This window comes from Enterobacter cloacae (assembly GCF_013375935.1).
Classification (GTDB): domain Bacteria; phylum Pseudomonadota; class Gammaproteobacteria; order Enterobacterales; family Enterobacteriaceae; genus Enterobacter; species Enterobacter pasteurii.
Genome location: NZ_CP056117.1, coordinates 2120880 through 2351565 on the forward strand (window position 1 = coordinate 2120880; position 230686 = coordinate 2351565).

Here is a 230686-nt window from a genome sequence, read left to right on the forward strand (position 1 = left end):
ATGACCGGCGACAACCAGAAGCTCTACCGCTGGCGCTGCCGCGCGGCCACCTACGCCAACTGGCCAACCCTGCGCTACATGCTGCGCGGCAACACCGTCTCTGACGCGCCGCTGATTATCGGCAGCCTCGACCCGTGCTACTCCTGCACCGACCGCATGACCGTGGTGGACGTGCGCAAGAAGAAAAGCCAGGTGGTGCCGTACAAAGAGCTTGAGCGCTACAGCATCGAGCGTAAGAACTCGCCGCTGAAATAGTTGATGTTGTGCGGTCTGTAACCCCTCACCCCGGCCCTCTCCCCAGAGGGGCGAGGGGGCGAACGGTTCCCTCTCCCTTTCAGGGAGAGGGCTAGGGTGAGGGTGAGAAAACCGCACGAAAGCAGGAGTAAAAATGTTTACCTTTATCAAAAAAGCTATCAAAACCGGCACGCCCACCAGCCGCTATCCGCTGGAGCCGATGCCGGTGGATAAAAACTTTCGCGGCAAGCCGGAGCACAACCCGCAGCAGTGCATCGGCTGCGCGGCCTGCGTCAACGCCTGCCCGTCGAATGCCTTAACGGTGGAAACGGATCTGAAAACCGGCGAGCTGGCCTGGCAGTTTAACCTCGGGCGCTGCATCTTCTGCGGCCGCTGCGAAGAGGTCTGCCCGACCGTCGCCATTCGTCTTTCTCAGGAGTACGAGCTGGCGGTGTGGAGGAAAGAGGACTTTTTACAGCAGTCGCGCTTTGACCTGTGCAGCTGCCGCGTCTGCAACCGCCCGTTCGCCGTTCAAAAGGAGATCGACTACGCCATTGCCCTGCTGCAGCACAACGGCGACGCCCGCGCGGAGCACCATCGTGAAAGCTTTGAAACCTGCCCGGAGTGCAAGCGGCAGAAATGCCTGCTGCCGTCTGACCGCATCGATTTAACCCGCCATATGAGAGAGGCCAGCTGATGGAAAACTTACTCGGCCCGCGCGACGATAACGGCATCCCGGTGCCGATGACGGTGGAAGAGTCCATCGCCAGCATGAAGGCGTCGCTGCTGAAAAAAATCAAACGCTCGGCCTACGTTTACCGCGTGGACTGCGGCGGCTGCAACGGCTGCGAGATCGAGATCTTCGCCACGCTGTCGCCGCTGTTTGACGCCGAACGCTTCGGCATCAAGGTGGTGCCGTCCCCGCGCCATGCGGACATCCTGCTGTTTACCGGCGCCGTTACCCGCGCTATGCGATCGCCCGCGCTGCGCGCCTGGCAGTCCGCGCCGGATCCGAAAATTTGCATCTCCTACGGAGCCTGCGGCAACAGCGGCGGTATCTTCCACGACCTCTACTGCGTCTGGGGCGGTACCGACAAAATCGTGCCGGTGGACGTCTACATTCCGGGCTGCCCGCCGACGCCTGCCGCCACGCTGTACGGCTTTGCGATGGCGCTTGGCCTGCTGGAGCAGAAAATCCATGCCCGCGAACCGGGTGAGCTCGACAACCAGCCTGCGATGCTCCTGCACCCGGACATGGTGCAGCCGCTGCGGGTGAAGGTCGACCGCACGGCGCGGAAGCTGGCGGGCTATCGCTATGGCCGCCAGATTGCCGACGATTATCTGCGCCTGCTGAGCCAGGGCGAGCATCAGGTGGCGCGCTGGCTGGAGGCGGAGAACGATCCGCGCCTCAATGAGATTGTGGCGAACCTGAACAGCGTAGTGGATGAGGCGCGTATCCGATGAGTGAAACGGTGGTGTTCAGCCAGCTGAGCCGTAAATTTATTGATGAGAACGACGCCACGCCGGTTGCGGCGCAGCAGGTGGTCTATTACAGCCTGGCGATTGGGCACCACCTCGGGGTGATCGACTGCCTTGAAACGGCGTTAAGCTGCCCGTGGCCCGAGTACCTGGCGTGGATCGCCACGCTGGAGGAGGGCAGTGCGGCGCGGCGTAAAATGGAGGGCGTGCCGAAATATGGCGAGATCGTTATCGACGCTAACCACATCACGATGCTCGCCAACGCTTTTGACGCGGCGCTGAGCGTGCAAACCCCGGCGCAGCAGGCGTGGAGCAAAATGCTGCTCGGCATGCTGCACGATATTCATCAGGAGAGCGCCATCTACCTGATGGTGAGGAGATTACGTGACTGACGTTTTACTGTGTGTCGGCAACAGCATGATGGGCGACGACGGCGCGGGTCCGCTGCTGGCGGAGATGTGCGCGGCCAGCCCGCAGGGGAGCTGGGTCGTGATCGACGGCGGCAGCGCGCCGGAAAACGACGTGGTTGCCATTCGCGAGCTTCGCCCGGACAGGCTGTTAATCGTCGACGCTACCGATATGGGGCTGAACCCGGGGGAAATCCGCCTGATCGATCCGGACGACATCGCGGAAATGTTCATGATGACCACCCACAACATGCCGCTTAACTATCTGGTGGATCAGATTAAAGACGACGTGGGCGAGGTGCTGTTTTTGGGCATCCAGCCGGACATCGTCGGGTTTTATTACCCGATGACGCCCCCGGTGAAAGCGGCGGTGGAGGTGGTCTATTCGCGGCTTGCGGGATGGGTTGGAAAGGGTGGGTTTGAACCCCTCACCCTAACCCTCTCCCCTATGGGGAGAGGGCCGGGGTGAGGGGGAGCGCAGGCTACGCCAGATCCGCCCCGTTACTCGCAATCACCTTCTTGTACCACCAGAACGATTTCTTGCGCTTTCTGTCCAGCGTGCCGTTACCGGCGTCGTCGCGGTCAACGTAGACAAACCCGTAGCGCTTGCTCATCTCCCCGGTTGAGGCCGATACCAGGTCAATGCAGCCCCAGGTGGTGTAACCCATCAGCGGCACGCCGTCCTCGATGGCGTCGCCCATCGCGCGGATGTGCTCGCGGAGATAGCTGATGCGGTAGTCGTCGTTAATCTCGCCGTTTTCATCAATGACGTCCTTTGCGCCGAGGCCGTTTTCCACCAGGAACAGCGGCTTCTGGTAGCGGTCGTACATCATGTTCATGGTGATGCGCAGGCCGAGCGGGTCAATGCCCCAGCCCCACTCGCTCACCTGAATGTGCGGGTTGCGTAAAGACTTCACGATGTTCGCCGCGCTGGTGTTGCCCGCGTTCATGTCCGCCGACGCGCAGCGCGAGGCGTAATAGCTGAACGAGACAAAGTCGACGGTGTTTTTCAGCAGTTCGTCGTCGCCAGGGTCTTTTACAATCACCACCCCTTTTTCGCGGAACACGCGGGCGGAGTAGGCCGGATAGCTGCCGCGCGCCTGCACGTCGATGAAGAACAGGTTCTCGCGGTCCTTCTCCAGCGCCATCCACACGTCTTCCGGCTTGCAGGAGTAGGGGTAAAAATTCCCGCCCGCCAGCATGCAGCCGACCTGGTTTTCCGGGTTCACCTCGTGGGCGATTTTGGTCGCCAGCGCGCTCGCCACCAGCTCGTGGTGCGCGGCCTGGTATTTCACCTGGTCCTCGTTTTCACCGTCCTCAAACACCAGCCCCGCGCCGGAGAACGGGCTGTGCAGCATGATGTTGATTTCGTTAAAGGTCAGCCAGTATTTCACCAGCCCGTTAAATTCTTCAAAGCAGGTGCGGGCGTAGCGGGCGAAGAAATCCACCATCTTACGGTTGCGCCACGAGCCGTATTCCGTCACCAGATGCATCGGCACGTCGAAGTGGCAGAGCGTGACCAGCGGCTCGATGTTGTACTTTTTGCACTCCTCGAACACCGCGCGGTAGAAGGCGATGCCCTCTTTATTCGGCAGCGGCTCGTCCCCGTTCGGATAGAGGCGGCTCCAGGCAATCGAGGTGCGGAACACCGTAAAGCCCATCTCCGCCATCAGGGCGATGTCTTCCTTGTAGCGATGGTAAAAATCAATCGCCTCGTGGCTCGGGTAAAATTCGTCGTCACGCAACGAAAACCGTTTTTCCTTGCCGACCTTTACCGCCAGACGGTGTGCGCCGTGGGGGATCATATCGACCGTTGTCAGCCCTTTACCGCCTTCACGGTAAGCTCCTTCACTCTGGTTGGCGGCAAGCGCGCCGCCCCATAAAAATCCTTGTGGAAAAACAGACATTCTTACCTCGCTTTCAATTTATGCTTCTGCTGCTTTGTTCTGAACCGGTGCGGTTTGCAGGGCGCGCGCTTTTTCGGCTTCGTCTTCTACCGGAATATCCTCAAACCCTAAGAGCAGGGTCAGAACAAACGACAGCACTACCGCCAGCCCCATCACGCCGAACACCCAGACGATGGTCATCGGGTTAGCCGGGTCGAAGAACTGCACGCTGGTGAACAGCCCCGGTGCCGCCATCGAGTGGCTGGCAAGACCGGCCATGCCGGCCACCGCGCCGCAGATAAAGCCGCTGATCAGGCTCGCAATCAGCGGACGCTTCAGGCGTACAGCCACGCCGTAGAGGGCCGGTTCAGAGATCCCCGCCATGATGGCGGAGGCCGCCGCCGCCAGCGCCGTCTGGCGCAGCTCCGGGTTTTTGGTTTTCCACGCCACCGCCAGCGACGAGCCGCCGAGGGACAGGTTAGCGCCGATTTCCGACGGCATCACCATCCCTTCTTTACCCGTTTCGGCAATGGTCTGGATGATGGTTGGGGTAAAGACGCGGTGCATCCCGGTCATTACCAGCAGCGGCCAGAGCGCGCCCATAATGGCAACGGAGAGCCAGCCCAGATAGCCGTGAATGGTATAGACCAGCGCGGAGATGGCGCTGCCGATCCAGATCCCCAGCGGGCCAATCAGCACGATGGCGAGCGGGGCGGCAATCAGCACGATCAGCATCGGCTTCAGGAAGTTTTTGGTTACCGCCGGGGTAATACGATCCACCCAGCGCTCGATATACGACAGGCACCAGGTCATGACCAGCGCCGGGATCACCGTGTAGGTGTACTTCACCGCCGTCACCGGAATCAGCGCGAACTCAACGTGCTCGCCCTGCGCGGCCTTCGCCATCAGCTCGATAAAGCTCGGGTGAACCAGCACGCCCGCGATGGCAATGGCCAGCGACATGTTGGTTTTGAACTTCACCGCCGCGGACGCCGCCACCATCAGCGGCAGGAAGAAGAACGCGCCGTCGCCGATAACGGTCAGGATCGTCAGCGTCGGATCGCCTTTGCCCAGCACGCCGGTCATCTCGAGGATCATCGCCAGCAGCTTGACCATCGACCCGCCGATGATCGCCGGGATCAGCGGGGACATGGTGCCGATCAGCGCATCGAGGATCCCGGCGCCAATCCGCCGCAGGGTCAGCTTCTGTGGACCTTTCGGTACGGCTGGCTGCAGGTTAGCCGGCAGCAGGTTGACCACTTCGCGGTACGCCTGGGAGACGGTGTTGCCAATAATCACCTGGCACTGGTTGTCGTTGCGCACCACGCCGAGCACGCCGCTGATGCTTTTCAGGCCCGGGGCGTCGGTGAGGCTTTCGTCCTTCAGAACGAAGCGCAGGCGCGTCATGCAGTGGGTGACGGCGACGATGTTGTCTTTGCCGCCAAGCGCGCTAACCACCTCGTTCGCCAGCGCAGCGTAATTTTTTGCCATCGGATGTGATCCTGTTATCGTTGTGAGAAATGTAGGAAACCGGTTTCACATAATCATCATTAGTTTCTATGAATGAAACAAGATCGCTTTTTGTACATTTTTTTGTTTCGTGATGCAGATCGCAATGGAGTGTCGGAAGCGTGACAACGCCGCTGCGACAATTTTTCCGCGGTGCAGTACACTGCGGCTCATCAGTTTTACATGGAATAACAATATGACCACGATGCTGGAAGTGGCGAAGCGGGCAGGCGTTTCGAAAGCGACGGTCTCCCGGGTGTTGTCGGGTAACGGCTACGTTAGCCAGGAGACCAAAGACCGGGTATTTCAGGCAATCGAAGAGAGCGGCTATCGCCCTAATTTGCTGGCGCGAAACCTGGCGACCAAACGTACCCGGACCCTGGGGCTGGTGGTGACGAACACCCTTTATCACGGCGTTTACTTTAGCGAGCTGCTGTTCCACGCCGCGCGCATGACGGAGGAAAAGGGCCGCCAGCTGATACTGGCCGATGGCAAACACAGCGCCGAAGAGGAGCGCGAGGCGATCCAGTATCTGCTGGATATGCGCTGTGATGCGGTGATTATCTACCCGCGTTTTCTGAGCGTGGATGAGCTGGACGAAATCGTCGACAAATGCGAGCAGCCGATCGTGGTGCTCAACCGCCGTTTACGTAAAAACAGCAGCCACAGCGTCTGGTCCGATCATAAAGCCTCGTGTCAGGAAGCGGTATCGAAGCTGATTGCGCAAGGGCACCGGGAGATTGCGTTTATCACCGGTTCACTGGATTCCCCCACCGGGGTTGAGCGTCTTTCCGGCTATAAGGACGCGCTGGCGCAGCACGGCATTGCCCTGCGTGACGAGCTGATCGCCGAAGGAAAGTGGAATCCGGCCAGCGGCGCGGTGGCGGTCACGGAGTTGCTTACCCGCGGCGAACCGTTTACCGCGCTGGTGGCGAGCAACGACGATATGGCGATTGGCGCCATCAGCCAGCTGCACAAGAGCGGCGTCGCCACGCCGGGCGCGGTGTCCGTCATCGGCTTTGACGACGTGGCCATCGCGCCCTATATCGTGCCGTCCCTCTCCAGCGTGCGTATTCCGGTGACGGAGATGATTCAGGAGACCATCAGCCGCCTGATTTTCATGCTCGACGGCGGTGAGTTTAAATATCAGCAAACCTTCTCCGGCGAGCTTATCCTGCGCGACTCCGTTATTGCCGGCCCGCACCGCTGACGTCGACATCTGTCATCGTCACTAATGACGATGACAGCACGCCTTGCTTTTCTTCTGCTTTAAAATCAATGCATTAAAAACTGGCACGCTTTATGAATAACTCCGCGCATAACCGTTATGCCGGAGAAGCAGATGAACCGTTTTATTATGGCCGATGCCAGTAAATGCATTGGTTGCCGCACCTGTGAGGTTGCGTGCGTGGTGTCCCATCAGGCAGAGCAGGACTGCGCCGCTCTGACCCCCGACACGTTCCTGCCGCGTATTCACGTTATTAAGGGCGTGAATATTTCAACCGCCGCCATTTGCCGTCAGTGTGAAGATGCGCCCTGCGCCAACGTCTGTCCGAACGGGGCAATTAAGCGTGAAAAAGGCTTTGTGCACGTGATGCAGGAGCGCTGCATCGGGTGCAAAACCTGCGTGGTGGCGTGTCCGTATGGCGCGATGGAGGTGGTGGTCTGCCCGGTGGTGCGCAACAGCGGTATCGGGCTGAGCGTGCGCGCGGAGAAAGCCGAAGCCAATAAATGTGACCTGTGCTATCACCGCGACGCCGGTCCGGCATGTATGGAAGCCTGCCCGACGCACGCGCTGGTGTGCGTGGATCGCGACAAGCTCGAACAGATGAGTGCCGAAAAACGCCGCCGCGCGGCCTTCGACACTTCATCATCGCTGCTGTTTTAAGCCGCAATGAGCGTTAACGGCGTTCAGCTTCGGGTGCGCGGCAAAGTGCAGGGCGTGGGGTTTCGCCCCTTCGTCTGGCAGCTGGCGCACCGGCTGAAGCTGGCAGGCGACGTGTGCAACGACGGAGAGGGTGTCCTGGTGCGTCTCGCGGGTAGTGGGGGTGACTTTACCGCGAGGCTGCGCCAGGACTGCCCACCGCTGGCCCGCATCGATTGCATCGACGTGCAGCCGTTCATCTGGGCAGCGGAGCCGGTTTCGTTCGTCATTCGCCACAGCGAGGGCGGGACGATGGACACGCAAATCGTCCCGGATGCCGCTACCTGTCCCGCCTGCCTGGCGGAGATGCGCGACCGCCGCGAGCGACGCTATCGCTACCCGTTTATCAACTGCACCCACTGCGGCCCGCGTTACACCATCATTCGCGCGATGCCCTATGACCGTCCGGCGACCGCGATGGCGGGCTTTCCGCTGTGTGCGCCGTGTGAAGCGGAGTACCGCAGCCCGGCCGATCGCCGCTTTCACGCCCAGCCGGTGGCCTGCCCGGACTGTGGGCCGCAGCTGGAGTGGCGAGCCGGTGACGCTATTGCCACCCGCGAACCGGCGTTAAGCGCGGCGGTGGAGAGGCTGAAAAACGGCGGCATCGTGGCGGTCAAAGGGCTGGGTGGGTTTCACCTGGCCTGCGACGCGCTTAACCCCAGGGCGATAATGACCTTGCGGGCACGCAAGCAGCGCCCGGCGAAGCCGCTGGCGGTGATGATCCCCGATGCGGATGGCCTGCCGGAGGCGATACGAACGCTGTTACGCTCGGCCGCTGCGCCGATCGTGTTGACGCCAAAAGCCTGCCTTCCCGCGTTTCCGGAGGAGATTGCGCCGGGGCTGGATACGATCGGCGTGATGCTGCCCGCTAACCCGCTTCAGCATTTGCTGATGATGGACTGCGGGCGCCCGCTGGTGATGACCTCCGCTAACCTCAGCGGCCGTCCGCCCGCCATCACCAACCGCCAGGCGCTGGAGGCGCTCGGCGACATTGCCGACGGCGTTCTGCTGCACAACCGCGACATTCTGCAGCGGATGGATGATTCGGTGATGGATCGGGAGGGCGCAGTCCTGCGCCGCGCGCGCGGGTTTGTGCCGGATGCCATCACGCTTCCCGCCGGGTTCAGCGAGAGCCCTGCCATGCTATGCACCGGTGCGGACATGAAAAATACCTTCTGCCTGGTGCGCGGGGATCGCGCGGTGCTGAGCCAGCATTTTGGCAACCTCAGCGACGACGGCGTCGACGCCCAGTGGCGCACGGCGCTGTCGCTGATGCAGAAAATCTACGCTTTTCAGCCGGAGCGCGTGGTGTGCGATGCGCACCCGGGGTATCGCGCCCGCCGGTGGGCGCAGGAGCAGGCGCTGCCCGTTGAAACCGTGCTGCATCATCACGCCCACGCCGCGGCGTGCATGGCGGAAAATAACTGGCCGCTCGACGGCGGGGACGTTATCGCCCTGACGCTGGACGGGATCGGCATGGGAGAGAGCGGCGCGCTGTGGGGCGGCGAGTGCCTGCGGGTGAGCTATCTCGACTGCGAACGGCTCGGCGGCCTGCCCGCCGTCGCGCTGCCGGGCGGCGATCTGGCAGCGAAACAGCCGTGGCGCAATTTACTCGCCCACTGCCTGGCGTTCGTGCCCGACTGGCAGCAGTACCCGGAAACCGGTGCCGTACAGCGTGAGAACTGGCCGCTGCTGGCAGCGGCCGTGACGCGCGGTATCAACGCGCCGCTGGCGTCGTCCTGCGGTCGCCTGTTTGACGCGGTCGCCTGCGCGCTGGGCATAAACGCACAGCGCTATGAAGGTGAAGCGGCATGCAGGCTGGAGGCGCTGGCCGCCCGGTGCGCGGGCGTCGACCATCCGGTAACGCTGGAAGCGGATAACCTTGCCGGTTTCTGGCAGCAGTGGCTGGCCTGGCGGGCAGAACCCTGCGAGCGCGCGTGGGCCTTTCACGACGCGCTGGCAAAAGGGCTGAGCAAGCTGGCGGCAACGCATGCCCGCCGTCTCTCCCTCTCAGCGGTGTGCTTCAGCGGGGGCGTCCTGCACAACCGTCTGCTTCGCGCGCGCTTTCGCTATTACCTTTCTGATTTCACGCTTCTGTTTCCTTCGCGCCTGCCCGCAGGTGACGGCGCGATTGCCTTCGGGCAGGCGGTGGTTGCTGCCGCCCGGTCATGTTCACAAAGGACTTAAAATGTTACGACTTCTACGCAATGAACCGCGCGCGGCGTGCCTGCTGCTGGCTCTGGTAATGGCTAATCTGCTGGCATGGGGGCTGGCGTGGCGCACCTTTAGCGGCAGTACGGCGCTGATGGCCGCCAGCCTGCTGGCCTGGTGTTACGGGCTGCGCCATGCGGTGGATGCTGACCACATTGCCGCCATTGATACCGTGACGCGTAAGATGATGCAGCAGGGCAAACGCCCGTCCGGGGTGGGCGCGTGGTTTTCCCTCGGACATTCCACCATCGTGGTGCTGGCGTCCATCGCTATTGCCGCCACCGCCACGGCGTTTCAGAAGAATATGGCCTGGCTTCACGAAACCGGCAGCCTGATTGGCACCGCCGTATCCGCCACCTTCCTGCTGGCGATGGCGCTGGTGAATATGGTGATCCTGCGCGGCGTGTGGCGCAGTTTCCGGGCGCTGAAAAACGGCAGGCCGGTGCGGGGGGGATGTCACGCTTCCTGCTCAGGGTGGCGTGATGAACTGGCTGTTTGGTAAAACCTTCCGCCTCGTCAATAAAAGCTGGCAGATGTATCTGGTCGGCTTCCTGTTTGGCCTCGGATTTGACACCGCCACCGAGATTGGCGTGCTGGGGATCTCCGCCGCCAGCGCCTCCAGCGGTATGTCGGTATGGTCAATCATGATTTTCCCGGCGCTCTTCGCAAGCGGCATGGCGCTGGTGGATACGCTCGATAACCTGCTGATGGTTGGCGCGTACGGCTGGGCGTTCAACAAGCCGCAGCGCAAGCTGTACTACAACATGACTATCACCGGCACCTCGGTAGTGGTGGCGCTGTTTATCGGCGGGCTGGAAGCGCTGGGTCTGCTGATGGACAAGTTTGGCCTCAGCGGCGGCGCGTGGGATCTGATTGGCGCGGTGAACGACAACCTTGGCGATGCCGGATTTGTGGTGGTCGGGCTGTTTGTCGCCTGCTGGCTGATCTCTATGGCCAACTACCGCTGGCGCGGCTATGACGCGCTGGTGGTGCGTTCCTGACTCAGGCTGGTGCCATAAAAAAAGCCCCAGGACATCGGGGCTGCGGACAATATAATCCAAAGGTTAAGTAAGCGTGGCAGAGAGGGTCAGGCAGGTAACGATTTCAGCAGCGCGAAGGCCTCCTTCATTCTGTCTTCGCTGACGACAAAGGCGCGCATCTGGCCGTCAGCATCCGTACCGCGCGCCACCATGCCCTGAGGCTCAATGGCGATCTGCCAGTTCAGATCCTGACGCTGCGTTTCGCCCGCGAGATGCAGCGGTAGCTCCGGCGTTTTTACCTTCACCAGCATGGCGGGTAATTTCACCGGCGCACTGCCCCCGAGCAGGTTTTTCGCCAGGAACATGGCGCTTAGCTGAATCGGCTGCAGGAAAGGCAGCACCTGGCCGTTAATTTCCGCGCAGTCGCCCAGGGCATAAATGTCCGGCTGCGTGGTTTGCAGGTAGCTGTCTACCTTCACGCCGCGGTTTACTTCGGCCCCGGCGCGATGCGCCAGCGCGGTTTCCGGGCGCAGACCCGTCGCCGCAATAACCACATCCACCTCAACGCTGCGGTTGCGGTCAAGCGTCGCGCGAATACCGCCTTCGGTTTTGCTCAGGCTCTGCAGCTGCGATTTCAGCAGCAGATGGACGCCCATGTCGGTCAGACGATGCTGTAAGCGACTGCTTACTTCTGCCGGCATCAGCGCCGACAGAATGCTGGCCGCGTGGTCAACCAGGGTGACGGATTTACCCGCCCGACAGAAGTCCATCGCAAGCTCGGTGCCAATCAGCCCGCCGCCGACAATCATCACCCTGGCGGCATCGCGCAGCAGGGTTTCGCTGGCCTGATACTCCTGCTGGCTGTTGAGCGTGACCATCAGCTCGCGGCCCTCAACCGGCGGCACAAACGCAGATGCCCCCGTCGCCAGCACCAGCCTGTCGTACTGCCAGGTTTTATCCTTCGCCTTCACCACGCGGGCGTCGGCGTCGATATCGGTCACCCAGGTGTACGGAAACAGACGCAGGTTATACTGTTCCGCGAACTCCCCCGCCGTCTGGCGGGTGAGATCTTCGGCGCGCTGATTCTGGCTGATGACGTGGCTCAGATCGGGCTTGTTGTATTCGTCCATGCTGTCGGCGGCGATCACCGTCAGCGGCACGCTAGCGTCCTGTTTGCGGATATTTTTCACCAGCTGGCGGGCGGCAAAGCCCGAGCCGATGATGACGATACCGTTACTCATTTTGCCTCCGTTGCCAGTTCGTCAAAGACGTCTTTTCCGAGGGAACATTCAGGGCAGAGGAAGTTGTCCGGAACCTCGCTCCACGGCGTGCCCGGCGCGACATCCTGCAACGGCTCGCCCAGTTCAGGATCGTAAATCCACTGGCAGACGCTGCACTGCATGCGTGGGCCGAGATCGGCGCTGGCTGCCCCGGCACAGGCTTGCGGCTGTTCGGCGGGCTGTGCTGCAACCTCAGGAAGCGGTGCGAGCGCCCACTGGCGGGCAATGTCGCGGCCATGCTGACGGCAGACTTCCAGCGCGTCGAGATCCGGACGCCATTTCGCCTTAAGGCTCATGGACATCTCAAAACCGGCGTCCTGTAAACGGGTGGAGAGACGGTCTACCGCGCCACCGCTCCAGCCGTGAGAACCAAAGGCGCTGGCGCGTTTGTTACGGAAGCGCAGGCCGGTCATCTCTTCCACCAGGCCGGCAATTTTCGGCATCATCACGTTGTTCATGGTGGAGGTTCCCACCAGCACGCCTTTAGAGCGGAAGACGTTGGTCAGGATTTCGTTTTTATCGCTGCGCGCCACGTTGAAGATTTTCACCGCCACGTTCGGGTCAACTTCGTTAATCCCCTGGGCAATCGCGTCCGCCATCATGCGGGTGTTGTTGGACATGGTGTCGTAGAAGATTGTGATACGGTCTTCCTGGTAATCCGCGGCCCATTTCAGGTACAGCTCAACGATCTGGGTTGGGTTTTCACGCCACACCACCCCGTGGGAGGTGGCAATCATGTCCACCGGCAGGTTGAAGCCGAGGATCTCGGTGATTTTTGGCGTTACCAGGCGGCTGAACGGCGTCAGGATGTTGGCGTAGTAGCGCTGGCACTGTTCGAACAGCTCGGCCTGATCCACTTCATCGTTGAACAGGCGTTCGTCGCAGTAGTGCTGGCCGAAGGCGTCGTTGCTGAACAGCACCGCGTCGCCGGTCATGTAGGTCATCATGCTGTCCGGCCAGTGGAGCATCGGGGTTTCCACGAAGATCAGCTGTTTGCCGTTGCCGATATCCAGCGTGTCGCCGGTTTTTACGGTGTGGAAGTTCCACTCCGGATGGTGGTGGTGGCCGTTGATGGAGTCAATGGCGTTGGTGGTGCAGTAGATCGGGGTGTCCGGGATGTAAGACATCAGCTCGGTCAGCGCCCCGGCGTGATCCTCTTCCGCGTGGTTGATGATGATGTAGTCGATATCGTTCAGGTCGATTTCACTGCGCAGGTTCTGCACGAACTCGCGGCTGAATTTGTGGTCGACGGTATCGATGAGGACGTTTTTACCTTCACGGATGAGATAGCTGTTGTAGCTGCTGCCGCGCAGCGTTTTATATTCCGTACCGTGGAAATCACGTACTTCCCAGTCACGTTGACCAACCCAATGAATGTTATTTTTAACCAGAATAGACATAGCAACCTCAGCGTAATACAGCGTTTTCAAATAAGATGCTGTACCTATATCAAGTTGCGTGCCAACTTTTTAACTTGTTGATAATAATGATAATGTAAATTTATGACCCCTAATTGGTAGTCATTATGACTATCTAAAAAGCTGTCAATATGACACTATGTATTGTCAAAATGACTGTGAGGCAGACATGAGCTTTTCCGTAGACGTGCTGGCGAAGATCGCCATTGAACTGCAAACCGGTATCGGCCATCAGGACCGCTTTCAGCGGCTGATCTCTACGCTGCGCCACGTGCTGGCGTGCGATGCGTCGGCGCTGCTGCGCTATGAGGGGCGGCAGTTTATTCCGCTGGCTATCGACGGGCTGGCGCAGGACGTGCTCGGGCGACGCTTTACGCTGGAAGGCCATCCGCGTCTGGAGACCATCGCCCGCGCGGGTGACGTCGTGCGGTTTCCGGCGGACAGCGATCTGCCCGACCCGTACGACGGGCTTATTCCCGGACAGGAGAGCCTGAAGGTGCACGCCTGCATCGGCCTGCCGCTCTTCGCAGGGCAGAACCTGATTGGCGCACTCACCCTCGACGGCATGTCGCCGGACCAGTTTGATACGTTCAGCGACGAAGAGCTGCGCCTCATTGCCGCGCTGGCGGCCGGTGCGCTGAACAACGCCCTGCTGATAGAGCTGCTGGAGAGCCAGAATATCCTTCCCGGCAGCCCGACGGCGTTCGGCGAGGTGGCGCACACGGAGATGATCGGCCTTTCGCCGGGCATGGAGCAGCTCAAAAAAGAGATTGAGATAGTCGCCGCGTCCGACCTGAACGTGCTGATCTTCGGGGAAACCGGCACCGGTAAAGAGCTGGTGGCGAAAGCCATCCATGAGGCTTCGCCGCGCGCGGTGAACCCGCTGGTGTACCTCAACTGCGCGGCCCTGCCTGAAAGCGTGGCGGAGAGCGAGCTGTTCGGCCACGTCAAAGGGGCGTTTACCGGGGCGATCAGCAACCGCAGCGGCAAGTTTGAAATGGCCGATAACGGCACGCTGTTCCTGGACGAAATTGGCGAACTCTCCCTTTCGCTACAGGCCAAGCTGCTGCGGGTGTTGCAGTACGGCGACATTCAGCGCGTGGGCGATGACCGCAGCCATCGGGTGGACGTGCGCGTGCTGGCAGCGACCAACCGGGATCTGCGCGAGGAGGTGCTGGCGGGCAATTTCCGCGCTGATCTGTTCCACCGCCTGAGCGTGTTCCCACTCTCCGTGCCGCCGCTGCGCGAGCGGGGGGACGACGTGGTGCTGCTGGCGGGCTTTTTCTGCGAGCAGTGTCGGCTCAAAATGGGGCTTTCCCGGGTGGTGCTCAGCCCCGGCGCGAGGTCGCACCTGCTGAGCTACGGCTGGCCGGGCAACGTGCGCGAGCTGGAACATGCGATTCACCGTGCGGTCGTGCTGGCGCGGGCGACGCGTTCGGGGGATGAGGTGGTTATTCATGCGCGGCATTTTGCGCTGCATGAGGAAAGTGCGCCGATCGTGAAGCCGGCTGCACCTGAAAGCGCCAGCGAAAACCTGCGCGAGGCGACGGAAGCATTTCAGCGTCAGATGATTACCCGCGCGCTGGAGCAGAATAACCGCAGCTGGGCGGCGTGCGCGCGGGCGCTGGAGATGGACGTCGCCAACCTTCACCGGCTGGCGAAACGTCTTGGGCTGAAGGGTTAAATAATCCCCGCCTGGTAGAAATCCTGCAGGTTGATGGCGCCGCACAGCCTGCCGTGCTCGTCCACCACCGGGGCGGCGGTGATTTTGCGCTTCATCAGCACCTCTTTGGCTTCAATGGCGCGGCTGTCGGCATTCAGGGTCAGCCCGCCTCTGGTCATCGCCTCTGAGACCCGCGCCTCAAGACCGCCGCCGCCCACCAGCCAGCGACGCAGGTCGCCGTCGGTGAATACCCCCTTCACCAGGCTGTCGTTATCGCACACCGCAACCAGCCCCAGCCCGGTGCGGCTCAGCTCCAGCATCGCGTCCATCACGCTGGTGTCGAGTTTGACCTGCGGAATGGCATCGTCCGTGCGCATCAGGTGGTGAACCTTGTTGAGCAGGCGTGCCCCAAGCGCCCCGGCCGGATGCGAACGGGCAAAGTCTTCTTCATTAAAGCCCCGCGCCTGCATCACCGCCATCGCCAGCGCGTCGCCCATCATCAGCGTGTTGACGGTGCTGGAGGTCGGTGCCAGATGCATCGGGCAGGCCTCGCGCTCAACGGAGATATCCAGCGTGGCCTTAGCGGCCAGCGCCAGCGGCGAGCGGGATTTTCCGGTCATCGCCAGCAGCGCAACCGATTTTTCCTGCAGACGTGGAATAATGAGATCCAGCTCTTTGGCCGAGCCGGAGTAGGAGATAAACAGCATCACGTCGCGGCTTTCAATCATCCCCAGATCGCCGTGCAGCGCTTCGGCAGGGTGAACGAAGAATGCCGGGGTGCCGGTACTGGCAAGCGTCGCCGCAATCTTCTTGCCGATATGGCCGGATTTCCCGATGCCCGCCACAATCACTTTGCCTTCGCAGTGGATAATGGTGTTGGCCGCGCGGACAAAATCCTCGCCCAGACGTTCCGGCAGGCGGCTGGCCTCCTGTAGCTCCAGCATCAGCGTCTGGCGGCCCGTTTCTAACAGAAAATCACTCATCTCTCTCTCCGGTTACGATCACGTCGATGCCTTTCTCTTCCAGCGCTTTTTTAAACGCCGGGTCGATACCCGCGTCGGTAATCAGCTTGTCGACGCTTTCAAGACTACAGACAATGTTGGGGCTTTTACGGCCAAACTTCGACGAGTCCGCCATTAAAATGACCTCCCGCGCGGCGTTGCACATCGCTTTGCTGACGCTGAACACCTCGTTGAAGGTGGTCACGCCCGCGTTCAGGTCGATGCCGTCGGTGCCCATAAACAGCTTATCGAAGCTGAAGTGGTCGAAGGCGTTCTCCGCCAGCTGGCCGTGAAACGACGCCGATTTCTTACGGAAGGTGCCGCCGGGCATCAGGATGGTCTGCTCGCTGTCGAACTCCGACAGGGCGTTGACGATGTGCAGGCTGTTGGTCATCACCGTGATGTTGTTAAAGCGGCTGAGCAGCGGGATCATCTGCAGGACGGTGCTGCCCGCGTCGAGGATGATGGAATCACCGTCGTGAATGAATTTCACCGCCGCTTCGGCAATCAGCGCCTTCTGGTGGGTGTTAATCAGCGTTTTGTGATCGATAGGCGGGTCGGCTTCATCCTTATTGAGCACCACGCCGCCGTAGGTACGAATGACGGCGCCGGAGTTTTCGAGCAACACCAGATCCTTGCGTATTGTCGTGCCGGTGGTGTCAAAGTAGTGGGCCAGCTCTTCTACCGAGCACTTTCCCTGCTTTTGCAGATGCTCAAGAATGGCCGCCTGCCGCTGACGAGGTTTCATAGGCGCTTCGTTCCTTACGTTGCGAAATGATAATTTCGCAAGTCTGTAACTTTCACAACGAAATTATCCATGTTTCAGATTAAGCGCTAATGATAGTGCATTCTGACAGAGCGAATCATGGGGAAAGATCACATCAGGTTGTAATTCATGCAGCGCGATACCGTTGATTGCCTGAATTTTCGCCGGACGGGCAAACACCGTCACGCCGCGCATGATGAGGGAGTCGCACACCCGATCGTGTTCATCCAGCGCAACGGCAACCACCACGCGTGGTTTGAAGCGGCCGCCGGAGCGCCCGACGCCCACGCGGCCCTTCTGGCACAGGGCGTCAAACGCGCGGTTAAACTGATGAATTTGCCAGCCGCCGAACGCCATCTGGCAGAGCCAGGCGAGGGCGGCGACGGTGATTAATGCGGTTACCATATTAGCTCCTTATTTTTCCTCACCCCTCACCCTAACCCTCTCCCCACAGGGGAGAGGGGACAAAACACACCCTCTCCCCTGTGGGGAGAGGGCCGGGGTGAGGGGAAAACAAACCGCTCGATCAGAACATCACCTGCCCGCCGGTGACGTTAATCGACTGCCCGGTGCAGTACGAGGCCTTCGGGCTGGCGTAAAACAGCAGCATGTTCAGCACGTCCTGATAGTCGCACCCGCGCTTCAGCGGCACTTTATCGATATAGTACTGCTCCACCTCTTCCGCTTTGATGCCAAGCTTGGTGGCGTACTGCGGTAGCAGGGACTGGAACATCGGCGACTTCAGCAGGTTGCCCAGCATCAGCGAGTGAACGGTAATCCCGTATTCGGCCAGATCCAGCGCCAGGGACTGCGTCAGCCCCACGCCGCCAAACTTCGCCGCGCTGTAGCCGGAGTTATGCTTGCTGCCCACTTTCCCGGATTTCGAGTTGATCTGAATGATGCGCCCCTGAATGCCGTCGCGGATCATCAGGCGGGAAAACTCGCGGGCGCAGAGGAAATAGCCCACCAGATTCACCTGCAGCGAGCGGTCAAAGTCCCCCAGCTCGAAATCGCTGATGAACGCCGCTTTCGCTATCCCCGCGCTGTAGACCAGCAGATCGGTACGGCCAAAAATCTCGTCCACGCCGCGGGCGAGGGCCATCACGCTCTGCTCGCTGGTGGCGTCTGCGCCAAACCCGTACGCCATCCCTTCGCCATACTCGGTGTTGATGGCGTCCGCCACGCGGGCGGCTTTTTCACTCTGAATATCCACTACCGCCACGCGGTAACCCTCAGCGGCAAGCCCACGGCAGAGGAACTCGCCTAAGGTTTGTCCCCCACCAATGACAACGGCAACCTGACTCATGTGACTCTCCTTAATTACGCAACAAATTTTAACGTGCAGCCTGGGGTAACAGCCTGCGGAACCGGGCCATCAACGTGCACCGTGCCGGGATATTCCGCCTGCGGCTGGCCGTCGAAGCGCAGGGTGATGTGGCCCAGCTCGCGCAGGTTCTGCTCGGCCACGTCGCCGACGGCGGTCACGGCATAGCGCGCCTCGCCCAGTTCAAGCTGACTTCCTGCCTTCAGCTCGCCGTTCAGCTCGCCGTGGCAGTGGATAAAACAAAACTCTTCGATATCCGCCGGTGCCCCTTCGCGGAAGGTGATCAGCATCTGGTCGCTGAGCGCATCCGCTGCGCTCTGGCCGATGCGGGTAATCGTGGTCTGGTAAATAACGGTCATCGCAGGAACCTCTTATTGATAAATAAAGCCGGAGACAAACCAGGCAATCAGCACCGTCGGCGCGCCCGTCAGGAAGTGGCTGACCAGCACGGACGGCACGCCCACGCGCACGGTCTCCTGACGCGCTTCGGCCAGCGACAGCCCGACGGGGATAAAGTCGCACGCCGCCTGGGCGTTAATGGCAAACAGGGCGGGCAGGGCGAGGTGCGGGGGAATGTTGCCCAGGCCAATCTGCACGCCAATCAGCACGCCGATGACTTGGGCAATCACCGCGCCCGGGCCAAGAAACGGCGACAGCAGCGGGAAGGAGCAGATCAGTGCCAGCGTCACCAGCCCGAGCGGGTGGCTGGCGAGCGGGGCAAGGCCGTGGGCAATCCAGTCCCCCAGGCCGGACGCCATGATGATGCCGATCAGCGCCGAGACGAAGGCCATAAACGGCAGAATGGTTTTCAGCACCGTGTCGATGGTGTCGCGCCCGGACTGGAACAGCACCGCCACGGCGGACCCCATCCCCATCCCGACCTTCGCCAGCAGGCCGTCGCTCTGCTCGGTGATCTTCTTGCTGGTGTCGTACTCGCGCGGTGCCGCTTTTTGCGGCGCGGGAGTGCCATTCACCAGAGTGATGTTTTCCTCCTTCACGCCCGAGACATAAATATCTTCAAGGATGTACTGCGCCAGCGGGCCCGATTTTCCGGTGGAGTGAATATTCACCGTAGGAATGCGGCGCTTTGGGTAGATGCCGCAGCGCAGGGTGCCGCCGCAGTCGATGACCGCCACGCCGATTTCCGCTTCCGGCGGCTCGCCCTCCCTGAAGCCGTCGACCGCTTCCCAGCCGGTGAGCTCGCGCAGCCTGTCGACGATCGCCGGGCGCGTGCCCGCGGTGATGTAGACAATCTTTTTGCCTGCGGCGGCGTCGAACTCCAGCGGGCCGCCCCAGCCGCCCGTGCCTTTCTCAATGCGGATCCGGTTCATGCTGTCGCTCCTGAAAGGTGAACTTTTTGTTCAAGCTGGATGCCCATTTTTCTCTCGAAAAGGGTGGTGGTCAGGTCCGTTACCCAGCCGCGGAAGAAGTTAGTCACCAGGCCAACCAGCAGGTAGCTCACCGCCAGCGGGCCGAGCGGCAGGCCAAGGGTGGTGAGGCCGCTGGCGATCCCGAGGTAAACAAACAGCTCGCCGGGGTTAATGTGCGGAAACAGGCCGTTCATGGAATGGCAGCTGTAGGAGGCGGCGGCGTAGTAGCTCGGCTTGTACTTCTCCGGCATAAAGCGGCCAAGGCTTAAGGTCATCGGGTTGCAGAAAACAAAGGTGCCGATGAAGGGCAGTATCAGGTAGCGGGACAGCGGGTTTCCGGCACAGCGCTGGGCGAAGCGTTCAATGCGCTGCTGGCCGATAAAGTTAATCAGCGCGTTCATGATCACCAGCAGGCTGATCAGCAGGGGCAGGATCCCGGTCACCATGCCGGTGAACACTTCGCCCCCTTTCTGGAACAGCCCGATGAACCACTCGGCACCGTGGGTGATGGTTTCTATCATTCTTCTCTCCTGTAAGGCTTTTTTGTTTTGTATAACCGGGGCTAATAATAATCACTTTGAAAGGTTTTAAAGTGTTATTTAGATCTCACAATGAAAGAAAAATAGATTATTTTGAAAGTTTATTGATGCGGTGAATTGTTTTCGGCAGAAAAAAGCGCTGATTTACGTTGGGAAGGTGCGTACCGCTTCCTTGAGGAGTCGGGGATGCTTTACCATACTGGGTTCTTACCGGACTCGTTAAATGGATGCCACATGTTCAAGCGTCGTTATGCAGCGCTGTTGCCTGCGCTTATTCTCCTGTCTGCCTGTAGTAGCAAACCTAAGACCGAAGCCGCTCAGCAAACGGCGGGCGCGCCTTCTGGCGGGTTCCTGCTGGAGCCACAGCACAATATGATGCAGATGGGCGGCGACTTCGCGAATAACCCTGCGGCCGAACAGTTCATCGATAAAATGGTGAGCAAGCACGGTTTTGACCGCCAGCAGCTGCATGCCATTTTGTCCCAGGCGAAGCGTCTGGACTACGTGCTGCGCCTGATGGACCGCCAGGCACCGACGGCCCAGGTGCCGACCGGGCCAAACGGCGCGTGGCTGCGCTACCGTAAACAGTTTATTACCCCGGACAACGTGCAGAATGGCGTGGCGTTCTGGAACCAGTATGAAGATGCGCTCAACCGCGCGTGGCAGGTCTACGGCGTGCCGCCGGAAATCATTGTCGGGATCATCGGCGTGGAAACCCGCTGGGGACGCGTGATGGGCAAAACCCGCATTCTTGATGCGCTGGCGACGCTCTCCTTCAACTACCCGCGCCGCGCCGAGTATTTCTCGTCTGAACTGGAAACGTTCCTGCTGATGGCGCGAGACGAACAGGACGATCCGCTGGATCTGAAAGGCTCGTTTGCCGGTGCCATGGGCTACGGCCAGTTTATGCCGTCTTCCTATAAGCAGTACGCGGTTGATTTTAACGGCGATGGACACATTAACCTGTGGGATCCTGAGGATGCCATCGGCAGCGTGGCTAACTACTTCAAAGCACACGGCTGGACGCCGGGCGGCCAGGTGGCGGTGCAGGCGAACGGCGAGGCGTTTGGTCTGGCAAACGGATTCAAAACCAAATACAGCGTTGCGCAGCTGGCAGCGGCAGGCCTAACGCCGACGCAGCCGCTGGGTAACGTTGACCAGGTGAGCCTGCTGCGTCTGGACGTGGGGACCGGTTATCAGTACTGGTTCGGCCTGCCGAACTTTTACACCATCACCCGCTACAACCACAGCACGCACTATGCGATGGCCGTGTGGCAGCTGGGCCTGGCGGTATCGCAGGCGCGTGTGCCGGCGGCGTCACCGTTCAGTCAGTAATGGCCTTCTCCTCAGCCGGTGCGCCCGCACCGGCTATTTTCTGAAGCCCCCTCGTAAAACCTGAAGCGCGTCCCCATATCTGATAAGAAAGTGCTATCTTGTGCTGCATGTTTTCTACGGCCTGGAGCGATAATGACTGACCATGAATTGATGCAGCTTAGCGAAGTGGTAGGGCTGGCGCTGAAGCAGCGTGGCGCGACCATCACCACCGCAGAATCCTGCACCGGCGGCTGGGTGGCGAAGGCGATTACCGATATTGCCGGCAGTTCCGCCTGGTTTGAACGCGGGTTTGTAACCTACAGTAACGAGGCTAAAGCGCAGATGATCGGCGTGCGTGAAGCCACGCTTGAACAGCATGGCGCGGTCAGCGAGCCGGTGGTGATCGAGATGGCCATCGGTGCGCTCAAAGCGGCGCGGGCAGATTACGCGGTTTCCATCAGCGGCATCGCGGGGCCGGACGGCGGCAGCGACGTGAAGCCTGTCGGCACCGTCTGGTTTGGCTTTGCCACCTCTCAAGGTGAAGGGATCACCCGCCGGGAATGCTTCAGCGGCGACCGCGAAAGCGTGCGTCGTCAGGCCACCGTTTATGCTTTAAAAACGCTCTGGCAACATTTTCTACAAAATACTTGATACTGTATGACTATACAGTATAATTGCCTCAACAGAACAGAAGTCCATGGTGAAGCGCAGTTGCTTCTCCCGGCATGACAGGAGTAATAATGGCTATCGACGAAAACAAACAGAAAGCGTTGGCGGCAGCACTGGGCCAGATCGAAAAGCAATTCGGTAAAGGCTCCATCATGCGCCTGGGTGAAGACCGTTCCATGGACGTGGAAACCATCTCCACCGGTTCGCTTTCTCTTGATATCGCACTGGGCGCTGGCGGTTTGCCGATGGGCCGTATCGTAGAAATCTACGGTCCGGAATCCTCAGGTAAAACGACCCTGACGCTGCAGGTCGTTGCGGCGGCACAGCGTGAAGGTAAAACCTGTGCGTTTATCGATGCCGAGCACGCGCTGGACCCAGTCTATGCCCGTAAGCTGGGCGTTGATATTGACAACCTGCTGTGTTCTCAGCCAGACACCGGCGAGCAGGCCCTGGAAATTTGTGACGCGCTGGCGCGCTCAGGTGCGGTTGACGTGATCATCGTCGACTCCGTTGCTGCGCTGACGCCAAAAGCGGAAATCGAAGGTGAAATCGGTGACTCTCACATGGGCCTCGCGGCACGTATGATGAGCCAGGCGATGCGTAAGCTGGCGGGTAACCTGAAGCAGTCCAATACGCTGCTGATCTTCATCAACCAGATCCGTATGAAAATTGGTGTGATGTTCGGTAACCCGGAAACCACCACCGGTGGTAACGCACTGAAATTCTACGCCTCTGTCCGTCTGGATATCCGCCGTATCGGCGCGGTGAAAGAGGGCGAGAACGTGGTGGGTAGCGAAACCCGCGTGAAGGTTGTGAAGAACAAAATCGCAGCACCGTTCAAACAGGCTGAGTTCCAGATCCTCTACGGCGAAGGCATCAACTTCCTCGGCGAGCTGGTTGACCTGGGCGTGAAAGAGAAGCTGATTGAAAAAGCGGGCGCATGGTACAGCTACAACGGCGACAAGATTGGTCAGGGTAAAGCGAATGCTATCTCCTGGCTGAAAGAGAACCCGGCTGCGGCGAAAGAGATCGAGAAGAAGGTGCGTGAGCTTCTGCTGAACAATCAGGACTCTAAACCTGATTTCGTGGTTGACGGCGCGGATGCTGAAGAAACCAACGAAGACTTTTAATCCTCTCGGATAAAAATGAAGGGCTGCTGATGCGGCCCTTTTTGCATTTCTGAATCGACAGGTTTTTTATGAGTGAACCAACATCGCGCCGACCCGCCTACTCGCGCCTGCTGGACCGGGCTGTGCGTATTCTCGCCGTGCGCGACCATAGCGAGCAGGAGCTGCGGCGGAAACTGTCAGCGCCCGTCATGAGCAAAAACGGGCCGGAAGCGATTGATGCCACCGCGGAAGATTACGACCGCGTGATTGCCTGGTGCTATGAGCATCAATATCTCGATGATGGCCGTTTTGCCTCACGCTTTCTCGCCAGCCGTGGCCGCAAAGGCTACGGCCCGGCGCGTATCCGCCAGGAGCTGAACCAGAAAGGCGTTGCCCGTGAAGCCATTGAAAAAGCCATGCGTGAAAGTGACATCGACTGGTGCGAACTGGCGCGTGAGCAGGCGGTACGAAAGTACGGCGAGCCGCTGCCGCGTGAATTTTCGGAAAAGGTTAAAATCCAGCGCTTTTTGCTCTACCGGGGCTTTCTGATGGAAGATATTCAGGAGATCTGGCGTAATTTTACCGATTGAACGCATGCGGGATTTTACTTCCCACTAAAGAAAACTTATCTTATTCCCACTTTTTCCAGTAGCTGGTCCGTCCAACTGTTTTCAGATACAGATCTGCTGCGACATTTCGTTAGCTTGATTTCAGGATAATTATGAGCAAGAGCACCGCTGAGATCCGTCAGGCGTTTCTCGATTTTTTCCATAGTAAGGGACACCAGGTTGTTGCCAGCAGCTCCCTGGTACCGAACAATGACCCGACTCTGCTGTTTACCAACGCCGGGATGAACCAGTTCAAGGATGTGTTCCTTGGTCTCGACAAGCGTAATTATTCCCGCGCCACAACCTCACAGCGTTGCGTGCGTGCGGGCGGTAAACACAACGACCTGGAAAACGTCGGTTACACCGCGCGCCACCACACCTTCTTCGAAATGCTGGGTAACTTCAGCTTCGGCGACTACTTCAAACACGACGCCATTCAATACGCGTGGGAACTGCTGACCGGTGAAAACTGGTTCAACCTGCCGAAAGAGCGTCTGTGGGTAACCGTTTACGAGACCGATGACGAAGCGTTTGAAATCTGGGAAAAAGAAGTTGGTATCCCACGCGAACGTATCATTCGTATCGGTGACAACAAGGGCGCACCTTACGCGTCCGACAACTTCTGGCAGATGGGTGACACCGGTCCCTGCGGCCCGTGCACCGAGATCTTCTACGATCACGGCGACCATATCTGGGGCGGCCCTCCGGGCAGCGCGGAAGAAGACGGCGATCGCTACATTGAGATCTGGAACATCGTCTTCATGCAGTTCAACCGTCAGGCTGACGGCACCATGGAGCCGCTGCCAAAACCGTCCGTTGATACCGGCATGGGCCTGGAGCGTATCGCGGCCGTTCTGCAACACGTCAACTCCAACTATGAGATTGACCTGTTCAGCACCCTGATCAAAGCCGTTGCCGACGTGACGGGCGCAACCGATCTGAACAACAAATCTCTGCGCGTGATTGCGGACCATATTCGTTCCTGCGCGTTCCTGATTGCCGACGGCGTTATCCCGTCGAATGAAAACCGCGGCTACGTGCTGCGTCGTATCATTCGCCGCGCGATCCGTCACGGCAACATGCTGGGCGCTAAGGACACCTTCTTCTATAAGCTCGTTGGGCCACTGATTAGCGTAATGGGTTCTGCCGGCGACGAGCTGAAGCGCCAGCAGGCGCAGGTTGAGCAGATTCTGAAAACCGAAGAAGAGCAGTTTGCCCGTACGCTGGAGCGCGGACTTGCGCTGCTTGACGACGAGCTGGCAAAACTGAAGGGCGACACGCTGGACGGCGAAACCGCTTTCCGCCTGTACGACACCTACGGCTTCCCGGTTGACCTGACGGCTGACGTTTGCCGCGAGCGCAACATCAAGGTTGACGAAGCCGGATTTGAAGCCGCAATGGAAGAGCAGCGTCGCCGCGCGCGTGAATCCAGCGGTTTTGGCGCGGACTACAACGCGATGATCCGCGTGGACAGCGCGTCTGAATTTAAAGGCTACGAAGAGCTGGCGCTGACCAGCAACGTGACCGCACTGTTTGTTGACGGCAAGGCCGTAGACAGCATCAGCGCGGGTCAGGACGCCGTGGTCATTCTGGATAAAACGCCATTCTATGCGGAATCCGGTGGTCAGGTTGGCGATAAAGGTGAACTGAAAGGCAATGGCTTCAGCTTCAGCGTGAGCGACACTCAGAAATACGGTCAGGCGATCGGTCACCAGGGCAAACTGGTTTCCGGCTCTCTGAAGGTGGGTGAGGGCGTTCAGGCTAACGTTGATGAAGCCCGTCGCGCGCGCATTCGTCTGAACCACTCTGCAACCCACCTGATGCACGCAGCCCTGCGTGAAGTGCTGGGTACCCACGTTGCACAGAAAGGTTCTCTGGTTAATGACAAAATGCTGCGCTTCGACTTCTCGCATTTTGAAGCGATGAAGCCGTCTGAAATCCGCGCGGTGGAAGACCTGGTGAACGCGCAGATCCGCCGTAACCTGCCGATCGAAACCCATGTGATGGATCTCGAGGCGGCGAAGAAAGCGGGTGCGATGGCGCTGTTCGGCGAGAAATATGACGATCGCGTGCGCGTACTGAGCATGGGCGACTTCTCTACCGAGCTGTGCGGCGGTACTCACGCCTCGCGCACCGGCGATATCGGCCTGTTCCGCATCGTTTCTGAATCGGGTACTGCTGCGGGCGTTCGTCGTATCGAAGCGGTGACCGGCGAAGGCGCAATCGCCAGCCTGCACGCGCAGAGCGACCAGCTGCACGACATCGCGCAGTTGCTGAAGGGCGATAGCCAGAACCTGAGCGAAAAAGTGCGCGTTGCGCTGGATCGTACCCGTCAGCTGGAAAAAGAGCTTCAGCAGCTTAAAGAGCAGGCTGCGGCGCAGGAGAGTGCGAACCTCTCCAGCAAAGCGGTAGACATTAAGGGCGTTAAACTGCTGGTCAGCGATCTGGCGGGCGTTGAGCCTAAGATGCTGCGCACGATGGTCGACGATCTGAAGAACCAGCTTGGTTCAACGGTTATCGTGCTGGCGACGGTCGCAGAGGGTAAGGTTTCTCTGATTGCGGGGGTCTCTAAAGACGTAACTGACCGCGTTAAAGCAGGGGAACTGATTGGCATGGTTGCCCAGCAGGTGGGTGGTAAAGGTGGCGGTCGTCCGGACATGGCACAAGCCGGTGGTACGGATGCGGCGGCACTTCCCGCGGCATTAGCCAGCGTTGAAAGCTGGGTAAGCGCGAAACTGTAATAACTACAAAGCACAAGCAGACGCCATAGCGGTAACGTTATGGCGTCTTGCTCACTGCGCTATCGATAACGATAAAGTCAGGTTGAGTTTGTGTATATCGGCTAAACTTACGTTTAACAGAATGTGATGCCGTGACTGCTTACACTTTACGTGTTTGTCATCGCTTACTTTTTGGCGTTATATGATGGATAATGCCGGGATACAAGAGACCCGACTCTTTTAATCTTTCAAGGAGCAAAGAATGCTGATTCTGACTCGTCGAGTTGGTGAGACCCTCATGATTGGGGATGAGGTCACCGTGACAGTTTTAGGGGTAAAGGGTAACCAGGTACGTATTGGTGTTAACGCTCCTAAAGAAGTATCTGTCCACCGTGAAGAGATCTACCAGCGTATCCAGGCTGAAAAATCCCAGCAGTCCAGTTACTGATATTGTCGCGTCTCGCTGTCGGGCGAGACGCAACCCTCCTGCTATTTTTCCTGCATAAAGTTACCGTTCTATTTCAAACGCTTCGTTTTTAACCACTCCCATACCTTTATCTCATCTAAATCACCCGCTTCTCTCTGGAGATTTCTGTGAAGATGTCTGCAAAATCCGCTTATAAAACACTCTCTTTGCGGCTTTTACATGCGAATTGCGTGCGAATTGTGCAAACGAAAAAAGCATGTGGAAAATTGTTTGACTTATAAGTCCCAGAAAGTAATATATGCGCCACGCAGCGACGAGAAGCTCTTAACGAGTTACTCGAAGCACTCGAAAGAGGCGTTGTGTGGTGAGGTGGCCGAGAGGCTGAAGGCGCTCCCCTGCTAAGGGAGTATGCGGTCAAAAGCTGCATCCGGGGTTCGAATCCCCGCCTCACCGCCATTTTGCATCCGTAGCTCAGCTGGATAGAGTACTCGGCTACGAACCGAGCGGTCGGAGGTTCGAATCCTCCCGGATGCACCATCTATTACTTCATATTGCTTTCGAAGTGATATGAATATCGAGTAGTACAGTAGTAAATCCCGATGCATCCGTAGCTCAGCTGGATAGAGTACTCGGCTACGAACCGAGCGGTCGGAGGTTCGAATCCTCCCGGATGCACCATTTACTATTTCTGAAAGCAGTTCCCTGATGCATCCGTAGCTCAGCTGGATAGAGTGCTCGGCTACGAACCGAGCGGTCGGAGGTTCGAATCCTCCCGGATGCACCATATTCTCCGAGATAACAGCGATGCTGTTGTTTCAAGGTCTGCGAGTTAATCGCAAGCACCAGGGAGGATAACGTTGCTTTAGCAACGGCCCGAAGGGCGAGGCGCAGCCGAGTAATCCTCCCGGATGCACCATCTACTGTTTCTAAAAGCATTTCCCTGATGCATCCGTAGCTCAGCTGGATAGAGTACTCGGCTACGAACCGAGCGGTCGGAGGTTCGAATCCTCCCGGATGCACCATATTCTCCGAGATAACAGCGATGCTGTTGTTTCAAGGTCTGCGAGTTAATCGCAAGTACCAGGGAGGATAACGTTGCTTTAGCAACGGCCCGCAGGGCGAGGCGTAAGCCGAGTAATCCTCCCGGATGCACCATCTTCTCCCCTTTTGTTTATTCCTTCGACGTTCCGTCAGCAATCACACTCTCTGTCAGCGACAAAAACCACCTTTTACGATAAAGTAATGCTTTGTTAATCGTTTAGCGAGAGCACGATGTACGCACAGTATGACGGTTTGATCTTCGACATGGATGGCACTCTCCTGGATACCGAACCCACGCATCGCCAGGCCTGGACTGACGTTCTTGGCCGTTACGGAATGCGCTTCGATTTACAGGCGATGATTGCCCTCAACGGATCTCCCACCTGGCGTATCGCACAGGCCGTGATTGAGCTAAACCAGGCCGATCTCGACCCGCACCAGCTCGCGCGTGAAAAAACCGATGCGGTAAAAGCCATACTGTTAGACACCGTGCAGCCTTTACCGCTTATTGAGGTCGTTAAAGCGTGGCACGGACGTCGTCCTATGTCCGTCGGCACGGGCAGCGAGAGCGCCATTGCTGAAGCGCTGCTCAATCACCTTGGCCTGCGCCACTATTTTTCTGCCGTCGTTGCTGCCGATCATGTTAAAAATCACAAACCCGCACCGGACACCTTTCTGCTCTGCGCAGAATTAATGGGCGTCCCACCTGCAAAATGCGTTGTGTTTGAAGATGCCGACTTTGGTATTCAGGCCGCGCGTGATGCAGGCATGGCCGCGGTGGACGTTCGCTTACTGTGAGTGACGCGCTGTCACTTGCTTCATTATTCGCCAGCAGTTTTTTAAGCTCCACCCTCTTGCCGGGGAATTCGGAAGTGGTACTGGTGGCGATGCTGTTGTCCGGCGTGAGTCAGCCCTGGTTGCTGGTCTTAATAGCAACAATGGGTAATAGCCTTGGAGGGCTGACTAACGTTATTCTTGGACGTTTCTTTCCGCTACGCGAAAAATCTCGCTGGCAGGAAAAGGCGGTGGGCTGGCTAAAACGCTATGGCGCTGCCACGCTGTTATTAAGCTGGATGCCTGTAATAGGCGATTTACTGTGTCTGCTGGCGGGATGGATGCGCATCTCCTGGGGACCGGTGCTCTTTTTTTTGTGCCTTGGCAAGGCGTTACGCTATGTTTTACTGGCATGGGTAACACTACAGGGTATGACGTGGTGGCACTAATTGGTGGAATGAATTCGCGACCTTCAATCGTCAACCATTACAATTATGCTGAGTGACAATTTTTTGACAGGCGGGAGGTCAAATTGATCCCGGACGTATCACAGGCGCTGGCCTGGCTGGAAAATCACCCTCAGGCACTGAAGGGGATTCAGCGTGGGCTTGAGCGCGAAACGCTGCGCGTAAATGCGGATGGTAGCTTAGCGACAACGGGACACCCGGAGGCGTTAGGCTCGGCGCTGACACATAAATGGATCACAACCGATTTCGCCGAAGCGCTGCTGGAGTTCATTACGCCGGTAGACGGCGATATCGATCATATGCTGACGATCATGCGCGATGTGCATCGCTTCACCGCCCGCAACCTCGGCGACGAGCGCATGTGGCCGCTCAGCATGCCGTGCTATATCGAGCAGGGGCAGGACATCGAGCTGGCGCAGTACGGCACCTCGAATATTGGTCGGCTGAAAACGCTGTACCGTGAGGGCCTGAAAAATCGCTACGGCGCACTGATGCAGACCATCTCTGGCGTGCACTATAACTTCTCTCTGCCGATGGCGTTCTGGCAGGCGAAATGCGGTGAAACGGACAAAGAAGCGATCTCTGCGGGTTATTTCCGCCTGATCCGCAACTATTACCGTTTCGGCTGGGTTATTCCATATCTGTTTGGCGCGTCTCCGGCGATCTGCTCCTCGTTCCTGCAGGGCAAACCGACCACGCTGCCGTTCGAGAAAACCGAGTGCGGAATGTATTACCTGCCGTACGCGACTTCCCTGCGACTGAGCGATCTTGGCTATACCAATAAATCGCAAAGCAATCTCGGAATTACGTTTAACGATTTGCACGACTATGTGGCAGGCTTGAAGCGGGCGATTAAAACTCCGTCGGAAGAGTACGAAAAAATCGGCCTCGAAAAAGACGGCAAGCGCCTGCAAATCAACAGCAACGTATTGCAGATTGAGAACGAGCTGTATGCGCCAATTCGTCCGAAGCGCGTAACGCGCAGCGGGGAAACCCCATCGGATGCGCTGCAGCGTGGCGGTATTGAATACATTGAAGTGCGCTCGCTGGATATCAACCCGTTCTCACCGATTGGCGTTGACGAGCAGCAGGTTCGCTTCCTCGACCTGTTTATGGTCTGGTGCGTGCTGGCGGATGCGCCGGAAATGAGTGCCGACGAGCTGCTGTGTACCCGTACCAACTGGAATCGCGTGATTCTGGAAGGGCGCAAGCCGGGCCTGACGTTAGGCATTGGCTGTGAAACGGCGCAGTTCCCGCTCGCGAAGGTGGGCAAAGATCTGTTCCAGGACCTGAAGCGCGTGGCCCAGACGCTGGACAGCGTGTACGGCGGTGAAGCTTACCAGAAGGTCTGCGACGAGCTGGTCGAAAGCTTTGATAACCCGGAGCTGACGTTCTCGGCGCGTATTCTGCGTTCTATGATTGAACAGGGAATTGGTGGCACGGGGCGTTCACTCTCAGCGGAGTACCGCGAGATGCTGATGCAGGAACCGTTAGAGATCCTGAGCGAAGCAGATTTTGCGGCGGAGCGCGATGCGTCCATTGTGCGTCAGAAAGAGGTCGAAGCGGCGGATACGGAGTCGTTTGAGGCGTTTCTGGCGAAACAGGCCTGAACCAAAAGAAAAAGGCCACATCGCTGTGGCCAAAATATACATCTCTGAATTCAGGGATGATGATAACAAATGCGCGTCTTTCATATACTCAGACGCGCATTGTGTAGAAGAGTTCAGTTTATTTTAAAAAAAATCACTATCGGAGGTGACGTATGCCGTTATTAGATAGCTTTACTGTCGACCATACCCGTATGGAAGCACCTGCAGTCCGCGTGGCGAAGACCATGAACACCCCGCACGGCGACACGATCACCGTTTTCGATCTGCGCTTCTGCGTGCCAAATAAGGAAGTGATGCCGGAGAAAGGCATTCACACCCTGGAGCACCTGTTCGCCGGTTTTATGCGCGACCACCTGAACGGCAACGGCGTTGAGATCATCGATATCTCTCCGATGGGCTGCCGCACCGGTTTTTACATGAGCCTGATTGGTCAGCCAGAAGAGAAGCGCGTTGCGGATGCGTGGAAAGCTGCGATGGAAGACGTGCTGAAGGTAAAAGAGCAGAACCAGATCCCCGAGCTGAACGTGTATCAGTGCGGCACCTACCAGATGCACTCTCTGGAAGAAGCGCAGGAGATTGCCCGCCATATCATCGAACGCGACGTTCGCGTAAACAGCAACGATGAGCTGGCCCTGCCAAAAGAGAAGCTCCAGGAACTGCACATCTAGTGCACCCTTTCCCTCTCCTTCAGGGAGAGGGTAGGGTGAGGGTTGTTTAGCCCATGACCACAACCACAACCTTCTCCTTTACCCACCGCCCGCTTGTTCCGTTCGCACATGATTATGCTCACGGTGCCAGCGAGCCGTGGCATCGGCACGACTGCGCTCAGCTCCTGCATAGCCTGACGGGCGTCGTGCGCGTCGACACCGTCTCCGGCTGCTGGGTGGTGCCGCCTGGCCGCGGCGTGTGGCTACCTGCGGGTACGCAGCACGCCCTGCGCATCACCGGCAACGTTGCGGCCCGCACGCTGTTTATCGATCCGCTGGCGCGCGCCGATCTCCCGGCGACCTGTCAGATCGTGCAGATCTCCCCGCTGTTGCGCGAGCTGATCCTTACCTCACTTACGCTTCCTGAATCTTACGCCCCCGGAAGCCGCGATGAACGCGTCTATGAGCTGATCCTCGACGAAATTCGCATCATGCCGATACTGCCGTTTCACCTGCCTGAACCGCAAAGCGAGGCGCTGCGCCACCTTTGCCAGCAGATTCGACAGGCCTCAGGCGAGAGCTGGAGCAGCGCACAGGCGGCGAAGCTGTTGAGCATGAGCGAACGGACGCTGAACCGCCATTTTCAGCAGCAGACCGGGTTAAGCTACAGCGAATGGGTGAGACGGGCACGGCTGCTGGAAGCACTAGTGCGGCTTGCGCAGGGCCAGCCGGTGCTGCGCGTGGCGCTGGATCTGGGGTACGGCAGCCACAGCGCGTTCACGGCAATGTTTCGCCGGGTGATGGGTATCTCACCCAGCGATTACTTTAAGAACGACTGACCGCGTTAAGCAGCGCCTGAAGCGATGCGCGCGCCACGTCGCCGTCAATGCCCACGCCCCAGCTGCTGGTACCGTCCTGGAACAGGCAGCGGATATAGGCCACCGAGCGGCTGTCGCTGCGTTCACCCAGGGTATGTTCGTGATAATCCTTAATCACAAACGGCGCGTCGACCCAGCGGCTTAAGCCGTGAGCGGCGGCGGAGAGCAGCCCGTTTCCCTGGCCCTCCAGCTGGCGCGTTCCCCCTTGCGTGGCGACGATCGCCGTCAGCCGCAGCAGGCCCTCCTTCTGGCCGTCGCTGCTGTAGGATTGCAGGGCAAACTTCGGGGCCGCTACCAGCCCGTAGCGGGTACGAAACAGCTGCCACAGCGCATTCTGCGTCATCTCTTTTCCGTGGCGATCCGTTTCCTGCTGCACGTGCTGGCTAAAATCCTGCTGCAGCGCGCGGGGCAACTTCAGGCCGTGGTTTTGCTCGATAAGCCACGCGCTGCCGCTTTTTCCTGACTGGCTGTTCACGCGGATGACCGCTTCATAGGTACAGCCGATATCCTGCGGATCGACGGGCAGGTACGGCATCTCCCAGCGCTCGCCAGGCCGGCGGGCATCGAAGCCTTTCTTGATGGCATCCTGATGCGAGCCGGAGAAGGCGGTATAGGCCAGCCAACCCGCCCACGGATGACGCGGATGGACGGGAAGCTGGTTGCAGGTTTCAACCGTTTCTACCACCCGGTGCATATCGCTGAAGTCAAGATTCGGGCTAACGCCCTGGCTGTAGAGATTCATCGCCAGCGTCACCAGGCAGACGTTGCCCGTGCGCTCGCCGTTGCCAAACAGGCATCCCTCCACGCGATCGGCTCCGGCCATCACCGCCAGCTCCGCGCTGGCGACGCCGGTCCCGCGATCGTTATGGGGATGCACGCTGATGCAGACGTCGCTGCGGCGGCTGAAGTGGCGGCAGAAATACTCGATCTGGTCGGCATAGACGTTCGGCGTACTCACTTCCACGGTTGCCGGTAAGTTGACGATCATCGGACGCGCCCCGCACGGCTGCCAGATATCCGCCACGGCTTCACAAATCTCCAGCGCAAACTCCGGCTCGGTAAAGCAGAAGGTTTCCGGCGAATACTCATACTGCCAGCGGGTGTCGGGGTTTTCTTCGCATAATTGCCGGATAAGGCGCGTGGAGCGCGTCGCCAGTTCGACTACCTGCGCCTTCTCCATGCCGAACACCAGACGGCGGAACAGCGGGGCTGTCGCATTATAGAGGTGTACGGTGGCCTGCTTAGCGCCGCGCAGGGACGCAAAGGTGCGGATGATGAGATCTTCCCGCGCCTGGGTTAACGCCTGAATGGTGACGTCATCCGGAATGCGGTTTTCTTCAATCAGCTGGCGCACAAAATTGAAGTCCGTCTGCGAGGCGGACGGAAAAGCAACCTCGATCTCCTTAAAGCCGCAGTCCAGCAGCAGCTCCCAGAACAGCAGCTTGCGCGCGCCGTCCATCGGCTCGGCCAGAGCCTGGTTACCGTCGCGCAGGTCGGTGGAGAGCCAGCGCGGCGCGCGCGTAATGCGTTGCTCCGGCCAGCGGCGGTCGGGCAGGGAAAGCGGGGGATAAGGCCGGTATTTGTCGGCGGGGGTGTTCAGCATGATGCGCTCCTGTTGTCTTTTCACTATCGTGAATCGATTTCAGGAGCGCTGCTTTATCGGAACGGACAATCGCTGTCGCGTTTTGGACAACGCGAATTAATGCGCGCCGCCGCCGCCGCTACCGGCTCCAAACGGCGGTTTGGCAAACCACACCAGCCCCAGCAGGACGATAAAGATCCCGGTCGAAATCCAGAAAATTTCGTTCGCCGAGATAATTAACCCCTGGTTGGTGATCTGCTGGGCAAGCCAGCCGGACGCCTGCTGCTCCGTCATGCCCATCCCCTCAAGCTGGCTATACATCTGCTGCGCGTTCGGGTTGAACGGGTTTACCGCTTCGGTCAGCTGGGCATGGTGCATCGATTCCCGGTTGGTCCACAGGGTAGTGGTGATCGAGGTCCCGATGGAGCCCGCCAGCGTGCGGGTAAAGTTCGACAGGCTCGATGCCGCCGCCATGCGCTCGGGCGGCAACCCGGAAAGCGTAATGGTGGTCAGCGGCATAAAGAAGCACGCCACGGCAAAGCCCTGAATAAACTGCGGCCACGCGGAAGCGCCAAAGTCCATTCCCGGCTCGAACGTGTACGCGCGCCAGTAGAAGCACACGGCGTACATGATGAAGCTGAAGGTCACCAGCCGGCGCATATCGAGCTTATGGGCGAAGCGGCCAATAATCGGCGACAGCAGCACCGGTATTAGCCCTACCGGCGCGGACGCCAGCCCCGCCCAGGTTGCGGTATAGCCGTAAACCTCCTGCAGCAGCTGCGGCAGCAGAACGATCGCGCCGAAGTAGAGCATATAGGCGAGGCTGATACAGAGGCAGCCGATGGTGAAGTTTCGCGACTTAAACAGCGAGAGATCGACAATCGGGTTATCGTCCGTCAGCTCCCAGACAATCAGGAAGCTGATGGCAACCACGGCGACCACCGTCAGCACGATGATTTCCGTCGAGGCAAACCAGTCCAGCTCCTTACCGCGGTCGAGCATGATTTGCAGGCTGCCGATGCCGACAACCAGCAGCGCCAGCCCGATGCCGTCGATCCGCCGCTGTTCGGTCCGCGTTTCGCGGCCGCGCAGAGACTGAAGCGTCATCAGCACCACCAGCGCACCGATAGGCACGTTGATGAAGAAGATCCAGCCCCAGTGGTAGTTATCGCTGATATAGCCGCCGAGGATTGGCCCGCAAATTGGCGCGACAATCACCGTCATCGACCACAGCGCGAGCGCGATGGAGCGTTTGGCGGGCGGATAGTTATTCAGCAGTAAGCTTTGCGATAGCGGAATCAGCGGACCGGCGACAATCCCCTGAATAACGCGGAAGAAGATCAGCATCGTCAGGCTGCTGGACATGCCGCACGCCCAGGAGGCAAGCACGAACAGGATTGTCGACCAGAGGAACAGCTTCACTTCGCCGACGCGCTTCGCCAGCCAGCCGGTAATCGGAATGGAGATGGCGTTCGCCACCCCGAACGAGGTAATAACCCAGGTCCCCTGGCTCAGGGATGAGCCAAGGTTACCGGCGATGGTTGGGATCGCCACGTTTGCGATGGTGGAGTCCAGCACCTGCATGAATGTCGCCAGCGACAGCGCAATGGTCATAATGACCAGCTGCGCCCCCTCCAGCGGTTTTTGCGGCTTTTGCTGTTGCATAACGCTCACCTTCGGATTAACCGGCGTTTGCCTTCACGATGTCATCGATCAGCTTATTGACCGGATCGAGGCTAATTTCACGGGCGTTACTTTCATAAGCCGGCGTGCTGCGCACCTGGCTTGCGAGGATCTGGCCGTCGCGGTTGGCGGTATCCACCGTCACCAGCGTGGAAAGGCCAATTCGCAGCGGATGGTCTGCCAGCTGTTTAGGATCCAGCTCGATACGCACCGGCAAGCGCTGTACCACTTTGATCCAGTTCCCGGTGGCGTTCTGCGCGGGCAGCAGGCTGAACGCGCTGCCGGTGCCCATGTCCAGACCGACCACTTTCCCGGTGTACTTCACGTCATCACCGTAGATGTCGCTGACCACGGTCGCGGTCTGGCCGATACGCATATGCGCAAGCTGGGTCTCTTTGAAGTTCGCGTCCACCCACAGATTGTTCGCCGGAACGACGGCCATCAGCGGGGTGGTGGTGCCAATCTGCGCGCCAGGCTGCACCGAGCGGCGAGAGACGTAGCCGGTCATCGGGCTGACGATTTTCGTACGCTGCAGGGCAAGCCATGCGTTGCGCACCTCGGTCGCTGCCTGTTGCACCGCTGGCTGGTTTTCCAGAGAGGTGCCCAGCACCATCGCCTGGTTGGCGTTGTACTGCTGAATCGCCACGTCCAGCTGCGCCTGAGCGCTGGCAACCGCATCGCGGGCGTGCTGCAGCTCTTCGCGGCCAATCAGGTTGGCGGTGCCGAGAGGAACGCGACGCTTAAGGTCGCTCTGCGCCTGCGCCAGTGCGGTTTTCTGCACGTCGATGTTGGCCTGAAGCTGCTTGCTGTTGATCATCAGCTGGCGGGTCTGACGAACGCTGGAGGCCAGCTGCGTCTGTGCTTTTTCAAACGCCTGCTGGGCGTCGGTCGGATCGAGCGTGACCAGCACATCGCCTTTTTTCACAAAGTCGGTATTGTCGGCCCAGACTTTCGTCACGCTGCCCGACACCTGCGCCATGATTTGAACCTGGTTCCCTGCCACGTATGCATCGTCTGTCTCTTCAACATGACGCAATACTAAAAACCAATAGATCCCATATGCCACGGCAATAATAATAAAGAGCAAGGTCAGCAGAAGAAGGGCGCTCTTACGTTTGCCCTTCTTGTTGACCGGTTGCTGCGGGGGAGTGTTCTCCGCATTTGCGCTCATTGTTGTTCTCCACGATCTTTTTATTTTCACATCGGCTGAGCCGACCTGTTGTCAGAAAGGCCAGCAGTTTGACGTGCTGGCCTGTCAGTTTTTCTTTTCGAAATCTGGAATGTTGAGCGGATTGTCGCGTTAGCGCAGCGCCTCGAGAATGGTGCCATCTTCATCCATCTGGTCCAGACGGGTGAGCAGCTTGCGAGTAATGTGCTCAAGCTGGTCGCGCTCGGCGGTGCTGAGGGCAGACCAGAGCTGGTGCAGGCAGTTGTGCTGCGGCGGCAGCACTTCGCGCAGGAATTCGTGACCTTTTTCGGTCAGCTGCAGATGCAGGCAGCGGCGATCGTTATCGCTTTCACGGCGTTCGATCCAGCCGCGCTTTTCCAGCTCGTCAGCAATACGGGTTGCATTAGTACGGGATGAACCCAGCGCGCAGCTCAGTTCCGACGGCTGAATGCTATGATTTTCCTGAGACTCCAGCGTAATCAACGCCATAAACAACGTCTCGTTAATCCCTTGAGCTTTCAGCATTTTATTACGGTTTTCCAGCAGCTTACCCTGCATGTGCATGCACAGGCGCGTCAGCAGGATTTCCTGATACGGGAAGTCCTCATGACGACTCGCGCGGAACTTAAGCATTTGTTCAATGGGCGTAAACGAACTATCCATTTTGGGCATAACCTCATTAATTACAGCCGATATAGTAACGACGGTGACAAATAATGTAAATGAATTATTTGTGCGGTTATATCCGCCAAAAGTATGTCACCGTCAGAAAGCGCCGGGTAAATCCGTGACCCGGTGAGCACAGAAAGGGTGGGGTGGGTACCCGCGAAAGAGAGGACGTGAGGACAGGGGTCTGAGCTATTCATGCCGGTAGTAAATATGTCACCCACAGTAAAATTTCTGGGATAAATGATTACCGTTACATTAACAGATGCAGGCCCCCTTTACACCCCAGGAGGCCCAAAGCAATGTAAATCTTAGTGAATTGCGTCCTGACGGTGATACCCGCGCCACCATACCAGCAGGTTCACTGCCGCCACGATAGCGCCGATAGCGCATACGCCCGTCCAGCCCGCATGCTGCCACGCGGAGGCTGAAATCAGCGAGCCCGCCGCGCCGCCGATAAAGTAGCTGGTCATGTACCCGGCGGTGAGGCGGTTACGTGCGTCCGGCTTCACGCGATAAATCACGGTCTGATTGGTGATATGCACGCCCTGCACGGTGAGGTCGAGGACCAGAATACCGACAATCAGCGCCAGCACCGAGGTATGCCCGTACCAGATCGCAGCCCATGAGAGCAGGAGCAGCACCAGCCCTGCGGAGGTGGTCATGTGAGATTTGCCCTTGTCGGCCAGTCCTCCGGCCGGACGCGCGCCCAGTGCGCCCGCCGCGCCCGCCAGCCCGAACAGGCCAATGACCCCTTCCGAATAGTTAAACGGCGGGGCCGCGAGCAGAAACGCCATCGACGTCCACAAAATGCTGAAGTTGGCGAAGGTCAGGCACCCCAGAATAGCGCGCGTGCGCAGGAGCTTATCTCTGGTGAAGAGGCTGAAAACGGAAGCGAGGAGCTGCGCATAGTTCAGGTGATTCTCCTGCTTCACTTTCGGCAGGCCGCGCCACAGCGCCAGCGCCATGACAACCATCAGCACGCTCGCCACCCAGTAAACGGTGCGCCAGCCGCCGAGGCTCGCCAGCAGACCCGCAACGGTTCGCGCCAGCAGGATGCCCAGCAGCAGGCCGCTCATGATGGTGCCGACCACTTTGCCGCGTTTTTCCGGCGAGGCCAGCGTTGCGGCGAGGGGAACCAGAATTTGCGCCACCACGGAGAACAGCCCCGTCAGCGCGGTGCCGATAATCATCATCGTTAACGACTGGCTGCTGGCGGTGATCAGCATGCCGCCTGCCGCCAGAAGCGTCATGGAGACAATAAGCATCCGGCGCTCAAACATATCGCCAAGCGGCACCAGGAACAGCAGCCCTGCCGCATAGCCGAGCTGCGCGGCGGTGACGATAAAGCCGGCGGAGCTGGCAGAAAGATCGAAGGCGCGCGCGATGGTATCAAGCAGAGGCTGCGCGTAATAGTTGCTGGCGACAGCCAGACCCGTTGCCACGGACATTAAAAGGATAAGCGCGGGGCTAAGCCCCTGAGTTGTTTTTGTCATTAGTTTCAGGAATCGTTAGTTAGGTGATTATTTTTCCGGAAACATAATAACTAATGATTGTGAATGTTGGGGGATTGTTACGTGATGGATTGTGCGGTTTAGGGGATGGTGCGGTCTGGTGCCCTCACCCTAACCCTCTCCCACAGGGAGAGGGAACGCTAACACCCTCTTCCTTGGGAGAGAGCCGGGGTGAGGGGAAAAACTTACTTCTGCGCCTCAAGCGCCTCCTTCACCCAACCGTCAAATTGCTGCTGGTGGGCTTTGATCCAGCCATCCACGTGGTTTTTAATATCCGCTTCGGAGGATTTACCCGCGTGCATCATGGCGTTCTGAGCGTTGATGTCCGCCAGCGGCAGCTTCATCACGGAGAACAGCTTCGCCGCCGCCGGGTTTTTCTCGGCCCAGGCTTTGTTAGCCACAATATGCATGGTGTTCACCGGGAAGCCATAGTTCATGCCGTTCGGCAGTTTGGTGTCGATATCTTTCTGTTCGCCCGGCAGGGAGGAGAACGGTACCTGCAGCCACACCACGTCTTTGCCCGGCTTCAGCACGTCGCTCACCCAGTACGGGGTCCAGGTATAATAGATAACCGGTTTGCCCTCTTTAAAACGAGCAATGGTATCGGCCATCATCGCGGAGTAGTTACCGTGGCTCACGTCGACGGTCTTCGCCAGGTCAAAGGCCTTGTTCTGGTGGTTGATCACCGCTTCACAGCCCCAGCCCGGTGAACAGCCCATCATGTCGGCCTTGCCGTCACCGTTGGTATCGAACAGTCTGGCGATCTTCGGATCCTTCAGCTGCTCAATGTTGGTGATGTGGTACTTATCGGCGGTTTTTTTGTCGATCAGATAGCCCTGCGCTGCGCCGGTCACGAAGGTGCCTTCCCGATAGAACTTCTTGTCGCCGCCCGCGGCGGCATACATGTCGTCGTGCAGCGGCTGCCAGTTCACGGCGGTAAAGGTGGCGTCACCGGAGGCAATCGAGGTATAGCCTACGTTATAATCCACTTCGCTGGCGGTATTTACCGTATAGCCCAGCTTCTCCAGCGCGCGGCTGACGATCTGCGTCTGGAAGCTCTCTTCCGAAATGGTGCTCTGCACCGGCTGTACGGTAATGCCTTTACCCGGCAGCTCAGCCGCAAACGTGCTGGTGGAGACAAGGGTGGCAATCGCTGTAGCAAAAAGTACGCTCTGTCGCATCGTTGTTCCTTATTTTGTAAATGGACGGGTGAGTAACCCGACAGGGCCGGTGGTATACCAGTGACGGTTGCCGCGACTGCGTGAATCACGACCGACGGCCTGGGTCAGGCGGTCAAGAATAATGGCGAGGATCACAATCCCTACGCCGCCGACGGTTGCCAGCCCCATGTCGAGGCGGCCAATGCCGCGCAGCACCATCTGGCCCAGTCCGCCTACGGCAATCATCGAGGCGATAACCACCATCGACAGCGCCAGCATCAGCGTCTGGTTAACGCCTGCCATAATGGTCGGCATCGCCAGCGGAAGCTGAACCTTAAACAGCATCTGGCGCGGGCTGGCGCCGAACGAGCGCGATGCCTCAATCAGATCTGCCGGCACCTGGTTAATGCCCAGAATGGTCAGGCGAATAATCGGCGGCAGGGCGAAGATAATGGTCACCACCACGCCCGGCACGTTACCGATGCCGAAGAGCATCACGATAGGCACCAGATAAACGAACGCCGGGGTGGTCTGCATCGCATCCAGCAGCGGACGGATAATTTTCGCGGCCCGCGGGCTACGCGCCAGCCAGATCCCCATCGGTAGCCCGATGACGATGCAGAACAGCAGGGCGGTCAGCACCAGCGCGAGGGTGATCATCGCCTGCGACCACGCGCCAATCGCGCCGATAGCGATCAGGGAAATCAGCGTGGCGACCCCCATCCCCGCGCTGCCAAACTGCCACGCGATAAGCGAGAACAGGATAATGGCCACCGGTGCAGGCATGCCCAGCATCAGCTGCTGGAAGCCGTTCAGGATGTAATCCACCGGGATGCGGATCCCCTGGAATACCGGGCGGAAGTGGGTTACCACCCAGTCGATCCCCTGCGTGACCCAGCTGTCCAGCGGGATCAGCGTTTTGTGGAACGGATCCATAATGTTGAAGTGTTCTGGCGCAGGCGCGGGTGCGCTGTTCAGCCAGTCTGCCGCGCCGCCGCCATCGGCCGGCGCTGGCGTGGAGCCCCACGCATCGGCGGATTGCGCAGCGCTGTCCGCCGCTTCAGTGGTGCCCCACGGGTTAGATTGATCGGTCATTGTTTGCCCCCTCGCGATCTAAAGCCTGCAGCAACATGCGTTTTGAGATGATGCCGACGTACTGTTGTTCCTCACCCACGACCGGTACGGCGCACGGCGCCTGGCCGACGTGAGAGAGCAGCTCGCTGAGCGGCGTTTCGGCATCCACGGCAAGCGGAGCGTCAATTAACGCCGCATCGATTCCCTGGTTTTCGCCGAGTGCGGTTTTCAGAGAGTCGATGGAAACAACGCCGACAAATTTATTGCCGCGTTCAACCAGATAGCCGTATTCACGGTCTTCGTCCTGCAGCAGCTTAAGCGCGGAGCGCGGGCCAAAACCCGGCGTTTTACGGATAATGCCGTTCGGGGTTCGGCGGGCAATATCTTTGGCGCTGAATACCTGGCTAATATCCACGCCGCGGAAGAAGGTACGCACATAATCATTTGCCGGGTTATTGAGAATTTCATCCGGCGTGCCGACCTGCACCACTTCACCATTTTGCATAATGGCGATACGGTCGCCAATACGCATGGCTTCATCCAGATCGTGAGAAATAAAAACAATCGTGCGCTGATGTTTGGCCTGTAATTTTACCAGCTCATCCTGCATCTCGGTACGAATTAACGGATCGAGTGCCGAGAAGGCTTCATCCATTAATAATATATCCGGATTAATGGCTAATGCGCGGGCTAATCCTACGCGCTGACGCATACCGCCGGAAAGTTCATCCGGATACGCGTGCGCATAATTCTCCAGCCCCACCTGACGCAGCGCATCAAGGGCTTTTTCCTGACGTTCCTGAGCGGGCGTGCCGGCTAATTCCATGCCAAAGGCGGTATTATCCAGCACCGTCATATGCGGCATTAGGGCGAATGACTGAAACACCATTGCAATCTTCTTTCTGCGCACCTCGCGAAGCTCGGCGTCTGATATTCTGGCGATATCCACGCCGTCAATCAGCACCTGTCCGCGGGTGGGTTCAATCAGGCGATTGAGAAGGCGAACCATAGTGGATTTACCCGAACCGGATAATCCCATGATGACAAATATCTCGCCTTCTTCAATGGCCAGACTGGCGTCTTTAACGCCAAGCGATAGCCCGGTTTTTTCCAGAATTTGCTCTTTCGAAAGGCCCTTCTCAATATATTTGAATGCGCGCTGCGGATGCTCGCCAAATATTTTATAAAGATTTTTCACTTCTAATTTAATTGCCATGCAATAGAGAGTGTCCTGTTATTTGTTTATGTCGATATGATTACCATGGTAAATAGTTAACTGGCATTACCCTAACATACTCAGAATCTGAGACAACCCTGCACCGGCCTGAGGCCGGAATTTTGCCACAAGCGAAACGGCTGAATTTCCCATGAATAAAGGGCTGAGGGAGGTTTGAATTTTTCTGATTTTTTTGCTGCTGCATCGGGAAATTTCGCCTGAATCGGTGTGATTCAGGCGAATATGACGGGTAAATTACAGTGTAGTACCTGGTGAAATAATGGTGTGGAAATAAGGGGATTTATATTTAATTAATGAACGTTAATGCATTCATTAAAAATCCCAGTCCTCGTCTTCCGTCTCCACCGCTTTGCCCATCACGTACGACGACCCGGACCCGGAGAAGAAGTCATGGTTTTCATCGGCGTTCGGCGACAGCGCCGCCAGGATCGCCGGGTTCACCTCCGCCATTTCCGGCGGGAACAGCGCCTCGTAGCCGAGGTTCATCAGCGCTTTATTGGCGTTGTAACAGAGGAACGCCTTTACGTCCTCTTCCCAGCCGGTTCCGGCGTAGAGTTCGTCGGTATAGCGCAGCTCGTTATCGTACAGATCCATCAGCAAATCAAGGGCAAAGCCTTTGAGTTCCTCGCGTTTTTCCGGGCTGACTTTCTCCAGCCCTTTCTGGTACTTATAGCCGATATAGTATCCGTGCACCGCTTCATCCCGAATGATGAGGCGAATCAAATCGGCGGTGTTGGTGAGCTTGCCCCGGCTCGACCAGTACATTGGCAGCCAGAAGCCAGAATAGAAAAGAAACGATTCCAGGAACACGCTGGCGATCTTCTTCTTCAGCGGCTCGTCGGCCCGATAATATTCCAGCACCAGCTCCGCCTTGCGCTGCAACGACGCGCTCTCCTCGCTCCAGGCGTAGGCTGCATCAACATCTCTGGTCTGGCACAGCGTCGAGAAAATCGAGCTGTAGGATCGGGCGTGCACTGCCTCCATGAAGCTGATATTCGACATCACCGCCTCTTCGTGCGGCGTCAGCGCATCGCTCATCAGCGCGGGCGCGCCCACGGTGTTCTGAATGGTGTCCAGCAGGGTCAGGCCGGTAAAGACGCGGATCGTCAGCTGCTGCTCGGCGTGGCTGAGGGTCTGCCACGCCGGAATATCGTTGGAGAGCGGCACCTTTTCCGGCAGCCAGAAGTTGCTGGTGAGGCGGTTCCACACCTCCAGATCTTTGTCGTCCTGAATCTTGTTCCAGTTAACGGCGCTCACGCGTGACAGTTTCATCCTTTCTCCTTACAGCGCGCAGGACACGCAGCCTTCAATTTCGGTGCCTTCCAGCGCAAGCTGGCGCAGGCGAATGTAGTACAGCGTTTTGATGCCTTTCTTCCAGGCGTAAATCTGCGCCCTGTTGATATCCCGCGTGGTGGCGGTATCCGGGAAGAACAGCGTCAGCGACAGCCCCTGATCCACGTGCTTCGTCGCCTCGGCGTAGGTATCAATGATTTTTTCCGGGCCGATCTCATACGCGTCCTGATAGAGCGCCAGATTCTCGTTGTTCATAAACGGGGCAGGGTAGTAGACGCGCCCGGTTTTGCCTTCCTTACGGATTTCAATTTTCGACACGATCGGATGAATGCTCGACGTGGCGTGGTTGATGTAAGAGATTGAGCCGGTGGGCGGCACCGCCTGCAGGTTCTGGTTGTAGATGCCGTAGCGCATCACGTCGTCACGCAGCTGCAGCCACATGTCGCGCGTCGGCAGAACGATCCCCGCACGCGCGAACAGCTCGCGCACCTTTTCGGTTTTCGGCTGCCAGTCGCCTTCCAGATACTGGCTGAAATACTCCCCGCTGGCGTAGCGCGACCGCTCAAAGCCGGCGAAACGCTGGTTGCGCTCGCGCGCCAGCATCATGGACGTGTGCAGCGCGTGCCAGGTGACGGTGTAGAAATAGAAGTTGGTGAAATCGAGCCCTTCCGGGCTGCCGTAGGCGATGCCCTCCCGCGCCAGATAGCCGTGCAGGTTCATCTGCCCGAGGCCGATGGCGTGCGACGCGGCGTTGCCTGCCTCAATGGACGGCACGCTGCGGATGTGGCTCATGTCCGAGACCGCCGTCAGCCCGCGAACGGCGGTCTCCACCGTGCGGCCAAAATCGGGAGAATCCATGGTGTGGGCAATATTCAGCGACCCGAGGTTACAGGAGATATCTTTGCCGATGTCGGCGTAGTCCAGATTCTCGTCATAGGTGGAGGCGCTGTTGACCTGCAAAATCTCCGAACACAGGTTGCTCATGTTGATGCGCCCGGCAACCGGATTCGCGCGATTCACCGTGTCCTCGTACATGATGTACGGATAGCCGGATTCAAACTGAATTTCAGCCAGCGTCTGGAAGAAATCCCGGGCGTTGATGTATTTTTTGCGAATGCGATCGTCGGCGACCAGCTCGTCGTACAGCTCGCTTATCGCCACGTCGCCAAACGCTTTGCCGTAAATTCGCTCAACGTCATACGGCGAGAATAGCGCCATGTCGGCATTCTCTTTGGCGAGCGTAAAGGTGATATCCGGGATTACTACGCCAAGCGACAGGGTTTTGATGCGGATTTTTTCGTCGGCGTTTTCGCGTTTGGTATCCAGAAACCGCAGGATGTCCGGGTGGTGGGCGTGAAGATAAACGGCGCCAGCGCCCTGCCGCGCGCCAAGCTGGTTGGCATAGGAGAAGGCGTCTTCCAGCATCTTCATCACCGGGATCACGCCCGAAGACTGGTTTTCGATGCGCTTGATCGGCGCGCCCGCTTCACGCAGGTTCGAAAGCAAAAACGCCACGCCGCCGCCGCGCTTGGAAAGCTGCAGCGCCGAGTTCACCGCGCGGCCAATCGACTCCATATTGTCTTCAATACGCAGCAGGAAGCAGGAGACCAGCTCACCGCGCTGGGCTTTACCGCCGTTGAGGAAGGTGGGCGTGGCGGGCTGGAAGCGGCCGGAGAGCATCTCTTCCGTCAGCCTTTCGGCCAGCGCTTCATCGCCCTGCGCCAGCGTCAGCGCCACCATAACCACGCGATCTTCAAAGCTTTCCAGATAGCGCTTGCCGTCGAAGGTTTTCAGGGTGTAGCTGGTGTAATACTTCCACGCGCCGAGAAACGTCTGGAAGCGAAAGCCGCTGGCGTGAGCGCGCTCAAACAGCGCCACCACGAAGGGGCGGTCGTAGCGGGTTAACGTCCGCTCTTCGTAATAACCCTCTTTAACCAGATAGTCGAGACGCTCCTGCTGGCTGCCGAAGGTCACGCTGTTCGGGCGGACGTGGGCGGCGATAAAGGCGTCTACCGCCTCACGATCTTTACCAAACTGTATGCGTCCCTCACGGTCATAGAGGTTGAGCATCGCGTTCAGCGCGTGGTAATCCGGTGTCGCCTGAATCACGCGTTCTGCGGTTGTCGTTGCCAAAATTCGTTTACTCCTTTACGCACGTTCTCTACGTCCTGCTGTGTCCCCATCAGTTCAAAACGATAGAGATACGGCACGCCGCATTTTTGAGAGATGACATCCCCGGCGCGGGCAAAGGCCTCGCCGAAGTTGCGATTGCCCGCCGCGATCACGCCGCGAATCAGCCGTCGGTTATGGGGATCGTTCAGAAAGCGGATCACCTGACGGGGAACGGCTCCCGCCGTGCCGCCGCCGCCGTAGCTGGGCACCACCAGGATGTAAGGTTCGTCTACCCGAATACGCTCCCGCTCGTTCAGCGGAATGCGCACCGCAGGCAGCCCGAGGCGCTCCATAAACCGAAGCGTGTTTTCCGAGCTGCTGGAAAAGTAGACCAGCCCGCTCATGCACGCGTGGCCTGAGCGCTCAGGCGATTGATCATGTCCGGGCGAAAGCCGGACCAGCTGGTGTCACCGGCAACCACGACCGGAAGCTGACGGAAGCCCTGCGCCCGCAGGATGTCGGCCGCATCGGGCACCTGATCGAGATTGACCATCTCAAAGGCTACGCCGCGGCTCTCCATTGCACGCTTCGTGGCGTGGCACTGAACACAATCGTTACGAGTGTAAATAATAATGCTCATGATTCGTATTTCCATTTAGAATGAGAAATCGGCGCGAGTAAACGCGTCATGTCGTGTGTGTCTTGCTTAAGGAAATACTAGATGTAGTTGAGATAAGATTCAACCATACAAGATATGGGAAAATCAGATTGATGTAGCCCCAATGATGAGCACAGCGGGGAAGGGCGTGCTGCGCGGGTTTTTCAGGCTTTCAGGCAAAGAAAAGCCCCGGCGCCTGGGGCGACCGGGGCCGAAAGCTCACGCTTACTTACGCAGGCTGAGCAGGGCGCCGACAAAAATACCCACCGCCGCGACCGTGCCCAGCGTACAGAGCGGTTTCTCACGCACAAAGGTCGTGGCGCAGCTGGCCATGTCGCAGGCGGCCTGCGTGGTGCGTGAACGGCCGTTCATCCGTGCCCGCGTTTCACGCAGCAGAGACTGAGCCTTACGTTTCGCGGCATCTGCTTCATCCTTCGCATCAGAACCCCAGGATTTGAGCACCGCTTCCAGCGTGTCCGCTAATTGGCTGACATCGTTACGAATATCCTGAGTGTCGTCGTTAATATCGTTTCGGTTCGGTCTGTTAAACATACGATCCTCCATAATTTTGCGTTCCCGTTTAGTTTAGTTCAGAAATGTAATATCTGAAGCGAGTCACGGCTTATCGGGCAGTTTATGGAATATTCTGAAAGCCCTGCTAATGCTGAATACTGTAAGGTTGCCGGGCAGGAATGATAACGAGGAAGAGATATGTATTTACGACCCGATGAAGTGGCGCGCGTTCTTGAAAAAGAAGGTTTCACCATGGATGAGGTAACATCAAAAGCGTACGGATATCGCCGTGGCGAGAATTATGTTTACGTTAACCGTGAAGCACGAATGGGGCGTACCGCTCTCATTATTCACCCGACACTGAAAGACAGAAGCCTGTCATTTGCTGAGCCTGCCTCGGATATTAAAACCTGCGATCATTATCAGCAATTTCCGCTCTATTTAGGCGGCGAGACGCATGAGCATTATGGTATTCCGCACGGTTTCAGCTCGCGTATGGCGCTGGAGCGGTTCCTGAAAGGACTGTTTGGCGACGTACAGTAATTTTGCGACTGGCATGAGCCAGTCGCCTCACCTTACGCTTTCGCCTGGCTGTAGGGGCTGACCTTAAACAGGCGGCGGCAGTAGTCAAGAAAGTAGCCGTACACCGCACCCATCAGCATTGAAACCACGATATTTGAACTCACCGCGGCGGCGATTTGATGCCAGTCTGCGCCTACCGTCAGCAAAATAACCACGTACACCGGGGACTGGAACGTTACGTAAGCCAGCACGTCGGCCAGGTTTTTTATCCAGCCAGCCGGGCTAATACGCCGGGCGAAACGCATAACCGCGTCGCGATATAAACCGTACGGCCAGGCAATCATGATATTTACCGGGATGGCGACCAGGCGCGACGAGAGAGACTGCTCAAAGGACATTCCCGACAGGAAAATTTCAATCAGCATGTTCACGACGGAACAGTAGACTACCATCGCGAAAGTATCCGCTACCGCATGGCGCAGGCGAGACTGCGGTGAGAACATGTCTGAACTCCTCGAACAGAACAAAAAAGTGGCATTTTACCCGCGGCGCTTAGTGCTTTAGGTTGGTTTGTTTTGAGTGTATAGCGTATCTCTCTGGCTTTTAACTAACAAGTAGTGATTTATCTTTATTTCGTGGCGCTTTGTCCACAAAATTCTCTAAGGGTGCCTGTTTTTTGCGCGCTTCGTTATTTTCTTTCCCTTGTGCTTGTTTGTGTTTATAAAACAGATGTTTACGTTGGTTAAGGCAGCGTAAAAACCCCTATGCCACGATGGCGAACAGGCTAATTTGCAGGCGGGTTTAAACAGGGCCCGTCGGTCAGAGGGAGAACGGTATATTCCGCAATAAAACGGCAGATATTTCGGGATTATATTAACCGGATATTTAAATCCATTTACAATAATGTCAAAACGCGCGGGTGGGTAGATATCAGCGCAAAAATCAATTATTCTGTTGCCTGATTTATGTTATACACACGAAGAAAGGTTTCTCATTATTATGGCTTTAACGTTACAGAATCTTAATAATATCCGCACCCTCCGGGCGCTGGCGCGTGAATTATCCCTGGATGTTCTGGAAGAAGTGCTGGAAAAATTCCGGATTGTCACTGAAGAAAAACGCAGCGAGCAGGCTGAATTAGAGCGTCAACGCGCTGAACAGCAGGATAAAATTAATGCTCTGCTGGAACTGATGAAAGCTGACGGTATTTCTCCGAGCGATCTGCTGGGCGGTGAGCTGGCTCATGCGGGTCAACCGGCTAAAAAACGTAAAGCGCGTGCGGCGAAATATCGTTTTATTGACGCTAACGGTGAAGAGAAAACGTGGACCGGTCAGGGGGCGTACGCCGAAGCCAATTGCAAACGCGCTGGCAAACGGAAAAACGCTGGACGATTTCCTGATCTGAGTATCATCCGGGCGGTATATTCCGCCCGGCTATCGACCTAGCAGACGCCAAAGTCACCCTCTTCGGTGTACAGAACTACGTCTGCCGCTTTCAGGTTATATTTCTCGCCCTGTTCGTTGCTGGCCTGCACGGCCACAATGCTTTCGCCATTTACCTCGAGCACCTTCAGTTTCGGACCACCCTGACGCGGTTGGACATAATCGCCGACAGAAAACATAGCACCTCCTCATTGTTATAACGATCTTCACCATAGCCCACGTCCGAAGCGGGGTACAGTCTAATCTGTCGGGTACTGCTTACGAGGTTCCACGGTTCCACGGCATCACCTTCAGCAGCCGCGCCATGCCGCAAAAACCCGTTACGCCGGCGAACAGCAGCCCGGCACCCACGAAACCGCTCAGCAGGAAGAAGAGGCTGGAGACGCCATATCCCAGCACCACGCCGCAGAGGATCAGCAGCCCGGCGGCGATCTGCACCTGACGCATCAGCGGCAGCGGCTGGGTTTTGTCTTCAACGGTCAGCAGACCGGCCTGTTTCCAGCCCTGAATGCCCCCCTCAACCACGAAGGCCTGAGCGGGCGACGCCGCCTGCGCAAGCCGTGCGGCATGGTTAGCCGTTCGGGCTCCGGACTGACAGTGGAAGATTACCGTTTCACCAGGCGCGGCGTTTAGCCTGCCGGACAGGGAGTCCAGCGGTAAAGAGCGCGCAGCCGGAATATGCTCGCGGGCATATTCGTCGGCGTCGCGAATATCGATCAGCCTTGCGCCCTCAGCGATAAGCGCGTTTGCCTGCTGCGGCGAAATAAGAGGAAGAGACATATCAGCTCCTTACGGACAATAAAGGGATTTCAGGGTGCTTATCAGCTGGTGCACCGCATCGTTTTTGATGGAATACAGGATGCGCTGGGCTTCACGGGTGCTGTCGATAAGCCCCTCTTCACGCATGCGCGCCAGATGCTGAGAGGTGGCGGAGGGGCTTAGCCCCGTTGCGCGAGCCAGATCGCCCGCGCTGGTTCCGGGCGCGCCGCAGAGCGTGCACAGGATCAGCAGCCTGCGCGGGTTGCTCATGGCTTTCAGTAGCGTGGCGGCCTGTCCGGCGCTGGCCTGAAGTTGTTCGAGTTCAGTCATGGTTGTTTAGTATTTGCTTAATTAAGTAAATGCTAAACTAATGGCGTCCGTTAAGCCAGTGTCAAAAGCGTAAAAGAGGGTAAAAGGGTAATAAAGAGATGGCGATGACGGGTAAACTGGCTACGCTTAGAGAAGTGTCTTTTATAATTTTCAATTGGTTAGCTTGCACGGAGTCTTTATGGGTTTTTGGCGTGTTGTTTTTACGATTATTCTCCCGCCGCTGGGCGTTCTGCTTGGCAAGGGACTGGGCTGGGCGTTTATCCTGAACATCCTTCTGACCATTCTGGGTTACTTCCCGGGTCTTATCCACGCGTTCTGGGTTCAGACCAAAAGCTAAGTACGCCAGAGTAGATCACCGTAGATCCGGGTCAGCACGCCCTCCGGGCCAAACTGCTGTTTGATCCAGCGCGTGACCTGCCCGGTCGCCGCATGCTGTGTGGCGAGCAGCATGCGGGAATCCTGCCGCGGGTTATTAATCCGCCGCGTTACCAGCAGGCCGTCTTCCACCGCCTCACGCGTCATATACTCCGGTAAAAATCCAATCCCTTCCCCCAGGATCTGACACTGGCATTTGGTGTTGAAGTCCGGCACGAGAATTGCCTCCTGCCCGTGAAGCAGCCAGCCGACCTTCTTGTTGATGGTATGCGCGGTATCCTCAACCATGATGTTGGGATACAGGCGCAGCTGGCTTTCGGAAATCGGCTCCGGGGCGAAGGCCAGCGGATGCGTCGGGGCGATGGCAAATACCCAGCGGATCGCCCCAATCTCGGTGTAATCGATGCCGCCGCCGTCAAGCAGCGTATCCGGCGCGCCAATGGCGATATTGGCCTGATTATTAATGATCGAATCCCAGACGCCGTTATACACCTCGGTCGTCACCGTGATCTGGCAGGTGGGGAACTGTTTTTTCAGCACCTGAAGCAGCCTCGCGGTATGGCGCGGCGTATACAAAAGCTGATTAATGCAGATGCGCACTCTCGCCTCAATGCCCTGTGAAATGGTATCAATCCCGCGCTTGATGGCGTGGAAGTCATTCAGCAGGTCGGTGGCCTTACGGTAAAAGTAAAAGCCGGATTCTGTCAGCTCAATGCTGCGCGTGTTGCGTACAAATAGCACCACGTCCAGCCCGGTCTCCATGCGTTTAATGGTGTAACTGATGGCGGACGTCGTCACGCCAAGCTCGGCGGCGGCTTTGCTAAAGCTGCCAAAACGAGCCGCGGTGGTGAAGGCCAGCAGATTCTCTTCGGTAAAGATGGAATTCATATTATGGCTCCCGGTTACCATCAGTTTTGAACATATTTTAACAACGCCGTTACATCACATTTGATGCCGGTCACAGTTCTGACTTTTTGCGCAGGGCCGCGCTATGTAAGGCTTTTTTAGCCATAAGGATATTGCAGCCTGCGGCGCTAAAAAGCGGCAAACCATAAGAAAAAGGTTGCACAGACGCACGTTTTGGCCGGACTGTTGAATCTACCTCAACAATGAATTGCGTGTCGATGAATCATTTTTAAGCGGATTCTTTTATGAACAGGCTGTTGCTATTCTCAGGTCATCAGAGGTTAACATTGGGAGTCAGAATATGTCTGCAAACGCACTGGTGACGGAATTTCTGCTGGCGGCAGAAGAGGGCAATATCGACGCGCTAAAAGCCTGCCTGGATAATGGCGTGGATATTAACGCCACCAGCCGCCAGAAAAGAACCGCCATTATTATTGCCAGCCTTAAAAAGCATTACGCCTGTGTGGAGTTTTTAATTGCCGCCGGCGCGGATATTGATAAACAGGACCAGACCTGTTTTAACCCCTTCCTGATTAGCTGCCTGACCAATGATTTAACCCTGCTGCGCATTGTCCTTCCGGCGAATCCGGATCTTGACCGCCTGACGCGCTTCGGCGGCGTGGGCATTACGCCTGCCAGTGAAAAAGGGCATGTTGAAATCGTGCGTGAGCTGTTGGAAAAAACCGACATCAACGTCAACCACACCAATTTTGTGGGCTGGACGCCGCTGCTGGAGGCCATTGTGCTAAACGACGGCGGCGCGAAGCAGCAGGAGATTGTGAAGCTGCTGCTGGATCACGGCGCGAACCCGCACATGACCGATAAATACGGAAAAACCCCGCTCGAACTGGCGCGGGAAAAAGGCTTCGATGCGATAGCCGAACTGCTGCTGGCGGCGGGCGCATAACGCATTCGGCCAGCCCTTCCGGCTGGCCATTCATCACAAACGCATTTTAACCGACGTGCATTTTGCGCGACGGCGGCCCCCTTTTATCCTCAAACAGGTGAAAACAATGCCAACCAAAATCGTTATAAAAAAGAATACGTATTTCGATTCGGTTTCCTTAATGTCGGTTTCCACCAAAGCCAATAAATTGCCGGGCGTCGAGCAGGCATTTGTGGCCATGGCGACGGAAATGAACAAAGGCGTATTAAAAAATCTCGGGCTGTTAACGCCGGAATTAGCGGACGCGAAAAACGGCGACCTGATGATCGTCATTAAGGGTGAGGCGGCGAATGACGAAACGCTGGCTGAAATAGAAGCCCTGTTTACTCGCAAAGCGTCCGGCGGCTCGCATGAGGCACGCTACGCCACGGTGGCCAGCGCCAAAACCCACCGTCCTGACGCAAACCTCGCGGTCATTTCAGTGAACGGCACCTTCGCCGCCCGCGAGGCGCGCCAGGCGCTGGACAACGATCTTAACGTGATGCTGTTTTCCGATAACGTCTCGCTCGACGACGAGCTGGCGCTGAAGCAGCTGGCGCATGAGAAGGGGCTGCTGATGATGGGGCCGGACTGCGGCACCGCCATTATCAACGGGGCGGGGCTGTGCTTCGCCAACGCGGTGCGCCGCGGGCCGATTGGGATTGTCGGCGCCTCGGGCACCGGCAGCCAGGAGCTGAGCGTGCGCATTCACGAGTTCGGCGGCGGCGTATCGCAGCTGATCGGCACCGGCGGGCGCGACCTCAGCGAGAAGATCGGCGGCCTGATGATGCTCGACGCCATCGATATGCTGGAGGCGGACGAGGGCACGCGAGTGATTGCCCTGATCTCCAAGCCGCCAGCGCCTGCCGTGGCCGAAAAAGTGCTGGCCCGCGCGCGCGCCTGCCGCAAGCCTGTGGTTGTGTGCTTCCTTGGGCGCAGCGAACCGCCCGCCGACGAAGACGGCCTGCAGTTTGCGCGCGGCACCAAAGAGGCGGCCCTGAAGGCCGTGCTGCTCACCGGCATCAAAAAAGAGTCCCTTGACCTGCATCCGCTCAACTGGCCGCTGGTTGAAGAGGTGCGCGCCCGCCTGACGCCGCAGCAGAAGTACATTCGCGGCCTGTTCTGCGGCGGCACCCTGTGCGACGAAGCGATGTTCGCGGCGCTTGCGAAATTCGACGACGTCTGGAGCAACATCCAGCCCGATCCTGCCAGGCGCCTGAAGGACATCAGCGTCAGCCAGGCCCACACCTTCCTCGACTTTGGTGACGACGACTTCACCAACGGCAAACCGCACCCGATGATCGACCCGACCAACCGCATCAGCCGGCTGCTGCAGGAGGCGCGCGACCCGCAGGTGGGCGTCATCGTGATGGACTTCGTGCTCGGCTTTGGCGCACATGAGGATCCGGTGGGGGTAATGCTCGACGCCATCAAAGAGGCGCAGGCGATCGCACAGGCCGATAACCGTCCGCTGGCGATCCTCGGCTACGTCCTGGGGACCGACCAGGATCCCCAGTCTCTGGCGCAGCAGTGCCAGATGCTGACCGACGCCGGCGTGATCTGGGCCAGCAGCAGCACCAATACCGGATTACTGGCTCGTGAATTTGTCTGCAAAGGGGAGAAAGCATAATGACGACCTTATTTAACCAGCCGCTGAACGTGATTAACGTGGGTATTGCAATGTTCAGCGACGATCTCAAAAAGCAGCACGTCCCCGTCACGCAGCTCGACTGGACGCCGCCGGGGCAGGGCAACATGCAGGTCGTCGGGGCGCTCGACCAGCTGGCAGAGAAACCGCTGGCGGAAAAAATTGCCGCCGCTAACAGGGGCGCGCTTGAGCGCATCATCCAGTCTCATCCGGTGCTGGTGGGCTTCGACCAGGCGATTAACGTTGTGCCTGGGATGACCCGCACCACCATCCTGCACGCCGGTCCGCCCGTCGCCTGGGAAAACATGTGCGGCGCAATGAAGGGCGCGGTTACCGGCGCGCTGGTGTTCGAAGGGCTGGCGACGGATCTGGAGGACGCCGCAAGGCTGGCGGCTTCAGGCGACATCACCTTCTCGCCGTGCCACGAGCACGACTGCGTGGGCTCCATGGCGGGCGTCACCTCCGCGTCGATGTTTATGCACATCGTTGAGAACAAAACCTACGGCAACCGGGCGTTCACCAACCTCAGCGAGCAGATGGCGAAGATCCTGCGCATGGGCGCCAACGACCAGAGCGTTATCGACCGTCTGAACTGGATGCGCGACGTGCTCGGCCCGATGCTGCGCGACGCGATGAAGATTATCGGCGAAATCGACCTGCGCCTGATGCTGGCCCAGGCGCTGCACATGGGTGACGAATGCCACAACCGCAACAACGCGGGCACCACGCTGCTGATCCAGGCGCTGACGCCGGGGCTGATCCAGGCGGGCTATCCGGTGGCGCAGCAGCGCGAGGTGTTTGAGTTTGTCGCCAGCAGCGACTACTTCTCCGGCCCGACGTGGATGGCGATGTGTAAGGCCGCGCTGGATGCCGCCCACGGCATCGAGTACAGCACCGTCGTCACCACCATGGCGCGCAACGGCTACGAGTTCGGCCTGCGCGTTTCCGGCCTGCCGGGACAGTGGTTCACCGGCCCGGCGCAGCAGGTGATTGGGCCCATGTTCGCAGGCTACAGGCCGGAAGACTCCGGTCTGGACATCGGCGACAGCGCCATCACCGAAACCTACGGCATCGGCGGCTTCGCGATGGCGACGGCGCCGGCGATCGTTGCGCTGGTGGGCGGAACGGTGGAGGAAGCCATCGACTTCTCCCGCCAGATGCGCGAAATCACCCTCGGTGAAAACCCGAACGTCACTATTCCGCTGCTGTCGTTTATGGGCATTCCGACCGCCATCGACATCACCAGAGTGGCGGGGAGCGGCATTCTGCCGGTCATCAACACCGCCATTGCCCACAAGGACGCCGGTATCGGCATGATTGGGGCGGGCATTGTGCATCCGCCGTTTAGCTGTTTTGAAAAGGCGCTGTTGACCTTCCGCGATCGCTACTTTTTATAAGGCATGCATCCATGAAAAACATGAAGCTGGAGTGGAAAAGAGGTGACTGGGCGGCATATTTCGGGTTGATGACCAACAACCTGACCAATTTGCTGACCATGATGGGGTTGCTCATTTTTGTCGTCGGCATCCCGAAGGAGATTGTTTATGGACGCATCGCGCCGGCCTTCGGGCTGGCGGTGCTGGTGGCGAGCGTGTGCTACGCGTGGTTTGGCCTGCAGATGGCGCGCGCCACCGGACGAACGGACGTCACCGCGCTGCCGTCCGGCCCGAGCGCACCCTCGATTTTTACCGTGACCTTTCTGGTTCTGATGCCCGTCTACCAGCAAACCGGCGATGCGGATTTCGCGATTCAGATTGGACTGGTGTGGTGCTTCGTGGAGGCGATGATCCTCGCGGGCGGTTCGTTCCTGGGGGAAACCATCCGCAGGATGATCCCGCGCACGGTGCTGCTGTCGTGCCTGTCCGGGCTTGGCCTGCTGCTGCTGGCGATGAACCCGATGCTCCAGGCGTTCGAGGCGCCAACCGTATCGTTCATCGTGCTGCTGCTGATCTTCATTAACTGGTTCGGTAAAAAGCCAATCTTTGCCCGCATCCCGACCGGCCTGCTGCTGCTGATTGCCGGTACGGCATTAGCGTGGATCTCCGGCCTGCAAAGCCCGGATGCCATTAAAGCGTCCATGTCATCCTTCGGCTTTAACCCGCCGGAAGTCCACGTGGACAGCTTTATGCAGGGCCTGCCGCACGCGCTGCCGTACCTGGCGTCCGCCGTACCGCTGGGGCTGGCGAACTATATCTTTGACCTGGAAAACATTGAAAGCGCCCACGCGGCGGGAGATGAGTACCCGACCCGCAAGGTGATGCTGGCAAACGGCCTGGCTTCCATGCTCGGCTGCCTGATGGGCAACCCGTTCCCGGTCACGGTCTATGTGGGTCATCCCGGCTGGAAAGCGATGGGGGCCAGCATCGGCTACACGCTGGCCTCCGGCGTGACCATGTTCATCGTGCCGCTGTTCGGGCTGGGGGCGTTTATGCTCGCCATCATCCCGATGACCGCCATCGTGCCGATTCTGGTGTTTATCGGCGTCGTCACCGCCAACCAGGTGGTGCGGGAAACGCCCAAAGTGGAGGTTCCGGTCATCTTCATCTGCCTGTTCCCGTGGATCGCCAACTGGGCGTTGACCATGATGAACAGCGTGATGGGCGCGGCGGGCACCAGCGCGGCGAAAATCGGCACCGACGTGCTGCACAGTAAAGGGATCTACTACGAGGGGCTGGTGCATCTGGGCAGCGGCGCACCGCTCGCCAGCATGCTGTGGGGCTGCATCGCCATCTTCGCCATTATCAACAAACCGCTGCGCGGGGCCGTTGCCGCTGCCGGTGGCGCGCTGCTGGCGCTGTTTGGCGTGATCCACGCCCCGGTGGTGGGCTTTGCCGAAGGCAGTTCGCTGATGTTTGTGACGGCGTATCTGATGATGGGCGGCATGTTTGTGGTGAAGCATGTGCTGGATATCTCTGTTAATCCCCCTCTCCCTGTGGGAGAGGGCCGGGCTGAGGGCACCAGAACGCACCTTCTAAAGGAAACAAAATGAAAGAGCTTATGGTCGTCGCCATCGGCGGCAACAGCATTATCAAAGATAACGCCAGCCAGTCGGTTGAACATCAGGCGCAGGCGGTAAAGGCGGTGGCAGAGTCGGTGCTGGAGATGCTGGCCTCGGACTATGACATCGTGCTTACCCACGGCAACGGCCCCCAGGTGGGGCTGGATCTCCGCCGCGCTGAAATTGCCCACGAGCGGGAGGGACTGCCGCTCACGCCGCTGGCCAACTGCGTGGCGGATACGCAGGGCGGTATCGGCTACCTGATCCAGCAGGCGCTTAACAACCGCCTGTCTGCGCGCGGTGAGCAAAAAGCGGTCACCGTTGTCACTCAGGTGGAGGTGGATAAAAACGATCCGGGCTTTAGCCACCCGACCAAGCCCATCGGCGCGTTCTTCAGCGAAGCGCAGCGCGATGAACTGCAGCAGGCGCATCCGGACTGGCACTTTGTTGAGGATTCTGGCCGGGGCTATCGTCGCGTGGTGGCGTCGCCGCAGCCGTTACGCATTGTTGAAGCCGATGCCATCAAGACCCTGACGCAAAAAGGCTTTGTGGTAATTGGTGCGGGCGGCGGCGGTATTCCGGTGGTGCGCACTGAGCAGGGCGATTACCAGAGCGTTGACGCGGTAATTGATAAAGATCTCTCCACCGCGCTGCTGGCGCGCGAGATCCGCGCCGACGTACTGGTGATCACCACCGGGGTCGAAAAAGTGTGCATCCACTTTGGCAAGCCGAATCAGCAGGCGCTGGACACGGTGAGCGTGGCGCAGATGACGCGTTACAAAGACGAGGGCCATTTCCCGGCGGGCAGCATGCTGCCCAAAATCGTCGCCTCGCTGGAATTTTTACGCCATGGCGGCAAGCGCGTGATCATCACCTCGCCAGACTGCCTGCCCGCCGCGCTGCGCGGGGAAACCGGTACCCATATTGTTAATGAAGGAAGATAAGATGAGTGAAAATAAAAGCCGCCGCGAGTTTATCAGCCAGAGCGGCAAAATGGTCACCGCCTGTGCGCTGTTTGGCGCGACCGGTTCCGTCGCGTATGCTGCCGATTCCGCAAAACCAACCTGCGAGACGGGCAAACCGATGAACATCACCGCTAAACACTACTACCTGGACAACGTGCTGCTGGAGGCCGGATTTAACGTCGACGGCGGCGTGGCGACGAGCACCCGCACCGAGCTGAAAACGCTGGAGATCAAAGACGGGAAAATTGTCGCCCTGCGGGATAACAAAAGTCACGCGGACGCCACCCTGCCGCACTATGACGCGGGCGGCAAGCTGATGCTCCCGGCGATGCGCGATATGCACATTCACCTGGATAAAACCTTCTACGGCGGCCCGTGGCGTTCGCTCAACCGCCCGGCGGGCACAACCATTCAGGATATGATCCGCCTTGAGCAGAAGCTGCTCCCCGAACTCAAGCCTTATACCCAGGAGCGCGCCGAAAAGCTGATCGATCTGATCCAGTCGAAAGGCTCCACCCTCGCCCGCAGCCACTGCAATATTGAGCCGGTTTCCGGCCTGAAGAACCTGGAAAATTTGCAGGCGGTGCTGGCGCGCCGCAGGCCCGGGTTTGACTGCGAGATCGTGGCGTTTCCGCAGCACGGCCTGCTGCTGTCAAACTCTGAAAAGCTGATGCGCGACGCGATGCAGGCCGGAGCGCACTACGTGGGCGGGCTCGATCCGACGAACGTCGACGGCGCGATGGAGAAATCCCTCGACCTGATGTTCCAGATTGCGCTGGACTACGACAAAGGGGTGGATATTCACCTGCACGAAACCAGCCCGGCGGGCGTGGCGGCGGTAAATTACATGGTGGAAACCGTGGAGAAAACGCCGGAACTGAAGGGCAAGCTGACCATCAGCCACGCCTTCGCGCTGGCGACGCTCAACGAGCAGCAGGTGGACGAGATCGCCACCCGCATGGCGGCGCAGCAGGTGACTATCGCCTCCACCGTGCCGATTGGCACCCTGCACATGCCGCTGAAGCAGCTGCGCGATAAGGGCGTGTTTGTCATGACCGGCACCGACAGCGTGATTGACCACTGGTCGCCGTACGGCCTGGGGGACATGCTGGAGAAAGCCAATCTGTACGCCCAGCTCTACGTTCGCCCGAACGAGCAGACGCTTTCCCGCGCGCTCGGTATCGCCACCGGCGACGTCCTGCCGCTGAACGATAAAGGCGAGCGCGTATGGCCGAAAGCGCAGGACGACGCCAGCTTTGTGCTGGTGGACGCCTCCTGTTCCGCCGAGGCCGTGGCGCGCATTTCTCCGCGCACCGCGACGTTCCATAAGGGCAACCTTGTCTGGGGCGTTGTGGGTTGACGTGCATTTCTACCTCTCCCTGTGGGAGAGAGCTGGGGTGAGGGCATCAGGCCGCACTTTTGCAGGTCGGGTAAGGCGTAGCCGCCACCCGACCTACAGGTGATACCCCGACAGCCGCAGCTCCCGGTCAATCCACTCGACAAACTGCTGGATCTTCCACGCGCGTTCATGCATGTGCGGCATCACCAGATGGTGCGCGTTAATGGCGATCCCCATCTCGTCCGGCAGCACCTGCACCAGCGAACCATCCTTCAGGTGATCGGTTGCCATCATTTTGCTCTCAAGGATAAACCCCAGCCCCATGCGCGCCGCTTCAAAGCTCATATAGGAGCGGTCGAAGCTCAGGCTGAAGTTGAGCCACGGACTGTCGATATTGTGCCAGGCAAACCATTTTTCCCAGTTTACCAGTGTGCTGGTGGACGAGATGAGCGACTGCTGCAGCAGATCGGCGGGCGTACTGAGGGGATGTTTCTCCGCGTAGTCCGGCGAGGCCAGCACCACCAGCGTGTCGTTTTTAATGGTCATCACCCGGTAAGCATCCCAGTCAGGAATGCCGTGGCGGATATCAATGTCGATATTGTCTCTGGCGAACTGCAGGTTTTCATAGGAGCAGGTGAGATTGATGGTGATATCGGGATATTCGGCGCGGAACTTGCCCAGGCGGCGCAACAGCCATGACAGCCCGAAGGTGGGGGAGGAGTGCACGCGAAGCACGGCGTTATCTTTCTCTTTGACGATCCGGTCGGTGGCGCGCCCGATGGCGCTCATCGCCGCCGAGACCTCCCGCAGATATTTTTCTCCCGTCGGGGTGAGCTGAACCCCTTTGCCGCTGCGGATGAACAATTTCTTGCCCATCCACGACTCCAGCGACGCGATCTGATGGCTGACCGCAGACGGGGTGACGTTGAGCTGCTCCGCCGCCTGATGAATGCTCAATGCGTTTGCAACGGCAATGAACGCCTGCAAATTTCTGAGCGAGGGCAACGATAACGTCTGGCGATCCTGCGCGGGCATAGCCTGCTCCTGTCATGTTTAATGATAAAAAACATAACATTGAGAAGACGTGCGGGCAATTTTATGCCGATGTTATTTTTTTGAGCTGTATCGCGAATCAAATTTATCTCAGCAATAAATGAGGTTTATTGAATGGTGTTTCATTCATGAGCCGATATATTGACGTTGAACGCAAAACTAAAACGACTCACGTTGTTCGAATAATGAGGTAAGTTATGTCTCGTATAGAACAAGCTGTCCCCTACATAAATGCTAAAAAAACCAATTACCGCTTCGTTGTGCTGGCATTAATTTTTATTGTTTATGCCATTAACTATGCCGACCGAACAAATATTGGTGCGGTCCTGCCGTTTATCATTGATGAATTTCATATTAATAATTTCGAAGCCGGTGCCATCGCCAGCATGTTCTTTTTGGGATACGCCCTGAGCCAAATTCCGGCGGGCTTTTTTATCGCCAAAAAGGGTATTCGCGGCATGGTGGCGTTGTCGATATTCGGCTTCTCGGCGTTTACCTGGCTGATGGGCACGGCAACCTCGGTGCTTGGGCTGAAGTTTATTCGTCTGGGGCTGGGGTTAACGGAGGGGCCTTGCCCCGTCGGGCTGGCCTCCACCATCAATAACTGGTTTCCACCAAAGGAGAAGGCCACCGCCACCGGCGTCTACATCGCGGCCACCATGTTCGCGCCCATCCTCGTGCCGCCGCTGGCGGTGTGGATCGCCATGACCTGGGGCTGGCGCTGGGTCTTTTTCTCCTTCGCGATCCCCGGCCTGGTCATTGCCGTGGTCTGGTATCTGCTGGTGCGCACCAGGCCGTCCGAGAGCGCATTCGTATCTAAAGCGGAGCTGGAGACCATTACCGCCGGGCAGCAGACGCCGGACGCCAGACGGGAAAATATCGTGATTTCACCGAGGTTTGCGCGTCTCGATCGCCTGATTCGCGTGCGGGAATTAGCCCCGGTGAGCACGGTAAAAGGCCTGTTTACCTCGAAGAATATACTCGGCGACTGTCTGGCCTATTTCATGATGGTGAGCGTGCTGTACGGCCTGCTGACGTGGATCCCGCTCTATCTGGTAAAAGAGAAAGGCTTTACGTTTATGAGCATGGGGCTGGTCGCCAGCATGCCGTGCATCGGCGGCTTTATCGGGGCGATTTTTGGCGGTTACGTATCCGACAAACTGCTCGGTCGCCGGCGTAAGCCGACCATGATGTTTACCGCCATCAGCACCGTTTTAATGATGGTCATTATGCTGAATATTCCGCAAAGCACCGTTGCGGTTTGCGTCGGGCTATTTTTTGTGGGCCTCTGTCTGAATATCGGCTGGCCTGCTTTTACGGCCTACGGCATGGCCGTCGCGGACGGTAAAACCTATCCGATTGCCGCGTCCATTATCAATAGCGGCGGTAATCTCGGCGGATTTGTTTCCCCGATGCTGGCAGGTTATCTGCTGGATAAAACAGGCAGCTTTAATTCTGTGTTTATTTATTTCGGTATTTGCGCGGCCATTGGCTTAATTATGATTATGCTGCTGGAAGAGCCGAAATAAGCCATTAAATCCCTCTTGTCAGAATGGAGTAAATATATGCTACTGAAAGATAAAGTCGCCGTCATTACCGGCGCGGCTTCCGTACGCGGTTTGGGTTTCGCCACGGCTAAAATATATGCTGAGCAGGGCGCGAAGGTGGTGATTATTGATTTAGATGCCGAAGCCAGCCGGGCAGCGGCGGCGAATCTGGGCGATGAACATCTGGGTCTTGCGGCGAACGTCAGCAATGAATTACAGGTTAACGCCGCCATTGAGCAGGTGCTGGGCAAATACGGGCGCATCGATATTCTGGTGAATAACGCCGGCATTACTCAGCCCATCAGGCTGATGGATATTAAGCGCGAAAATTACGATGCGGTGCTGGACGTGAGCCTGCGCGGCACGCTGCTGATGTCCCAGGCGGTAATCCCCACGATGCGCGCCCAGAAGTCGGGCAGCATCGTCTGCATTTCTTCGGTGTCCGCCCAGCGCGGCGGCGGCATCTTTGGCGGCCCCCACTACAGCGCCGCGAAAGCGGGGGTGCTGGGCCTGGCGAAAGCGATGGCCCGCGAGCTGGGGCCGGATAACGTGCGCGTAAACTGCATCACGCCCGGGCTTATCCAGACGGACATCACCGCAGGCAAGCTGAGCGATGAGATGAAAACGTCCATCCTGGCGGGCATTCCGCTTAACCGCCTCGGCGACGCGCAGGATATTGCCCGCGCCGCGCTCTTCCTCGGCAGCGAACTCTCGTCTTACTCCACCGGCATCACGCTCGACGTGAACGGCGGCATGCTGATCCATTAAGGAGACACGATGATGACGGATACCACAGTTCAGCAGGTTGCCGCGGCGGCCTGGCGCATTCGCCGCTACGCGCTGCGCATGGGCGAAGTGCAGGGCCAGGGCTACATCGGGCAGGCGCTGGGCTATGCCGACGTGCTGGCCACCGCGTTTGCCCACGGTATGAACCTCAGGCCGGGCGAGCCGGAGTGGGAGGGTCGTGACCGCTTTCTGCTCTCCCATGGCCACTACGCCATTGCCTGTTATGCCGCGCTGATCGAAGCGGGAATTATTTCGGAAGAGGAACTCGAAACCTACGGTTCGGACGACAGCCGCCTGCCGATGTCCGGCATGGCAACCTACACGCCGGGCATGGAGATCTCCGGCGGTTCGCTGGGGCAGGGGCTAAGCATCGGCGTCGGCATGGCGCTGGGGCTGAAGCACAGGCAGAGCGCGGCATGGGTCGTTAACTCCATGTCGGATGGTGAGCTTGATGAAGGATCAACCTGGGAAGCGGCGATGTCGGCGGCGCACCATGGCCTGTCGAACCTGATCGTGCTGGTGGACATTAACCGCCAGCAGGCCGACGGCAATTCGCACGCGATCCTCGGCTTTGAGCCGCTGGAGGATAAGTGGACCTCGTTCGGCTGGTACGTGCAGCGGGTAAACGGCAACGACGTTCCTGCGCTGGTTGCGGCCTTCGATAACGCTAAGCGCTACCCGGAAAACCAGCCGCGCGTCATTTTGTGCGACACCCTGATGGGCAAGGGCGTGCCGTTCCTCGAACAGCGTGACAAAAACCATTTTATTCGCGTGGATGCTGACGAGTGGCAAAAGGCACTCGCCGTGCTGGATGCCAACAAACCTGAAGGAGTGCTGTAATGAGCCAGACTACGGAGAAAAAACCGCGTTTAACCACGTCGGCCATGATTGCCTCTATCGCGGAAGAAGGCCAGGAGACGCGCGCCGCGCCGTTTGGCCACGCGCTGGTAAAGCTGGCGGAACAGCGCCCGGAGGTGGTCGGCATGACGGCGGATCTGTCCAAATACACCGATCTGCATATCTTTGCCCAGGCCTACCCAAATCGATTCTTCCAGATGGGTATGGCAGAGCAGCTGCTGATGGGGGCGGCGGGCGGCATGGCGAAAGAGGGCTTTATTCCTTTTGCCACCACCTACGCCGTCTTCGCCACCCGCCGCGCCTACGACTTTATCCATCAGGTGATTGCCGAAGAGCACCTCAACGTGAAGATCTGCGCGGCGCTGCCGGGGCTGACCACCGGCTACGGCCCGAGCCATCAGGCGACGGAAGATATTGCGATTATGCGCGGTATTCCGGGGATGACGATTCTCGATCCCTGTGACGCGATAGACACCGAGCAGGCGGTGCCGGCGATGGCGGCGCACGATGGCCCGGTCTATATGCGCCTGCTGCGCGGTAAGGTGCCGGTGGTGCTGGATCGGTACGACTACCAGTTTAAAATAGGTAAAGCCGCGCTGCTGGAAGAGGGGAGCGATGCCCTGATCATCGCCTCAGGGCTGATGACCATGCGCGCGCTGGAGGCGGCGAAGCAGCTGCGTAAGGATAACGTCAGCGTGGCGGTACTGCACTCGCCCACGATTAAGCCGCTGGATGAAGAGACCATTCTGGCACAGGCCGCGAAGCCGGGACGGCTGGTGATAGTGGCGGAAAACCACAGCAGCGTTGGCGGGCTGTGTGAGGCCGTCGCGTCGCTGTTAATGCGCAACCGCGTAAACGTGGATTTCGATACCGTCGCGCTGCCGGACGCGTTCCTTGATGCGGGGGCGCTGCCAACCCTGCACGACCGCTACGGGATCTCAACCGCCGCTATGGTGGAGAAAATCCGACGCAGGCTTTGATTTATCAGACGGATGCGTTGTCAACGGGCGAGGGGGGTTTTACCCTCGCCCCAGTTGCGATAAAGGAGTCCGTCATGGCACAGAACATTTACGACAATCCGGCATTTTTCGAAGGCTACGCTCAGCTGCCGCGCTCGGTGCAGGGTCTGGACGGCGCGCCGGAGTGGCCCGCGCTGAAAAACATGCTGCCGGATTTACACGGCAAATCGGTCATCGATCTCGGCTGTGGCTACGGCTGGTTCTGCCGCGCGGCGCGTGAGCTGGGTGCTTCTGCGGTAACCGGCGTTGATATCTCCGAAAAGATGCTCGCCCGCGCTGCCGGGCTGACCCACGATGGCGGGATTGTTTATCAGCGTAGCGATCTGGAATCGCTGACGCTCAACGAAAACAGCTTCGATCTGGTCTATAGCTCTCTGGCGCTGCACTATCTGCCGGAGCTGGACACCCTCTTTGCTAAGGTTCAGGGCGCGCTCAAGCCCGGCGGCAGTCTGGTCTTCTCCATGGAGCACCCGATTTATACCTGCGCCACCCGTCAGGGCTGGCTGACCGACGACAGCGGCGAGCGCTTCTGGGGCGTGAACCACTATCAGGACGAGGGCCGGCGCGTCAGCAACTGGCTTGCAGACGGGGTTATTAAGTATCACCGCACGCTGGGCACCACGCTTAACGCGCTGATTAAGGCGGGATTAACGATAGGCGAAGTCAACGAGTGGGGGCCAACGCAGGCGCAAATTGAGGCCTGGCCCGCGCTGGCTGAAGAGGCTGAACGTCCGATGCTGGTGCTGATCTCCGCCCGTAAGGCTCAGTAACCCACCTTATACACCCGCCCGGTCTGCACCCCTTCCACGCTGCGGCGGTAGGCCTGCGCCACGCTCGCGGCGGGGATGCTTTCAAAGCCCGGGAAGAATCCGTCATACGCTTCGGCGGATTCGGTCAGCACCGTCGGGCTTATCAGGTTGATGCGGATCCCGCGCGGCAGTTCGCAGGCGGCGGCGCGCACAAACCCTTCCAGGGCAGCGTTTACCGTGGCGGCATTAACCCCCTGGGCAATCGGCTCGTCCGCCACAATCCCGCTAATCAGCGTGATCGAGCCGCCCTCGTTCAGATAATGCTGTCCGGTCAGCGCCAGGCGAACCTGCCCCAGCAGCTTATCCTGCAATCCCTGACTGAAATCGCTGTCCTTCATGGTCGCGAGCGGGCCGAAGTGCACCCCTCCGCTGGCGGAGACGATGGCGTCCACCGGGCCGATCCTGTCGAACAGCGCCTGCACGCTCTCCTGAGAGGTGATATCCACCTGATGCTCGCCCTGCGTGCGGCCCACGCGGATCGTCTCGTGGCGAAGGCTTAACGCTTCCGTTACGGCACGACCTACGGTACCGCTGGCTCCAATAATGACGATTTTCATAGCAGACTCCTTTTGGATGTGAGCCTTCATTCTTTACTAAATAAAAAGTCAGATAAACTGGGCTAAAGTTAGATGATTGCTAACCAGAGGTTTGGAATATGGATAAGCTTCGCGGCATGGAGACGTTTATCGCGGTGGTGGAAAGCGGCAGCTTCACCGGCGCGGCGGCACGGCTGGAGGTGTCGGCGGTGATGGTCGGGAAGTACATTGCGCAGCTGGAAGCGCAGCTCGGCACGCGGCTGCTGGAGCGTAATACCCGCCGCCAGAGCCTGACGGATGCCGGGCGCGTCTATTTTGAAGAGGCAAGGCGGGTGCTGGAGCAGGTCTCGGCTGCCGAAAGCGCCGTGGAGCGGCTGCGCGCCACGCCTGCCGGTACCCTGCGCGTTACGGCGCCCACGTCGTTTGGCGGCTGCGTTATCGCGCCCCTGACCGCCTCGTTTCTGCAGCGTTACCCGGCGGTGCGCATCGAGCTGGATCTCACCAACCGGATGGTGGATCTGGTGGAAGAAGGGGTCGATCTGGCCATTCGCATTGGGGACATTCGCAATGACGATCTGGTGGCGAAATACCTGTGCCCCTACAGCATGGTGATTTGCGCGTCGCCAGACTATCTGGCGCGTCACGGTACGCCGCAAACGCCTGCCGATCTGGTGGATCATCTCTGCCTTTCCCACACGGTATGGACCGCGCGCAATGAATGGCGGCTGCCGGGCGTGGAAGGGGAGGTGCGCTGGAAGCGCGATGCCGTCTTAAGGTGCAACGACGGCTACGGCTTACGCATGGCGGCGCGCGCTGGGGCGGGGCTACTGCTGCAACCGGAGGTGCTGGTGGCGGAGGAGCTGGCAAGCGGCAGGCTGGTTCGGGTGATGGAGCCGTTTACGCCCGCGCCGAGGCCGGTGCATTTACTGTGGCGTCAGGATTTGCGTCCCCTTCCGAAGCTAACGGAATTTATTGCTCATATTCTGCTAAGATTGGGCACAATATAAAAAAAGAAGGTAATCAAAGCATGTCTGCAAACAAACTCGCCAGCAGCGCGCAGGGCCTGCAATCCTCTGCCATCCGTGAATTATTAAAGCATAGCAAAATGGCGGGCGTGATTTCGCTCGGTGGCGGTATTCCCAATCCCGATCTGTTCGATCGCGAAGGGCTGAAAATCGCCGCGGATGCTGTGTTATCCCAGCATTTTGGCGAGGCGTTCCAGTATGGCCTGACGGAAGGCGTACCGGGGCTGCGCGAAGAAATTCAGCGCATCTGCGAGGGGCGCGGCATTGCCTGTAAAGCCGATGACGTGGTCATTACGTCCGGCTCACAGCAGTCCCTTGACGTGCTGGCGCGTGCGTTAATTAACCCAGGCGATACCGTTGTCGTCGAGCGTCCAACCTATCTCGCCGCGCTGCAGGTCTTTGGCCTGGCGCAGGCGAATTTTGAATCCGTTGGTACCGACGGCGACGGCATGAAGGTGGACGAGCTCGAAGCGCTGGTGGCGGGCAAAACCATCAAAGCGGTTTATATCGTACCCACCTTCGGTAACCCTGGCGGGGTGACGCTCTCCGAAGCGCGGCGCAAGCAGCTGGTTGAATTATCGAAGCGCTATGATTTTGTGATTATTGAAGACGATCCCTACAGCGAAATTAATTACACCGACAACGTGTTCCGCCCGCTGATTGCCCATGCGAAAGATATCGGCAATGAAGATAACGTGGTGTACACCTCGACCTTCTCGAAAATCCTTGCCCCGGGTACCCGCGTGGGCTGGGTGCTGGTGCCGGAGTGGCTGAAGCGCGCGGTGGTGAACCTCAAGCAAACCACCGATCTGCACACCAGCACGCTGTCGCAGCTGATGACGTACGAGTACCTGAAAACCGGTCGTCTGGCGGGACAGATTCAGACGATCCGCGAGGCCTATCGCCAGAAGTACCAGACCTTTGCCGGCGAACTGGAGGCGGAGCTGGGCGATGTGATGACGTTCCACAAGCCGAAAGGCGGCATGTTCCTGTGGGCGAAAATGAACAACGGTATGAATACGACGAAATGGCTGGAAACAACCCTGAGCAACGGGGTGGTGTTCGTGCCGGGTGAGTTCTTCTACTGCAACGAGCCGGATCGCGCGACGCTGCGTATGTCGTTTGTCACGCCAACGGATGAACAGCTGAAGGAAGCGGTTCGACGTTTGAAAAAATCGCTGTAACAGAATGCGCATAGCGGCATCTGCCGCTATGCGCGGTTCGCCTGCTGGATGAACTTATTGCGTTGCGTGGGCAAGCGCGCGGTCAGAGGGATCGCCGCCAGTCGCCCGCGTGACTTCATGAATGCTACAAATTTTCCCCTCGCGCAGTGCGGCAAACATATACACCTCTAGCTCCGCCTGGCGACCTTCTGGATACGTCACGGCTACCCTGTGCCGGTCTGCCACACATTCGTCATGGCAGCATAACGCTTCAACGGTGAATGTAATTTCGCGGATCTGCGTCCGGACATGATTCAGATGCTGTACAAAACCCTGATAATCAAGTGAGTGGCCGTCCGTAATCTGCTGGTAATCGGGCGTAAAAACCTCTGCCGGATCGATATCGCCGTTGAATAAACCGGTTAACAGGCTGGCCATTTTCTCGCGCTGCGCGGTGTTGTCTGACTGATTAAGCAGGGACGTGATGATAGTCATAGCGGCTCCTCGTGACGTTGAACCGTTATTATCCTTGACAGCGGATGACGCAGTTTCTGTAATAAGCCTAACAATAACGATTTTCGGTCAACTTCATGCTCACTACCGAGAGGCTGGTTCATCCCGGTGCATACCACACCCCGTGGCACAGCCATTTCGCCGGGCAGCTCTGGCGCATCGAAACAGGGCTGCTGGTGATTGAGACGCCGCGGGGACGTTCGGTGGTACCCGCAAAACATATCGGCTGGATCCCGCCAGGCCAGCAACATGCTGCCTTTTCACAAAGCGCGGTTGAAGGCTGCGCTATCTATATGGATCCCGCCATCTGCGCTGTGCTCCCCGAAGCGCCAGCGCTGTTTGAGTGCGACGATCTCACCAGCGCGCTTTTTTTGCGCTTATATTCGGCGGACAAGGCATACGATCCGCGCAAGCTCACGCTGCTGCTGGCGGAACTGGCCGTGGCGCCACAGGTTGCTTTTCGCCTGCCCGTGCCGGCCGATCCGCGGCTGCAAAAGGTGGTGAGGCATCTGCTGCAGGCCGTCGATGATAACCAGACGGTTGAGAGCCATGCCAGCCATGCCGGGATGAGCGTTCGTACCTTCAGCCGTCGGTTTAACGCGCAGACGGGGATGAACTTCGTTAACTGGCGGCAGCTGGCGCGCGTCATGCAGGCGATGGAGTGGCTGGCGGCGGGAAAGCCGGTTGGCTGGATTGCGCTATCGTGCGGATACAGCAGCGTCAGCGCATTTATAGAGGTTTTCAGAACGTGGACCGGTAAAACGCCGGGGCAGTGGCTGGTCAGTGATGATGCTGCACGAAGGTAATGCGCGTTACCGGCTCAGGCAACGTCCGGCTTGCCGGATTTTCGCTTTGCCATAACTTCCGCAACGGTTTTTATCCGGCTCAACTCCTCCTGCGTGCGGGAGTTAGATTGCGCTTCCCAGATATCTACGTTCAGCTGTAAGTTCAGCCAAAATTCAATAGTGGTGCCAAAGGCCTTTGCCAGCTTGATCGCCATATCGGCAGTAAGCTTGCGATTGTTATTGACCAAGGCGCTTACGGTATTGCGGTGTACATTTAGCATCTCTGCCAGATCGTTGATTTTCAGATTGAGTGGTTCAAGATACTCATACTGCAACACCTCGCCCGGCGTGGTGGGTTTGCGGAGTGCCTGCTGAAGTGTCATAGGTGATGCCTCACTTGTGTTGCGTGTACTTGTGTGGAGAGAGATAGAGATCTTCTGCTTTTCCCTCTGACCAGCGAAATACAAGCCTGTATTGTCTGTTTACCCGGATAGAGGAATATCCCTTCAACGGGGGATTCAACGCTTCGTACATATTGCCCGGTGGCGATCGTAAATCCAGGTGCGACTTAGCCGCATTGATGATATCGAGCTTTCTTGCAAGTGCTGTTTCCAGATTCAAAGGAATCACATTGCTCGATCTCCCGTAAAGAAAAAAAGTCCTCAAGCCATTGATCCCGAAAATGATTAATCATAATGCCTATAAGCTCCAGTCCATGAAGCTGAGTGAATAGTAATGCACTCCTGCACTGTGCACAAGTGCATTTTCGTTATCGACAATATTATCAGGAGGAGGATTGAAGTGAAGCGAAAGGCGCCGCTAAATGTTGTTTCTTCGAGGCAGATTCCAGAAAAGACGTAGAGTGGCCGGGGTGCGGCCTGATGCCCTCACCCCGGCCCTCTCCCACAGGGAGAGGGAGAAAAGACGCCTCTTGTTGCCGCACTTAATAATGACGCTTTATAAAATTAGGAATTTATTAAGGTCTATTTTATCTACATTACGGATGAAGTGGCGTATGGTATTTATTATTAAAAAAGGATTATGAAGGTGTGTATGGATACCGTCGAGGAACTTGGTGGAACATATTTCTATAAAGGAATTTGCAACATATCGGCTGGTGAGCTTTTTTTTTGGATTTTTTTAGATAAAATTGAAGAGCAGTTTGGTGGCATAGAGGATGCACTAACGATGAGTTGTATCATTTTAGGATTGCCGATATTAAAGACCAGAAATAAGCCCTACGGAACGACAGCAGGGACTTCTATAGCATCAAAATATTTACGTCACTATCTCAACGTTGAGTTACCGGTAAGACTACCGACGTTAACTGAAGCGAGCATCACTACTTTAAAACCTAAGTATGTGACAAATTTGGGAGCCTTTGTCGGGAGGGGACTGCCAGTGATTGGCTGGACATTAATAGCCAGCGATTTGGCTCAAATATGCTATAAAACTTTAAAAATGTATAACACAATCGCTCACAAGAAAGATCGTATATGGTGACTGACCAAGAAGTTTTGGCTTTTTTTCAGAATGAATTGCCCGTAATGGGGACATTTACCGGCAAGCTCATACCCTTACAGTTGGATGATATATTGCAAGAATATGCAGAGGATGATGATTTAGTCTTCTGTATGGATAAATACAGCGTGCGATTCAATGTTGATATAACGTTGATGAATTACAATGCCTATTACCCATGGTTTCACACCTGGTTTTTCCGAAAATGGTTTACTGACAAACCTGTAGAACAAATTTCTAAACCTTTAACGGTAAGGATGTTCGCCGAATCTGCGAAAGCGGGAAGGTGGTTATATGATTAATAAGGAGAATAATGATGGCCGTACCCGTCCATTTATGGCTAAAAGATGATGCAGGGAATCTGATTCGGGGATCATCTGATGTAGCCGATCGAGAGGGAAGTATTGAATTACGAGGTTTGACACATAATTTGAGTATCCCGGTTGATGGGACAACAGGAAGACTCACAGGAACACGTCAGCACGCTCCCTTCCTGTTTGAAAAAGAAATTGATAGTGCATCTCCCTATCTTTATCGTGCTGTTGCAACAGGGCAAACGCTCACATCTACAGAGATAAAGTGGTACCACATTAATGATGCAGGGCAGGAAGTTGAATACTTCAATATTTTACTGGAAGGTGTAAAGGTGGTCTCTATTACGCCCATTATGCACGATACGCGTAACTGTCCGGGAACAGGGCACATGGAAAGCATCCAACTGCGCTACGAGAAAATCACATGGCGTTATGTTGATGGAAATATTCAATACTCTGATGCCTGGAATGAGCGAGCAACGGTTTGAGGTGTAGCAAACTGCCTCCGCTCTGTAAATAGAAAGGAGGCATGCCCCGTTCTTCCTGCAAAAATCACCGCTCTCTCAGCGCCTCCTTCGCCCGGTTAAACGGCTTAATCAGATAGTCCAGCACCGTTTTCTCCCCGGTCTTAATATCTACCGTCGCGATCATCCCCGGCACAATCGAGAAGTGCCTGCCGGCCTTGTTCACCAGATAATCCTGGCTGGTACGAATAAACACCCGATAATAAAACACCTCCGGCTTGGCTTCGTCCTGAATGGTGTCCGGCGAAATGGTCTCCACCACCCCGTGCAGCCCGCCGTAAATGGCGTAATCGTAGGCGGTGATCTTCACCAGCGCCTCCTGATTAGGATGGATAAAGGCGATATCGCGCGGCGAAAGGCGGGTTTCAATCAGCAGGTGATCGTCCACCGGCACAATCTCCATCAGCTCGCCGTTAGGCGGGATTACGCCGCCGATGGTGGTAACTTTGATGTTTTTCACGATCCCGCGCACCGGGGATTTCACCGTCAGGCGGGTGACGGAATCCTCGCGGCCTTTCAGGATCGCCGACACCATATCCACCTCGGCGTTGGCCTTCGACAGCGCTTCCCGGGCCTGCACGTAATACTGGGAACGCACGTCGGTGAGCTTCAGCTCCAGGTCGCTTTTCTGGCGCTGCAGGCGCAGCACTTCCACGTGGCTGGCAGCCCCGGTTTTCACCAGCCGCTGGGTGATTGCCAGTTCCTTATTGGCGAGCGCCAGGGCGGAGCGCAACTCACGCTGCGTGTCCTCCAGCTGCGCGCGCCGCGAGTTGTAGAGCCGCGTTTCGGCGGCGGTCAGGTCGGTCCATTTCTCCAGCGAAGGCGGGAACTTCAGCGGCAGATCGTTCACCTCAGCGTACAGACGGGCGCTGGAGGCCAGCGACGCGCGGTAGCGCGCCGCGCTTTCGCCAACGTTGGATTCCGAGCGGGTTGGATCAAGCCGCGCCAGCACCTGTCCGGCCTGCACCTGATCGCCTTCGTGCACGTTCAGCTCGGTGAGGATCCCCCCGTCCAGGGACTGCAGCACCTGCTCGCGCGAGCTGGGGATCACTTTACCGGTCCCGGTTGAGACTTCGTCCAGCACCCCGAACCACGCCCAGACGCCCAGCACCACAAACATCAGCAGGGAGAAAAAAACAATGCGCCGGGCGCCCGTATACCCGCTTTCGGAGTCGAGCGCGTTATCCAGATCGTCCACCGCGGCAACGTCACGCTGACTGATTTTCATTTTTCCACTCCCGTCCGGTTGCCTGCTGCTGTTGCTGCATTCGGCTGTTGTTCAGCGCCTGCGCTTTTGGCGCATCCATCACCAGCATCCCGTCTTTGAGCACGACCACGCGCTCTACCAGATCCAGCACCGGCACGCGGTGGGTTGCAACCACCAGCGTGCGGTTGCCGAGCCAGGCTCCGAGACGCTGAATAAACTCCCGCTCGGTGTGTTCATCCAGGGAGGCTGTCGGTTCATCCATCAGCACGATATTCGGATCGCGCAGCAGCATTCGCGCCAGCAGAATGGACTGCCGCTGCCCGCCGGACAGCCCCACGCCGTTCTCCATAATCGGGTAATCCAGCCCCTTCGGCAGCTTCTGCACAAAGCTGGCCGCGCCGCACATCTCCAGCACCTCGAAGATCTCTTCATCGGTGGCGCGCGGCATCCCGAGCGTGATGTTCTCGCGCAGGGTGCCGTAAAACAGCCGCGCGTTCTGGGTCATAAAGCCGACGTTTCGCCGCACGTCCGCCACGTCCAGATGCGGCAGGCTGAGGTTATCCAGCCGCAGCTCGCCGCCGGCCAGATCCATGCCGCCCGCCATCGCCTGGAGCAGGGTGGATTTGCCCGCGCCGTTACGCCCGAGGATCGCCACTTTCTCGCCCGGCCTGATCTCCAGGCGGTTAATGCGCAGCGCCATACGCGGATCTTCAGGGTGATAGCGGAACTGCGCCTGCTCGAAAAGATAGTGGCCGCGCAGCACGTCCTGACGGATCGGCGTCTCTTCGCGCTGGTTCTCCGTCGGCAGCTGCATAATGCTATCCAGCCCCTCTTTGGCAGCCTTGACCTGCTGCCAGCGGGCCAGCACGCCGCACAGCGTCGCCATCGGGGCGATCATTCGCGAGGCCAGCATCGAGGCGGCCACCACCGAACCGGTGGTTAAGGTCCCGTCGATGACCATCGGGGCACCTACCACGATCACCCCGGCGTAGACCAGGCTCTGAATCGTCATCCCCCAGCTGATCAGGTTCTGCGTCAGCTCGCGGGTGCGCAGGCCGGATTCCGCGGTGATCTGGATATAGCTGTTCCACTGCTGCAAAAAGCGGTTTTCCGCCTGCATCAGCTTGATGTCCTCCAGCCCCTGCACGCTCTCCACCAGCACCGCGTTGCGCAGGGTCGATTCATGCGCCGACTGCTTCGCCAGCTCCGCCAGCTTCTTCTGCAGCAGCAGGCCGGGCAGGACCATGATCACCGCCGCCACCGGGGCGATCCACGCCAGCTGCGGCGCGATGATCGCAAGCACAATCACAAACAGGATAAAGAACGGCAGATCGACGATGGTGGAAATTGTGGAGGAGGTGACCATCTCGCGGATCTGCTCCAGCTCGCGCAGCTGGGAGATAAAGCTGCCGGTGGATCGCGGAATGGCGCTGTGGCGCAGCCGTAGCGCATGGCCGAACACGCGATCCGACACGCGCAGATCCGAGCGTTTGCCCAGCAGATCCATAATGTGCCCGCGCGCGACGCGCAGCACAAAGCCGAACAGCGTGGCGATCAGCACCCCGATGGTCAGCACGTAGAGCGTCGGGTAGGACTGGGCGGGGATCACCCGGTCATACACCTGCATGGAAAACACAATTCCCGAAAGGGAAAGCACGTTGATAAACAGCGCAGCCAGCATTACCCAGCTGTAGGGACGCAGGTCGCGCATCACCAGCCGGTAGAGCCAGTCCGGGCGGTATTTTGAGATGTAGGCATCCACGCGGCTGTCCTTCAGCGCCGCCAGCGGCCGCAGGGCAATAACGTGGCGGATGGCGGGCAGCATCGCGCTCATCGACAGGCGGTTGGTGTGCATTTCGTCGTCGAAGAAGCTGACCTCAAGCGTGTCTTCGCCGTCGAAATTGTCGATCACGCCGATCTTTCCGTCGCTCAGCTCCACCACCACCGGCAGCCGCCAGCTGTTAATAGACTGCTGATCGGCCGTCAGCAGCTGAAACGTCAGCCCGGCTTCGCGGGCGAGCTGGGTCAGCGCGGGGACCATCGGTTTGCCCTTCAGCCACGGCGCGCCCGCGATCAGCGAGCCCGGCGAGCAGGCAACGCGATAGCGTGTCGCCACGTAGCCAAACGCCTGCGCCCACTGCTCCAGCGCCTCATCCGTCATGTTTTCACCCTGCGGGATATCGCGTTGCTTCATGGCTGGATCTCCACGGTCTGGATGGTGCGGTTTTCAAGATCGAACGCGTGACGCAGACGCCCGGTCTGGTAGAGGCAGTTCAGCTGAAGCTGATGCAGCTGTCCGGCGGTTTGCTGCTGGGTGAAGCGCGCCTGATAAACCTCCTGCTCGGCGTTAAGCACGTCGAGCAGGGGACGGGAGCCGAGATCGAGATACTGCTGCTGATACAGCTCGCGGGTGCGGGCGCTGAGCGCTTCCTGACGTCCCTGGATCTGTAACGTGCTCATCAGGCTCATCACCTGGCTGCGCGCCTCAAGCAGCTTTTGCCGCACGTCGAGACGCGTGCGCTGGATGGCGGATTGGGCCGATTCAACCGCGTGTCCGGCAGCGTTGCGCCGGGCGGTGAGGCCGCCGCCCTGATAGAGCGGCATCTGCACTTTTACCCACGCGGAGTACTGGGTGCGGTCCCGCGTTTCGTTGCCGGAGTAGCGGTCGTTAAGATAGTGGCGGACTTCCGGCTCCAGCGAGACGGTAGGGGTCATCTGCGCGTTGGCATAGTCGAGATTGGCCTGCGCGACGTTGGCCTGCGCCCAGGCCGCTAAAACCGAGGGCACCAGGCGATCGTCCGGCTCGGCGATATCGCAGCTGCGGGCCAGGCTTTGCGGAAATTCATTGCTGACCGCGTTCAGGCTGTCCCAGCCCAGCATGCTCATCAGCGTGGCGCGAGAGCTGTCGAGGCTGGCCTGATACTGCATCAGCTGCGCGCGCGCGCCTTCGATACGGGCATCGGTCTGCACGACGTCCGAGAGCGACGTGGCCCCTTCGTCATTGCGCAGCTTCGTCAGCGAGCCGATGGAGGTCAGGGCATCCAGCTGCTCTTTGGCGGTACCCACCATCTGCTGCCAGGTCTGAACCTGCACCATGGCGATGGCGGTATCGTGGGCGATGGTGTCGATGCTCACCAGCACGTTGGCCTGCTGCTGGGCGACGCCCGCGTTTTCGGCGCGCACCTGGCTTGCGACTTTGCCGAAGTCGTAGAGCATTTGCGAAAGGGAAAGCACCAGCGACGGGGTAAAGCCGTTGTCGTCACCGTCGTGGGTATAGCCGTTATCCATGCCGGCGTTAATCTGCGGATAGTATTTCGATTTAGCGACGTCCACGTTTTCGCTCTGTTGATAGAGTTTGCCGACGGCTTCACTGATGGCAGGATGCCAGCTCACGGCGCGGTTAACGGCGTCGTCCAGCCGTAGCGTGCCGGGGGCGGCTTTGCTGGCAACGGGCGCCACGCGGCCATTTAACGAGGGGAGTTCCTGCGTTTCGCTTAATTGTCCGGTATTAATCATCGCCGCAGGATTTGCCGCGATAGCGGGCACAGATATCAGGCAGCACGAGAGCCACCAGTAAGGCATCTTCTTTCCCATGTCTTGTCCCTAATAAAAGAGTACTGCTTTATTGTTTATGCCCGGGCGCTGCGCGCCCGGGTCATTTACTGCACGTGCTATCAGGTAATGATGTGTTGTTGGTTAACAAGCTCGTCGTAGGTGGTCTGAACGTTATCAAGCGTAACGAGCGTAGATTTAGTGTAGGCGGCTCCCGTGCCGTCACGGTCGATGGAGATCACAGTATTGCCACCGCTTTGTGAAACAGAGACATAGCTCCCAAGCGTCGACGCGCTACCGTTCCAGCCCACCAGCAGATCGCCAATGTCGATCTTGTCTCCCTGCGCCAGGGAGAAGTTCGTCCAGTGGTCGCCGCCGGCGCTGGTGATGTTGCCCCCCGTCGCGTTACCCGCCGTATTGTTCAACACCTGATAAATCAGCGTGTCGCCGTAGGCCGTGCCGCTAATCAGATCGTTATGCTCCGAACTGACAAATTTCGGCGCCATGTTGATGGTCAGCGACGCGGTATCTTTGGTGCCGTTGGCGTCGGTCAGGGTGTAGTTAAAGACCTCCTTGCTGGTGATGGACGAGAACGATACCCCCGGGTTGAGCGTGTAGGTGTAACTGCCGTCGGCAGCAATCGCCAGCGTGCCGTAGTGGCCCGTGATGTTGACCTGCGTGCTGCCGCTGTACGGATCGAGCGTTGTGGTCACGCCGTCGTAGCCGGTAATGCTCACGCGGGTATCCACCGAGTGCAGCTGGTCCATCGCGCCCGCGGAGCCGGTACCGTCAAAGATATTGCCGTCAACGGTGTGGGTGCCCGTGGCGTCGAACTGCGACAGCGAATAGCTGGTGCCGGTCACGCTTGGGGTGATGGTGATATTTCCTGCCGCCAGCGGCCCCATTTTGCCGGTGTAGTTCAGGGTATAGGTTCCCGCTTCCAGGTCGAGACCCGTCAGGTTGATGGTGGCCCTTCCGCCCAGCAGCAGCCCGCCGTTGAACGAGCTGTTTCGGATGGTGGTGGTGCCGTTGGTCAGCGTCCAGTCAACCGTTAATCCGCCAAGCGACAGCAGCGAGGCAACGTTAAACGTCAGAACCACGTTGTGCAGCGCGGTATTGGCATCCACCACGAAGGTACCGGTGCCGCTGCCCTGCGTTGAGGAGAGCAGCGCGGCGTTCCAGCTCGCCGACCCGACCGTGGTATCCGAGTACGCGGCGGTGCGGTGCACCGAGTTCACGTCCATCACCGAGCTGACATCGTTCACCGCGTCCATTGGGCGCGCGGTTGGGGTGATGTTCAGCGATGCCGTGTCTTTCGAACCGTCAGGCGCGGTGATGGTGTAGACGAAGGTATCCGGCGTGCTGATTTGGTCAGCGCCGACGCCGCTCTTCAGGGTATAGGTGTACTCCCCGGCGGCGTTGATGCTCAGCGTACCGTACTCGCCGGTGATTTGCGTCAGGCCGCTGCCGTTCACCGCCACGCCGTTAACCTGCGTGACCAGGGTGCCTGCTGGCGCAACATCATCCGACAGCACGTCCCCGGTAGTGGTCTCGCTCACGCTTGCCACGCTGTAGACATGATCCTGCAGCACGTTGAGCGTGTAGGCCGTCAGCGCGGTGATCCCCGCCGCCGTATTCAGCAGGAACAGGTACTCGCCCGCCGGCAGATTCAGCGTCAGCTGCGGTGAGGTCCCGCCCAGCAGCGGCGCGCGCAGCCAGCCCGGTTCAACGCGCATCTGCTCGAAGGTCTGCGTCGCATTGTTGAACTTATAGATGTAGAGGTCGAACACCGAGGCCAGCGCCACGCCGCCAACGGACGCCTGAACGGTCATGGTGCGGGTGGTGCCTTCCTCGACGGTGTAGATGATCGGGTTAGCCAGATCGTCCAGCAGGTTCAGCCCGAGCGTATTGCCAAGGTTGATGCCCACCAGGGTAAAGCCGCCCTGAGAAGACGCGCCGTTGTTGATGGCCTCGACGGTGGTATCGAAGGTCAGCGAGGCGGTATCGTCCACGGCCACGATGCTGCTGCTGGTGGTTCCGTCGCCCAGGGAGAGCACCAGATTTGCCGAGGCGCTGGTGCCGTTATGGGTGATGGTGTAGGTGAAGTTCTCCGTGCGGCCAATGACCGCGGCGCTGGTGTTGGTCAGGTTGTAGGTATAGCTGCCGTTCAGGTTGATGGTCAGCGTACCGTACTGCCCCTGAATCACCGTGCCGTCAGCCGTGACGCTGGTGGTGGTGCCCTGGGCGTTGGTGACCGCGGTGACGGTGGTGCCCGCCGGGGCATTGTCGCTGCCTGCGGTCGGATCCACGTCGGTGATCACGTTACCGGCAAGGCTGGTATCGCCGGACACGGTGCCCGCGCTGGTCTCCTTCACCGCCACGTCAAGGCTGGTGTAGGAGCCGGTTGCCAGCAGGTTGGTGTTATAGCTCAGAACGCGATACTGGCCGTTCGCCAGCCCGGCCAGGTTCAGCGATACGCCAGTGGCGCCGAGGGTCAGCAGGTCAGCGAACTGCGGCTGCCCGGTATCGACCACGGTGGTCCAGGTATTGTTGGCGGCGTCGAAGCGCTGCACCACCAGCTCAAGGGTATTGAGCAGGGAGAGCACGGCACCCGTGGCGTTGGCGTTCACGGCAATGTCCGCGCTGCCGCCGCTGCCAACGGTGAAACCAACCTGCGCGGTGTCGTTGCCGAGCAGCGTCAGCACGTTACCCACCGCACCCACCAGCAGGAAACCGTAGTCGCTGTACTGCGAATTGGTCACCGTGGCGGTGGTGGTGAGCGCCAGCTCTTCGACGTTGGTGCTGGCCGACAGCGGCACGACCGGCGCCAGGGCTGAGCCCGGCAGCGAGACGTTGCCTGCCGGATCGGTAGCGGTGATCTGCAGCGTCTGACCTTCCGTCTGTTTATTGAGGAAGGTGTAGCTCCAGGTACCGTTGCTGTCCGCCGTGGCGGTGACCGTTGAATTGTCCGCCAGGCGGATGGTGACGGTGCTGCCCGCTTCGGCGCTGCCGGTCAGGACGCTGCCGTCCGCGTTGAAGGTCCCGGTCGGGGCCGCTGGCGCAGTGAGATCGACAATGACGGTGGTCGGGGTTGAGATCGGGCTGGTGCCTGAACCGTTGCCCGCCGTGGCGGTGAAGGCATGCGGGCCTTCACTCAGCGCTGGCGTGGTGAAGCTCCAGCTGCCGTTGACGTCCGCGGTGACCGTACCCATCACCACCCCGTTGTTGTACAGGGTGATGGTCGCGTTCGGCTGCGCCGTGCCGCTCAGGGTTGGCGTAGTGTCGTCGGTGGTTTTGCCGTTGGTCAGGTTGCCGGTAACCGTGCCGACGTTATCGTTGATGGTGGCGATAACCGGGGCGTCCGGGATGGTCGTGATCGGCGCAATCACCGAGGTCGTTACGCCCGCGTTCCCTGCCTTATCCGTCGCATAGACAATCAGCGACTCCCCGCCGTTTTGCGGCGGATTGATGGTGGCGCTGAAGCTTCCGCTACCGTCCGCGACGGCCGTACCGAGCACCGTTCCGGTGCTGGTGGTGATGGTGACGGTACTGCCAGCTTCCGCCGTACCGGTAACCAGCGTACCGTTGGCGATCACCGCCAGACCGTCTGGCGCAGGTGGTGGCGTCAGGTCGACGTTCAGCGTAATAACCGGCGACGGCGCGCTGGTATTGCCCGCGGCGTCGGTGGCGGTCACGGTGAGGTTATGCGGTCCTTGGGCCAGTACCGTGGTCTGCGGCAGCGTCCAGCTGCCGTTGGCGTCGGCGGTCACCGTTCCAATCAGCGTCGTGCCGTCGTAAATACGCACGGTGGAATTGGCTTCCGCCGTACCGTTTAGCGTCGGACGCGCGTCGTTGGTTGGGTTGGTGCCGGTTACCGGGCCGGTGATGCTGCCCACATCATCCACAATCGAGGTGATGGCCGGTGCGACAGGGGCCGTGGCGTCCACGTTGATGGTGTACCCCCCGGTCTGCGCGCTGGCGTTGCCTACCGCGTCGGTGGCGGAGAAGGTCAGGTTATGCGGGCCGTCAGCCAGCGGCGTCGACGGCGTGAACGTCCACGCGCCGCCGGTGGCGACAGCGGTGCCAATCTGTACGCCATTGTCAAAGATGGTTATCGTCGCCCCGGCTTCCGCCGTGCCGGTCAGCGTTGGTCGGGCATCGTTGGTTAACCCGCCGCTGGCGATCGGCGTAGCGGCATTACCGACGTCATCGGTAATGCTGGTCAGCACCGGCAGCGCAGGCGGCGCGGTATCAACGGTCAGGCTGAAGCTGGCGGACGGATCGCTGGTGTTGCCCGCCTGGTCCGTTACTTCTGCGGTAAAGGTGTGTGGCCCGTCGCCCAGCGGCGCGGTGATATCGACGGTCCAGTTGCCGTTGGCATCGGCCGTACCGGTGCCTACCAGCGTGGTGCCCTCATAGATATTCACCGTTGCCAGCGGTTCGCTGGTTCCCACCAGTCGAGGCTGGGTATCGTTCGTGGCCTGCCCGGCACCGATCGCTCCCGTGACGGTACCGACATCGTCAATTGCCTGGGTAATAACAGGCGCGACGGGCGCGGCGGTATCCACAACCAGCGTGAAGCCCGGTGAGGCAGGGCTGACGTTGCCCGCGGCGTCGGTTGCCGTGGCGGTCCAGGTGTGGCTGCCGTTTGCCAGCGTGCCGGGGGTAAAGCTCCAGACGCCGTTTGCGTCCGCCACGGCGGTACCCACTTCACGACCGCTTTCATAAATGGTGATGGTCGCGTTGGCCGCCGCGGTGCCGTTCAGCGTTGGCGTGGTGTCGTCCGTGCTCTGCCCGGAGGCGACCGGGCCCAGCACGGTACCGGCATCGTCGGTGGCCGGGGTAAAGGCCGGCGCCTCGGGCACCGACGTATCCACCGTCAGGTTGAACGCTGGCGACGTTGGTCCGGTATTGCCTGCGGCATCGGTGGCGTTAAAGGTAATGGCGTGCGGCCCTTCGCCCAGTTCGGTGGTCGGCGTAAAGGTCCAGGTGCCCTGGGCGTTGACCACCGCCGTGCCGATTTCCACATCATCGACAATCACGTGTACCGTTGAGCCCACTTCGCCGGTGCCAGTGAAGGTAGGACGGGTATCGTTCGTGGAGCCGTCGGTGACGATGGTTCCGGTACCCGGCGCGGCGTCGTCAATCACCGAGGTCACGGCCGGTGCCGCCGGGCCGGTGGTATCGACCGTAAAGGCGAATACCGGCGAGTTGGCAGACACGTTTCCAACCTCATCGCTGGCGTTGACGCGCAGGCTGTAAGTCCCGTCCGGGAGGATCGGATCCGGCGTAAAGGTCCAGTTGCCGCTGCCGTCAACCGTGGCGGTACCAATCTCCACGCCGTTGTTCAGCACGTGAATGGTGGTACCCGCCTGGCCGGTACCGCTGAGGGTTGGCGTGGCGTCATTGGTGACCTGTCCGGCGGTAAGCGGGCCGGTTACGCCACCCGGGGCGTTGTCGCTGACCGTAGCGATCGTCGGCACCTGTGGCGCGGTAAGATCGATTTCAACGCTCCAGGCGTTGGACGGCTGGCTGACGTTGCCCTGCGGATCGGTCGCTCTGACGGTAAAGCTATGCGTTCCTTCGCCGAGTGCGGTTTCTGGGGTAAATGTCCAGGCCCCGGTTCCGTCCGCTGCCACGGTGCCAATCTGCGTGGTGCCGTCAAAAATGGCGACGACGCTGTTCGGCTCTGCGGTACCGGTCAGGGTTGGCGTGGCGTCGTTGGTCGGATCGCCGCTTGGGACAGGCGTTGCGGCATTGCCGGCGTTATCCGTCACGCTGGCGATCACCGGCGTGGTGGAAACGGTATCGACGACGATGGTGATGCCCGCCGACTCTGCGCTCTCGTTGCCGGCCGGATCGGTGGCCGTCACGGTGAGCGTGTGGCTGCCGTCATCCAGCGCTGGCGGCGTATAGCTCCAGGTGCCGGTCGGCCCCACGAGGACGGTGCCCAGCGGGTTGCCGTTGCTGTATACCGTAATGGTGTCCCCGGCGGTGCCCGTGCCGGTAAGGGTAGGGCGATTGTCGTTGGTGCTCTGCCCGTCGCCGACCGGACCGGTGACGGGACCGACGTCATCGGTCACCGCGCCGATGGCTGGCGCGGTTGGATCGGTGAGGTCGACGGTGACGGAGGCGACCGGCGAGCGGCCGCTGGTGGCGCCGGTGGTGAGATTCGTGGCGGTCACTTCAAAGGTGTGTGAGCCTTCCGCGAGCGGCAGCAGCGGCGTGTAGCTCCAGTTACCGTTTGCATCCGCAACAACGCTGGTCAGCGGAACCAGCACCCCATCCTGATAAATGGCGATGACGCTGCCCGGATCGGCGGTGCCGGTAAGGGTTGGCTGGGTGTCGTTAGTGGTTTTGTCCTTCACATTCCCAGTGACGGGATCGACGTCATCGTTGATCGCCGTAATCACCGGCACCGCTGGCAGAATAAGCGGGGAGTCCGGTACGTCAAAGGTGGTTGTCGGGCCTTCATTGCCTGCCGCGTCCGTGGCGGTGATCTCAAGTGTGGTCGTATCCAGCTGGGCCGGGGAGAGGGCGATGGAGAAGTTACCTCCCGTCGCGACTCCGGTCCCGATGATATTGCCGTTAGCGTCACGAACCGTCACCGTCACGCCATCTTCCGCCTCACCGGTCAGCGGCGTGCCCTGCGCGGCAATGGCGATGTTCTCTGGCGCTGCCGGAGCCTGGGTATCCACCGTCACGCTGAGATCGCCGGAGCTGGCGGAAGTATTCCCCGCCGCGTCGCTCGCGGCAACCGAGAAGGTGTGCGCCCCGTCCGCCAGCGCGGGGTCTGCGGTCCAGGACCATGTCCCGTCCGGCTGAACCACCACGACAACCGGCGACGGTGCGCCGTCCACGGAAACCGTTACGGTTGATCCCGGCTCGCCAATCCCGGTAAGGGTAGGCGTGCCGTCGCGGGTATAGAGAACGTTATTCGCCAGCAGGCTGCCCTCCACCGCGTCAATTTGCGGCACGGTCGGTGCCTGCGTATCGACCGTCACCGTAAAGAGCGGGCTGGTTGGGCTGAGGTTGCCCGCACCGTCTACCGCCGCCACGGTGATGTTCAGCGGGCCGTCGGTCTGCGCTGATAAGGTGTAAGTCCATGCACCATCAACGATCGGAACGCGCGCCACCTCCACGCCGTTGTTGTAGACGATTACCGTCTCACCGCTGGTGCCGGTGCCGCCCATGGTCGGCGTGGTGTCGCTGATGGAGCCGCCGTTCTGCGCGCCGCCGATGGCGCTGATGGTCGGGGTATCCGCCGCGACGGTATCTACCGTAATCGAAATGCCTGCCGATGGAGCCGATTCGTTACCCGCCTCATCGGTAGCGGTGGCCGTGTATTCGTGCGTCCCTTCGCCAACGTTGGCGTCAGGACGCCAGGTCCAGTTGCCGTTACCGTCTACAGTAACGCTGCCTACGGCCTGCGGCTCGCCGGTGCCCACCTGGTCATAGATGGTGATCACGTCGTTCGGCGTGCCGGTGCCGCTAAGGACCGGACGCGGATCGTTGGTGGAGCCGCCATCGGCCACCGGGCCGGTGATCTGGCTTACGCTGTCCGTCACCACCGGAACGCCCGGCGCGGCAGGCGCGTCGCTGTCAATGGTGATGGTTACCGGCGTGGACGGGGCGCTTTCGTTACCCGCGCTGTCCTGATTGGTCACCGTCAGGGAGAGATCGTAGGTGCCGTCAGGGAGCGGATCGTCCGGCGTCCAGCTCCAGTTCCCGTCGGCATCGATCTCTGTTTCACCAATTTTGGTGCCGCCATCGTAAATGTTCACCGTATCCCCCGGCGTACCCGAGCCGCTCAGGGTCGGCGTGGTGTCGCGGGTGGTTTCACCCGGGTTCAGGGCCGTGCCCGGGGTGCTGCCGTCCGGGTTAACGGTGATGTCAGGAATGCCCGGCGTTGCGGGCGCGGTGGTGTCAATCGCCAGCTCAAACGGTGGAGATATGGTGGTATTACCCGCCGCATCGGTGGCGTGGACCGTCAGCGAGTGCGGGCCGTCCGTCAGCGGCGTGGTGGGCGTAAAGCTCCAGCCGCCGCTGCCGTCAAGCACGGCCGTGCCGAGCAGGGTTGTACCGTCGTAGATAGTGATGGTGGTGCCTTCCGGCGCGGTGCCCTGCAGCTGCGGCAGGGTGTCATCGGTGGTGTCTCCGCTGTTGAGCGGAAGCTGCACGGGACCGACGTTGTCGGAGACGGCACCAATCGTGGCTGCCGGCGGCGGGGTGGTGTCAACGGTAAGGGTAAAGCCGCCGGACGATGCGCTGGCGTTGCCTGCCGCATCGCTCGCGATGACGGTGAAGGTGTGCTGACCGTCTTCTAATGGCTCGTCTGGGGTGAAGGTCCATGCCCCGGCGCTGTTAACGGAAGCGGTACCGATATCCTGTCCGTCAAGGCGGATCGTCACGGTGGTGCCCGGCTCGCCGGTTCCGCTCAGGGTTGGGAGCGTGTCGTTGGTGGTGCCATTGGTGTCCAGCGGCCCGGTGCGGTCCGGCACGTCATCAATGACCTGGGTAATTGCCGGGACGGCCGGAGCGGAGGTATCCACCGTGATGCTCCAGGTGTTTGACGTCCCGCTGAGGTTATTGTTGGCGTCAACCGCCGTCGCCGTCAGAACGTGCCCGCCGTCGGGAAGATCCGCTTCCAGCGTGATGGACCACTGGCCGTCAGGCCCAACCACCGCGGTGCCGATCTCAGCGGTGCCGCTGTAGAGGGTGATCGTGGTGCCGGGCTCGCCCGTTCCGTTGATGGTTGGGGTTTTGTCGTTGGTGAGACCGTTCTGGCTGACGGAGCCGGTGACGCCGGGCGCATCATCCACCACGCCGGTGATAACCGGGGTTTGTGCCGCGGTGATATCCGGCGCGTCAAACGGCGCGGTCGGGCCGGTGTTGCCTGCGGCGTCAGTGGCATCCGCGGTCAGCGCTTCGCCGTTGGATTTCGGCGGGATCAGCTCAACGCTGAAATTACCCTCATCGTCCGCGACCGCTTCACCGACCTTCACGCCGTTTTCACGGATGGTGACGGTGCTGCCCGGCTCGGCGGTACCGGTTACCGTCGTGCCGTCGGGAGAAATCACCACGTTTTCCGGGGCCAGCGGATCGGTGGTATCCGGCGCGTCGGCATAGCCAGACGGGCTGGTGTTGCCGCTGCCGTCGGTAGCCGTCACCTCAAGGGCTTCGCCGTTGGTCTGCGGTGGGGAAATCGGAATGGTGAAGGTGCCGTCCGGCCCCGCGGTGGCTTCGCCGATGATGGTACCGTCCGGCGCCCTGATCGTAATGGTGCTGTTTGGCTCGGCGGTGCCGCTGACGCTTCCACCGTTTTCTGCCACCACAAGGTTGCCCGGCGCGGCAGGCGCGGTGATATCCGCCGCGTTAACCACTGCCGGCTGGCTCTGGTTGCCTGCGGCATCGGACGCGACCACGGAAATAATCTCGCCGTTGGTTTGCGCAGGGTTCAGGTTGGCGACGTAGTTGCCGTTGCTGTCGGCGGTAGCTTCGCCGATTTTCAGCCCACTGTTGTTGGTGATAACGATTTTACTGCCCGGCTCGGCGGTACCGGTGATTTGCGTGCCTGCGGAATTGATCGTCGCTGCGGGCAGCGGAGGCGGCGTGAGATCGACGGTGAAGTTGATCGGCTGAGACATGCCGCTCTGGTTTCCTGCCGCATCGGTTTCGCGCAGGGTGATCGAGTGTGGCCCCTCCGCCAGCGGAGCGGCTGGCGTGATGCTCCACGTGCCGTCAGGCAGAACGGTGGTGCTGCCGATGGCAACGCCGTTATCGTAAATCGTGATGGTGCTGCCGGGTTCCCCTCTGCCCGTCAGCCGGGGCTGCGACTCGTCGGTAAACTGCCCGGCGGTAATCGCGCCTTTCAGCCCCCCGGTATCGTCGTTAACGATAAATCCTGTCGGCGCTGCCGGGGTGGTGACGTCCACCGTCACGGTAAAGGCCGGCGAAGCCGGACCGGTGTTTCCGGCCACGTCGGTGGCGCGCACGGTCAGCTGGTGGCTGCCTTCGCTCAGGTTCACCGACGGCGTAAAGCTCCAGCTTCCGTTGCTGCCGACGACAGTCGTACCAATGGCAACGCCGTTGTCATAGATGGTGATCGTAGAGCCGGCTTCTGCCGTGCCGGTAAGCTGTGGACGCGGGTCGTTGGTGGTGCTTCCGCTCCCGAGCGTGCCGGTATTGGGCGCAACATCATCGGTAATGCCGGTGATAGCCGGGGCGCCCGGCGCGACCGTATCAACCACGAAGGTCACCGCCGTGGACGGCGGGCTGATATTGCCTGCGGCATCGGTTGCGGTGGTGGTAATCGAGTGGCTGCCTTCAGACAGGTTGGTTGCTGGGGTAAAGCTCCATTTCCCGCTGGCGTCGGCCGTGACGGTGCCGATCGGTTTGCCGTTGTCGTAGAAGGTAATGACGGTACCGGCTTCACTGATGCCGCTGAACGTCGGGCGTGCATCGTCGGTACGCTGTCCGTTGCTCAGCGGGCCCGCTTCGGTACCCACGCTGTCGGTAACGGTGACGATCTCCGGCGCATCCGGTGCGGTCAGATCCGGCGCGGTCACCTGGCCGCCCTGGCTGGCGTTTCCGGACGGATCGGTGGCGATGGCGGTAATTTTTTCGCCGTTGGTGAGCGGCGTACCGAGCTCAATGGTAAATTTCCCGTCGCTGCCCGCCTTGCCTGTCCCGACCGTGTTGCCATCGGCATCCTTCAGCGTGATGGTACTGCCAGGCTCGGCGCTGCCGGTAACGGTTTTGCCGTCCGGGGAGAATTGCAGGTTGGTTGGCGCGTCCGGTGGCGTGGTGTCAGGTTCGGTAGGGTTGCCCGGGCCCGGGCCCGGATTGCCGGGGTTCGGGTTATCGTCATCGTCGTCCCCGCCGCCTCCGCCGCCGGAGCCTGCCGCAATGGCGACCCCGCCTGCGACGGCCAGGCCGCCCAGCACCCATGGCCATACGGCTGCGCCGCCCGCGTCGCTCCCGGATGCCGCCAGCAACGCGTCCGTGGAGGCGATGGATTCATAGGTGGCGGCACCGGTTGGATCCTCAATCCACCACAGCGCACCGTCGCTTTCCTGGAGCACCAGCTGGCTCACGCCCTGCGCATCCGTGACGAAAAAATTCTTCAGGGTGATCACTTCGCCCGATTGCAGGGTAATCACCAGATCGTTTCCGCTGCGGGAGTAATCTGCGATGTCGGCTCGATCCACGTTAAGCTTAACGATTGAGGAATTATCGAGTGTTATCTGTGTCCCTTCCGTGGTCGTTTCCACGCCAGTTAATTTAGATATAACAGATATTTGGCTCATACAGTTATTACTCCAGCAGAGTTATTGGTTACGGCGTGTCAATCAAGGCCATCGTTTCTGAAGGGATGAGCGCGCTCCCGGCGAAAATACTGTTAAATAAACAGGATTTACCGTTACTTTCTTTAGCGCGAACGATGCCCGCCAGTATTAAAAGTGGCAACATCAGGGCGAAGCTAATTATTTACTCAAGAAACTGTTGTTTATTTATATATTTGCGATGTGTAAGCCTTATTATTTGTGCAGGTATGGGTTTATTTCGTTATGAAAATGATATAGCTATAAATGTCTGAATAAGCAAATTAAGTAACCGTAAACCCTGCGCTGCGATTGCAGGGGGAATTAATCAATAGCATGAATATATTTCGTTAGCTAAAAGGGCGCGGCGTAAAAGGGGTTTTGCGTAAGAGGTGCAACCTTTAAAACGGTGCGGGCGTGGCGAAAATATTATGAAAAATGTGCGGTAAATATATAATTCAGGTTAGGGTTAATGAGTGCTTAATGGCGATTTAAGTTAGGGTAAAATATCTACTGTATGATATATTTTAAATGTTCTCATTTATAAAATATATTTTTATACGCAGGTAAAATTCTGCTACTCAAAAAATAAATTATTTCTTTATCACATTTAACAAATAAAAGGCCGCAGGCGTGGCCTTTATGAAGTATCAGGCCTTAACCGAAAGGGATGATGCCGATTTCAATGAGGGCGGCTAATGTCAAAAGAATAAAGAGGATAACGACTATGGGTCTGTACATTTTTTAAGGTTCCATCCTTGAGTGAAGTCCTGGCCATCGCGTCCGTTTTCATTTTCCACGGTGACGACGTGCTGTCGTTGATGCTTATCAAAGGGAGGCGGTAGATTAAGGAAAATCTGTATGCCGGGGTGCGATCCGTCCTACCGCAGAGCAGGGGGCGCGGCAGGGGCCTGTCGCCACTGGCGGATGTGCTCGATCAGCGCCCTGAGCTTGGGGGCCATATTGTGACGCTGGGGGAAATAGAGATAAAAGCCGGGAAAAGAGGGAAGGTACGCATCCAGCAGGGAAACCAGCTGTCCTGATTCGAGATACGGCGTGAAGGTGTCCTCCGTGGCAAAGGTTATGCCGCCGCCGGCCAGCGCGAGGCTGAGCATAAGGCGCAGATCGTTAGTGGCGATCTGCGGCTCAATCGCCACATCGAACGGCACGCCAGCCTCCTCAAACTCCCAGCGATAGGGAGCAACGTCCGGGGAAGGGCGCCACCCGATGCACCTGTGCGCAACCAGCTCGCGGGGGTGTTCGGGCGCGCCGCGCGTCGCCAGATAGGAGGGGGAGGCCACCACCCGTTCACGCTGCTGCCCCGTAAGGGGAACGGCAATCATGTCTTTTTCAATCACCTCGCCCAGCCTCACCCCGGCGTCGTATCCCGCCGCCACGATATCGAACTCCTCGTCCGACACGAAGATATCAAGCGAGACCTCAGGATGCGCTGCCGCAAACGATGCGAGCAGCGGGCCGGAAAGAAATGCTTCCGCAATTGAGGTGACCGCGATCCTGAGCTGACCGCGCGGCGTGCTGTCCGACACCGCATCGTCAAAGGCCGCCTCAATATTGGCGATGGGCCCCTGCAGCGCGTTACGCAGCCGTTCGCCCGCTTCGGTGAGGCTTACCGAGCGCGTGGTGCGCATCACCAGCAGGGTTTGAAGCCCGTCTTCAAGACGTCTGATTCCCTGGCTGACGGCGGAGCGGGTGATGCCCAGCCGCCCGGCGGCAGCGCTGAAGCTGCGCTCCTCGGCGACCGCCAGGAAAAGCGGTAATAAATTCAGATCGATTTTCATTGTTTAATATCGCTAACCAGTGAGTCCAGTAAAGGCAGGATACAAGAAACAATGGTGCGTATCTATTATCACTCTGAACTCAACTGAAGGAGCACACCATGAACAAAGTCATCTTAATTACCGGTGCATCAAGCGGCATCGGAGAAGGTATTGCCAGAGAGCTGGGCAAGGCGGGCGCGAAGGTTTTTCTGGGAGCGCGCAGGCTGGATCGCATTCACGCCCTGGCCGATGAAATCCGCAGCGCAGGAGGGGAGGCAGAGGCCCAGGTATTGGACGTGACCAGCCGCCAGTCGATGGTCGCCTTCGTTCAGGCAGCACGGGAAAAGTGGGGCCGGATTGACGTGCTTATTAACAACGCGGGCATTATGCCTCTTTCCCCGCTCGCGGCGGGCAAGCAGGATGAGTGGGAGCGCACCATTGACGTGAATATCAAGGGCGTGCTGTGGGGAATTGGCGCGGTTCTGCCGATTATGGAAGCCCAGAACGCGGGGCAGATTATCAATATCGGCTCGATTGGCGCCTTGTCCGTCGTGCCCACGGCCGCCGTTTACTGCGCGACCAAATTTGCGGTGCGGGCCATTTCCGATGGTTTACGCCAGGAAAGTTCGAACATCCGCGTGACCTGCGTCAACCCTGGGGTGGTGGAAAGCGAACTGGCCTCAACCATTACGCACGAGGAAACCATGGCGGCGATGGATGCGTATCGCGCGATTGCCCTTAAGCCGGCTGATATCGCCCGCGCCGTGCGTCACATCATCGAGGCGCCTGAGAGCGTCGATACAACCGAAATCACCATCAGACCTACGGCATCTGCGAACTAGCGCAGCGGGTCAGGCGCCAGCCTGACCCGCTTTACCCTCTTACCACGGCTGTTCGGTTGGCATAATAAACAGCTCCGCCACGTCCACATGTTCCGGTGCCTGCAGCACGTAAAGAATCGAGTCGGCGATATCGTCGGCCTTCAGGAACGTCATCTTCTCCTTCAGCTGTTCCATCTGCGCGCGATAGTTTTCATCGCTGATATGCTCGAACAGTTCACTTTCCACGGCACCCGGCTGGAGCGAGGTGACGCGAATGTTGAACTGGGGCGCCAGCTCCATTCGCAAAATATCCGAGAAGGCGGCAACCGCGTGCTTCGTCGCGCAGTACACGCCAAGCCCGGGAAAGGTTTTGCGCCCGGCGATCGACGAGGTATTGATGATATGCCCAGACCGCTGCGACTGCATTATCGGCAGCACGGCCGCCACGGTGTTAAACAGCCCTTTTACGTTTACGTCGACCATACGGTGCCACTCGTCAACCCGGAGGCTGGCGATATCCGAAATCGGCATCAGCCCGGCGTTATTAAAGGCGATATCAATATGGCCATAGCGCTTGTGCAGTGCCGCCACCCCTTCATTCACCGAGGCCGGGTCAGTGACGTCCATGGCCAGCGCCATGGCTTCGCCGCCGGCAGCCTCAATTTCAGACGCCAGCGCCTGAAGGCGATCCAGACGGCGGGCAGCGAGACCAACCTTGACGCCCTGTTCCGCTAATTTTTTGGCCGTGGAGGCTCCGATTCCGCTTGATGCACCGGTGATGAGCGCGACTTTACCTTTGAGTTCCATAACCGATCCTCTTGAGAGTTAATTTCAACGCTTCAGAAAGAACGTCTGAAGCACGGGTCAATAATGGCTCTTTCGGGCGGTCGCTTCGCGCGGGCTTTTGCTCAAACTGTCGGGCTTTTGCTGCGAACGGCATCGCGGCGATAGTGGGAGGGCGTCACGCCGTTATGCCTGAGGAACACGGCAGCAAAGTGGCTGGGGCTGGTGTAACCGACGTTCAGCGCAATATTGATAATGGAATCATCGCTTTCCGACAGCATGCGACGCGCCTCCTCCATGCGTAGCCGGATAAAATAGTGGGAAGGTGAAAGCCCGGTAGACTGTTTGAAGGCGCGGCTGAAGTGGTATTCGCTAAGCTCGGTCAGCGTCGCCAGCCGTGCCAGGTCAAACGGCTGGGCCAGCCCTTCGCGCATTGCCGTGAAGACCCGGTGCAGCTTAAACGCCTGCAGGCCCCCGCTGTGTCGTGTCGTACGCGTGCCGTAGGTGCGGATCAGGTGTACCGCCAGCGCCTGCGCGATGCCCTGGATAAACGGGCCGCTGGGTGGATTTTGCAGATACAGCTCCTGGCGTATCTGCTCCAGCAGGGCGGACAGCGTTTCGTCGCGCGCGCCGGAGACTTCCCGCAGCTCGTATTCCTGCATCATGGCCACTCCCATATAAACATGCATAACGACGAACGGCGCGTCTGGCCCGGCGCGCCACCGCATTTCAGTGGGAGAGGCCGCCGTCGTGAGAAAGAAATCCCCTGCGCTAACGCGGTTAGATAGCCACGGTTCACCGGGGGAACGCTCCTCCACGACGGCCTGGCCGGAGAGGATCCAGACGATAAAAGGCTCCGGCACCGCCGGAATAATGACGTTTTCCTGCTCGTGCCTGCGCGCCAGAATTTGCACGAATACGTCCCGGGAGGATTGCGCCCGATGCTCCCTGAGCAGCCTGCCGGGAAGGTATTCTTCAAACGTCTCTGCGGAAGTACGCTGCGTCATCTTTATTCGTTACCCTTTGCTATGCCAGTTGTACCAGGTTTACCGCCGGAAGAGGCCCTCCGGGGAACTGTTGAAGCGTACCGCCAACCTCCAGGCTGCCTAAATCGATGGTTGCGAAACCCAGCTGCCCGGCCAGCGCGATGACCTCCGCCTTCGCATCAGCATGGTCTCCGGAGATAAAGACGACGCGACGGCCGCCCGCCTGCGCCGGATCCTGAGCCAGCACCCCGGCAAGCAGGGTGTTGAAGGCTTTGACCACGCGCGCCCCCGGAGCCCAGCGGGTGACGACCTGACTTGAGTTTTTCCCGCCCAGCTCAGCCAGCCTGTAGCCAGGCAAAAGCACCGGGTTGGTGGCGTCAATCAGGATACGCCCCGCCCAGCTGATGCCGCTTAACGCGGCTTCGGTTTTGTCCCAGTTGGTGCTGACAAAAACGATATCGGCTTCGGCGGCCTGGCGTACGGTGCCGGCACGTGCCCCGCGGCCCAGTCTCTCAACCACGTCGGCCAGGCTTTCCGGCCCGCGGCTGTTGCTAAGAATAACGTTTATCCCCGCGTTAACCAGCTGCCCCGCAAAAGCTTGCCCGATAGCGCCAGCGCCGATAATACCCACAGTTGTTGTTTTCATGCTGAATTTCCTTCAATGAAGAGTAGTGAACGTGCAGAGAGAGTAGTAATCTTTGACCTATCTGAATAGCCTATATAATTAGATGGAATCCATCTGCCGGAGCGATACATGCTGGACGGTATGTCTGTTGATCAGCTGCGCACCTTTATTGCCGCGGCTGATGAGGGGAGTTTTTCCGCCGCCGGGCGCAGGCTGCGGCGCGCGCAGTCGGTCGTCAGCGCGACGCTGGCAAACCTTGAGGCGCAGGTCGGGTTTCCGTTATTCGATCGCTCCGGGCGTTATCCGAAGCTGACGGAGGCGGGCGTCGCCATGCTGGAAGCGGCACGCCTGGCAGCGGCCGGGATGGACGCGTTTAAGGCGAAGGCGCGTACCCTGGCAGAGGGGCTGGAGCCTGAGCTGGCGGTATCCGTCGATGTGATGTTTCCCGTTGCCCGGCTCACCGCTGCGGTGCAGGCGTTTCATCAGGCATTTCCCGACACGCCGCTGCGTTTGTACGTGGAGGCGCTGGGGGCGGTGCTCCAGCCTTTGCTGGACGGCCACTGCCGGGTGGCGATTACCGGCTCGCTGCCGCACCTCCCGGCGGGTTGCACCGCTGAATTTCTTCTCAGCGTGCCCGCGGTGGCCGTTGTCTCCGCCGGGCACCCGCTGGCTGCCGCGTCTGGCCCTATCCTGCGCTCGCTTTTACAGGAGCACGTCCAGCTGGTGCTGGCCGACCGCTCCTCTCTCACCGCGGGCCGGAGCTTTGGCGTTATGTCGTCGAAGACATGGCATTTGGCGGATATGGGGGCAAAGCACGCCTTCCTGCGCGCCGGGCTTGGCTGGGGCTATATGCCGCTGCCGATGGTTGAGGAGGATCTCGCGGCGGGAAAACTGGTCACGCTGAACGTGCAGATGCAGCCCGACGTCGGGCCCGGTTTTTCCATGCAGGCGGTGCACCTGGAAGAACGTCCGCCGGGCCCGGCCGGACGCTGGTTCGTTAACGCGCTGAAAATGCAGGCCGGCATGCCGGGGGTAAACAGCAGCGACGGTTAGCCAGCGCAGGTAAGCGGAGCCCTTCTGGTGCAGCGCGTGTTCAGCTTATTGCGCTGAAGGGCCTTCTACCTTCTCCAGGCGCAGGTTGCTCCCCACGGTTTTACCGGCGCGATCCGCAATGTCATACTCAATGGTAACGTTATGCCTGCTGCCCGGCGTGACGGCGATCTCCTTTATCCTGCTGCCCGAATCCGGGGGAAGCGTAAGGGTCGTTGTGCCTTTAGCCAGCACCCGACCATTTTGCTTCACCTGCCACTTCAGACGACACGCCTCACAGGCGGACCAGGTGTCATTGATTGCCCACAGGCGAACCGTGGCTTCGCTTCCCTCACGCCATACCGCCGTCACGGGTTCAATCGACGGCAGGATGGGCTGATAGGCTTTTTGCAGCGCGTAGTAACCCGGTTTAGGCTTACGCAGATAATCCACGACGCCCCAGTTGATGGAGGGCCAGGTTTCAACAAACATAAAGTGGAAGAGGGCGGTAACCGGCTGATAGCGCTGCCGACGATAGCTCTCCGCCGCCATTGCCACCAGCTCCGCCTGGTAACGCTGGGTGTTGGCAATCATCTCCTGAATGGTATTGCCTCGCGGAATATTGGCAAATTTGAAGGTCTGGAAGGGCTGGAAGTTATGGTATTTCCAGTGCGTCCAGCCGGGATCGTCGGCGGCGGTGCTTTTCGGCCACATCAGGCGGGCGGGGATGATGGTTTTCAGCGTAGAGAGTCGCGGTAGCGCCTGAGCGCCAAATTCCGTGACGATCGCGGTTTTGGCGGGGCCAAGGAGATCGCGCATCGTGCCAAAGTACCATCCGGCCCAGTAGTGTTCTTCCACCGCGGAAAAACGATGCACAATGCGCGAGGTGTCTTGCGCAAGCGCGTCTCCCACGCGTTTCGTCAGCGTCTGGTTCAGGGTTTTGTTCCAGTCGGGGAAGCGTTTTTCCATCCACGGTGAATTCCAGGGCGGCTCGTTATGACCACCCCAGACGATAATGGCCGGAGAGTTGCCAAACTGTTCGACCATCTCGCGGGTCTGCCGCGCGGCATTGTCCGCAAAGGCGTCGCTGTTATCGTAACCCCATTGCAGGGGAACATCCTGCCAGATCATCAGCCCCATTTCGTCAGCCACATCGTAAAGCGCCCGGCCTGCCACGTGCGCGTGAACGCGTATCGCGTTGGCGTTCATCGCCTGCACCAGCCTGAAGTCGCGGCGATATTTCTTGCGCGTCATGGTGCTGAGCCAGGGGGAGCCGATGTAATTACTTCCCTTGATAAACAGGCGCCTGTCATTGATCAGCCAGCCCCTGTTGTCTGGCTGCGCCTCCATCTTGCGCAGGCCGGTACGGGTCACCGCGGTATCCATCACCCCCTGCTCATCCACCAGGGTTGCACGCACCCGGTAGAGATTTGGCCTGCCATAGCCCACAGGCCACCAGAGCTTCGCGTCTTTCACTGGCAGCGTGACGTTGAGGGAGCGCGGCTTACCGTCCGTTTTCGCAATCTGTACCGGAAACGTCCGTTCCGTGCGAGCGCCGGAGAAATTATCAGGCGTCGCTGACAGGCGCAGGGTGACGGGACCGGCAGATAACGCCCGATAGCGGATCTCGGCGTGCAGAGCGGGTTTGCCCAGCCCCTCGCGCCAGTCCGGACGCAGGATCACCTGATCGATAGTCACGCCGCGACTCAGGTGTAGCTTCACCGGTGCCCAGATCCCACCGGAGTTGGCGTCCTGGCCATTCTCTGCCCAGGCACCGCCCGGGCGAGTGTCGTGTTGGTTAAGCACGCCTTTGAACAGCGTTTTATGCAGCGGCCAGATTTTTTTCGGATCTTCCCAGGGGCTGTCTACCCGCACGGCGAGCCTGTTGTATCGCTGTAAAGCATCGCTTATGTCTACGGAGAAGCGCTGAAAATATCCCTCGTGACGGGCAAGATGCCTGCCGTTGAGCGTGACGTCGGCAAAATAGTCCACGCCATCAAAGACCAGGGTAGCCATGGTATCGGGCGCGCGCCGGGGCAGGGTAAATTCGTGGCGGTACCAGAGGGCACCCTGATGATCGTATCCGGCGCTGTACCAGTTGGCCGGGACCCGAATTTCTCGCCAGCCGCGGTCAGGCGCACTGGCGCCGTCAAAGGTGCTGAGGCTGGCGTCATGCACGCGCCACGTTCCGGCCAGTGACCAGGTAATCGGCTGGCTGGCCTGGGCCAGCAGGGGGCTCAACGCCAGCAGCAGAAGAAGCCTAGGGATCATGTTTAACCTCCTGCGCTCTGCGGCGCAGCCAGGCCGCAGAGCGTCTGGCCTCCTCGATAAGATCGCCATGTAAAGCGTGCAGCCCGGTCTGGGTCTGCGAGAGCGCCTTACCCTCAATCTGCTGAAGCACGTCGGACAGAGCGCTGAAGCCGAGGGTGACTGCTTCGCCGCGAAGCTTGTGAGCGGCCCGCCGCAGGACCTCGCGGTCATCATGCTCAATGTTCAACGCTATGGCCGCCACCGCCTCGTCAAGGCCGCTGCCGAACAGCGCCAGCAGCTCATTGACCAGCCCGGGATCGTCCGCGCACTGTTTTAACAGGTGCGTCTCGTCCGGTAGCCCCTTTTCTTCACCGGGGATAACGCGGGCTATCTCCTCCGTAAGCGCCTCCTGACTTACCGGCTTGGCAATATAGCCGTCGAATCCCATTGCCAGACAGCGCTCCTTGTCGCCCTGCATGGCGTGGGCGGTCATCGCAATGGCGGGCTGATGGTCGCGCCCCTGCGCGCGCGAGGCTTCCCGAATCAGGCGAATGGCGGTTTCCCCATCCATTTCCGGCATTTGCAGATCGATAAGCAGCAGGTCCCAGGGTTGTTCGCGCCAGCGTTCAAGGGCCTCGCGGCCATTGTTTACCACCTCGCACCGGTGGCCGAGCCGTTCAAGCAGGCGTCTGGCGACCTTCTGATTCACCAGGTTATCCTCGGCCAGCAGGATACGCAGACCGGCCTGCGCCGTAACGGGCGCAGGAGCGGGCGCAGCGGCGGGGGACGCAGGCGGGGCAGGCGCAAGGACGCTGGCGATGGTCTGACAGAGCTCACGCTGGGCGACCGGCTTATGCAGATAGCGGGCGATACCGATGCGCTTCAGCATGCTGGCGTCGAAATGGCGGCTCATGGAGCTGAGCATAATGATGTGGCTTTGCTCGGCCTGTGGCATAACGGAAAGTTCAAGGGCCAGCGACACGCCGTCCATGTCCGGCATCTGGGCATCAAGCAGGATCAGCGGCCAGCGCCCCCCTTTTGCGGCCAGGCTTAAGGCCTCCCCGGCGTTGTCAACGCAGGTCGGCGTCAGGCCCATCTGACGAAGCATGGTGTCAAGGAGGCGCAGGTTCGTGCTGTTGTCGTCCACGACCAGGACCGCTTCGCCGTTGAAGCGTACTAAGGGCGCGCCCGCGGCTGGCGGGGCCTGCTGGCTCTCCAGGGGCAGGGTAAAGGCAAACTCGCTGCCTGCGCCCGGCTCGCTCTGCACCGTCAGCTCGCCGCCCATCAGTTTCACCAGGCGCGCGGAGATGGTCAGCCCCAGGCCGGTGCCGCCGTAGCGGCGGGTAGTGGAGCTGTCGGCCTGGCTGAAAGCCTCGAAGATGGCCTGTTGTTTCCCGGCAGGGATGCCAATGCCGCTGTCGCGAATGCGAAACCGCCACTCTTTTTCGCTTTCCGCAGGCTCTATCGCCAGCAAAACCTCGCCCTGATGGGTGAACTTAAGGGCGTTGCCCAGCAGGTTGGTGAGGATTTGACGCAGCCGGGGGCCGTCGGCTATCAGCACGTCCGGCACCGCCGGAGCGATATCGACCAGCAGCTCGATGCCCTTTTCGCTGGCGGCGGGCATGTGCGGGCGGATCAGCGACTGCACGAAGGGGCGGATCTCCAGCGGCTCGGTATCGACGGTCATCTTGCCCGACTCAATGCGGGAAAAATCGAGGATGTCGTTGATGATGTGCAGCAGCGACTGGGCTGAACTCATTACCAGCGTCAGGTATTCCCGCTGCTCGGGATTGAGCTGCGTGTCCAGACAGAGCTGAGTCATGCCGAGAATGCCGTTCATCGGGGTGCGAATTTCGTGGCTCATGTTGGCGAGGAAGGCACTTTTCGCCTCGTTGGCCTCCCGGGCCACTTTTGCCGCTTCAATGGCCAGCAGCTCGGCCTCCTTGCGGCGGGTGATGTCCTGTAGGGTGCCGATCACCCGTTCGGCCTGCTGCTGCATACTGAGCGTAACCACCTGCCCCGAGATCAGCATCCAGCGCCAGCCCTGGGTCGCGTGCTGCACGCGAATTTCACATTCGAATACCGGCATATGCTCCTGCTTAGAGGCAATCATCGCGTTGCGCAGGACGGCGCGATCCTCTTCATGGACCAGGTTAAGTAAAAAGCGCAGCGGGTAGTGCAGTTGCGTGCGCGACTGACCCACCATCGCCAGCAGCGTATCGTTAACCTCCAGGCTGTCGTGAGAGACCTGCCAGTTCCAGATGCCGATCTGAATAGACTCTGCGGTCAGTAAAAAATCATCGTGCAGCTGGTGGCGCGAGCGCTGGGCGTCGTCAAGCTCGGTAATATCGGTATGCAGGCTGAGGATGCCGCCATCGGCAAGACGCTGATGCTGCACGTAGAGCCGCCGGTTTCCCGACTGGCGCACCTCGCGATGGCTTAACTGACGGCAGTTGCGAACGATCGCTTCCCGCAGGGTCCGGCGGCGGGTGGGGTCAATGTTGTAGCCTGCATCAATAAATTTCTCCGCCAGGCTCTCAAGGGTGGCGCCGGCGCTCAGCCAGGGGGCGATCACCGGGTAAAAGCGCGTTATCTGGTCGTTCCAGGCCAGCAGACGCTCGGCGGGATCGTAAATCATCACCCCCACGGGCAGCGCGTTGAGATCGAAACGGGATGTGGCTCGCATGGTTACTCACCTCTGGCCTGATAGTGCAGCTCCGCCTGGCGGCGCAGATACTCCAGCCCGGGCGCAATCGCCATCGCCCAGGCCGTGAGGATCTCCTCATCGCAAAGGGGATCGCAGGCGCGCACGGTCCTGAGCATTGCCTCCCGCCAGAGGCCGAAAAATCGCGGCGGCAGGCGCAGCCCTTCATCGCTCTGCTCCCGCGCAAGGCGTTCCAGAAAATCTGGCACAAAGAGCGCACCGTCAACGGCAAGCATGGCGAAAAAGCTCTTGAAGATCATCTGCTGGCCATCCCGGCCCTGGCCCCCGGCAAAGTGCTGCTCCGTTTCGGGGGACATATGGATAAAAGTCTCCCAGAACGCCTCAAAAAAGTGCCGTTTATCATTCTCCGGCAGGACGCGGTTCAGGCTGGCGTCAAAGAGATCGCGATAAAATTTCATGGTGCGGCCCTCGCGCCACGTTCACCAGGCAGGCAGAGGCCGGGCGGGTTGAAGGGATCCGACGTGCGGCGGGCAAAATAGCCGTCGTTTTCCACAAGGCCGTTTTCAAACAGCGGCCCGGCGTTGTGTTTGTACAGCAGCGCTTCCAGCACCATGGCGTTGGTCGAGAGGGTGAGCGTCGGGTTGATGTCGCCGGTTGCCTCAACGCGGCCCTCAAACCAGCCCTGATTCGGGTTATTCAGGTGTCGGGTTACGGCCATCAGGGCGTCGGTGTATTCGGTCTCCCACAGCGTCCAGAGCACAAAGACCGCTTTCGTCGTCACCTGCGCCAGCCGGGGATAGCTTTTACCGTCATCGCCCAACGTATTCCAGGCGTAGCCATTCCCCCAGACGGCGTCCTCGACGCGCCAGGGCGCACGGGAGAGGTAAAAATCAGCGCGGGCGGTGAGCACGCCGTCGCGCTCCCAGCGCGTTTTCTGGCTGAGCCATACCCCTTCGGCCCGGGCGCGCAGCGTTTTTTGAATATCGGAGGCCACCCCGGGCGGCTGCCAGCCGAACTCCAGGCCCGGGAGCATGGCGGGGAGGGTAGAGAGGAGCGACGGCTGCCAGGTCGTTCTTGGATCGCGCGCGTCAACGGCGAGGCTGCGCTGGTAGAGGATGACGTTCTGAGAAGGCGGGGAAAATGCCTTACCCGATGGAAATCCCCACAGCCGAAACGCGCTGGCAGCATATTCGCTTTCACCCAGCCGCAGTTCATCGCGCACCACCGGCTGCCCGTTCTGCACCGACGCAGACCACAGCTCCCCGTCCTTATCCATCACCGGACAGAAGTTCCAGCGCAGGATGATTTTATCCAGATATTCGCGGTACTCGGGCGCCCGCTCGGCAGCGAGCCGCAGGGCCAGCATCAGCCTCGCCATATCTTTCGCCGACCATCCGCGCTGCGCCGGTTTTCCCGTGAAGTCGATGGGCGAGGCCGTTCGGCTGGAATAGAGCCTGCCGGGGGTACGGGTTTCGGTCAGCGTCAGGCGATTAAGGGTTCCGAGCAGCCGCGTCAGCCGCGCATCAAACTCGTCCGCCCGGATCAGATCCAGCTCGCGGGCAGCCAGCAGGGCGATTAGCGTATCGCCCATTTGCCACAGCGTAACGCGCGGCTGCTTATCGCTGCCGTTAACCAGCCCCGTCTGAGGCTGGGTGTTATTCTCGAAATAGCGCCAGGCGATACGCGCCCACTCCCGCTCCTGCGGGGTCAGGCTACTGATGCGCGCGGTGGTGTGCCAGCCACCTTTGGTCAGCCAGCGCCACCCTGCGCCCTCCCGGCCGAACAGGGCGAAGGCGATAATAAGCATGAGGACGGCGGCGGCCAGCCAGCGGGCTAAGGTCTTAAGCATTGTGCGGTCACCGGCGGCAGTTTCACAGGCTCGTCCGTATTACAGGTGGCGCATTGACAGGCCTGGCAGGCGGGTTTGGCGCGCAGGGTAGTCCCGGTCTGTTCACACCAGGTCTACACCGCTGGCGTACCGTTCAGGAATGGACGGTTGCGCGAGGCATTATTTGGCTCAAAGAGATCCACCAGCTTTTTTTCCCACAGGGAGGGGGCAAAGTTGCGGTCTTTGGGGTTATCGCTGTTGAACTGCAGCAGCTTGCCCTCTTTTTTGAACAGCAAGGCTTCCAGCATGATGCCGTTGTTATTGGCGGTGAACTCTTTGATGGGGCCGTCGCCGTTTTCGTATAGCCCTTCATAGTACCCTTTGTCCGCCTCGTTGGCGTTTTCAATGGCGTCCAGCAGGCGGTCGGTATAGGGCGAGTTCCAGAGCACCCACATCCCGAGCGCCGCCTTCAGCGAGACGGCGGCCGTGTTGGGAACGTATAGCCCCTTGTCGGTGATGGTGTTCCAGTTGAAGCCGTCGCTGAATACGGTGTCGTAGACGAAGCAGGGGGACTTATCGAGTTGATGCTCAGAGCGAGCGGATAAGATACCGGTGATGGCGTAGCGATTCTCCTGAGCCTGATAAACCCTGTCGGCGAAGTTTTTCATCCACGGATGGGAGTAGTCGCGCGGACTGTTTTCCCTGTCCGTCGGCTTGTCGAAACCAAATTCCAGGCCGTAAAGCACATAGGATTCGGTTACGACGTAATTATGCTGGTTGGTAAGGCGCGGATCGCGCGAGTCGTAGGGCACCATCACGCAGTAGATCTCCGCCAGCTCGTAGGGTTGAGGCTGGCTGGACTGACAGGTTCCAAAGCCCCACAGCGCAAAGCCCGCGGCACCATACTCTTCGTAGCCCAGCCGCCCCTCCTGCACGTACTTCGGCTGGCCGTTTTCCAGGTAGGCCCCGTACATCATTCCGCAGGGGTTAATAACGTTGGTGAAATTCCACCCCAGCATCACGTTATCAATGCTGTTGCCGTATTCCGGATAGCGCTCCTTAATGACCTTCAGCCAGATCAGCATCCTGCCGATGTCCAGCGCCGAGAAGCCAATCTCGCCAGGCTTGTTCTGGTAGTTAACCTTCTGGGCGGTGATGGTGTTATAGGCTTTATTGGGCAGCTCGTTGCGGAACAAATCCAGTTTGTTCAGGGTGGCGAGTAATTTCAGCATTCTGCGATCGAATTCAGCTTTATCAATAATGCCCAGCTCCCTTGCGGCCGTCATTGCGGCCATATAGGAGGCGCTGTCCCACATGGTGGTTGAGGGAAATTTATTGACCGCATTCACCAGGCCGGTAGCGGGCTGGTAGTTAGCCACGAAATATTGCCAGGCGTTTTTGGCAATGGTCATCTCCCGGGGCGTGAGGTCGCCGCTGCGCGGAGGGTAGTCCGAGGCGGGAAGCCCGGTCGCCGCCTGTGCCGCAGCGAGTGAGAGCCAGCACGCCACAAGCCCGGCCAGAAGAGGAAAAAAGAGTATTGATTTCAGCTTCATGGCTTCGCTCCTGCTGAAGAGGTTGGGGGAGTGGCGGGGCCAGGGCAGGCCAGACAAAGCATCTGACCGTGGGCAATGTACGCCAGGCTTTCGAGGACGACGGCATTGGTATCGGCGTCAACGATATCGTTGACGCTGCTGTTAAGGTTAAGCCCGCGCTGCCAGCCCTTGCCCGGTACCTGTAGCTTCTGCACCTGCTGGCGCAGCGCTTCGCTCCAGCCGTTGCGGAACAGGGCGTACCAGGCAAAGGCGGTGCGGGTCGAGGTAATCGCCGTTTGCTCCGGCGTGGCGTCAAGCAGGGCGCTGTTTTGCAGCGGCTGGCGATCCGGCAGATCGTTGACGTAATCCGGCGCGGGCTCGGCGTAATCGGTGCTGATCGGGGGCTTGCGGACCCGCAGGCTATGACGGCGCTGCTGGATCTGCATAATGCGCCACGTGATTTCTGCGCTCTGCGCATCAAAGCCCAGCTCGAGGCCCGTTAATAAATAGGGAAGGCTGATAAGCGAAGGCTGACGACCCCACGGCGTGCGCAGCCCTTCGTCGGGCACCATTATTCCGTCGATGTCGATCATCTGCTGCCCTTCTGGCGGGTTCGTTACCGCCAGTCCCGCCGCGCTGTCGATCAGCCGAAGCGTATGGCTTGCATAAAGCCGGTAGCCGAAGCTGTTTCGCGGCTCGTCCGTCGCCAGCGCCCAGTGGTGTAGCGGGACCGCGGCCTGGCTGGTGGTGCTGTTGGCAATCAGGGCGCCCGTCTTCCAGCGATCGAGCAGACTGCGCACGGCGCCAGCATGCTGAGGATAGCGCCACAGCAGCGTTTGCAGGGCGTTTAGCAGGCGGCCCATGCCGATCGCCGAGGCGTCCGGTTTGCCCAGGGCTTCCAGCGTGTCGGCATGGTAATAGGCGGCGGGCAGCCCTTGGGGATTGAGTGGAAGGCTGGCGAGGGCGGCCAGCGCGGCCGCGATGCGTTCATCGAATTCGTCGGGAGTAAGAATGTTGAGCTGCCTTGCGGCCGCAACGGCAAAAAGATAGCTGCCGGTGCTCCACAGGCTGAGCCAGGGTTCCCCGTCGTGCGCGTTGGCCAGGCCATTCGGCTGCGTGTTGTTCACATAATACTGCCAGGCCACCCGCGCCCAGATCGCTTCTTCGAATGTCAGTTCACGCGGAGCGGGCAAGGGCGGGAAATCGTTACTCAGCGACATCCCCGCGCTGCTCTCAACGCGTGTCGGCATCTGTTTTTCAACCCAGACGACAATAGCGAATCCCAGCAGAAAGCCGAGCAGGATAGTGAGGTAGCTGCGGGCTGACAAAAGCGCGTCGCGTTTTCTCATTCCCTCACCTCCTCTTCCGCCGGGGTCCACATGGCGGCGAAGATCAGCGGCAGCATGGCGGCAATATTAACTGCGCCCCAGAAGATGTTGATGACGTAGCCGGACGGATCGTCAACCTGCCCGCGTGCGACCTGAAAACCGCCCCAAATCAGCCCGGCCAGGGTGAGCACGACGATGGCGATCTGCGGTTTTACCAGATAAAGAAAGCGCCCCGTCTGCCGCTCTTTGGGGGTGACGTGGAATTTGATCTGCTCTCCACGCAGGACCGTGTCGAGGGCGCGCAGGTTCATGGAGAAGAAAGAGAGATACGATGCTCTGCCATCCCAGGCTGATATTCCCCAGGTGCCGAACATAAACGCCAGCTCCGACACAATAAAAAAGGGCAAAAAATGCAGGTAGAAGGGTTCAGACCACGCTGATACAGGCGGAATACCGGTAAACAGGTAAATAATGGGCGATATCAGGAAGATAGTGTTCCACACGCAGGCCAGATAGGACCAGAAGGTGGTGGCGTACATCAGGGTTTGCGGCAAAGAGAGCTTGAAACGGCGGCGGCTGAAAATATTGTCGTGGAACAGAATATCCAGTGAACCCGCAGCGTATTTGAAGCGCTGGATCATCCACGTCAGCATGTCCTGCGGAGAGAGCATTTTCGATTCGATCTGCGGGTGCATTACCGAGCGCCAGCGGCGGGCCGCATCGCCGTGGAGCAGGATGGAGGTATAAATATCTTCCGATACGTGAAACTTATAGGGCGTAAGTTCTGTGTCGAAGGCCACGTGAGGGCGCATGGCGTCCTGAAGGGTTTCGCGCATGACGGGATCGCGTATATCCCGCGTGTGGCGATCGATCTCTTCTTCAACCGTCCAGACGTAGCTGCGCAGCGCCGCCTGCATTACCGCTTCGCGCCTGTGGACAGAGGCCGCACCGCAGCAGAAGGCGGCGTTGGCCCAGTTTCGCCGGCGCAGGATCACGTCATAAAACATGCGCGGATCGTTAAAAAAGGGATCGCGACCAACGGTTACTGGCCCGATAAGCTTCTGGGCGAGCCATCCCAGCCCGTATCCCGTTTTGCCCGCTTTTCGCCCAAGCCAGCGCGCGAGGTTTTCCCCCTCCGGCAGGTCGAAGAACCACTGCGGCGTCTGGACCCAGGCCACGTCAGGGTCGCGAAAGTAGCCCAGCGTATGGCTGAGCAGGGTAGGGAAAACCCGGGTATCGGCATCGCAAATGATCAGGAAATCGCCGTCGGTTTGCTCAAGCCCGTTTCGCAAATTGCCGGCCTTGAAGCCAATATTGGTCTGCCGGGAGATGTAGTTGGCGCCTTCCCGATCGCAGACGGCTTTCATCTCCGGGCGTCGGCCGTCATCGAGCACGTGCACCCTGTAGTCCAGCGGGAAGGGGTAATCCATCTTCATGGCGTCCCGAATAGACAGCCTGACCAGCTCCACATCTTCTGAATAGGTTGCGATAAAGAGATCGACCTTTATCGGTCTCGCTGCTTCCGCGTCTTCGGGGCGCAGACAATCATTGATCTCAGCGGGGGGGCGGGGTTTGCGGCGGATCCTCTTCTTTCCACAGGTTTATGGTGAACAGCACGGTGCCGATCCAGGCCAGGGTTTCAGCCAGCACCAGCGGAATGGCATACCACAGCGCGTCGGTATTTAAGGAGGCTGTCCAGCGCCAGTAAAGATAATTAGCGCCTAAAATCAGCGCGGCAACCGCCAGTACCTGCCATGTGAGCATTACCCAGCGCGGTGTCTTAAGCGGTTCAGGCGGCTGGCGATGTTCAAAACGGGAAAAATAAAAATCCATAGAGAAGGATATCCTGATTCCACGATAGCGATTAATAAGAGACCCGTTGCCGACAGGGAGCGAAAAACAAAAAATAACGTCCGCTAAAACAAAAAGTAAAGTAAGTGTAGATGGTGGAAAAAATAATTCCAGAGGTGTGAAAAAAGCGATCTTTTACGCATGCTTAAATAAACGTTAACTACGCTTAATAATATCGTAAGCGTTTTCAAAAATTGCCAGATGCATTTCTTTACGCTATCTAAATAAAATACAAGAAACTTTTTAGCATGGAGAACGCGACGCCCCATGAGCCAGATTGCGCCTGTGCTTATAAAGAAAGATATCGATAAAACAACGACCTGGCGTTACGTTCTGTCGGATAAACGTGATTTACGTATTGATTTTATGCGCGGTATCGCGTTAGTGATGATGGTGGTAGCGCACACGGAGGTAATGTCGATATTTAATATATTTACCTGGGAAAGGTTTGGCCTGACAACCGGTGCCGAAGGTTTTGTCATTCTTTCCGGATTTATGCTGGGAATGTTAAACCGCGCCAGATTGCAAAAAGCGGTATTGTTGACTATATCCTGGGGGCTTTATCTGCGAGCGTGGAAAATATATCGCGTAAATATCATCATTATTCTTTCATTTTTGCTGTTAGGGTACCTGCCGTTTATTAACGTCTATGAGGTTACCCATTTTACCGATCGTTACTCGGGTACAGCCTGGTCACTGTATCCGGTGACGCCGCAAATTAAGGAAACCTGGTTTAACATTGTCCTCTACCTGCAAATTGGCCCTCATCAAACGCAAATCCTGGGTCTCTATATTTTTCTTCTGCTGTTAAGCCCGCTGTTTTTGGGAATGCTTCAGAGAGGGTACGTCTACTGGCTGCTGGGCCTGTCGTTGCTTGTCTACGGCTGCTGGCAGGTGTGGCCGGTGCGGGTGACGCCGTCTCAGTTTGAATTCGCATTTCCGCTGCTCGCCTGGCAGTTTATTTTTGTGCTGGGAATGTGCAGCGGCTGGTACAAGGAGGAGTTGATCTCCTTTGCCCGCACGCCCGCCGGTAAGGCGGTGCTCGTGGCGCTGGTGATGATTGCGCTGGTTCTTGGCTTTATTGCCCAGAACCATACCAACCCGTTTATGCCGCCCGCGCTGCTAATGCACAGCCTTTCGCCGGAGGACTTTAACGCGTTTTACCATACCTGGGCGGCAAAAAATGGCCTGGGACCCGTCAGGGTACTTAACGATATCTGCCTGATGGTGACGGTCTATCTGCTGCTGACCTGGTGCTGGCAGCCCCTGTATCGCCTCGCGGGCTGGTTTCTTATCCCGCTGGGCCAGCATTCGCTTTATACCTTTATTTTGCACGTCTACGTCGTGTTCCTGGTAAGCCAGTTCGTCACGTTCGATCTGTGGCGCCAGGCCTGGGTTGTGAACACCTTCATTCACGCGGCGACGCTGGGCGTGCTGTGGCTGATGGCGAAATATAACGTCGCCGCGCGCTGGATACCTAACTAAGGAAGGGCAGATGCGGGATAAATTGTTGCTGACCTGCGCGCTGTTGTGCGTTGCCGCTGGCGCAGAGTCGGCGCCGAAGGACGATGCGCAAGCGCTACGCGATAAAAACGACGAGCCGGTGCAGATGGGCGTGTTTACCAGCCGGTGGGGGCGCCTGTTCTCCGGGAATGAGGACGTCTTCTCTGGCGCGCTGAGCTTTAGTTCCGGCCTGAAAGAGCAGTGGATGACTATCCCTAACAGTTCCGACAGCGCAGAGCAGAAACGAAAATACAATCAGACGCTCAATCTCAGCCTGCAGTACTCACCCTACAGTTACTGGTTTGCGAACGTGACGTCGCGGTTGCCGGTGACGGACACCAGCCGCTATACGGCCGATTTTCGCTACAGCTTTGGCTATGACGACTGGCATGCCAACACGGTGAGCCTGGTTTACAGCAATTACGGGGATAACCGCTTCTGGACGTCAGGTACCCGTCGTCACACCTATTTTGAGCAGGGGGCCGTGACCCTGGCGTATAAATTTTCCCTGCCGAAGCCCGTGGAGAATACCCTCCTGATCAACAAGGGCGACTCCATCATCTGCCAGGTGGGCTACAGCTGGGTTCCGCGCTATTACGATCTGGACAGCAACGATATCCGCAAAAACAAGAACGTGGTGCTGAGCGGGTGTGGCTATACCTTTAAGCAGCACTTCTTCGTGCGCGCCACGGCGTTCTGGTTCCCGGACAGCAGCCAGCAACAGCCCTGGAACGGCGACTACAGCTATAGTTTTGGCTACGCGGGCTATACGCCAGGTTCATTCTCAGTTCAGTATGCAAACTACTCCGGCACCCGTTACCCCGGCCACCAGAGCGGCAGCGGCAAATTCCGGGAAGGCACCATCAGCGTCATCTGGTTCTTACCGCTTTAGGAGGGCGTATGGTGTCGCAGCACGTCCTGATTGTAGAAGATTCACTGGTGTATCGTCGCCTGCTTAGCCGAATGCTGACGCAGTGGGGGTATACCGTCAGCGAGGCGGAGAATGGCGTCGCCGCGCTTGAGATCCTTGAAAGCCAGCCCGTCAGCCTGGTGATTAGCGACTGGGAGATGCCGGAGATGGATGGCCTGACGCTGTGTCGGGAGATCCGTTGCCGCCAGTTCGGGCATTATGTGTACTTAATTTTGCTTACGGCCCGCGAGGAGCCGGGCGATCTGACGGTGGGGTTTGATGCCGGTGCGGATGATTTCCTCAGCAAGCCGGTTGAGCAGAGTGAGCTGCGGGCGAGACTGCACGCGGGAGCCCGCGTGCTGTCCCTGGAAGCCACTCTTGCTGCGCGCAACGCCCGTCTCAGCGAGGCCTTAAGGCAGATAGAGCAGGACCTCGAGGTGGCGGCGCGCATCCAGCAGTCGGTTCTGCCTGCGCATCAGCTGCGCTACCGGGACTACTTTGCCGACTGGATTTTTTTGCCGTCAGCCTGGGTATCGGGCGATATTTTCAATGTGTTCCCGCTGGACAACCATCTGGGATTCTACTGTGTTGATGTCTCAGGGCACGGCGTGGGGGCGGCGATGATGTCTCTTGCCGTAGCCCGACAGTTTCTGCACGGCAGGGCGGTGGAGCGTTTCCTTTTTGCGGGCGAGAGCGATGTTGCGTCTCCCGCGGAAGTGGTTCGCATCCTGAACGGTCGCTTTTGCAGCGAAGAGGCCGAGATAGTGAGCTATTTCACCATGATCTACGGCGTTATCGACCTGGCGACGGGTGAAGGTAAGCTCTGTCAGGCCGGACATCCTACCCCCTTCATTGTGAGCCCCGGCGGCGAGGTCAGGACGGTCGGTGAAGGCGGTGCGCCGGTAGGATTGATGCCGGATCTCAGCTGGACGGACGTGAGCTTCTCGCTGGCGGCGGGAGAGCGCCTCTGCCTGTTTAGCGATGGCATAACCGAGTGTGAAAATCCTGACAACGAACAGTTCGGTCAGGCTCGTTTGCAGCGTTGGCTCCAGAATGACGCCACGCTCGCGCTGGATCGGCTCTTACCGCAGTTTGCGCAGCATCTTATCCGCTGGCACAGCGGAGAATACCGTGAACAACAGGCCATGGCCGACGATGTTTCCTTATTAGTGATTGAGCGTACAGGAGTAAACGATGAACATTGATACAGACCGGCTGAGCGACGTAAACATTATAACGCCGTCGGTGCGCCGGCTGGACGCCTCGGTGGCGGCAGGGTTTAAGGAAGCCATTGCCAGGGAGATTGGGGAAGATCGTAAAGCCCTGATTGTCGATTTCAGCAAAATCGATTTTATCGACAGCAGCGGCCTTGGCGCGCTGGTTTCCCTGCTGAAGATGATGAACGGTAAAGGTGAAATGATGCTGTGCGCCCTGAACCCCGGCATACGCAACATGTTTACCCTGACCCGGATGGATAGAATATTTCGCATTTGCCCCGATCGTGCGGCGGCACTCGCGCAGCTGGGTCGGTGAGCTGACCGTGGCTAACGACATCTCGCTTCCGGCCACGTTAACGTCGGTCTCGCCGCTTGCGGCGTGGCTTGCGCACCAGATGGCGCCGCTGCCCGTCAGCGACGAATGGCGCTTTGCGTTCGATCTCGCCGCCTGTGAAACGGCAACCAACATTATTCGCCATGGGCTACGCGAGGATCCGAAACGTTGCTTCACCGTGGAGTTCATCGCTACCGCCACGGGCGCGACGCTGCGTTTTACCGACGACGGCGATGCCTTTCCCGCTGAACGCCTTGAGGCGGCACGTAACGACGCGTCGTTCGACGCCTGCCTTCTGGCTGAAAGCGGCAGAGGGCTGAAACTCATTTTGTTGTATGTGGATAATTTCACGGTGGAAAACGTTGCGGGAAGAAATATCACCGTTCTGGAGAAGGGGATGGCCGGATAATTTTTGACGTATGGGAAGGGGCGGTGCGTGGATAAACACGGTGGCGCAGCCAGGCCTGCGCCACTATCGTGATTGCGGGCATAGGCCCGGTCAGGCATCCGCCTGCCATTTTTCCAGTATCGCACCGGCCCGACGGGCCGTGGCCGGCAGGATGTCGGCATCGGCCACGTAGCCATCAGGATCGAGACAGCGGTTATACTTTCTGGCCTGGTGCAGGATCTCCTCGTCCCAGTAAAGGCGCTTCCGCTGGTCACCGCGGGTGGTGAGAATAAATTCGGCGTCGCTGCCCGTCGCGCGATAGCGACGCCAGCTGTTTGCCGGAACAGAGATCACCGAGCGCTCCGGGGCGATGACGCTCACCTCTTCGCCCGCCTCGTTCCAGATCACCTCCAGCTGGCCTTTAAAGACCATGATCACCTGAATATCCGGGCACAGGTGTCGGCCCACAACGTGATTATCGGCAAGGCGCAGCCATTCGACGGAAAAGCCGTGCGGGCTGGTGATGGCGGGAGCGGCATTCCGATCCTGTGAAATGCCGAAACCGATGACCGGCGCGATTTCGCCGCCGTGCCCGGGCAGCGCGGAGTCCAGCAGCCCGCGCGCTGACCAGCAGCGGTCATCACCGGTTACCGCCCGCTGGCGCATCTCCTCAACGCTGTAATCGCGAAGCCCGGCGACGTAGTCTGCTGACAGCGGCGTCAGCAGCGTGGCGGGTTCGGGCGGCGGGTCGCCTGCCTCCTGCGCAATCAGCATGTTATCTTTGCTCAAATACATACCGTACTCGCTGGCGGCCGCGAGCACTGAAGGGTGCCATATGATGCCGCCCGTGTTGTCCCCGCCGAGCACGGTAAACACCATTCCGCTGGTGTCTTCTTTACTGACGTTGGTGAAGCCGCGGAAGATCCAGGTCGGGATGGAGAGGATGGCAGGCGCGCTAAATTCCGCTTCATGTTCACCGCTGGCGCCCCAGCGAAAGCGCCACGTCCCTTCGTGGATCAAAAATACTTCCGCCGTAAAATGCAGATGCAGGTTATTGGTCACCCCTTTCGGCATCGCTGCCGCGCCGATGTTAAAGCCGTGCGGCTCGGGAATATTCACCACCTGCTCGCTGGACTGCGTGACGCCGGGGCCGATGAACGAATAGTTCTGCTTGAGGTGCGAACCGGGCAGCCTGCAATCAATAAACGCAAGGTTGCAGGAAACCATATCCTCGGGGGCAATTAACCGGCTTCGCGCCTGGCTCTGGGTTAGCGTAATGGTTTTCATCTTTTCTCCTGTTAATAACCGGACGCGCCGGTGGCGGGGATAGCGTTGCCGCGCGCGAGGGCAATGGCCTCACGCGAGGCGCGGCCCAGCTGCATGACGTCGTTTGCGGGCGTGACAAACCGGAACCCCTGCGCAATACGCGCCGCGGCGGCGGTGCCGGAGGTACAGAAAATCCCGGCAATTTTTTGCTGCCGGCGGCAGCGGTCAACCACCCGCTCAACGGCGGCAACCATTTCAGGGTGCCGGGATTCAGCGCTGGCGCTGCCCGTCAGCGTCAGGGAGAGATCGTTGGGGCCAATAAACACGCCGTCCAGCCCGTCGGTGTCGAGGATTGCGTCAAGGTTTGCCAGCCCCTCGCGGGTTTCGATCATCGCCAGGGTCAGGATCTCGTCGTTGGCGTGCCGGGGATAATCGCTTCCGCCGTAGAGCAGCCCTCGCGCAGGGCCAAAAGAGCGAAAGCCCAGCGGCGGATAGCGGCACGCGGCGACGAAGCGACGGGCCTCCTCCGCGCTGGAGATCATCGGGCAGATCACGCCGTAGGCCCCTGCGTCCAGCACGCGCATGATTTGCGCCGGATCGTTATCCGCAACGCGCACCAGCGGCACGGCTGGGGTGGCTGAAAGCGCCTGAAGCATCGTCAGCGCGCTGGCAAAATCGATCATACCGTGCTGCAAATCGACGGTGACGGCGTCGTAGCCCTGGTGGCCGATGATTTCCGCGCTATAGCCGGAGGGGATCGCCAGCCAGCCGTTAACGATCGGGGTATTTTCCCGTACTGCGGTCTTTAGTCTGTTGTTGCGCACTGTATGCACTCCGTTATCCACTGACGCAGCGGCGGGGCAACCTCGTCCGGGGTTTCCAGCGGTATAAAATGCCCGCCGGTCTCCACCGTGTACCACGTCGCGTCCGCGTTGCCTGCCGCCAGTAACTGGTGATGTTGGGGCGTGCAGATCGCGTCCTGCGCCCCGTTGATAAGTAGGGTGGGGCAGGAGAGGGCGTTAAACGCTGCCCTGTTATCCTGCCGGTGAATGGCTATTTCCGTCTGCTGTGCGAAGGTGGTGATGCCGCACTCCTCCGCCATCCGGCAGATAACCTCCCGCAGAGCGCGGTCGTGCAGGCGTGACGGGGCGACATAGCTTCGCCACAGGGACGACGCCAGCCACTCAGCCACGCCCTGCGACCGGGCGGCGCGTACCGCTTCCCGCCGCCGCGCGGCATTTTCCGGCGGATCGGCGAGGGGATTGGCGGACATCAATGCCAGCCCCTTTAGCCTTTCTGGCGCGTCGGCGGCAATTTGCAGCGCGACAATCGCGCCGAGAGAAAACCCGGCCAGCAGGAAGCGCGGCGGCAGCACGGTTAACAGCCGTCGTGACGCCTGCCGCGCGGACTCTGCTCCCGTCAGCGTGACGCTCAGCACCGCCGGAACGTTCAGCCGCTCAATGACGGGCTGCCAGAGGCGGGCGTTACAGAGCGTGCCGCCGAGCAGCACCAGCGGCAGGTCGGTGTTATCGAGAAGCGGAAGTGCCATCTTATCCCTCACGTTGCCGTCCAGCCGCCGTCAACCATCAGCGCGCTGCCGGTGATCAGCGCGGCGGCATCAGAGGCGAGAAAGACCACCGGGCCCATAATGTCCTCAAGCCTGCCCAGCCGGCGCAGCTTGATGTTCTCCAGCACGTAGTGGCGAAACGCCGGATCGGCCAGCGACGAACGGGAAAGGTCGGTTTCAATAAAGGTCGGGCAGAGCGTATTTACCCGGATCCCCGCCTCGCCCAGCTCCAGCGCCATGGTTCGGGTTAGCCCTTCAAGGGCGAACTTGGAGGCGCAATACACGCTGCGCCCGGGGCCGCCCACGTGCCCCATTTGCGAAGAGACGTGAACGATCGACCCGCCTTTATTGCCCGCCCGCATTCGCCCGGCGACGCGCTGGCTGATAAAAAAGGTGGCGCGCAGGTTGAGCGCTATCACCGCATCGAAATTTTCCTCGCTGACCTCAAGAAATGGCTGGTGACGCGCCAGCCCGGCGCTGTTCACCAGAATGTCGAGATCCGGCAGGTTTGCCAGCGCGCGCTCCACGTCATGGGGTTGGGTGATATCCAGCGCTACCGTCTGAAGCGTGAGCCGGTGTCCGGCGGCCAGGCCGGCGGCGCTCGCCAGCGCGTCACGATCCCGGGCGGCAATCCATACCTCTGCGCCCGCCTGCGCGAGCGCAACGGCGGCGGCAAAGCCAATTCCTCTGGAGCCGCCGGTGACCAGCGCGCGTTTGCCGTGCAGGTAAAAAGAAGGCGTTTGCGGTAGCGTCATGAATTACACCTTTTCCCGCACCGGGGCAGGCGCGGCGTAGGGCACCTCGGTCTGGCCGTAACGGCGCACGCGAATGTTGGCCTGCTCGGCATGACCGGCGAACCCTTCCAGCAGTGACAGGCGTGAGCAATAGCTGCCGATTTCGGCGGTCGCTTCGTCGCTAAGGACTTTCTGAAAGGTGCAGGTTTTCATGAATTTGCCGACCCACAGCCCCCCGGTGTAGCGCGCGGCTTTTTGCGTCGGCAGCGTGTGGTTGGTGCCGATCACCTTATCGCCATAGGCAACGTTGGTGCGCGGGCCAAGGAACAGCGCGCCGTAGTTGGTCAGGCTGGCAAGGAACCAGTCGTCCCGGTCGGTCATGACCTGAACGTGTTCGGAAGCAATACGATCCGCCTCCACCAGCATCTCGTCGTAGCTCTCGCACACGATAATTTCGCCATAGTCCCGCCACGACTGGCGGGCGATGTCGGCGGTAGGGAGTTTTTCCAGCAGCCGTTCCACTTCGCCGAGCGTCTCTTTCGCAAGCTGAAGCGAGTTCGTCAGCAGGATGGCGGGCGTGGTGACGCCGTGTTCCGCCTGGCCCAGCAGGTCCGTGGCGCACATTTCCGCATCAACGGTTTCATCGGCGATCACCAGCGTTTCCGTCGGACCGGCAAACAGATCGATACCTACCCGGCCAAACAGCTGGCGCTTGGCCTCCGCGACGAAGGCGTTGCCGGGGCCCACCAGCATGTCGACCGGCGCCAGCGAGCCGGTGCCCAGCGCCATTGCGCCAATCGCCTGAATGCCCCCCAGGGCATAAATTTCCGTTGCTCCGGCCATTTTTTGTGCCGCGACGATGGCGGGAGCAGGCTCGCCGTTAAACGGCGGAGCACAGCTGACGATCCGTGAGCATCCCGCCACGCTGGCGGTGATGATCGACATGTGGGCGGAGGCGAGCAGAGGATATTTTCCGCCGGGCACATAGCACCCTACGGCGTTAATCGGAATATTTTTATGCCCGAGAATAACGCCGGGGCGCGTTTCAATTTCCAGATCCCGCAAACACGCTTTCTGCGCGCGGGCAAAATTCGCTACCTGCTGCTGGGCGAATTCAATATCCTGAATGTCCTGGCGGCTTAGCTGCTTAATACAGCGGTCAATCTCCGCTGGCGTCAGGCGATAATCCTGACGGTCATAGCGATCGAATTTAATCGATAATTCGCGGATGGCTTTATTCCCGCGCTTTTCTATATCTGCAAGTATGTGTTCAACCGTTTCTCTTATTTGCTGGCTGGCCTGCTGGCGTTCTTCGGTAGATTTACCGCTTTTCAATTTCCACGACACGCGTAACTCCTTACCTTTTTCAGATGACAGATGCCCTCCCGGCGAGCCGGGATAGGTTATTTATATTCAGAATGCGTTATCGATCCGGTGCGGCTGCGTACGCGCCGTTTTTTAATAACCGGGACGATCTCTGTGCCTTGCGGGTATATACCCAGCGGGCGGACAGCGGGGTGACAATGGCGGCAATAACGGAAAGGGCGGCAATTAATATATAACCGGACGACAGGTTAATATGCTGCATCATGACGCCCATCATCACCGGCCCGACAAACATGCCGCAGGAATAGATGGTCTGGAATAACCCCATCCGCGTGGATTGCTCGTCGGAGGTCGTATTCACCACGCTAAGCGACATAAAGGCGGCGAAGGCCATGCCGAACGAAAAGCCTGCCAGCGCCTGCCACAGGTAAATTACGTACATATTGCTGGTGAAGGGGATGCCGAAGGTGGAGACCACCTGTAAGACGATGCCGAGCACGGCGGTTTTAACCAGACCAAGGCGCTGATAAAAAACCGAGCTGCACAGGGCGATAGCCAGCCCGTAAAACAGAAGGTGGATATTTCCGAGCACCGCGAGGATCCCCGCCCGGGCGCCGAGCTGTTCGGCGTAGACCGGCGTCAGCGTGTCGCGGGTGGCGAAGGGAACCAGAATCACGACGGTTGCCAGAATGCCGAGCAGCCAGACGGAACGGTCGGCCAGCTGCTGGCGCGCGCCGGTGATGCAGGCCTTAAGCGTGGGGGCCTGCACCGGGTCGTGCACGTCCTGGATACGGGTCGTCAGGATCAGCGCGACCAGGGCAGAAATACAGGAGACAAAGAAGGCGATATTGTTCGCAAAATAGTGAATCAGCACCGCGCCAATGCAGTTGCCGAGAAACACGCCGACGGGGCCGGCCAGCGCCAGCAGCGCGACGGCGGCAGGGGCTTCGTCGCGTTCGAAATAGCGCATAAACAGGATGTTGTACAGCACCCAGGTCGCTGCGGTGACGCCGTCGGCCGCTTTCGCTATATACAGCGTGATGGCGTTGGGCTCAAGCCAGGCAATTGGCCAGGCGATAATCGGCAGCACCAGACCAATCTGGATAAAAATCCTGCGGCTCTTTACCACGTCGGAAATAATGCCGAGCGGGAAGCGTATAAGCAGGGTTGCCAGCCCGGAGGCGCCCATGACGATCCCCATGATCTGTGGCTCTATACCCTGGTTGATCATCATGGGTGCCAGAAAGGCATCAATGCTGTGAATACAGATGAAGAACAGAATGCTGATAATGAAAAAGAGCCGGGCTTCCCGACGGCGTAACAGTGCTCGCAACATGGTTCTGAACCTCTTAAAAAGTAATGGGTTATCACCAGCCAAGTACGACGTTTACCGGTTCAGTCCTTTGGGCGACTCCTGTTCTCTCCGGTACCATGACGGTATGAAAACGCTTTGCATACGTATTCAAGAATTGAAGTTACGAGAAGGTTTCATTTTTGTAAAGTGATCTCGATCTTGTTGTGAGAATTTTAATTTTTTGTGTTGCATACGCATGCAAAGGTGGTGTAAGTATAAAAAACACCCACTCGCTGAGGCGTTTGAGCAGGCCGGAAAGGGTGGGGCGTTGATAAGGAATCAGGGGTAATGAAACGTAAGACTTTTGCAGCAGTCACATCCCAGCAGGTCGCGCAGCTGGCGGGCGTATCGCAATCCGCAGTGTCGCGAACGTTTACGCCGGGAGCCAGTATTTCGCCGGCGACGCGTGAAAAAGTGCTGAAGGCGGCGCGGGAGCTAGGGTATCGCCCGAATGCGATAGCCCGTTCGCTCAACACGGCGCGTTCGCGCATTATCGGCGTGGTGATCTCCTACTTTGACAACCCCTTTTACTCGCAGGTGCTGGAGGCGCTGGCACAAAAACTGGACACGCTGAACTATCACCTGCTGCTGTTTGTCGGCGACCGTGAAGGCAACGTCGACCGTATTTTTGACCAGATCATGCAGTACCGGGTGGATGGCATTGTGCTGGCCTCGGTGACGCTGTCGCTGGAGCTGTCCGAAGAGTGCCTGGCTGCCGGAATACCGGTGGTGCTGTTTAACCGCAGCGAAGAGAGCGGAATGGCCTCCAGCGTAAACAGCAATAACGAAGCGGCGGCGCGGCAGATTGCCGAGTTTTTGCTGGCGGGGGAGCATCAGCGTTTTGCCTATGTGGGCGGCGTGGCGGATTCCCCGGTCAATATTGCCCGCCAGCGCGGGTTTATCACCACGCTGGAAGAACACGGCATCACCGACGTGCGGGTAGTGCACGGCAATTACGATGTTCAACAAACGACCCGGGCAGCCTACGCCCTGTTTTCGGCGTCGCCTGCGCCCGATGCGGTCTTTGTTGCTAACGACCATATGGCCGTCACGGTGATGGACGTGGCGCGCTACGAGTTTGGGCTGCGCGTTCCGGAGGAGGTCTCCGTTGTCGGATATGACGACATCGGCCCTTCCGGCTGGCCCTCCTATGCGCTCACCTCGGCATCACAGCCGGTAGGCGCGATGGTGGACGCCACGGTGGACCTGTTGATGAAGCAAATTGACAGCGGAACCATCGAGCCTGAACAGATTACGGTGCCCGGCACGCTGGTGATACGCCACTCGGCGCGCCGTCCGCGCAGCGGCGTTATCGAAACCAATGGGGTTACGCTTTACCAGTCAAAGGAGCGCAAATGACCAGATTGCGGGGCTTCAGCCCACAGTTCGACACTCTCCAGCAGTTCATTTTGACGCTCACGCATGTGGTGTGGGAGCAAAAGGATATCGGACAGCTGGCGGATTTTTATGCCACCCCGGTGGTCTTTACCACCCCTGAAAAACAGCTGCACGAGCTTTCCCAGTTTATGCGCCTTACGCTTGAGGCGATGCACAGCTTCCCGCAGCGCACGGTGCTGACCGAGGATATCCTGTGCAGCCAGAATCCGGGCGAGGAGCACTACGCCGCGCAGCGCACCGTTGCCCGGATCCAGCACCAGGGCGAGGGATTTTTTGGCCCCCCGACCGGTAAAAACGTCTGGGTACGCACGTGGGCCGATCGCCTTTGCGTCGACGGGGCCGTGCGCCAGGAGTGGTTGCTCCAGGATCGCGCGGCAATCGTGGCGCAGCTGGGGCTGGATATCCGCGAGTTTGCCTTTAACCTCGCGAGCATGCGTCAGCAGCTTGGGGTGGAGTCGGTGTCTGCCGAGACGCTGGACGCCCGCTGGGCGGGCGGGCCTGACGGCGATGATGTGGAAGGGGCGCTGGCAGGCGTGGTGGAGCGCTATCTGACGATGTGGGCGGGCGGCAACAGCGGCGTGGTGCCCGGTTTATATCATCCTGCGGCGACGCTGTACGCGCCCGGCCACTGCATCTGTACCGGGGAACAGGACATTGGCGCACAGCTTTCCGGCTACCGCGCCTCATTTGCCGACAGCGAGACGCAGCTTCATCACCTGATCGTGCGTAAGGATCCCAACGAGCCTGTCCGGCTTTCCTTGCGCTGGTCGTTATTAACCTGGCATGACGGTTACGGCAAATTTGGCGCACCAACCCGTAAACCCGTTTCCGTAACCGGCATCAGCCAGCTTGAATTACGCGATGGATTAATTTTCCGGGAATATCTGGGTATTGATGAATTAGCGATTTGGTCGCAACTCTTTAATTAACAGGGGCGGCAGCGCCCTTATTCTGGCTGCCACTACTTTTCGCGTTTAATTCACCCTCACTTACGGGTGCGGGTTTTTATTGTCTGAAAACAGAGCAGGAGTTTATATGTCTTCAACTGAAGCAACAAATAAAGCACCAGCCGTACCCGAAAAAAACAGTGTGAAAGCGTTAAAAGACGAGCCGGTATTACAGGTTGAACGTCGAGATTTTGTCGACCTGGTACCGGAAAAACGCCCGCGCGTACAGTCGTTACGCGGCTTTGATGACTGCTACACCGATATTGTCGATTATATCGTTCGCTGCACCCATAAAATATGGGACGAGCGCGACGTCGGCTTAATTTATTCCCACTATACCCATAACTGCGTGCTGTATAACGCGCTGGGCACATTATATAACCGCGAGCAGGTCGTTCAGGATACGCTGCAACGCTTAATTGCCTTCCCGGAGCGGCGCGGCATGGCCACCCAGGTTATCTGGAACGGGAATGATGTGGACGGTTTTTATACCTCTCACCTGGTGACGGGAAGCGGGCGGCATACCCAGCACAGCCATTTAGGCAAGCCGACAAACCGCACCTTCGTAACCCGTACCGTGGCGGATTGTATGATCCACGAAAATAAAATTTACCGGGAGTGGGTGGTCAGCGACAACATGTCGTTGATGAAGCAGCTCGGCCTGGATACCGATCGCATCGCGTTTGATATGGCGAAAGAGCAGTTTGATAAAGGCTTCCGCGTTATGGACATCGGCGAAAATGGCCGCATGCTGGGGCAGTATCCGCCGGAGATGGAGTGTGATGTTTCGCTTGCGCATACCGATACGGAAGAGCAGTGCCTGCGCTGGCTGCACGAAATTTTTAATCGCCGCATGTTCGGCAAGATCAAAGAGGTTTACGCGCCGAACGTGCAGTGGCACGGGCCGCTGATGAAGGAGCTGTACGGCACGGCGGCGGTGACGCACCAGACGCTGGCGCTGGTGGGGATGATCCCTGACGGCGCGTGGCTGCCGCAGCATATCTGCTCTAACCCCTGCGACGAAGGCGGCGTGAAGGTGGCGGTTCGCTGGATTATCGAGGGCCATCATCTGGGCTACGGAGAGCTGGGCAGGCCTACCGGAGAACGCCTGTTCGTGATGGGCATGTCGCACTACCACATCGTTAACGGAAAAATTGTCGACGAGTGGATCGTTTATGACCACCTTGCGCTGCTGGCGCAAATCAAACTCGGCCAGATGGAGGATGCGTAAATGAGCAATCAGGTGAGCTGGATTAAGCGCCCGCAGGGGCAGGATGCACAGGCCGACCGTTCGCTGACCGATAAGGTCAGCGCCATTATCGAACGCGTCAAAACCGAGGGCGACGCGGCGCTGAGAGACTTCTCGCAGCAGTTTGATAACGTCGTGCCGGCGCAGTTTGAGGTGAGCGAGCGGGAGATCGCCGAAGCGCTGGAAGGGATGGATGACCGGACGCGTCGCGACAGCGAGTTCGCCATTAGTCAGGTGCGTCGTTTTGCACAGGCGCAGCTGGCGACCATGCAGCCGCTGGAGGTAGAGACGCTGCCCGGCGTGCATCTTGGTCATCGGATCATCCCGGTGCAGACGGTGGGCTGCTACGTGCCGGGGGGCGTTATCCGATTCTCTCCGCGCCCGTGATGTCGATTGTTCCTGCCACGGTTGCGGGCTGCGAGCAGATTATCGCCTGCCTGCCGCCGGGCGCGCATCCGGCGATGATCGCGGTCTGCCACCTGGCGGGGGCGCATCGCATTTTTAAAGTTGGCGGCGCGCAGGCTATTGCGGCGATGGCCTGGGGAACGGACAGTATTCCGTCGGTGGACAAAATTGTTGGGCCCGGCAACGCCTTCGTTAACGAAGCGAAGCGCCAGGTGTTTGGTAAAGTCGGCATTGACGCGCTCGCCGGGCCGAGCGAGATTTTCACCATCGCTGACGACAGCGCCGACCCGCGTATTCTCGCCGCCGATATGCTGGCGCAGGCGGAGCACGATATTCACACCCGCGTTGGGCTGGCGACCACCAGCAGGGATATTGCAACGCGCACCCTGGCGGAAGTTGAGCGTCAGCTCGCCAGCCTGCCAACGGCGGCAACGGCTGGCGAAGCGTGGCGCCGGCAGGGGGAGATTGTGCTTTGCGAAGATGAAGCGCAGCTGATCGCCTTTGCCGACCGGATGGCGACGGAGCATTTACAGGTTCATACCCGCGATCCGCACGCCACGGCTGCGAAGATCCGCAACTATGGCTCGTTGTTTATCGGCCAGAACGCCAGCGTGGTGTTCTCCGATAAATGTTGCGGCACCAACCATACGCTACCGACGATGGCGGCGGCACGTTATACCGGCGGGCTGTGGGTGGGGGCGTACGTCAAAATCTGTACCCATCAGTGGATTGACGAGCAGGGCATCCCGGCGATTGCGGAGCCGGCGATCCGCCAGAGCCGTACGGAAGGCATGCAGGGGCACCGACGGGCGGCAGAAATCCGCCTGCGTCCGCAGGACATCGACGCCATTACCAGCGGCATGCGGGACTAAACGATACGCCGGGCAGCTTTCTGCCCGGTTTTAGCTCGGAGAACCTGAGGCTATGAAGCGCCTGCTACCGCCAGACGACGTTCCGGAAGAGATCGCCCGCCGTCTTGAAATCATCCAGCGACACCGTGCGCTCAACGCGATCCTCGGCGTTAACCCTGACGCCATCTCTCAGGCGCAACGGTATCAGCAGCTGCGTCGGCGCGGCGTGCAGGTTGGCCCTTTGCACGGCGTTCCGCTGATCGTTAAAGATAATATCGCCTGCGCGCCGATGCCGGTTACCCTTGGCTGCCGCGCGCTGGCCTCGCTCGGTGCGACATCGGATGCGCTTGTCGTACAGCGGCTGCGCCGGGCCGGGGCGATTATCCTCGCCAGGGCCAATATGTCCGAGTTTGCCTTTGACGTGCGATCGCGAAGCTCGCTGGGTGGAGACGTAGCGAATCCGCTTTGCCCGTCGGTGACGGCCGGGGGCTCCAGCGGAGGCTGTGCCGCCGCGGTCGCGGCCGGAATGGCCGATGGCGCGCTGGGCACCGATACCGGCGGCTCCATCCGCATTCCCTGTAGCTATACCGGGCTGGTAGGTCTTCGGCCCGCATTTCGCCGGGCGCAGCTGGACGGCGTTGCGCCGCTGTCGCCGAGCAAGGACACCGTCGGGCCAATGGTACATAGCGTTGAAGATGCCGCGCTGCTGCATGCGGTCATCCACGGATTTTCTCCGGTAACCCTACCGGCGCGCCCGCTGAACGGCGCCCGGTTCGGTGTGGTTACCGCGCTACAGGGAGAGGATGAAGCACAGCTGGCGGTGTGGCAGGCGGCGCTACACGCGCTGAGCCGCGCCGGGGCGAGGCTGGTGGAGGTATCACTGCCTTTGCTGGACGACGTAAGGCAGGCGACGTGCCTGAGCCTGTATGAATTTCGCGTTGCGTTTGACCGCTGGCTCGCTAAACAGCCTGGTGCGCCATCAGGGCTCGCGGAAATTGTGGCCTCCGGCGCTTTCCTGCCTGAGTTCGCGCCGTTTCTGAAGCAGATGCTGGCCTGCGATACGCTGAAAACCCCGCTCTGGCTGGCGGGACGGCGCCTTCAGCGCCTGTTGCGCCAGAGCCTGTGCCAGGTAGCGGCGGAGCAGCGCATCGATGGCTTTTTGTATCCCACCGTACAGCGCTTACCGGACAGCATGGCGAAGATGCCGCCCGGGTGCGCGCCGGAGCTTGCCGCCATCAGCGGCCTGCCCGCAATAACGTTGCCGTGCGGCGTGAACGGTAATGGGCTGCCGGTGGGGATGGAGATTCTATCGCCGCAGGAGGACGAGACGGCGCTGATGGTGCTGGCGCTGGCGTGCGAGCGGTGCTTTAGTCGCGATAAATAAGATGAAGAGATTTTGAGGTTGGTTGCATATTGAACAGGTGTGTTTTTGGGGCAGGAAAAGTTACTCAGGCACAAAAAAGCCCGCAGGGCATGCGCCGTGCGGGCTTTCAGGACTTCATCGGATGACTCTGGTAATCACCGATGGAGAATTTTGGTGGGCTGGCGGAGTCTGAATTAGTTGTGTAACTGGTTGTTTTATAAGTTTTGATCTTCAATTCAATTTTCAAATTTGTCCCATTGTTGGTCCTAAAAGAAAATGTCAGGTTTTTCGCAGGGAAGGAGATGCTGCGGCAGGAGTCTCTTCGTCAGTGAGACTAGCATTTTGCTTTTCTTAAATCTCGCCTGTTTTCAGGTCTTTTAGCAAGTTAGTTTTTAACAAGCCAGCTTAGCGGATCGCTCACAGAATTTAAAACTTGCAATTGGGCTTAAGTTATAGCATCAGGTTTGATATGACTTGTTGAGAACCATTGAGATTATAACCTAACGTAACTATATAATTTGAATGCATGATGAATTTTGGTTCTAGATCACTCTTCTATTTTATGTTCCTTGATTATATTTTAGTTAATGGCTTAGTCTATAATTGTATATGCTGGGTTATGACTCTCATATCTCAGTACTAATTTTAAAAGGCAAATTTAAAGTTTAGGGGCGTAGATATGATTGATTTCACACAGCGACTAAAAAGAAAAGAACGAAATACAGTTATTAATCCACTCGAGATTTATGAATCTTTAGATAGGCGCAGCGTTGCTGGACCTTTAAGACCCTCACAGTTGGAAATATTAAATAAATGGTGGGGGATGTATAAGGATAAAAAAGATAATATTATAAAGTTGCATACAGGCGAAGGAAAAACTCTTATAGGGTTACTTCTTCTACAGTCAAAGTTGAATGAATATAATCAGCCCTGTGTTTATGTTTGCCCTAACATTTATCTTGCAGATCAAGTTATGGATGATGCTAGGAAATTTGGTATTCCCTATTGTTCTATTGATGAAACGAGAGCATTACCTGATGATTTTCTTTCGGGCAGAAAGATATTAATTACATATGTGCAAAAATTATTCAATGGAAGAACTGTATTCGGACTTGGTGCTAAATCCGTAGATGTTGGGTCAATCATTTTAGATGATTCTCAGGCTTGTATTGATTCAATAAAAAGCTCAATGATGATTAAGGTAAGAAAGGATCATTCGCTTTTTAAAAAAATTCTTGGGTTATTTTCTGATGAATTACGTGATCAAGGAGAAGGTTCTTTTTTAGAAATTGAAAATGGTGTTTCTCAGAGCACCATTTTAGCAGTGCCTTACTGGACTTGGATAGAAAAGAAAGATGCTGTTGCAAAAATCCTATTGGATTATGTAGATGATAAAAAAGTAAAATATGCATGGCCGCTTATTAAGGATTCATTACAGTGTTGCCAGGCTTTCTTTTCTGGTGAATATTTAGAAATATCACCATTTACATCTGTAATCGAAAAGTTTGGAAGTTTTAGTAACGCAAAATTCAGATTTTTAATGTCTGCTACAACTCAAGATGACTCGTTCTTTATCAAGGGGCTAGGTTTTGATATCGATGCTGTTAAGAACCCCATGAAAAGTGATACTCTTCTTTGGTCAGGCGAGAAAATGATTTTGATTCCGTCATTGATTAATGATGATTTTACAAGGGATCGTATTTTAAATTGGTTGTTGCAGCCCTACGATAAGAGAATTTTTGGAACTGTTTGTCTAACCCCGAGCTTTAAAAATAAAGAGCAATTTGAAAAGATTGGTGCAGTAGTCTCTACTACTGATACCATGTTTAGTAATGTCGAGAAATTAAAGAATGGGGTTTATTCTGAGGCTATTGTTTTCGCTAATAGATATGATGGAATCGATCTTCCTGATGATTCTTGTCGGATATTAATAATCGATTCAAAACCATTTTCTGAAACATTGACTGAAAGGTATGAGGAAGAAGTAAGGCCTAGTAGTGACATAATCAATATTAAGATTGCTCAAAAAGTGGAGCAAGGTCTCGGAAGGAGTGTTAGAGGGCAGAAGGACTATAGTGTTATTGTTCTTGTTGGCGGTGATTTGGTTCAATTTATTAAAAGCCCGTTAACAAAGAAATATTTTTCAGAGCAAACAAAACAACAAATTGAAATTGGGAATGAGATAGTTTCTTTTGCAAAAGAAGAGTTGGCTGGACAAAACCTGAGCTCTTCTCAAATACTTGTTGATATATTAAATAAGTGTACTACTCGTGATGACGGATGGAAGCAATTTTATGTTGAAAGAATGGGTGAGATTAAAAAAAGTGTCGATAATAAAGGGTTGTATGATCTAATTCTGCTTGAAAATAAAGCTGAAAAACTCTTTGTTAAAGGGGATGTGGATAGAGCTTGCAAGACAATACAGGATATCTGTGATCATCATGTTCAGGATCCTAGAGAAAAAGGGTGGTACCTACAACTTTTAGCTAGATATATGTATTCTTTAAGTAAGGCTGAATCTAACAAGTATCAAAAATCTGCGTTTCAAAACAACAACTCACTTCTCAAGCCAAGAGATGGTATTGAATATAAAAAAATCGGAAAAATAAACACTAGCAGAACTCAAAGAATCAAAGAATGGATGGCATCGTACGATGACTATCAGTCTTTGATGATTGATATTGATGGTGTCCTTGAAAATCTTAGTTATGGAGTCCATTCTGAGAAGTTTGAGAAGGCTTTAGATGATTTAGGCGGTATGATTGGTTTCGTATGCCAGCGTCCAGATAAAGAAATACGCAAAGGACCTGATAACCTTTGGGCTGATGTTGATAATCAGTACATTATGTTTGAATGCAAAAATGAAGTTGATGAGGATAGAAAAGAAATAAACAAAGATGAAGCTGGACAAATGAACAACCACTGTGGTTGGTTCGATGATTTCTATCCAGGGGAGAAGTGTCTTAAGTTTATGATAATTAATACTCGTCATCTTTCTTATCATGCGGACTTTACTCATGAAGTAAGAATAATAAAGAAAAATAGTTTGAGAACATTAAAAAACAATGTGAGGGGTTTTTTCAAAGAGTTTCGTGGGTTTGATATTCATCAGTTGTCTGATGAGAAAATTCATGAGCTTATTATACCGCATAAGTTAAGTGTACATGATTTTTATAACGAATACAGTGAGTCCGTAATAAAAACAACTAGATAGAAGTATAATAGGGGGCTACGGCTCCCTATTATATTTATGAAACTATTTGATAAGTCCGGTTTAGGTTATGGATAAGTGAATTTTTGGCAAATCATCCCCAAATTTATCAGCATTATAGGAATGAGGAGTACAGAGGTAATCTGCGATAATTTCAGGGTATCCCTCAGGCGATGAGATGCATAATGGCGCTGCATTCCGGATGTTCTAGCGCGTAGTCACGTAAGCGATAATAGTGCTCAGTCATTGCGTCACACTCGGTGCGACAGGCGTGGTGATTGTAAGCCATCAGACAGGCGACCATCCCTGCAGCTTCACTGGTAAGCTCTGCGCCATTGCTGTTCATGCTGTTGAACAATATCCATTTCTCATCGTGATCTGACTCGGGAGCCATAAAAGCGCCGCCGTTGCTGAGTGTCGAAAAGCGCCAGATACCACCGTGGTAATCGGCACACAGCCGATCCATCCAGGCGAAAATGCGAGGTTCAAGCGTTATCCATTGTGGGATGGAGCCAAAGTGCTGCTGCCAGAAGCCGATGCGTAACTCGTCCGGGACCACTGAGGCAGTAATTGCGGTATGCTCCTCGAACTGATGATTTTGTGTATTCATTAAACTATCTCCTTATGCCGGAACGGTTGTTTAACGCCCGAAAAATTCGAGCATGTTTTCTGCCATAACCCACAGGGCGCGATTGAGTTTCACATCGCCATCAATACCGGTAACAGCACGGGTGCGGCTGCTTTTCCCCTGAGCGGTTCGCCCTGACAATCCCCCTTTCATCAGGTTCTCCTGCACGCGCTGGTATACGGTCCACAGATCATCGCTGTAGTCCTCCCGACGACGCGGGGTCAGCAACTGCGATACCGTGACCGGCTGGTGGTCCTCACCAAATCGATACTTCATTGCGGCATTCGCCAGTGCATGACGGGCAGGGTATGGCAGCACAAGCGACTGCATCGCATCGCGCTTTTCATCCACCCGATCAAAGACCCCCAGCACTTCGTAAGCCCCTTCAATCACCTTCTCGACGACATTACCTTTATGCGGTACCCGCACTTCGCCGAATGACTGACCGCAGACCAGACCATTAGTACAGACGCCACGAAACAGCCCCGGCAGCATCTGGTAACTTGATGAACCATCATGGCTGTTGAGCAGGATGATTTCCGGTACCTGATGGCCGGTCAGTTGTCCGGCACGACGCAGGCGAAGCATGTGTTTGGTGTGCTCCCGCTTGCTCTGGTCCCGAACCTTTGTCTGGCAGGCAAAGAACGGCTCAAAGCCTTCACGCTGCAGGTTTTCGAGGATTGTGATGGTCGGGATGTAGGTGTAACGGTCTGAACGAGATTCATGCTTGTCACTCCCGAACACGCTGGGGACATGACTCATCAGCTCTTCGTGGGTCAAAGGCCGGTCACGGCGTATCTGATTTATACGGCCAAAGCGGCTGGCTAATCGCATGGATAACTCCTTATGAAGTGGGTAAAAATACAAAAGGCCACACTTCCCGAAGGAGGTGTGGCCTGACTTTGTTTATAACGATGATGCGCTGGTGATGGTTATGCAGGGAATTTGCGGATGCCATAACGAGCGATATACCTGTTCAGCCAGTAACCGGCATCCGGCTCAAAGTTCCAGGCTCGCCAGACCATGCAACGCTCATGATGGATAACCAGACGGAAATGTGTCCCCAGGTCGTCCTCTATAGCAACGTTGGAATATTGAGACGCAACCGCCTCTGCCTGCTGGCGAGTAAACGGTCCATCAGGCAATTCAGTGAGTTCAGTCATACAGGCTCCCTAAAATAAAAAGCCCCTGTGGCATTAGCGACAGGGGCTGAATCAAACAGATGGCGAATCGGCTAAGATGCCTTACCACCGACAACCGTGACTTGTACAGGTCGGTAGTACTGCGGGTCGAAAACGGAAAGTGGCAGGTCAATCTGGTAACCATTACGCTCTTCTGTTGCCTTCATGATTTCGACGGAGCTAACGTTTTCCACGCATTCGTTCTCCAGCGAGGCTTCCTGAGAGCGAGTGGCATCGCTGTCGCCAAATGCAGCCACTGCCATATTCCCCATGGCCAGCGTGTTCCCCTCCTTATCTTTCAGACGCAGGGAAAGTGTCAAAGACCCGAATCCTTCACCACTTCCGCCGTTGTCCAGGCGAAACAGCCAGACGCAGACATTGCCTGGCACCCAGACCATGTCTGTGTTGCGGATACTGATGTAACGCTGTTCTTCGGCCTGAGCCGGTGACAGCAGACAAAGGCTCAGAGCGAAAACTGAGATAACGCCTTTCAGCTTCATCATGGATTTTTCTCCTGATTCACCGGCAGATAGAGTTTCCCCATTTCCTTACCATCGTGTGAATACACCACCGATTTCTCACCCGTGTAGCTGTCGGTTTCAATCCTGAAGCTCAGGGTGATATTGTCCGCAAGGCACAGGGCTGCCATCAGTGGCTGCACCGTTTTCTGCTGCATGTCAGCAATGTAGTAATAATTGCCTGACTCACAGCCTTCCGGCGACTGGCGGGTTTTCATCACTGTGTATTGCGGTGTACCGAAGGCATCCTTCTTTACCCATTCCTGGGCAATATCGGATTTATGCGACACAACCTTGCTGAACGGTGGCGGAGTCAGGTCCTTAAACCTGGCTATCGTTTTCACACCCGCATCTTCCTTACTGTCGCAGCCAGAGACTCCCATCGCACCGATAACTGTCAGAACCGCAAGCAGAGGTGGATACAATTTCTTCATGGTGCAGATTCCTTTCAGCAGTTGCCGGTGCGTCGGCACAGCTCTACCAGACTCTGTTGGGCTACCCACTGCTGCAGTTTATGCTCTGAGGCAGAACGCTTCGCCGCCAGGGCAGCCTGCTGCTGTTTGTTGACACAGTTTTCCGGGAATGCAGCAAGTATCTGGTTGCTGTGAGGTTCGTCAGCCAGCTCCAACTGATACTGGGTGTCAATGATAGTGAAGTAACACCCTTTCCCCTGGTCTTCGCCCTGATAGACCGATGTTAGGTCGGAGTAATAACCGCTGGCAGGTTTCAGATTCAGCTTGCGCACGGTATGCGTTTTTTTATCGGCGAGAAAATAAGCGCCACCTCCCCGCTGACGCAGCAGAAATTGTTTAGTCCAGGGGTAATTGCCAATGACACTGGCCTGGTAGAGCGTATTGTTCAGCGTGTCATTGTCCATGCCATCGGCTGATTTCCAGCCATCCGCCTGCATGTACTGCCAAAATTTGACAGTACCCACGACAGTTTCGGCAGACGCCGGAAAAGCAGCACCAGCGCAGAGACTGACGGCCAGTGCCGTTGTAGTCAGTAATTTCTTCATCATGATTCCTTATGAGGTAAAAGACCGTCGCCGGTTCTGGCGAGCAGTGAGTGAAAAACGTGAAAATGGGGAAGGGCTCTGAGTAATTCCGGTTCGGCGAGAACGTTGCGAATCTGAAGGTCAGGCACGAACAGTTCCGGGTGCAAGGTAACCGCATGGATATCGTTCAGCGGAAACACCGCCACGCGATGATGATGCTCTCCAGTCAGATACCAGTTCCCGTCGCAGAGTACGAGGCGGTATGGTGCAAGCCCTGTACAGCGACAACCTTCAGCCAGCAGCGTCACACGGCGATGCTCTGATATGGCCCTGACAAGGCGTGTAAATATTCCTGGCCTGGGTGGCGACAATGACTCCGACTCTGCCCATATGAGGCACGGAGACTCACCAGGTCCACTCAGCAGTGAGCTGACCATGTGGTTATCCATATCAGGAAACAAAGCCTCCACGCCTGACTGACGAGCAAAAGTCAGTACAGCCAGTTCGCGTTGATGGCTTCCTGAGAGCAGACGACAGGTGCCATCGCGATATTCCAGGTCCAGGTACATCAGTCGCTCACGAAAGTCTCGGCGGAGAGTACGGATCGACACGCCAAACTCTGCGGCAAGAAGAGCCATATCCAGTGTTTCACCAGCAACAAGGCGACTGATAATGAGAGACAGCCGAACCGCCAGCCGTTCATGGCGACGCTCAGTCTGGGACATTAGATTTTCTCCATCCCGTTAACAGGCTGAAAATTAAGTGATTAGTGTAACGAAGGGGCGGGACAGGGTATGGACATGGAAAAGCATATTTTTTCAGTACGAGGATTACAGCTGCAATGTGCCCTTGCGCGTTAATGGTGGATTAACCGCTCATTAATTGAGCGCAGGCAGGACAGGGTGTGTCCGTCATAAGCGGTTTGTCAGAAGAAAATCCAATCCCAGACGGCACGGGCAACGGACACCACGGCTTCCCGCACGGTTCGAATCACAGCCCTTACAGGCGCTGGCAGAAAAGATGATGACTCCACATTGCCAATCATTTCATCCACGGCATGACCAAAGCGCTCGCGTGCCTGCTTTTTTACCGGCTCGGTGCAGAGCCTTCCATGCAGTTGTGTTGTCAGTGGGCTCGCGGCCCGGTCAGGCAGGCTGCGCATCATCGTCTCTACCATCGCATCCAGCCCCCAACCAGTTCGGGCCGATACAACACAGACTGGATGGTGCGGCAGGAAGATCTGTTGTACAGCGCTCCGCTTGGTCTCAATTGTCGACTGCTGGCTATGAGAGGGGGTATTGCTGGTGGTATTCCACTGATGGCAGGGTTCGGCCTTGTCGGCCTGATTCACGACAAATAGCACCCGGTGCTGATACGCCAGCATCACCTTGCGATAAAAGTGTTCATCCACTGAAAGTGCTCTGTCATCGGCCTTGATGACCCATAACACCAAATCCAGTTTGGGCAAGATCCGGCGGTATAGAGTGGTGTACTCCTCGTCACGTGCCTTGCTTTCACCCACTCCGGGTAAGTCGACCAGTAGCAGGCTGTGAGAGCCACTGCTGAGCCTGAAGCGCAGCACATCGCGTGTGCAGGCCTCCACATCACTGACAGGTGTTACCTCCCCCTGAAACAGGGCGTTACAGAGTGACGACTTCCCGACACCAGTTTTGCCCATAATGCCGATCACTGGCTCGTACTGCGTAAGGTTGCGAAGGTGCTTAAGGATGTCGTTGCGGAGGCTATGGGGTAGTAAAGCTAGTGGGTGTTCAAAGGCCTGGAGGCCATCATGTTTATTCATTCGCAGATCTCAGCGTGAAAAATAAAAGTCCCGCGATCCGGCTTGGGTGGCGGGGGATTCACGGAGATAATATCTATCTGAAATTATTTTGATTAAATGCGTAGCTGATACTGTTAGAAAAGCATTTACAATTCTTCATTTATCCACCACCTCTAGTAATTGTAATAACTAATATGCCAACATTGACGCAGACCTTAAAAATGCGTAATGCTATGATTGTATGTGAAATATGAATATGCACAGTTTGATAAATCAAACAATGGAAAGGAATATGTTCATAACTGATAACATCTTTAAAATCAATTGGTTACACGACATTATGTTGTGTGGTGAAAAATTCATCAATAATTGAATGCGGTATGTAGTACTGCTCCTGTTGAGTTAGTTCTACGTTTTGTCCTTGATTTCACGAGTTATCTGTCATTTTGTTTGCGTTTCCGTTAAGAGTCTTGCAAATCGTTAACATGACGGAACTCCTGATGAAAATATAAAAATGAAGATTGATATTCTAAGTAGTGACGGTATCCATGCCTCAGAAAAGGAAGCAATTAAGAGGATGGTAGAAGTTTTCAATGCATCTAGTTTTAGCCAAAAATGGCATGGCTATGCTGGTTTCATGATGATGGATACAACTTATAGAGATCGAGAGATTGATTTAGTTCTTCTGACGCATGATAGACTCCTTATCGTGGAGCTTAAAAAGTGGCGCGGAAAAATTGAACCAATGCATGATCATTGGTTACGTGATGGTGATGACATGGGGCGTTCACCAGTTAAAGTCCTTGCCGATAAGTGGAAAATTTTATCATCAAAGATTAAAACTCGTCTAAGTGCGCCAGCAACAGAAGTATACATTGATTACAGAGTTGTCATGTGTGGTAGTGCTGATTTTTCTGAAATTCCAGAAGATGAAAAATCATTTGTATGTACACTTGAACAGTTTTTAAAAATTGCCAAATCTGGGGGGGTACCAAGGCGAATTTGGTCCACAAAAAGCGCGTAAGCCTTGTGAATATTTGCAAGTGTTCACACCATTTTTTAGAGGTAAGGATTTCAAGCCTTCAAGTTTTTCATTCAATAATTTCCAAATTGTTGGAGAAGCAACTTTTCCTCATCCTGATGGATTGTACAAAGAATACAAATCTGTCAAAAAGGATGACCAACGACATGAAGCATTGTTAAGACGATGGGATTTCTCAGCATTATCTGGCATCGCAGATACTATTGATGAACGAGCCCGTATAGCATTGCGAGAACATAAAGTTCTAGGTTTCATTCATGAGCAAAATGAACAACTTGATAGCGTAGTTTTGCAACCTCTATCGCATCCAACTCGAGATGATATAGATGCTGACTTCTGTGAACTATATAGACTACCGTCGAGACAATTAAGACTTAATGAATTCATTCAACGCTTTGGTGAAGATCTAGATTTCTGTGAAAGGATTAACTTTGTAAAGGTGCTTTTATCCCACGCAGCCGATTTACATGACTTGGGCGTTGCTCATCGGGATATTAGCGATCATACCATTTGGTTAGAACGGCCATCTAAAATATCTATATCAGGTTTCCTGACTGCATATTTCCCTGAATTAGGAACAGTTGGTTCTCTTCGTGATCAGCTTCGTGCAAGCAAAACTATTTTACCTGAGGATTCCGAAATTGGTCAAGGTGAAGCGAGCGATCCATTCCGTAGAGATGTTTATTTATTGGCTGTAGTTATACATCATATTTTATTTTTACAAGTACCCAAGCAAGAAGACTCCTTATTTGTTTGGAATAGTCCAGCTAATTTTGAAATTGATCCACAGCTTAGCACTTGGTTTGAAACTGCTTTGGATTTAATTCCCGCAGGACGATTTTCAGATGCGCGAACGATGCTTGATTCGTTTAATATCTTACCTTTAGGATATCCGGAAAAAACAGGTATTGACTTACGTAGATTCGAGCCTTATCGAAGTGAGTTGATTCCAATGGTTATTTATCCTATTGAGGAAAATATAAAACAGGGCATAAGTCATTTATATAAGTCGACTTTTTCTGGTGAGAGTGTTTCGGTTAAAGTATGGTATGGGAGGAAACCAGATATAAAACGACCGGAAGAGGCTTTACAACTTCAGAATTTTCTTGATAAAGCTCGCCTAATAAAATCTCAGCCCTGTTCTTCTCTTGCTGAAGTTATTGATTTTGGTATTTCAGATGCAGGAACCTATTTAGTCCAAAAATGGTTGAATGGGGAATTTCTAAATGACGCTGTCAAATCATGTCATGTTGGCCGTGAATTGATATTACTATGCAAAAAAATAGTTAGGGCAGTGTTACATTTACATGCTATGCAGTTACAACATGGGGATCTGCACCCTAACAATATTTTAATAGAAGAGGGAGATGTTCGCTTCATTGATGCACTTGATATACCTTGTTCAGGTGATAATATAATATTCACTCCTGCATATGTGCCTACAGATTACGAATCTTTGCCTATGGAGGAACGTGATTGCTACGCTGTAGCCAAAGTTTGTAATGAGATTTTAGAACACGACGTTAACTGGGAAGGGATTGATCCATCAGCTTTACTAAATGAGATCAGAAGTTGTATGGGACGGGATTTTAAAATTTATTCTCTTGACCGAATAAATGATGAAATAGAGATATTAATCAACCCTCCACAAATAAATGAGGGAGTGAGGCTATCAGTATTAATGAGGCAACTGACCTCCAGCCAGGAATTAATAAATGACAATGGTGTATACCATATCAGTATTAGTGAAGAACGAGTCCGTTCGCCAAAGCAGCAGCCTCATATTATCGTAGCTTTTGCAGGAGTACGTAAACAGTTACAAGTCTATCTTAAAGCGACCCAATTAGATTTTGCATTTTTACGGACCAAAGATATAGCTCATAGCTTATTTGTACGAATGGCATCACAAGCCATTACACAACTCGAAGCTAGTATACTATTCGAACCCTCATCCGCGGATGACCCTAACAAGTTATTAGAACATGTAAAAAAAATACCTGAGGTTATCTCTGCAATATCGAGAATTCAGAATAGAATTCTCGGTGGCGATCTTCCTTCTGATGAGGAAGAAATTGAGAACTCAGAAACTCTAACTGTTTCTCAAACAAGACCACATACAGCATCACTTTGGCGTGCAATTTTAGATGCAGAAGAAGATTCCTTACCTGAAATTGAAATCACCTCATCAGTTGTCAGGGATATGGATAAGCGTCATGAGAAACTGCGAATACCTTACAGAAAAGAGGGGGAGTCTTTAGACTATGAATCAGATGCAAAAGTTGAGGCATTACAAGAAATAAACGGTGAACTGATTCGCGTAGGGAATGTTGATATAAGAGAGACTACCCAATCTACTCTCGTACTTGAAAATCCAAAGATTCGTATTCAGACTAATATTGGCGATACTTTGAAATTACGAAGTCAACAAGATCTATCATCTTTTATTCGTAGGCGTCATGCAGTTACACGTATTTTAAATGCCGAATCGGCTATCCCCTCATTAATCAATTACTTTGATCCATTAACTTGCCCTCATCCACAATATCTACAACCGGAGCCAACTGATTCTGATCTTGATGCTTATAACCGATATGATAAAGATGGAGAGCTATCTTTTTCACTCAATCGACAGCAACGAGATGCCTTTTCTAAACTTTGGTCATACGGCCCATTGAGTCTTTTGCAAGGCCCTCCAGGCACTGGTAAAACTTCATTCATCGCATCATTTATCCATTATGCTCTCTCACAAGGAGCCCAAAGTATACTTCTTGCAAGCCAGTCACATGAAGCAGTTAATAATGCTGCAGAAAAAGTAATTGAACTTTGTCAGCACAGCAATCTGCCCCTAGATGTTGTTAGGTTCGGTGCAGAAGGAATGGTATCAGAAAAACTTCATCCATATCATTCATCTTCCATTTTGCAAAATTATCGAGACTTATTCCGCTCAGAGATGCGAGTTAGAATTTCAGCAATGAACCGAAATTTAGGTCTCCCTAACAAATTTGTAGAAAGATGGTTTGATATTGAATATCAACTTAAGCGTTTGAATCGTGAAATAGAAAGATTAACCACAAAGCTAAATAAAAATGAAATACCAGAAGCTAATAATAATCCCCTGATAGCTCGAATAAATCAGCGACTTGAACGATTTAAGACAATTGCATCTGAAAAGTTTGGTTATGCGGGGGAGGGAACTCCAGAGGAAGTGATTAATCAATTAAGCCGTGAGACAATGAATCAGTTTGGTGTAACTTCTTTAGATGCAGTGTCTAGACTGGAGCAAGTAATTGCAATGTCTCAAGAGTGGGTGGATCGCTTAGGCACTCTGAGAGGTAATTTTGAAGAATTTCTTGCGAAGACTCGATCACTTGTATGTGGGACTTGTGTGGGTCTAGGACGCTCACAATTTGGTGTAGCAAAAAATCGCTATGATTGGGTGATAGTCGACGAAGCTGCTCGTGCGACACCTGGTGAATTGGCTATAGCAATTCAGTCGGGCCGCAGGGTGTTACTGGTCGGCGATCATCGTCAATTGCCACCTTTGTATCCTGAACCAGTAGTGCGAAAAATATCGATAGAACTAAATTACTCTGATCGCGCAGTACTAACACGTAGTGATTTTGAACGTGCTTTCGAATCAGATTATGGTAAACAAGTCGGAGCAACATTACGTACTCAATATAGAATGGCCCCACCAATAGGTGAAATGGTTTCAGCTTGTTTTTATCCCAAACCGTTAGAACCTGGACGTGGAAATCCAGAACCTTGGTTTAATCAATTACCTAAAAGATTAAGTTCTATTGTTACTTGGGTTGATACTTCCGATGCTGGGGGAGAATCTTATGAAAGAGCAAAACATCCTGGGTTTGACAATCCTTATGAAGCTAGAGAAATTATTGATACACTGCGTTCAATATGTACAGCAGAATCATTCATCAAATATTTAATTGATGAAACTTCAGATGAGGAAAAACCAATTGGTGTAATTTGCATGTATGCAAATCAAGAACGCCTATTGCAACGTTTACTTAGCGAACAAGATTGGGCTACTGGTTATAGACATCTTATTAAAATTGATACAGTTGATAGCTATCAAGGTAAGGAAAATCGGATCATTATCGTTGCAACGACGCGCAATAATAATCAGTGTATTCAAGGGTTCCTTAGCAGCTCGGAGCGAATAAATGTAGCGATTTCCCGTGCAATGGATAGATTAGTAATCATTGGGGCTGCTCGTATGTGGCGGGAGAGGCATCAAACTTCAGCGTTAGGCCGTGTATTAACCCACATTGAAACACATCGTGATGGGAATAACTTCAATTTGGTTCAGGCATTAGCCATTGAGGAGGGACAGAAATGATTACATTGGAAGAAAAAAAGCTAAGAGAAATATTAGCTGTTGATGAAATTACTTTTGCAATTCCTGCACAAAGTTTCGCTATCGAATGCTCAATAAGTGCTGAGGAGGCATTGCCCGTTGTTACTGAGTTCGCGCTTCGCATCGCTTATGTTTGTGGTACATTGAGTCCTGTACAAATTCAAGATTTTTTTGGATTCACAAAAAAAGAAACTGATGCAATAATTCAGACATTACTCAACGAACGCCTCATTAAATGGAATGAAGATGAGCTGTTAGAGCTAACTTCTTATGCATTAACTCGTTTTCAAGATAGCTCAGATCATTTACCTCGGTTCTTTAAAATCCAAGAATGGAGCTCTGAAGTTATTTTTGATCTAATAAGTTTTAGTCCAGCAGGACGCCCCAACAGATTGAAACGTGTAAATTCATTAGTGGAGTTAGCCGCGCGAAATATTGAGAGGCAATCTAAAACAATTCAATATGCAGAACAAGCCTTTCAAGAGCACTTTCATAGTATTTGTAAGAAGAATAAAGCAGAGATCTATAAGATTAGTGCGGTAGATGCTGGCGAGCATTTTAGCATTCCACTGCCGTGTATGTTTCATCTGGATTTGGATGGCCAAGTTAATATTCGACGTGATATAGATAATGAAGCTTTCAATAATAGACTTGAAATATCAGAGGCTATTACTGATGCTCTTTCAAAACAAGAACGTCCGCAAAACAATAGTTTTATGGATTTTATTCATTATTTTGATTATTCGTTATTTGAACGTTATGTTTCGAATGATGCTTTTGATTTGCGTCGATATGTTCAAGATGTTCATTTAACACGTATTATTGGTTATGATAATAGACGTGTCACCCCATTACTTGGAGCATTTTATCTACAACATAACGCCGATTTAATTATAACTAGGCTTGGAGATGAGATACTAAAACAGGAAGAAATGTTAGTTAATAAGGAGGTTAATTTAAAATCTGGTGAGGATGGTGAAAAAATAGATACCCTCCCTGTTTCAGAAAAAACTATCGTCCAAAGCGGGTTGTGGCTTGCCCCCCAACTATCCCTTTGGGCTAGAACTCGCGGGGCAAGAGAGTTTGCTCAGAAGATTGACCGTCTGTTAGATTCTAGGAATAAAAAAAAGAGCAATCCTGTTGGTACTTATGTATTGATCTCTGGTCGGAATAATGCAGCTAAAGATCGTGCATTTAAATATAGAGATCAGTTTCAATATTTATTTAATCTAGATATATGTCTTATGGACGGAAAATTAGAGTTGTTACTGATTCCTGGTTTAATGGTATGTGTTCTTTTTCATTTCCATTTGGAACATCAACCGGTTAGCATCCCAATAGGCTTTATCTCGTCTGAGGTGGAACATTTGAAAATAGCAAGTTCATTGATATCTGAATCAACGAGAACAAAAAAAATATTTTCATCTATGTATGATAGTGAAAACGTTCCTGTTGCCTATCAAGGATTACAAAATTTGCTTGACATAATATCTACGGAATAACTGTATTATTGGGTTAGTAATTATTTGGATTCATATCAGTTATGTTTAGTTATTATTAGAGATTGATGTCTGAGTTTACAGGGCCTGTTCTTTATGGATAAGCCCTTTTTAATAAAAATACATCCAAGCCAAGTATCGCCTCTGCTAGACGTTACATATTACCAGTTAGTGCGATTATTGAGCACCTGGATCACCCCTAAGTCTTGATTCACCTGCTTTTTCTGATCAGTAAAAGGTTACTTTCAATGTAAACCCCCGGCTACAGTGGCTACGCGTAGCCACTGTAGCCGGGGAGAAATGCCAAAATATGCACTTAGTTTCCACCTCCCTGTGTTTTTCCCGCCTGTATCTTTCTTTCTTCCTCCAGAATCTTCAAGGCTCCATGTGTCAAATTCCAGGTTTTTTTGTCAACTGAAAGAATTACATTTTTTATTTCCTCTCCCGGGCAGCGAAGATATTTTATTAAGCTCTTCAGGTCCCGTACGCACGTCAAAAGAGGGCAGTTAATCAGTATGCCGATAAGGCTATCATTCAGTTCACTTCGAGCCAAAAATTTTTTATTTTTCAGAATGAAAGCTAAATCCTGGCTGGAAGTGATTTTTTCAACAAAGATAATGTTGAGTATCTTACCCAAGATAGTGTCAACTTTATCAAGAAGCCCGTAAACAGACTCAGGATAAATACCTTCCGCCTCAAGGTCATTCCAGTCACTTATTCTCCTGACCATGTTATTATACATCCTTACCGAACGCATGATGATCAGATTGTTGGCATCTGATAAAATGGACCCAGAAAGAAGTGTGCTTTTCATAACAGAACCGTCACTGTGGGTTCCTATATAAGCCCAACTGACGGGGGTATAGTCAGTATAAATTCCCTGATTTTCAAGAATAGTTATTACAGATGATGAGAAAACACCCTTTTTAACGGTTTTTCTCTCGAACTTTATGCGTAATGCAATATGGATAACTAAAAAAGCGGATGCCAGGTATCCTACAGGTAAATCATCCAGAGAAATAATTTTGACTTTCTCATAGGCTTTCTCTGTTTCCCCTTTACTGATTAAATCTATAAGTTTCCAGAGTTCAAAATACGGTTGAACAACCTGTTTATGGGGTTCTTTTTTTAATTTTACTGCGATATCAGTTAACGGTGCTTCGGAGATAATGGTTTTATCATTGAAGTTGAAAACGATGTTTTTTAATGCGCTGATACTCTGTAAACATTCCTCGTTTATATTCAGAGAGATCGGTTTTATTGCTCTCTTATGATAATAATTCGCAATTGAGTTAATCATGGTATCATGATGGATAAAATCTTGGGGTTCTGGTTCATACAGTAATCTGCATAACATTGCTGATATATTGCCGGGTTTTATTCCATTATCTACATAGTTTCTGTAGTACCGTGAGATGATATTAATGACAGGGAGTTTTCGCTCAGTATTCAGGAGTACGGTCAGGGAGTAATGGGCCTTTTTTATATTATCAAGGTTGACTCTGATGCTGTTTAGTGTCTTATCGTCGACAATACCAGAATACGCCTCAAGGCATTCTATAATTGATGTATCCAGCGCACCTTTTTTCTGTGTGTTACCAGGGCGGATGTTTTCAATGACTTTAAAAAGAGGTGTCAGATTTTGTGTATGAGAGAATTCTAGTTCTCTTACTGAATTCTTCAGATACTGCCGAACGGCAGAAAAAGCACCTTTTTTTTCTCCTCCCAGCATGGGCAGTACTCTTTCTGCAAGAAAATGTGTATATGGTGATAAAAGCTATTTTTGTTTTCAGCATTGTAAGTTTTATAGATATCAAGTGCGATGAGCTTGGGGAGTATATACTGAGCGTAGCGGATTTGTATTTGTTTGCGACTTAGTTCAGTAAAAACAGGCCGAGTCATCAGAGCATTATAAAGTTGCTCATATTTATAAAAAATCTCCCTTCTTTGCTCCGTACTGAACACCCCCTCCTCATCAAGGTGTCTGATGATTTCATCATAGCGTTTCTCCTCCTTTATCTCTTCGTCATCATTGTTATCGAAAAAATGCTGGTGACCTGAAAAGTTAGCGGATCCACGTATGTCTGCTTGGCGAGCCCCTTTCTGGAACAGGCCGAAGGACTCGTAAACGTCGTACATCAGGTTTGCAAAAGTATGCACAGTGACTCCCTGCAGTTGGTTTCGTTTCTTTTACGGGGACACTATTCCAGATCCTGTGCAAAAGTGCGACCACAGCCAGAGACATCCAACAGGAGAATCAAAAATGTCATCTGTTTACACCAGGCAACCAGAGCCACAGCAGCGCATTCTGCGCATGAGAGAACTGACGAAGATAGTTGGTCTGTCCCGGTCAACTATCTATGAAAAGCTAAATCCCGAATCCAGGTATTACGACGAAACGTTTCCAAAACCCGTGAGACTTGGTGCTGCTTCCGTTGGATGGCGTTCCACTTCCGTTGATGAGTGGATCGCTTCCAGAAGCGTTTAATTTTTTCTCAAAAGAGACTATGCAATGAAACTTACCCATAAAAAAACTGAAAATCATCATGTTAATCTGAACACCAGAGCAATTTTGACTTTTTTTCAACAAATCATTTCTTTCATTTATGGCAAAACCAGCGCGGCTGTTGAGCTTATCTTTGCAACCCTCCAGGGGAGCATGGCTCTGGCCTGCCAGGATATGTATGATGTTGAAATTGATGATGATATTATCGTTCCTGTATCGCATTTTCACATAATACTGGCAAGGTCCGGAAGCAAAAAAACGACGGTATACAGGCTCATCATGGCGCAAATTCATCAAACTGAACGTGAGTTGGCTGAGGTGTTTTCAGTCAAGCTGAAGGAGTATGAACGGCAATACGTGCTATGGGATGAAGAATGTAAGAGCCTTAAGAAATCGCTTCAGAAAGCAGTGCGCCAGAAAGAGGGAGTGGAGACGGCCAGAAATGAACTGGATGAATGTCTCAGAAATGAACCGGTTAAGCCTGTAAGGGTGCATCTGACGGTAACGGATCCCACGCCGGAAGCCCTTCTGAAAGAGCTGGGGCAATACTCCAGCTTGGGTATCACCTCTGACGAGGGAAGTGCGCTGCATGAAAGCATCATGCGGCGTAAGATTGCAATTCCTAATACATTGTGGTGTGGTGATGATTATCGGGTCAGTCGTGCGTCAACGGGTATCACAGATATTAAAGATCCCCGGCTCGGTATGCTGTTGATGACACAGCCGGAGCCACATGACAGCACACTGAAATCACTGGGTAACACAATACGATCTACGGGAATTTATGCGCGTACGTTAACCATGGATCTTACGTTGCTCACCAAACTAATTGATATTGATGAGCTGGTTTCTGGCTATGAGTCCGACCTGGAAAAGTTTTATGCCATTCAGAAAAAACATTTACTTGCCGGGATTGAACGCAGAAAAAAAAATCAACCTCGTATCTGTATGACTTTTGCACCTGATGCAAGGAAGCGGTTACGTGATGTTGGCAGGCGCGTTAAGTATCTGATGCAGCCGGGGGAAAGCTGTACCATTATAACGACTGGGCTGCACGGTACTGCGAACATACCGCCAGGAGTGCTGCTGTGATGCAGTTGTTTATCACTCCTGACTCAACCGTTATTACGCTGGAAACACTGGAAGCTGCATTGTTAATATCGGAATGGCACCTTAATCATTTTATTGTAAAAATGGATGCTGTCCGAGGGCCTTCCCATTCTGAAAGAGTTATCAAGTGGCTTGAAAATAATCTTGTTAAAAATGGGTCTTATGATTTTTTAAGGCGAGACATGATGCAAGACATACATCGTTCACTCAGAAAAAAAGCTGATCTTGAGCCTGTTCTGGAACAGCTTGCTGATGAAGGGAAAGTCCAGTTGTGGGAAGACGCAAGCGGAAGGCATTATGTCAAATATCTTGCTTCCGAAATGACACCTTCAGAACTGGATGAAAAACATAGAGCAATGAAAGGTATACCGCATTATCTCGGGGGAGGTAGCGCTATCAGTCGCGTCCCTTTGAGAGAATAACTTCAGAGTGATTTTTATGATTTATCAGGTGGTTATGCATCTAATAACCCTTGGTGTGCTGCGGGTTTCGTTGTTGAGAGTGGGATTATTATCCGTATTGATTAGTCGGTATATGTAATATATCTATCGTTGGTAGGTGCTCTTACGTCAATACAGTAAACGTCGGTATATGCCAACATAATAATCAAACCTGTATATCAGCAGAGATAATACATCCCTGTAGGGGAACCTGTACGCTTAATTGGGTAGCAGTTTACTACCCATTATATAATGAATTTCGCTAAAAGAGATTATTATGAAGTCACCGTATGATTTAACTGAGAGAGAGTTTAAATTCTTGCAGCAGGAAGCTGAAGATAAATATGATTCCAGAATATCAAGCTATACCCTTCGTCGATCACTTGCTGTGATATCTAATTATCTGGAAAACTATAACCGGGTATTCGCTCTGCGCACTGATCTGAGGTTTGCTCAGTCCCATGTGCCAGATGAGCCAGATATGCCGACATGCTTTCAGAAAGATGATGAGAAAGCCATCACTCGGGCTATGGAATCCCTTAAAAGCCAGTTAAGGGAAGAACACAAGCGTTCTGGCAGGGCTGGTGAGTGTGCGCCACTCGGCTATATCTGGGCCAGAGAGCGTGTTACCGGGGAACAACCTCACTACCATCTGGTTCTGCTATTTGACAAAGAGGTTTATGCCTATCTGGGGAATTACACTGAATCTGATGCTGATAATATGGCGACCCGTATTCAGAAAGCCTGGTGCAGCGCCATTGGGCTTGATTATCCTGAATATGCTTATCTCCCGCATTTTTCGAAGAACCACAGCATTTGGTTCACACGACACGACGCGTTAACGTTAAGTGATGATTATTATGACTTTTTGCTACGGGTGGCCTATCTGAGCAAAGACTACAGCAAAGACTTCTATGACGGTTATCGCAACTTTGGTACAAGCCAGCTTATATGACGGATGCTGAAAGGCCGGTAGAACTTATGATGCAGACTTGCCGATAAAAGTGCAGGTCTGCAACTATTTTCTGGTCCTGTGCCCACAATCACCCGACAAGCTGGCGATAATCACATTCCATCTCATCAATAAAATCTTTACCGATTGTCGGAAACCCATAGGTTAAGAGTTCTGTCCCTTGTATTTTAAATAAATCATAGAGATAGCTGTCCTTTCGATGAGCGACGTGAACAGGCACAAAAGGCCTGTTTTTTACGATAGCTTCGTTGAGTTTACTGGCGTTGATGATGTTGTATTGATCCCCGGTGATATCAATAACGTAATCATCCACTTCCAGCCAGTAGTGAGTAATCGCGCCATTTTTACCAGTGGCTCCTGTGACACCCTTCAACTCCAGCTCGGGCCATAATTGCAGAAAGTGGAAGGAAAGTAGCATTGAGCAAAGCCTACAGCTCATGACAGGAAAGCCGCGAGGTACAAGGTAGGTTGTTGACGGATCACATTTTTCGAGTATCTTTCGAAATCTATTCGCCTCTTCACGTGCAGCTTCAATGGTAAACAATATTATCCCCCTGATTTATTATATGAGTGTTTGGAAGCGCACGTACCAATGGTAGGATGCTTCAGATTTATTCTTGGTAGTATGAGCCAATGCTCGTCCGGTCGAATCATGCGTGAAGCCTAGGGAGTAAGACCTTATATAACAAGATTGCCTCATTTCCACACATTCCTGTTTTTGCTTTTGTGGATTTAAAATTGCGCTTATCCAGTGAGCTTTAATGTTGTTAATTCAACGTCAGTGAGTCTGCCACTATCTGCCTTTTTCACGAAATCAGCCCACCACTGCATCATAGGTCGCCGTTGCTCAAGATAGTCGCTGCGGTTGTAAGCTCGACGTACCTCATTTTTGTCTACATGAGCCAGTGCTGCTTCAATGACATCAGGCGGAAATCCTTCCTCATTGAGTGCCGTACTAGCGATAGAACGTAAACCGTGTGATACGAGAACGCCTCCTAATCCAGCACGTTTAAGTGCTGCATTCACTGTCTGGCTGTTCATCGGCTGGGTTGGTTTGATGCGACTGGGAAAGATAAATTCTCGGCCACCACTGAGAGATTTCATTATTTCCAGAATAGCGAGAGCTCCATCAGATAATGGAACCGTATGGTCCCGGTTCATCTTCATTCGAGTAGCAGGAATTTTCCATTCGTTGGTATCAAAATCGATCTCATCCCATCTCGCTTCAGAGGCTTCGGCAGGGCGGGTAATGGTAAGAAGCTGCCACATGAACAAGCACCGCGTGGACAAGCTGATACTTGCCGTACGCATAGTCTGCATTAACTGCGGAAGTTGATCTGGGCGGATGCTTGGCATGTTTTTCTTTTGCGGTTTCTCGAATGCTTTTCCGATATTTACACTGGGCACTGCATCAATCAGGCCTGTGTTCTGTGCATAAATCATGACTTCGTTAATACGCTGACAAAGGCGTCGGACAGTCTCTAATGCACCTCTGGCCTGAACCGGCTGCACCGCTTTAACCAGAGTATGTGCCTTAATCTCAGTGACGCTGATATCTCCGATTGCTGGGAAAACATCTCTCTCAAGCGAGCGCCAGATATCGTCGGCATAGCCCTCTGTTACACTGGCTTTCTTCACATTCCACCAACGCTCGGCAACTAACAGGAAAGAGTTGGTTTTGGCCTCTTGAGAATTTCTCACCTGTTCTTTCTGATGTTCTTGAGGATCAATGTCTTTCGCCAACAAAACTCGAGATTCAGCTCTGAGTTTACGCGCATCAGAAAGTGAGACGGCAGGGTAGGCTCCAAAGCTCTGCTTGGTTCGCTGCTTTGTCAGAGGTCGATAGTAACGGAATTGCCAGAGCTTACTGCCGCTGGACTTGATTAACAGAGTAAGTCCGTCACCATCATACAGCTGGTAATCTGCATCTTTAGGTTTGGCGGCTTTGATCTCCGTATCGGTTAAAGGCTTGGTTTTTCTTGCCATGGGGAGTCTCCATGCGTTTAGGCCCAACGAAAACAATAGAGCTTTTCGTTGGGCCTATCAATGGGCCTAAAAGGTTCGGATTTAATTAGTTCTCTTCGGACTTCGCGGGACAAATTGAGGGCACAAAAAAGCCCGCAGGGCTTGCGCCGTGCGGGCTCTTAGGACTTCATCGGATGACTCTGGTAATCACCGATGGAGAATTTTGGTGGAGCTGGCGGGAGTTGAACCCGCGTCCGAAATTTCTACATCCTCGGTACTACATGCTTAGTTTGTCTTTACATTCGCACGCCAGCTGCGGACAAACACGCCACTAACGTACTAGCCTGATTAGTTTTAACGCTTCAACCCCAGGCAGGGCCTCCACGCGATCTCTTTTGGGTTTGACCTCTCTTTGATCCCCGTCTTAAGAGCGGAAGCTAGGGAGAGAGGGCTCAGAGCAGGTTATTAAGCTGCTAAAGCGTAGTTTTCGTCGTTTGCGACTATTTTTTTGCGGCTTTTAACGAGGCAAACCGCCCCTCGGCATGCACCTTGGGTTTCGCAAATCCCGTCGAATCCAGAATCAGCCCCAATAGTGTTGAACTCAGTATACCAGATTTCACATCCTCGATACCAGCCCGAAACGCTAACTTATTGAATAGTACAATAAGTGCGCAGAATCAACGTCCTGCATTCTTCATGATGCGCGCTTTATCCAGTTGCCACTCGCGCTCTTTCAGGTCTGTACGTTTATCGTGCTGTTTTTTACCTTTCGCGACGCCGATTTTCACTTTGCACCAGGCGTTTTTCCAGTACATAGAAAGCGCCACCACCGTGAAGCCTTCACGGTTTATGCGCCCGTAAAGGGATTCCAGTTCGCGCTTGTTCAGCAGCAGCTTACGGGTGCGCGTAGGGTCGCACACGTAATGCGACGAGGCGACGGTCAGCGGCGTAAAGTTTGCGCCAAACAGGAAGGCCTCGCCGTCTTTCAGGATCACGTAACTGTCGCCGATGTTTGCCTTCCCGGCACGCAGCGATTTTACTTCCCAGCCCTGCAGCGCAAGGCCAGCCTCGAATTCTTCTTCGATGAAATACTCGTGGCGAGCACGCTTGTTGAGCGCAATGGTCGCCGAACCAGGTTTATGTGCTTTTTTCTTCGTCATAAGTGTCGTAAAGCCGTCGGTAATCTGATTTTAAAAAGTCGCCTCATTGCGTCCCGTGAGGTCTAACGCGCTATCTTAGCACGAGATAAGCCTTAGCGTTTTTTTAACAGGTGATAAATGTTATTATTTGTCCGTTGTGTGACCATGGAAAATGCTATGCCTCAGATTAGCCGTACTGCGCTTGTTCCCTACAGCGCGGAACAAATGTATCAGTTAGTGAACGACGTCCAGTCCTATCCGCAATTTATACCGGGATGCACCGGTAGCCGGGTGCTGGAGTCCGGTCCGACGCAGATGACCGCGGCCGTGGATGTCTCCAAAGCGGGGATCAGCAAAACGTTCACCACGCGCAATACCCTGACGAGCAATCAGAGTATCTTGATGCATCTGGTGGATGGTCCGTTTAAAAAACTGATGGGAGGGTGGAAGTTTACGCCGCTCAGTGCGGACGCCTGCCGCATTGAGTTCCATCTGGATTTTGAATTTACCAATAAGCTGATCGAACTGGCGTTTGGCCGCATCTTTAAAGAGCTTGCCTCGAATATGGTTCAGGCGTTCACCACGCGCGCCAAAGAGGTTTACAGTGTCGCATAAGATTGCTGTTGAGGTGGTGTACGCGCTGCCGCAGAAGCAGTATTTGCAGCGCGTGACGCTGGAAGAAGGGGCCACCGTTGAGGAGGCTATCCGCGCGTCCGGTATCCTTGAGCTTCGCAGCGACATTGACCTGGCGAAGAACAAAGTCGGCATCTACAGCCGTCCGGTTAAGCCTGGTGATGTGCTGAAAGAGGGCGACAGGGTTGAGATCTATCGTCCACTGATTGCCGACCCGAAAGAGTTGCGTCGCCAGCGAGCGGAGAAATCGGGTAAGTAGCGTATTTTCGCTTACTTTAACCCTCTCTCTATGAGGGGCGAGGGGACTGACGGAAAACAAAAAAGGTGCTCAATGAGCACCTTTTTGTATTTCTGACACCTGATTATTTAGTCAGGGCAGGCTTGTTATCGATGTTGGTCAACACGCCAGCGCTGCTGAAGGTCAGCGTCAGGGTTTGCTGAGTCACATTCTCATGACCAGGCTGCTGGCGGAATACATAGAACCAGGTATTTGTACCGAACGGATCGGACATCATCGGGGTTCCCAGTGCATAAGCGACCTGCTGTTGTGTCATTCCCACACGGATTTTGGACACATCGTTAGGGGTAAGGTAGTTCCCCTGGTTGATGTCAGGACGGTAAACCACTTTCTCCAGAGTGGAACAGCCTGCGGTCAACATCAGAAGAACCGCTGCGGCAGCGGTCAGCGTTTTACAGCGCATAGTGATTTGATTCCTTTTCGGGCCCGAGCAGTACGCGGCTCATATGTAATATGCCGATGATAATAGACCTTGTCCCACTTTGAAACCGGTCTTGCGGCGTTTTTATTGTTCTGTATGACCCTGAGATCCCGAAAAAGTTTATGCCGCCAGCAGTTCTTTCGCATTCGCAAGCGTGTTACGGGTGACTTCACTGCCACCCAGCAGGCGTGCGAGCTCCTGCAGCCGCGAGCGTTTATCCAGCGGCTTCATGTGCGTTTCCGTCATTTCGCCATCGGTTTCTTTGCTGACGATAAAGTGATGATGGCCACATCCCGCTACCTGCGGCAGGTGGGTAACGCACATAACCTGGGTTGATTCACCCAGCTGACGCAGCAGCTTACCAACAATGGCAGCGGTCGGGCCGCTGATGCCTACATCCACCTCATCGAAAATCAGCGCCGGGGTTTCCATTTTACGGGCGGTAATCACCTGAATAGCCAGCGCGATACGCGACAGCTCGCCGCCGGACGCCACTTTTGAAATGGCCTGCAACGGCTGGCCCGGGTTGGTGGTGACCCGGAACTCAATACGATCCGCGCCTTCTGCCGTCAGGTGATGCTCCTCAAAACGAACATCGATAGTGAACACGCCATGCGGCATCGCCAGCGTGTGCATGCTCTCGGTAATGTGCTGGCTGAGCTCCAGCGCGTAGTATTGACGCACGTCGTGCAGCCGTTTCGCCGTTTCCAGCGCCTGCTGATGATGCAGATTTACCGCCAGAGACAGGGTTTCGAGGGAGTCGGCCTGATCGTCCAGCTGCTGTTGCTCTTCCAGCAGCGACTGATAGTAGTTCGGCAACTCTTCCGGCGTAACGTGGTGTTTGCGCGCCAGTGAAATCTGACGGGAGATGCGTTGCTCAAGCTCGAACAGACGATTCGGGTCCAGATCCAGGCGATCGCAGTAATGGCGCAGTTCATCTCCAGCTTCGGAAATCTGAATCGCCGCTTCTTCCAGCATATCCAGCACGCCAGATAGCTTACTGTCCATGCCGGTCAGCTCGGTAACAAGCTGACGCACGTTGTACAGCTGGCTTTGCAAATTCACGTCCTCGCCATCCGCCAGCATGTTCAGGGCAGTCTGGCTGGTGGAGAGCAGCTGACCGCTGTTGGCCAGACGCTTGTACTCCTCGTCGATTTGCTCAAATTCACCCGCCTGTGGGTTAAATTCGTTCAGCTCTTTCAGCTGATATTCCAGCAGCTCGGCGCGCGCGGTGCGCTCCTGGCTTTGCTGCTGATGCAGGGCGAGTTCGCGACAGCTCTGATGCCACTGGCGATAGTGATCCGCCATCAGCTGAGTAAGCGCGTACTCACCTGCGTAGCCGTCAAGCAAGGCTTTCTGCTGTTCGGGTTTGATTAGCTGCTGGTGCGCATGCTGGCCGTGGATCTGGATAAGAAGCTGACCCAGCTCGCGAAGCTGGGAAAGAGGCACCGCCGTGCCGTTGATGAAGCCGCGGGAACGGCCGTCGCTGCTGATGACGCGGCGAAGTAAACACTCACGTCCATCTTCAAGCTGGTTCGCTTCCAGCCAGCGGAGGGCCGCAGGGGTATCTTTTAACGAGAAGCGGGCGCAGAGGTCTGCACGGGCTGCGCCTGCGCGCACCATATCACCCTCTGCACGGCCGCCGAGGCACAAGCCGAGGGCATCAATGGCAATGGATTTACCTGCACCGGTTTCCCCGGTAATTGCCGTCATGCCGCTATGGAAGTCGATCTCAAGCTCACGAACAATGGCAAAGTTGCTGATGGTCAGTTGTGCCAGCATAATTGTTTTCCTGTATGAAAAACCATAACTGTGTTTCCATACAGTATAAACTGGTTTTATATACAGTAAAGTACTGGATGCAAAATCAGAACAATTTTTTTGACCAGCCGAGCTTCGAGCTTAATGTATTGAAATAGCTGTAATCTTTGGGATGAATGAGATTCAGGTGGTAATCGCAGCGGCGAATTAATACATCCTCACCCTCCTGAATGGGGAGCGCAATCTGGCTGTCGCAGCTGATCTCCAGGTCGCTGCGGCGATGGGAAAAACGCAGACGGATGGTGCTGTCGCCGTTGATCACCAGCGGACGCGCCGAGAGGGTGTGCGGGAACATGGGGACCAGGGTTATCGCATCCAGCGATGGCGTCAGAATGGGGCCGCCGGCTGAGAGCGAGTAGGCGGTTGAGCCTGTAGGCGTGGAGATAATCAGCCCGTCTGAGCGCTGCGAGAAGGCGAAGATTTCGTCGATATAGACTTCGAACTCAATCATGTGCGCCACTTTACCAGGGTGAAGCACCACTTCGTTAATGGCGGTGCTGATGCGCTTCTGGCAGTCCTGCTGGCACACCTGGGCTTCGAGTAAAAACCGTTTTTCACTGATATAGTGACCTTCCAGCACGTCCGCCAGCTGCTGCTGCGCATTGTCCGGGTCGAGGTCGGTCAGGAAACCCAGGTTGCCGCGGTTAATACCGATAACCTTAATATCATAGCGAGCCAGCGTGCGTGCCGCGCCCAGCATATTGCCGTCGCCGCCGACCACCACGGCGAGGTCCGCCTGCTGGCCGATTTCCGCCAGCGTGCCGGTTTTAACGCTTTTAAGCTGCAACTCCTGGGCGATTTGCTGCTCGACCATCACTTCATAGCCTTTGCCACACAGCCAGCGATACAACATTTCATGTGTCGTCAATGCGGTAGGGTGACGCGGATGGCCGACGATCCCAATACACCTGAAATGATTATTCATGTTCTGGAGGTCCTTGTGCCTGATGAATGATGACAATCTGCCTTGTTCCCTTGAATCCAGGAAACTGATCCCCATAATAAGCGAAGTTAGCGAGATGAATGCAGAAAAACGCGGAGAAATTCATGAGTAGTAAAGAACAGAAAACGCCTGAGGGGCAAGCCCCTGAAGAAATTATCACGGAACAGCACGATGAAGTTGAGGCAGTAGAGCCAGACGCGTCTGCTGAGCAGGTGGACCCGCGCGATGAAAAAATTGCCAATCTGGAAGCTCAGTTGGTAGAAGCGCAGAATCGCGAACGCGATGGCGTACTGCGTATCAAAGCGGAAATGGAAAACCTGCGCCGTCGTACCGAGCTGGACGTTGAAAAGGCGCACAAATTTGCGCTGGAGAAATTCGTCAACGAGCTGCTGCCGGTAATCGACAGCCTGGATCGCGCGCTGGAAGTGGCGGATAAAGCTAACCCGGATAACGCGGCGATGATTGAAGGCATTGAGCTGACGCTGAAATCCATGCTGGATGTGGTGCGTAAGTTCGGTGTTGAAGTGATTGCCGATACTGATGTACCGCTGGATCCAAACGTTCACCAGGCCATTGCGATGGTGGAATCAGAAGACGTTACCGCGGGTAACGTGCTGGGCGTGATGCAGAAAGGCTACACCCTGAACGGCCGTACTATTCGCGCTGCGATGGTGACCGTGGCGAAAGCGAAAGCGTAATGCGCTGCCTGTAGTGCCGGGTGGCGGCGTTCGCCTTACCCGGCACTACATTTTATTCGGCAATACTTTCCCGAAGCGGCGTAACGGGCAGGACTTTCACCTGCTTAATCATGTTGTCCTGAACGTCCAGAATATCAATATCATACTGCTCAATACGCACGCGCGTACCTGCCGCCGGGATCTCTTCCAGCGCTTCCAGAATCATGCCGTTCATCGTCCGCGCTTCATCTTCCGGCAAGTGCCAGTTAAACGCTTTATTGATTTCACGAATGTTGGCGCTGCCGTCGATAAGCACCGAGCCGTCGTTTTGCGGCGTGACTTCTTCCGCAAGGGATGGTGACATCGAGGTCGTGAAGTCCCCGACGATCTCTTCCAGAATATCTTCAACGGTCACAAGCCCCTGAATATCGCCGTATTCATCTACCACCAGGCCGACCTTCTTCTTGTTGCGCTGGAACTTCACCAGCTGCGTGCTGAGCGGGGTGCCTTCCGGTGCGTAGTAGATTTCGTCGGCGGCGCGCAGCATCACCTCTTTGGTGAACTCGTTTTTCTCGGTCATCAGACGATAGGCCTCGCGCACGCGCAGCATGCTGATAGCATCGTCGAGGGAATCACGATAAAGCACGATGCGCCCGTGCGGGGAGTGCGTCAGCTGGCGGACGATAGCCTTCCAGTCGTCGTTAATATCGATTCCGACAATTTCATTGCGCGGCACCATGATGTCGTCAACGCTGACCTTTTCCAGATCCAGCACCGACAGGAGCATGTCCTGATTGCGGCGGGAGATCTGCGAGCGGGATTCGTTCACGATGGTGCGAAGTTCATCTTTGCTGAGCGCGCTGCTGATAGTGACGTCCGCCTTTATGCCGACCATACGCATCAGCACGCGGGTCACCATATTCAGCAGCCAGACCAGCGACATCATCAGAATGAGCAGAGGTGCCAGCAGGAAGCTGCTCGGATAGGCGACTTTCTCCGGGTAGAGCGCCGCGATGGTTTTAGGCAGCACTTCGGCAAACACCAGCACCACAAACGTGAGCACCCCGGTGGCAATGGCCACGCCGGCGTTACCGTACAGACGCATCCCGACGATGGTGCCCAGCGCAGAGGCGAGAATGTTGACCAGGTTGTTACCGATAAGCACCAGGCTAATCAGGCGGTCCGGCTTACGCAGCAGCTTTTCCACACGCCGCGCGGCACGGTTACCCTGTTTCGCACGATGACGTAACCGGTAGCGGTTCAGCGTCATCATGCCGGTTTCCGAGCCAGAGAAATAGGCGGAGATGACCACCATGGCGATCAGAATGACGATCAGCGTGGTGGTAGAGATGTGTTCCAGGGGGAACTCCTTTTATGACTTAGCCAGCAAATTGCTGTATGAAGCGGCTGCCAAAATAGGCAAGCGTGAGAATGCCCGCACCCGCAACGTTGAACCAGACCACGCGGCGACCGCGCCAGCCTTCATGATAATGGCCCCATAACAGGACAATATAGACAAACCACGCGATGATGGAGAGGACCGCTTTATCGATATTCTCCACGCTGAACAGGTTTTTCATATAAAACAAGCCCGTGCACAGCGTCAGCGTCAGCAGAACCACGCCGACCTGGGTGATGTGGAACATCTTACGCTCAATCACCATCAGCGGCGGCATTTCGTGGTTGAATGCCAGTTTTTTATTTTTCAGCTGGTAGTCAATCCATGCGAGCTGCATGGCGTAGAGCGCGGCAATGATCAGCGTCGCGTAGGCAAACAGCGACAAACCAATATGCACCAGCATCCCCGGCGTCGCTTCCAGATGGGTAATAAACTCGTTGGGCATGAACGTGGCTAACGCCAGGTTGATCAGCGCGAAGGCGTAGACAATCGGCAGCAGCAGCCAGCCACGGTTTTTGGACGCGACGATGGTCATTACCGTACAGATCATCAGGCTGACCAGCGAACCGACGTTCAGCACGCTCAGATTTTGCACGCTGCCGTCGCCGGGAATGATGCGTGATTCCAGCGCAAAGGCGTGGCTTATCAGTGCGATCACCGCCGAAAGAATAGCCATGCGCCGCCAGCCGCTGTTTTTTTGCAGCAGGCCAGGAATGATCAGCGCGAGGCTGACAGAGTAGGCAACAAGGGCGATCAGTGCGAAAACAGGCATATAGGCGTCGACAGTTGTCTTAATAAGAAAGAGAAGCAGTATAACGTTACGTGACGCCTGCTCCAACCGTTGCATAACAACAAAGGCGCCTTCATGTTATACTCCGGCAAAATTCTGTGTATGTGTCGCCCAGGCGACCTAACGTTTCTACCCCAGGCGAGAGACAATGTTTGATAATTTAACCGATCGTTTGTCGCGCACGCTGCGCAACATCAGCGGCCGTGGACGCCTCACCGAAGAGAACATCAAGGAAACGCTGCGCGAAGTGCGCATGGCGCTGCTGGAAGCAGACGTTGCGTTGCCGGTCGTACGTGATTTTATCAACCGCGTGAAAGAGAAAGCGGTTGGTCATGAAGTCAACAAGAGCCTGACCCCGGGTCAGGAGTTCGTCAAAATCGTCCGCAACGAGCTGGTTTCGGCGATGGGCGAAGAGAACCAGGTGCTTAACCTGGCGGCTCAGCCTCCGGCCGTGGTGCTGATGGCGGGCCTGCAGGGTGCGGGTAAAACCACCAGCGTCGGTAAGCTGGGTAAATTCCTGCGCGAGAAGCACAAGAAAAAGGTGCTGGTCGTTTCTGCGGACGTTTATCGCCCGGCGGCGATCAAACAGCTGGAAACGCTGGCCGAGCAGGTTGGCGTGGATTTCTTCCCGTCCGACGTGGCCCAGAAGCCTGTCGACATCGTCAATGCCGCGCTGAAAGAAGCGAAGCTTAAGTTCTACGACGTGCTGCTGGTGGATACCGCCGGTCGTCTGCACGTTGACGAAGCGATGATGGACGAGATCAAGCAGGTGCATGCCTCTATCAACCCGGTAGAGACCCTGTTTGTCGTTGACGCCATGACTGGCCAGGATGCGGCGAATACCGCAAAAGCGTTTAACGAAGCGCTGCCGTTGACCGGCGTGGTGCTGACCAAGGTTGACGGTGACGCCCGCGGCGGTGCGGCGCTGTCTATTCGTCATATCACCGGTAAGCCGATCAAATTCCTCGGCGTGGGCGAGAAAACCGAAGCGCTGGAGCCGTTCCACCCGGATCGTATTGCCTCCCGTATCCTCGGCATGGGCGACGTGCTGTCGCTGATCGAAGATATCGAGAGCAAGGTCGACCGCGCGCAGGCAGAGAAACTCGCCAGCAAGCTGAAAAAAGGCGACGGTTTCGATCTGACCGACTTCCTTGAGCAGCTGCGTCAGATGAAAAACATGGGCGGTATGGCAAGCCTGATGGGGAAACTGCCGGGTATGGGGCAGATCCCGGACAACGTCAAATCGCAGATGGACGACAAAGTTCTGGTGCGTATGGAGGCGATCATCAACTCCATGACGCTCAAAGAACGTGCGAAGCCAGAAATTATCAAAGGTTCGCGTAAGCGCCGTATCGCCGCCGGCTGCGGCATGCAGGTGCAGGACGTTAACCGCCTTCTGAAACAGTTCGACGACATGCAGCGCATGATGAAGAAAATGAAGAAAGGCGGCATGGCGAAGATGATGCGCGGCATGAAAGGCATGATGCCGCCAGGATTCCCTGGCCGTTAATCGGCCTTTTACAGCAGACCGATCAACTGCTGATTGCATTTTCCCCAAAAATCAGTAAAATTTTCGGGCTTTTAATATGACACCCGGGCTCCGTTCCTCGATGGGGCCCGGTTGTTTTATTCACACAAGAGGATGTTATGGTAACTATTCGTTTAGCACGTCACGGCGCTAAAAAGCGTCCGTTCTACCAGGTTGTTGTTACTGACAGCCGTAATGCACGCAACGGTCGCTTCATCGAGCGCGTTGGTTTCTTCAACCCACTGGCCGCTGGCGCAGAAGAAGAAACTCGTCTGGATCTGGATCGTATCGCTCACTGGGTTGGCCAGGGCGCTACTGTTTCCGATCGCGTTGCTACGCTGATCAAAGCAGCAAACAAAGCAGCTTAATCTGTCACGGTGGTCATGATGAGCAATAAAGCACCTGTTGAACCGATCGTATTGGGAAAAATGGGTTCTTGCTACGGTATCCGTGGTTGGCTCAGAGTGTTTTCCTCCACTGAAGACGCTGATAGCATTTTTAATTACCAGCCCTGGTTTATCCAGAAAGCCGGTAAGTGGGCAGAGGTCGAGCTGGAAAGCTGGCGTCACCACAATCAGGACATCATCATCAAGCTGAAAGGCGTTGACGATCGTGATGCCGCGAATGCGCTGACTAATTGTGAAATTGTCGTGGATTCGTCGCAGTTGCCGCAGCTGGAAGAGGGTGACTACTACTGGAAAGACCTTATGGGTTGCCAGGTAGTGACCACCGAAGGCTACAGCCTGGGTAAAGTCATCGACATGATGGAAACCGGGTCAAATGACGTTCTCGTCATTAAGGCAAACCTGAAAGATGCATTTGGCATCAAGGAGCGGTTGGTTCCGTTCCTCGATGGACAGGTTATCAAGAAAGTCGATCTCGCTACTCAAACCATTGAAGTAGATTGGGATCCTGGTTTTTAATTCTCCGGATAAACGGTAAAAGACGGCGCTATGTGGATTGGCATAATTAGCCTGTTTCCTGAAATGTTCCGCGCGATTACCGATTACGGGGTAACTGGCCGGGCAGTAAAGAATGGCCTGCTGAGCATCCAGAGCTGGAGTCCTCGTGACTTCACGCATGACCGGCACCGTACCGTGGACGATCGTCCTTACGGCGGCGGACCGGGGATGTTGATGATGGTGCAACCCTTACGGGACGCCATTCACACAGCAAAAGCCGCGGCAGGTGAAGGCGCGAAGGTGATTTATCTGTCACCTCAGGGACGCAAGCTTGATCAAGCGGGCGTGAGCGAACTGGCGACGAATCAAAAGCTGATTCTGGTCTGTGGTCGCTACGAAGGGATAGATGAGCGCGTAATTCAAACCGAGATTGACGAAGAATGGTCTATCGGCGATTACGTTCTCAGCGGTGGTGAGTTACCGGCAATGACGCTGATTGACTCCGTAGCCCGGTTTATTCCGGGTGTACTGGGCCACGAAGCTTCGGCAACGGAAGATTCGTTTGCTGATGGATTGCTGGACTGTCCACACTATACTCGTCCTGAAGTGTTAGAAGGGATGGAAGTACCGGCAGTATTACTGTCCGGAAACCATGCCGAGATACGTCGCTGGCGTTTGAAGCAGTCGCTGGGCCGAACCTGGCTTAGAAGACCTGAACTTCTGGAAAACCTGGCTCTGACTGAAGAGCAAGCAAAGTTGCTGGCCGAGTTCAAAACGGAACACGCGCACCAGCAGCATGAACATGATGGGAATGCGTAATACGCTCCCGAATATCAGTTTACCCAGGATAAGAGATTAAATTATGAGCAACATTATTAAGCAACTTGAACAAGAGCAGATGAAGCAGGACGTACCTTCCTTCCGTCCAGGTGACACCGTGGAAGTGAAAGTATGGGTTGTTGAAGGTTCCAAAAAACGTCTGCAGGCATTCGAGGGCGTGGTTATCGCTATTCGTAACCGCGGTCTGCACTCTGCATTCACTGTTCGTAAAATTTCCAACGGCGAAGGCGTTGAGCGTGTCTTCCAGACTCACTCTCCGGTAGTTGACAGCATTGCTGTTAAACGTCGTGGTGCTGTACGTAAAGCTAAACTGTACTACCTGCGTGAGCGTACTGGTAAGTCTGCTCGTATTAAAGAGCGTCTGAACTAAGATTCGCTTAAGCGACATCCTGTTAGAAAGGGCTGGCCGAAAGGCTGGCCCTTTTTTTATTCCATCGCACCTCTCGCGTTAACCCTTACGTCATAAATCATTTACAATGATCCCCTCTTCGGTGGAGGGTAAGTGGATAACGTACTGCATCAGCATAGCTGGAAACGCGCAGCGGCAATGACCGCGCTGTTTGCGATCCTGCTGATCGTCGTGGCGCCGCTGATCTCCGTCTCGCTGCAAAAAGATCCCATGAGCGCCATGCCCGGCATGCACCATGACATGAGCATGATGTCGATGGACGAGCATCACGGTGATATGTCCCACAGTATGCCGGTCGACCACGCTGAAGCCTGCGGCTACTGCGTGCTGTTAGCCCACGTGCCGGGCGTGATGCTGGCGCTTATCGTCCTGCTCAGCGTGGTGTTGCAGCGGCTGCGGTTGAAGCCGCCTCGTCAGGCGGTCAGCCACTGGCACTTTTTCCCCTGGCTTTACCCTGATACCCGCGCGCCGCCGCCGCGGTCTGCTTTCTCCCTTTAAAAACAAAATCGATAACTTTTTGCCTTAAAAGGAAAAGTATGACTACCTGCACGCCGCGCGCGGCATGGGGAAACCTGCTGCGTCGCCTCCATTTCTATATCGGGCTGTTTGTCGGTCCGTTTATCTTCTTTGCTGCACTGACCGGCACGCTGTATGTCGCTACGCCGCAGCTGGAAAATGCGCTGTACCATCACGCACTCCACGCGGATGCCGTGGGTGAGGCGCAGCCTCTTGCTGCACAAATTGCCGTGGCAGAAAAGGTCGCAGGATCAGATCTGCGGCTGCATGCCGTTCGTCCGGGGCTGGAAAAGGGCGAAACCACTCGCGTGATGTTTGCCGACCCGGCGCTTGGCCCCTCGGAGCATCGGGCTATTTTTATCGATCCCGTCAGCCTTGAGGAACGCGGTGATATGACGGTCTATGGCACCAGCGGGATTTTGCCGCTGCGCCAGACCATCGATTATCTGCATACCTCGCTGATGCTGGGCAACCCCGGGCGACTCTATAGCGAGCTAGCCGCCTCCTGGATGTGGGTGGCAGCCCTTGGCGGCATCGCGCTGTGGTTCTTCACCCGACCGAAGCGGCGCATTAACAATCGCTTCCAGAATCGTCGTCGCCTGCATGTGATCCTGGGCTGGACGCTGTTGGGGGGTATGCTGCTGTTCTCTGCCACCGGGTTAACCTGGTCACAGTGGGCCGGGGGTAACGTCGATAAGCTGCGCGCAGAAATGAACTGGCTGACGCCGCAGGTTAATACCCAGCTTTCAGGCGCGCCGGAAACGATGGATGAACACGCTGAGCATCATGGGCATCACGCTGGCATGACGATGCCTGAAATGCCCGTTGAGCCGTCGCTGTTCGACAGCGTATTGCAGGCTGCCCGCCAGGCCGGGATTGACGCAAACAAGCTGGAAATCCGTCCGCCAGGAATGGCCGATCGGGCCTGGACGGTAACGGAAATCGATCGCGGCTGGCCGACGCAGGTTGATGCCGTTGCCGTAGATCCGCACTCTCTGAAGGTGCTGGACAGCACGCGCTTCATGGATTTCCCGCTGATGGCCAAACTCACCCGCTGGGGCGTGGATTTCCATATGGGGATCCTGTTTGGCCTGGCCAATCAGCTGCTGCTGATAGCGTTCGGTATTGCGCTGTGCGTGCTGATTATCTGGGGTTATCGGATGTGGTGGATGCGTCGTCCTGCTAAATCCAGCGCGGATCCGGTGCAAACGCTGTATCAGAGCTGGATGGCATTGCCGCTGTGGGGAAGAGGTGTGACGCTCGTTACGGGCGTCTTGCTGGGGCTGGCGCTGCCGGTGATGGGCGTCAGCCTGGCGCTGTTCATTGTGATTGACTGGCTGCGCTGGCGAGCGGCTTCAGGCGTGTCGCTCGCCGGGACATCCGTTAAATAACGTTATGGCGTGCTGATGACCACCGCCACACGGCGATTCTCAGCGCGCCCTTGCGCAGTGCTGTTGCTGCTTACAGGGTATTTTTTACCTAAACCCCGCGTGGTGAGGTTGCCGCGCGGGATATTCGCCCCCTTCGCCCAGGCATCCGCCACGACATTAGCGCGCTTCAACGAAAGCGCTTCGTTGTAGCTGTCTTCACCATAGTTGTCGGTATGGCCGTCCATCCGGGCGTGGTTCAGACCGGTTGCCGCCAGGCGCGAAGCCATGGTCCTGATTTGCGTTTCACTTTCGGGGCGCAGCCTGGCATCGTTTTTATCAAACAGGATCTTATCCGACAGGCCCAGGGACCAGTCGCCGTTCAGTTCGTTAAAGCCGTAGGACTTCATTGCCGCGATTTGCTCTGGTGTGAATTTACCGTCCGGCGTCTGGCACCCGGACATAGCCAGAGATGCCAGTAACAACGGCGCAAAGTATCGCTTTAACATATCGTCTTCCTTTCAGGATATTGTTTTCGAACGCTGGTTTTTAACCAGGTACATATTGCGGTCGGCTTGCTCCAGTAATGCCTCGACGGAGGCATTTTCCCACGCCAGAGCAAAGCCAATGCTGAGTGACATCGATGCCGTATGTCCGTTATGCAGATCGAACGGACGAATGAATTGCCGCGACAGCGCAGCACAAATGCTCTGGACCTCACGCTCTGAATGGACGCCGTACAGGATCATGGCAAACTCGTCGCCGCCAAGACGGTAAGACTGATGACGTTTTTCGCCAAACTCGACCATCCTTTTAGCGGCTTCGATCAGCACGCAGTCACCCGCGGCATGGCCCCAGGTATCGTTGATAAACTTGAAATTATCGCCGTCCAGAAAGAGCAGGGCAGAATTGGTTTTTGCAGAGGCGTCGTTCATTAATGCCGCAATATTGTTGCGAAACGCGGCGCGGTTTGCGAGCCCGGTGAGCGGGTCGTGCATGGCGGTACGCAACAGCTGAGCGTTTTTCGCCTGTAGCTTAAGCTGCCACTCCTCCATTTCATCCAGCAGGCTGTTGAAGTCTTCACCAAACTGGTGGAATTCTTCTATGCGGCCTTCCGTTACGCGGCGGGAGAAGTTGCGGTTGGTGCGTACGTCATGAACAACGTCTGTAATGTTTTGCATTTCAGTGACCATACCGTGATGCAGCGAACGGGTGATGGTCAATGCGACGGCAGAGGCAAACAGAATGCAGCCGGTGAGGACCGCAAATGACAGCCAGATAAAGTGGCCGATCAGGCTGTCTCGTGCGGTCAGGCGAATTTCGCCAATCTTAATGCCGTTGTGCATGATGGGCTGTGCGATCGGAACAGGGAACAACCAGCGGCTGACCAGCGTACCCAGCGTGTCGGTATTATTCGCCGGGTTCCATGCCCACCAGGCAAACCGTTTCTGATGCGCATTAAGCACTTCCGCCACGGAAAATTGCCCCTGTTTACCGAGGGCGGCCAGCGTTTCATTTGCCGCCACGGCATCATTGAAAACCAGAGAGGCTTCAAGGCTGTGGCTCATGGTGGCACCGGTTAATTCAAGGTTTTTTTGCGCGTATTGCTTTAATGTCACCACGGAAGCGAAACACAGCAGCAACCATATAAACGTCATTGTTATAATGACGCTTATCATGCTGATTCGCCGCAACGTTCTTTTAAACGTTGGACGCGGTATTGATGTGACATCCTTATTCATGCTTCTTATTCCGTGCGAGCATTAATACATCCGGATTGACTCTGACACCACTGCGCGTTAGGGCATCCAGATTGACGGAAAACCTGACCTGGTTGTGCTCTATAATCAGACAAAATGCGCTACCAATAACGCATTCAGGATTTTGCTCTGACATTAAGAGTAACGCCCGGCCCTGGTATTCGCTTATTAATTCCAGCTGCTTAGCTGGGGATTCAGTCCCGAAATAAAGGGCATCACACGTTGCGGAGAGGGCTTCCCGGTCACTGTGCACAATGACAGGGACATAGGGCAACGGGTTTTGCTCATCTTCACTGCTGAGCGCATGGGTATAGTGAGAAGAGGCATAGATGCAGAGTTTAGGCTGGCCGGACAGCGCGGGCCATCGGGTATAGCTCACAATTCCTGAAACAATCGAACGTACCGATTTGTCCGTTTCCGTAAACGTGCCAGCGGCGACAGGGCCCACCATAAGGAGCAGCATTAGCGCCAGCGTCAGTCGGAGCAAAGCGATCAAGAATGCATTTTTCATCAGAGTCCGCCAAACTGCTCCGGAAATAGATGTCCTTAAGAGTTGCAGGCAGAATACCATTTTTTGTCAAAGTCGTCATTATGTCAGAAATATCCCCGGGTTGACCTAAGCTAAATCTCATGCGTGCTTATATTCCGGAGAATTGAGATAGGCTCAATTCAGTCTGGTGGAACTCATGCTTTTATCCATTCCCGTTTGCCATGAATCATGCAGCCTGGCAGCATTCTCCGTGTTGGCACAGCTGGCAGGGAATGATTTTCCCGCTAATCCCCATGCGTGAATAAAGCCTTCTTCACATATTTTTTTCCGTCCGTCGGCGTAGTCTCGGAGATATTCAGCCCGATCCACCTGCGGGTCGTTAAAACTATCGGCCAGCGTCTGGTTATCTTTAACCGCAACGCCGTTCATGGCGTCTTCTTTACCTGCGCTGAACCAGTCCGGGCTGGTCCAGTGGGGCTGGAAGGTATAAGGATCGATCTGACAACCCGATAAAATCAGCAGCAGCATCAGAGCAAATGGACGCATAGCGTGTCTCCTTTTTTTGAGCATAGCCTGGCTTAACTCTCCAGGTGTGTAATTTTATATTTACGATTTTGCGCATTGTTTTTCGCAATTATTTGCTAAGTGTAAAGTAAAGTGTACGTATTTTGGATTGAAATCTTTACTTGTTATGGTATCGTTGTTCCACCTCATTGAGGACATCCACTATCGCAAACGAGTTTTACAGGATCGCAATCATGCAAAAAGACGCGCTGAACAACGTACATATCACTGACGAACAGGTTTTAATTACTCCGGATCAGCTGAAGGCAGAATTCCCGCTGAGCGTTGCGCAGGAGGCGCAGATTGAGCACTCGCGCCAAACCATCTCTGACATCATCGCGGGTCGCGATCCGCGCCTGCTGGTGGTATGCGGCCCTTGCTCGATTCACGATCCTGAAACCGCCATTGAGTACGCACGTCGATTTAAAGCATTAGCGGAGGAGGTCAGCGATAGCCTCTATCTGGTGATGCGCGTCTATTTTGAAAAGCCACGCACCACGGTTGGCTGGAAAGGGCTGATTAACGATCCGCACATGGATGGCTCGTTTGACGTGGAGGCAGGGCTGAAGATTGCGCGTCGCCTGCTGGTGGAGCTGGTGAGCATGGGGCTGCCGCTGGCAACCGAAGCGCTGGATCCGAACAGCCCGCAGTACCTCGGCGACCTGTTCAGCTGGTCTGCGATTGGTGCACGTACAACCGAATCACAAACCCACCGCGAGATGGCCTCTGGCCTGTCTATGCCGGTTGGTTTTAAAAACGGCACCGACGGTAGCCTCGCTACGGCGATTAACGCCATGCGTGCGGCCGCCATGCCGCACCGTTTTGTCGGTATTAACCAGGCGGGCCAGGTTTGCCTGCTGCAAACCCAGGGTAACCCGGACGGGCATGTGATCCTGCGCGGCGGTAAAGCGCCAAACTACAGCCCGGCAGATGTTGCGCAGTGTGAAAAAGAGATGGAACAGGCGGGACTGCGCCCGGCGCTGATGGTAGATTGCAGCCATGGCAATTCCAATAAAGATTACCGTCGCCAGCCTTCGGTTGCAGAATCTGTGATTGCACAGATTAAAGATGGCAACCGTTCAATTATCGGTTTGATGATTGAGAGTAACATTCATGAAGGTAATCAGTCATCGGAACAGCCGCGCAGCGCGATGAAGCCCGGCGTCTCCGTAACGGATGCTTGCATCAGTTGGGAAACCACCGATGCGCTGCTGCGTGAGATCCACAAAGATTTGAACGGCCAGCTGGCGACGCGTCTGGCTTAAGAGGGTAGTTATGGTTGCTGAATTGACCGCATTACGCGATCAAATAGATGAAGTGGATAAGGCACTGCTGGATCTTCTGGCACGCCGCATGGCGCTGGTAGCTGAGGTCGGCGAGGTTAAAAGCAAATACGGCCTGCCGATTTACGTCCCGGAGCGCGAGGCCTCCATGCTCGCCTCCCGTCGCAAAGAGGCGCAGGCGCTGGGCGTTTCTCCGGATTTGATTGAGGATGTCCTGCGTCGCGTTATGCGCGAGTCCTATTCCAGCGAAAACGATAAGGGCTTCAAAACCCTTTGCCCTTCGCTGCGCCCGGTTGTTATCGTCGGCGGCGGCGGTCAGATGGGCCGTCTGTTTGAAAAAATGCTGACGCTTTCTGGCTACCAGGTACGCATTCTGGAAAAAGAGGACTGGGAGCATGCCCCGGAACTCATGAAAGATGCCGGAATGGTTATCGTCAGCGTGCCGATCCACGTCACGGAGCAGATCATCGGGAAGCTTCCTCCTTTACCGGATGATTGCATTCTGGTGGATCTGGCCTCCGTTAAAAATGGTCCGCTGCAGGCAATGCTGGCTGCGCATACCGGCCCGGTGCTTGGGTTACACCCGATGTTTGGCCCGGACAGCGGCAGCCTGGCGAAGCAGGTGGTGGTTTACTGTGACGGACGGCAGCCGGAAGCCTATCAGTGGTTCCTGGAACAGATTCAGGTCTGGGGCGCTCGCTTGCACCGCATTAGCGCAGTAGAGCACGACCAGAACATGGCCTTCATTCAGGCGCTGCGCCACTTTGCGACCTTTGCCTATGGGCTGCATCTGGCGGAAGAAAATGTTCAGCTTGAACAACTGCTGGCACTTTCCTCGCCAATCTACCGCCTGGAGCTGGCGATGGTCGGGCGTCTGTTTGCGCAGGATCCGCAGCTTTATGCCGACATTATCATGTCGTCTGAAAATAATCTGGCGCTGATCAAACGCTACTATCAGCGCTTTGGCGAAGCCATCACCTTGCTGGAGCACGGCGACAAGCAGGCCTTTATCGACAGCTTCCGTAAGGTGGAGCACTGGTTCGGCGATTACGCCACGCGTTTCCAGAGCGAAAGCCGCACGCTGTTGCGCCAGGCAAATGACAGTCGCCAGTAATCCGATGATGTATATACTGAAAGCCAGCATCGCTGGCTTTTTTCATTTTGGGGAACTGTCATGGCTGAACCGCAGCTGCTGTTGAACTACACCGGGCATCTGCCCGAATGCCCGACGTGGAGCGCAGAAGAGAAGGCGCTTTACTGGGCGGATATTCTGGAAGGGGAGATCCATCGCTATCATCTGCCTACCGCAGAGCATACGGTGCTCTCATTCCATGAAGAAGTGGGGTGTTTTGCCCTGCGTGAGCGCGGCGGCTTTATCGTCGCGATGCGTAACGCTATCTGGCTGGCCGATAAACACGGCCTGCTCCAGCGTAAGGTATGTGATAACCCGTCCAACCCGCAGCTTGCGCGGTTTAACGATGGCGGAACCGATCGGCAGGGGCGCTTTTACGCGGGCACGTTCTGGGGACCGGGAGATTATAACGGCGCCATGCTGATGCGTATCGACAACGATCTGACGCCGAAGGTGATCCAGTGCGACATTCACGGGCATAACGGCTTAGCGTTTAGCCCGGACGAGCAGTGGATGTTTACCTCAGACACGCCAAACGGTGTGATCTACCGTACGCCGCTGGATGAGTCTGGCGAACCCGGTAAGCGCGAAGCGTTTCGCCGGTTTAGCGAGGGGGAGGGGATACCCGACGGTGCGGCAATGGATGTGGAAGGATGCTACTGGAGCGCGCTGTTTGACGGCTGGCGGATAGCGCGATTTTCACCGCAGGGAGAACAGCTGGAAGAGTACCGGCTGCCGGTACGCTGCCCGACGATGGTCTGCTTTGGCGGGGACGATATGAAAACGCTGTTTGTCACCACCACGCGGGAAAATATGGAGGCGGAGGAGCTGGCGAAATATCCCCTTTCCGGCGCCATCTTCACCCTGCCGGTTAATGTGGCAGGGATGAAGAAAAGCCGCTTTATCGAACGTTAAGCCGGGTCAACCGGGACCACGTTTTCGCTCGGATAGCAGCCCAGCACTTTCATCGAACGGGTGATCTCGCCCAGTTCGCGCAGGGCTTTCTGCATGGATGCAGATTCCAGATTTGCCTGCACGTCGAGATAAAACATCTCTTCCCACGGATTGCCATGAATAGGGCGCGATTCCAGCTTCGTCATGATCAGGTTGTGGTTGCGCAGTACCAGCAGCGCTTCTACCAGCGCCCCTGCCTGCTGGCCGGTCGCCATCAGCAGGGTAGTTTTAGCCGGAACCTGATCTGACACGTTGATGGCCTTGCGGGCCAGAACAATGAAACGGGTGATGTTCTGAGTCTGGTTTGCCAGATTACGCTCCAGCACCTGCAGGCCATACAGCGCGCCGCCCGCTTCGCTACCGAGTGCAGCGACGGCAGGGGAGTTTGCCTGCGCTACTTTTTCCATCGCCGCCGAGGTACTTTCGGTGTACTCAATTTTCCAGTTCGGATAGCGGTTCAGGAACTGGCTGCACTGCTGGAACGGCTGCGGATGGCTGTAAACCGTTTCGATCTGATGCAAATCGGTTGAGCCGGAAACCAGCACGCAGTGGTCGATAGGGATAGTCAACTCGCCTACCAGCGACAGGCTGGTATGCTGAAGCAGATCGTAAACATCGTTGATGGCGCCGGAACTGGTGTTCTCAATGGGCACCACGGCGTAATCGGCCTGGCCGGTTTCGACCTGATTGAAAATATCGGCAAATTTCGCGCAGCCGCTCTCAATAAACTCCTCGAAATGGCGGGCCGCGTACTGGCGCGCCGCCAGGTGCGAATAGGAGCCTTTCGGACCGAGAAAGGCAATACGAGCTGAGTGCGGGTTGGTTTTGTTCAGATGCTGCTGGAGCAGGGCCTGCTGAGTCAGAACGGAATCTTCGATGATGAGCTGGAACAGGCGAGTGATGTAGTGAGCATCCAGATGATGTGCTTTACCGAGCTGAATCAACCGTTCCAGTAAATCGCGCTCGCGATCGATATCGCGCACCGGCCGATGGGAGTCCAGCTTGGCTTTACCCACTTCAATGGCCAGTGAACGGCGTTCAGCCAGCAGGGCCAGTAATTTTTCGTCAAGCGCGCTGATTTTTACGCGTAAATCCAGTAGCGGGTTTTCCGGTGTCATAGTGTTGCCTGTCTCATTTTATCGTTATCAAAAAAAAGGCCTCCCGGTGGGGGAGGCCTTGTTGTTCGTCTTCGCATTCTTTATCACACGACGAAACGCCTCCCGGTCAGGGGAAGGTAAAAAAGAATGCGAAGAAAAACGGCGTCTGTTTCATGGGGTCATCCTGAAATTGATATCGTTAAAGTACCTGTACTGTTTTAATCCTGTCAATAAAAAACGCGCCCGGAGGCGCGTTGTCGGTACACTCAATTTAAAGGATTACTCTTCTTCAACTTCTTCCGCGAAGCTGGCGTCTTTCACCGATGTTGTGGCGCGACGGGCTTCACCTTTGTGTTGCACTTTATTGAGCTGCCGTTCCAGCTTGTTGATCAAATCGTTAATTGCGGTGTACATATCCTCGTGTTTTGCGCTGGCGACCAGATGGCCGTTTGGAGTATTGATAGTTGCATCAGCGACGAAACCCTGTGGCTCCTTGGACAGGATGATATGTGGATTAATCAAATGTGTTTGCCATTTATCCAGTTTGGCGAGACGGTCTGCGACGTGCTGGCGAATTGCCGGAGTAATTTCCATTTGTTTACTGGTAATGTTCATTGTCATAAATTTTACCTCTTGTCTTTCCGTCTTGGTGATTCCAGCATACCCGACCTAATGTCAAAATGTGTGATTTAGATCACGTTATTTTGTCGGTTTTTGTCAGGGAATCTTTTTTGTGAGGCAGGGCAGGAAGAGGCGAGATTTACCTTGTCGAACCCAGAATTTACGGTCATAGTTGACAGGATGTGTTGAGGCTAAACCGCTTCAGCTGAGGTCTGGAATGTATACAAAAACGGCAGCCATCGGGCTGCCGTTTTGCTTTGAAGCGGGATCAGGTGTTGCTGCTGTTCGCGGCGATGATTTTCGCAACTTTGTCAGCCTGAGCGGTCATCTGCATTTCACGATAGGCGTTTTCCATCAGCTTCAGGCCATCACGCGTTGCCTGCGTATCCGGATAATCACGCAGCATGCCTTCCACACGGTTAACCACGGCAACCCATGCGCCACGGCGGGTGTAGTATTCCGCTACGGAGTATTCATATTTCGCCAGGCGATTTTTCAGGAACACCAGACGCTTGGTGGCATCGGTAATGTACTGGCTGTTCGGATAGCTACGGACCAGCTTTGAGAAGTCATTGAAAGCATCACGCGCGTGCTGCGGGTCACGGTCAGAACGATCCACCCCGAAGAAGCCCTGCAGTGCGCTGTCATCCAGCGCCATGTTGGTCAGGCCGCGCATGTACATCACATAATCGATGTTAGGGTGGGTAGGGTTCAGACGCATGAAACGATCGATAGTAGCCTGAGCCAAAGGCAGATCGGCATTTTTGTAGTAGGCATAGATAAGATCTAACTGTACCTGCTGCGAATACGGACCAAATGGATAGCGATTATCCAACGCTTCCAGTTGCGTTATCGCCTGTTTCCAGTTACCGTCCTGCAACTTTTGTTGTGCAGTCGCATAGATTTCATTCGGCGGATTGTCAGGGACCTGTTCATTCGAACCGGAGCAGCCCACCAAAGCCAGGCTCAACGTGGCCGCTGCCACCAGATATTTCATGCGCGTCATGACGTTTTGACTTTCCTCAAATGTTTGTCCGGGAGAAACTCAGTTCCTGCTCCCGATTAAGACCAGCTACAATAGCACACTATATTAAACGGCAAAGCCGTAAAACCCAACGTTAAACGAAGAAGCAGTTTATGGCACAACGAGTAGAACTCACCGCAACAGTCTCCGAAAATCAGCTCGGTCAACGCTTAGATCAGGCTTTGGCCGAATTGTTCCCTGATTATTCGCGTTCACGCATAAAAGAATGGATCCTTGACCAGCGTGTGCTGGTAAACGGCAAGATCTGGGACAAACCAAAAGAGAAAGTGTTTGGTGGGGAAGCTGTCGCCATCAATGCTGAAATCGAAGAGGAAGTCCGCTTCGAGCCGCAGGATATCCCCCTGAACATCGTCTATGAAGATGACGATATTCTGGTCATCAACAAGCCGCGTGACTTTGTTGTTCACCCGGGAGCGGGTAATCCTGATGGTACGGTACTGAACGCACTCCTCCATTATTATCCGCCAATTGCGGACGTACCGCGCGCCGGTATCGTTCACCGTCTGGATAAAGACACCACCGGCCTGATGGTGGTGGCGAAAACGGTCCCGGCTCAGACTCGCCTGGTAGAATCTTTGCAGCTGCGCGAAATTACCCGCGAGTATGAAGCGGTGGCGATTGGCCATATGACCGCTGGCGGCACGGTTGAAGAGCCAATCAGCCGTCACCCTACCAAACGTACTCATATGTCCGTGCATCCGATGGGTAAACCTGCCGTCACGCATTACCGCATCATGGAGCATTTCCGCATTCATACGCGCCTGCGTCTGCGTCTGGAAACCGGACGTACTCACCAGATCCGCGTGCATATGGCGCACATTACCCATCCGCTGGTGGGTGACCCGGTGTACGGCGGTCGTCCGCGTCCGCCAAAGGGGGCGTCGGATGAATTTATCTCCGTGCTGCGCAAATTCGATCGCCAGGCCCTGCATGCAACCATGCTGCGTCTTTACCACCCAATTACCGGTATTCAGATGGAATGGCATGCGCCGATCCCGCAGGATATGGTGGAACTTATCGACGCGATGCGCGCGGATTTCGAAGAACATAAGGATCACGTGGACTGGTTATGACCAAGCTGATTGTCCCAGAGTGGCCGCTGCCTGAGGGTGTGGCTGCCTGTAGTTCAACCCGTATCGGTGGCGTGAGCCAGGGCACATGGGCGTCTCTAAACCTTGGCGCACACTGTGGCGATAACCCGGAGCACGTTGAAGAGAACCGTAAGCGCCTCTTTGCTGCCGGAAATCTGCCTTCAAAACCGGTCTGGCTTGAGCAGGTGCATGGCAAAGCGGTACTGACGCTGTCCGGGGAACCGTATGCGTCTAAACGCGCCGATGCCTCATACAGTAATATTCCGGGAACGGTTTGCGCGGTAATGACCGCCGATTGCCTGCCCGTGCTGTTTTGCAACCAGGCGGGCACGGAAGTGGCTGCGGCGCACGCCGGCTGGCGTGGCCTGTGCGAAGGCGTGCTGGAGGAGACCGTCGCCTGCTTCCAGGACAATCCCGCTAACATCATTGCCTGGCTTGGCCCGGCGATTGGACCTCGCGCGTTTGAGGTGGGGCCAGAGGTGCGCGAAGCCTTTATGGAAAAAGATGCTCAGGCGGCTAATGCGTTTGTGGCTTCCGGCGATAAATATCTGGCCGATATTTATCAGCTTGCCCGCCAACGGTTAAATAATGTCGGCGTAACGCAGATCTTTGGCGGCGATCGCTGTACCTTCAGCGAAAACGATGATTTCTTCTCCTATCGCCGCGACAAGACCACCGGTCGTATGGCAAGTTTCATTTGGCTGATATAACCTATAGAATCAAGACGATCCGGCACGCGCTGTTTTCTTTTCACATAATTCAGGTCATTAACCTTGAATAATTGAGGGATGACCTCATTTAATCTCCAGTAGCAAATTTGACCTGTTATGGGAGGAGTTATGCGTCTGGATCGTCTTACTAATAAATTCCAGCTTGCTCTCGCCGATGCCCAGTCCCTCACACTGGGGCACGACAACCAATTTATCGAACCTCTTCATTTAATGAGCGCCTTGCTGAATCAGGAAGGGGGATCGGTACGTCCTTTATTAACGTCCGCTGGCATTAATGCCGGCCAGTTACGCACCGCCATCGATCAGGGGCTGAGTCGTTTACCGCAGGTGGAAGGTACCGGCGGCGACGTGCAGCCGTCACAGGATCTGGTGCGCGTGCTGAACCTTTGCGACAAGCTGGCGCAAAAGCGTGGGGACAATTTTATTTCGTCAGAGCTGTTTGTTCTGGCGGCGCTTGAATCACGCGGTACCTTGACCGACCTGCTGAAATCTGCCGGCGCTACCACCGCCAACGTGACTCAGGCGATTGAGAAAATGCGTGGAGGTGAAAGCGTGAACGATCAGGGAGCCGAAGACCAACGTCAGGCTTTGAAGAAATTTACGGTCGATCTGACCGAACGTGCCGAGCAGGGCAAGCTTGACCCGGTGATCGGCCGTGACGAAGAAATTCGCCGTACTATTCAGGTATTGCAGCGTCGTACCAAAAATAACCCGGTGCTGATTGGTGAGCCCGGCGTTGGTAAAACCGCCATCGTTGAAGGGCTGGCGCAGCGTATCGTTAATGGTGAAGTACCGGAAGGGCTGAAGGGGCGCCGCGTGCTGGCACTGGATATGGGCGCGCTGGTGGCCGGGGCGAAGTATCGCGGCGAGTTCGAAGAGCGTCTGAAAGGCGTGCTGAACGATCTGGCAAAACAGGAAGGTAACGTCATCCTGTTTATCGACGAACTGCATACCATGGTCGGGGCCGGTAAAGCTGACGGCGCAATGGATGCCGGAAATATGCTGAAGCCTGCGCTGGCGCGTGGTGAACTTCACTGCGTTGGTGCCACCACGCTGGACGAGTATCGTCAGTACATTGAAAAAGATGCCGCGCTGGAGCGTCGTTTCCAGAAGGTGTTTGTTGCTGAGCCAAGCGTTGAAGATACCATCGCGATCCTGCGTGGTCTGAAAGAGCGTTATGAACTGCACCATCATGTGCAGATCACTGACCCGGCCATCGTTGCGGCGGCGACGCTTTCGCATCGTTATATCGCTGACCGCCAGCTGCCGGATAAAGCAATCGACCTTATTGATGAAGCCGCGTCCAGCATCCGTATGCAGATTGACTCGAAACCGGAAGAGCTGGACCGACTCGATCGCCGCATCATTCAGCTCAAGCTGGAACAGCAGGCGCTGAACAAAGAGTCTGATGAAGCGAGTAAGAAACGCCTGGATATGCTCAACGAAGAGCTGGAAGAGAAAGAGCGCCAGTATTCTGAGTTAGAAGAAGAGTGGAAAGCCGAGAAAGCGTCACTTTCTGGCACCCAGACGATCAAGGCGGAGCTGGAACAGGCGAAAATTGCCATTGAGCAGGCGCGCCGTGTAGGTGATTTGGCGCGGATGTCCGAGTTGCAGTACGGCAAAATTCCTGAACTGGAAAAACAGCTTGAGATTGCTACGCAGTCGGAAGGCAAAACCATGCGTCTGCTGCGTAATAAAGTGACGGATGCTGAGATTGCCGAAGTGCTGGCGCGCTGGACCGGTATCCCCGTTGCCCGCATGATGGAAAGCGAACGTGAGAAACTGCTGCGCATGGAGCAGGATCTGCACCAGCGAGTGATTGGTCAGAACGAGGCCGTTGAGGCGGTTTCCAACGCCATTCGTCGTAGTCGCGCTGGGCTGTCCGATCCAAACCGCCCAATCGGTTCGTTCCTGTTCCTGGGGCCAACCGGTGTCGGTAAAACCGAGCTGTGTAAAGCGCTGGCTAACTTTATGTTCGACAGCGATGACGCGATGGTGCGTATCGATATGTCCGAGTTTATGGAAAAACACTCCGTCTCGCGTCTGGTTGGCGCACCTCCAGGATATGTCGGCTATGAAGAGGGCGGTTACCTGACGGAAGCGGTGCGTCGTCGTCCTTATTCCGTCATCCTGCTGGATGAGGTGGAGAAGGCGCATCCTGACGTGTTCAACATCCTGTTGCAGGTACTGGATGATGGCCGTCTGACGGATGGGCAAGGCAGAACGGTCGACTTCCGTAATACGGTGGTGATCATGACTTCGAACCTGGGTTCCGATTTGATTCAGGAACGCTTCGGCGAGCTGGATTACAGCCATATGAAGGATCTGGTACTGGGGGTAGTCAGCCAAAACTTCCGTCCGGAGTTCATCAACCGTATTGATGAAGTCGTGGTGTTCCATCCGCTGGGTGAGAAACACATTGCGTCGATTGCACAGATCCAGCTGCAGCGTCTGTATAAACGTCTTGAAGAGCGTGGTTATGAAATCCACATCTCCGATGATGCGCTGAAGCTGCTGAGCGCGAATGGTTACGATCCTGTTTATGGCGCGCGTCCATTAAAACGTGCAATCCAGCAGCAGATCGAAAACCCGCTGGCGCAGCAAATCCTTTCCGGGGAGCTGGTTCCGGGCAAAGTTATCCGACTGGAAGCCAACGACGATCGAATTGTGGCAGTGCAGTAAGTCACAAAACGCAAAAACGAGCCGCTTGCGGCTCGTTTTTGTTTAAAAACCAGGCGAGAATTGAGGTCTGGGATGCGATTTGCCTGGAAAGTGAGCAGTTAGTAAATAATTTTCACTTTATCCTTGCAGCTTCGGAATTACTCCCTATAATGCGCCTCCACTGACACGGAACAACGGCACGCAAGCCGCCGGGTCAGCAGAGAAAAGCGAAATAATCGCTTGACTCTGAAGCGGGAAGGCGTAATATGCACACCCCGCGCCGCAGCGAAAAACGAAGCGGCACTGCTCTTTAACAATTTATCAGACAATCTGTGTGGGCACTCAAAGTGACATGGATTCTTAATGTCTTCGGACAATAAATGAATACCAAGTCTCTGAGTGAACATACGTAATTCATTACGAAGTTTAATTCACGAGCATCAAACTTAAATTGAAGAGTTTGATCATGGCTCAGATTGAACGCTGGCGGCAGGCCTAACACATGCAAGTCGAACGGTAACAGGAAGCAGCTTGCTGCTTCGCTGACGAGTGGCGGACGGGTGAGTAATGTCTGGGAAACTGCCTGATGGAGGGGGATAACTACTGGAAACGGTAGCTAATACCGCATAACGTCGCAAGACCAAAGAGGGGGACCTTCGGGCCTCTTGCCATCGGATGTGCCCAGATGGGATTAGCTAGTAGGTGGGGTAACGGCTCACCTAGGCGACGATCCCTAGCTGGTCTGAGAGGATGACCAGCCACACTGGAACTGAGACACGGTCCAGACTCCTACGGGAGGCAGCAGTGGGGAATATTGCACAATGGGCGCAAGCCTGATGCAGCCATGCCGCGTGTGTGAAGAAGGCCTTCGGGTTGTAAAGCACTTTCAGCGGGGAGGAAGGCGGTAAGGTTAATAACCTTACCGATTGACGTTACCCGCAGAAGAAGCACCGGCTAACTCCGTGCCAGCAGCCGCGGTAATACGGGGGGTGCAAGCGTTAATCGGAATTACTGGGCGTAAAGCGCACGCAGGCGGTCTGTCAAGTCGGATGTGAAATCCCCGGGCTCAACCTGGGAACTGCATTCGAAACTGGCAGGCTAGAGTCTTGTAGAGGGGGGTAGAATTCCAGGTGTAGCGGTGAAATGCGTAGAGATCTGGAGGAATACCGGTGGCGAAGGCGGTCCCCTGGACAAAGACTGACGCTCAGGTGCGAAAGCGTGGGGAGCAAACAGGATTAGATACCCTGGTAGCCCACGCCGTAAACGATGTCGACTTGGAGGTTGTGCCCTTGAGGCGTGGCTTCCGGAGCTAACGCGTTAAGTCGACCGCCTGGGGAGTACGGCCGCAAGGTTAAAACTCAAATGAATTGACGGGGGCCCGCACAAGCGGTGGAGCATGTGGTTTAATTCGATGCAACGCGAAGAACCTTACCTACTCTTGACATCCAGAGAACTTTCCAGAGATGGATTGGTGCCTTCGGGAACTCTGAGACAGGTGCTGCATGGCTGTCGTCAGCTCGTGTTGTGAAATGTTGGGTTAAGTCCCGCAACGAGCGCAACCCTTATCCTTTGTTGCCAGCGGTTAGGCCGGGAACTCAAAGGAGACTGCCAGTGATAAACTGGAGGAAGGTGGGGATGACGTCAAGTCATCATGGCCCTTACGAGTAGGGCTACACACGTGCTACAATGGCGCATACAAAGAGAAGCGACCTCGCGAGAGCAAGCGGACCTCATAAAGTGCGTCGTAGTCCGGATTGGAGTCTGCAACTCGACTCCATGAAGTCGGAATCGCTAGTAATCGTAGATCAGAATGCTACGGTGAATACGTTCCCGGGCCTTGTACACACCGCCCGTCACACCATGGGAGTGGGTTGCAAAAGAAGTAGGTAGCTTAACCTTCGGGAGGGCGCTTACCACTTTGTGATTCATGACTGGGGTGAAGTCGTAACAAGGTAACCGTAGGGGAACCTGCGGTTGGATCACCTCCTTACCTTAAAGAACCTGCCTTTGTAGTGTCCACACAGATTGTCTGATGAAAAGTAAATAGCAAGGCGTCTTGCGATTGAGACTTCAGTGTCCCCTTCGTCTAGAGGCCCAGGACACCGCCCTTTCACGGCGGTAACAGGGGTTCGAATCCCCTAGGGGACGCCACTTGCTGGTTCGTGAGTGAAAGTCACCTGCCGTCATATCTCAAAACTGACTTGCGAGTCACGTTTGAGATATTTGCTCTTTAAAAATCTGGATCAAGCTGAAAATTGAAACGACACACAGCTCATGTGTGTTCGAGTCTCTCAAATTTTCGCAAGTCGACGATGAATCGAAAGAAACATCTTCGGGTTGTGAGGTTAAGCGACTAAGCGTACACGGTGGATGCCCTGGCAGTCAGAGGCGATGAAGGACGTGCTAATCTGCGAAAAGCGCCGGCGAGGTGATATGAACCCTTGACCCGGCGATGTCCGAATGGGGAAACCCAGTGCAATTCGTTGCACTATCGTTAGCTGAATACATAGGCTAACGAGGCGAACCGGGGGAACTGAAACATCTAAGTACCCCGAGGAAAAGAAATCAACCGAGATTCCCCCAGTAGCGGCGAGCGAACGGGGAGCAGCCCGGAGTCTGAATCAGCTTGTGTGTTAGTGGAACGGTCTGGAAAGTCCGACGGTACAGGGTGATAGTCCCGTACACGAAAGCACACTTGCTGTGAACTCGAAGAGTAGGGCGGGACACGTGGTATCCTGTCTGAATATGGGGGGACCATCCTCCAAGGCTAAATACTCCTGACTGACCGATAGTGAACCAGTACCGTGAGGGAAAGGCGAAAAGAACCCCGGCGAGGGGAGTGAAAAAGAACCTGAAACCGTGTACGTACAAGCAGTGGGAGCCTCTTTATGGGGTGACTGCGTACCTTTTGTATAATGGGTCAGCGACTTATATTCTGTAGCAAGGTTAACCGTATAGGGGAGCCGAAGGGAAACCGAGTCTTAACTGGGCGTTAAGTTGCAGGGTATAGACCCGAAACCCGGTGATCTAGCCATGGGCAGGTTGAAGGTTGGGTAACACTAACTGGAGGACCGAACCGACTAATGTTGAAAAATTAGCGGATGACCTGTGGCTGGGGGTGAAAGGCCAATCAAACCGGGAGATAGCTGGTTCTCCCCGAAAGCTATTTAGGTAGCGCCTCGTGAATTCATCTTCGGGGGTAGAGCACTGTTTCGGCTAGGGGGCCATCCCGGCTTACCAACCCGATGCAAACTACGAATACCGAAGAATGTTATCACGGGAGACACACGGCGGGTGCTAACGTCCGTCGTGAAGAGGGAAACAACCCAGACCGCCAGCTAAGGTCCCAAAGTCATGGTTAAGTGGGAAACGATGTGGGAAGGCACAGACAGCCAGGATGTTGGCTTAGAAGCAGCCATCATTTAAAGAAAGCGTAATAGCTCACTGGTCGAGTCGGCCTGCGCGGAAGATGTAACGGGGCTAAACCATGCACCGAAGCTGCGGCAGCGACGCTTATGCGTTGTTGGGTAGGGGAGCGTTCTGTAAGCCGTTGAAGGTGTGCTGTGAGGCATGCTGGAGGTATCAGAAGTGCGAATGCTGACATAAGTAACGATAAAGCGGGTGAAAAGCCCGCTCGCCGGAAGACCAAGGGTTCCTGTCCAACGTTAATCGGGGCAGGGTGAGTCGACCCCTAAGGCGAGGCCGAAAGGCGTAGTCGATGGGAAACAGGTTAATATTCCTGTACTTGGTGTTACTGCGAAGGGGGGACGGAGAAGGCTATGTTAGCCGGGCGACGGTTGTCCCGGTTTAAGCATGTAGGCGGAGGTTCCAGGTAAATCCGGTACCTTTTTAACGCTGAGGTGTGATGACGAGGCACTACGGTGCTGAAGTAACAAATGCCCTGCTTCCAGGAAAAGCCTCTAAGCATCAGGTAACATCAAATCGTACCCCAAACCGACACAGGTGGTCAGGTAGAGAATACCAAGGCGCTTGAGAGAACTCGGGTGAAGGAACTAGGCAAAATGGTGCCGTAACTTCGGGAGAAGGCACGCTGATATGTAGGTGAAGCCCCTGCGGGTGGAGCTGAAATCAGTCGAAGATACCAGCTGGCTGCAACTGTTTATTAAAAACACAGCACTGTGCAAACACGAAAGTGGACGTATACGGTGTGACGCCTGCCCGGTGCCGGAAGGTTAATTGATGGGGTTAGCGGCAACGCGAAGCTCTTGATCGAAGCCCCGGTAAACGGCGGCCGTAACTATAACGGTCCTAAGGTAGCGAAATTCCTTGTCGGGTAAGTTCCGACCTGCACGAATGGCGTAATGATGGCCAGGCTGTCTCCACCCGAGACTCAGTGAAATTGAACTCGCTGTGAAGATGCAGTGTACCCGCGGCAAGACGGAAAGACCCCGTGAACCTTTACTATAGCTTGACACTGAACACTGGTCCTTGATGTGTAGGATAGGTGGGAGGCTTTGAAGCGTGGACGCCAGTCTGCGTGGAGCCAACCTTGAAATACCACCCTTTAATGGCTGGTGTTCTAACGTAGACCCGTAATCCGGGTTGCGGACAGTGTCTGGTGGGTAGTTTGACTGGGGCGGTCTCCTCCCAAAGAGTAACGGAGGAGCACGAAGGTTGGCTAATCCTGGTCGGACATCAGGAGGTTAGTGCAATGGCATAAGCCAGCTTGACTGCGAGCGTGACGGCGCGAGCAGGTGCGAAAGCAGGTCATAGTGATCCGGTGGTTCTGAATGGAAGGGCCATCGCTCAACGGATAAAAGGTACTCCGGGGATAACAGGCTGATACCGCCCAAGAGTTCATATCGACGGCGGTGTTTGGCACCTCGATGTCGGCTCATCACATCCTGGGGCTGAAGTAGGTCCCAAGGGTATGGCTGTTCGCCATTTAAAGTGGTACGCGAGCTGGGTTTAGAACGTCGTGAGACAGTTCGGTCCCTATCTGCCGTGGGCGCTGGAGAATTGAGGGGGGCTGCTCCTAGTACGAGAGGACCGGAGTGGACGCATCACTGGTGTTCGGGTTGTCATGCCAATGGCACTGCCCGGTAGCTAAATGCGGAAGAGATAAGTGCTGAAAGCATCTAAGCACGAAACTTGCCCCGAGATGAGTTCTCCCTGAGACTTTAGGTCTCCTGAAGGAACGTTGAAGACGACGACGTTGATAGGTCGGGTGTGTAAGCGCAGCGATGCGTTGAGCTAACCGATACTAATGAACCGTGAGGCTTAACCTTACAACGCCGAAGATGTTTTGGCGAAGAGACAGATTTTTCAGCTTTGATTCAGAGTCCGAAGGATTTTGCGCTGAGACAAGGCGGCAAGCGAAGGAAAGGAAGGAGCATACTGAGGTATGTGACTGACTTTACGAGAGCAGCCAACGCAGTATCAGCCCAAAAGACACAGGACAGAGCACAGGAATTTGCCTGGCGGCTTTAGCGCGGTGGTCCCACCTGACCCCATGCCGAACTCAGAAGTGAAACGCCGTAGCGCCGATGGTGGTGTGGGGTCTCCCCATGTGAGAGTAGGGAACTGCCAGGCATCAATCAAGAAGAGCCCCGTACCGTAAGGTGCGGGGTTTTTTGCTTTGTGCACGAGAAAGTGCCGGGTGGCGGCACAGCCTGACCGTGCCTACAATTGTTAAAACGATTCTTAACAATGGTGCCGCTTTGACACGTCCCTTTGATTACCAACAAGATTTTGCCGCCATTAATTTTCGCGAGCATCCCGAACTGTATCAGGTAGGTCGGGGTGAACAGGGCGTATTGATGGTCGAACCTTATAAAAGCGAAATCCTTCCGCACTGGCGCTACAAAAATGCTGAAGTCGCAGCGCGCTCGGCAAAAGCGATATATGCCCTGTTTGAAGAATACCGTCAGCAAAATGATTTTGTGGGGATGGATATGGCACGTAAGTTCATTCAGATGGGCTACACGCGCGCCCGGCGATATGCAAATCATAAAGGCGGTAAAAAGTATGATGAGAAACGCCAGGTCAAACCCCTCGACCACGATCCTGTAAAAGCTGAAGCCGCTGCGGTATTCAAAACCTGGTGGGATAAGATTCGGGCGGATGAAGATTATTTACAGCGAAAGAAGGCGCACCAGCAGGCGTGGGGCTAATTACTACGTTCGCTAATAATTCGATACCTGATCGACTTCACAAAACGCAATGAAACATATTAGAAACATTTTATTTACCTAACGATTCGTTTTAAATCCGGTTTTACTGTTTGTGGGCAATGGCCCGCAATGTGACACAGGGGATTTAAAATGACAGAAACCGTAGCCAGTGCAGATACGGATAATACAAATTTAGCAGACAAGGATACTCGCCGTCGGGTTTGGGCCATCGTTGGGGCCTCATCGGGGAACCTGGTAGAATGGTTTGATTTTTACGTCTATTCATTCTGCTCGCTCTACTTCGCGCATATCTTTTTCCCGTCCGGGAATACCACTACTCAGCTTCTGCAAACCGCTGGCGTTTTTGCTGCCGGGTTCCTGATGCGTCCTATTGGTGGGTGGCTGTTCGGCAGGATCGCGGACAGAAAAGGGCGCAAGACCTCCATGCTTATCTCTGTCTGTATGATGTGCGTCGGCTCGCTGGTAATTGCCTGCTTGCCAGGGTATGACGTTATCGGAACATGGGCACCCGCGCTGCTGCTATTGGCCCGTCTGTTCCAGGGGCTTTCAGTCGGTGGAGAATACGGCACCAGTGCGACATACATGAGTGAAGTGGCCGTAGAAGGACGAAAAGGTTTCTATGCGTCCTTCCAGTATGTGACCCTCATTGGCGGGCAGCTGCTGGCGTTACTGGTTGTGGTGATCCTTCAACAGATCCTTAGCGATGAAGATTTACGCGCCTGGGGCTGGCGTATCCCGTTTGCCATGGGGGCAGCCCTGGCGGTCGTGGCGCTATGGTTACGCCGTCAGCTTGATGAAACCTCTCAACAGGAGGTCAGGGCGCTGAAAGAAGCCGGTTCGATGAAAGGCCTCTGGCGAAACCGCAAAGCATTTTTGATGGTATTAGGTTTTACCGCCGCAGGCTCGTTGAGCTTCTATACCTTCACCACCTACATGCAAAAATATCTCGTTAACACGACGGGCATGCATGCCAACGTTGCGAGCGTCATCATGACGGTGGCGTTACTTGTCTTTATGCTGATCCAGCCGATTGTCGGTGCGCTGTCGGACAAAATAGGTCGCCGCACGTCAATGCTCATCTTTGGCGGCTTGCTTACCCTCGGCACCGTTCCGCTTCTTACCGCCCTCCAGCATACCACCTCTCCGTATGTCGCTTTTGCGCTGATCATGGTGGCACTGATTATTATCAGTTTTTACACGGCAATTAGCGGTATTTTGAAAGCAGAGATGTTTCCGGCACAGGTGAGGGCGCTAGGCGTTGGGCTCTCTTACGCAGTCGCTAACGCCCTGTTCGGCGGATCGGCTGAGTACGTCGCGCTTTCGCTTAAGTCATGGGGCAGTGAAACAACCTTCTTCTGGTATGTCACCGTAATGGGGGCGCTGGCATTCATTGTCTCGCTGATGCTGCATCGCAAAGGAAAAGGTATTCGCCTTTAATAATGCGCCATCTGCCAGACGGCGTAGCCGGTTGTTGCACCGGCTACGTCCCAGGCGAAATCTTTCCAGCTCCAGCCGCTTCCCGAGGGGCGGCTGTCCCATAGTTCTTTCGATGCCCCCAGGCTTACAGAGAACATCAGGCCAATTGCGGCACTTCGATCCCGGCTATATCCCTGATGCTGCGCATACTCATTGCCCGCTGCGGACAACATTGCAGAGGCCAGAAAGTGTTGAGCTTTATCCTGACCTGACCAGTTATCATTGGCCATATGGCTACAGCCGGTCAGGCAAAGGGGAATTAACAGGAGAGGGATACGCATAACAGGCTCCATAAAAAAGCCCCGTCGATGACAGGGCCCGTATATTACAGAATGCGGCTGATGAGGCGATCGATACGGATCCGGCGCAGACGGCGTATCAGCTTACGGACCTTAACCGGATAGTCAGCGATGCTTTGCAGATCGCGATAGTGACGAACAACGGTAGTATGGGTGCGTATAAGCTCCAGCTCACGATCGCGTTTCGCGGCCAGCGCATGCTGAGGATCGTGAATAAGAATGGCATTTTCCAGATCCAGACGCCAGGCGCGCGGGTTCAGGTTATTACCGGTCAGCAGCATCCACTCATCATCAACCCACATCCCCTTGAGGTGGTAGCTGTTGTCTTCGTCTTTCCAGAGACGTACAACCAGCTGGTCGGTGTTCACATAGTACTGCAAGCGGCTCAGGAAACGACGCAGGTTGATCTCATAAAGATAGGGTAGTGCGCCGATAATCTTGAAAGGCTGATCTTCCGGAATAAAGAAGTCATTTGCCGTTTTATCCCCAACAATGATTTCTACCTTTTTGCCATCACGCAGCAGCTGAATGATATTACGCACCAGAACGGCGGGAAGGTTGAAGTACGGCGTGCAGATAGTGAGCTTGTGCTCCGCGCACGGCATCAAATGGAAGATAGTCTTGTTCAGCAGGCTGGATTTTCCTAACCCTACCAGCGGCGTAACGGACAGCTCTTCGTTATTGGCATCACCCTGGAAGCGATAAACCGCGTCGCGCAGCTCCTGACGGAAGGAACGAACCTCATTTTTGATTTCCGGGCTTTTAGGGCGATGAGGATCGTCAAGGCGGTTAACACCGCGTCCATGCACCAGGTTTTTATCAACCCAGTTAAACATGATGTCAGCCATCTGCGGATTGCGGATCAGATGGTAGCGATCGTAACGGTATTTATCGAGCTGATGGAGGTAAACATCATTCAGGCTGGCGCCGCTGTAGAGGACGCTGTCATCAATGATAAATCCTTTGAAATGGAGTACGCCAAGCGCTTCACGGGTATTCACCGGCACGCCGTACACCGGGATATCAATACCCGGGTTTTCCTGGGCCGTGCGGCAATACCAGTCAGCGTTTGTGTTTGAAGCAGCCGCGCCAATACGGCCACGCTGCGCACGGTGCCAGTCAACCAGCACGCGAACGTCCAGTTCCGGACGCTGACGTTTCGCTTCATAGAGCGCGTTCAGGATCGCGCGCCCACCTTCATCCTGTTCAAGATAGAGCGCCACAATGCAGATGCGTCGCGTCGCGCTGGCAATCTTTTCCAGAAGCGTCTCCCGGAAGCGAGCGGGAGCATAAAAGAACTCTACATCATCAACTGACTGAGAAATCTTCGGTAGTTGAGCAAGGTGTTGTTGATGTTTGTTACGCTTAAATTTTGACAACATCACAGTGCGTTTCTTCTCTGTTCATTGAAGGGTTGTCTGTACCAGGCAAACAACATAAGCGGACAATGATACCCCAGTGCCGTGAAAAGTGGGTAACATTTCCAGCAGCTTACTTCTGTTTATCCGTGGAACTCAGGCTGAGCGAAAGGGAGACGATGCCTTCATCCAGCTGGATATCAACGTCAAAACCAAGTTTCCGCGCCAGGGTCACCATGCCCCGATTGTTTGGCATAGTAATGCCATTCAGGCGTAACAATCCGTGATCGCGCGTATAGCCAATAAGCTTTTCGAGCAGCCGCCTGCCCAACCCCAAACCTTTAAGATCGGAACGCACCAGCACGGCAAACTCCGCATCCACGTTGTCCGGGTCGGAAATGGCGCGGGTCACGCCAAGTATTTCATCTCCTTGCCCGGAACGGCGCACTGCCACGAACGCCATTTCTCGATCGTAGTCGATCTGGGTCATATTGGCTAAATCATCGTGGGTAAATTCGTTGATTTCACTGAAATAGCGATAGTACAAATCTTCCTTTGTCACCTGCGAGATAAATTCCCGCAGCAGCGGCTCATCTTCCGGAAGGATAGGGCGAAACAGCGCCTGCTCGCCATTTTTCATCTCCACCCACTCTTCAAGCTGAAGAGGATAAGGACGGATGGCGAGACGGCTTTCCCGGTCTCCGACGAATGGCGCAATATCCAGCGTCACGTCCAGGGCAGTAAATTCATTCCCGGAGGCGAGGAGCGGGTGGATATCCAGGCGCTGGATCTCGGCGCAGTCTACAATCAGGTTAGAGACCTTCACCAGAAACTGACTTAACCCGGCGATATCAAGCGGCCTCAGGGCGCTTCGTCCGCGGATCTTTTTGCTTTTGATAGCCTGAATAATCAGATAACGCGCCAGGTTCATGTTAAGCGGCGGGAGAGCGACCACCGCCTGCTCTTCTGGACGCCATTCGACACCCCCTTCACCCAGCATAATAAGCGGACCAAAAACCGGATCGTGCTCCACAACTACCCGCAGTTCCTGCGCTCCCGCACGGTTAGCCATGCTCTGCACCAGCAGACCGTGGATCCTGGCCTGGGGCCATGTCATTTTAACGCGATCGATAATGGCGTCCGCAGCCTGCTGAACTTCCGACGCGGTGCGCAGGTACAGCATCACGCCCTGAACATCTGACTTATGCGGAATATCGGGCGAGCGCAGCTTCAGCGCGACCGGATAGCCAATCTGTTCAGCGATATGCACCGCCTCAGCGCTATCGCTGGCAATCCAGGTTGGCAGGGTTTGCATTCCATAGCTGCCAAGAATGGGCTGCACCTCATGGGTATCAAGAGAAGTTGCGCCTTCTTCGATGGCCTGCTGCAACAGCCTGTGAACGTCCACGGAGTTTGCCGTCAGATTGCCCGGCAGGGCAGGCGTTTCACGCAGCTGCTTCTGGTTGCGCCGGTACTCAACCATATGCATAAACGCCGTAATGGTGCCCTCCGGGGTACGATAGGTTGGCAACCCGGCTTCACTAAACAGACGTCGCGCTTCCTGCGAGGAGAACTCGCCGCACCAGTTGGTCAGTAAGGTGACATATTTGCCGCGTGGATGGTTTCGGACGGCCTCAATCAGCGCACGCGCGCTTTCGCTGCCCGGCGCGACCGCGCTGGGTGAATGGATAATCATGAGTGCATCAAAATCCTGACTATCCAGCAAAATCGATATCGCCTTTATGTAACGGTCACTGCTGGCATCATCGCGTAAATCGAGCGGGTTACCCGGCGCAACGCTTCCCGGCAGTGCCTCACCCAGGCGCTGAAGCGTCTCTTCTCCCAGCGTTGCCAGCTTGCCGTTGCGTAGCCACAGCTCGTCCAGCGCCAGAGCGGCGGGAGCGGCACCGTTGCTGACGATCATCAGCTTCTCGCCGCGCAAGGGGCGCATGTGGCTTAATGTTTCGACGGCGGAAAAAAGCTCGTGCGTATCCTGTACCCGCAGCAGACCGGCGCGCTGGATGGCGGCATCCCAGGCGGGATCCATCCCGGAATGGGAATGCAGCAGGCGCTGGGCCGCAGGGCTACGGCCGCTTTTGATGACCAGAATCGGTTTATTACGCGATGCGCTACGGGAGGCCGACACAAAGCGGCGGGCGTCGCTCAGGTGCTCAAGATAGAGAAGAATAGCGCTGGTTTTACTGTCGCGCGCCAGGAAATCCAGCAGCTCATCGACGTCAATATCCAGGCTGTCGCCGAGGGCGATAAAGTAGGAGAAGCCCATCTCCCGCTGTTGCGCCCAGTCGAGGATCGTATTGGATACGGCCGCCGACTGCGAAATAAAGGCCAGCTTGCCTTTGCGGATCGGAACCGGGGAAAAGCTGGCATTCAGCCCTTGCCAGGGCGCAAGCAGGCCGAGGCTATTCGGGCCCAGGATGCGCATCTGGTAGCGGCTGGCGCAGGCCAGCAGCTCGGGCTGCTGTTCAGGAGGCGATGAGAGAATAATACAGGTCTTGCAGCCTTTCTGGCCGAGCGATTCCAGCAGGTCGAGGTTTCGTCTGGCATGCGTACAGAGCACCGCGAGATCGGGAACAAAAGGTAAACTTTGCACGTCCGGCCACGCCAGCACGCCCTGCACCGCTTTATAGGCAGGGGTGACGGGCATCACCGGGCCGTTAAACCCGCCTGCCAGCAGGTTACGCATCATCAGATAGCCTGCGCGATCCGGCTTCATTGAAGCGCCAATAACGGCAATGGATTTCGGACGTAGTAGCGCTTCTAACCCTCTCTGGCTCATGCAGGCCTCCCGTGAATGCAAGCGACCTGATGATTTTAAACGCTTTCTGGCTCTGTTGCTGTGATACTGCCCTTATGAACGGTTTTTCCCGCAAGATAACGTTCGCGGAAGCAGGAGAAGTGGTTACCCAGCGCGCCTGCTGCCCGGGCGTCTCCCGCCAGGTCCAGAAGTGCAATGGCCACTTCGGCGGTACAGTATTGCCCGTCAGCATGGGCCTCACGCAGGCGATAGGCTGAAACGCGCGACAGATCGACGGAAATCACCGGCAGCGCGTCGAGATACGGGCTTTTGCGAAACATCTTTCTCGCTTCCGTCCAGGTGCCGTCAAGCATGATGAACAGCGGCGGCTTACCGGATGGCGGTGCCGAAAGCACCTGGCGATGTTCGCCTGCATACGATGCGGGAAAAACGACCATTGGCTGATAGTCCGGGCTTGCCACCAGGTCGAGCAGCGCCTGAGGAGGCTCGGTGCGTGACCACTGAAACGCGGCGGTGTCTGGCAAAATATCGGCGATCAGGCGGCCCGTATTGCTGGGCTTCATCGGTTCGGTATCGAACATGACCAGACAAAACCGGCTTCTCGCCGTACTCGGTGAAAGCGTTGCGCACAGGCAAACTTTCAGCGGCAACAGGCAGCGCTGGCAGCGGCGAATACGGTTGCCGCGTGCAAGAAAGGGGCGAGTTGCGCGCGCAAGGCGTTCGGCGCGTAGTTGAAGTACAGCGTTATCAGTCATGGGCGAAAGGGCAGGGAAAACCCCATTTTCGCAGAGGAGAGAACGGGGCACAAGACGTGCCCCGTGAATGTTACAGGGATTCGTTTAACCAGCTTTCAAACGGCGCTTTTGGCACGGCACCGTTAAGCATGTCGATCACTTCACCATTTTTGAAAATCATAATGGTGGGGATGCTGCGAATGCGGAAACGGGCGCTCAGTTCGCGCTCTGCTTCGGTATTCACTTTCACAAAACGCATTTTCCCGCTGCGCTCTTCAGCCACGTCCTCAAAGACTGGCGCAAAGTTACGGCAGGGGCCACACCACGGTGCCCAGAAATCGACCACAACAGGCAGATCGTCCTTGAGGAGTTTGTCCAGCGTAGCACCCGTCGCGTTAATCACCTCGCCGTCAAACAGTTCGTGACCACAACGCCCGCATTTGGCACCGTCATCCATCCGTTCGTCCGGAATGCGGTTTAAAGCCTGACAGTTGGCACATACGGTATTCATAACTAACCTCTGATAGAGCCGTGGAACAACGGCAAAACGCCGATAATGTTTCTGATATGTTACATATTATCAGTGAGCCTGTATGAAACGACAACGCGTTTTATTCGATGGGAACAATAGTCACAGGCTTTTGTACGAAATTATGGCTATGAGCTTGCACATCGGGTAATCTGCGCGCTTCGCGCAGCGCTGGTGGAGAAAAGCATGAACGACGAAATGAAAAACAAAAGCGGCAAGGTCAAAGTGATGTATGTCCGCAGTGATGATGACTCTGATAAACGCACCCAAAATCCGCGTACCGGAAAAGGTGGCGGGCGTCCGGCGTCTTCTCGTGCAGACGGTGGCCGTCGCCCCGCCCGCGATGACAGAAATAACCGCGGCGATGACCGCAAACGTGATGACCGCAAGCGCGACGATCGCAAACGCGATGATTATGTCCGCGACGGCGCATCCCCATGGCGCACCGTTTCGCGCGCGCCGGGTGAAGAGGCTCCTGAAAAAGCCGATCACGGCGGTATCAGCGGTAAAAGCTTTATCGATCCGGAAGTGCTGCGACGTCAGCGCGCGGAAGAGACCCGCGTTTACGGCGAGAACGCCTGTCAGGCCCTGTTCCAGAGCCGCCCGGAATGTATCGTTCGCGCATGGTTTATCCAGAGCGTGACCCCGCGCTTTAAAGAAGCGCTGCGCTGGATGGCGGCGAACCGCAAAGCCTATCATGTGGTTGACGATGCCGAGCTGACAAAAGCGTCGGGTACCGAACACCACGGCGGCGTTTGCTTCCTGATCAAAAAACGTAACGGCACCACCGTTGAGCAGTGGGTCAGCCAGGCGGATGCCGATGACTGCGTGCTGGCGCTGGAGGACGTGGGCAACCCGCATAACCTGGGCGCCATGATGCGCAGCTGCGCGCACTTTGGCGTGAAAGGCGTACTGTTGCAGGATGCCGCGCTGCTGGAGTCCGGTGCGGCAATCCGTACTGCGGAAGGCGGTGCCGAGCATGTTCAGCCGATCACCGGCGACAGCGTGCTGGATGCACTTGAGCAGTTCCGTAAAGCGGGCTACACCATTGTCACCACCTCAAGCCGTGCCGCTACGCCGCTGTTCAAAGCAACGCTGCCGCGTAAAATGGTGCTGGTGTTAGGTCAGGAGCGCGATGGTCTGTCTGATGCGGCACTCTCCAGCGCGGATCTGAGCGTCTCTATCGACGGGACAGGCAACGTTGAAAGCCTGAACGTATCCGTTGCGACTGGCGTGCTGCTGGCGGAATGGTGGCGTCAGAATAAAGCATAAGCATTTGTACTTATTGAATGCCCGGTCCACCGGGCATTCAAACTCAAATTACTCACTTTCTGCCGGTAACACAGGCATCCAGTCAATTGGCTTTTCGCCACGCTTTTCCAGCCACTCATTCGTCAGAACAAAATGATTACTGCCAAAGAAACCGCGGTGTGCAGACAGCGGCGACGGGTGCGGTGCCTTCAGAACGTGATGTCGCTGACGATCGATAATCGCCCCTTTCTTCTGCGCATGCGAACCCCAGAGTAAAAATACGACGCCTTCTCGGTGCTCATTAATCAGGCTGATTACCTTATCGGTAAAGGTTTCCCATCCCAGGCTGGCGTGAGAGTGTGCCTGACCCGCCCGAACGGTTAACACGGTATTCAGCAGCAGCACGCCCTGGCGGGCCCAGCTTTCCAGGTAACCATGATTAGGGCGGGTAAAGCCGGGGATCGTTCCTTCCAGCTCTTTATACATATTCAGCAGAGAAGGGGGGATAGCCACGCCAGGACGAACGGAGAACGCCAGTCCGTGAGCCTGACCGGGGCCGTGGTAAGGATCCTGTCCCAGAATAACCACCTTCACATCGCTCAGTTCGGTGTAGCGAAAGGCGTTAAACACATCCTTCTGCGGCGGATAAATTGTCTGTCCGGCCTGCCGTTCAGCCGCAACGGTGCTGAGGGTCTGGATAAAGTAGGGCTGCTGCTTCTCTTCTGCCAGCACGTCATGCCAGGTTAAAGGTGTGGTCATCTCGCTCTCCTGCGAATTTCATTCTGTGCCTAGCTTACCTGCTAAAGCCCGGTGAGCAAAATTACGCGCTGAAAAGTGGGCTAACTCGCTAAATTTATTTTAGAAAGGATGCGGGGGAAGTTGAATTGGTAAGATGTGAAAATTGATCTGAAGCAATAAATCCTGACCACACTCTTTATGTGGTTAGTGTTTTTGTTGATTTAAATCAATAAATCACCCGGGGCTGAATGTTATATATACACACAACAAACAATGGTTTTACCAATTGGCCGCAAAAGGCCAGCATCAGTTAATGTAGCCTAAGGGAGGCAACACATGATTACAGGTATCCAGATTACTAAAGCTGCAAACGACGACCTGCTGAACTCTTTCTGGCTGCTGGACAGCGAGAAAAACGAAGCGCGCTGTGTAGTAGCGAAATCCGGTTTTGCGGAAGACGAAATCGTTCCGGTTAACAAGCTGGGCGAAATTGAATACCGTGAAATTCCAATGGAAGTGCAGCCAGAAGTGCGTGTAGAAGGCGGTCAGCACCTGAACGTTAACGTTCTGCGTCGCGAAACGCTGATGGATGCCGTTGAGCACCCTGAAAAATACCCACAGCTGACCATCCGCGTGTCTGGCTATGCGGTACGTTTCAACTCTCTGACCCCGGAACAGCAGCGCGACGTTATCGCCCGTACCTTTACTGAAAGCCTGTAAGGCTTCAGCCACGGGGGTGGAATAAAAAAGCCGGGACATGTCCCGGCTTTTTTTTACTCTTCAGTTTTTGTCTCTGGCGCAGCAGAGCTTGGCTTACGGCGCTTACCAATGTTTTTGGTATCGCGGTGGCGCTGCTTCACGCGCGGCTTCTCTTTTTCTTTCTCTTTTCTTTCTGCACGTTTCGCGAGCGCTTTCTTGGACGGTTTACCCGTCATTTTTTCACTCGGTGCACGCGTGGTCGGACGAAGCCCGTCAATGACGCGAGCTTTCAGCGGCTCATCAACGTAGCGGCCAATTTTCTGCAACAGCAGATGGTCGTGCGCTTCTACCAGAGAAATGGCAATACCTTTGCGGCCCGCACGACCGGTACGGCCAATACGGTGCAGGTAGGTATCACCGCTGCGCGGCATGTCGAAGTTGATCACGTGGCTCACGTCCGGGATGTCGATTCCGCGTGCGGCAACGTCGGTGGCAACCAGCACGTTCACGCGACCATCGGTCAGGCGCTTAATCCCTTCGGTACGCTTAACCTGCGCCATTTCACCTTCGAGATAGCAGTTGTTGATGCCAGCGTTGCGCAGCATTTCAGCCAGCTCGTGCACGCGCTCGCGTTTACGTACGAATACGATGCTACGGGTCGCGTCTTCCTGCTTGAGCAGGTGTTTAAGCAATTCAACCTTGTGTTCAAGATTGTCCGCACGGTAGTACCACTGGTGGATCTTCTTACGCTCACGCGTCGATGGCGTGGCGGACACTTCCACCGGATCTTCCAGCAGACGTTCAGCGAAATCTTTAATGGCATCCCCTTCAAGGGTTGCCGAGAACAGCATGGTCTGGTTACGCCAGCGCGTTTCACCCGCGATGTGTTCGATATCCTGCGCAAAGCCCATGTCCAGCATGCGGTCGGCTTCGTCGAGGATTAACGTTTCAACCGCGCGGCAGTCGAAGTTCTCTTCTTTGATGTATTGCAGCAGGCGGCCGGTCGTCGCAACAACAATATCCTGGTTTTCGCTGAACACTTCGGCGTGGTTCATGTACGCAACGCCGCCGGTGATGGTGGCGATATCCAGATGGGTGTTCGCCGCCAGTTCACGCGCGTGTTCTGCAACCTGCATCGCCAGTTCACGGGTCGGCGTCAGGATCAAAATACGCGGCGGGCCGGATTTTTTACGCGGAAAATCGAGCAAATGCTGCAACACAGGCAGCAAGTAGGCTGCTGTCTTCCCCGTGCCGGTTGGCGCAGAACCGAGCACATCGCGGCCCTCAAGCGCAGGCGGAATGGCCGCGGCCTGAATGGCGGTCGGGCGTGTAAAGCCTTTGCTCTCAAGTGCATTGAGCAGGCTTTCATCGAGTTCAAGTTCGGAAAAAGTCGTTACAGTCATGTTCTACCTCTGTGTGGGGCGCTGATTATAGACGTTACGGCTGTAATCTTCATCTGTTTGTATGGATATCGCTTTTCGACCACTTCGCTTTCCCCTATGCTACTCCAGTTTCACTCAGAAGGTTGCCCTGACATGTCTCAACTCAAAGCGCAGCTGCGCCGCGATGGCTTTACGTTTAAACAATTTTTTGTGGCGCACGATCGCTGTGCGATGAAGGTCGGTACAGATGGTATTTTACTGGGCGCATGGGCACCTGTCGCAGGTGTAAAGCGCATTCTGGATATTGGTACGGGCAGCGGACTGCAGGCGCTGATGCTTGCACAGCGAACCGAAGAGCACGTCACGATCGATGCCGTTGAGCTTGATCCTCAGGCGGCGGCGCAGGCAGGAGAAAATGCCGCTGAATCGCCGTGGGCTGACCGCGTCAGGGTTATCTGTGCTGATGTCCTGGCCTGGGCGCCAGAGCAGACGGCGCGTTACGATTTAATTGTCAGCAACCCGCCGTATTTCGAGCCGGGCGTGGAGTGTGGATCGCCGGAGCGCGAGCAGGCACGGTACACCGCTTCGCTCGATCACAAGGCGCTGCTGACCAGCGCGGCTGAGCTAATCTCGGAAGAGGGATTTTTCTGCGTGGTATTGCCGGAAAGCACGGGCAATACGTTTATTGAGATAGCTCGCGAGATCGGCTGGAAACTGCGGCTGCGTACCGATATTTCGGATACGGAAGGCCGCTTGCCGCATCGCGTGCTGCTGGCGCTCTCGCCAAAAGAGGGGGAGTGCTTTATCGACAGGATGGTCATTCGCGGGCCAGACCAGCGCTATTCCGAAGATTACACTGCCCTGACCCAGGCCTTTTATCTGTTTATGTGAACCTGCGGCGATAATACCGACGGGCCGGACGTTTCCAGCTGGTCGGGATAATCCAGGGTGTAATGCAGACCCCGGCTCTCTTTACGCATCATCGCGCAGCGCACAATCAGCTCGGCAACCTGCACGAGGTTGCGCAGCTCCAGCAGGTTATTTGAGACGCGGAAGTTGGCGTAATAGTCATCAATTTCCTGCTGCAGCATCATGATGCGCCGTAACGCGCGCTCCAGACGCTTCGTCGTGCGTACAATCCCAACATAATCCCACATAAAAAGCCGCAGCTCGTGCCAGTTATGCTGTATAACAACCAGTTCGTCCGGGTTTTCTACCCGGCTTTCATCCCATGCCGGCAAGTGCGTTGTCGGACGCGCATAAGGCATGCGTCTGGTAATATCTTCCGCAGCAGACCATCCATACACCAGACACTCCAGCAGCGAGTTTGATGCCATGCGGTTTGCGCCGTGCAGGCCGGTATAGCTGACCTCGCCAATCGCGTACAGACCATCCACGTCAGTCCGCCCATGATCGTCAACCATCACCCCGCCGCAGGTATAGTGGGCCGCGGGCACAATCGGTACCGGATCGCGGGTCAAATCAATGCCCAGGCCCAGCAGCTTTTCATAAATCATCGGGAAGTGCTGGCGAATAAAGTCTGCCGGCTTGTGGCTAATGTCCAGATACATACAGTCCACGCCAAGACGCTTCATCTCGTGGTCAATGGCCCGGGCCACGATATCGCGCGGTGCCAGTTCACCTCTGGCATCAAAATCCGGCATAAACCGGGTACCATCGGGGCGTTTCAGGTATGCGCCTTCGCCGCGCAGCGCCTCCGTCAGGAGGAAGTTTCGCGCCTGGGGATGGAACAGGGCAGTAGGATGGAACTGATTGAACTCCAGGTTCGCCACGCGGCAGCCCGCGCGCCAGGCCATGGCGATACCGTCTCCGGAGGCGATATCCGGGTTAGTCGTATATTGATAAACCTTCGAGGCTCCGCCGGTCGCCAGCACGACGGCTTTCGCCTGACAGGTTTCCACCTTCTCTTTATTGCGATTCCATACCCAGGCGCCGACAACCCGACGCGTACCGGGCAGGCCAATCTTGTCGGATATGATCAGGTCAACGGCGTTGCTGCGCTCCAGCACGCGAATATTAGGATGGCTGAGCGCTTTGCTGACCAGCGTCGTTTCCACCGCTTTTCCGGTTGCATCCGCTGCGTGCAAAATGCGGCGATGGCTGTGTCCGCCTTCTCGGGTCAGGTGATAGCTCGCTTCACCGTTAGGCTGAACCTGCGTATCGAACAGCACGCCCTGGTCAATGAGCCACTGCACGCAGTGGCGGGCATTGCTGGCGACGAATTCTGCGGCATGCTTATCCACGATCCCGGCACCGGCAACCAGGGTATCTTCAACGTGTGAGGCGATGCTGTCAGCCTCATCAAACACGGCTGCAATACCGCCCTGAGCATAAAAGGTGGACCCTTCGCTCATCGGCCCTTTACTCAGCACGATTACGTTCTGATGTTCCGCCAGGCGCAGCGCGAGGGAGAGGCCGGCAGCACCGCTACCGATGATCAGTACATCACAATGAAGTTCAGGCGTAGTATTCATGATGTTTGTTTAATTTACTAAACATGGTTTGGGCAGAATAGCATTGTGATGCGAGATGTCGCACGTTTTTTTTAAAGCGTGTTGCAATGACTAAACGAAAGGCATGAAGTTAAATAAGCACTAAATACCAGGAAATATTTTGCGAAGCAGGTCGTTAGCTTCAGATTTTGTGGTGAAATAAAGCCTGTGTTGCGTTACTCTTCTGACGATAAAGTTGATGATTCTTGTCAGAAAGTGGGTGCGTATCGTGAACAGACTTATAATGAGAGAAAATGAACGGTCTGCGGCGCGATGAACAAAAACAAAGGCGTAACGGAACTTATTGAAGAACATACACTCTAATTCGGTGCTTGCTCAAAGTGCAATGTTGTTAGAGTGGCGTTTCGATAACGCGTGGAATTTAGGTTTGGGGAGACATTACCTCGGATGAGCGAGCAGTTAACGGACCAGGTCCTGGTTGAACGGGTCCAGAAGGGAGATCAGAAAGCCTTTAACCTACTGGTGGTGCGCTACCAGCATAAGGTGGCGAGTCTGGTTTCCCGCTATGTACCGTCAGGCGATGTGCCTGATGTTGTACAAGAGTCTTTTATTAAGGCCTATCGCGCGCTGGATTCATTCCGGGGGGATAGTGCTTTTTACACCTGGCTGTATCGTATTGCTGTCAATACGGCTAAGAATTATTTGGTTGCTCAGGGGCGTCGTCCACCGTCAAGCGATGTCGATGCTATCGACGCTGAAAATTTCGAAAGTGGCGGCGCGCTGAAAGAAATTTCGAACCCTGAGAACTTAATGTTGTCAGAAGAACTGAGACAAATCGTTTTTCGCACGATCGAGTCGCTCCCGGAAGATTTACGCATGGCAATTACGTTACGGGAGCTGGATGGCCTAAGCTATGAAGAGATAGCCGCCATCATGGATTGTCCGGTCGGCACGGTTCGTTCACGAATTTTCCGTGCGCGAGAAGCCATTGATAATAAAGTTCAACCGCTTATCAGGCGTTGACGATAGCGGGATACTGGAAAAGGTATTAGGCATGCAGAAAGAAAAACTTTCCGCTTTAATGGATGGTGAAACGCTGGATAGTGAGCTGCTCAATGAGTTGTCTCATTCTCCCGAAATGCAACAGACCTGGGAGAGCTATCATCTTATCCGCGACACGATGCGTGGTGATACCAGCGAGGTTCTCCATTTCGATATCTCAGCACGCGTAATGGCGGCCATTGAGAACGAACCTGTTCATCAGACCACGCCGCTGATTCCTGAAGCGCAGCCTGCACCACACCAGTGGCAAAAAATGCCGTTCTGGCACAAGGTGCGTCCGTGGGCCAGCCAGCTCACCCAGATGGGTGTCGCGGCGTGCGTATCGCTTGCAGTTATCGTTGGCGTCCAGCACTATAATACTCAGTCTGAAGCCAGTCAGCAGCCTGAAGCGCCAGTGTTCAATACGCTGCCGATGATGGGTAAAGCCAGCCCGGTTAGCCTGGGCGTGCCGGCAGATGCATCCGCAAGCGGCGGTCAGCAACAGCAGGTACAGGAGCAGCGTCGTCGCATTAATGCGATGTTGCAGGATTACGAGCTGCAGCGTCGTCTGCACTCCGAGCAGCTTCAGTTTGAGCAGGCCCAAACCCAGCAGGCTGCTGTGCAGGTGCCAGGAAACCAAACTTTAGGAACGCAATCGCAGTAATGAAGCAACTTTGGTTCGCCATGTCTTTGATGGCGGGTAGCCTGTTCTTCTCTGCCAACGCCTCGGCTGATGTTTCATCCGGGGCGTTGTTGCAGCAAATGAATCTGGCCAGCCAGTCACTCAACTACGAGTTGGCATTTATCAGCATCAATAAGCAGGGTGTCGAGTCGTTACGCTATCGCCACGCCCGCCTTGATAATCAGCCGCTCGCCCAGCTTTTACAGATGGATGGCCCGCGTCGGGAAGTGGTCCAGCGTGGGAATGAAATCAGCTATTTCGAGCCGGGCCTTGAGCCGTTTACGCTCAATGGCGACTATATCGTTGACTCCCTGCCGTCGCTTATTTATACCGATTTCAAACGTCTCGCCCCTTACTATGACTTTATCTCAGTAGGGCGCACGCGCATTGCTGACAGGCTGTGCGAAGTGATCCGCGTAGTCGCGCGGGATGGAACGCGCTATAGCTATATCGTCTGGATCGATGCAGAGACAAAACTGCCGATGCGCGTCGATCTGCTCGATCGCGACGGTGAAACGCTGGAACAGTTCCGCGTGATCTCTTTCGACGTAAACACGCAGGTCGGCAACAGCATGCAGAATCTGGCCAAGGCCAGCCTGCCGCCGCTGCTTTCCGTACCTGCCGGCGATTCAGTCAATTTCAACTGGGTACCCTCCTGGATCCCGCAAGGCTTTAGCGAAGTGTCCAGCAGCCGTCGCCAGTTACCTACCATTGAAACCCCGGTTGAGTCGCGACTCTATTCCGACGGTCTGTTCAGCTTCTCGGTGAACATTAACCGCGCCACGGCCAACAGCTCCGAGCAAATGCTCCGAACCGGACGCCGGACGGTCAGTACGACGGTGCGCGACGGTGCAGAAATTACCATTGTCGGCGAGTTACCGCCGCAAACGGCAAAACGCATTTCAGACAGCATTAAGTTCAGGGCTGCGCAATGATTAAAGAGTGGGCCACGGTGGTATCCTGGCAGGATGGGATTGCGCTGGTCAGCTGTGACGTTAAAGCGTCATGCAGCAGCTGCGCGTCGCGAGCCGGTTGCGGCAGCCGCGTGCTGAATAAGCTGGGGCCGCAGACGTCGCACACTATTGCTGTGCCGAGCGAGCTGCCGCTGGTGGCAGGGCAGAAAGTGGAGCTGGGCATCGCTGAAGGCAGCCTGCTCACCTCTGCCATGCTGGTTTACCTTTCTCCGCTGATTGGCCTGTTCGTCATGGGCGGCGTTTTCCAGATGCTCTTTGGCACCGATTTGGCTGCCATGTGCGGTGCCGCTTTAGGCGGCGTGGGTGGTTTTTGGCTTGCAAAAGGCGTTTCCCCGAGGCTTGCCGCCCGGGAAGCGTGGCAGCCCGTCATCCTCAGCGTTGGGCTGGAACCCAACCAGCTTCGCGTTGAGACGCTCTCTTCTGAGGCCCGGTGATCTGCCGGGCTTTATTATTATTTACACCCCGATAAAGAAAACCTCGTCTCTACGCGCTATACCTGGCTCTAAGTGCATTTCCAGCGGACGAGGATGTAGTGTAGAATGCTGCGTTTTCGCACTGAAAAACGTCAGGCTAAGAACAGCGGCCTCCAGGAATTCGTAAGGCATAATTATTTAACTATATGAAGAACATACGTAACTTTTCGATCATTGCTCACATTGACCACGGTAAGTCGACGCTGTCTGACCGTATTATCCAGATTTGCGGTGGCCTGTCTGATCGTGAAATGGCAGCCCAGGTTCTGGACTCCATGGACCTGGAACGCGAACGCGGTATTACCATCAAAGCGCAGAGCGTCACGCTCGACTATAAGGCCTCCGATGGTGAAACCTATCAACTGAACTTTATCGACACCCCAGGGCACGTTGACTTCTCCTATGAAGTGTCACGCTCGCTGGCGGCCTGTGAAGGGGCGCTGCTGGTGGTGGATGCCGGGCAGGGCGTTGAGGCCCAGACGCTGGCAAACTGCTACACCGCCATGGAAATGGATCTCGAAGTCGTGCCGGTTCTGAATAAAATCGACCTGCCTGCCGCCGATCCAGAGCGCGTGGCGGAAGAGATTGAAGATATCGTCGGCATTGATGCCACCGATGCGGTACGCTGCTCGGCGAAAACCGGCGTGGGTGTTCCGGACGTGCTGGAGCGTCTGGTGCGTGATATTCCGGCGCCGGAAGGTGACCCGGATGCACCGCTGCAGGCGCTGATCATCGACTCCTGGTTTGATAACTACCTGGGCGTGGTCTCGCTGGTGCGTATTAAAAACGGCACCATGCGTAAAGGCGATAAAATCAAGGTAATGAGCACCGGGCAGGTCTACAACGCTGACCGTCTGGGCATCTTCACGCCAAAACAGGTTGACCGTACCGAGCTGAAATGCGGCGAGGTGGGTTGGCTGGTCTGCGCAATTAAAGACATCCTCGGCGCGCCGGTGGGCGATACCCTGACCGGCGCACGTAACCCGGCGGATAAAGCGCTGCCGGGCTTCAAAAAGGTGAAGCCGCAGGTTTATGCGGGTCTGTTCCCGGTCAGCTCTGACGATTACGAAAACTTCCGCGATGCGCTCGGTAAGCTGAGCCTCAACGACGCCTCCCTGTTCTACGAGCCAGAAAGCTCAACGGCGCTGGGCTTCGGCTTCCGCTGTGGCTTCCTCGGTCTGCTGCACATGGAGATCATTCAGGAACGTCTGGAGCGTGAATACGATCTGGATCTGATCACCACGGCACCGACGGTAGTTTACGAAGTAGAAACCACGTCGAAAGAGGTGATCTACGTCGATAGCCCGTCCAAGCTTCCGCCGCTGAATAGCATTCAGGAACTGCGTGAGCCAATCGCAGAGTGCCACATGCTGCTGCCGCAGGAGTTCCTCGGCAACGTGATCACCCTGTGTATTGAAAAGCGTGGCGTGCAGACCAACATGGTTTACCACGGTAACCAGGTGGCGTTGACCTATGAAATTCCGATGGCAGAAGTGGTGCTCGACTTCTTCGACCGCCTGAAGTCTACCTCCCGTGGCTATGCGTCGCTGGACTACAACTTCAAACGCTTCCAGGCCTCGAACATGGTCCGTGTGGACGTGCTGATTAACGGCGAGCGCGTTGACGCCCTCGCGCTGATCACCCACAACGACAACGCGCCGTACCGCGGTCGTGAACTGGTTGAGAAGATGAAAGACCTGATCCCGCGTCAGCAGTTTGACATTGCGATTCAGGCGGCCATCGGCAACCACATCATCGCCCGTTCAACCGTGAAGCAGCTGCGTAAAAACGTTCTGGCTAAGTGCTACGGCGGTGACGTCAGCCGTAAGAAAAAGCTGCTCCAGAAGCAGAAAGAAGGTAAGAAGCGTATGAAGCAGGTCGGTAACGTTGAGCTGCCGCAGGAAGCATTCCTTGCCATCCTTCACGTTGGTAAAGACGGTAACGGTAAATAACCCTAAGGAGCTGGCATGGCGAACATGTTTGCCTTGATCCTGGTCATCGCTACCCTGGTGACAGGTCTGCTGTGGTGTCTGGATAAGTTTATCTTCGCCCCAAAACGCCGTGAACGTCAGGCTGCCGCGCAGGCAGCCACTGGCGATGGTATTGACGCGAAAACCCTGAAAAAAGTGGGCCCCAAGCCGGGCTGGCTGGAAACCGGGGCATCGGTATTCCCGGTGCTGGCGATTGTTCTGGTGGTGCGTTCATTTATCTATGAACCTTTCCAGATCCCGTCAGGTTCGATGATGCCAACGCTTCTGATCGGTGATTTTATTCTGGTTGAGAAGTTTGCCTACGGCATTAAAGATCCGATCTACCAGAAAACGCTGATCGAAACGGGTCATCCTAAGCGTGGCGACATCGTGGTGTTTAAATATCCGGAAGATCCGCGTCTGGATTACATTAAACGCGCGGTGGGTCTGCCGGGCGATAAAGTAACCTACGATCCGGTAGCGAAGGAAGTGAGGATTCAGCCAGGCTGCAGCTCTGGTACAGCGTGCGAGAATGCACTGCCGGTGACCTACTCCAACGTTGAGCCTGGTGACTTTGTGCAGACCTTTGCTCGTCGTAACGGCGGTGAAGCGACCAGCGGTTTCTTCCAGGTTCCAAAAGGGGAAACCAAAGAGAACGGTATTCGTCTGGATGAGCGCAAAGAGACGCTGGGCGATGTTACTCACCGCATTCTGACCGTGCCCATCGCACAAGATCAGCTGGCAATGTACTACCAGCAGCCAGGACAGCAGCTGGCAACCTGGATTGTGCCGCCGGGACACTACTTCATGATGGGTGATAACCGCGATAATTCTGCGGACAGCCGTTACTGGGGCTTTGTGCCGGAAGCGAATCTGGTGGGTAAAGCAACTGCCATCTGGATGAGTTTCGAGAAGCAGGAAGGCGAGTGGCCGACCGGCGTTCGCCTGAATCGTATTGGCGGAATTCATTAATTCTCGTGAAAAATAACGCGTAGCGGCTTTTATTCGCCGCTACGTGAATTATTTCAGCGATAAATCTCTTTGAACTAACGACATCCCCTGTCGTTGTGTATAGAATATTCCCCCGAAGTTTAAGGTTGGCCCTGCAAGGGTGCCACGGCACACGAAACCGCGTTGGTTTTCTCAGGTCGGTTTCGTGTGCTGCATTTTTGACGCATTCATTTATTGGTATCGCATGAACCCCATCGTAATTAATCGGCTTCAACGGAAGCTGGGCTACACTTTTCATCATCAGGAGTTGTTGCAACAGGCATTAACCCACCGCAGTGCCAGCAGCAAACATAATGAGCGTCTCGAATTTCTGGGCGACTCAATTTTAAGCTTTGTGATTGCGAATGCGCTTTATCATCGTTTCCCGCGCGTGGACGAAGGTGATATGAGCCGCATGCGCGCCACGCTGGTGCGCGGCAACACCCTTGCTGAGATCGCTCGCGAGTTTGAGCTGGGTGAATGCCTGCGTCTGGGGCCTGGTGAGCTGAAGAGTGGTGGATTCCGTCGCGAATCCATTCTTGCGGATACGGTCGAGGCGTTAATCGGTGGCGTGTTCCTGGACAGCGATATCCAGACCGTAGAAAAGCTGATCCTGAACTGGTATCAGACACGTCTGGACGAAATCAGCCCGGGCGATAAACAAAAAGACCCGAAAACGCGTCTGCAGGAGTATTTGCAGGGTCGTCACCTCCCGCTGCCTTCCTATCTGGTGGTGCAGGTGCGTGGCGAAGCGCACGATCAGGAATTTACCATCCATTGCCAGGTCAGTGGCCTGAGTGAACCGGTGGTCGGCACAGGTTCAAGCCGTCGTAAGGCTGAACAGGCTGCCGCCGAACAGGCGTTAAAAATGCTGGAGCTGGAATGAGCGAAGAAAAAACCTATTGCGGATTTATTGCTATCGTCGGACGTCCGAACGTTGGCAAATCCACCCTGTTGAATAATCTGCTTGGGCAGAAGATCTCCATCACCTCGCGTAAGGCGCAGACCACGCGTCACCGCATCGTTGGTATCCATACAGAAGGCGCGTATCAGGCGATTTACGTCGATACCCCAGGCCTGCACATGGAAGAGAAGTGTGCTATCAACCGCCTGATGAACAAGGCGGCAAGCAGCTCCATTGGTGACGTTGAGCTGGTGATTTTCGTGGTTGAAGGCACCCGCTGGACGCCGGACGACGAAATGGTTCTGAACAAACTGCGCGACGGCAAAACGCCGGTGATCCTCGCGGTTAACAAAGTGGACAACGTGCAGGAAAAAGCCGATCTGCTGCCGCACCTCCAGTGGCTGGGCAGCCAGATGAACTTCCTGGACATCGTCCCGCTGTCTGCGGAAACGGGTCTGAACGTCGATACCATCGCCGGTATCGTACGCAAGCATCTGCCGGAAGCGATTCATCACTTCCCGGAAGAGTACATAACAGACCGCTCTCAGCGCTTTATGGCCTCTGAGATCATCCGTGAAAAGCTGATGCGTTTCCTGGGCGCAGAGCTGCCGTACTCGGTAACGGTGGAGATCGAACGTTTCCAGTCTAACGAGCGTGGCGGTTACGATATCAACGGCCTGATCCTCGTTGAGCGTGAAGGGCAGAAGAAGATGGTGATCGGCAACAAAGGTGCCAAAATCAAAACCATCGGTATCGAAGCCCGTAAAGACATGCAGGACATGTTTGAAGCGCCCGTTCACCTGGAGCTGTGGGTGAAAGTGAAATCTGGCTGGGCCGATGATGAGCGTGCGCTGCGCAGCCTCGGTTACGGCGAAGATCAGTAACCTAAGACGACAAGCATATGGATGGATGGCAGCGCGCCTTTGTCCTGCACAGTCGTCCCTGGAGCGAAACCAGCCTGATGCTGGACGTCTTCACGGAAGAGTCCGGTCGCGTGCGCCTTGTTGCCAAAGGCGCACGTTCAAAACGTTCTAATCTGAAAGGCGCCCTCCAGCCTTTCACGCCGCTGCTGGTCCGCTTTGGCGGGCGAGGGGAGGTCAAAACCCTGCGCAGTGCTGAAGCCGTCTCCCTGGCGCTTCCCCTTTCCGGCATCACGCTTTACAGCGGTCTGTACGTCAACGAACTCATCTCACGGGTTCTTGAACATGAGACCCGCTTCTCTGAACTTTTCTTTGATTACCTGCACTGTATTCAGTCGCTTGCGGGCGCAGCCGGCACCCCGGAGCCTGCGCTGCGTCGTTTCGAGCTGGCGCTGCTCGGGCACCTTGGATACGGCGTCGATTTTCTGCACTGTGCGGGAAGCGGGGACGAGGTAGAAGATGTCATGACCTATCGCTATCGTGAGGAAAAGGGCTTTATTGCCAGCGTTGTCGTTGATAACAGCACCTTTACCGGACGCCAGCTCAGGGCACTGTATGAACGCGAGTTCCCGGACGCCGACACCCTGCGTGCGGCAAAACGCTTTACCCGAATTGCGCTCAAGCCGTATCTTGGGGGGCAAGCCCCTGAAGAGCCGCGAATTGTTCAGGCAGTTTATGCCGAAACGTTAACGTTTTACCCCTCACCCCAGCCCTCTCCCGGAGGGTAAGGGGGAAGGGAAATGAATCAAAATACCGAGGATTGTCATGGCTGAATTACTGTTAGGCGTCAACATCGATCATATTGCCACGCTGCGTAATGCACGCGGAACGGCGTATCCCGATCCGGTTCAGGCGGCGTTTATCGCGGAGCAGGCGGGCGCGGACGGCATTACCGTTCACCTGCGCGAAGACCGCCGCCACATCACCGACCGCGACGTGCGCATCCTGCGCCAGACGCTGGACACCCGTATGAATCTGGAGATGGCGGTCACCGAAGAGATGCTGGCGATAGCCTGTGACACCAAACCGCACTTCTGCTGCCTGGTACCGGAAAAGCGTCAGGAAGTCACTACTGAAGGTGGTCTGGACGTGGCAGGACAGCTCGACAAAATGCGCGATGCCTGCAGGCGTCTGGCGGATGCCGGTATCCTGGTTTCTCTGTTTATTGACGCTGATTTCAGCCAGATCAAAGCCGCTGCCGACGCGGGCGCGCCGTATATCGAAATTCATACCGGCTGCTATGCCGATGCTAAAAACGACGTCGAGCAGGCTAAAGAGCTGGAGCGTATTGCCAAAGCGGCAACTTACGCGGCTGGTCTGGGACTGAAGGTTAACGCCGGACACGGCCTGACCTATCACAACGTGAAGGCCATCGCCGCGCTGCCGGAAATGCACGAGCTGAACATCGGCCACGCTATTATCGGCCGGGCGGTGATGAGCGGCCTGAAAGAGGCGGTTTCAGAGATGAAGCGCCTGATGCTGGAAGCGCGTCAGTAATGGCCATTCTGGGCTTAGGCACCGATATCGTTGAAATAGCCCGCATAGAAGCGGCGATCGCCCGCAGTGGCGATCGCCTTGCCCGACGGGTGCTGAGCGATAACGAATGGGCTATCTGGGAGGCGCATCAGCAGCCGGTGCGCTTTCTGGCAAAGCGCTTTGCGGTAAAAGAGGCAGCGGCGAAGGCGTTCGGCACGGGTATTCGAAACGGCCTGGCGTTTAATCAGTTCGAAGTCTTTAACGATGAGCTGGGCAAGCCGAGCCTGCGTCTGTGGGGCGAAGCGCAAAGGCTGGCGGAGAAGCTGGGCGTGAAACACATGCACGTGACGCTGGCGGATGAACGCCACTACGCCTGCGCGACGGTGATTATCGAAAGCTAGAGCTTGTCCGCATGATGCAGCAGGACAAACTTATCCCACAGCTGTTCTTCGCTCTCAGCGTGTGCCGGATCTTTTAAGATCGTATTGGGGATTGGGCACACTTTCTGGCAGGTTGGCGTGTCGTAGTGGCCGATACATTCGGTGCAGCGGTCGCTGTTAATCTCATAAATGCTGTCACCCATCGAAATGGCCTGGTTAGGACATTCCGGTTCGCACATATCGCAGTTGATGCATTTTTTGGTGATTAACAGCGCCATCAGGAAATTCTCAGAAACAACACAAACAGGGCGGGCATTATACGCCTAATCTGTGCTCAAACCAGTTTTTTTACCAGCTCTTCGCTGTGGCGTATACGCTCTGGCGCGCGCTCCAGATCCTGCTGAACCAGGGCCATAAACAGCAGGTCCGTCAGCATCATCTGCGCGCTCGTCGACGAGATTGCGGCGCTGCGCGTGGCCTGTTCCTCGGCTATAGTGTACAGGCAGCGCGTTGCCCGCTGCTGTAGCGCATTAGGGCTAAAGCCGGTAATGGCCAGAATTTTCCCCCCGACGCGCAGGGCTTCGTCGGTGGCCATAATAATTTCACGGCGCTCGCCGGAATAGGAGATGGCCAGCAGTAAATCATCAGGATCCATCGCCTGAACGGTCGCCAGCAGCGCGTGCATATCCTGCTCCACGATGGCGTTATAGCCGATCTTGGTCAGCTTCCAGCCAAAGTTACGCGCAACCAGCCCGGAGGCGCCAATCCCGGTCAACACAATGCGTCGGGCGTGACGAAGCATGGCTACGCTTTCCAGCAGCTTCTCTTCGGTGTTCACATCCAGGGTGGCATGCATTGCCGCCACGTTCTCTTTGATCAGCTTTTCCCCGACCAGACGCATCGGATCGTCGCCACGGATCTGGTTATGCACCGGCATGGACTGCGGATTAGGGTTGCTCGCCAGCGCTTCGCTGATCGCCAGCTTCAGCGCCGGAAAGCCCTTGAACCCTATCTTCTGGGCAAATTTCACCACGCTCGACTGGCTCACCCCGGCTTCGCCTGCCAGCTGCTGGGAGCTAAGGTGCCGCGCGCGATCGGGCTGAGAGAGTAAAAAGTCCGCCAGCTTCTTGTCACTCTGGGCAAAGCCTGCGTAGCGCTGACGAATGCGAATTAAACAGTTCATACGGTCTCCTGGCGAAAGTGTGATTGCCTGCGCAAATACGGATTTTGCTCGCCTGAATGAATTTTATATTCCATTATAGTGCGTTTATTATGAATTAAAAATTCCTGAGGTACTTAACATGAATCTTGGCTCACTTGTTTCTGAAACGCGTAACCCGCAAACCATGGATCTGGATGCGCTCTCTACGCTCGAGCTGGTAACTCGCTTTAATCAACAGGATACCCTCGTCGCGCTGGCAGTCAAAGAGACATTGCCCGAGGTGGCAAAAGCGGTGGACGCCGCAGCCGATGCCCTGAAAGCGGGAGGACGCATCATTTATATGGGTGCCGGAACCAGCGGGCGCCTCGGCGTGCTGGATGCCTCGGAATGTCCGCCTACCTTTGGGGTTCCGCACGGCCTGGTCGTTGGCCTGATTGCCGGCGGCCCCGGTGCGCTGCTGAAAGCGGTAGAAGGGGCGGAAGACAACAAGCAGCTCGGTGAGGACGATCTCAGGGCCCTGAACCTGACCGCGCAGGATCTGGTCGTCGGGCTGGCGGCCTCCGGCCGTACCCCTTACGTCATTGGCGGTCTGGAATACGCCAGAAAAACGGGGTGTACCACGGTCGCCATCTCCTGTAACCCTGGCTCGCCGATTGCGCAGGTGGCGGCCATTGCCATCTCTCCGGTTGTCGGGCCTGAAGCGCTGACCGGATCGACGCGTCTGAAATCGGGCACCGCGCAGAAGCTGGTGCTCAATATGATCTCCACCGGCGCGATGGTGAAATTCGGCAAGGTCTACCAAAACCTGATGGTGGATATGCAGGCCACCAATATCAAGCTGGTGGACAGGGCGTGTCGTATGGTGATGGAGGCGACGGGAGCCAGCCGTGAAGAGGCTGAAAGAGTGCTTCAGCAAACCGATCATGATGTCAAACCGGCCATCCTGATGATATTAACCGGGCTGGATGCAGCCGCGGCCAGAGCCAGACTCGATGCCCATCACGGGTTCTTACGGGCGGCGTTAGAGAACGAATAAGAGGCGTTTATGGACAAAACAGCAGCGCTCGCCAGCGACATCCTGCTTGGGATCGGTGGGGAAGGAAATATACAGCGTCTGGAAAACTGCATGACGCGCGTGCGCGTCGAGGTGCACAGCGACGAAAAGCTTGATATCGCGCGCCTTAAGCAGCTCCCCGGCGTAAGCGGGTACGTTAAGCAGGGCCAACAGCACCAGCTGATTGTCGGTCCGGGCAAAGCGGCGCAGGTGGTTGATGCCATGCGCGCCCTGATGACGGGCGGCGAAACCTCTGCACCCTTTGACGACGCCGAACGCACCAAAGCGCAGGCGAAAGCCAAATATAAAGCCCCCATGAGCGATGCGCTGCGCCAGCTGGCAAACGTCTTTATTCCCCTGATCCCGGCGTTTATCGCCTCGGGCTTAATTACCGGCATCATTAATATCCTCAAGCGTCCGGATATCGTCGGGGATTTTGCGACGCAGTACCCAAACCTGCTGGGTATCCTCGCGATATTCGGCAGCGCGGTGTTTGCCATCATGAACATCCTGGTGGGGGTGAACACCGCCAAAGTGTTTGGCGGCTCGCTGGCGATGGGCGGCGTGATGGCGGGCATCCTCTCCAGCCCGCAGCTGGCAAACATTACGCTGTTCGGCGAGGCGCTTCAGCCTGGCCGTGGCGGGGTGATTGCCGTGCTGCTGGTGGTGATTCTGATGTGCTGGATCGAGAAAAAGCTACGTGCGGTCCTGCCCGGCTCCATTGAGCTTATCCTCAACCCGCTGCTTACCACGCTGATTACCGGCAGCGTGGCGATTGTGGCGCTGCAGCCGTTAGGCGGGACGATCTCAGAAGCTATCGCCCACGGCGCGTCTCTGGCTATCGATCGCGGTGGATTACTGGTGGGGGCGGTGCTTTCCGGTACCTTCTTACCGCTGGTGCTGACAGGTTTGCATCAGGGTCTGGTGCCGATCCACGTCGAACTGGTGCAGGCGCACGGCTATAACGCGCTGCTGCCGATCCTGTCGATGGCCGGCGTGGGGCAGGTGGGCGCGGCTATCGCTGTACTGATGAAAACCCGCAACGCGCGTCTGAAAAAGGTCATTAAAGGGGCGCTGCCGGTCGGATTACTCGGCATCGGCGAGCCGCTCATTTTCGGCGTTACGCTGCCGCTCGGCAAGCCGTTCCTGGCGGCCTGTCTCGGCGGCGCGGTGGGCGGGGCGCTGATCAGCTACTGGAAAGTGGCGACCGTTATCACCTTTGGGATCTCCGGTTTACCGCTGGCATTAACCATCGTGACCGGAAAAGTGATGCTCTATCTGTTAGGCTATCTGGTAGCGGTGATCGCCGGGTTCCTGTTTACCTGGCTGTTAGGATTCAACGACCCAGAGGAGTAAGGTTTGGCAAATCACGAGCGTCGCGTTGTCTTTTTCGATCTGGATGGAACGCTGCATCAGCAGGATATGTTCGGCACCTTTATGCGCTACCTGCTGCGGCGCCAGCCCCTTAACGCGTTGCTGGTATTGCCCCTCTTACCCGTTATTGGCATCGCGCTGCTGGTGAAGGGCCGTGCAGCGCGCTGGCCCATGAGCCTGCTGCTCTGGGGATGCACGTTTGGCCATAGCGACGCGCGCCTTAAACGGCTGGAGCAGGATTTTGCGCGCTGGTTTCGCGGTCATGTGGCCGCGTTCCCTGTTGTACAGGCGCGCCTCACCAGCTACCTCGACGCAAACGACGCCGATATCTGGTTAATCACCGGCTCGCCGCAGACGCTGGTGGAGCAGGTCTACTTTGACACGCCCTGGCTACCGCGCGTGAATCTCATCGCCACGCAGATTGGCCGTGGTTACGGCGGCTGGGTGCTGACGATGCGCTGCCTGGGGCATGAAAAAGTCGTGCAGCTGGAAAAACGCATCGGTACGCCGCTGCGTCTGTACAGCGGCTACAGCGACAGCAAGCAGGACAACCCGCTGCTCTATTTTTGCCAGCACCGCTGGCGCGTTACGCCACTGGGTGAACTTCAGCAACTCGAATAGTCTTATCTATTGAGGGTGTGTATAATGCCGCCCGCTTTTCGAGTGGAGTATTAGCCCTTGTCCAACCCTGAACACAATCATGAATACTGGATGCGCCATGCGCTGGCGCTGGCTCAGCGCGCCAGGGAAGAGGGCGAAGTGCCCGTGGGTGCGGTGCTGGTTCATAACAATCAGGTGATTGGCGAAGGGTGGAACCGTCCAATTGGCCGTCACGATCCTACCGCACATGCCGAAATCATGGCGCTACGCCAGGGCGGGCTGGTGCTGCAAAACTATCGTCTGCTGGATACTACCCTGTACGTCACGCTTGAACCGTGCGTGATGTGTTCCGGCGCGATGGTGCACAGCCGAATCGGTACGCTGGTGTTTGGTGCGCGAGATGAAAAGACCGGGGCCGCCGGTTCGCTGATGGACGTGCTTGGACACCCGGGCATGAACCACCAGGTGAAAACTATCGGTGGGGTACTTGCACCGGAATGTTCGGGTCTGTTAAGTGACTTTTTTCGAATGCGTCGGCAGCAGAAAAAGCAACAAAAGGCAGAATTGAAGCCGCAGGGTGACTAAGCTCGTCCGGTGCGACTACCGGATAGCTTTCAGCCAGCTGCTGCGCTTCTGTCGCCTCTTTTTCTTTCTCCAGCAGATATCCCACCAGGCTTATCTGATACTTACGAATGTTCTCCACGTAGGCATAGGCTTCGTGCCCGCGCGCATAGCCGTACGTCAGCTTTTTGTACCACTGTTTCTGGCTGAGCAGCAGCAGACGCTGTTTCACATCAGACCAGCTGTCTGGATTGCCCTTGGTTTTTGCCGTCAGCGCTCGCGCGTCGAGCATATGCGCGTAGCCCATGTTATAGGCGGCGAGCGCAAACCAGATCCGTTCCCCTTCCGGTACCGTCTCCGGCACTTTAGCCATCATATCCTGTAAGTACTGCGCGCCGCCGCTGATGCTCTGTTCCGCATCGGTACGATCGCTGATGCCGAGACTCTGGGCGGTATTTTTAGTCAGCATCATCAAGCCGCGCACGCCCGTCGGCGAGGTGGCCTGGGCATCCCAGTGCGATTCCTGGTACGAAATGGCCGCCAGCAGCTTCCAGTCAATTTCCCGGGCGTACTTCTCAAACAGCGGTTGCAGCTCCGGCAGCACGCTATCCACCGCGCGCAGGAAGCTGCGGGTATCAACGTAGTCAAAGTCATCCCCGTGACCAAGATATTTCTCTTCCAGGCGCGCCAGGGTGCCGTCTTCATTGATGGAGTTAAAGAAATCGAGCATGGCCGCAGAGACGGTCTGATCGTCGTCCAGCTGGGTAAACCAGGTCACCGGCTGTTCATCGGTGACATCCAGCGCCACGGCGATTTCAGGGTGGACTCGCTGGAAAAGGCTGATTGCCACCGAATCAGCAATGGTATAGGCCAGCTTCTTATCTTTTACCTGCTCCAGCAGCGCATTGGTGCCCAGCTTCGGGTCTACCTTCCAGCTGAGGTTCGGGTATTTTTTCTCTTTTAATTCCCGCAGGTCGTCGATCACCACGTGACCGGGGGCGATGGTTAACTGCTGAGCGGTGACGTCGGCCAGCGAGCGCGGGCGCAGGCTACCCACACGATAAACCACCTGCTGCGAAACGGAGTAGTAGGTGGGGCCGGGCTGATAGTTTTTGCTCCGCTCGCTGTTGTAAACCAGCCCGGCGGCGAGGATATCGGCGCGGTTATGATCCAGGTCGTCAAACAGCTGGTTGATGTTCTGACGCACGGTCACGTTCAGCTTCACGCCCAGATAGTCCGCGAACAGCTGAGCCAGCTCATAGTCCAGACCAATGGTTTTGCCGTTGATGTCGCCGTAAATCAGCGGGGAGGAAAGGGTACTGACGCGCAGCTCCCCCCGCTCCTTAATGGCGGCGATACGGTTTTCGGCTTTGCCGAACCAGGGGATAGAAGGCCAGAGGGCCACTGCCAGCAGCAACGTAACAATGCCGATGAGCAGATAATTAATCTTTAATTTTTTCAATTAGTTAATTCTCTGCGACGCCGGATGCCTCAGTGTGCTGTAGTCATGTTATGAAGAAGGTTTGCCATTGATTGAGCGGCATTTTGCGCAAAGTAGCGCCAGTTGGCAACCAATTAGAGAGACAGGTCACATCTATTGTTAAACATAAAGGTTGATTTTATTTCGACGCAAACGGTTTCGTCGGCGCTCAGGATTCTCTATAATGACGCCCGTTTTCCCCCCTTGCGCACACTGTAAGCGCCCCGGCGCTTCGAAGACGAGAGACTTATGATGGAAATTCTGCGTGGTTCGCCTGCACTGTCTGCCTTCCGTATTAACAAACTGCTGGCACGTTTTCAGGCGGCCGACCTTCCGGTAAGCAATATTTACGCTGAGTATGTCCATTTTGCTGACCTGAATGCCCCCCTGAATGCAGAGGAGCGCGTACAGCTGGAACGCCTGCTCAAGTATGGCCCAAGCCTGAGCAGCCATACGCCGACCGGCAAACTGATCCTTGCCACGCCGCGTCCGGGCACCATCTCCCCCTGGTCTTCCAAAGCCACCGATATCGCGCACAACTGCGGCCTGAGCCAGATTAACCGTCTGGAGCGCGGCGTGGCGTACTATGTTGAAGCGTCCACCCTGAGCGACGCGCAGTGGCAGGCCGTGGCGGCCGGGCTGCACGATCGTATGATGGAGAGCGTGTTTGCCTCTCTGGATGATGCGCAGAAGCTGTTCGCCCACCATCAGCCTGCGCCGGTACAGAGCGTGGATCTGCTGGGGCAGGGCCGTCAGGCGCTGATCGACGCTAACCTGCGTCTAGGTCTGGCGCTCGCAGAAGATGAAATCGACTACCTTCAGGATGCGTTCGTTAAGCTGAACCGCAACCCGAACGATATTGAACTGTACATGTTCGCGCAGGCGAACTCAGAGCACTGCCGCCATAAAATCTTCAACGCCGACTGGATTATCGACGGCGAACAGCAGCCGAAATCGCTGTTTAAGATGATCAAAAACACCATGGAGCAAACCCCTGACCACGTGCTGTCTGCCTATAAAGACAACGCGGCGGTAATGGAAGGTTCCGAGGTAGGCCGCTTCTTCGCCGACCGCGAAGCAGGGCGCTATGACTTCCATCAGGAGCCTGCGCATATCCTGATGAAGGTAGAAACCCATAACCACCCGACGGCAATTTCGCCGTGGCCGGGCGCAGCGACCGGTTCCGGCGGTGAAATCCGTGATGAAGGGGCAACCGGCCGTGGCGCTAAGCCAAAAGCGGGCCTGGTCGGTTTTTCCGTTTCCAACCTGCGCATCCCGGGCTTTGAGCAGCCGTGGGAAGAAGATTTCGGCAAGCCAGAGCGCATCGTGACCGCGCTGGATATCATGACCGAAGGCCCTCTGGGCGGCGCGGCATTCAACAACGAATTTGGTCGTCCGGCGCTGAACGGTTACTTCCGTACCTATGAAGAGAAAGTGGACAGCCACAACGGCGAAGAGCTGCGCGGCTACCACAAACCGATCATGCTGGCGGGCGGGATCGGCAACATCCGCGCCGATCACGTGCAGAAAGGCGAGATCGTGGTTGGCGCGAAGCTGATCGTACTGGGCGGCCCGGCGATGAACATCGGTCTGGGCGGCGGTGCGGCGTCTTCTATGGCGTCCGGCCAGTCTGACGCGGATCTTGATTTCGCCTCCGTGCAGCGCGACAACCCGGAAATGGAGCGTCGCTGTCAGGAAGTGATCGACCGCTGCTGGCAGCTCGGCGACGCTAACCCGATCCTCTTCATCCATGACGTGGGCGCGGGCGGTCTTTCGAACGCCATGCCGGAGCTGGTGAGCGACGGCGGTCGCGGCGGCCGTTTCAACCTGCGCGACATCCTGAGCGATGAGCCAGGCATGAGCCCGCTGGAAATCTGGTGTAACGAATCTCAGGAACGCTACGTGCTGGCGGTTGCCGCCGACCAGCTGCCGCTGTTTGACGAGCTGTGCCGCCGCGAGCGCGCGCCGTATGCCGTCATCGGTGAAGCGACGGAAGAGCAGCATCTCTCCTTAAGCGACACCCACTTCGACAACCAGCCTATCGATCTGCCGCTGGACGTGCTGCTGGGCAAAACGCCGAAGATGACCCGCGACGTGCAGACCCGTAAGGCGGCGGGCAAAGCGCTGGATCGTCAGGACATCACCGTTGCCGACGCGGTAAACCGCGTACTGCATCTGCCCGCCGTGGCAGAGAAAACCTTCCTGGTGACCATCGGCGACCGTACCGTCACCGGTATGGTGTCACGCGATCAGATGGTCGGCCCGTGGCAGATCCCGGTCGCTAACTGCGCCGTGACCACCGCGAGCCTCGACAGCTACTACGGCGAAGCGATGGCGCTGGGCGAACGTACCCCGGTGGCGCTGCTGGACTTCGCCGCGTCTGCCCGTCTGGCGGTCGGTGAAGCGCTGACTAACATCGCCGCGACGCAGATTGGCGACATCAAACGCATTAAACTTTCCGCAAACTGGATGGCCGCAGCCGGACACCCTGGCGAAGATGCTGGCCTGTACGAAGCGGTGAAAGCGGTAGGTGAAGAGCTGTGTCCTGCGCTCGGCCTGACCATTCCGGTGGGTAAAGACTCTATGTCGATGAAAACCCGCTGGCAGGAAGGTAACGAGCAGCGCGAGATGACCTCTCCGCTGTCGCTGGTGATCACCGCGTTTGCGCGCGTGGAGGACGTGCGTCATACCATCACGCCGCAGCTGTCGACCGACGACAACGCCCTGCTGCTGATTGACCTGGGTCTTGGCCACAACGCGCTGGGCGCGACCGCGCTGGCGCAGGTTTACCGTCAGCTCGGCGATAAGCCAGCCGACGTGCGCGACGTGGCGCAGCTGAAAGGCTTCTACGACGCGATACAGGCGCTGGTGGCTCAGCGTAAGCTGCTGGCCTACCACGACCGTTCCGACGGCGGCCTGCTGGTTACCCTGGCGGAGATGGCCTTTACCGGCCACTGTGGCGTGGAGGCAAACATTGCCTCTCTGGGCGAAGACCGCCTGGCGGCGCTGTTTAACGAAGAGCTGGGTGCGGTTATTCAGGTGCGTGCGGCAGATCGCGATGCGGTTGAAGCCGTACTGGCGCAGCATGGCCTGGCAGACTGCGTGCACTATCTGGGTAAAGCCGTTCAGGGCGACCGCTTCGTCATTGAGGCCGACGGCCACGCGGTATTCAGCGAAAGCCGCACCACGCTGCGTATGTGGTGGGCGGAAACCACCTGGCAGATGCAGCGCCTGCGCGACAACCCGGAATGTGCCGACCAGGAGCACAACGCGAAGGCGAACGACAGCGATCCTGGCCTGAACGTGAAGCTCTCCTTCGACATCAACGAAGATGTTGCCGCGCCGTACATCGCGACCGGCGCGCGTCCGAAGGTGGCCGTGCTGCGCGAGCAGGGCGTTAACTCCCACGTTGAGATGGCGGCAGCCTTCCACCGTGCAGGCTTTGACGCCATCGACGTTCACATGAGCGACCTGCTGGCAGGGCGCACCGGCCTGGATGATTTCCAGGCGCTGGTGGCGTGCGGCGGATTCTCCTACGGCGACGTGCTGGGCGCGGGTGAGGGCTGGGCGAAGTCCATCCTGTTCAACAGCCGCGTGCGTGACGAGTTCGAAACCTTCTTCCACCGTCCGCAAACGCTGGCGCTGGGCGTGTGTAACGGCTGCCAGATGATGTCTAACCTGCGCGAGCTGATCCCGGGCAGTGAAGCGTGGCCGCGCTTTGTGCGTAACCACTCCGACCGCTTCGAGGCGCGCTTCAGCCTGGTTGAAGTGACCCAAAGCCCTTCACTGCTGCTGCAGGGCATGGTGGGGTCCCGGATGCCAATCGCCGTTTCCCACGGTGAAGGTCAGGTTGAGGTGCGCGATGCGGCGCATCTGGCCCAGCTTGAAAGCAAAGGCCTCGTGGCGCTGCGCTTTGTCGATAACTTCGGCAAGGTCACCGAAACCTACCCGGCTAACCCGAACGGTTCCGCTAACGGTATTACGGCGGTGACCAGCGAAAGCGGCCGTGCGACCATCATGATGCCGCACCCGGAGCGCGTCTTCCGCACAGTGAGCAACTCCTGGCACCCGGAAAACTGGGGCGAGGACGGCCCGTGGATGCGTATTTTCCGCAACGCGCGTAAACAGCTGGGTTAATCGGTAGTGCTCCTCCAGGCCCGGTAGGCGTTATCGCCACCGGGCTTTTTTATTTGTGTCGCAAATTCGCGACAAACCGTTAATGCCACTGTCTCCAAATGGAGACATATAACTCGTTGTTTTATATGGACAATGAGATGCCGCTGCTAAGGTGTTGTTAATTTGCGACACTTAGCCTGGAAATCATTCAGCAGACATACAACGGGCTGAATGCATAAAAGTATTGCTATTCAGTAAGTTAATATATTGTTTTGCATTGTGGCACGCCTGTTGCATAATATTAACCAGTGGCTCATTCACCTTCTTATGTCAGCCCCTTCGGGACGTGCTACATAAACTTCGAATGACGCACAAAAAGGTGCCTGCCGTCCAACTACTGATTATTGCATTGCTTTATCAGGCCAGGGCGAAACGTCGAGTTAGGCACCGCCTTATTCCACAACAAAGCCGGGTTTTTACCCGGCTTTGTTGTATCTGAAGGGCAGACTCAGTTACGCTCTCCTCAAACCCGTATGAAGAGAGTAATGTGTTGAAACGCTGGCCCGCTTTCCCTCGCTCCCTGCGACAGCTCGTTATGATGGCCTTCCTGCTGATCCTGCTGCCTTTGCTGGTCCTGGCGTGGCAGGCGTGGCAAAGCCTCAATGCGCTCAGCGCCCAGGCAGCCCTGACTAACCGCACCACGCTGATTGATGCCCGCCGTAGCGAGGCCATGACTAACGCCGCGCTGGAGATGGAGCGGAGCTATCGCCAGTACTGCGTGCTGGACGACCGTACGCTGGAAAGGGTGTACCAGAATCAGCGCAAGCGCTACAGCGAAATGCTGGACGCCCATGCGGGGGTATTGCCGGATGACAAACTCTATCAGGCGCTACGTCAGGATCTGAACGATCTGGCGCAGCTACAGTGCAAAAACAGTGGTCCCGATGCCGCCGCGGCCGCCCGGCTTGAAGCCTTCGCGAATGCCAATACGGAGATGGTTCAGTCCACCCGTACGGTTATCTTTTCCCGCGGGCAGCAGCTTCAGCAGGAAATTGCCGAGCGCGGCCAGTTCTTCGGCTGGCAGGCCCTGGTGCTGTTCATGGTCAGCCTGGGGCTGGTACTGCTCTTTACCCGTATGATCATCGGCCCCGTGAAGGGGATCCAGCGGATGATTAACCGGCTGGGGGAGGGCAAATCCCTCGGCGATACGGTTATTTTTAAAGGCCCGCGCGAGCTGCGTTCGGTAGGCCAGCGCATCATCTGGCTTTCAGAGCGCCTGGCGTGGCTGGAATCGCAGCGCCACCAGTTTCTGCGCCATATCTCCCACGAGCTGAAAACGCCGCTGGCGAGTATGCGTGAAGGCACGGAACTGCTGGCTGACGAAGTGGCGGGGGCGTTAACCCCCGAGCAAAAAGAGATCGTCGCGATTCTGGATGCCAGCAGCCGCAATTTACAAAAACTTATTGAACAACTGCTGGACTATAACCGCAAGCTGGCGGATGGTGCTGTGGTGCTTGAGCGCGTGGAGATTGAACCGATAGTGGACATGGTTATCTCCGCCCATAGCCTTCCAGCAAGAGCTAAAATGATGCATACCCAGGTGGAGCTCAACGTGTCGTCCTGCCTGGCAGAGCCGATGCTCTTTATGAGCGTGCTGGATAATCTCTATTCCAATGCAGTGCACTATGGTACTGAATCCGGTACCATTTATATCAGAAGCAATAGCAACGGTTCGCGGGTATTTATTGACGTAGCGAATACGGGAAGCCCGATTCCGGATGAAGAAAAAACGATGATATTTGAACCCTTCTTCCAGGGGAGTCATCAGCGAAAAGGTGCGGTAAAAGGAAGTGGTCTGGGGTTGAGTATTGCCCGCGACTGCATACGACGCATGCAGGGGGAGCTTAACATCGTTAGTGACGAACGCTCCGATGTCTGTTTTCGTATCGAACTGCCTCTTGAGCCGGAAAAATCAATGAAATGAATAACAACCTGGTGAGTATGTCACACGTCTTTTACCGCGCACTGCGCGCGGTGTTTTCCTGCAAAAATATGCGCCTGAGCCTGCCCTGCTTACTGCTGGCAGGGTGTGTTTCACATGCACCGCAAAGTGCGATCAGCCATAAACAAGAAGATAAGTGGCCCCAAAAGCAGCTGGCCGATTTCCTTTCAACGGGCTGCGATGATATCTGGAATTTATCGGGACACGATGTCGAATCAAACCCGCTGTTCTGGCTGCGCGGAATCGACTGCGCCCAGCGGCTGGCGCCAGCCGAAGCGCGTGCGCAGGCGGCGATGCTGGTGGACGATACCTGGCAGGACGCGTTTAAGCGCGGCATCGTCATGGCCGATGCCAGAATCACGCCCGTCGAACGGCGCGCCAACGTCACGCGGCTGGATACCTTTGTTATCAATATTCCGCCCCAGGTGCGCCCGATTTATCAGCTCTGGCGGGACGGACAAACCCTGCAGCTACAGCTGTCTGAAGAGCGTTTTCGCTACAGCAAGCTGCAGCAGTCAAGCGACAGCGAGCTTGATGCGCTTCGCCAGCAGCAGGAATCGCTGCGCGAGCAGCTTGAGACCACCACGCGCAAGCTTGAAAATCTGACCGATATTGAAAGACAGCTCTCGACGCGTAAACCGGCCGGCAGTTATCTGCCTGATGGGTCGAAAGGCAACCCTGCCACGACGCCAGACGGTGAAACGCCGAAACAAGAGGATGTGAAGCATGACGAGCCGTAAACCTGCCCATCTTTTACTGGTGGATGACGATCCCGGGCTGTTAAAGCTGCTGGGGATGCGTCTGGTCAGCGAAGGCTATAGCGTGGTCACCGCGGAAAGCGGGCAGGAGGGGCTGAAGGTGCTCAGCCGCGAGAAAATCGATCTGGTGATCAGCGACCTGCGGATGGATGAAATGGATGGCCTGCAGCTGTTCACGGAGATCCAGAAGCAGCAGCCCGGCATGCCTGTCATCATCCTCACCGCTCACGGATCGATTCCGGATGCGGTTGCCGCGACCCAGCAGGGGGTGTTCAGCTTCCTCACCAAACCGGTGGATAAAGACGCCCTTTATAAAGCGATCGACAGCGCGCTTGAGCACGCGGCGCCGTCCGGTGACGACGCCTGGCGCGAATCCATCGTCACGCGCAGCCCCGCCATGCTGCGCCTGCTGGAACAGGCGCGGATGGTGGCCCAATCAGACGTTAGCGTGCTGATTAACGGCCAGAGCGGGACCGGGAAAGAGATCCTTGCCCAGGCGATCCACAACGCCAGCCCGCGCAGTAAAAATGCCTTTATCGCGATTAACTGTGGCGCGCTGCCGGAACAGCTGCTTGAGTCTGAGCTCTTCGGGCATGCCCGCGGCGCCTTTACCGGCGCGGTGAGCAGCCGTGAAGGGCTGTTCCAGGCGGCTGAGGGCGGCACGCTGTTCCTCGATGAAATTGGCGATATGCCCGCGCCGCTGCAGGTCAAGCTGCTGCGCGTATTGCAGGAGCGAAAAGTGCGTCCGCTCGGCAGCAACCGCGATATCGATATCAACGTGCGTATTATTTCCGCCACCCACCGTGATTTACCCAAGGTGATGGCGCGCAACGAGTTTCGTGAAGATCTCTACTATCGCCTTAATGTCGTAAACCTGAAAATCCCGGCGCTGGCCGAGCGCGCGGAAGATATCCCGCTGCTGGCAAACCATCTTTTACGCCAGGCCGCAGACCGCCACAAGCCGTTTGTGCGCGCGTTCTCCACCGATGCGATGAAGCGCCTGATGACGGCGAGCTGGCCGGGCAACGTGCGCCAGCTGGTTAACGTGATTGAGCAGTGCGTGGCGCTCACCTCATCGCCGGTGATCGGCGATGCGCTGGTGGAGCAGGCGCTGGAAGGGGAGAACACGGCCTTACCGGCTTTTGCGGAAGCGCGAAACCAGTTCGAACTGAACTATCTGCGCAAGCTGCTGCAAATCACCAAAGGCAACGTGACCCACGCGGCGCGCATGGCCGGGCGTAACCGCACCGAGTTCTACAAGTTACTCTCGCGCCACGAGCTGGAAGCGAACGATTTTAAAGAGTAGTACCGCAAAATTCGCCTGAATATGATACTGTGAGCAATCGATTACGAGGCAGCTTACAGGCATGAGTTTAAGGACACACCATGAAAAAGATTGATGCGATTATTAAACCTTTCAAACTGGATGATGTACGTGAAGCGCTGGCAGAAGTGGGCATCACCGGGATGACCGTAACTGAAGTGAAAGGTTTTGGTCGTCAGAAGGGCCACACCGAGCTATACCGTGGCGCAGAGTACATGGTGGACTTCCTGCCGAAAGTGAAAATCGAGATCGTGGTGAGCGATGATATCGTCGATACCTGTGTGGACACCATTATCCGCACGGCGCAGACCGGTAAAATTGGCGACGGGAAAATCTTCGTCTTTGACGTGGCGCGCGTGATCCGCATCCGTACCGGCGAAGAAGACGACGCGGCGATTTAAGCAGCGTTTCCTGGTCGGGCGTGGCGCGCCGACGCCCGACAAAAAAAGCCCCTCGAAAGAGGGGCTTTTTGCGTTACAGCACCTTATGCGGGCCAAAACATTCGTAATGAATGTTGTCTTTATTTACGCCCAGCTCAACCAGCTGCTTCGCGGCATACTGCATAAACGCCACCGGACCGCAAACGTAGAACTGCATCTCCGGCGCGCTGAACGCCCCTTCATGCTCGCCTAAATTCATCAGGCCTTCGCTGTCAAAACGTGCCGCCGCGCGGTCAGCTTCGGTCGGCAGACGATACCAGGTATGGGCGGTAAAGTGGGTCAGACCCGCCGCCAGCGCTTTCACTTCATCCGCAAAGGCGTGAACGTCGCCGTTCTCTGCCGCGTGGAACCAGTTTACCTGCGCGCTGTGGTTTGATTTTGCCAGCGTATCCAGCATTGCCAGCATCGGGGTTTGACCAACGCCCGCGGAGATCAGCGTCACCGGGGTAGTGGCCTCAACCGCCATAAAGAAGTCGCCTGCCGGCGCGGCCAGATGGACGATATCACCCACGCGGGCGACGTTATGCAGCCAGCTTGAGACCTGGCCACCCTTCTCGCGTTTCACCGCAATGCGATAGCCTTTGCCGTTTGGCTTACGGGTCAGGGAGTACTGGCGGATCTCCTGGTGCGGGAAACCTTCCGGCTTCAGCCACACGCCCAGGTACTGGCCGGGCTGATAATCGGCAACCGGCTGTCCGTCAACCGGCTCAAGCTCAAAGCTGGTGATAAGCGCGCTGCGCGGCGTTTTTTCTACGATGCGGAACGCGCGCGTGCCTTCCCAGCCGCCGTTCTTGCTGGCGTTTTCGCTGTAGATTTGCGCTTCACGGTTGATGAAGACGTTTGCCAGCACGCCGTAGGCTTTACCCCAGGCGTCCAGCACCTCCTGACCCGGGCTGAACATTTCGTCCAGCGTGGCGAGCAGGTGGCTACCGACGATGTTGTACTGGTCTGGTTTGATCTGGAAGCTGGTGTGCTTCTGCGCGATTTTTTCCACCGCGGGCAGCAGGGCGGGCAGGTTGTCGATGTTGCTGGCATAGGCGGCAATGGCGTTGAACAGCGCTTCACGCTGATCGCCGTTACGCTGGTTGCTCATGTTGAAAATCTCTTTGAGCTCCGGGTTATGCGTAAACATGCGATCGTAAAAATGGGCGGTCAGCTTAGGACCCGTTTCAACGAGCAGGGGAATAGTGGCCTTCACGGTAGCGATGGTTTGGGCGTCGAGCATAGCAGCTTCCTTCTGATGTTACTTTAATGATGTATTTTAGATGCATCTTATAAAAATAACCCTGTAATGTAAATGGTTCTTTGCATCGTGAAAAATATGCATCACAAACCTGAAAAGAAATCCGTTCAACGCAGCGCACGCTTTATTCCTCAAACCCTTGCGTGGCGCGAAGGAAAACGTTTGCGTAAAATCGTTTGTCAAGACCTGTTATCACAGAACGATTCAGTTATACTGTTGCCCGTTGTCCAACAGGACTGCCTTTTCAGGCCAAAATTTACTTGTTAGCTGAGTCAGGAGATGCGGATGTTAAAGCGTGAAATGAACATTGCCGATTATGATGCCGAACTGTGGCAGGCTATGGAGCAGGAAAAAGTACGTCAGGAAGAGCACATCGAACTGATCGCCTCCGAAAACTACACCAGCCCGCGCGTGATGCAGGCGCAGGGTTCTCAGCTGACCAACAAATATGCTGAAGGTTATCCGGGCAAGCGCTACTACGGCGGTTGCGAATACGTTGATATCGTTGAGCAGCTGGCCATTGACCGTGCGAAAGCACTCTTTGGCGCTGACTACGCTAACGTCCAGCCGCACTCTGGCTCCCAGGCTAACTTCGCTGTATACACCGCGCTGCTGCAGCCGGGCGATACCGTTCTGGGTATGAATCTGGCACAGGGCGGCCACCTGACTCACGGCTCCCCGGTTAACTTCTCCGGCAAACTGTACAACATCATTCCTTACGGTATCGATGAGTCCGGTAAAATTGACTATGAAGACATGGCGAAGCAGGCCAAAGAGCACAAGCCGAAGATGATCATCGGCGGCTTCTCCGCATACTCCGGTATCGTTGACTGGGCTAAAATGCGTGAAATCGCAGACAGCATCGGCGCATACCTGTTTGTTGACATGGCGCACGTTGCCGGTCTGATTGCCGCGGGCGTTTACCCTAACCCGGTTCCACACGCTCACGTTGTGACCACCACCACCCACAAAACCCTGGCAGGCCCGCGCGGCGGCCTGATCCTGGCGAAAGGCGGTGACGAAGAGCTGTACAAGAAACTGAACTCCGCTGTGTTCCCAAGCGCACAGGGCGGCCCGCTGATGCACGTTATTGCTGCGAAAGCGGTAGCGCTGAAGGAAGCGATGGAGCCTGAGTTTAAGGTTTACCAGCAGCAGGTTGCCAAAAACGCCAAAGCGATGGTGGAAGTGTTCCTGAACCGTGGCTACAAGGTGGTATCCGGCGGTACTGAAAACCACCTGTTCCTGCTGGATCTGGTTGATAAGAACCTGACCGGTAAAGAAGCTGACGCCGCCCTCGGCCGCGCCAACATCACCGTGAACAAAAACAGCGTGCCAAACGATCCGAAGAGCCCGTTCGTGACCTCCGGTATCCGTATCGGTTCTCCGGCCGTGACGCGCCGCGGCTTTAAAGAAGCGGAAGTGAAAGATCTGGCGGGCTGGATGTGCGACGTCCTGGACAACATCAACGACGATGCGGTTATCGAGCGCGTTAAAGGTAAAGTTCTGGATATCTGCGCGCGCTTCCCGGTATACGCGTAATACCTCTGCTTTGCAGAAATAAAAAAAGGCCGCATCCGCGGCCTTTTTTTATGGGCTAACGTCGGTCGAGAGAGAGTGCCCCCGGACCCACGATAGCCAGCAGTATAAATGCCCCCGCTATGCTGACGTTCTTGTAGAAATTGATCATGTTCGGCACAACCGCATCCCCGGTCATATCCCAGTAATGGTGGCCAATAATCGCCGTGCCCAGCGTGTAGAACACAAACAGTACCGCGAGTGGGCGGGTAAAGAAGCCCAGCACAATCAGGAACGCGGCAGGAACCTCCATCACAACGGCAATAATGGCCGCCAGCGTGGGCATGGGGGCGCCAAGCGAGGCCATATACTGTACGGTGCCGCTAAAGCCCGTCAGCTTTGGATAACCGAAAATAATAAACAGAACAACGATGGCAATACGGGCAATCAAAAGCAGGAGAGAACGGGAGGAGCCGAAATCGAAATAACGTAAGCTGTTCATGGTAAACAACCTCTTCAGGCGATGTACTTTAAACGTAATACAGATTTACCGCTCCCGCCATACGCCGTCCGGCAAGCGATGATGTTAATTTTTCGTTAATTTATAGCGCGCTAACGGCTTGCTAAAGCGCCGGATAAACGCGAGACTATCGCCTCCATTTCGGGAGGGATTCATGGTCTTGCATTCCACGCGCTGGCTGGCGCTCAGCTATTTCACCTATTTCTTTAGCTACGGTATTTTTCTGCCTTTCTGGAGCGTCTGGCTCAAAGGAATCGGCCTTACGCCAGAAACTATCGGCATCCTGCTGGGCGCGGGGCTGGTGGCACGTTTCCTCGGTAGCCTGCTGATTGCGCCTCGCGTCAGCGATCCCTCTCTGTTGATTAAAGCCGTGCGTATTCTGGCCCTGCTGACGCTGGTCTTTGCGGCGTGTTTCTGGGTCAGCCACCAGTTTGCCTGGCTGATGGCGGTGATGGTTGGCTTTAACCTGTTCTTCTCCCCGCTGGTTCCCCTGACGGATGCGCTGGCGAACACCTGGCAAAAGCAGATCACCATGGACTATGGCCGCGTGCGCCTGTGGGGATCGATTGCCTTTGTTATCGGCTCTGCGCTGGTGGGCAAGCTGGTCAGCCTCTACGATTACCGCGCGATCCTGGCATTGCTGAGCATCGGGATCGCCTCCATGCTGCTGGGGATGCTGCTGCGCCCGTCGGTGATGCCGCAAGGGGAAAGCCGCCATCGGGACAGCGCGGGCTGGCCCGCCTGGCGAAGCCTGGTTGCGCAAAGCTGGCGTTTTCTGGCCTGCGTCTGCCTGCTTCAGGGAGCGCACGCGGCGTATTACGGCTTCAGCGCCATCTACTGGCAGGGCGCGGGGTATTCCGCTTCCGCCGTCGGCTATTTATGGTCCCTTGGCGTAGTGGCCGAAGTGATTATCTTTGCGCTCAGCAAAAAACTGTTCAGCCGTTTCGGGGCGCGGGATCTGCTGCTGCTTTCCGCCGTATGCGGCGTGGCGCGCTGGGGCATTATGGGCTGGACGACCGAATTACCGTGGCTGATTGTGGCGCAGATCCTGCACTGCGGCACCTTCACCGTGTGCCACCTGGCGGCGATGCGCTATATTGCCGCGCGAGAGGGCGGGGACGTCATCCGGTTGCAGGCTGTTTATTCAGCGGTGGCGATGGGCGGCAGCATTGCGATAATGACCGTTTTTGCTGGTTTCCTCTATCAGCATCTCGGCCACGGCGTGTTCTGGGTGATGGCGCTGGTCGCTTTACCGGCGATCGTCATCCGCCCAAAAGTAACTGCTCGTACTTGATTACGATTCAAGCATAACCCGAATATGTTCCTGCTGCTGCGCGTTCAGGGTCTCAACGGCATGAATGAGCGGCGGCGAGAACAGCGGCAGCGCGGTTGGGTAAGGCGTAATGACCAGCGCCGCCTCGCGGGGCGCGCCCTCTTTCCTGAAGGCCTCCAGGCTGAGATAGCGAATATTGAGCGGCAGCAGCGTTAACTCGCGCAGCTGCTGTTCAATCACCTCCTCACAGGATTTATCCTCCCCGGTTAATAACACCACCTGTTTTTCGTGCAGATCGGTCTCCTGCATCAGCCATGCACCAAAAATTACCGCCACGAGCGCCATCTCTTCATCGGAGAATTGCAGCTCAAACTCGGCTTCCAGCTCGGCCAGTGCCGCTTTGGTGGTGCGAAGTAGCCGGGGATAAAGGCGGTGAACCTCTTCCGGGAGGCTGTTGTCGATGCCAATTTCAAATAAGGAACGATCCAGCGCCTGGGCCAGATGGATGTAAAGCTGATCGGTCAGCCCTTGCTCATCGCTGAACTTCATGCCGGTTTGCGAGCGAAAACGGGCCACCATGCGCACAATGGCGCGGCGCAAACGCTGGTCCTGCTGGTGCTTGTCAAGCACCGGGTCCGGCGTGCGCAGCATCATAAACAGCAGCGCCAGGAACAGCTGTTCTTCGCTGTGCGTGCCCTGGGGAACGCGCCGCTTCCAGTGGCGGACAATGTCCTGCGCCGTAAAATACTCCCCTCTGGACTGCGTCCAGCTGCGCTGAGCGGGGGAGAACTGCGGCGTATTGCCCAGATGATGCTGAATCAGACAGTATTGCAGGTAGAGCTGTAAAAACTGCACGTCCCGGGGCTCAAACTGACGCTGCAGCTTGCGCGAACAGAAGCTGATAAGCGCCCGAAGATTCGCATCGTCATAAAGCGGGCGGGAAACGCCGTGCTGTTTAAGCGCGGTTTTTAAGGCCGGGGTAAACTGTTGTGAAACAAAATGCGGACACAGCCGGAGCGCCCTGCGCAGCCAGTGCAGCAGGCACAAGCGCTGGTTCAGGGCGGTACCCTCTATTCGGTAGCAGCCATCGAGGTGCGTGACGATATCAAGCCGGTGATAGCGCTGGATTTCATCGCGCGTCTCGGCTATATCTTGCCGTGCCACGACGTCATCCACGCCGTTGGCAGCGATTATGCTCTGTGCGGTGACGGCAGCGTCGGGCAGGTAAAGCATCAAAGGCACCTGGCAGCGGCGCTGCGAACTGGAAAGCACAGATGGAATTTCAAGCGTCGGCATCATCTGTCGGGTATCCAGTGTGAATGTTTGATAAGAATAGCTAAAGGATGGGCGCTGAAAAGCGCACCGGCGGGCCTTTCACTCAGGATTGCGGGCGAACATCACAGAATTTTTGACGTGAGGAATTGATGCAAATAGTTAAACAAAGCGCGGTAGCGTTATTTTTGGCGGTTTTCACTTTCACCGCCAGCGCGCACCCTCACAGCTTTATCAGCCTGAAAACGGAGCTGGTAACGGACGGAACGCAGCTCAGCGGCCTTAAAATGCGCTGGACGATGGATGAAATGACCTCCGCCGATCTGCTCTACGATGCCGGAGACGCAAAGCCCGGCGATGAGATCTGGAAAAAACTGGCGGCGGAAGTGATGGCCAACGTGCTCGGCCAACACTACTTCACCGAGTTCTGGCACAACGGGCAAAAGGTCAAATTTCTTAACCGCCCCACGGAGTACGGCATGACCCGCGACGGCCATCAGGCGGTGCTGACGTTTATCCTTCCGCTGGCGCACCCGCAGCCGCTGGCAGGGCAGAAGTATACCTTCTCCACCTTCGATCCCACGTACTACGTCGACATGAGCTACGCCGGGGATAGCGACGTTCAGCTACCGGCGGCACTGCAAAAGAACTGCAAAATTACCCTGCGCACGCCGACGCCCAGCGAAGAAACGCTGAATTTTGCCGTTTCCCTCGATAAAGAAGATGCTCCCCCTGAGGATATGGAGTTAGGTAAACAGTTTGCGCAGGAGGTGACGTTGCAATGTCAGTGATAGCTTCCCCCGTCAGAACATCACGCCGCTGGCTTCAGCTCTGGCCGCTGGCGCTCTTTTTGCTGTTAGCCGCGGGCGGCGCGCTCTGGCTATGGCAGGCCTGGCCGCAGGTGATGATGAAAAGCATCCTCTGGCAGCGCGAGGTTAACCAGCAGATGAGCGGGCTGCTGAAGGCGGTGGCGGAAAACCCGACCAAAGCGGGCGGCTCCCTGCTGGCGTTCAGCTTTATCTATGGCGTGCTGCACGCGCTGGGGCCGGGGCACGGCAAAATCGTTATCACCACCTGGCTTGCCACTCACCCGTCTAAGCTGAAATCGAGCATTGGCCTCACGCTGGCCTCTTCGCTGCTTCAGGGCGGCGTGGCGATTGCGCTGGTGGCGGTTGTGCTTTTGCTGCTACAGCTACCTGCCCGACAGCTGCACATGAGCAGCTTCTGGCTGGAGAAGGGCAGTTACGCGCTGGTGGGCGTGCTCGGGCTGCTCCTCTGCTGGCGGGCGTTGAAAAAGCTGCGCGCGCTGCTGCAAAAGCCGAAATTTAAAGCCTTTACGCCGCATCACGTTCACGATGACAGCTGCGGTTGCGGGCATCAGCATCTGCCAACGCAGGAACAGTTGCAGAGCGGTGACGACTGGCGCGCGCGCCTGGCTATCGTGCTTTCTATGGGGATGCGCCCGTGCTCGGGGGCAATCGTGGTGCTGCTGTTCAGCAAGGTGATTGGCGTATTCGGCTGGGGCATGCTCTCGGCGCTGGCGATGGCGGCAGGAACGTCCGTCACCATTTCGTCTTTGGCTTTGCTGGTGCACAGCTTCCGTCAGCTGGCGGTAAAACTCAGCGGCAGCAAAACGCCGGTGCTGTGGCGACAGATAGGGTGGGCAACGCTTGCGCTGGCGGGGGGGCGTGATTCTGCTGGGAGCGGCGGTGACGATGTGGATGAGCGCGGTGCCGTTTAACACCCTCTCCCCGTTTGGGAGAGGGCTGGGGTGAGGGACTAGCGCTTCAGCGCGTCGCTCAGTTCGTCACGCATATTGGCCAGCATGGCTTTAACAACGCGTGGGTTACCTGCAACGATGTTGCCGGTGGTCATGTAGTTGTGGCCGCCGGTAAAGTCGCACACGATGGCGCCCGCTTCACGCGCGATCAGCTCGCCCGCCGCAAAGTCCCACGGCTTCAGCGACAGCTCGAAGTAACCGTCAACGCGACCGGTCGCAACGTAGGCCAGATCCAGTGCAGCAGAGCCGGTGCGGCGGAAGTCCGCGCATTCAGTGAACAGTTTGCCCAGGATATTCATATAGGTGGTCGCGTGCTGCTTCGCCTTGAACGGGAAGCCGGTCGCCAGAATGGTGCCGTCCAGATCGCGCGCGTTGCTGCAGCGCAGACGGTAGCCGTTCAGCTGAGCGCCCTGACCGCGGGTAGCCGTGAACAGTTCGTTACGCATTGGATCGTACACAACGGCGACTTCAGTACGGCCTTTGATGCGTACGGCAATAGATACGGAGAAGTGCGGCAGGCGTTTAACGAAGTTGGTGGTGCCATCCAGTGGATCGATAACCCATTGAACATCCTGATCGGTACCTTCATGTTCACCGCTTTCTTCGGTGATGATGGTGTGCTGCGGGTAAGATTTGCGGATCGTTTCGATAATAATCGCTTCTGCGGCTTTATCGACGTTAGTCACGAAATCATTGCTGCCTTTCTGGCTGGTTTCTACGGAGTCTGGGGTTTCGTAGTGTTTGGCAATTACATTACCCGCCTTGCGCGCTGCGCGCACGGCGATGGTCAGCATCGGATGCATCGGTCTCTCTCACTGGATGTTAAAGAACAGGAAAATCGGCGCAGAGTATAGCAGCGGGATCGGATTATGTCTCTCGTTTATGATAATATGCCTGAATATTCTTCAGACACTGAATCCAGACATCTAAAAATTATGCTGCAAAACATTCGAATCGTGCTGGTCGAAACATCGCACACCGGCAACATGGGCTCCGTGGCCCGCGCTATGAAAACCATGGGCTTAACAAACCTGTGGCTGGTTAATCCTCTGGTGAAACCAGACTCTCAGGCTATTGCTCTGGCGGCCGGTGCCAGCGACGTGATCGGCAATGCGCAAATCGTGGACACCCTGGATGAAGCCCTGGCCGGTTGCAGCCTGGTGGTGGGCACCAGCGCGCGCTCCCGCACGCTGCCGTGGCCGATGCTGGATCCGCGCGAATGCGGCCTGAAAAGCGTCTCAGAAGCCGAACAGGCGCCGGTGGCGCTGGTGTTTGGTCGCGAGCGCGTTGGCCTGACCAATGACGAACTACAGAAGTGCCACTACCACGTCGCAATTGCCGCGAACCCGGAATACAGTTCGCTGAACCTGGCGATGGCGGTACAGGTCATTGCCTACGAAGTGCGTATGGCGTGGCTGGCGACGCAGGAAAAACCGGTAGAACCAAGAGAAGAGACGGCCTACCCGCTGGTGGACGATCTTGAGCGCTTCTACGGTCACCTGGAGCAGGCGCTGCTCTCTACCGGTTTTATCCGTGAAGGTCATCCGGGCCAGGTTATGAACAAGCTGCGCCGAATGTTCACCCGCGCCCGTCCGGAAAGCCAGGAGCTGAATATCCTGCGCGGGATCCTGGCGTCGATTGAGCAGAAGCATAAAGAGTAGTGCAGCGTGTTTTCTCTCTCTCCCTATGGGAGAGGGCCGGGGTGAGGGCATCAGGCCGCACCTTTGTTATGAAGGCACAGAAGGTTAAATACCTGACTAAAACAGTCAAGTAAATAGTTGACCAATTTAGTCAGGAATGTCAGACTTGGCCCTGCTATGCAATACCCCCATTTTACAATAAAAAACCCCGGGCAGGGGCGAGTTTGAGGTTAAGTAAGACATGAGACTGACATCTAAAGGGCGTTATGCCGTGACCGCGATGCTGGACGTTGCGCTCAACTCCGAAGCGGGCCCGGTTCCGTTGGCTGATATTTCTGAACGACAGGGGATCTCCCTCTCTTACCTGGAACAGCTGTTCTCCAGACTGCGTAAAAATGGACTGGTGTCCAGCGTTCGTGGCCCGGGCGGCGGTTATCTGCTGGGTAAAGACGCGGGCAGTATTGCGGTTGGCGAAGTCATTAGCGCGGTTGACGAATCCGTTGACGCGACCCGTTGCCAGGGTAAAGGCGGCTGCCAGGGCGGCGATAAATGCCTGACCCACGCGCTGTGGCGCGATCTGAGCGACCGTCTGACCGGCTTCCTGAACAACATCACTCTGGGTGAGCTGGTAAATAATCAGGAAGTTCTGGACGTCTCTGGTCGTCAGCACAGTCAGGATTCACAACGCAGCACCCGCTCGCAGGACGCCATCGACGTTAAGCTGCGCGCGTAACTAAAAAGATAAGTATTCTGAATCAGGCCGGGGTGGTCACACCCCGCGTACTCGGTCGTACATCCAGCCGGTTGCCTGATTCCTTGCATTGAAGCGATGTACGGAGTTTATAGAGCAATGAAATTACCGATTTATCTCGACTACTCCGCAACCACGCCGGTGGACCCGCGTGTTGCCGAGAAAATGATGCAGTGTCTGACCCTGGACGGAAACTTTGGTAACCCAGCTTCCCGTTCACACCGTTTTGGCTGGCATGCTGAAGAGGCGGTTGATATCGCCCGTAATCAGATTGCTGACCTGGTAGGCGCCGACCCGCGTGAAATTGTTTTCACCTCCGGTGCGACCGAATCCGACAACCTGGCGATTAAAGGTGCAGCCAACTTTTATCAGAAAAAAGGCAAGCACATCATCACCAGCAAAACCGAACACAAAGCCGTGCTGGACACCTGCCGTCAGCTGGAGCGTGAAGGGTTCGAAGTGACTTACCTGGCGCCACAGAGCAACGGTATTATTGACCTGAAAGAACTCGAAGCGGCGATGCGTGATGACACCATTCTGGTTTCCATCATGCACGTTAACAACGAAATCGGCGTGGTACAGGACATTGCGACCGTCGGCGAAATGTGCCGCGCCCGCGGTATCATCTACCACGTGGACGCGACTCAGAGCGTGGGCAAACTGCCAATCGACCTGAGCCAGCTGAAGGTGGATCTCATGTCCTTCTCCGGCCACAAAATCTATGGCCCGAAAGGCATCGGCGCGCTGTACGTTCGTCGTAAGCCGCGTATCCGCATCGAAGCACAGATGCACGGCGGCGGTCACGAGCGCGGCATGCGTTCCGGTACGCTGCCTGTTCACCAGATCGTGGGCATGGGCGAAGCGTATCGCATTGCGAAAGAAGAGATGGAAACCGAGATGGCACGCCTGCGCACGCTGCGTAACCGTCTGTGGGACGGCGTGAAGGATATGGAAGAAGTCTATCTGAACGGCGATCTCGAGCAGGGCGCACCAAACATTCTCAACGTCAGCTTCAACTATGTTGAAGGCGAATCGCTGATCATGGCGCTGAAGGACTTGGCCGTTTCTTCCGGTTCTGCCTGTACGTCCGCAAGCCTGGAGCCATCCTACGTGCTGCGCGCGCTGGGTATGACTGACGAGCTGGCACACAGCTCCATCCGTTTCTCTTTAGGTCGTTTCACTACCGAAGAAGAGATTGACTACACCATCAAGCTGGTTCGTAACTCCATCGGCCGTCTGCGCGACCTTTCTCCGCTGTGGGAAATGTTCAAGCAGGGCGTGGATCTGAACAGCATTGAATGGTCACATCACTAATCGGTACATAAGGAGAATTCAATCATGGCATACAGCGAAAAAGTTATCGATCATTACGAGAACCCGCGCAACGTTGGCTCTTTTGACAACAGAGACGAATCTGTCGGTAGCGGTATGGTTGGCGCACCGGCGTGTGGCGACGTGATGAAGTTGCAGATTAAAGTCAACAATGAAGGTATCATTGAAGACGCGCGCTTCAAGACCTACGGCTGCGGTTCCGCTATCGCCTCCAGCTCCCTGGTCACCGAATGGGTGAAGGGCAAGTCTCTGGACGAAGCACAGGCAATCAAGAACACGGATATTGCTGAAGAACTCGAACTGCCGCCGGTGAAAATTCACTGTTCTATCCTGGCAGAAGACGCGATCAAAGCCGCCATTGCGGATTACAAAAGCAAACGTGAAGCAAAATAATTGAGGTTTGAGTATGTCGATTACCCTTAGCGACAGCGCTGCCGCGCGAGTAAGCTCTTTTCTGGCGAACCGTGGTAAAGGCTTTGGCCTGCGACTGGGCGTACGTACCTCCGGCTGTTCTGGTATGGCTTACGTACTGGAGTTTGTTGACGAGCCGGCGTCTGATGACACCGTGTTTGAAGACAAGGGCGTGAAGGTGGTGGTCGATGGCAAAAGCCTGCAATTCCTCAACGGCACTCAGCTGGACTTCGTAAAGGAAGGCCTGAACGAAGGGTTCAAATTCACGAACCCGAACGTTAAAGACGAGTGTGGTTGCGGCGAAAGCTTCCACGTTTAACCGCGCGTCATCCGAAACCCCACCGTGGCTTTGCTGCGCGTGGGGTTTGTTCTAACAGGCTACCCCTGAGATTGTTATGGATTACTTCACTCTCTTCGGACTACCCGCTCAATACCCGATCGATCTGCAGGCGCTGACGGTCCGTTTTCAGGATCTGCAGCGTCAGTACCATCCGGATAAATTCGCCAGCGGGACGCAGGCAGAGCAGCTGGCCGCGGTGTCGCACTCCGCGACCATCAACCAGGCCTGGCAGACGCTGCGCCATCCGCTGGCGCGTGCCGAATATCTGCTCTCACTCCACGGTTTTGATCTGGCGAGCGAACAGCATACCGTGCGCGATACCGCGTTTCTGATGGAACAGCTGGAGCTTCGCGAAGAGCTGGATGAGATTGAACAGGCCAAAGACGAGGCGCGTCTGGAAAGCTTCATCGCGCGCGTGAAGGGCATGTTTGATACCCGCCATCAGCAGATGGTGGAGCAACTGAACAACGAGACCTGGGACGTGGCGGCAGACACTGTGCGCAAACTCCGTTTTCTCGATAAACTGCGAAGCAGTGCTGAACAACTCGAAGAAAAGCTGCTCGATTTTTAATTTCGGAAGCAATTATGGCCTTATTACAAATTAGTGAGCCCGGTTTAAGTGCCGCACCGCACCAGCGTCGTCTGGCGGTAGGTATCGATCTTGGCACCACCAATTCCCTCGTGGCGACCGTGCGCAGCGGCCAGGCGGAAACGCTGGCTGACGAGCAGGGCCGCCATCTGCTGCCTTCCGTGGTCCACTACCAGCAGCAGGGTCACGCGGTTGGGTTTGATGCCCGCGCTAACGCCTCTCGCGATCCGGCGAACACCATCAGCTCTGTTAAGCGCATGATGGGCCGCTCGCTGGCCGATATCCAGACCCGCTACCCGCACCTGCCGTATCAGCTGCAGGCCAGTGAAAACGGCCTGCCGATGATTGCCACGGCTGCCGGTCTGCTGAACCCGATTCGCGTTTCCGCGGACATCCTCAAGGCGCTGGCGGCGCGCGCTACGGCGACGCTCGGCGCCGATCTGGACGGGGTTGTGATCACCGTTCCGGCCTATTTTGACGACGCACAGCGTCAGGGCACCAAAGACGCCGCGCGTCTGGCGGGCCTGCACGTGCTGCGCCTGCTGAACGAACCGACGGCGGCGGCGATTGCCTACGGCCTCGACTCCGGTCAGGAAGGGGTAATTGCAGTCTACGACCTCGGCGGCGGCACCTTTGATATCTCCATTCTGCGCCTGAGCCGCGGCGTGTTCGAAGTGCTGGCGACCGGCGGGGACTCCGCGCTGGGCGGCGATGACTTCGACCATCTGCTGGCCGATTACATCCGCGAGCAGGCGGGCATCAGCGATCGCAGCGATGCGCGCGTACAGCGTGAGCTGCTGGACGCTGCCGTTGAGGCAAAAATCGCGCTGAGCGATGCGCAGTCCGTCAGCATTAACGTCGCGGGCTGGCAGGGTGACATCACCCGCGCCCGGTTCGATGAACTTATTGCCCCGCTGGTGAAACGCACGCTGATGGCCTGCCGTCGCGCATTGAAGGATGCGGGCGTTGAAGCCAGCGAGGTGCTGGAAGTGGTCATGGTGGGTGGCTCAACGCGCGTGCCGCTGGTGCGCGAACGCGTGGGCGAATTCTTTGGCCGCACGCCGCTGACCTCCATCGACCCGGATAAAGTCGTTGCCGTTGGCGCGGCCATCCAGGCCGATATTCTGGTGGGCAACAAGCCGGACAGCGAAATGCTGCTGCTGGACGTCATCCCGCTGTCGCTTGGTTTAGAAACCATGGGCGGCCTGGTGGAGAAGGTTATCCCGCGCAACACGACCATTCCGGTGGCGCGCGCGCAGGAGTTCACCACCTTCAAAGACGGCCAGACCGCGATGTCCATTCACGTGATGCAGGGCGAACGCGAACTGGTGCAGGACTGCCGCTCCCTGGCGCGCTTTGCGCTGCGCGGCATTCCGGCGCTGCCCGCGGGCGGGGCGCATATTCGCGTCACCTTCCAGGTGGATGCGGACGGTCTGCTGAGCGTGACGGCGATGGAAAAATCCACCGGCGTCGAATCGTCCATTCAGGTGAAGCCGTCCTACGGCCTGACCGATGGCGAAATCGCCTCCATGATTCAGGACTCAATGAGCTACGCCGAGCAGGATGTGAAGGCGCGTATGCTGGCCGAACAAAAAGTTGAAGCCGCACGCGTGCTGGAAAGCCTGAACGGCGCGCTCGCTGCCGATGCCGCGCTGTTAAGCGCCGCCGAGCGCCAGGTGATTGACGAGGCTGCCGCGCGCTTAAGCGCAGTAGCAGAAGGCAATGATGCTGACGCAATAGAAGAAGCCATTAAAAACGTTGATAAACAAACCCAGGACTTCGCTGCTCGCCGCATGGACAAATCTGTCCGCGTCGCGCTGAAAGGCCAGTCCGTGGACGAGGTTTAATATGCCAAAGATTGTTATTTTGCCTCATGCGGACCTCTGTCCGGATGGCGCTGTTCTGGAAGCGAAGACCGGTGAAACCATTCTCGACGTTGCCCTGCGTAACGGTATCGAAGTGGAACACGCCTGTGAAAAATCCTGTGCCTGCACAACGTGCCACTGCATCGTGCGTGAAGGTTTCGACTCGCTCGCCGAGAGTACCGAAGACGAAGACGACATGCTGGATAAAGCATGGGGCCTGGAGCCGGACAGCCGCTTAAGCTGCCAGGCCGCGGTGACCGATGAAGATCTGGTCGTGGAGTTCCCACGCTATACTATCAACCACGCACGCGAGC

General features: G+C 56.2%; 199 protein-coding genes, 6 tRNA genes, 3 rRNA genes, 1 other RNA gene, 10 pseudogenes and 1 other annotated feature (2 of these 220 only partly in view). Of the genes and pseudogenes, 123 read left to right on the plus strand and 96 right to left on the minus strand.

Going from position 1 to position 230686, the window contains the following annotated elements:
* The 5 genes from hycE to hycI form a co-directional block, all read left to right on the plus strand.
* Nucleotides 1-255, plus strand: the end of a protein-coding gene (hycE, locus tag HWQ14_RS10040; RefSeq protein WP_176609630.1) for a formate hydrogenlyase subunit HycE. 1455 nt of this gene lie to the left of the window's left edge; the window shows 255 of its 1710 coding nt (coding positions 1456-1710); its start codon lies beyond the left edge, outside the window; the stop codon is at nt 253-255.
* A gap of 133 nt (nt 256-388) precedes the next feature.
* A complete protein-coding gene (locus HWQ14_RS10045; RefSeq protein WP_148421296.1) occupies nt 389-931 on the plus strand; it encodes a formate hydrogenlyase complex iron-sulfur subunit in 543 nt (180 codons plus the stop codon).
* A complete protein-coding gene (locus HWQ14_RS10050) occupies nt 931-1698 on the plus strand; it encodes an NADH-quinone oxidoreductase subunit B family protein (protein WP_148421297.1) in 768 nt (255 codons plus the stop codon). The genes HWQ14_RS10045 and HWQ14_RS10050 overlap by 1 nt, the downstream gene beginning before the upstream one ends.
* On the plus strand, nt 1695-2105 hold the full coding sequence (locus tag HWQ14_RS10055; protein ID WP_176609631.1) for a formate hydrogenlyase maturation HycH family protein: 411 nt from the start codon (nt 1695-1697) through the stop codon (nt 2103-2105). The genes HWQ14_RS10050 and HWQ14_RS10055 overlap by 4 nt, the downstream gene beginning before the upstream one ends.
* On the plus strand, nt 2098-2589 hold the full coding sequence (gene hycI, locus HWQ14_RS10060; RefSeq protein WP_176609632.1) for a hydrogenase maturation peptidase HycI: 492 nt from the start codon (nt 2098-2100) through the stop codon (nt 2587-2589). Before HWQ14_RS10055 ends, hycI begins: the two co-directional genes overlap by 8 nt.
* A gap of 13 nt (nt 2590-2602) precedes the next feature.
* On the opposite strand, the gene HWQ14_RS10065 is transcribed toward hycI, so the two are convergent.
* Together HWQ14_RS10065 and ascF are read right to left on the minus strand one after the other, a co-directional pair.
* Complete coding sequence (locus tag HWQ14_RS10065) at nt 2603-4027, minus strand: 6-phospho-beta-glucosidase (protein ID WP_176609633.1); 1425 nt, start codon at nt 4025-4027, stop codon at nt 2603-2605.
* 18 nt (nt 4028-4045) lie between these two features.
* Complete coding sequence (gene ascF / locus HWQ14_RS10070; protein ID WP_148421304.1) at nt 4046-5497, minus strand: PTS cellobiose/arbutin/salicin transporter subunit IIBC; 1452 nt, start codon at nt 5495-5497, stop codon at nt 4046-4048.
* 214 nt (nt 5498-5711) lie between these two features.
* Here ascF and HWQ14_RS10075 point away from each other — a divergent pair, with 214 nt between their 5' ends.
* From HWQ14_RS10075 to HWQ14_RS10090, 4 genes and pseudogenes are all read left to right on the plus strand, one after another.
* Nucleotides 5712-6725 carry a LacI family DNA-binding transcriptional regulator gene (locus HWQ14_RS10075; protein WP_176609634.1) on the plus strand — a complete coding sequence of 338 codons (1014 nt, stop codon included), beginning with the start codon at nt 5712-5714 and terminating at the stop codon, nt 6723-6725.
* 132 nt (nt 6726-6857) lie between these two features.
* Entirely contained in the window at nt 6858-7403 is a 546-nt protein-coding gene (gene hydN, locus HWQ14_RS10080) for an electron transport protein HydN (RefSeq protein WP_176609635.1), read from the plus strand.
* Nucleotides 7404-7409: 6 nt separating this feature from the next.
* Entirely contained in the window at nt 7410-9626 is a 2217-nt protein-coding gene (gene hypF, locus HWQ14_RS10085; RefSeq protein WP_176609636.1) for a carbamoyltransferase HypF, read from the plus strand.
* Nucleotide 9627: 1 nt separating this feature from the next.
* Nucleotides 9628-10651 (plus strand): annotated as a pseudogene (locus tag HWQ14_RS10090) (HoxN/HupN/NixA family nickel/cobalt transporter).
* Nucleotides 10652-10737: 86 nt separating this feature from the next.
* Here the strand turns inward: HWQ14_RS10090 and norW are convergent.
* Both norW and norV read right to left on the minus strand, forming a co-directional pair.
* On the minus strand, nt 10738-11871 hold the full coding sequence (gene norW / locus HWQ14_RS10095) for an NADH:flavorubredoxin reductase NorW (protein WP_176609637.1): 1134 nt from the start codon (nt 11869-11871) through the stop codon (nt 10738-10740).
* Complete coding sequence (norV, locus tag HWQ14_RS10100) at nt 11868-13310, minus strand: anaerobic nitric oxide reductase flavorubredoxin (RefSeq protein WP_176609638.1); 1443 nt, start codon at nt 13308-13310, stop codon at nt 11868-11870. The genes norW and norV overlap by 4 nt, the downstream gene beginning before the upstream one ends.
* A 187-nt stretch (nt 13311-13497) precedes the next feature.
* Between norV and norR the strand changes: the two genes are divergently transcribed.
* Nucleotides 13498-15012: a nitric oxide reductase transcriptional regulator NorR gene (gene norR / locus HWQ14_RS10105; protein ID WP_176609639.1), complete on the plus strand. Its 1515-nt coding sequence runs from the start codon at nt 13498-13500 to the stop codon at nt 15010-15012.
* On the opposite strand, the gene gutQ is transcribed toward norR, so the two are convergent.
* The 7 genes from gutQ to srlA all read right to left on the minus strand — a co-directional run bounded on the left by gutQ (nt 15009) and on the right by srlA (nt 19973).
* Nucleotides 15009-15974, minus strand: coding sequence for an arabinose-5-phosphate isomerase GutQ (gene gutQ / locus HWQ14_RS10110; RefSeq protein WP_176609640.1), 966 nt, complete (start codon nt 15972-15974; stop codon nt 15009-15011). The genes norR and gutQ overlap by 4 nt on opposite strands.
* Complete coding sequence (srlR, locus tag HWQ14_RS10115; protein WP_148421320.1) at nt 15967-16740, minus strand: glucitol operon DNA-binding transcriptional repressor SrlR; 774 nt, start codon at nt 16738-16740, stop codon at nt 15967-15969. The genes gutQ and srlR overlap by 8 nt, the downstream gene beginning before the upstream one ends.
* Nucleotides 16741-16803: 63 nt before the next feature.
* Nucleotides 16804-17163 carry a transcriptional regulator GutM gene (gene gutM, locus HWQ14_RS10120; RefSeq protein ID WP_176609641.1) on the minus strand — a complete coding sequence of 120 codons (360 nt, stop codon included), beginning with the start codon at nt 17161-17163 and terminating at the stop codon, nt 16804-16806.
* 121 nt (nt 17164-17284) lie between these two features.
* A complete protein-coding gene (gene srlD / locus HWQ14_RS10125) occupies nt 17285-18064 on the minus strand; it encodes a sorbitol-6-phosphate dehydrogenase (protein WP_148421334.1) in 780 nt (259 codons plus the stop codon).
* A 14-nt stretch (nt 18065-18078) separates the two neighbouring features.
* A complete protein-coding gene (gene srlB / locus HWQ14_RS10130) occupies nt 18079-18441 on the minus strand; it encodes a PTS glucitol/sorbitol transporter subunit IIA (protein ID WP_148421336.1) in 363 nt (120 codons plus the stop codon).
* A 12-nt stretch (nt 18442-18453) separates the two neighbouring features.
* The gene (gene srlE / locus HWQ14_RS10135) at nt 18454-19413 is read right to left on the minus strand and encodes a PTS glucitol/sorbitol transporter subunit IIB (RefSeq protein WP_176609642.1); all 960 of its coding nucleotides are present in this window, start codon (nt 19411-19413) and stop codon (nt 18454-18456) included.
* A complete protein-coding gene (srlA, locus tag HWQ14_RS10140; protein ID WP_148421340.1) occupies nt 19410-19973 on the minus strand; it encodes a PTS glucitol/sorbitol transporter subunit IIC in 564 nt (187 codons plus the stop codon). Before srlA ends, srlE begins: the two co-directional genes overlap by 4 nt.
* 252 nt (nt 19974-20225) lie before the next feature.
* Here srlA and mltB point away from each other — a divergent pair, with 252 nt between their 5' ends.
* The 16 genes from mltB (at nt 20226) to HWQ14_RS10220 (ending at nt 32216) form a co-directional block, all read left to right on the plus strand.
* Nucleotides 20226-21326, plus strand: a complete 1101-nt coding sequence (mltB, locus tag HWQ14_RS10145; protein WP_176609643.1) for a lytic murein transglycosylase B — start codon at nt 20226-20228, stop codon at nt 21324-21326.
* A gap of 132 nt (nt 21327-21458) precedes the next feature.
* Nucleotides 21459-21956: a nicotinamide-nucleotide amidase gene (pncC, locus tag HWQ14_RS10150; RefSeq protein ID WP_176609644.1), complete on the plus strand. Its 498-nt coding sequence runs from the start codon at nt 21459-21461 to the stop codon at nt 21954-21956.
* A gap of 89 nt (nt 21957-22045) precedes the next feature.
* Entirely contained in the window at nt 22046-23104 is a 1059-nt protein-coding gene (gene recA / locus HWQ14_RS10155; protein WP_176609645.1) for a recombinase RecA, read from the plus strand.
* A 68-nt stretch (nt 23105-23172) separates the two neighbouring features.
* The gene (gene recX / locus HWQ14_RS10160; protein ID WP_176609646.1) at nt 23173-23673 is read left to right on the plus strand and encodes a recombination regulator RecX; all 501 of its coding nucleotides are present in this window, start codon (nt 23173-23175) and stop codon (nt 23671-23673) included.
* A gap of 131 nt (nt 23674-23804) precedes the next feature.
* The gene (gene alaS, locus HWQ14_RS10165; protein WP_176609647.1) at nt 23805-26432 is read left to right on the plus strand and encodes an alanine--tRNA ligase; all 2628 of its coding nucleotides are present in this window, start codon (nt 23805-23807) and stop codon (nt 26430-26432) included.
* A 241-nt stretch (nt 26433-26673) separates the two neighbouring features.
* Nucleotides 26674-26859 carry a carbon storage regulator CsrA gene (gene csrA, locus HWQ14_RS10170; protein WP_000906486.1) on the plus strand — a complete coding sequence of 62 codons (186 nt, stop codon included), beginning with the start codon at nt 26674-26676 and terminating at the stop codon, nt 26857-26859.
* Between the two features lie 342 nt (nt 26860-27201).
* Nucleotides 27202-27294, plus strand: a tRNA-Ser gene (locus tag HWQ14_RS10175).
* Between the two features lie 4 nt (nt 27295-27298).
* Nucleotides 27299-27375, plus strand: a tRNA-Arg gene (locus tag HWQ14_RS10180).
* 64 nt (nt 27376-27439) lie between these two features.
* A tRNA-Arg gene (locus HWQ14_RS10185) sits at nt 27440-27516 on the plus strand.
* Nucleotides 27517-27545: 29 nt separating this feature from the next.
* A tRNA-Arg gene (locus HWQ14_RS10190) sits at nt 27546-27622 on the plus strand.
* A gap of 161 nt (nt 27623-27783) precedes the next feature.
* A tRNA-Arg gene (locus HWQ14_RS10195) sits at nt 27784-27860 on the plus strand.
* 250 nt (nt 27861-28110) lie between these two features.
* A complete protein-coding gene (yqaB, locus tag HWQ14_RS10200; RefSeq protein WP_148421353.1) occupies nt 28111-28677 on the plus strand; it encodes a fructose-1-phosphate/6-phosphogluconate phosphatase in 567 nt (188 codons plus the stop codon).
* Entirely contained in the window at nt 28674-29102 is a 429-nt protein-coding gene (locus HWQ14_RS10205) for a YqaA family protein (RefSeq protein ID WP_017692791.1), read from the plus strand. The genes yqaB and HWQ14_RS10205 overlap by 4 nt, the downstream gene beginning before the upstream one ends.
* An 83-nt stretch (nt 29103-29185) precedes the next feature.
* Nucleotides 29186-30730 (plus strand): glutamate--cysteine ligase, encoded by a 1545-nt coding sequence (gene gshA / locus HWQ14_RS10210; RefSeq protein WP_148421355.1) that lies wholly within the window; start codon nt 29186-29188, stop codon nt 30728-30730.
* Nucleotides 30731-30882: 152 nt separating this feature from the next.
* Complete coding sequence (gene luxS / locus HWQ14_RS10215; protein WP_003862180.1) at nt 30883-31398, plus strand: S-ribosylhomocysteine lyase; 516 nt, start codon at nt 30883-30885, stop codon at nt 31396-31398.
* 53 nt (nt 31399-31451) lie between these two features.
* Entirely contained in the window at nt 31452-32216 is a 765-nt protein-coding gene (locus tag HWQ14_RS10220; protein ID WP_148421357.1) for an AraC family transcriptional regulator, read from the plus strand.
* Here the strand turns inward: HWQ14_RS10220 and leuA are convergent.
* The 13 genes from leuA to HWQ14_RS10285 form a co-directional block, all read right to left on the minus strand.
* Complete coding sequence (gene leuA, locus HWQ14_RS10225; RefSeq protein WP_176609648.1) at nt 32203-33858, minus strand: 2-isopropylmalate synthase; 1656 nt, start codon at nt 33856-33858, stop codon at nt 32203-32205. The two genes, HWQ14_RS10220 and leuA, sit on opposite strands and share 14 nt — an antisense overlap.
* Before the next feature lie 96 nt (nt 33859-33954).
* Complete coding sequence (emrB, locus tag HWQ14_RS10230) at nt 33955-35502, minus strand: multidrug efflux MFS transporter permease subunit EmrB (protein WP_176609649.1); 1548 nt, start codon at nt 35500-35502, stop codon at nt 33955-33957.
* A 16-nt stretch (nt 35503-35518) separates the two neighbouring features.
* Nucleotides 35519-36691, minus strand: coding sequence for a multidrug efflux MFS transporter periplasmic adaptor subunit EmrA (gene emrA / locus HWQ14_RS10235; RefSeq protein ID WP_176609650.1), 1173 nt, complete (start codon nt 36689-36691; stop codon nt 35519-35521).
* A 129-nt stretch (nt 36692-36820) separates the two neighbouring features.
* The gene (gene emrR / locus HWQ14_RS10240) at nt 36821-37351 is read right to left on the minus strand and encodes a multidrug efflux transporter EmrAB transcriptional repressor EmrR (protein ID WP_176609651.1); all 531 of its coding nucleotides are present in this window, start codon (nt 37349-37351) and stop codon (nt 36821-36823) included.
* 314 nt (nt 37352-37665) lie between these two features.
* A complete protein-coding gene (locus tag HWQ14_RS10245; RefSeq protein ID WP_176609652.1) occupies nt 37666-38850 on the minus strand; it encodes an MFS transporter in 1185 nt (394 codons plus the stop codon).
* A gap of 203 nt (nt 38851-39053) precedes the next feature.
* Complete coding sequence (gene proX / locus HWQ14_RS10250) at nt 39054-40049, minus strand: glycine betaine/L-proline ABC transporter substrate-binding protein ProX (RefSeq protein ID WP_148421365.1); 996 nt, start codon at nt 40047-40049, stop codon at nt 39054-39056.
* A 9-nt stretch (nt 40050-40058) separates the two neighbouring features.
* A complete protein-coding gene (gene proW, locus HWQ14_RS10255; RefSeq protein ID WP_176609653.1) occupies nt 40059-41123 on the minus strand; it encodes a glycine betaine/L-proline ABC transporter permease ProW in 1065 nt (354 codons plus the stop codon).
* Nucleotides 41107-42318, minus strand: coding sequence for a glycine betaine/L-proline ABC transporter ATP-binding protein ProV (proV, locus tag HWQ14_RS10260; RefSeq protein ID WP_148421369.1), 1212 nt, complete (start codon nt 42316-42318; stop codon nt 41107-41109). The genes proW and proV overlap by 17 nt, the downstream gene beginning before the upstream one ends.
* Before the next feature lie 333 nt (nt 42319-42651).
* Nucleotides 42652-43611 (minus strand): class 1b ribonucleoside-diphosphate reductase subunit beta, encoded by a 960-nt coding sequence (nrdF, locus tag HWQ14_RS10265; RefSeq protein WP_176609654.1) that lies wholly within the window; start codon nt 43609-43611, stop codon nt 42652-42654.
* A gap of 9 nt (nt 43612-43620) precedes the next feature.
* Nucleotides 43621-45765, minus strand: coding sequence for a class 1b ribonucleoside-diphosphate reductase subunit alpha (gene nrdE, locus HWQ14_RS10270; RefSeq protein WP_176609655.1), 2145 nt, complete (start codon nt 45763-45765; stop codon nt 43621-43623).
* Nucleotides 45738-46148 carry a class Ib ribonucleoside-diphosphate reductase assembly flavoprotein NrdI gene (gene nrdI, locus HWQ14_RS10275; protein ID WP_148421376.1) on the minus strand — a complete coding sequence of 137 codons (411 nt, stop codon included), beginning with the start codon at nt 46146-46148 and terminating at the stop codon, nt 45738-45740. The genes nrdE and nrdI overlap by 28 nt, the downstream gene beginning before the upstream one ends.
* Nucleotides 46145-46384 carry a glutaredoxin-like protein NrdH gene (nrdH, locus tag HWQ14_RS10280; RefSeq protein WP_227009797.1) on the minus strand — a complete coding sequence of 80 codons (240 nt, stop codon included), beginning with the start codon at nt 46382-46384 and terminating at the stop codon, nt 46145-46147. Before nrdH ends, nrdI begins: the two co-directional genes overlap by 4 nt.
* A gap of 243 nt (nt 46385-46627) precedes the next feature.
* Complete coding sequence (locus HWQ14_RS10285) at nt 46628-46954, minus strand: DUF883 domain-containing protein (RefSeq protein ID WP_017382769.1); 327 nt, start codon at nt 46952-46954, stop codon at nt 46628-46630.
* A 159-nt stretch (nt 46955-47113) separates the two neighbouring features.
* Between HWQ14_RS10285 and HWQ14_RS10290 the strand changes: the two genes are divergently transcribed.
* On the plus strand, nt 47114-47458 hold the full coding sequence (locus tag HWQ14_RS10290; RefSeq protein ID WP_006811693.1) for a DUF2002 family protein: 345 nt from the start codon (nt 47114-47116) through the stop codon (nt 47456-47458).
* 32 nt (nt 47459-47490) lie between these two features.
* Here HWQ14_RS10290 and alaE read toward each other — a convergent pair whose 3' ends face one another.
* Nucleotides 47491-47940, minus strand: coding sequence for an L-alanine exporter AlaE (gene alaE, locus HWQ14_RS10295; protein WP_148421379.1), 450 nt, complete (start codon nt 47938-47940; stop codon nt 47491-47493).
* 496 nt (nt 47941-48436) lie between these two features.
* Here alaE and stpA point away from each other — a divergent pair.
* A pseudogene (stpA, locus tag HWQ14_RS10300) lies at nt 48437-48842 on the plus strand (DNA-binding protein StpA).
* A gap of 37 nt (nt 48843-48879) precedes the next feature.
* Here the strand turns inward: stpA and HWQ14_RS10305 are convergent.
* The 3 genes from HWQ14_RS10305 to HWQ14_RS10315 form a co-directional block, all read right to left on the minus strand.
* Entirely contained in the window at nt 48880-49059 is a 180-nt protein-coding gene (locus HWQ14_RS10305) for a hypothetical protein (protein ID WP_148421383.1), read from the minus strand.
* 79 nt (nt 49060-49138) lie between these two features.
* Nucleotides 49139-49660: a rhodanese family protein gene (locus HWQ14_RS10310; RefSeq protein WP_176609657.1), complete on the minus strand. Its 522-nt coding sequence runs from the start codon at nt 49658-49660 to the stop codon at nt 49139-49141.
* Between the two features lie 9 nt (nt 49661-49669).
* Nucleotides 49670-49969, minus strand: a complete 300-nt coding sequence (locus HWQ14_RS10315; RefSeq protein WP_148421387.1) for an ArsR/SmtB family transcription factor — start codon at nt 49967-49969, stop codon at nt 49670-49672.
* Between the two features lie 178 nt (nt 49970-50147).
* Between HWQ14_RS10315 and HWQ14_RS10320 the strand changes: the two genes are divergently transcribed.
* Nucleotides 50148-50306: a YqaE/Pmp3 family membrane protein gene (locus HWQ14_RS10320; protein WP_003862203.1), complete on the plus strand. Its 159-nt coding sequence runs from the start codon at nt 50148-50150 to the stop codon at nt 50304-50306.
* Here the strand turns inward: HWQ14_RS10320 and HWQ14_RS10325 are convergent.
* A complete protein-coding gene (locus HWQ14_RS10325) occupies nt 50303-51232 on the minus strand; it encodes a LysR substrate-binding domain-containing protein (RefSeq protein ID WP_176609658.1) in 930 nt (309 codons plus the stop codon). The two genes, HWQ14_RS10320 and HWQ14_RS10325, sit on opposite strands and share 4 nt — an antisense overlap.
* 319 nt (nt 51233-51551) lie before the next feature.
* On the opposite strand from HWQ14_RS10325, the gene HWQ14_RS10330 reads away from it, so the two are divergent.
* The 6 genes from HWQ14_RS10330 to HWQ14_RS10355 all read left to right on the plus strand — a co-directional run bounded on the left by HWQ14_RS10330 (nt 51552) and on the right by HWQ14_RS10355 (nt 59146).
* Nucleotides 51552-52157, plus strand: a complete 606-nt coding sequence (locus tag HWQ14_RS10330; RefSeq protein WP_176609659.1) for an ankyrin repeat domain-containing protein — start codon at nt 51552-51554, stop codon at nt 52155-52157.
* A 106-nt stretch (nt 52158-52263) separates the two neighbouring features.
* Complete coding sequence (gene fdrA / locus HWQ14_RS10335; RefSeq protein WP_176609660.1) at nt 52264-53805, plus strand: acyl-CoA synthetase FdrA; 1542 nt, start codon at nt 52264-52266, stop codon at nt 53803-53805.
* The gene (locus HWQ14_RS10340) at nt 53805-55220 is read left to right on the plus strand and encodes a DUF1116 domain-containing protein (protein ID WP_176609661.1); all 1416 of its coding nucleotides are present in this window, start codon (nt 53805-53807) and stop codon (nt 55218-55220) included. Before fdrA ends, HWQ14_RS10340 begins: the two co-directional genes overlap by 1 nt.
* Nucleotides 55221-55231: 11 nt before the next feature.
* Nucleotides 55232-56812, plus strand: coding sequence for a xanthine permease (locus HWQ14_RS10345; RefSeq protein WP_176609662.1), 1581 nt, complete (start codon nt 55232-55234; stop codon nt 56810-56812).
* Nucleotides 56809-57765, plus strand: coding sequence for a carbamate kinase family protein (locus HWQ14_RS10350; protein WP_013098404.1), 957 nt, complete (start codon nt 56809-56811; stop codon nt 57763-57765). The genes HWQ14_RS10345 and HWQ14_RS10350 overlap by 4 nt, the downstream gene beginning before the upstream one ends.
* Before the next feature lies 1 nt (nt 57766).
* A complete protein-coding gene (locus HWQ14_RS10355) occupies nt 57767-59146 on the plus strand; it encodes an amidohydrolase family protein (protein ID WP_176609663.1) in 1380 nt (459 codons plus the stop codon).
* 93 nt (nt 59147-59239) lie between these two features.
* Here the strand turns inward: HWQ14_RS10355 and HWQ14_RS10360 are convergent, their stop codons facing one another.
* A complete protein-coding gene (locus tag HWQ14_RS10360; protein WP_176609664.1) occupies nt 59240-60160 on the minus strand; it encodes a LysR substrate-binding domain-containing protein in 921 nt (306 codons plus the stop codon).
* 215 nt (nt 60161-60375) lie between these two features.
* Between HWQ14_RS10360 and HWQ14_RS10365 the strand changes: the two genes are divergently transcribed.
* The 5 genes from HWQ14_RS10365 to HWQ14_RS10385 all read left to right on the plus strand — a co-directional run bounded on the left by HWQ14_RS10365 (nt 60376) and on the right by HWQ14_RS10385 (nt 65158).
* Nucleotides 60376-61707, plus strand: a complete 1332-nt coding sequence (locus HWQ14_RS10365) for an MFS transporter (RefSeq protein ID WP_176609665.1) — start codon at nt 60376-60378, stop codon at nt 61705-61707.
* A 36-nt stretch (nt 61708-61743) separates the two neighbouring features.
* Entirely contained in the window at nt 61744-62493 is a 750-nt protein-coding gene (locus tag HWQ14_RS10370) for an SDR family NAD(P)-dependent oxidoreductase (RefSeq protein WP_176609666.1), read from the plus strand.
* A 12-nt stretch (nt 62494-62505) separates the two neighbouring features.
* On the plus strand, nt 62506-63351 hold the full coding sequence (locus HWQ14_RS10375) for a transketolase (protein WP_176611180.1): 846 nt from the start codon (nt 62506-62508) through the stop codon (nt 63349-63351).
* On the plus strand, nt 63351-64349 hold the full coding sequence (locus tag HWQ14_RS10380; RefSeq protein WP_176609667.1) for a transketolase family protein: 999 nt from the start codon (nt 63351-63353) through the stop codon (nt 64347-64349). The genes HWQ14_RS10375 and HWQ14_RS10380 overlap by 1 nt, the downstream gene beginning before the upstream one ends.
* Nucleotides 64350-64423: 74 nt before the next feature.
* The gene (locus tag HWQ14_RS10385) at nt 64424-65158 is read left to right on the plus strand and encodes a class I SAM-dependent methyltransferase (RefSeq protein WP_176609668.1); all 735 of its coding nucleotides are present in this window, start codon (nt 64424-64426) and stop codon (nt 65156-65158) included.
* Here HWQ14_RS10385 and HWQ14_RS10390 read toward each other — a convergent pair.
* Complete coding sequence (locus tag HWQ14_RS10390; protein WP_176609669.1) at nt 65152-65784, minus strand: short chain dehydrogenase; 633 nt, start codon at nt 65782-65784, stop codon at nt 65152-65154. The genes HWQ14_RS10385 and HWQ14_RS10390 overlap by 7 nt on opposite strands.
* A gap of 68 nt (nt 65785-65852) precedes the next feature.
* Between HWQ14_RS10390 and HWQ14_RS10395 the strand changes: the two genes are divergently transcribed.
* Nucleotides 65853-66740, plus strand: coding sequence for a LysR family transcriptional regulator (locus HWQ14_RS10395; RefSeq protein WP_176609670.1), 888 nt, complete (start codon nt 65853-65855; stop codon nt 66738-66740).
* A 20-nt stretch (nt 66741-66760) separates the two neighbouring features.
* A complete protein-coding gene (locus tag HWQ14_RS10400) occupies nt 66761-67942 on the plus strand; it encodes a PLP-dependent aminotransferase family protein (RefSeq protein WP_176609671.1) in 1182 nt (393 codons plus the stop codon).
* Nucleotides 67943-67996: 54 nt separating this feature from the next.
* On the opposite strand, the gene HWQ14_RS10405 is transcribed toward HWQ14_RS10400, so the two are convergent.
* Nucleotides 67997-68416 carry a nuclear transport factor 2 family protein gene (locus tag HWQ14_RS10405; RefSeq protein WP_176609672.1) on the minus strand — a complete coding sequence of 140 codons (420 nt, stop codon included), beginning with the start codon at nt 68414-68416 and terminating at the stop codon, nt 67997-67999.
* A 95-nt stretch (nt 68417-68511) separates the two neighbouring features.
* Here HWQ14_RS10405 and HWQ14_RS10410 point away from each other — a divergent pair, with 95 nt between their 5' ends.
* Complete coding sequence (locus tag HWQ14_RS10410) at nt 68512-69240, plus strand: helix-turn-helix domain-containing protein (protein ID WP_176609673.1); 729 nt, start codon at nt 68512-68514, stop codon at nt 69238-69240.
* A gap of 14 nt (nt 69241-69254) precedes the next feature.
* Here HWQ14_RS10410 and HWQ14_RS10415 read toward each other — a convergent pair whose 3' ends face one another.
* Nucleotides 69255-69602, minus strand: coding sequence for a HigA family addiction module antitoxin (locus HWQ14_RS10415; protein ID WP_148421421.1), 348 nt, complete (start codon nt 69600-69602; stop codon nt 69255-69257).
* A 10-nt stretch (nt 69603-69612) separates the two neighbouring features.
* Nucleotides 69613-69913 (minus strand): annotated as a pseudogene (locus HWQ14_RS10420) (type II toxin-antitoxin system RelE/ParE family toxin).
* Between the two features lie 359 nt (nt 69914-70272).
* On the opposite strand from HWQ14_RS10420, the gene HWQ14_RS10425 reads away from it, so the two are divergent.
* Genes HWQ14_RS10425 through HWQ14_RS10435 form a run of 3 tightly spaced genes read left to right on the plus strand, consistent with a single transcriptional unit; the run spans nt 70273 to nt 71542 of the window.
* Nucleotides 70273-70722: an STM2901 family protein gene (locus HWQ14_RS10425; protein ID WP_176609674.1), complete on the plus strand. Its 450-nt coding sequence runs from the start codon at nt 70273-70275 to the stop codon at nt 70720-70722.
* Nucleotides 70716-71042, plus strand: coding sequence for a DUF1493 family protein (locus tag HWQ14_RS10430; protein WP_176609675.1), 327 nt, complete (start codon nt 70716-70718; stop codon nt 71040-71042). Before HWQ14_RS10425 ends, HWQ14_RS10430 begins: the two co-directional genes overlap by 7 nt.
* Before the next feature lie 14 nt (nt 71043-71056).
* A complete protein-coding gene (locus HWQ14_RS10435; protein WP_176611181.1) occupies nt 71057-71542 on the plus strand; it encodes an Hcp family type VI secretion system effector in 486 nt (161 codons plus the stop codon).
* Between the two features lie 64 nt (nt 71543-71606).
* Here HWQ14_RS10435 and HWQ14_RS10440 read toward each other — a convergent pair whose 3' ends face one another.
* From HWQ14_RS10440 to HWQ14_RS10460, 5 genes are all read right to left on the minus strand, one after another.
* Entirely contained in the window at nt 71607-72806 is a 1200-nt protein-coding gene (locus tag HWQ14_RS10440; RefSeq protein ID WP_227009795.1) for an HlyD family efflux transporter periplasmic adaptor subunit, read from the minus strand.
* Complete coding sequence (locus tag HWQ14_RS10445; RefSeq protein ID WP_176609676.1) at nt 72787-74979, minus strand: type I secretion system permease/ATPase; 2193 nt, start codon at nt 74977-74979, stop codon at nt 72787-72789. Before HWQ14_RS10445 ends, HWQ14_RS10440 begins: the two co-directional genes overlap by 20 nt.
* Complete coding sequence (locus tag HWQ14_RS10450; protein WP_148421427.1) at nt 74976-76379, minus strand: TolC family outer membrane protein; 1404 nt, start codon at nt 76377-76379, stop codon at nt 74976-74978. Before HWQ14_RS10450 ends, HWQ14_RS10445 begins: the two co-directional genes overlap by 4 nt.
* Before the next feature lie 80 nt (nt 76380-76459).
* Nucleotides 76460-87646, minus strand: a complete 11187-nt coding sequence (locus HWQ14_RS10455) for a BapA/Bap/LapF family large adhesin (RefSeq protein WP_176609677.1) — start codon at nt 87644-87646, stop codon at nt 76460-76462.
* Between the two features lie 896 nt (nt 87647-88542).
* Nucleotides 88543-89460 (minus strand): LysR family transcriptional regulator, encoded by a 918-nt coding sequence (locus HWQ14_RS10460; RefSeq protein WP_176609678.1) that lies wholly within the window; start codon nt 89458-89460, stop codon nt 88543-88545.
* A gap of 98 nt (nt 89461-89558) precedes the next feature.
* Here HWQ14_RS10460 and HWQ14_RS10465 point away from each other — a divergent pair, with 98 nt between their 5' ends.
* Entirely contained in the window at nt 89559-90281 is a 723-nt protein-coding gene (locus tag HWQ14_RS10465) for an SDR family oxidoreductase (protein WP_176609679.1), read from the plus strand.
* Between the two features lie 39 nt (nt 90282-90320).
* On the opposite strand, the gene HWQ14_RS10470 is transcribed toward HWQ14_RS10465, so the two are convergent.
* The 3 genes from HWQ14_RS10470 to HWQ14_RS10480 all read right to left on the minus strand — a co-directional run bounded on the left by HWQ14_RS10470 (nt 90321) and on the right by HWQ14_RS10480 (nt 92675).
* Complete coding sequence (locus HWQ14_RS10470; protein ID WP_176609680.1) at nt 90321-91067, minus strand: SDR family oxidoreductase; 747 nt, start codon at nt 91065-91067, stop codon at nt 90321-90323.
* A gap of 101 nt (nt 91068-91168) precedes the next feature.
* Complete coding sequence (locus tag HWQ14_RS10475) at nt 91169-92050, minus strand: helix-turn-helix domain-containing protein (RefSeq protein ID WP_176609681.1); 882 nt, start codon at nt 92048-92050, stop codon at nt 91169-91171.
* 19 nt (nt 92051-92069) lie between these two features.
* Nucleotides 92070-92675 (minus strand): NADPH-dependent F420 reductase, encoded by a 606-nt coding sequence (locus tag HWQ14_RS10480; RefSeq protein WP_148421433.1) that lies wholly within the window; start codon nt 92673-92675, stop codon nt 92070-92072.
* Nucleotides 92676-92783: 108 nt separating this feature from the next.
* Between HWQ14_RS10480 and HWQ14_RS10485 the strand changes: the two genes are divergently transcribed.
* A complete protein-coding gene (locus HWQ14_RS10485; protein ID WP_176609682.1) occupies nt 92784-93707 on the plus strand; it encodes a LysR family transcriptional regulator in 924 nt (307 codons plus the stop codon).
* A 45-nt stretch (nt 93708-93752) separates the two neighbouring features.
* Here the strand turns inward: HWQ14_RS10485 and HWQ14_RS10490 are convergent, their stop codons facing one another.
* The 7 genes and pseudogenes from HWQ14_RS10490 to HWQ14_RS10520 all read right to left on the minus strand — a co-directional run bounded on the left by HWQ14_RS10490 (nt 93753) and on the right by HWQ14_RS10520 (nt 105119).
* Complete coding sequence (locus HWQ14_RS10490) at nt 93753-95954, minus strand: glycoside hydrolase family 2 protein (RefSeq protein WP_176609683.1); 2202 nt, start codon at nt 95952-95954, stop codon at nt 93753-93755.
* Nucleotides 95944-98619 (minus strand): hybrid sensor histidine kinase/response regulator, encoded by a 2676-nt coding sequence (locus tag HWQ14_RS10495; RefSeq protein ID WP_176609684.1) that lies wholly within the window; start codon nt 98617-98619, stop codon nt 95944-95946. The genes HWQ14_RS10490 and HWQ14_RS10495 overlap by 11 nt, the downstream gene beginning before the upstream one ends.
* 2 nt (nt 98620-98621) lie before the next feature.
* Nucleotides 98622-99056, minus strand: a complete 435-nt coding sequence (locus HWQ14_RS10500; RefSeq protein ID WP_176609685.1) for a globin — start codon at nt 99054-99056, stop codon at nt 98622-98624.
* Nucleotides 99053-100447 (minus strand): DUF3131 domain-containing protein, encoded by a 1395-nt coding sequence (locus HWQ14_RS10505; RefSeq protein WP_148421443.1) that lies wholly within the window; start codon nt 100445-100447, stop codon nt 99053-99055. The genes HWQ14_RS10500 and HWQ14_RS10505 overlap by 4 nt, the downstream gene beginning before the upstream one ends.
* Nucleotides 100432-101979: pseudogene (locus HWQ14_RS10510) on the minus strand (DUF3131 domain-containing protein). The gene HWQ14_RS10505 and the pseudogene HWQ14_RS10510 overlap by 16 nt, the downstream one beginning before the upstream one ends.
* Entirely contained in the window at nt 101976-103307 is a 1332-nt protein-coding gene (locus HWQ14_RS10515; protein WP_148421447.1) for a DUF3131 domain-containing protein, read from the minus strand. Before HWQ14_RS10515 ends, HWQ14_RS10510 begins: the two are co-directional and overlap by 4 nt.
* Nucleotides 103304-105119, minus strand: a pseudogene (locus HWQ14_RS10520) (glycosyltransferase family 2 protein). The gene HWQ14_RS10515 and the pseudogene HWQ14_RS10520 overlap by 4 nt, the downstream one beginning before the upstream one ends.
* Before the next feature lie 285 nt (nt 105120-105404).
* On the opposite strand from HWQ14_RS10520, the gene opgC reads away from it, so the two are divergent.
* Genes opgC through HWQ14_RS10545 form a run of 5 tightly spaced genes read left to right on the plus strand, consistent with a single transcriptional unit; the run spans nt 105405 to nt 109510 of the window.
* Nucleotides 105405-106622: an OpgC domain-containing protein gene (gene opgC, locus HWQ14_RS10525; protein ID WP_176609686.1), complete on the plus strand. Its 1218-nt coding sequence runs from the start codon at nt 105405-105407 to the stop codon at nt 106620-106622.
* Nucleotides 106623-106632: 10 nt separating this feature from the next.
* Complete coding sequence (locus tag HWQ14_RS10530) at nt 106633-107532, plus strand: hypothetical protein (protein ID WP_148421454.1); 900 nt, start codon at nt 106633-106635, stop codon at nt 107530-107532.
* Between the two features lie 8 nt (nt 107533-107540).
* On the plus strand, nt 107541-108755 hold the full coding sequence (locus HWQ14_RS10535; RefSeq protein ID WP_176609687.1) for a PP2C family protein-serine/threonine phosphatase: 1215 nt from the start codon (nt 107541-107543) through the stop codon (nt 108753-108755).
* The gene (locus HWQ14_RS10540) at nt 108745-109083 is read left to right on the plus strand and encodes an STAS domain-containing protein (protein WP_176609688.1); all 339 of its coding nucleotides are present in this window, start codon (nt 108745-108747) and stop codon (nt 109081-109083) included. The genes HWQ14_RS10535 and HWQ14_RS10540 overlap by 11 nt, the downstream gene beginning before the upstream one ends.
* A 7-nt stretch (nt 109084-109090) precedes the next feature.
* Nucleotides 109091-109510, plus strand: a complete 420-nt coding sequence (locus tag HWQ14_RS10545) for an ATP-binding protein (RefSeq protein ID WP_267591100.1) — start codon at nt 109091-109093, stop codon at nt 109508-109510.
* Nucleotides 109511-109600: 90 nt separating this feature from the next.
* Here HWQ14_RS10545 and HWQ14_RS10550 read toward each other — a convergent pair whose 3' ends face one another.
* The 6 genes from HWQ14_RS10550 to HWQ14_RS10575 form a co-directional block, all read right to left on the minus strand.
* Entirely contained in the window at nt 109601-110776 is a 1176-nt protein-coding gene (locus HWQ14_RS10550) for a cupin (RefSeq protein WP_176609689.1), read from the minus strand.
* 11 nt (nt 110777-110787) lie between these two features.
* Nucleotides 110788-111579, minus strand: coding sequence for an HpcH/HpaI aldolase family protein (locus HWQ14_RS10555; protein WP_176609690.1), 792 nt, complete (start codon nt 111577-111579; stop codon nt 110788-110790).
* A complete protein-coding gene (locus HWQ14_RS10560; protein WP_176609691.1) occupies nt 111561-112304 on the minus strand; it encodes an alpha/beta fold hydrolase in 744 nt (247 codons plus the stop codon). The genes HWQ14_RS10555 and HWQ14_RS10560 overlap by 19 nt, the downstream gene beginning before the upstream one ends.
* 8 nt (nt 112305-112312) lie before the next feature.
* A complete protein-coding gene (locus HWQ14_RS10565) occupies nt 112313-113077 on the minus strand; it encodes an SDR family NAD(P)-dependent oxidoreductase (RefSeq protein ID WP_176609692.1) in 765 nt (254 codons plus the stop codon).
* 3 nt (nt 113078-113080) lie between these two features.
* Nucleotides 113081-114403, minus strand: a complete 1323-nt coding sequence (hisD, locus tag HWQ14_RS10570; protein WP_176609693.1) for a histidinol dehydrogenase — start codon at nt 114401-114403, stop codon at nt 113081-113083.
* 76 nt (nt 114404-114479) lie between these two features.
* Nucleotides 114480-115718: an MFS transporter gene (locus HWQ14_RS10575; RefSeq protein WP_148421470.1), complete on the minus strand. Its 1239-nt coding sequence runs from the start codon at nt 115716-115718 to the stop codon at nt 114480-114482.
* Nucleotides 115719-116024: 306 nt separating this feature from the next.
* Between HWQ14_RS10575 and HWQ14_RS10580 the strand changes: the two genes are divergently transcribed.
* The 6 genes and pseudogenes from HWQ14_RS10580 to HWQ14_RS10605 all read left to right on the plus strand — a co-directional run bounded on the left by HWQ14_RS10580 (nt 116025) and on the right by HWQ14_RS10605 (nt 125163).
* Nucleotides 116025-117095 carry a LacI family DNA-binding transcriptional regulator gene (locus tag HWQ14_RS10580; RefSeq protein WP_148421472.1) on the plus strand — a complete coding sequence of 357 codons (1071 nt, stop codon included), beginning with the start codon at nt 116025-116027 and terminating at the stop codon, nt 117093-117095.
* Nucleotides 117092-118063 carry a nuclear transport factor 2 family protein gene (locus HWQ14_RS10585; RefSeq protein WP_148421474.1) on the plus strand — a complete coding sequence of 324 codons (972 nt, stop codon included), beginning with the start codon at nt 117092-117094 and terminating at the stop codon, nt 118061-118063. The genes HWQ14_RS10580 and HWQ14_RS10585 overlap by 4 nt, the downstream gene beginning before the upstream one ends.
* Nucleotides 118064-118169: 106 nt before the next feature.
* Nucleotides 118170-119312 carry an ester cyclase gene (locus HWQ14_RS10590; RefSeq protein WP_176609694.1) on the plus strand — a complete coding sequence of 381 codons (1143 nt, stop codon included), beginning with the start codon at nt 118170-118172 and terminating at the stop codon, nt 119310-119312.
* Nucleotides 119313-120607, plus strand: a pseudogene (hisD, locus tag HWQ14_RS10595) (histidinol dehydrogenase).
* 52 nt (nt 120608-120659) lie between these two features.
* The gene (locus tag HWQ14_RS10600; RefSeq protein ID WP_176609695.1) at nt 120660-121970 is read left to right on the plus strand and encodes an amidase family protein; all 1311 of its coding nucleotides are present in this window, start codon (nt 120660-120662) and stop codon (nt 121968-121970) included.
* Nucleotides 121971-122628: 658 nt separating this feature from the next.
* Nucleotides 122629-125163 (plus strand): DEAD/DEAH box helicase, encoded by a 2535-nt coding sequence (locus tag HWQ14_RS10605; RefSeq protein ID WP_176609696.1) that lies wholly within the window; start codon nt 122629-122631, stop codon nt 125161-125163.
* A 163-nt stretch (nt 125164-125326) separates the two neighbouring features.
* Here HWQ14_RS10605 and HWQ14_RS10610 read toward each other — a convergent pair whose 3' ends face one another.
* The 8 genes from HWQ14_RS10610 to HWQ14_RS10645 all read right to left on the minus strand — a co-directional run bounded on the left by HWQ14_RS10610 (nt 125327) and on the right by HWQ14_RS10645 (nt 130285).
* The gene (locus HWQ14_RS10610) at nt 125327-125770 is read right to left on the minus strand and encodes an antirestriction protein (RefSeq protein ID WP_176609697.1); all 444 of its coding nucleotides are present in this window, start codon (nt 125768-125770) and stop codon (nt 125327-125329) included.
* Nucleotides 125771-125800: 30 nt separating this feature from the next.
* Nucleotides 125801-126622 (minus strand): DUF932 domain-containing protein, encoded by an 822-nt coding sequence (locus HWQ14_RS10615; protein ID WP_176609698.1) that lies wholly within the window; start codon nt 126620-126622, stop codon nt 125801-125803.
* Between the two features lie 98 nt (nt 126623-126720).
* Complete coding sequence (locus HWQ14_RS10620; RefSeq protein WP_100168668.1) at nt 126721-126951, minus strand: DUF905 domain-containing protein; 231 nt, start codon at nt 126949-126951, stop codon at nt 126721-126723.
* 71 nt (nt 126952-127022) lie between these two features.
* The gene (locus HWQ14_RS10625; RefSeq protein ID WP_176609699.1) at nt 127023-127472 is read right to left on the minus strand and encodes an IrmA family protein; all 450 of its coding nucleotides are present in this window, start codon (nt 127470-127472) and stop codon (nt 127023-127025) included.
* Entirely contained in the window at nt 127469-127921 is a 453-nt protein-coding gene (locus HWQ14_RS10630) for a YfjS/YafY family lipoprotein (RefSeq protein WP_100168667.1), read from the minus strand. Before HWQ14_RS10630 ends, HWQ14_RS10625 begins: the two co-directional genes overlap by 4 nt.
* Before the next feature lie 14 nt (nt 127922-127935).
* Nucleotides 127936-128505, minus strand: a complete 570-nt coding sequence (locus HWQ14_RS10635; protein ID WP_096925458.1) for a hypothetical protein — start codon at nt 128503-128505, stop codon at nt 127936-127938.
* Complete coding sequence (locus HWQ14_RS10640) at nt 128505-129209, minus strand: helix-turn-helix transcriptional regulator (RefSeq protein WP_119834393.1); 705 nt, start codon at nt 129207-129209, stop codon at nt 128505-128507. Before HWQ14_RS10640 ends, HWQ14_RS10635 begins: the two co-directional genes overlap by 1 nt.
* Before the next feature lie 200 nt (nt 129210-129409).
* Complete coding sequence (locus tag HWQ14_RS10645; RefSeq protein ID WP_101970891.1) at nt 129410-130285, minus strand: GTPase family protein; 876 nt, start codon at nt 130283-130285, stop codon at nt 129410-129412.
* A 493-nt stretch (nt 130286-130778) separates the two neighbouring features.
* Between HWQ14_RS10645 and HWQ14_RS23245 the strand changes: the two genes are divergently transcribed.
* The 3 genes from HWQ14_RS23245 to HWQ14_RS10660 are packed head-to-tail and all read left to right on the plus strand — an operon-like array spanning nt 130779 to nt 137186.
* Entirely contained in the window at nt 130779-131288 is a 510-nt protein-coding gene (locus HWQ14_RS23245) for a nuclease-related domain-containing protein (protein WP_245166450.1), read from the plus strand.
* On the plus strand, nt 131236-135666 hold the full coding sequence (locus tag HWQ14_RS23250; RefSeq protein WP_245166451.1) for an AAA domain-containing protein: 4431 nt from the start codon (nt 131236-131238) through the stop codon (nt 135664-135666). The genes HWQ14_RS23245 and HWQ14_RS23250 overlap by 53 nt, the downstream gene beginning before the upstream one ends.
* Nucleotides 135663-137186, plus strand: coding sequence for a hypothetical protein (locus HWQ14_RS10660; RefSeq protein ID WP_081355013.1), 1524 nt, complete (start codon nt 135663-135665; stop codon nt 137184-137186). Before HWQ14_RS23250 ends, HWQ14_RS10660 begins: the two co-directional genes overlap by 4 nt.
* A 313-nt stretch (nt 137187-137499) precedes the next feature.
* Here the strand turns inward: HWQ14_RS10660 and HWQ14_RS10665 are convergent.
* A pseudogene (locus HWQ14_RS10665) lies at nt 137500-139343 on the minus strand (hypothetical protein).
* 103 nt (nt 139344-139446) lie between these two features.
* Between HWQ14_RS10665 and HWQ14_RS10670 the strand changes: the two are divergent.
* From HWQ14_RS10670 to HWQ14_RS10680, 3 genes and pseudogenes are all read left to right on the plus strand, one after another.
* Complete coding sequence (locus HWQ14_RS10670; RefSeq protein WP_001614372.1) at nt 139447-139671, plus strand: helix-turn-helix transcriptional regulator; 225 nt, start codon at nt 139447-139449, stop codon at nt 139669-139671.
* 192 nt (nt 139672-139863) lie between these two features.
* Nucleotides 139864-141221 (plus strand): annotated as a pseudogene (locus HWQ14_RS10675) (DUF3987 domain-containing protein).
* Between the two features lie 295 nt (nt 141222-141516).
* Complete coding sequence (locus HWQ14_RS10680) at nt 141517-142194, plus strand: inovirus Gp2 family protein (RefSeq protein WP_176609701.1); 678 nt, start codon at nt 141517-141519, stop codon at nt 142192-142194.
* A gap of 88 nt (nt 142195-142282) precedes the next feature.
* On the opposite strand, the gene HWQ14_RS10685 is transcribed toward HWQ14_RS10680, so the two are convergent.
* From HWQ14_RS10685 to smpB, 4 genes are all read right to left on the minus strand, one after another.
* The gene (locus tag HWQ14_RS10685; RefSeq protein ID WP_176609702.1) at nt 142283-142756 is read right to left on the minus strand and encodes a hypothetical protein; all 474 of its coding nucleotides are present in this window, start codon (nt 142754-142756) and stop codon (nt 142283-142285) included.
* 200 nt (nt 142757-142956) lie between these two features.
* Complete coding sequence (locus HWQ14_RS10690) at nt 142957-144198, minus strand: integrase (protein WP_176609703.1); 1242 nt, start codon at nt 144196-144198, stop codon at nt 142957-142959.
* 203 nt (nt 144199-144401) lie between these two features.
* Nucleotides 144402-144765, minus strand: a transfer-messenger RNA (tmRNA) gene (gene ssrA, locus HWQ14_RS10695).
* An 89-nt stretch (nt 144766-144854) separates the two neighbouring features.
* Nucleotides 144855-145337 (minus strand): SsrA-binding protein SmpB, encoded by a 483-nt coding sequence (smpB, locus tag HWQ14_RS10700; protein WP_063956759.1) that lies wholly within the window; start codon nt 145335-145337, stop codon nt 144855-144857.
* Nucleotides 145338-145493: 156 nt separating this feature from the next.
* Here smpB and HWQ14_RS10705 point away from each other — a divergent pair, with 156 nt between their 5' ends.
* Nucleotides 145494-145931: a type II toxin-antitoxin system RatA family toxin gene (locus tag HWQ14_RS10705; protein ID WP_209007155.1), complete on the plus strand. Its 438-nt coding sequence runs from the start codon at nt 145494-145496 to the stop codon at nt 145929-145931.
* Entirely contained in the window at nt 145921-146208 is a 288-nt protein-coding gene (locus tag HWQ14_RS10710) for an RnfH family protein (RefSeq protein ID WP_176609704.1), read from the plus strand. The genes HWQ14_RS10705 and HWQ14_RS10710 overlap by 11 nt, the downstream gene beginning before the upstream one ends.
* Nucleotides 146209-146311: 103 nt before the next feature.
* On the opposite strand, the gene bamE is transcribed toward HWQ14_RS10710, so the two are convergent.
* From bamE to nadK, 3 genes are all read right to left on the minus strand, one after another.
* Entirely contained in the window at nt 146312-146650 is a 339-nt protein-coding gene (gene bamE / locus HWQ14_RS10715) for an outer membrane protein assembly factor BamE (RefSeq protein ID WP_006178060.1), read from the minus strand.
* Between the two features lie 138 nt (nt 146651-146788).
* Complete coding sequence (recN, locus tag HWQ14_RS10720) at nt 146789-148450, minus strand: DNA repair protein RecN (protein WP_176609705.1); 1662 nt, start codon at nt 148448-148450, stop codon at nt 146789-146791.
* A gap of 85 nt (nt 148451-148535) precedes the next feature.
* Complete coding sequence (gene nadK / locus HWQ14_RS10725; protein ID WP_063841620.1) at nt 148536-149414, minus strand: NAD(+) kinase; 879 nt, start codon at nt 149412-149414, stop codon at nt 148536-148538.
* Between the two features lie 122 nt (nt 149415-149536).
* Between nadK and grpE the strand changes: the two genes are divergently transcribed.
* On the plus strand, nt 149537-150130 hold the full coding sequence (gene grpE / locus HWQ14_RS10730) for a nucleotide exchange factor GrpE (RefSeq protein WP_063865224.1): 594 nt from the start codon (nt 149537-149539) through the stop codon (nt 150128-150130).
* 52 nt (nt 150131-150182) lie between these two features.
* On the opposite strand, the gene HWQ14_RS10735 is transcribed toward grpE, so the two are convergent.
* A complete protein-coding gene (locus tag HWQ14_RS10735; RefSeq protein ID WP_176611182.1) occupies nt 150183-151469 on the minus strand; it encodes an HlyC/CorC family transporter in 1287 nt (428 codons plus the stop codon).
* Nucleotides 151470-151488: 19 nt separating this feature from the next.
* A complete protein-coding gene (locus HWQ14_RS10740) occupies nt 151489-152280 on the minus strand; it encodes a cytochrome C assembly family protein (protein ID WP_003863130.1) in 792 nt (263 codons plus the stop codon).
* A gap of 166 nt (nt 152281-152446) precedes the next feature.
* Between HWQ14_RS10740 and ffh the strand changes: the two genes are divergently transcribed.
* The 7 genes from ffh to HWQ14_RS10775 all read left to right on the plus strand — a co-directional run bounded on the left by ffh (nt 152447) and on the right by HWQ14_RS10775 (nt 157884).
* Nucleotides 152447-153808: a signal recognition particle protein gene (gene ffh, locus HWQ14_RS10745; protein ID WP_003863132.1), complete on the plus strand. Its 1362-nt coding sequence runs from the start codon at nt 152447-152449 to the stop codon at nt 153806-153808.
* A gap of 137 nt (nt 153809-153945) precedes the next feature.
* Nucleotides 153946-154194, plus strand: a complete 249-nt coding sequence (rpsP, locus tag HWQ14_RS10750) for a 30S ribosomal protein S16 (RefSeq protein ID WP_003863133.1) — start codon at nt 153946-153948, stop codon at nt 154192-154194.
* 15 nt (nt 154195-154209) lie between these two features.
* Nucleotides 154210-154749 (plus strand): ribosome maturation factor RimM, encoded by a 540-nt coding sequence (rimM, locus tag HWQ14_RS10755; protein WP_176609706.1) that lies wholly within the window; start codon nt 154210-154212, stop codon nt 154747-154749.
* 30 nt (nt 154750-154779) lie between these two features.
* A complete protein-coding gene (gene trmD, locus HWQ14_RS10760; protein WP_014832949.1) occupies nt 154780-155547 on the plus strand; it encodes a tRNA (guanosine(37)-N1)-methyltransferase TrmD in 768 nt (255 codons plus the stop codon).
* Nucleotides 155548-155590: 43 nt separating this feature from the next.
* The gene (gene rplS, locus HWQ14_RS10765; RefSeq protein WP_002914145.1) at nt 155591-155938 is read left to right on the plus strand and encodes a 50S ribosomal protein L19; all 348 of its coding nucleotides are present in this window, start codon (nt 155591-155593) and stop codon (nt 155936-155938) included.
* A gap of 132 nt (nt 155939-156070) precedes the next feature.
* Nucleotides 156071-156475: a DUF2946 domain-containing protein gene (locus tag HWQ14_RS10770; protein WP_176609707.1), complete on the plus strand. Its 405-nt coding sequence runs from the start codon at nt 156071-156073 to the stop codon at nt 156473-156475.
* A gap of 38 nt (nt 156476-156513) precedes the next feature.
* Nucleotides 156514-157884, plus strand: coding sequence for a PepSY-associated TM helix domain-containing protein (locus HWQ14_RS10775; protein WP_176609708.1), 1371 nt, complete (start codon nt 156514-156516; stop codon nt 157882-157884).
* Nucleotides 157885-157886: 2 nt separating this feature from the next.
* Here HWQ14_RS10775 and HWQ14_RS10780 read toward each other — a convergent pair whose 3' ends face one another.
* The 4 genes from HWQ14_RS10780 to HWQ14_RS10795 all read right to left on the minus strand — a co-directional run bounded on the left by HWQ14_RS10780 (nt 157887) and on the right by HWQ14_RS10795 (nt 160656).
* Entirely contained in the window at nt 157887-158369 is a 483-nt protein-coding gene (locus HWQ14_RS10780; protein ID WP_148421499.1) for an OmpA family protein, read from the minus strand.
* 12 nt (nt 158370-158381) lie between these two features.
* On the minus strand, nt 158382-159602 hold the full coding sequence (dgcN, locus tag HWQ14_RS10785; RefSeq protein WP_148421501.1) for a diguanylate cyclase DgcN: 1221 nt from the start codon (nt 159600-159602) through the stop codon (nt 158382-158384).
* A complete protein-coding gene (locus HWQ14_RS10790) occupies nt 159595-160131 on the minus strand; it encodes a YfiR family protein (protein WP_176609709.1) in 537 nt (178 codons plus the stop codon). The genes dgcN and HWQ14_RS10790 overlap by 8 nt, the downstream gene beginning before the upstream one ends.
* A 153-nt stretch (nt 160132-160284) precedes the next feature.
* Nucleotides 160285-160656, minus strand: coding sequence for a DUF2799 domain-containing protein (locus HWQ14_RS10795; RefSeq protein ID WP_176609710.1), 372 nt, complete (start codon nt 160654-160656; stop codon nt 160285-160287).
* A 212-nt stretch (nt 160657-160868) separates the two neighbouring features.
* Between HWQ14_RS10795 and aroF the strand changes: the two genes are divergently transcribed.
* From aroF to HWQ14_RS10810, 3 genes are read left to right on the plus strand one after another with little or no spacing between them, the layout of a single operon-like run.
* On the plus strand, nt 160869-161939 hold the full coding sequence (aroF, locus tag HWQ14_RS10800) for a 3-deoxy-7-phosphoheptulonate synthase AroF (protein ID WP_176609711.1): 1071 nt from the start codon (nt 160869-160871) through the stop codon (nt 161937-161939).
* A gap of 10 nt (nt 161940-161949) precedes the next feature.
* Nucleotides 161950-163071: a bifunctional chorismate mutase/prephenate dehydrogenase gene (tyrA, locus tag HWQ14_RS10805; RefSeq protein ID WP_120159269.1), complete on the plus strand. Its 1122-nt coding sequence runs from the start codon at nt 161950-161952 to the stop codon at nt 163069-163071.
* A 60-nt stretch (nt 163072-163131) separates the two neighbouring features.
* The gene (locus HWQ14_RS10810; protein ID WP_176609712.1) at nt 163132-164004 is read left to right on the plus strand and encodes an SMP-30/gluconolactonase/LRE family protein; all 873 of its coding nucleotides are present in this window, start codon (nt 163132-163134) and stop codon (nt 164002-164004) included.
* Here the strand turns inward: HWQ14_RS10810 and pheA are convergent.
* From pheA to bamD, 4 genes are all read right to left on the minus strand, one after another.
* Nucleotides 164001-165161 (minus strand): bifunctional chorismate mutase/prephenate dehydratase, encoded by a 1161-nt coding sequence (gene pheA, locus HWQ14_RS10815; protein ID WP_176609713.1) that lies wholly within the window; start codon nt 165159-165161, stop codon nt 164001-164003. The two genes, HWQ14_RS10810 and pheA, sit on opposite strands and share 4 nt — an antisense overlap.
* Nucleotides 165162-165190: 29 nt before the next feature.
* Nucleotides 165191-165316, minus strand: a sequence feature (Phe leader region).
* Complete coding sequence (gene pheL / locus HWQ14_RS10820) at nt 165268-165315, minus strand: pheA operon leader peptide PheL (RefSeq protein WP_100229775.1); 48 nt, start codon at nt 165313-165315, stop codon at nt 165268-165270. Its footprint overlaps the feature before it by 48 nt.
* 103 nt (nt 165317-165419) lie before the next feature.
* Nucleotides 165420-165761 (minus strand): ribosome-associated translation inhibitor RaiA, encoded by a 342-nt coding sequence (gene raiA / locus HWQ14_RS10825; protein WP_006811628.1) that lies wholly within the window; start codon nt 165759-165761, stop codon nt 165420-165422.
* 268 nt (nt 165762-166029) lie between these two features.
* Nucleotides 166030-166767, minus strand: coding sequence for an outer membrane protein assembly factor BamD (bamD, locus tag HWQ14_RS10830; RefSeq protein ID WP_148421513.1), 738 nt, complete (start codon nt 166765-166767; stop codon nt 166030-166032).
* A 131-nt stretch (nt 166768-166898) separates the two neighbouring features.
* Here bamD and rluD point away from each other — a divergent pair, with 131 nt between their 5' ends.
* From rluD to HWQ14_RS10875, 9 genes are all read left to right on the plus strand, one after another.
* Complete coding sequence (gene rluD / locus HWQ14_RS10835) at nt 166899-167879, plus strand: 23S rRNA pseudouridine(1911/1915/1917) synthase RluD (protein WP_148421515.1); 981 nt, start codon at nt 166899-166901, stop codon at nt 167877-167879.
* Nucleotides 167876-168607, plus strand: a complete 732-nt coding sequence (yfiH, locus tag HWQ14_RS10840; RefSeq protein WP_176609714.1) for a purine nucleoside phosphorylase YfiH — start codon at nt 167876-167878, stop codon at nt 168605-168607. The genes rluD and yfiH overlap by 4 nt, the downstream gene beginning before the upstream one ends.
* Nucleotides 168608-168736: 129 nt before the next feature.
* A complete protein-coding gene (clpB, locus tag HWQ14_RS10845) occupies nt 168737-171310 on the plus strand; it encodes an ATP-dependent chaperone ClpB (RefSeq protein WP_176609715.1) in 2574 nt (857 codons plus the stop codon).
* A 427-nt stretch (nt 171311-171737) separates the two neighbouring features.
* Nucleotides 171738-173279: ribosomal RNA gene (locus HWQ14_RS10850) — 16S ribosomal RNA — on the plus strand.
* A gap of 85 nt (nt 173280-173364) precedes the next feature.
* Nucleotides 173365-173440 (plus strand) — tRNA-Glu (locus HWQ14_RS10855).
* 192 nt (nt 173441-173632) lie between these two features.
* Nucleotides 173633-176538 (plus strand): 23S ribosomal RNA (locus HWQ14_RS10860).
* A 188-nt stretch (nt 176539-176726) separates the two neighbouring features.
* Nucleotides 176727-176842, plus strand: a 5S ribosomal RNA gene (rrf, locus tag HWQ14_RS10865).
* Together the 16S, 23S and 5S rRNA genes with 1 tRNA gene alongside form the textbook arrangement of a ribosomal RNA operon.
* Nucleotides 176843-176970: 128 nt before the next feature.
* A complete protein-coding gene (locus HWQ14_RS10870; protein WP_176611183.1) occupies nt 176971-177423 on the plus strand; it encodes a DUF4385 domain-containing protein in 453 nt (150 codons plus the stop codon).
* A 150-nt stretch (nt 177424-177573) separates the two neighbouring features.
* Nucleotides 177574-178881: an MFS transporter gene (locus HWQ14_RS10875; protein ID WP_176609716.1), complete on the plus strand. Its 1308-nt coding sequence runs from the start codon at nt 177574-177576 to the stop codon at nt 178879-178881.
* On the opposite strand, the gene HWQ14_RS10880 is transcribed toward HWQ14_RS10875, so the two are convergent.
* From HWQ14_RS10880 to trxC, 5 genes are all read right to left on the minus strand, one after another.
* Nucleotides 178878-179201 (minus strand): YfiM family lipoprotein, encoded by a 324-nt coding sequence (locus HWQ14_RS10880; RefSeq protein ID WP_148420614.1) that lies wholly within the window; start codon nt 179199-179201, stop codon nt 178878-178880. The genes HWQ14_RS10875 and HWQ14_RS10880 overlap by 4 nt on opposite strands.
* Before the next feature lie 44 nt (nt 179202-179245).
* Complete coding sequence (pssA, locus tag HWQ14_RS10885) at nt 179246-180601, minus strand: CDP-diacylglycerol--serine O-phosphatidyltransferase (RefSeq protein ID WP_148420615.1); 1356 nt, start codon at nt 180599-180601, stop codon at nt 179246-179248.
* Between the two features lie 109 nt (nt 180602-180710).
* Nucleotides 180711-183374, minus strand: a complete 2664-nt coding sequence (locus HWQ14_RS10890) for a bifunctional acetate--CoA ligase family protein/GNAT family N-acetyltransferase (protein ID WP_176609717.1) — start codon at nt 183372-183374, stop codon at nt 180711-180713.
* 35 nt (nt 183375-183409) lie between these two features.
* Nucleotides 183410-184108 carry a tRNA-uridine aminocarboxypropyltransferase gene (gene tapT, locus HWQ14_RS10895; protein ID WP_148420617.1) on the minus strand — a complete coding sequence of 233 codons (699 nt, stop codon included), beginning with the start codon at nt 184106-184108 and terminating at the stop codon, nt 183410-183412.
* 70 nt (nt 184109-184178) lie between these two features.
* Nucleotides 184179-184598, minus strand: coding sequence for a thioredoxin TrxC (gene trxC / locus HWQ14_RS10900; protein WP_148420618.1), 420 nt, complete (start codon nt 184596-184598; stop codon nt 184179-184181).
* Between the two features lie 204 nt (nt 184599-184802).
* Here trxC and HWQ14_RS10905 point away from each other — a divergent pair, with 204 nt between their 5' ends.
* Nucleotides 184803-185888, plus strand: a complete 1086-nt coding sequence (locus tag HWQ14_RS10905; RefSeq protein WP_176609718.1) for a tRNA/rRNA methyltransferase — start codon at nt 184803-184805, stop codon at nt 185886-185888.
* A gap of 48 nt (nt 185889-185936) precedes the next feature.
* Here HWQ14_RS10905 and ung read toward each other — a convergent pair whose 3' ends face one another.
* On the minus strand, nt 185937-186626 hold the full coding sequence (gene ung / locus HWQ14_RS10910; protein WP_176609719.1) for a uracil-DNA glycosylase: 690 nt from the start codon (nt 186624-186626) through the stop codon (nt 185937-185939).
* Nucleotides 186627-186941: 315 nt separating this feature from the next.
* Between ung and grcA the strand changes: the two genes are divergently transcribed.
* Nucleotides 186942-187325 carry an autonomous glycyl radical cofactor GrcA gene (gene grcA, locus HWQ14_RS10915; protein ID WP_176609720.1) on the plus strand — a complete coding sequence of 128 codons (384 nt, stop codon included), beginning with the start codon at nt 186942-186944 and terminating at the stop codon, nt 187323-187325.
* Between the two features lie 53 nt (nt 187326-187378).
* Here grcA and srmB read toward each other — a convergent pair whose 3' ends face one another.
* Nucleotides 187379-188707, minus strand: a complete 1329-nt coding sequence (srmB, locus tag HWQ14_RS10920) for an ATP-dependent RNA helicase SrmB (protein WP_148420621.1) — start codon at nt 188705-188707, stop codon at nt 187379-187381.
* Between the two features lie 132 nt (nt 188708-188839).
* Here srmB and trmN point away from each other — a divergent pair, with 132 nt between their 5' ends.
* Nucleotides 188840-189577: a tRNA(1)(Val) (adenine(37)-N(6))-methyltransferase TrmN gene (trmN, locus tag HWQ14_RS10925; RefSeq protein WP_176609721.1), complete on the plus strand. Its 738-nt coding sequence runs from the start codon at nt 188840-188842 to the stop codon at nt 189575-189577.
* Here trmN and nadB read toward each other — a convergent pair.
* A complete protein-coding gene (gene nadB / locus HWQ14_RS10930; protein WP_148420623.1) occupies nt 189562-191181 on the minus strand; it encodes an L-aspartate oxidase in 1620 nt (539 codons plus the stop codon). The two genes, trmN and nadB, sit on opposite strands and share 16 nt — an antisense overlap.
* Before the next feature lie 364 nt (nt 191182-191545).
* Between nadB and rseD the strand changes: the two genes are divergently transcribed.
* The 12 genes and pseudogenes from rseD (at nt 191546) to acpS (ending at nt 200991) form a co-directional block, all read left to right on the plus strand.
* The gene (gene rseD, locus HWQ14_RS23265; RefSeq protein ID WP_227009630.1) at nt 191546-191611 is read left to right on the plus strand and encodes a rpoE leader peptide RseD; all 66 of its coding nucleotides are present in this window, start codon (nt 191546-191548) and stop codon (nt 191609-191611) included.
* Entirely contained in the window at nt 191608-192183 is a 576-nt protein-coding gene (gene rpoE, locus HWQ14_RS10940) for an RNA polymerase sigma factor RpoE (RefSeq protein WP_006176728.1), read from the plus strand. The genes rseD and rpoE overlap by 4 nt, the downstream gene beginning before the upstream one ends.
* Before the next feature lie 31 nt (nt 192184-192214).
* Nucleotides 192215-192865, plus strand: a complete 651-nt coding sequence (gene rseA, locus HWQ14_RS10945; protein WP_148420624.1) for an anti-sigma-E factor RseA — start codon at nt 192215-192217, stop codon at nt 192863-192865.
* A complete protein-coding gene (rseB, locus tag HWQ14_RS10950) occupies nt 192865-193818 on the plus strand; it encodes a sigma-E factor regulatory protein RseB (protein ID WP_148420625.1) in 954 nt (317 codons plus the stop codon). Before rseA ends, rseB begins: the two co-directional genes overlap by 1 nt.
* Entirely contained in the window at nt 193815-194291 is a 477-nt protein-coding gene (rseC, locus tag HWQ14_RS10955; protein WP_176609722.1) for a SoxR-reducing system protein RseC, read from the plus strand. Before rseB ends, rseC begins: the two co-directional genes overlap by 4 nt.
* A gap of 185 nt (nt 194292-194476) precedes the next feature.
* A complete protein-coding gene (gene lepA / locus HWQ14_RS10960; protein ID WP_176609723.1) occupies nt 194477-196282 on the plus strand; it encodes a translation elongation factor 4 in 1806 nt (601 codons plus the stop codon).
* Nucleotides 196283-196297: 15 nt separating this feature from the next.
* The gene (gene lepB / locus HWQ14_RS10965) at nt 196298-197272 is read left to right on the plus strand and encodes a signal peptidase I (protein WP_148420628.1); all 975 of its coding nucleotides are present in this window, start codon (nt 196298-196300) and stop codon (nt 197270-197272) included.
* A 223-nt stretch (nt 197273-197495) separates the two neighbouring features.
* Entirely contained in the window at nt 197496-198176 is a 681-nt protein-coding gene (gene rnc, locus HWQ14_RS10970; protein WP_003860711.1) for a ribonuclease III, read from the plus strand.
* Nucleotides 198173-199078 (plus strand): GTPase Era, encoded by a 906-nt coding sequence (gene era / locus HWQ14_RS10975; RefSeq protein WP_176609724.1) that lies wholly within the window; start codon nt 198173-198175, stop codon nt 199076-199078. The genes rnc and era overlap by 4 nt, the downstream gene beginning before the upstream one ends.
* 17 nt (nt 199079-199095) lie before the next feature.
* Nucleotides 199096-199804, plus strand: a pseudogene (gene recO, locus HWQ14_RS10980) (DNA repair protein RecO).
* A 75-nt stretch (nt 199805-199879) separates the two neighbouring features.
* Nucleotides 199880-200611, plus strand: coding sequence for a pyridoxine 5'-phosphate synthase (gene pdxJ / locus HWQ14_RS10985; RefSeq protein WP_176609725.1), 732 nt, complete (start codon nt 199880-199882; stop codon nt 200609-200611).
* Nucleotides 200611-200991, plus strand: coding sequence for a holo-ACP synthase (acpS, locus tag HWQ14_RS10990; RefSeq protein WP_176609726.1), 381 nt, complete (start codon nt 200611-200613; stop codon nt 200989-200991). Before pdxJ ends, acpS begins: the two co-directional genes overlap by 1 nt.
* On the opposite strand, the gene HWQ14_RS10995 is transcribed toward acpS, so the two are convergent.
* Together HWQ14_RS10995 and HWQ14_RS11000 are read right to left on the minus strand one after the other, a co-directional pair.
* Nucleotides 200988-201248 (minus strand): YfhL family 4Fe-4S dicluster ferredoxin, encoded by a 261-nt coding sequence (locus tag HWQ14_RS10995; RefSeq protein ID WP_148420633.1) that lies wholly within the window; start codon nt 201246-201248, stop codon nt 200988-200990. The two genes, acpS and HWQ14_RS10995, sit on opposite strands and share 4 nt — an antisense overlap.
* Nucleotides 201249-201304: 56 nt before the next feature.
* A complete protein-coding gene (locus tag HWQ14_RS11000) occupies nt 201305-202153 on the minus strand; it encodes a MurR/RpiR family transcriptional regulator (RefSeq protein WP_148420634.1) in 849 nt (282 codons plus the stop codon).
* 118 nt (nt 202154-202271) lie between these two features.
* Between HWQ14_RS11000 and murQ the strand changes: the two genes are divergently transcribed.
* Genes murQ through tadA form a run of 4 tightly spaced genes read left to right on the plus strand, consistent with a single transcriptional unit; the run spans nt 202272 to nt 205745 of the window.
* A complete protein-coding gene (gene murQ, locus HWQ14_RS11005; RefSeq protein ID WP_176609727.1) occupies nt 202272-203168 on the plus strand; it encodes an N-acetylmuramic acid 6-phosphate etherase in 897 nt (298 codons plus the stop codon).
* A gap of 9 nt (nt 203169-203177) precedes the next feature.
* Nucleotides 203178-204542: a PTS transporter subunit EIIC gene (locus HWQ14_RS11010; protein ID WP_148420636.1), complete on the plus strand. Its 1365-nt coding sequence runs from the start codon at nt 203178-203180 to the stop codon at nt 204540-204542.
* A 3-nt stretch (nt 204543-204545) separates the two neighbouring features.
* Entirely contained in the window at nt 204546-205181 is a 636-nt protein-coding gene (gene yfhb / locus HWQ14_RS11015) for a phosphatidylglycerophosphatase C (protein ID WP_176609728.1), read from the plus strand.
* 57 nt (nt 205182-205238) lie between these two features.
* A complete protein-coding gene (gene tadA, locus HWQ14_RS11020; RefSeq protein ID WP_176609729.1) occupies nt 205239-205745 on the plus strand; it encodes a tRNA adenosine(34) deaminase TadA in 507 nt (168 codons plus the stop codon).
* Here tadA and mltF read toward each other — a convergent pair.
* Nucleotides 205633-207183, minus strand: coding sequence for a membrane-bound lytic murein transglycosylase MltF (gene mltF / locus HWQ14_RS11025; RefSeq protein ID WP_176609730.1), 1551 nt, complete (start codon nt 207181-207183; stop codon nt 205633-205635). The two genes, tadA and mltF, sit on opposite strands and share 113 nt — an antisense overlap.
* 267 nt (nt 207184-207450) lie before the next feature.
* Here mltF and purL point away from each other — a divergent pair, with 267 nt between their 5' ends.
* From purL to glnB, 5 genes are all read left to right on the plus strand, one after another.
* Nucleotides 207451-211338: a phosphoribosylformylglycinamidine synthase gene (purL, locus tag HWQ14_RS11030; RefSeq protein ID WP_176609731.1), complete on the plus strand. Its 3888-nt coding sequence runs from the start codon at nt 207451-207453 to the stop codon at nt 211336-211338.
* A 529-nt stretch (nt 211339-211867) separates the two neighbouring features.
* Complete coding sequence (gene qseE, locus HWQ14_RS11035) at nt 211868-213301, plus strand: two component system sensor histidine kinase QseE/GlrK (RefSeq protein ID WP_176611184.1); 1434 nt, start codon at nt 211868-211870, stop codon at nt 213299-213301.
* Nucleotides 213298-214059, plus strand: a complete 762-nt coding sequence (gene qseG, locus HWQ14_RS11040) for a two-component system QseEF-associated lipoprotein QseG (RefSeq protein WP_176609732.1) — start codon at nt 213298-213300, stop codon at nt 214057-214059. Before qseE ends, qseG begins: the two co-directional genes overlap by 4 nt.
* Entirely contained in the window at nt 214046-215383 is a 1338-nt protein-coding gene (gene glrR / locus HWQ14_RS11045; RefSeq protein WP_176609733.1) for a two-component system response regulator GlrR, read from the plus strand. The genes qseG and glrR overlap by 14 nt, the downstream gene beginning before the upstream one ends.
* Before the next feature lie 80 nt (nt 215384-215463).
* Entirely contained in the window at nt 215464-215802 is a 339-nt protein-coding gene (gene glnB / locus HWQ14_RS11050; protein WP_003860685.1) for a nitrogen regulatory protein P-II, read from the plus strand.
* Nucleotides 215803-215875: 73 nt separating this feature from the next.
* Here glnB and hmpA read toward each other — a convergent pair whose 3' ends face one another.
* On the minus strand, nt 215876-217066 hold the full coding sequence (hmpA, locus tag HWQ14_RS11055; RefSeq protein ID WP_176609734.1) for an NO-inducible flavohemoprotein: 1191 nt from the start codon (nt 217064-217066) through the stop codon (nt 215876-215878).
* 303 nt (nt 217067-217369) lie between these two features.
* Here hmpA and glyA point away from each other — a divergent pair, with 303 nt between their 5' ends.
* Nucleotides 217370-218623 (plus strand): serine hydroxymethyltransferase, encoded by a 1254-nt coding sequence (gene glyA, locus HWQ14_RS11060; protein ID WP_176609735.1) that lies wholly within the window; start codon nt 217370-217372, stop codon nt 218621-218623.
* A 55-nt stretch (nt 218624-218678) separates the two neighbouring features.
* Here glyA and HWQ14_RS11065 read toward each other — a convergent pair whose 3' ends face one another.
* The gene (locus HWQ14_RS11065) at nt 218679-219101 is read right to left on the minus strand and encodes a DoxX family protein (RefSeq protein WP_176609736.1); all 423 of its coding nucleotides are present in this window, start codon (nt 219099-219101) and stop codon (nt 218679-218681) included.
* A 172-nt stretch (nt 219102-219273) separates the two neighbouring features.
* On the opposite strand from HWQ14_RS11065, the gene HWQ14_RS11070 reads away from it, so the two are divergent.
* A complete protein-coding gene (locus tag HWQ14_RS11070) occupies nt 219274-220413 on the plus strand; it encodes a 3-phenylpropionate MFS transporter (RefSeq protein WP_176609737.1) in 1140 nt (379 codons plus the stop codon).
* Here the strand turns inward: HWQ14_RS11070 and csiE are convergent, their stop codons facing one another.
* Nucleotides 220414-221691: a stationary phase inducible protein CsiE gene (gene csiE, locus HWQ14_RS11075; RefSeq protein ID WP_176609738.1), complete on the minus strand. Its 1278-nt coding sequence runs from the start codon at nt 221689-221691 to the stop codon at nt 220414-220416.
* A 125-nt stretch (nt 221692-221816) separates the two neighbouring features.
* Here csiE and HWQ14_RS11080 point away from each other — a divergent pair, with 125 nt between their 5' ends.
* Both HWQ14_RS11080 and HWQ14_RS11085 read left to right on the plus strand, forming a co-directional pair.
* Nucleotides 221817-222455, plus strand: a complete 639-nt coding sequence (locus HWQ14_RS11080) for a DUF1007 family protein (protein WP_176609739.1) — start codon at nt 221817-221819, stop codon at nt 222453-222455.
* Nucleotides 222446-223439: pseudogene (locus tag HWQ14_RS11085) on the plus strand (nickel/cobalt transporter). The gene HWQ14_RS11080 and the pseudogene HWQ14_RS11085 overlap by 10 nt, the downstream one beginning before the upstream one ends.
* A 4-nt stretch (nt 223440-223443) precedes the next feature.
* On the opposite strand, the gene suhB reads toward HWQ14_RS11085, so the two are convergent.
* On the minus strand, nt 223444-224247 hold the full coding sequence (gene suhB, locus HWQ14_RS11090) for an inositol-1-monophosphatase (RefSeq protein WP_028014077.1): 804 nt from the start codon (nt 224245-224247) through the stop codon (nt 223444-223446).
* A 132-nt stretch (nt 224248-224379) separates the two neighbouring features.
* Between suhB and trmJ the strand changes: the two genes are divergently transcribed.
* The 8 genes from trmJ to fdx all read left to right on the plus strand — a co-directional run.
* Nucleotides 224380-225105 carry a tRNA (cytosine(32)/uridine(32)-2'-O)-methyltransferase TrmJ gene (trmJ, locus tag HWQ14_RS11095; RefSeq protein WP_176611185.1) on the plus strand — a complete coding sequence of 242 codons (726 nt, stop codon included), beginning with the start codon at nt 224380-224382 and terminating at the stop codon, nt 225103-225105.
* Between the two features lie 220 nt (nt 225106-225325).
* The gene (iscR, locus tag HWQ14_RS11100; protein WP_022649018.1) at nt 225326-225817 is read left to right on the plus strand and encodes a Fe-S cluster assembly transcriptional regulator IscR; all 492 of its coding nucleotides are present in this window, start codon (nt 225326-225328) and stop codon (nt 225815-225817) included.
* A gap of 117 nt (nt 225818-225934) precedes the next feature.
* Nucleotides 225935-227149 (plus strand): cysteine desulfurase, encoded by a 1215-nt coding sequence (gene iscS / locus HWQ14_RS11105; RefSeq protein ID WP_176609740.1) that lies wholly within the window; start codon nt 225935-225937, stop codon nt 227147-227149.
* A gap of 24 nt (nt 227150-227173) precedes the next feature.
* On the plus strand, nt 227174-227560 hold the full coding sequence (iscU, locus tag HWQ14_RS11110) for a Fe-S cluster assembly scaffold IscU (RefSeq protein ID WP_176609741.1): 387 nt from the start codon (nt 227174-227176) through the stop codon (nt 227558-227560).
* Nucleotides 227561-227573: 13 nt separating this feature from the next.
* The gene (gene iscA / locus HWQ14_RS11115; RefSeq protein ID WP_003860659.1) at nt 227574-227897 is read left to right on the plus strand and encodes an iron-sulfur cluster assembly protein IscA; all 324 of its coding nucleotides are present in this window, start codon (nt 227574-227576) and stop codon (nt 227895-227897) included.
* A 76-nt stretch (nt 227898-227973) separates the two neighbouring features.
* Entirely contained in the window at nt 227974-228489 is a 516-nt protein-coding gene (gene hscB / locus HWQ14_RS11120; RefSeq protein ID WP_148420650.1) for a co-chaperone HscB, read from the plus strand.
* Nucleotides 228490-228503: 14 nt separating this feature from the next.
* A complete protein-coding gene (gene hscA, locus HWQ14_RS11125; RefSeq protein WP_176609742.1) occupies nt 228504-230354 on the plus strand; it encodes a Fe-S protein assembly chaperone HscA in 1851 nt (616 codons plus the stop codon).
* Nucleotide 230355: 1 nt separating this feature from the next.
* On the plus strand, nt 230356-230686 hold the 5' portion of the coding sequence (gene fdx / locus HWQ14_RS11130; protein ID WP_061709977.1) for an ISC system 2Fe-2S type ferredoxin. 5 nt of this gene lie beyond the right edge of the window; 331 of the gene's 336 nt are visible here — the first part of the coding sequence; its start codon is at nt 230356-230358; its stop codon lies off the right edge, out of view.

Bases quoted from the DNA above. Each gene is read 5' to 3' on its own strand.
- HWQ14_RS10460 (WP_176609678.1), bottom strand. From the start codon at position 89,460: ATGAAAATCGATCTGAATTTATTACCGCTTTTCCTGGCGGTCGCCGAG.
- gutQ (WP_176609640.1), bottom strand. From the start codon at position 15,974: ATGAGTGATTTTCTGTTAGAAACGGGCCGCCAGACGCTGATGCTGGAG.
- HWQ14_RS10495 (WP_176609684.1), bottom strand. From the start codon at position 98,619: ATGCGAGCCACATCCCGTTTCGATCTCAACGCGCTGCCCGTGGGGGTG.
- lepB (WP_148420628.1), top strand. From the start codon at position 196,298: ATGGCGAACATGTTTGCCTTGATCCTGGTCATCGCTACCCTGGTGACA.
- HWQ14_RS10790 (WP_176609709.1), bottom strand. From the start codon at position 160,131: ATGAAAAATGCATTCTTGATCGCTTTGCTCCGACTGACGCTGGCGCTA.
- HWQ14_RS10450 (WP_148421427.1), bottom strand. From the start codon at position 76,379: ATGGGAAAGAAGATGCCTTACTGGTGGCTCTCGTGCTGCCTGATATCT.
- HWQ14_RS10905 (WP_176609718.1), top strand. From the start codon at position 184,803: ATGAACGACGAAATGAAAAACAAAAGCGGCAAGGTCAAAGTGATGTAT.
- HWQ14_RS10325 (WP_176609658.1), bottom strand. From the start codon at position 51,232: ATGAATTCCATCTTTACCGAAGAGAATCTGCTGGCCTTCACCACCGCG.
- HWQ14_RS10430 (WP_176609675.1), top strand. From the start codon at position 70,716: ATGGTGACTGACCAAGAAGTTTTGGCTTTTTTTCAGAATGAATTGCCC.
- HWQ14_RS10290 (WP_006811693.1), top strand. From the start codon at position 47,114: ATGTATTTACGACCCGATGAAGTGGCGCGCGTTCTTGAAAAAGAAGGT.
- HWQ14_RS10500 (WP_176609685.1), bottom strand. From the start codon at position 99,056: ATGAAATTTTATCGCGATCTCTTTGACGCCAGCCTGAACCGCGTCCTG.
- HWQ14_RS10435 (WP_176611181.1), top strand. From the start codon at position 71,057: ATGGCCGTACCCGTCCATTTATGGCTAAAAGATGATGCAGGGAATCTG.
- HWQ14_RS10680 (WP_176609701.1), top strand. From the start codon at position 141,517: ATGAAGTCACCGTATGATTTAACTGAGAGAGAGTTTAAATTCTTGCAG.
- hypF (WP_176609636.1), top strand. From the start codon at position 7,410: ATGAGCGTTAACGGCGTTCAGCTTCGGGTGCGCGGCAAAGTGCAGGGC.
- qseG (WP_176609732.1), top strand. From the start codon at position 213,298: ATGAATAACAACCTGGTGAGTATGTCACACGTCTTTTACCGCGCACTG.
- HWQ14_RS10405 (WP_176609672.1), bottom strand. From the start codon at position 68,416: ATGACTATCATCACGTCCCTGCTTAATCAGTCAGACAACACCGCGCAG.
- HWQ14_RS10505 (WP_148421443.1), bottom strand. From the start codon at position 100,447: ATGCTTAAGACCTTAGCCCGCTGGCTGGCCGCCGCCGTCCTCATGCTT.
- emrR (WP_176609651.1), bottom strand. From the start codon at position 37,351: ATGGATAGTTCGTTTACGCCCATTGAACAAATGCTTAAGTTCCGCGCG.
- nadB (WP_148420623.1), bottom strand. From the start codon at position 191,181: ATGAATACTACGCCTGAACTTCATTGTGATGTACTGATCATCGGTAGC.
- HWQ14_RS10355 (WP_176609663.1), top strand. From the start codon at position 57,767: ATGAGTGAAAATAAAAGCCGCCGCGAGTTTATCAGCCAGAGCGGCAAA.
- HWQ14_RS10330 (WP_176609659.1), top strand. From the start codon at position 51,552: ATGTCTGCAAACGCACTGGTGACGGAATTTCTGCTGGCGGCAGAAGAG.
- era (WP_176609724.1), top strand. From the start codon at position 198,173: ATGAGCGAAGAAAAAACCTATTGCGGATTTATTGCTATCGTCGGACGT.
- murQ (WP_176609727.1), top strand. From the start codon at position 202,272: ATGAATCTTGGCTCACTTGTTTCTGAAACGCGTAACCCGCAAACCATG.
- HWQ14_RS11065 (WP_176609736.1), bottom strand. From the start codon at position 219,101: ATGAACAGCTTACGTTATTTCGATTTCGGCTCCTCCCGTTCTCTCCTG.
- HWQ14_RS10575 (WP_148421470.1), bottom strand. From the start codon at position 115,718: ATGTTGCGAGCACTGTTACGCCGTCGGGAAGCCCGGCTCTTTTTCATT.
- recA (WP_176609645.1), top strand. From the start codon at position 22,046: ATGGCTATCGACGAAAACAAACAGAAAGCGTTGGCGGCAGCACTGGGC.
- HWQ14_RS10875 (WP_176609716.1), top strand. From the start codon at position 177,574: ATGACAGAAACCGTAGCCAGTGCAGATACGGATAATACAAATTTAGCA.
- opgC (WP_176609686.1), top strand. From the start codon at position 105,405: ATGAGCCAGATTGCGCCTGTGCTTATAAAGAAAGATATCGATAAAACA.
- glrR (WP_176609733.1), top strand. From the start codon at position 214,046: ATGACGAGCCGTAAACCTGCCCATCTTTTACTGGTGGATGACGATCCC.
- rseA (WP_148420624.1), top strand. From the start codon at position 192,215: ATGCAGAAAGAAAAACTTTCCGCTTTAATGGATGGTGAAACGCTGGAT.
- HWQ14_RS10310 (WP_176609657.1), bottom strand. From the start codon at position 49,660: ATGTCTCTTCCTCTTATTTCGCCGCAGCAGGCAAACGCGCTTATCGCT.
- proV (WP_148421369.1), bottom strand. From the start codon at position 42,318: ATGGCAATTAAATTAGAAGTGAAAAATCTTTATAAAATATTTGGCGAG.
- tyrA (WP_120159269.1), top strand. From the start codon at position 161,950: ATGGTTGCTGAATTGACCGCATTACGCGATCAAATAGATGAAGTGGAT.
- purL (WP_176609731.1), top strand. From the start codon at position 207,451: ATGATGGAAATTCTGCGTGGTTCGCCTGCACTGTCTGCCTTCCGTATT.
- recX (WP_176609646.1), top strand. From the start codon at position 23,173: ATGAGTGAACCAACATCGCGCCGACCCGCCTACTCGCGCCTGCTGGAC.
- ascF (WP_148421304.1), bottom strand. From the start codon at position 5,497: ATGGCAAAAAATTACGCTGCGCTGGCGAACGAGGTGGTTAGCGCGCTT.
- rnc (WP_003860711.1), top strand. From the start codon at position 197,496: ATGAACCCCATCGTAATTAATCGGCTTCAACGGAAGCTGGGCTACACT.
- HWQ14_RS10590 (WP_176609694.1), top strand. From the start codon at position 118,170: ATGTCTTCAACTGAAGCAACAAATAAAGCACCAGCCGTACCCGAAAAA.
- rseB (WP_148420625.1), top strand. From the start codon at position 192,865: ATGAAGCAACTTTGGTTCGCCATGTCTTTGATGGCGGGTAGCCTGTTC.
- HWQ14_RS10480 (WP_148421433.1), bottom strand. From the start codon at position 92,675: ATGAAAACAACAACTGTGGGTATTATCGGCGCTGGCGCTATCGGGCAA.
- srlA (WP_148421340.1), bottom strand. From the start codon at position 19,973: ATGATAGAAACCATCACCCACGGTGCCGAGTGGTTCATCGGGCTGTTC.
- HWQ14_RS10395 (WP_176609670.1), top strand. From the start codon at position 65,853: ATGGATAAGCTTCGCGGCATGGAGACGTTTATCGCGGTGGTGGAAAGC.
- HWQ14_RS10620 (WP_100168668.1), bottom strand. From the start codon at position 126,951: ATGACTGAACTCACTGAATTGCCTGATGGACCGTTTACTCGCCAGCAG.
- aroF (WP_176609711.1), top strand. From the start codon at position 160,869: ATGCAAAAAGACGCGCTGAACAACGTACATATCACTGACGAACAGGTT.
- ung (WP_176609719.1), bottom strand. From the start codon at position 186,626: ATGACCACACCTTTAACCTGGCATGACGTGCTGGCAGAAGAGAAGCAG.
- HWQ14_RS10645 (WP_101970891.1), bottom strand. From the start codon at position 130,285: ATGAATAAACATGATGGCCTCCAGGCCTTTGAACACCCACTAGCTTTA.
- rseC (WP_176609722.1), top strand. From the start codon at position 193,815: ATGATTAAAGAGTGGGCCACGGTGGTATCCTGGCAGGATGGGATTGCG.
- pheA (WP_176609713.1), bottom strand. From the start codon at position 165,161: ATGACACCGGAAAACCCGCTACTGGATTTACGCGTAAAAATCAGCGCG.
- HWQ14_RS10615 (WP_176609698.1), bottom strand. From the start codon at position 126,622: ATGCGATTAGCCAGCCGCTTTGGCCGTATAAATCAGATACGCCGTGAC.
- HWQ14_RS10425 (WP_176609674.1), top strand. From the start codon at position 70,273: ATGGATACCGTCGAGGAACTTGGTGGAACATATTTCTATAAAGGAATT.
- bamE (WP_006178060.1), bottom strand. From the start codon at position 146,650: ATGCGCTGTAAAACGCTGACCGCTGCCGCAGCGGTTCTTCTGATGTTG.
- trmJ (WP_176611185.1), top strand. From the start codon at position 224,380: ATGCTGCAAAACATTCGAATCGTGCTGGTCGAAACATCGCACACCGGC.
- tapT (WP_148420617.1), bottom strand. From the start codon at position 184,108: ATGACTGATAACGCTGTACTTCAACTACGCGCCGAACGCCTTGCGCGC.
- raiA (WP_006811628.1), bottom strand. From the start codon at position 165,761: ATGACAATGAACATTACCAGTAAACAAATGGAAATTACTCCGGCAATT.
- rimM (WP_176609706.1), top strand. From the start codon at position 154,210: ATGATGAGCAATAAAGCACCTGTTGAACCGATCGTATTGGGAAAAATG.
- norR (WP_176609639.1), top strand. From the start codon at position 13,498: ATGAGCTTTTCCGTAGACGTGCTGGCGAAGATCGCCATTGAACTGCAA.
- HWQ14_RS10530 (WP_148421454.1), top strand. From the start codon at position 106,633: ATGCGGGATAAATTGTTGCTGACCTGCGCGCTGTTGTGCGTTGCCGCT.
- HWQ14_RS10465 (WP_176609679.1), top strand. From the start codon at position 89,559: ATGAACAAAGTCATCTTAATTACCGGTGCATCAAGCGGCATCGGAGAA.
- HWQ14_RS10440 (WP_227009795.1), bottom strand. From the start codon at position 72,806: ATGAAAATCAGTCAGCGTGACGTTGCCGCGGTGGACGATCTGGATAAC.
- HWQ14_RS10640 (WP_119834393.1), bottom strand. From the start codon at position 129,209: ATGTCCCAGACTGAGCGTCGCCATGAACGGCTGGCGGTTCGGCTGTCT.
- HWQ14_RS10050 (WP_148421297.1), top strand. From the start codon at position 931: ATGGAAAACTTACTCGGCCCGCGCGACGATAACGGCATCCCGGTGCCG.
- srlB (WP_148421336.1), bottom strand. From the start codon at position 18,441: ATGACCGTTATTTACCAGACCACGATTACCCGCATCGGCCAGAGCGCA.
- HWQ14_RS10540 (WP_176609688.1), top strand. From the start codon at position 108,745: ATGAACATTGATACAGACCGGCTGAGCGACGTAAACATTATAACGCCG.
- HWQ14_RS10055 (WP_176609631.1), top strand. From the start codon at position 1,695: ATGAGTGAAACGGTGGTGTTCAGCCAGCTGAGCCGTAAATTTATTGAT.
- HWQ14_RS10475 (WP_176609681.1), bottom strand. From the start codon at position 92,050: ATGACGCAGCGTACTTCCGCAGAGACGTTTGAAGAATACCTTCCCGGC.
- ffh (WP_003863132.1), top strand. From the start codon at position 152,447: ATGTTTGATAATTTAACCGATCGTTTGTCGCGCACGCTGCGCAACATC.
- HWQ14_RS10370 (WP_176609666.1), top strand. From the start codon at position 61,744: ATGCTACTGAAAGATAAAGTCGCCGTCATTACCGGCGCGGCTTCCGTA.
- HWQ14_RS10345 (WP_176609662.1), top strand. From the start codon at position 55,232: ATGAAAAACATGAAGCTGGAGTGGAAAAGAGGTGACTGGGCGGCATAT.
- HWQ14_RS10580 (WP_148421472.1), top strand. From the start codon at position 116,025: ATGAAACGTAAGACTTTTGCAGCAGTCACATCCCAGCAGGTCGCGCAG.
- HWQ14_RS10075 (WP_176609634.1), top strand. From the start codon at position 5,712: ATGACCACGATGCTGGAAGTGGCGAAGCGGGCAGGCGTTTCGAAAGCG.
- HWQ14_RS10315 (WP_148421387.1), bottom strand. From the start codon at position 49,969: ATGACTGAACTCGAACAACTTCAGGCCAGCGCCGGACAGGCCGCCACG.
- hmpA (WP_176609734.1), bottom strand. From the start codon at position 217,066: ATGCTCGACGCCCAAACCATCGCTACCGTGAAGGCCACTATTCCCCTG.
- iscR (WP_022649018.1), top strand. From the start codon at position 225,326: ATGAGACTGACATCTAAAGGGCGTTATGCCGTGACCGCGATGCTGGAC.
- HWQ14_RS11070 (WP_176609737.1), top strand. From the start codon at position 219,274: ATGGTCTTGCATTCCACGCGCTGGCTGGCGCTCAGCTATTTCACCTAT.
- HWQ14_RS10795 (WP_176609710.1), bottom strand. From the start codon at position 160,656: ATGCGTCCATTTGCTCTGATGCTGCTGCTGATTTTATCGGGTTGTCAG.
- HWQ14_RS11080 (WP_176609739.1), top strand. From the start codon at position 221,817: ATGCAAATAGTTAAACAAAGCGCGGTAGCGTTATTTTTGGCGGTTTTC.
- lepA (WP_176609723.1), top strand. From the start codon at position 194,477: ATGAAGAACATACGTAACTTTTCGATCATTGCTCACATTGACCACGGT.
- hydN (WP_176609635.1), top strand. From the start codon at position 6,858: ATGAACCGTTTTATTATGGCCGATGCCAGTAAATGCATTGGTTGCCGC.
- trmN (WP_176609721.1), top strand. From the start codon at position 188,840: ATGTCTCAACTCAAAGCGCAGCTGCGCCGCGATGGCTTTACGTTTAAA.
- rpoE (WP_006176728.1), top strand. From the start codon at position 191,608: ATGAGCGAGCAGTTAACGGACCAGGTCCTGGTTGAACGGGTCCAGAAG.
- HWQ14_RS10610 (WP_176609697.1), bottom strand. From the start codon at position 125,770: ATGAATACACAAAATCATCAGTTCGAGGAGCATACCGCAATTACTGCC.
- acpS (WP_176609726.1), top strand. From the start codon at position 200,611: ATGGCCATTCTGGGCTTAGGCACCGATATCGTTGAAATAGCCCGCATA.
- leuA (WP_176609648.1), bottom strand. From the start codon at position 33,858: ATGCTGAACACCCCCGCCGACAAATACCGGCCTTATCCCCCGCTTTCC.
- HWQ14_RS10690 (WP_176609703.1), bottom strand. From the start codon at position 144,198: ATGGCAAGAAAAACCAAGCCTTTAACCGATACGGAGATCAAAGCCGCC.
- HWQ14_RS10385 (WP_176609668.1), top strand. From the start codon at position 64,424: ATGGCACAGAACATTTACGACAATCCGGCATTTTTCGAAGGCTACGCT.
- glnB (WP_003860685.1), top strand. From the start codon at position 215,464: ATGAAAAAGATTGATGCGATTATTAAACCTTTCAAACTGGATGATGTA.
- srmB (WP_148420621.1), bottom strand. From the start codon at position 188,707: ATGACTGTAACGACTTTTTCCGAACTTGAACTCGATGAAAGCCTGCTC.
- HWQ14_RS10560 (WP_176609691.1), bottom strand. From the start codon at position 112,304: ATGGCACTTCCGCTTCTCGATAACACCGACCTGCCGCTGGTGCTGCTC.
- mltB (WP_176609643.1), top strand. From the start codon at position 20,226: ATGTTCAAGCGTCGTTATGCAGCGCTGTTGCCTGCGCTTATTCTCCTG.
- bamD (WP_148421513.1), bottom strand. From the start codon at position 166,767: ATGACGCGCATGAAATATCTGGTGGCAGCGGCCACGTTGAGCCTGGCT.
- nrdI (WP_148421376.1), bottom strand. From the start codon at position 46,148: ATGAGCGGGCTGGTCTACTTTTCCAGCAGCTCGGAAAACACGCTTCGG.
- dgcN (WP_148421501.1), bottom strand. From the start codon at position 159,602: ATGAATAAGGATGTCACATCAATACCGCGTCCAACGTTTAAAAGAACG.
- pdxJ (WP_176609725.1), top strand. From the start codon at position 199,880: ATGGCTGAATTACTGTTAGGCGTCAACATCGATCATATTGCCACGCTG.
- norV (WP_176609638.1), bottom strand. From the start codon at position 13,310: ATGTCTATTCTGGTTAAAAATAACATTCATTGGGTTGGTCAACGTGAC.
- HWQ14_RS11000 (WP_148420634.1), bottom strand. From the start codon at position 202,153: ATGAACTGTTTAATTCGCATTCGTCAGCGCTACGCAGGCTTTGCCCAG.
- nadK (WP_063841620.1), bottom strand. From the start codon at position 149,414: ATGAATAATCATTTCAGGTGTATTGGGATCGTCGGCCATCCGCGTCAC.
- smpB (WP_063956759.1), bottom strand. From the start codon at position 145,337: ATGACGAAGAAAAAAGCACATAAACCTGGTTCGGCGACCATTGCGCTC.
- HWQ14_RS10410 (WP_176609673.1), top strand. From the start codon at position 68,512: ATGCTCACTACCGAGAGGCTGGTTCATCCCGGTGCATACCACACCCCG.
- alaE (WP_148421379.1), bottom strand. From the start codon at position 47,940: ATGTTCTCACCGCAGTCTCGCCTGCGCCATGCGGTAGCGGATACTTTC.
- HWQ14_RS10320 (WP_003862203.1), top strand. From the start codon at position 50,148: ATGGGTTTTTGGCGTGTTGTTTTTACGATTATTCTCCCGCCGCTGGGC.
- HWQ14_RS10445 (WP_176609676.1), bottom strand. From the start codon at position 74,979: ATGAAGCAACGCGATATCCCGCAGGGTGAAAACATGACGGATGAGGCG.
- HWQ14_RS10600 (WP_176609695.1), top strand. From the start codon at position 120,660: ATGAAGCGCCTGCTACCGCCAGACGACGTTCCGGAAGAGATCGCCCGC.
- HWQ14_RS10550 (WP_176609689.1), bottom strand. From the start codon at position 110,776: ATGAAAACCATTACGCTAACCCAGAGCCAGGCGCGAAGCCGGTTAATT.
- clpB (WP_176609715.1), top strand. From the start codon at position 168,737: ATGCGTCTGGATCGTCTTACTAATAAATTCCAGCTTGCTCTCGCCGAT.
- HWQ14_RS10365 (WP_176609665.1), top strand. From the start codon at position 60,376: ATGTCTCGTATAGAACAAGCTGTCCCCTACATAAATGCTAAAAAAACC.
- csiE (WP_176609738.1), bottom strand. From the start codon at position 221,691: ATGATGCCGACGCTTGAAATTCCATCTGTGCTTTCCAGTTCGCAGCGC.
- iscS (WP_176609740.1), top strand. From the start codon at position 225,935: ATGAAATTACCGATTTATCTCGACTACTCCGCAACCACGCCGGTGGAC.
- norW (WP_176609637.1), bottom strand. From the start codon at position 11,871: ATGAGTAACGGTATCGTCATCATCGGCTCGGGCTTTGCCGCCCGCCAG.
- HWQ14_RS10490 (WP_176609683.1), bottom strand. From the start codon at position 95,954: ATGATCCCTAGGCTTCTTCTGCTGCTGGCGTTGAGCCCCCTGCTGGCC.
- HWQ14_RS10780 (WP_148421499.1), bottom strand. From the start codon at position 158,369: ATGTTAAAGCGATACTTTGCGCCGTTGTTACTGGCATCTCTGGCTATG.
- rluD (WP_148421515.1), top strand. From the start codon at position 166,899: ATGGCACAACGAGTAGAACTCACCGCAACAGTCTCCGAAAATCAGCTC.
- HWQ14_RS11010 (WP_148420636.1), top strand. From the start codon at position 203,178: ATGGACAAAACAGCAGCGCTCGCCAGCGACATCCTGCTTGGGATCGGT.
- srlR (WP_148421320.1), bottom strand. From the start codon at position 16,740: ATGAAACCTCGTCAGCGGCAGGCGGCCATTCTTGAGCATCTGCAAAAG.
- HWQ14_RS10415 (WP_148421421.1), bottom strand. From the start codon at position 69,602: ATGACACTTCAGCAGGCACTCCGCAAACCCACCACGCCGGGCGAGGTG.
- HWQ14_RS10585 (WP_148421474.1), top strand. From the start codon at position 117,092: ATGACCAGATTGCGGGGCTTCAGCCCACAGTTCGACACTCTCCAGCAG.
- iscU (WP_176609741.1), top strand. From the start codon at position 227,174: ATGGCATACAGCGAAAAAGTTATCGATCATTACGAGAACCCGCGCAAC.
- recN (WP_176609705.1), bottom strand. From the start codon at position 148,450: ATGCTGGCACAACTGACCATCAGCAACTTTGCCATTGTTCGTGAGCTT.
- HWQ14_RS10995 (WP_148420633.1), bottom strand. From the start codon at position 201,248: ATGGCGCTGTTAATCACCAAAAAATGCATCAACTGCGATATGTGCGAA.
- gutM (WP_176609641.1), bottom strand. From the start codon at position 17,163: ATGGTAACCGCATTAATCACCGTCGCCGCCCTCGCCTGGCTCTGCCAG.
- HWQ14_RS10470 (WP_176609680.1), bottom strand. From the start codon at position 91,067: ATGGAACTCAAAGGTAAAGTCGCGCTCATCACCGGTGCATCAAGCGGA.
- luxS (WP_003862180.1), top strand. From the start codon at position 30,883: ATGCCGTTATTAGATAGCTTTACTGTCGACCATACCCGTATGGAAGCA.
- suhB (WP_028014077.1), bottom strand. From the start codon at position 224,247: ATGCATCCGATGCTGACCATCGCCGTGCGCGCAGCGCGCAAGGCGGGT.
- HWQ14_RS10045 (WP_148421296.1), top strand. From the start codon at position 389: ATGTTTACCTTTATCAAAAAAGCTATCAAAACCGGCACGCCCACCAGC.
- rpsP (WP_003863133.1), top strand. From the start codon at position 153,946: ATGGTAACTATTCGTTTAGCACGTCACGGCGCTAAAAAGCGTCCGTTC.
- proX (WP_148421365.1), bottom strand. From the start codon at position 40,049: ATGCGACAGAGCGTACTTTTTGCTACAGCGATTGCCACCCTTGTCTCC.
- HWQ14_RS10810 (WP_176609712.1), top strand. From the start codon at position 163,132: ATGGCTGAACCGCAGCTGCTGTTGAACTACACCGGGCATCTGCCCGAA.
- HWQ14_RS10775 (WP_176609708.1), top strand. From the start codon at position 156,514: ATGACTACCTGCACGCCGCGCGCGGCATGGGGAAACCTGCTGCGTCGC.
- glyA (WP_176609735.1), top strand. From the start codon at position 217,370: ATGTTAAAGCGTGAAATGAACATTGCCGATTATGATGCCGAACTGTGG.
- fdrA (WP_176609660.1), top strand. From the start codon at position 52,264: ATGCCAACCAAAATCGTTATAAAAAAGAATACGTATTTCGATTCGGTT.
- yfiH (WP_176609714.1), top strand. From the start codon at position 167,876: ATGACCAAGCTGATTGTCCCAGAGTGGCCGCTGCCTGAGGGTGTGGCT.
- HWQ14_RS10740 (WP_003863130.1), bottom strand. From the start codon at position 152,280: ATGCCTGTTTTCGCACTGATCGCCCTTGTTGCCTACTCTGTCAGCCTC.
- emrB (WP_176609649.1), bottom strand. From the start codon at position 35,502: ATGCAACAGCAAAAGCCGCAAAAACCGCTGGAGGGGGCGCAGCTGGTC.
- trmD (WP_014832949.1), top strand. From the start codon at position 154,780: ATGTGGATTGGCATAATTAGCCTGTTTCCTGAAATGTTCCGCGCGATT.
- rplS (WP_002914145.1), top strand. From the start codon at position 155,591: ATGAGCAACATTATTAAGCAACTTGAACAAGAGCAGATGAAGCAGGAC.
- HWQ14_RS10565 (WP_176609692.1), bottom strand. From the start codon at position 113,077: ATGACGCTACCGCAAACGCCTTCTTTTTACCTGCACGGCAAACGCGCG.
- HWQ14_RS10360 (WP_176609664.1), bottom strand. From the start codon at position 60,160: ATGCCCGCGCAGGATCGCCAGACGTTATCGTTGCCCTCGCTCAGAAAT.
- grcA (WP_176609720.1), top strand. From the start codon at position 186,942: ATGATTACAGGTATCCAGATTACTAAAGCTGCAAACGACGACCTGCTG.
- HWQ14_RS10660 (WP_081355013.1), top strand. From the start codon at position 135,663: ATGATTACATTGGAAGAAAAAAAGCTAAGAGAAATATTAGCTGTTGAT.
- trxC (WP_148420618.1), bottom strand. From the start codon at position 184,598: ATGAATACCGTATGTGCCAACTGTCAGGCTTTAAACCGCATTCCGGAC.
- HWQ14_RS10065 (WP_176609633.1), bottom strand. From the start codon at position 4,027: ATGTCTGTTTTTCCACAAGGATTTTTATGGGGCGGCGCGCTTGCCGCC.
- HWQ14_RS10350 (WP_013098404.1), top strand. From the start codon at position 56,809: ATGAAAGAGCTTATGGTCGTCGCCATCGGCGGCAACAGCATTATCAAA.
- HWQ14_RS23245 (WP_245166450.1), top strand. From the start codon at position 130,779: ATGAAGATTGATATTCTAAGTAGTGACGGTATCCATGCCTCAGAAAAG.
- pssA (WP_148420615.1), bottom strand. From the start codon at position 180,601: ATGTTGTCAAAATTTAAGCGTAACAAACATCAACAACACCTTGCTCAA.
- HWQ14_RS10630 (WP_100168667.1), bottom strand. From the start codon at position 127,921: ATGAAGAAATTGTATCCACCTCTGCTTGCGGTTCTGACAGTTATCGGT.
- proW (WP_176609653.1), bottom strand. From the start codon at position 41,123: ATGACCGATCAATCTAACCCGTGGGGCACCACTGAAGCGGCGGACAGC.
- hscA (WP_176609742.1), top strand. From the start codon at position 228,504: ATGGCCTTATTACAAATTAGTGAGCCCGGTTTAAGTGCCGCACCGCAC.
- HWQ14_RS10400 (WP_176609671.1), top strand. From the start codon at position 66,761: ATGTCTGCAAACAAACTCGCCAGCAGCGCGCAGGGCCTGCAATCCTCT.
- HWQ14_RS10705 (WP_209007155.1), top strand. From the start codon at position 145,494: ATGCCTCAGATTAGCCGTACTGCGCTTGTTCCCTACAGCGCGGAACAA.
- HWQ14_RS10535 (WP_176609687.1), top strand. From the start codon at position 107,541: ATGGTGTCGCAGCACGTCCTGATTGTAGAAGATTCACTGGTGTATCGT.
- HWQ14_RS10375 (WP_176611180.1), top strand. From the start codon at position 62,506: ATGACGGATACCACAGTTCAGCAGGTTGCCGCGGCGGCCTGGCGCATT.
- HWQ14_RS10220 (WP_148421357.1), top strand. From the start codon at position 31,452: ATGACCACAACCACAACCTTCTCCTTTACCCACCGCCCGCTTGTTCCG.
- HWQ14_RS10455 (WP_176609677.1), bottom strand. From the start codon at position 87,646: ATGAGCCAAATATCTGTTATATCTAAATTAACTGGCGTGGAAACGACC.
- emrA (WP_176609650.1), bottom strand. From the start codon at position 36,691: ATGAGCGCAAATGCGGAGAACACTCCCCCGCAGCAACCGGTCAACAAG.
- pncC (WP_176609644.1), top strand. From the start codon at position 21,459: ATGACTGACCATGAATTGATGCAGCTTAGCGAAGTGGTAGGGCTGGCG.
- HWQ14_RS10635 (WP_096925458.1), bottom strand. From the start codon at position 128,505: ATGAAGAAATTACTGACTACAACGGCACTGGCCGTCAGTCTCTGCGCT.
- yqaB (WP_148421353.1), top strand. From the start codon at position 28,111: ATGTACGCACAGTATGACGGTTTGATCTTCGACATGGATGGCACTCTC.
- HWQ14_RS10305 (WP_148421383.1), bottom strand. From the start codon at position 49,059: ATGTTTTCTGTCGGCGATTATGTCCAACCGCGTCAGGGTGGTCCGAAA.
- HWQ14_RS10485 (WP_176609682.1), top strand. From the start codon at position 92,784: ATGCTGGACGGTATGTCTGTTGATCAGCTGCGCACCTTTATTGCCGCG.
- srlD (WP_148421334.1), bottom strand. From the start codon at position 18,064: ATGAGTCAGGTTGCCGTTGTCATTGGTGGGGGACAAACCTTAGGCGAG.
- alaS (WP_176609647.1), top strand. From the start codon at position 23,805: ATGAGCAAGAGCACCGCTGAGATCCGTCAGGCGTTTCTCGATTTTTTC.
- csrA (WP_000906486.1), top strand. From the start codon at position 26,674: ATGCTGATTCTGACTCGTCGAGTTGGTGAGACCCTCATGATTGGGGAT.
- HWQ14_RS10880 (WP_148420614.1), bottom strand. From the start codon at position 179,201: ATGCGTATCCCTCTCCTGTTAATTCCCCTTTGCCTGACCGGCTGTAGC.
- HWQ14_RS10625 (WP_176609699.1), bottom strand. From the start codon at position 127,472: ATGATGAAGCTGAAAGGCGTTATCTCAGTTTTCGCTCTGAGCCTTTGT.
- nrdH (WP_227009797.1), bottom strand. From the start codon at position 46,384: ATGAGCATTATTATTTACACTCGTAACGATTGTGTTCAGTGCCACGCC.
- HWQ14_RS10605 (WP_176609696.1), top strand. From the start codon at position 122,629: ATGATTGATTTCACACAGCGACTAAAAAGAAAAGAACGAAATACAGTT.
- HWQ14_RS10380 (WP_176609667.1), top strand. From the start codon at position 63,351: ATGAGCCAGACTACGGAGAAAAAACCGCGTTTAACCACGTCGGCCATG.
- HWQ14_RS10285 (WP_017382769.1), bottom strand. From the start codon at position 46,954: ATGTTTAACAGACCGAACCGAAACGATATTAACGACGACACTCAGGAT.
- hscB (WP_148420650.1), top strand. From the start codon at position 227,974: ATGGATTACTTCACTCTCTTCGGACTACCCGCTCAATACCCGATCGAT.
- HWQ14_RS10390 (WP_176609669.1), bottom strand. From the start codon at position 65,784: ATGAAGGCTCACATCCAAAAGGAGTCTGCTATGAAAATCGTCATTATT.
- srlE (WP_176609642.1), bottom strand. From the start codon at position 19,413: ATGAACCGGATCCGCATTGAGAAAGGCACGGGCGGCTGGGGCGGCCCG.
- HWQ14_RS10515 (WP_148421447.1), bottom strand. From the start codon at position 103,307: ATGAGAAAACGCGACGCGCTTTTGTCAGCCCGCAGCTACCTCACTATC.
- nrdF (WP_176609654.1), bottom strand. From the start codon at position 43,611: ATGAAACTGTCACGCGTGAGCGCCGTTAACTGGAACAAGATTCAGGAC.
- HWQ14_RS10890 (WP_176609717.1), bottom strand. From the start codon at position 183,374: ATGAGCCAGAGAGGGTTAGAAGCGCTACTACGTCCGAAATCCATTGCC.
- HWQ14_RS10670 (WP_001614372.1), top strand. From the start codon at position 139,447: ATGTCATCTGTTTACACCAGGCAACCAGAGCCACAGCAGCGCATTCTG.
- iscA (WP_003860659.1), top strand. From the start codon at position 227,574: ATGTCGATTACCCTTAGCGACAGCGCTGCCGCGCGAGTAAGCTCTTTT.
- HWQ14_RS10245 (WP_176609652.1), bottom strand. From the start codon at position 38,850: ATGACAAAAACAACTCAGGGGCTTAGCCCCGCGCTTATCCTTTTAATG.
- grpE (WP_063865224.1), top strand. From the start codon at position 149,537: ATGAGTAGTAAAGAACAGAAAACGCCTGAGGGGCAAGCCCCTGAAGAA.
- HWQ14_RS10340 (WP_176609661.1), top strand. From the start codon at position 53,805: ATGACGACCTTATTTAACCAGCCGCTGAACGTGATTAACGTGGGTATT.